The sequence below is a fragment of the Sphingomonas sp. KR3-1 genome (assembly GCF_040049295.1).
In the GTDB taxonomy this organism is placed as follows: Bacteria; Pseudomonadota; Alphaproteobacteria; order Sphingomonadales; family Sphingomonadaceae; genus Sphingomonas.
On the sequence record NZ_JBDZDQ010000001.1, the window covers coordinates 1 to 217,995 of the forward strand.

General features: G+C 67.9%; 234 protein-coding genes, 1 tRNA gene, 2 other RNA genes and 1 riboswitch (1 of these 238 only partly in view). Of the genes, 119 read left to right on the top strand and 118 right to left on the bottom strand.

The window, feature by feature from the left end; genetic code table 11:
- Positions 1-593 precede the first annotated feature (593 nt).
- Positions 594-782: a hypothetical protein gene (locus tag ABLE38_RS00005; RefSeq protein WP_348972124.1), complete on the top strand. Its 189-nt coding sequence runs from the start codon at positions 594-596 to the stop codon at positions 780-782.
- A 28-nt stretch (positions 783-810) separates the two neighbouring features.
- Here ABLE38_RS00005 and ABLE38_RS00010 read toward each other — a convergent pair whose 3' ends face one another.
- A complete protein-coding gene (locus ABLE38_RS00010) occupies positions 811-1,620 on the bottom strand; it encodes a hypothetical protein (RefSeq protein WP_348972125.1) in 810 nt (269 codons plus the stop codon).
- Positions 1,621-1,913: 293 nt separating this feature from the next.
- Here ABLE38_RS00010 and ABLE38_RS00015 point away from each other — a divergent pair, with 293 nt between their 5' ends.
- From ABLE38_RS00015 to ABLE38_RS00040, 6 genes are read left to right on the top strand one after another with little or no spacing between them, the layout of a single operon-like run.
- Positions 1,914-2,531, top strand: a complete 618-nt coding sequence (locus ABLE38_RS00015; RefSeq protein WP_348972126.1) for a hypothetical protein — start codon at positions 1,914-1,916, stop codon at positions 2,529-2,531.
- Complete coding sequence (locus ABLE38_RS00020) at positions 2,528-3,706, top strand: hypothetical protein (RefSeq protein ID WP_348972127.1); 1,179 nt, start codon at positions 2,528-2,530, stop codon at positions 3,704-3,706. Before ABLE38_RS00015 ends, ABLE38_RS00020 begins: the two co-directional genes overlap by 4 nt.
- Positions 3,693-4,649: a MoxR family ATPase gene (locus ABLE38_RS00025; protein ID WP_348972128.1), complete on the top strand. Its 957-nt coding sequence runs from the start codon at positions 3,693-3,695 to the stop codon at positions 4,647-4,649. The genes ABLE38_RS00020 and ABLE38_RS00025 overlap by 14 nt, the downstream gene beginning before the upstream one ends.
- Positions 4,646-5,938: a DUF58 domain-containing protein gene (locus tag ABLE38_RS00030; protein ID WP_348972129.1), complete on the top strand. Its 1,293-nt coding sequence runs from the start codon at positions 4,646-4,648 to the stop codon at positions 5,936-5,938. The genes ABLE38_RS00025 and ABLE38_RS00030 overlap by 4 nt, the downstream gene beginning before the upstream one ends.
- On the top strand, positions 5,935-6,948 hold the full coding sequence (locus tag ABLE38_RS00035; protein ID WP_348972130.1) for a stage II sporulation protein M: 1,014 nt from the start codon (positions 5,935-5,937) through the stop codon (positions 6,946-6,948). The genes ABLE38_RS00030 and ABLE38_RS00035 overlap by 4 nt, the downstream gene beginning before the upstream one ends.
- Positions 6,941-7,825, top strand: a complete 885-nt coding sequence (locus ABLE38_RS00040) for an RDD family protein (protein WP_348972131.1) — start codon at positions 6,941-6,943, stop codon at positions 7,823-7,825. The genes ABLE38_RS00035 and ABLE38_RS00040 overlap by 8 nt, the downstream gene beginning before the upstream one ends.
- Here ABLE38_RS00040 and ABLE38_RS00045 read toward each other — a convergent pair.
- Entirely contained in the window at positions 7,822-8,241 is a 420-nt protein-coding gene (locus tag ABLE38_RS00045) for a VOC family protein (protein ID WP_348972132.1), read from the bottom strand. The genes ABLE38_RS00040 and ABLE38_RS00045 overlap by 4 nt on opposite strands.
- A gap of 56 nt (positions 8,242-8,297) precedes the next feature.
- Between ABLE38_RS00045 and ABLE38_RS00050 the strand changes: the two genes are divergently transcribed.
- From ABLE38_RS00050 to ABLE38_RS00080, 7 genes are all read left to right on the top strand, one after another.
- Positions 8,298-9,134, top strand: coding sequence for a fumarylacetoacetate hydrolase family protein (locus ABLE38_RS00050; protein WP_348972133.1), 837 nt, complete (start codon positions 8,298-8,300; stop codon positions 9,132-9,134).
- A 360-nt stretch (positions 9,135-9,494) separates the two neighbouring features.
- Complete coding sequence (locus ABLE38_RS00055; protein WP_348974418.1) at positions 9,495-10,757, top strand: NCS2 family permease; 1,263 nt, start codon at positions 9,495-9,497, stop codon at positions 10,755-10,757.
- Positions 10,758-10,803: 46 nt separating this feature from the next.
- Complete coding sequence (locus ABLE38_RS00060) at positions 10,804-12,261, top strand: altronate dehydratase family protein (RefSeq protein WP_348972134.1); 1,458 nt, start codon at positions 10,804-10,806, stop codon at positions 12,259-12,261.
- A 120-nt stretch (positions 12,262-12,381) separates the two neighbouring features.
- Complete coding sequence (locus ABLE38_RS00065) at positions 12,382-13,311, top strand: hypothetical protein (protein WP_348972135.1); 930 nt, start codon at positions 12,382-12,384, stop codon at positions 13,309-13,311.
- A gap of 108 nt (positions 13,312-13,419) precedes the next feature.
- Positions 13,420-13,650, top strand: a complete 231-nt coding sequence (locus tag ABLE38_RS00070) for a hypothetical protein (protein WP_348972136.1) — start codon at positions 13,420-13,422, stop codon at positions 13,648-13,650.
- 4 nt (positions 13,651-13,654) lie between these two features.
- Entirely contained in the window at positions 13,655-14,179 is a 525-nt protein-coding gene (locus tag ABLE38_RS00075) for a gamma carbonic anhydrase family protein (protein ID WP_348972137.1), read from the top strand.
- Between the two features lie 67 nt (positions 14,180-14,246).
- Entirely contained in the window at positions 14,247-14,672 is a 426-nt protein-coding gene (locus ABLE38_RS00080) for a hypothetical protein (protein ID WP_348972138.1), read from the top strand.
- On the opposite strand, the gene ABLE38_RS00085 is transcribed toward ABLE38_RS00080, so the two are convergent.
- A complete protein-coding gene (locus ABLE38_RS00085; protein WP_348972139.1) occupies positions 14,669-14,836 on the bottom strand; it encodes a hypothetical protein in 168 nt (55 codons plus the stop codon). The genes ABLE38_RS00080 and ABLE38_RS00085 overlap by 4 nt on opposite strands.
- 170 nt (positions 14,837-15,006) lie before the next feature.
- Here ABLE38_RS00085 and ABLE38_RS00090 point away from each other — a divergent pair, with 170 nt between their 5' ends.
- A complete protein-coding gene (locus ABLE38_RS00090; RefSeq protein WP_348972140.1) occupies positions 15,007-15,951 on the top strand; it encodes a nitronate monooxygenase family protein in 945 nt (314 codons plus the stop codon).
- Positions 15,952-16,044: 93 nt separating this feature from the next.
- Here ABLE38_RS00090 and ABLE38_RS00095 read toward each other — a convergent pair whose 3' ends face one another.
- Both ABLE38_RS00095 and ABLE38_RS00100 read right to left on the bottom strand, forming a co-directional pair.
- A complete protein-coding gene (locus ABLE38_RS00095) occupies positions 16,045-16,503 on the bottom strand; it encodes a DUF1465 family protein (RefSeq protein ID WP_348972141.1) in 459 nt (152 codons plus the stop codon).
- Positions 16,504-16,597: 94 nt separating this feature from the next.
- On the bottom strand, positions 16,598-16,795 hold the full coding sequence (locus ABLE38_RS00100; protein ID WP_348972142.1) for a DUF465 domain-containing protein: 198 nt from the start codon (positions 16,793-16,795) through the stop codon (positions 16,598-16,600).
- A 179-nt stretch (positions 16,796-16,974) separates the two neighbouring features.
- On the opposite strand from ABLE38_RS00100, the gene ABLE38_RS00105 reads away from it, so the two are divergent.
- Positions 16,975-17,127 (top strand): YdcH family protein, encoded by a 153-nt coding sequence (locus ABLE38_RS00105; RefSeq protein WP_348972143.1) that lies wholly within the window; start codon positions 16,975-16,977, stop codon positions 17,125-17,127.
- A 78-nt stretch (positions 17,128-17,205) separates the two neighbouring features.
- Here ABLE38_RS00105 and ABLE38_RS00110 read toward each other — a convergent pair whose 3' ends face one another.
- Together ABLE38_RS00110 and dksA are read right to left on the bottom strand one after the other, a co-directional pair.
- Positions 17,206-17,580, bottom strand: a complete 375-nt coding sequence (locus tag ABLE38_RS00110; protein ID WP_348972144.1) for a PilZ domain-containing protein — start codon at positions 17,578-17,580, stop codon at positions 17,206-17,208.
- 146 nt (positions 17,581-17,726) lie between these two features.
- Positions 17,727-18,194 (bottom strand): RNA polymerase-binding protein DksA, encoded by a 468-nt coding sequence (gene dksA, locus ABLE38_RS00115; protein ID WP_348972145.1) that lies wholly within the window; start codon positions 18,192-18,194, stop codon positions 17,727-17,729.
- Positions 18,195-18,624: 430 nt separating this feature from the next.
- On the opposite strand from dksA, the gene ABLE38_RS00120 reads away from it, so the two are divergent.
- Entirely contained in the window at positions 18,625-19,530 is a 906-nt protein-coding gene (locus ABLE38_RS00120) for a PEP-CTERM sorting domain-containing protein (RefSeq protein ID WP_348972146.1), read from the top strand.
- A gap of 32 nt (positions 19,531-19,562) precedes the next feature.
- On the opposite strand, the gene ABLE38_RS00125 is transcribed toward ABLE38_RS00120, so the two are convergent.
- Entirely contained in the window at positions 19,563-20,021 is a 459-nt protein-coding gene (locus ABLE38_RS00125; RefSeq protein WP_348972147.1) for a host attachment family protein, read from the bottom strand.
- A gap of 89 nt (positions 20,022-20,110) precedes the next feature.
- Between ABLE38_RS00125 and serS the strand changes: the two genes are divergently transcribed.
- Together serS and ABLE38_RS00135 are read left to right on the top strand one after the other, a co-directional pair.
- Positions 20,111-21,382, top strand: a complete 1,272-nt coding sequence (gene serS, locus ABLE38_RS00130) for a serine--tRNA ligase (protein ID WP_348972148.1) — start codon at positions 20,111-20,113, stop codon at positions 21,380-21,382.
- 81 nt (positions 21,383-21,463) lie between these two features.
- Positions 21,464-22,594: a M23 family metallopeptidase gene (locus ABLE38_RS00135; protein ID WP_348972149.1), complete on the top strand. Its 1,131-nt coding sequence runs from the start codon at positions 21,464-21,466 to the stop codon at positions 22,592-22,594.
- On the opposite strand, the gene ABLE38_RS00140 is transcribed toward ABLE38_RS00135, so the two are convergent.
- On the bottom strand, positions 22,591-23,352 hold the full coding sequence (locus ABLE38_RS00140; protein ID WP_348972150.1) for an AAC(3) family N-acetyltransferase: 762 nt from the start codon (positions 23,350-23,352) through the stop codon (positions 22,591-22,593). The two genes, ABLE38_RS00135 and ABLE38_RS00140, sit on opposite strands and share 4 nt — an antisense overlap.
- 36 nt (positions 23,353-23,388) lie before the next feature.
- On the opposite strand from ABLE38_RS00140, the gene ABLE38_RS00145 reads away from it, so the two are divergent.
- Positions 23,389-23,745, top strand: coding sequence for a DMT family protein (locus ABLE38_RS00145; protein WP_348972151.1), 357 nt, complete (start codon positions 23,389-23,391; stop codon positions 23,743-23,745).
- A gap of 4 nt (positions 23,746-23,749) precedes the next feature.
- On the opposite strand, the gene ABLE38_RS00150 is transcribed toward ABLE38_RS00145, so the two are convergent.
- Positions 23,750-24,154 carry a DUF1761 domain-containing protein gene (locus ABLE38_RS00150; RefSeq protein ID WP_348972152.1) on the bottom strand — a complete coding sequence of 135 codons (405 nt, stop codon included), beginning with the start codon at positions 24,152-24,154 and terminating at the stop codon, positions 23,750-23,752.
- Positions 24,155-24,393: 239 nt separating this feature from the next.
- Here ABLE38_RS00150 and ABLE38_RS00155 point away from each other — a divergent pair, with 239 nt between their 5' ends.
- The 6 genes from ABLE38_RS00155 (at position 24,394) to ABLE38_RS00180 (ending at position 29,674) form a co-directional block, all read left to right on the top strand.
- Positions 24,394-24,627, top strand: a complete 234-nt coding sequence (locus ABLE38_RS00155) for a hypothetical protein (protein WP_348972153.1) — start codon at positions 24,394-24,396, stop codon at positions 24,625-24,627.
- 53 nt (positions 24,628-24,680) lie between these two features.
- Entirely contained in the window at positions 24,681-25,046 is a 366-nt protein-coding gene (locus tag ABLE38_RS00160; protein ID WP_348972154.1) for a hypothetical protein, read from the top strand.
- A gap of 201 nt (positions 25,047-25,247) precedes the next feature.
- The gene (rimO, locus tag ABLE38_RS00165) at positions 25,248-26,585 is read left to right on the top strand and encodes a 30S ribosomal protein S12 methylthiotransferase RimO (protein ID WP_348972155.1); all 1,338 of its coding nucleotides are present in this window, start codon (positions 25,248-25,250) and stop codon (positions 26,583-26,585) included.
- 52 nt (positions 26,586-26,637) lie between these two features.
- Positions 26,638-27,291, top strand: coding sequence for a YiiX/YebB-like N1pC/P60 family cysteine hydrolase (locus tag ABLE38_RS00170; RefSeq protein WP_348972156.1), 654 nt, complete (start codon positions 26,638-26,640; stop codon positions 27,289-27,291).
- Between the two features lie 68 nt (positions 27,292-27,359).
- Positions 27,360-28,763, top strand: coding sequence for a serine hydrolase domain-containing protein (locus ABLE38_RS00175; RefSeq protein WP_348972157.1), 1,404 nt, complete (start codon positions 27,360-27,362; stop codon positions 28,761-28,763).
- The gene (locus ABLE38_RS00180; protein ID WP_348972158.1) at positions 28,763-29,674 is read left to right on the top strand and encodes a hypothetical protein; all 912 of its coding nucleotides are present in this window, start codon (positions 28,763-28,765) and stop codon (positions 29,672-29,674) included. The genes ABLE38_RS00175 and ABLE38_RS00180 overlap by 1 nt, the downstream gene beginning before the upstream one ends.
- Here the strand turns inward: ABLE38_RS00180 and ABLE38_RS00185 are convergent.
- Positions 29,671-30,531, bottom strand: coding sequence for an aldo/keto reductase family oxidoreductase (locus ABLE38_RS00185; RefSeq protein ID WP_348972159.1), 861 nt, complete (start codon positions 30,529-30,531; stop codon positions 29,671-29,673). The genes ABLE38_RS00180 and ABLE38_RS00185 overlap by 4 nt on opposite strands.
- 98 nt (positions 30,532-30,629) lie before the next feature.
- Here ABLE38_RS00185 and ABLE38_RS00190 point away from each other — a divergent pair, with 98 nt between their 5' ends.
- Positions 30,630-31,538, top strand: a complete 909-nt coding sequence (locus ABLE38_RS00190; RefSeq protein WP_348972160.1) for a LysR family transcriptional regulator — start codon at positions 30,630-30,632, stop codon at positions 31,536-31,538.
- A 368-nt stretch (positions 31,539-31,906) separates the two neighbouring features.
- Here the strand turns inward: ABLE38_RS00190 and ABLE38_RS00195 are convergent, their stop codons facing one another.
- Positions 31,907-34,291: a membrane-bound PQQ-dependent dehydrogenase, glucose/quinate/shikimate family gene (locus tag ABLE38_RS00195; protein ID WP_348974419.1), complete on the bottom strand. Its 2,385-nt coding sequence runs from the start codon at positions 34,289-34,291 to the stop codon at positions 31,907-31,909.
- Between the two features lie 177 nt (positions 34,292-34,468).
- Here ABLE38_RS00195 and ABLE38_RS00200 point away from each other — a divergent pair, with 177 nt between their 5' ends.
- A complete protein-coding gene (locus ABLE38_RS00200; RefSeq protein ID WP_348972161.1) occupies positions 34,469-35,863 on the top strand; it encodes a leucyl aminopeptidase family protein in 1,395 nt (464 codons plus the stop codon).
- A gap of 32 nt (positions 35,864-35,895) precedes the next feature.
- Here the strand turns inward: ABLE38_RS00200 and ABLE38_RS00205 are convergent, their stop codons facing one another.
- Complete coding sequence (locus tag ABLE38_RS00205) at positions 35,896-37,791, bottom strand: EAL domain-containing protein (protein ID WP_348972162.1); 1,896 nt, start codon at positions 37,789-37,791, stop codon at positions 35,896-35,898.
- Positions 37,792-37,960: 169 nt separating this feature from the next.
- Here ABLE38_RS00205 and ABLE38_RS00210 point away from each other — a divergent pair, with 169 nt between their 5' ends.
- A complete protein-coding gene (locus ABLE38_RS00210) occupies positions 37,961-39,331 on the top strand; it encodes an MFS transporter (RefSeq protein WP_348972163.1) in 1,371 nt (456 codons plus the stop codon).
- Between the two features lie 4 nt (positions 39,332-39,335).
- On the opposite strand, the gene tpiA is transcribed toward ABLE38_RS00210, so the two are convergent.
- Positions 39,336-40,088, bottom strand: a complete 753-nt coding sequence (gene tpiA, locus ABLE38_RS00215; RefSeq protein WP_348972164.1) for a triose-phosphate isomerase — start codon at positions 40,086-40,088, stop codon at positions 39,336-39,338.
- 120 nt (positions 40,089-40,208) lie between these two features.
- Between tpiA and ABLE38_RS00220 the strand changes: the two genes are divergently transcribed.
- Both ABLE38_RS00220 and trpE read left to right on the top strand, forming a co-directional pair.
- Positions 40,209-42,143: a SurA N-terminal domain-containing protein gene (locus ABLE38_RS00220; RefSeq protein ID WP_348972165.1), complete on the top strand. Its 1,935-nt coding sequence runs from the start codon at positions 40,209-40,211 to the stop codon at positions 42,141-42,143.
- 16 nt (positions 42,144-42,159) lie between these two features.
- Positions 42,160-43,644: an anthranilate synthase component I gene (gene trpE, locus ABLE38_RS00225; RefSeq protein ID WP_348974420.1), complete on the top strand. Its 1,485-nt coding sequence runs from the start codon at positions 42,160-42,162 to the stop codon at positions 43,642-43,644.
- A gap of 144 nt (positions 43,645-43,788) precedes the next feature.
- On the opposite strand, the gene ABLE38_RS00230 is transcribed toward trpE, so the two are convergent.
- The gene (locus tag ABLE38_RS00230; RefSeq protein ID WP_348972166.1) at positions 43,789-44,208 is read right to left on the bottom strand and encodes a hypothetical protein; all 420 of its coding nucleotides are present in this window, start codon (positions 44,206-44,208) and stop codon (positions 43,789-43,791) included.
- 115 nt (positions 44,209-44,323) lie between these two features.
- Here ABLE38_RS00230 and ABLE38_RS00235 point away from each other — a divergent pair, with 115 nt between their 5' ends.
- A complete protein-coding gene (locus ABLE38_RS00235) occupies positions 44,324-45,073 on the top strand; it encodes a phosphodiester glycosidase family protein (RefSeq protein WP_348972167.1) in 750 nt (249 codons plus the stop codon).
- A 10-nt stretch (positions 45,074-45,083) separates the two neighbouring features.
- Complete coding sequence (locus tag ABLE38_RS00240; RefSeq protein ID WP_348972168.1) at positions 45,084-45,668, top strand: aminodeoxychorismate/anthranilate synthase component II; 585 nt, start codon at positions 45,084-45,086, stop codon at positions 45,666-45,668.
- Between the two features lie 4 nt (positions 45,669-45,672).
- Here ABLE38_RS00240 and ABLE38_RS00245 read toward each other — a convergent pair whose 3' ends face one another.
- Positions 45,673-46,338, bottom strand: a complete 666-nt coding sequence (locus ABLE38_RS00245) for a hypothetical protein (RefSeq protein ID WP_348972169.1) — start codon at positions 46,336-46,338, stop codon at positions 45,673-45,675.
- A gap of 138 nt (positions 46,339-46,476) precedes the next feature.
- Here ABLE38_RS00245 and ABLE38_RS00250 point away from each other — a divergent pair, with 138 nt between their 5' ends.
- From ABLE38_RS00250 to lexA, 9 genes are all read left to right on the top strand, one after another.
- Positions 46,477-46,842, top strand: a complete 366-nt coding sequence (locus ABLE38_RS00250; RefSeq protein ID WP_348972170.1) for a hypothetical protein — start codon at positions 46,477-46,479, stop codon at positions 46,840-46,842.
- Positions 46,843-46,991: 149 nt separating this feature from the next.
- Complete coding sequence (locus tag ABLE38_RS00255) at positions 46,992-48,554, top strand: cation:proton antiporter (protein ID WP_348972171.1); 1,563 nt, start codon at positions 46,992-46,994, stop codon at positions 48,552-48,554.
- A 22-nt stretch (positions 48,555-48,576) separates the two neighbouring features.
- The gene (gene trpD, locus ABLE38_RS00260; RefSeq protein WP_348972172.1) at positions 48,577-49,569 is read left to right on the top strand and encodes an anthranilate phosphoribosyltransferase; all 993 of its coding nucleotides are present in this window, start codon (positions 48,577-48,579) and stop codon (positions 49,567-49,569) included.
- Positions 49,569-50,354 (top strand): indole-3-glycerol phosphate synthase TrpC, encoded by a 786-nt coding sequence (gene trpC, locus ABLE38_RS00265; RefSeq protein ID WP_348972173.1) that lies wholly within the window; start codon positions 49,569-49,571, stop codon positions 50,352-50,354. The genes trpD and trpC overlap by 1 nt, the downstream gene beginning before the upstream one ends.
- Positions 50,351-50,818 (top strand): cyclic pyranopterin monophosphate synthase MoaC, encoded by a 468-nt coding sequence (gene moaC / locus ABLE38_RS00270; RefSeq protein WP_348972174.1) that lies wholly within the window; start codon positions 50,351-50,353, stop codon positions 50,816-50,818. Before trpC ends, moaC begins: the two co-directional genes overlap by 4 nt.
- A 160-nt stretch (positions 50,819-50,978) precedes the next feature.
- Positions 50,979-51,632, top strand: coding sequence for a glutathione S-transferase family protein (locus ABLE38_RS00275; RefSeq protein ID WP_348972175.1), 654 nt, complete (start codon positions 50,979-50,981; stop codon positions 51,630-51,632).
- A 160-nt stretch (positions 51,633-51,792) separates the two neighbouring features.
- On the top strand, positions 51,793-52,686 hold the full coding sequence (locus tag ABLE38_RS00280; RefSeq protein WP_348972176.1) for a PilZ domain-containing protein: 894 nt from the start codon (positions 51,793-51,795) through the stop codon (positions 52,684-52,686).
- Between the two features lie 38 nt (positions 52,687-52,724).
- Positions 52,725-53,909, top strand: coding sequence for a gephyrin-like molybdotransferase Glp (glp, locus tag ABLE38_RS00285; RefSeq protein ID WP_348972177.1), 1,185 nt, complete (start codon positions 52,725-52,727; stop codon positions 53,907-53,909).
- A gap of 58 nt (positions 53,910-53,967) precedes the next feature.
- The gene (gene lexA / locus ABLE38_RS00290) at positions 53,968-54,651 is read left to right on the top strand and encodes a transcriptional repressor LexA (RefSeq protein WP_348972178.1); all 684 of its coding nucleotides are present in this window, start codon (positions 53,968-53,970) and stop codon (positions 54,649-54,651) included.
- A gap of 3 nt (positions 54,652-54,654) precedes the next feature.
- Here lexA and ABLE38_RS00295 read toward each other — a convergent pair whose 3' ends face one another.
- Together ABLE38_RS00295 and ABLE38_RS00300 are read right to left on the bottom strand one after the other, a co-directional pair.
- The gene (locus ABLE38_RS00295) at positions 54,655-55,350 is read right to left on the bottom strand and encodes an EF-hand domain-containing protein (protein ID WP_348972179.1); all 696 of its coding nucleotides are present in this window, start codon (positions 55,348-55,350) and stop codon (positions 54,655-54,657) included.
- Positions 55,347-57,509 (bottom strand): ComEC/Rec2 family competence protein, encoded by a 2,163-nt coding sequence (locus ABLE38_RS00300; RefSeq protein ID WP_348972180.1) that lies wholly within the window; start codon positions 57,507-57,509, stop codon positions 55,347-55,349. Before ABLE38_RS00300 ends, ABLE38_RS00295 begins: the two co-directional genes overlap by 4 nt.
- Before the next feature lie 82 nt (positions 57,510-57,591).
- Here ABLE38_RS00300 and gltX point away from each other — a divergent pair, with 82 nt between their 5' ends.
- From gltX to ABLE38_RS00315, 3 genes are all read left to right on the top strand, one after another.
- Positions 57,592-59,016, top strand: a complete 1,425-nt coding sequence (gene gltX / locus ABLE38_RS00305; protein WP_348972181.1) for a glutamate--tRNA ligase — start codon at positions 57,592-57,594, stop codon at positions 59,014-59,016.
- Positions 59,017-59,048: 32 nt separating this feature from the next.
- Positions 59,049-60,332, top strand: a complete 1,284-nt coding sequence (locus ABLE38_RS00310) for a citrate synthase (protein ID WP_348972182.1) — start codon at positions 59,049-59,051, stop codon at positions 60,330-60,332.
- A 103-nt stretch (positions 60,333-60,435) separates the two neighbouring features.
- Complete coding sequence (locus ABLE38_RS00315) at positions 60,436-60,678, top strand: hypothetical protein (RefSeq protein ID WP_348972183.1); 243 nt, start codon at positions 60,436-60,438, stop codon at positions 60,676-60,678.
- 16 nt (positions 60,679-60,694) lie between these two features.
- On the opposite strand, the gene ABLE38_RS00320 is transcribed toward ABLE38_RS00315, so the two are convergent.
- Entirely contained in the window at positions 60,695-62,368 is a 1,674-nt protein-coding gene (locus ABLE38_RS00320) for a hypothetical protein (RefSeq protein ID WP_348972184.1), read from the bottom strand.
- 306 nt (positions 62,369-62,674) lie between these two features.
- On the opposite strand from ABLE38_RS00320, the gene ABLE38_RS00325 reads away from it, so the two are divergent.
- A complete protein-coding gene (locus ABLE38_RS00325; RefSeq protein WP_348972185.1) occupies positions 62,675-62,959 on the top strand; it encodes a hypothetical protein in 285 nt (94 codons plus the stop codon).
- A 51-nt stretch (positions 62,960-63,010) separates the two neighbouring features.
- Here ABLE38_RS00325 and ABLE38_RS00330 read toward each other — a convergent pair whose 3' ends face one another.
- The 4 genes from ABLE38_RS00330 to ABLE38_RS00345 are packed head-to-tail and all read right to left on the bottom strand — an operon-like array spanning position 63,011 to position 67,940.
- Entirely contained in the window at positions 63,011-64,408 is a 1,398-nt protein-coding gene (locus ABLE38_RS00330; protein WP_348972186.1) for an ATP-binding protein, read from the bottom strand.
- The gene (locus tag ABLE38_RS00335) at positions 64,405-65,505 is read right to left on the bottom strand and encodes a hypothetical protein (RefSeq protein ID WP_348972187.1); all 1,101 of its coding nucleotides are present in this window, start codon (positions 65,503-65,505) and stop codon (positions 64,405-64,407) included. The genes ABLE38_RS00330 and ABLE38_RS00335 overlap by 4 nt, the downstream gene beginning before the upstream one ends.
- Positions 65,506-65,541: 36 nt before the next feature.
- Positions 65,542-66,717, bottom strand: a complete 1,176-nt coding sequence (locus ABLE38_RS00340; protein WP_348972188.1) for a hypothetical protein — start codon at positions 66,715-66,717, stop codon at positions 65,542-65,544.
- A gap of 23 nt (positions 66,718-66,740) precedes the next feature.
- On the bottom strand, positions 66,741-67,940 hold the full coding sequence (locus tag ABLE38_RS00345; protein ID WP_348972189.1) for a DUF1343 domain-containing protein: 1,200 nt from the start codon (positions 67,938-67,940) through the stop codon (positions 66,741-66,743).
- Between the two features lie 95 nt (positions 67,941-68,035).
- Between ABLE38_RS00345 and ABLE38_RS00350 the strand changes: the two genes are divergently transcribed.
- Complete coding sequence (locus ABLE38_RS00350) at positions 68,036-68,542, top strand: DUF4126 family protein (protein WP_348972190.1); 507 nt, start codon at positions 68,036-68,038, stop codon at positions 68,540-68,542.
- 2 nt (positions 68,543-68,544) lie between these two features.
- Here the strand turns inward: ABLE38_RS00350 and ABLE38_RS00355 are convergent, their stop codons facing one another.
- On the bottom strand, positions 68,545-69,204 hold the full coding sequence (locus ABLE38_RS00355; RefSeq protein ID WP_348972191.1) for a DOMON-like domain-containing protein: 660 nt from the start codon (positions 69,202-69,204) through the stop codon (positions 68,545-68,547).
- Positions 69,205-69,373: 169 nt separating this feature from the next.
- Here ABLE38_RS00355 and ABLE38_RS00360 point away from each other — a divergent pair, with 169 nt between their 5' ends.
- Positions 69,374-70,363: a catalase gene (locus ABLE38_RS00360; RefSeq protein WP_348972192.1), complete on the top strand. Its 990-nt coding sequence runs from the start codon at positions 69,374-69,376 to the stop codon at positions 70,361-70,363.
- A gap of 45 nt (positions 70,364-70,408) precedes the next feature.
- Here ABLE38_RS00360 and ABLE38_RS00365 read toward each other — a convergent pair whose 3' ends face one another.
- The gene (locus ABLE38_RS00365; RefSeq protein WP_348972193.1) at positions 70,409-71,155 is read right to left on the bottom strand and encodes a glucose 1-dehydrogenase; all 747 of its coding nucleotides are present in this window, start codon (positions 71,153-71,155) and stop codon (positions 70,409-70,411) included.
- A 105-nt stretch (positions 71,156-71,260) separates the two neighbouring features.
- Here ABLE38_RS00365 and ABLE38_RS00370 point away from each other — a divergent pair, with 105 nt between their 5' ends.
- From ABLE38_RS00370 to ABLE38_RS00380, 3 genes are all read left to right on the top strand, one after another.
- Positions 71,261-71,608 (top strand): helix-turn-helix domain-containing protein, encoded by a 348-nt coding sequence (locus ABLE38_RS00370; RefSeq protein WP_348972194.1) that lies wholly within the window; start codon positions 71,261-71,263, stop codon positions 71,606-71,608.
- 228 nt (positions 71,609-71,836) lie between these two features.
- A complete protein-coding gene (gene tyrS / locus ABLE38_RS00375; protein ID WP_348972195.1) occupies positions 71,837-73,063 on the top strand; it encodes a tyrosine--tRNA ligase in 1,227 nt (408 codons plus the stop codon).
- A 105-nt stretch (positions 73,064-73,168) separates the two neighbouring features.
- Positions 73,169-73,489, top strand: a complete 321-nt coding sequence (locus ABLE38_RS00380) for a PilZ domain-containing protein (protein ID WP_348972196.1) — start codon at positions 73,169-73,171, stop codon at positions 73,487-73,489.
- An 88-nt stretch (positions 73,490-73,577) separates the two neighbouring features.
- Here the strand turns inward: ABLE38_RS00380 and ABLE38_RS00385 are convergent, their stop codons facing one another.
- The 3 genes from ABLE38_RS00385 to ABLE38_RS00395 form a co-directional block, all read right to left on the bottom strand.
- Positions 73,578-74,642 (bottom strand): type I restriction endonuclease, encoded by a 1,065-nt coding sequence (locus tag ABLE38_RS00385; RefSeq protein ID WP_348972197.1) that lies wholly within the window; start codon positions 74,640-74,642, stop codon positions 73,578-73,580.
- A gap of 169 nt (positions 74,643-74,811) precedes the next feature.
- Positions 74,812-76,869, bottom strand: coding sequence for an ATP-dependent DNA helicase RecG (gene recG, locus ABLE38_RS00390; protein ID WP_348972198.1), 2,058 nt, complete (start codon positions 76,867-76,869; stop codon positions 74,812-74,814).
- A gap of 52 nt (positions 76,870-76,921) precedes the next feature.
- Positions 76,922-77,116, bottom strand: a complete 195-nt coding sequence (locus ABLE38_RS00395; protein WP_348972199.1) for a hypothetical protein — start codon at positions 77,114-77,116, stop codon at positions 76,922-76,924.
- A 188-nt stretch (positions 77,117-77,304) separates the two neighbouring features.
- Between ABLE38_RS00395 and ABLE38_RS00400 the strand changes: the two genes are divergently transcribed.
- From ABLE38_RS00400 to ABLE38_RS00415, 4 genes are all read left to right on the top strand, one after another.
- Entirely contained in the window at positions 77,305-77,742 is a 438-nt protein-coding gene (locus tag ABLE38_RS00400) for a hypothetical protein (protein ID WP_348972200.1), read from the top strand.
- A gap of 105 nt (positions 77,743-77,847) precedes the next feature.
- A complete protein-coding gene (locus tag ABLE38_RS00405; protein ID WP_348972201.1) occupies positions 77,848-78,114 on the top strand; it encodes a succinate dehydrogenase assembly factor 2 in 267 nt (88 codons plus the stop codon).
- A gap of 6 nt (positions 78,115-78,120) precedes the next feature.
- The gene (gene mfd, locus ABLE38_RS00410) at positions 78,121-81,576 is read left to right on the top strand and encodes a transcription-repair coupling factor (protein WP_348972202.1); all 3,456 of its coding nucleotides are present in this window, start codon (positions 78,121-78,123) and stop codon (positions 81,574-81,576) included.
- A 381-nt stretch (positions 81,577-81,957) separates the two neighbouring features.
- A complete protein-coding gene (locus tag ABLE38_RS00415) occupies positions 81,958-82,467 on the top strand; it encodes a GAF domain-containing protein (RefSeq protein ID WP_348972203.1) in 510 nt (169 codons plus the stop codon).
- A gap of 3 nt (positions 82,468-82,470) precedes the next feature.
- On the opposite strand, the gene ABLE38_RS00420 is transcribed toward ABLE38_RS00415, so the two are convergent.
- Together ABLE38_RS00420 and ABLE38_RS00425 are read right to left on the bottom strand one after the other, a co-directional pair.
- Positions 82,471-82,854, bottom strand: a complete 384-nt coding sequence (locus ABLE38_RS00420) for a hypothetical protein (RefSeq protein ID WP_348972204.1) — start codon at positions 82,852-82,854, stop codon at positions 82,471-82,473.
- Positions 82,851-84,842 (bottom strand): bifunctional diguanylate cyclase/phosphodiesterase, encoded by a 1,992-nt coding sequence (locus ABLE38_RS00425; protein WP_348972205.1) that lies wholly within the window; start codon positions 84,840-84,842, stop codon positions 82,851-82,853. Before ABLE38_RS00425 ends, ABLE38_RS00420 begins: the two co-directional genes overlap by 4 nt.
- Positions 84,843-84,901: 59 nt before the next feature.
- Between ABLE38_RS00425 and moaA the strand changes: the two genes are divergently transcribed.
- The 3 genes from moaA to ABLE38_RS00440 all read left to right on the top strand — a co-directional run bounded on the left by moaA (position 84,902) and on the right by ABLE38_RS00440 (position 86,814).
- Entirely contained in the window at positions 84,902-85,900 is a 999-nt protein-coding gene (gene moaA / locus ABLE38_RS00430) for a GTP 3',8-cyclase MoaA (protein WP_348972206.1), read from the top strand.
- A complete protein-coding gene (locus ABLE38_RS00435; protein ID WP_348972207.1) occupies positions 85,897-86,667 on the top strand; it encodes an NAD kinase in 771 nt (256 codons plus the stop codon). The genes moaA and ABLE38_RS00435 overlap by 4 nt, the downstream gene beginning before the upstream one ends.
- Positions 86,668-86,739: 72 nt before the next feature.
- Positions 86,740-86,814, top strand: a tRNA-Asn gene (locus ABLE38_RS00440).
- A 229-nt stretch (positions 86,815-87,043) separates the two neighbouring features.
- On the opposite strand, the gene ABLE38_RS00445 is transcribed toward ABLE38_RS00440, so the two are convergent.
- A complete protein-coding gene (locus tag ABLE38_RS00445) occupies positions 87,044-87,889 on the bottom strand; it encodes an ATP-binding protein (RefSeq protein WP_348972208.1) in 846 nt (281 codons plus the stop codon).
- Positions 87,890-88,065: 176 nt separating this feature from the next.
- Here ABLE38_RS00445 and ABLE38_RS00450 point away from each other — a divergent pair, with 176 nt between their 5' ends.
- Positions 88,066-89,151 (top strand): AraC family transcriptional regulator, encoded by a 1,086-nt coding sequence (locus tag ABLE38_RS00450; RefSeq protein ID WP_348972209.1) that lies wholly within the window; start codon positions 88,066-88,068, stop codon positions 89,149-89,151.
- Here the strand turns inward: ABLE38_RS00450 and ABLE38_RS00455 are convergent.
- On the bottom strand, positions 89,120-89,332 hold the full coding sequence (locus ABLE38_RS00455; RefSeq protein ID WP_348972210.1) for a KTSC domain-containing protein: 213 nt from the start codon (positions 89,330-89,332) through the stop codon (positions 89,120-89,122). The genes ABLE38_RS00450 and ABLE38_RS00455 overlap by 32 nt on opposite strands.
- 70 nt (positions 89,333-89,402) lie before the next feature.
- Between ABLE38_RS00455 and ABLE38_RS00460 the strand changes: the two genes are divergently transcribed.
- The 3 genes from ABLE38_RS00460 to ABLE38_RS00470 all read left to right on the top strand — a co-directional run bounded on the left by ABLE38_RS00460 (position 89,403) and on the right by ABLE38_RS00470 (position 91,646).
- A complete protein-coding gene (locus ABLE38_RS00460) occupies positions 89,403-90,419 on the top strand; it encodes an adenosine deaminase (protein ID WP_348972211.1) in 1,017 nt (338 codons plus the stop codon).
- On the top strand, positions 90,416-90,928 hold the full coding sequence (locus ABLE38_RS00465) for a phosphoribosyltransferase family protein (RefSeq protein WP_348972212.1): 513 nt from the start codon (positions 90,416-90,418) through the stop codon (positions 90,926-90,928). The genes ABLE38_RS00460 and ABLE38_RS00465 overlap by 4 nt, the downstream gene beginning before the upstream one ends.
- A 118-nt stretch (positions 90,929-91,046) precedes the next feature.
- On the top strand, positions 91,047-91,646 hold the full coding sequence (locus ABLE38_RS00470) for a hypothetical protein (RefSeq protein WP_348972213.1): 600 nt from the start codon (positions 91,047-91,049) through the stop codon (positions 91,644-91,646).
- A gap of 88 nt (positions 91,647-91,734) precedes the next feature.
- Here the strand turns inward: ABLE38_RS00470 and secA are convergent, their stop codons facing one another.
- The 5 genes from secA to ABLE38_RS00495 all read right to left on the bottom strand — a co-directional run bounded on the left by secA (position 91,735) and on the right by ABLE38_RS00495 (position 96,952).
- Positions 91,735-94,476 carry a preprotein translocase subunit SecA gene (secA, locus tag ABLE38_RS00475; protein WP_348972214.1) on the bottom strand — a complete coding sequence of 914 codons (2,742 nt, stop codon included), beginning with the start codon at positions 94,474-94,476 and terminating at the stop codon, positions 91,735-91,737.
- A gap of 114 nt (positions 94,477-94,590) precedes the next feature.
- Complete coding sequence (locus ABLE38_RS00480) at positions 94,591-94,851, bottom strand: hypothetical protein (protein WP_348972215.1); 261 nt, start codon at positions 94,849-94,851, stop codon at positions 94,591-94,593.
- Between the two features lie 97 nt (positions 94,852-94,948).
- Positions 94,949-95,812 (bottom strand): energy transducer TonB, encoded by an 864-nt coding sequence (locus ABLE38_RS00485; RefSeq protein WP_348972216.1) that lies wholly within the window; start codon positions 95,810-95,812, stop codon positions 94,949-94,951.
- A gap of 79 nt (positions 95,813-95,891) precedes the next feature.
- Positions 95,892-96,185, bottom strand: coding sequence for a hypothetical protein (locus tag ABLE38_RS00490; protein WP_348972217.1), 294 nt, complete (start codon positions 96,183-96,185; stop codon positions 95,892-95,894).
- A gap of 110 nt (positions 96,186-96,295) precedes the next feature.
- Positions 96,296-96,952 carry an energy transducer TonB gene (locus ABLE38_RS00495; RefSeq protein ID WP_348972218.1) on the bottom strand — a complete coding sequence of 219 codons (657 nt, stop codon included), beginning with the start codon at positions 96,950-96,952 and terminating at the stop codon, positions 96,296-96,298.
- A 55-nt stretch (positions 96,953-97,007) separates the two neighbouring features.
- Between ABLE38_RS00495 and argJ the strand changes: the two genes are divergently transcribed.
- Both argJ and ABLE38_RS00505 read left to right on the top strand, forming a co-directional pair.
- Complete coding sequence (gene argJ, locus ABLE38_RS00500; protein ID WP_348972219.1) at positions 97,008-98,234, top strand: bifunctional glutamate N-acetyltransferase/amino-acid acetyltransferase ArgJ; 1,227 nt, start codon at positions 97,008-97,010, stop codon at positions 98,232-98,234.
- Between the two features lie 16 nt (positions 98,235-98,250).
- Positions 98,251-98,688 carry a GFA family protein gene (locus ABLE38_RS00505; protein WP_348974421.1) on the top strand — a complete coding sequence of 146 codons (438 nt, stop codon included), beginning with the start codon at positions 98,251-98,253 and terminating at the stop codon, positions 98,686-98,688.
- On the opposite strand, the gene trxA is transcribed toward ABLE38_RS00505, so the two are convergent.
- From trxA to tsaE, 6 genes are all read right to left on the bottom strand, one after another.
- On the bottom strand, positions 98,630-98,980 hold the full coding sequence (gene trxA / locus ABLE38_RS00510) for a thioredoxin (RefSeq protein WP_348972220.1): 351 nt from the start codon (positions 98,978-98,980) through the stop codon (positions 98,630-98,632). The genes ABLE38_RS00505 and trxA overlap by 59 nt on opposite strands.
- Before the next feature lie 54 nt (positions 98,981-99,034).
- Positions 99,035-102,457 (bottom strand): double-strand break repair helicase AddA, encoded by a 3,423-nt coding sequence (gene addA / locus ABLE38_RS00515; RefSeq protein WP_348972221.1) that lies wholly within the window; start codon positions 102,455-102,457, stop codon positions 99,035-99,037.
- 66 nt (positions 102,458-102,523) lie between these two features.
- A complete protein-coding gene (gene addB / locus ABLE38_RS00520) occupies positions 102,524-105,454 on the bottom strand; it encodes a double-strand break repair protein AddB (protein WP_348972222.1) in 2,931 nt (976 codons plus the stop codon).
- A gap of 125 nt (positions 105,455-105,579) precedes the next feature.
- A complete protein-coding gene (locus ABLE38_RS00525) occupies positions 105,580-106,341 on the bottom strand; it encodes a nucleotidyltransferase family protein (RefSeq protein WP_348972223.1) in 762 nt (253 codons plus the stop codon).
- Positions 106,338-107,318, bottom strand: coding sequence for a phosphotransferase (locus tag ABLE38_RS00530; RefSeq protein ID WP_348974422.1), 981 nt, complete (start codon positions 107,316-107,318; stop codon positions 106,338-106,340). The genes ABLE38_RS00525 and ABLE38_RS00530 overlap by 4 nt, the downstream gene beginning before the upstream one ends.
- Positions 107,315-107,758 carry a tRNA (adenosine(37)-N6)-threonylcarbamoyltransferase complex ATPase subunit type 1 TsaE gene (gene tsaE / locus ABLE38_RS00535; protein ID WP_348972224.1) on the bottom strand — a complete coding sequence of 148 codons (444 nt, stop codon included), beginning with the start codon at positions 107,756-107,758 and terminating at the stop codon, positions 107,315-107,317. Before tsaE ends, ABLE38_RS00530 begins: the two co-directional genes overlap by 4 nt.
- Before the next feature lie 69 nt (positions 107,759-107,827).
- On the opposite strand from tsaE, the gene ABLE38_RS00540 reads away from it, so the two are divergent.
- A complete protein-coding gene (locus ABLE38_RS00540; RefSeq protein WP_348972225.1) occupies positions 107,828-108,292 on the top strand; it encodes a hypothetical protein in 465 nt (154 codons plus the stop codon).
- 166 nt (positions 108,293-108,458) lie between these two features.
- On the opposite strand, the gene ABLE38_RS00545 is transcribed toward ABLE38_RS00540, so the two are convergent.
- A complete protein-coding gene (locus ABLE38_RS00545; protein WP_348972226.1) occupies positions 108,459-110,798 on the bottom strand; it encodes a HAMP domain-containing sensor histidine kinase in 2,340 nt (779 codons plus the stop codon).
- 106 nt (positions 110,799-110,904) lie between these two features.
- A complete protein-coding gene (gene ahcY, locus ABLE38_RS00550; protein WP_348972227.1) occupies positions 110,905-112,305 on the bottom strand; it encodes an adenosylhomocysteinase in 1,401 nt (466 codons plus the stop codon).
- A 141-nt stretch (positions 112,306-112,446) separates the two neighbouring features.
- Positions 112,447-112,641: riboswitch (cobalamin riboswitch) on the top strand.
- Between the two features lie 99 nt (positions 112,642-112,740).
- Here ahcY and ABLE38_RS00555 point away from each other — a divergent pair.
- Together ABLE38_RS00555 and ABLE38_RS00560 are read left to right on the top strand one after the other, a co-directional pair.
- Complete coding sequence (locus tag ABLE38_RS00555) at positions 112,741-113,472, top strand: acyl-CoA thioesterase (protein WP_348972228.1); 732 nt, start codon at positions 112,741-112,743, stop codon at positions 113,470-113,472.
- Positions 113,473-113,579: 107 nt separating this feature from the next.
- Complete coding sequence (locus ABLE38_RS00560) at positions 113,580-114,134, top strand: hypothetical protein (protein ID WP_348972229.1); 555 nt, start codon at positions 113,580-113,582, stop codon at positions 114,132-114,134.
- A 9-nt stretch (positions 114,135-114,143) separates the two neighbouring features.
- Here the strand turns inward: ABLE38_RS00560 and ABLE38_RS00565 are convergent, their stop codons facing one another.
- Both ABLE38_RS00565 and ABLE38_RS00570 read right to left on the bottom strand, forming a co-directional pair.
- Positions 114,144-114,911, bottom strand: a complete 768-nt coding sequence (locus tag ABLE38_RS00565; RefSeq protein WP_348972230.1) for a hypothetical protein — start codon at positions 114,909-114,911, stop codon at positions 114,144-114,146.
- Positions 114,908-115,468 (bottom strand): YqgE/AlgH family protein, encoded by a 561-nt coding sequence (locus ABLE38_RS00570; protein ID WP_348972231.1) that lies wholly within the window; start codon positions 115,466-115,468, stop codon positions 114,908-114,910. The genes ABLE38_RS00565 and ABLE38_RS00570 overlap by 4 nt, the downstream gene beginning before the upstream one ends.
- 174 nt (positions 115,469-115,642) lie before the next feature.
- Here ABLE38_RS00570 and ABLE38_RS00575 point away from each other — a divergent pair, with 174 nt between their 5' ends.
- From ABLE38_RS00575 to ABLE38_RS00590, 4 genes are all read left to right on the top strand, one after another.
- The gene (locus ABLE38_RS00575) at positions 115,643-116,125 is read left to right on the top strand and encodes a peroxiredoxin (protein ID WP_348974423.1); all 483 of its coding nucleotides are present in this window, start codon (positions 115,643-115,645) and stop codon (positions 116,123-116,125) included.
- A gap of 71 nt (positions 116,126-116,196) precedes the next feature.
- Positions 116,197-116,493, top strand: a complete 297-nt coding sequence (locus ABLE38_RS00580; RefSeq protein ID WP_348972232.1) for a hypothetical protein — start codon at positions 116,197-116,199, stop codon at positions 116,491-116,493.
- A 162-nt stretch (positions 116,494-116,655) separates the two neighbouring features.
- A complete protein-coding gene (locus ABLE38_RS00585) occupies positions 116,656-118,101 on the top strand; it encodes an AMP nucleosidase (RefSeq protein ID WP_348972233.1) in 1,446 nt (481 codons plus the stop codon).
- Positions 118,102-118,179: 78 nt separating this feature from the next.
- Positions 118,180-118,311: a hypothetical protein gene (locus tag ABLE38_RS00590; protein ID WP_348972234.1), complete on the top strand. Its 132-nt coding sequence runs from the start codon at positions 118,180-118,182 to the stop codon at positions 118,309-118,311.
- A 74-nt stretch (positions 118,312-118,385) separates the two neighbouring features.
- Here the strand turns inward: ABLE38_RS00590 and ABLE38_RS00595 are convergent, their stop codons facing one another.
- Genes ABLE38_RS00595 through ABLE38_RS00615 form a run of 5 tightly spaced genes read right to left on the bottom strand, consistent with a single transcriptional unit; the run spans position 118,386 to position 122,769 of the window.
- Positions 118,386-119,132: an SIMPL domain-containing protein gene (locus ABLE38_RS00595; protein WP_348972235.1), complete on the bottom strand. Its 747-nt coding sequence runs from the start codon at positions 119,130-119,132 to the stop codon at positions 118,386-118,388.
- Between the two features lie 19 nt (positions 119,133-119,151).
- Positions 119,152-119,718: a hypothetical protein gene (locus ABLE38_RS00600; protein WP_348972236.1), complete on the bottom strand. Its 567-nt coding sequence runs from the start codon at positions 119,716-119,718 to the stop codon at positions 119,152-119,154.
- Positions 119,715-121,529, bottom strand: coding sequence for a M2 family metallopeptidase (locus ABLE38_RS00605; RefSeq protein ID WP_348972237.1), 1,815 nt, complete (start codon positions 121,527-121,529; stop codon positions 119,715-119,717). The genes ABLE38_RS00600 and ABLE38_RS00605 overlap by 4 nt, the downstream gene beginning before the upstream one ends.
- A gap of 54 nt (positions 121,530-121,583) precedes the next feature.
- A complete protein-coding gene (locus ABLE38_RS00610) occupies positions 121,584-122,345 on the bottom strand; it encodes an alpha/beta fold hydrolase (RefSeq protein ID WP_348972238.1) in 762 nt (253 codons plus the stop codon).
- On the bottom strand, positions 122,326-122,769 hold the full coding sequence (locus tag ABLE38_RS00615; RefSeq protein WP_348972239.1) for a GFA family protein: 444 nt from the start codon (positions 122,767-122,769) through the stop codon (positions 122,326-122,328). The genes ABLE38_RS00610 and ABLE38_RS00615 overlap by 20 nt, the downstream gene beginning before the upstream one ends.
- A gap of 85 nt (positions 122,770-122,854) precedes the next feature.
- Here ABLE38_RS00615 and ABLE38_RS00620 point away from each other — a divergent pair, with 85 nt between their 5' ends.
- From ABLE38_RS00620 to ABLE38_RS00630, 3 genes are read left to right on the top strand one after another with little or no spacing between them, the layout of a single operon-like run.
- A complete protein-coding gene (locus ABLE38_RS00620; protein ID WP_348972240.1) occupies positions 122,855-123,301 on the top strand; it encodes a MarR family transcriptional regulator in 447 nt (148 codons plus the stop codon).
- Positions 123,294-124,400 (top strand): HlyD family secretion protein, encoded by a 1,107-nt coding sequence (locus tag ABLE38_RS00625; protein WP_348972241.1) that lies wholly within the window; start codon positions 123,294-123,296, stop codon positions 124,398-124,400. Before ABLE38_RS00620 ends, ABLE38_RS00625 begins: the two co-directional genes overlap by 8 nt.
- Positions 124,401-124,455: 55 nt before the next feature.
- Positions 124,456-126,021 (top strand): DHA2 family efflux MFS transporter permease subunit, encoded by a 1,566-nt coding sequence (locus tag ABLE38_RS00630; RefSeq protein ID WP_348972242.1) that lies wholly within the window; start codon positions 124,456-124,458, stop codon positions 126,019-126,021.
- Here the strand turns inward: ABLE38_RS00630 and ABLE38_RS00635 are convergent.
- The 3 genes from ABLE38_RS00635 to ABLE38_RS00645 form a co-directional block, all read right to left on the bottom strand.
- Positions 125,945-127,273, bottom strand: a complete 1,329-nt coding sequence (locus ABLE38_RS00635) for a DUF418 domain-containing protein (protein WP_348972243.1) — start codon at positions 127,271-127,273, stop codon at positions 125,945-125,947. The genes ABLE38_RS00630 and ABLE38_RS00635 overlap by 77 nt on opposite strands.
- A 98-nt stretch (positions 127,274-127,371) precedes the next feature.
- A complete protein-coding gene (locus tag ABLE38_RS00640) occupies positions 127,372-127,806 on the bottom strand; it encodes a GFA family protein (protein ID WP_348972244.1) in 435 nt (144 codons plus the stop codon).
- 2 nt (positions 127,807-127,808) lie between these two features.
- A complete protein-coding gene (locus tag ABLE38_RS00645; RefSeq protein WP_348974424.1) occupies positions 127,809-128,837 on the bottom strand; it encodes an aspartate-semialdehyde dehydrogenase in 1,029 nt (342 codons plus the stop codon).
- A 166-nt stretch (positions 128,838-129,003) separates the two neighbouring features.
- Here ABLE38_RS00645 and ABLE38_RS00650 point away from each other — a divergent pair, with 166 nt between their 5' ends.
- Positions 129,004-130,446 (top strand): patatin-like phospholipase family protein, encoded by a 1,443-nt coding sequence (locus tag ABLE38_RS00650; RefSeq protein ID WP_348972245.1) that lies wholly within the window; start codon positions 129,004-129,006, stop codon positions 130,444-130,446.
- Here ABLE38_RS00650 and ABLE38_RS00655 read toward each other — a convergent pair.
- Positions 130,443-131,765, bottom strand: a complete 1,323-nt coding sequence (locus ABLE38_RS00655; RefSeq protein WP_348972246.1) for a DUF418 domain-containing protein — start codon at positions 131,763-131,765, stop codon at positions 130,443-130,445. The two genes, ABLE38_RS00650 and ABLE38_RS00655, sit on opposite strands and share 4 nt — an antisense overlap.
- Positions 131,766-131,837: 72 nt before the next feature.
- Complete coding sequence (locus tag ABLE38_RS00660; RefSeq protein WP_348972247.1) at positions 131,838-134,012, bottom strand: S9 family peptidase; 2,175 nt, start codon at positions 134,010-134,012, stop codon at positions 131,838-131,840.
- Positions 134,013-134,152: 140 nt separating this feature from the next.
- On the opposite strand from ABLE38_RS00660, the gene ABLE38_RS00665 reads away from it, so the two are divergent.
- Positions 134,153-135,019, top strand: a complete 867-nt coding sequence (locus ABLE38_RS00665) for a DUF3034 family protein (protein WP_348972248.1) — start codon at positions 134,153-134,155, stop codon at positions 135,017-135,019.
- 10 nt (positions 135,020-135,029) lie between these two features.
- A complete protein-coding gene (locus tag ABLE38_RS00670) occupies positions 135,030-135,530 on the top strand; it encodes a group 1 truncated hemoglobin (RefSeq protein ID WP_348972249.1) in 501 nt (166 codons plus the stop codon).
- Here ABLE38_RS00670 and soxR read toward each other — a convergent pair.
- Positions 135,527-135,994 (bottom strand): redox-sensitive transcriptional activator SoxR, encoded by a 468-nt coding sequence (gene soxR / locus ABLE38_RS00675; protein WP_348972250.1) that lies wholly within the window; start codon positions 135,992-135,994, stop codon positions 135,527-135,529. The two genes, ABLE38_RS00670 and soxR, sit on opposite strands and share 4 nt — an antisense overlap.
- Positions 135,995-136,072: 78 nt before the next feature.
- On the opposite strand from soxR, the gene ABLE38_RS00680 reads away from it, so the two are divergent.
- A complete protein-coding gene (locus ABLE38_RS00680; RefSeq protein ID WP_348972251.1) occupies positions 136,073-136,450 on the top strand; it encodes a VOC family protein in 378 nt (125 codons plus the stop codon).
- Between the two features lie 81 nt (positions 136,451-136,531).
- Positions 136,532-136,984: a PA2169 family four-helix-bundle protein gene (locus ABLE38_RS00685; protein WP_348972252.1), complete on the top strand. Its 453-nt coding sequence runs from the start codon at positions 136,532-136,534 to the stop codon at positions 136,982-136,984.
- Between the two features lie 253 nt (positions 136,985-137,237).
- Here the strand turns inward: ABLE38_RS00685 and rplS are convergent, their stop codons facing one another.
- From rplS to ABLE38_RS00705, 4 genes are read right to left on the bottom strand one after another with little or no spacing between them, the layout of a single operon-like run.
- On the bottom strand, positions 137,238-137,627 hold the full coding sequence (gene rplS / locus ABLE38_RS00690) for a 50S ribosomal protein L19 (RefSeq protein WP_348972253.1): 390 nt from the start codon (positions 137,625-137,627) through the stop codon (positions 137,238-137,240).
- Positions 137,627-138,361, bottom strand: a complete 735-nt coding sequence (trmD, locus tag ABLE38_RS00695) for a tRNA (guanosine(37)-N1)-methyltransferase TrmD (protein WP_348972254.1) — start codon at positions 138,359-138,361, stop codon at positions 137,627-137,629. The genes rplS and trmD overlap by 1 nt, the downstream gene beginning before the upstream one ends.
- Positions 138,358-138,741 carry a type II toxin-antitoxin system VapC family toxin gene (locus ABLE38_RS00700; RefSeq protein WP_348972255.1) on the bottom strand — a complete coding sequence of 128 codons (384 nt, stop codon included), beginning with the start codon at positions 138,739-138,741 and terminating at the stop codon, positions 138,358-138,360. The genes trmD and ABLE38_RS00700 overlap by 4 nt, the downstream gene beginning before the upstream one ends.
- Positions 138,734-139,006 (bottom strand): AbrB/MazE/SpoVT family DNA-binding domain-containing protein, encoded by a 273-nt coding sequence (locus ABLE38_RS00705; RefSeq protein ID WP_348972256.1) that lies wholly within the window; start codon positions 139,004-139,006, stop codon positions 138,734-138,736. The genes ABLE38_RS00700 and ABLE38_RS00705 overlap by 8 nt, the downstream gene beginning before the upstream one ends.
- A gap of 85 nt (positions 139,007-139,091) precedes the next feature.
- Here ABLE38_RS00705 and ABLE38_RS00710 point away from each other — a divergent pair, with 85 nt between their 5' ends.
- On the top strand, positions 139,092-139,994 hold the full coding sequence (locus ABLE38_RS00710; RefSeq protein WP_348972257.1) for an NAD(P)/FAD-dependent oxidoreductase: 903 nt from the start codon (positions 139,092-139,094) through the stop codon (positions 139,992-139,994).
- Here ABLE38_RS00710 and ABLE38_RS00715 read toward each other — a convergent pair.
- From ABLE38_RS00715 to ffh, 7 genes are all read right to left on the bottom strand, one after another.
- Positions 139,991-140,311 carry a hypothetical protein gene (locus ABLE38_RS00715; RefSeq protein WP_348972258.1) on the bottom strand — a complete coding sequence of 107 codons (321 nt, stop codon included), beginning with the start codon at positions 140,309-140,311 and terminating at the stop codon, positions 139,991-139,993. The genes ABLE38_RS00710 and ABLE38_RS00715 overlap by 4 nt on opposite strands.
- Before the next feature lie 12 nt (positions 140,312-140,323).
- Entirely contained in the window at positions 140,324-141,145 is an 822-nt protein-coding gene (locus ABLE38_RS00720; protein ID WP_348972259.1) for a TIGR04222 domain-containing membrane protein, read from the bottom strand.
- Between the two features lie 6 nt (positions 141,146-141,151).
- Positions 141,152-141,730 carry a hypothetical protein gene (locus ABLE38_RS00725; RefSeq protein ID WP_348972260.1) on the bottom strand — a complete coding sequence of 193 codons (579 nt, stop codon included), beginning with the start codon at positions 141,728-141,730 and terminating at the stop codon, positions 141,152-141,154.
- Positions 141,731-141,801: 71 nt separating this feature from the next.
- Complete coding sequence (locus ABLE38_RS00730; protein ID WP_348972261.1) at positions 141,802-142,140, bottom strand: hypothetical protein; 339 nt, start codon at positions 142,138-142,140, stop codon at positions 141,802-141,804.
- Positions 142,141-142,225: 85 nt separating this feature from the next.
- Positions 142,226-142,720 (bottom strand): ribosome maturation factor RimM, encoded by a 495-nt coding sequence (gene rimM / locus ABLE38_RS00735; RefSeq protein ID WP_348972262.1) that lies wholly within the window; start codon positions 142,718-142,720, stop codon positions 142,226-142,228.
- Positions 142,721-142,723: 3 nt separating this feature from the next.
- Positions 142,724-143,290: a 30S ribosomal protein S16 gene (gene rpsP, locus ABLE38_RS00740; RefSeq protein ID WP_348972263.1), complete on the bottom strand. Its 567-nt coding sequence runs from the start codon at positions 143,288-143,290 to the stop codon at positions 142,724-142,726.
- 31 nt (positions 143,291-143,321) lie between these two features.
- Positions 143,322-144,815 (bottom strand): signal recognition particle protein, encoded by a 1,494-nt coding sequence (ffh, locus tag ABLE38_RS00745; protein ID WP_348972264.1) that lies wholly within the window; start codon positions 144,813-144,815, stop codon positions 143,322-143,324.
- Positions 144,816-145,078: 263 nt separating this feature from the next.
- Between ffh and ABLE38_RS00750 the strand changes: the two genes are divergently transcribed.
- A complete protein-coding gene (locus ABLE38_RS00750; RefSeq protein ID WP_348972265.1) occupies positions 145,079-146,710 on the top strand; it encodes an EAL domain-containing protein in 1,632 nt (543 codons plus the stop codon).
- A 37-nt stretch (positions 146,711-146,747) separates the two neighbouring features.
- Here ABLE38_RS00750 and ABLE38_RS00755 read toward each other — a convergent pair whose 3' ends face one another.
- On the bottom strand, positions 146,748-147,323 hold the full coding sequence (locus tag ABLE38_RS00755) for a DUF924 family protein (RefSeq protein ID WP_348972266.1): 576 nt from the start codon (positions 147,321-147,323) through the stop codon (positions 146,748-146,750).
- Here ABLE38_RS00755 and mtaB point away from each other — a divergent pair, their 5' ends adjacent.
- Genes mtaB through ABLE38_RS00775 form a run of 4 tightly spaced genes read left to right on the top strand, consistent with a single transcriptional unit; the run spans position 147,324 to position 151,833 of the window.
- Positions 147,324-148,541, top strand: a complete 1,218-nt coding sequence (gene mtaB, locus ABLE38_RS00760) for a tRNA (N(6)-L-threonylcarbamoyladenosine(37)-C(2))-methylthiotransferase MtaB (protein ID WP_348972267.1) — start codon at positions 147,324-147,326, stop codon at positions 148,539-148,541.
- A complete protein-coding gene (gene ftsY, locus ABLE38_RS00765; protein ID WP_348972268.1) occupies positions 148,538-149,473 on the top strand; it encodes a signal recognition particle-docking protein FtsY in 936 nt (311 codons plus the stop codon). Before mtaB ends, ftsY begins: the two co-directional genes overlap by 4 nt.
- Entirely contained in the window at positions 149,466-150,080 is a 615-nt protein-coding gene (locus tag ABLE38_RS00770) for an inner membrane-spanning protein YciB (protein ID WP_348972269.1), read from the top strand. The genes ftsY and ABLE38_RS00770 overlap by 8 nt, the downstream gene beginning before the upstream one ends.
- Before the next feature lie 7 nt (positions 150,081-150,087).
- Positions 150,088-151,833 (top strand): chloride channel protein, encoded by a 1,746-nt coding sequence (locus ABLE38_RS00775; protein ID WP_348972270.1) that lies wholly within the window; start codon positions 150,088-150,090, stop codon positions 151,831-151,833.
- Here ABLE38_RS00775 and ABLE38_RS00780 read toward each other — a convergent pair.
- The 3 genes from ABLE38_RS00780 to pspF form a co-directional block, all read right to left on the bottom strand.
- Positions 151,830-152,177: a hypothetical protein gene (locus ABLE38_RS00780; protein ID WP_348972271.1), complete on the bottom strand. Its 348-nt coding sequence runs from the start codon at positions 152,175-152,177 to the stop codon at positions 151,830-151,832. The genes ABLE38_RS00775 and ABLE38_RS00780 overlap by 4 nt on opposite strands.
- 270 nt (positions 152,178-152,447) lie before the next feature.
- On the bottom strand, positions 152,448-153,071 hold the full coding sequence (locus ABLE38_RS00785; RefSeq protein WP_348972272.1) for a superoxide dismutase: 624 nt from the start codon (positions 153,069-153,071) through the stop codon (positions 152,448-152,450).
- A gap of 193 nt (positions 153,072-153,264) precedes the next feature.
- Complete coding sequence (gene pspF, locus ABLE38_RS00790) at positions 153,265-154,305, bottom strand: phage shock protein operon transcriptional activator (RefSeq protein ID WP_348972273.1); 1,041 nt, start codon at positions 154,303-154,305, stop codon at positions 153,265-153,267.
- 406 nt (positions 154,306-154,711) lie between these two features.
- On the opposite strand from pspF, the gene pspA reads away from it, so the two are divergent.
- The 12 genes from pspA (at position 154,712) to ABLE38_RS00850 (ending at position 158,876) form a co-directional block, all read left to right on the top strand.
- Complete coding sequence (pspA, locus tag ABLE38_RS00795; protein ID WP_348972274.1) at positions 154,712-155,380, top strand: phage shock protein PspA; 669 nt, start codon at positions 154,712-154,714, stop codon at positions 155,378-155,380.
- Between the two features lie 3 nt (positions 155,381-155,383).
- Positions 155,384-155,656, top strand: a complete 273-nt coding sequence (gene pspB, locus ABLE38_RS00800) for an envelope stress response membrane protein PspB (protein WP_348972275.1) — start codon at positions 155,384-155,386, stop codon at positions 155,654-155,656.
- A complete protein-coding gene (pspC, locus tag ABLE38_RS00805; RefSeq protein WP_348974425.1) occupies positions 155,656-156,033 on the top strand; it encodes an envelope stress response membrane protein PspC in 378 nt (125 codons plus the stop codon). Before pspB ends, pspC begins: the two co-directional genes overlap by 1 nt.
- Positions 156,034-156,061: 28 nt before the next feature.
- Positions 156,062-156,316, top strand: coding sequence for a hypothetical protein (locus ABLE38_RS00810; protein ID WP_348972276.1), 255 nt, complete (start codon positions 156,062-156,064; stop codon positions 156,314-156,316).
- A gap of 55 nt (positions 156,317-156,371) precedes the next feature.
- Positions 156,372-156,659, top strand: a complete 288-nt coding sequence (locus ABLE38_RS00815; protein WP_348974426.1) for a hypothetical protein — start codon at positions 156,372-156,374, stop codon at positions 156,657-156,659.
- 11 nt (positions 156,660-156,670) lie between these two features.
- The gene (locus ABLE38_RS00820) at positions 156,671-156,985 is read left to right on the top strand and encodes a hypothetical protein (protein ID WP_348972277.1); all 315 of its coding nucleotides are present in this window, start codon (positions 156,671-156,673) and stop codon (positions 156,983-156,985) included.
- Between the two features lie 10 nt (positions 156,986-156,995).
- Complete coding sequence (locus ABLE38_RS00825; RefSeq protein ID WP_348972278.1) at positions 156,996-157,265, top strand: hypothetical protein; 270 nt, start codon at positions 156,996-156,998, stop codon at positions 157,263-157,265.
- Positions 157,266-157,310: 45 nt separating this feature from the next.
- Positions 157,311-157,433 carry a hypothetical protein gene (locus ABLE38_RS00830; protein WP_348972279.1) on the top strand — a complete coding sequence of 41 codons (123 nt, stop codon included), beginning with the start codon at positions 157,311-157,313 and terminating at the stop codon, positions 157,431-157,433.
- A gap of 29 nt (positions 157,434-157,462) precedes the next feature.
- Entirely contained in the window at positions 157,463-157,738 is a 276-nt protein-coding gene (locus tag ABLE38_RS00835) for a hypothetical protein (RefSeq protein WP_348972280.1), read from the top strand.
- An 86-nt stretch (positions 157,739-157,824) separates the two neighbouring features.
- Positions 157,825-158,007, top strand: a complete 183-nt coding sequence (locus ABLE38_RS00840; protein ID WP_348974427.1) for a hypothetical protein — start codon at positions 157,825-157,827, stop codon at positions 158,005-158,007.
- A gap of 24 nt (positions 158,008-158,031) precedes the next feature.
- Positions 158,032-158,436: a SufE family protein gene (locus ABLE38_RS00845; protein ID WP_348972281.1), complete on the top strand. Its 405-nt coding sequence runs from the start codon at positions 158,032-158,034 to the stop codon at positions 158,434-158,436.
- Between the two features lie 29 nt (positions 158,437-158,465).
- Complete coding sequence (locus tag ABLE38_RS00850) at positions 158,466-158,876, top strand: hypothetical protein (protein ID WP_348972282.1); 411 nt, start codon at positions 158,466-158,468, stop codon at positions 158,874-158,876.
- On the opposite strand, the gene ABLE38_RS00855 is transcribed toward ABLE38_RS00850, so the two are convergent.
- A complete protein-coding gene (locus ABLE38_RS00855; RefSeq protein WP_348972283.1) occupies positions 158,873-159,178 on the bottom strand; it encodes a (2Fe-2S) ferredoxin domain-containing protein in 306 nt (101 codons plus the stop codon). The genes ABLE38_RS00850 and ABLE38_RS00855 overlap by 4 nt on opposite strands.
- Entirely contained in the window at positions 159,175-159,711 is a 537-nt protein-coding gene (locus tag ABLE38_RS00860; RefSeq protein WP_348972284.1) for a J domain-containing protein, read from the bottom strand. Before ABLE38_RS00860 ends, ABLE38_RS00855 begins: the two co-directional genes overlap by 4 nt.
- 124 nt (positions 159,712-159,835) lie before the next feature.
- Here ABLE38_RS00860 and ABLE38_RS00865 point away from each other — a divergent pair, with 124 nt between their 5' ends.
- A complete protein-coding gene (locus ABLE38_RS00865) occupies positions 159,836-161,416 on the top strand; it encodes a SulP family inorganic anion transporter (RefSeq protein ID WP_348972285.1) in 1,581 nt (526 codons plus the stop codon).
- Positions 161,413-162,057 (top strand): carbonic anhydrase, encoded by a 645-nt coding sequence (locus ABLE38_RS00870; RefSeq protein WP_348972286.1) that lies wholly within the window; start codon positions 161,413-161,415, stop codon positions 162,055-162,057. Before ABLE38_RS00865 ends, ABLE38_RS00870 begins: the two co-directional genes overlap by 4 nt.
- Positions 162,058-162,200: 143 nt before the next feature.
- Here the strand turns inward: ABLE38_RS00870 and rnpB are convergent.
- Together rnpB and ABLE38_RS00880 are read right to left on the bottom strand one after the other, a co-directional pair.
- An RNA gene (gene rnpB / locus ABLE38_RS00875) (RNase P RNA component class A) lies at positions 162,201-162,566 on the bottom strand.
- Positions 162,567-162,598: 32 nt separating this feature from the next.
- Positions 162,599-162,895 carry a hypothetical protein gene (locus ABLE38_RS00880; protein WP_348972287.1) on the bottom strand — a complete coding sequence of 99 codons (297 nt, stop codon included), beginning with the start codon at positions 162,893-162,895 and terminating at the stop codon, positions 162,599-162,601.
- 173 nt (positions 162,896-163,068) lie between these two features.
- On the opposite strand from ABLE38_RS00880, the gene ABLE38_RS00885 reads away from it, so the two are divergent.
- Positions 163,069-163,710, top strand: coding sequence for a glutathione S-transferase family protein (locus tag ABLE38_RS00885; RefSeq protein WP_348972288.1), 642 nt, complete (start codon positions 163,069-163,071; stop codon positions 163,708-163,710).
- 6 nt (positions 163,711-163,716) lie between these two features.
- On the opposite strand, the gene ABLE38_RS00890 is transcribed toward ABLE38_RS00885, so the two are convergent.
- From ABLE38_RS00890 to ABLE38_RS00930, 9 genes are all read right to left on the bottom strand, one after another.
- Entirely contained in the window at positions 163,717-164,418 is a 702-nt protein-coding gene (locus ABLE38_RS00890; protein WP_348972289.1) for an N-acetylmuramoyl-L-alanine amidase, read from the bottom strand.
- A 33-nt stretch (positions 164,419-164,451) separates the two neighbouring features.
- Positions 164,452-165,300: a protein-glutamate O-methyltransferase CheR gene (locus tag ABLE38_RS00895; protein WP_348972290.1), complete on the bottom strand. Its 849-nt coding sequence runs from the start codon at positions 165,298-165,300 to the stop codon at positions 164,452-164,454.
- Positions 165,297-166,361, bottom strand: a complete 1,065-nt coding sequence (gene cheB / locus ABLE38_RS00900) for a chemotaxis-specific protein-glutamate methyltransferase CheB (protein ID WP_348972291.1) — start codon at positions 166,359-166,361, stop codon at positions 165,297-165,299. The genes ABLE38_RS00895 and cheB overlap by 4 nt, the downstream gene beginning before the upstream one ends.
- 23 nt (positions 166,362-166,384) lie before the next feature.
- Positions 166,385-166,750 (bottom strand): response regulator, encoded by a 366-nt coding sequence (locus tag ABLE38_RS00905; protein WP_180140099.1) that lies wholly within the window; start codon positions 166,748-166,750, stop codon positions 166,385-166,387.
- A gap of 81 nt (positions 166,751-166,831) precedes the next feature.
- Complete coding sequence (locus ABLE38_RS00910; protein ID WP_348972292.1) at positions 166,832-167,257, bottom strand: chemotaxis protein CheW; 426 nt, start codon at positions 167,255-167,257, stop codon at positions 166,832-166,834.
- Entirely contained in the window at positions 167,257-169,581 is a 2,325-nt protein-coding gene (locus tag ABLE38_RS00915) for a chemotaxis protein CheA (protein WP_348972293.1), read from the bottom strand. The genes ABLE38_RS00910 and ABLE38_RS00915 overlap by 1 nt, the downstream gene beginning before the upstream one ends.
- Before the next feature lie 65 nt (positions 169,582-169,646).
- Complete coding sequence (locus tag ABLE38_RS00920; RefSeq protein WP_348972294.1) at positions 169,647-169,871, bottom strand: hypothetical protein; 225 nt, start codon at positions 169,869-169,871, stop codon at positions 169,647-169,649.
- A gap of 109 nt (positions 169,872-169,980) precedes the next feature.
- Complete coding sequence (locus ABLE38_RS00925) at positions 169,981-170,721, bottom strand: hypothetical protein (RefSeq protein ID WP_348972295.1); 741 nt, start codon at positions 170,719-170,721, stop codon at positions 169,981-169,983.
- Positions 170,718-171,362, bottom strand: coding sequence for a histidine phosphotransferase family protein (locus ABLE38_RS00930; RefSeq protein WP_348972296.1), 645 nt, complete (start codon positions 171,360-171,362; stop codon positions 170,718-170,720). The genes ABLE38_RS00925 and ABLE38_RS00930 overlap by 4 nt, the downstream gene beginning before the upstream one ends.
- Positions 171,363-171,519: 157 nt before the next feature.
- Here ABLE38_RS00930 and ABLE38_RS00935 point away from each other — a divergent pair, with 157 nt between their 5' ends.
- Complete coding sequence (locus ABLE38_RS00935; RefSeq protein ID WP_348972297.1) at positions 171,520-172,794, top strand: serine hydrolase domain-containing protein; 1,275 nt, start codon at positions 171,520-171,522, stop codon at positions 172,792-172,794.
- Positions 172,795-172,810: 16 nt separating this feature from the next.
- Here the strand turns inward: ABLE38_RS00935 and ABLE38_RS00940 are convergent, their stop codons facing one another.
- Positions 172,811-172,957, bottom strand: coding sequence for a lmo0937 family membrane protein (locus ABLE38_RS00940; protein WP_348972298.1), 147 nt, complete (start codon positions 172,955-172,957; stop codon positions 172,811-172,813).
- A gap of 153 nt (positions 172,958-173,110) precedes the next feature.
- On the opposite strand from ABLE38_RS00940, the gene ABLE38_RS00945 reads away from it, so the two are divergent.
- Positions 173,111-175,093: an ATP-binding protein gene (locus ABLE38_RS00945; protein WP_348972299.1), complete on the top strand. Its 1,983-nt coding sequence runs from the start codon at positions 173,111-173,113 to the stop codon at positions 175,091-175,093.
- A 118-nt stretch (positions 175,094-175,211) separates the two neighbouring features.
- Complete coding sequence (locus tag ABLE38_RS00950) at positions 175,212-175,655, top strand: hypothetical protein (RefSeq protein ID WP_348972300.1); 444 nt, start codon at positions 175,212-175,214, stop codon at positions 175,653-175,655.
- A gap of 138 nt (positions 175,656-175,793) precedes the next feature.
- On the opposite strand, the gene ABLE38_RS00955 is transcribed toward ABLE38_RS00950, so the two are convergent.
- Positions 175,794-176,195, bottom strand: a complete 402-nt coding sequence (locus ABLE38_RS00955; RefSeq protein ID WP_348972301.1) for a M67 family metallopeptidase — start codon at positions 176,193-176,195, stop codon at positions 175,794-175,796.
- 18 nt (positions 176,196-176,213) lie between these two features.
- Here ABLE38_RS00955 and ABLE38_RS00960 point away from each other — a divergent pair, with 18 nt between their 5' ends.
- The 4 genes from ABLE38_RS00960 (at position 176,214) to ABLE38_RS00975 (ending at position 179,470) form a co-directional block, all read left to right on the top strand.
- Complete coding sequence (locus ABLE38_RS00960; RefSeq protein ID WP_348972302.1) at positions 176,214-177,161, top strand: RluA family pseudouridine synthase; 948 nt, start codon at positions 176,214-176,216, stop codon at positions 177,159-177,161.
- A 57-nt stretch (positions 177,162-177,218) separates the two neighbouring features.
- Positions 177,219-178,121 carry an RNA polymerase sigma factor RpoH gene (rpoH, locus tag ABLE38_RS00965; RefSeq protein WP_348972303.1) on the top strand — a complete coding sequence of 301 codons (903 nt, stop codon included), beginning with the start codon at positions 177,219-177,221 and terminating at the stop codon, positions 178,119-178,121.
- Positions 178,122-178,391: 270 nt separating this feature from the next.
- A complete protein-coding gene (gene mtgA, locus ABLE38_RS00970; protein ID WP_348974428.1) occupies positions 178,392-179,072 on the top strand; it encodes a monofunctional biosynthetic peptidoglycan transglycosylase in 681 nt (226 codons plus the stop codon).
- A gap of 14 nt (positions 179,073-179,086) precedes the next feature.
- On the top strand, positions 179,087-179,470 hold the full coding sequence (locus ABLE38_RS00975; RefSeq protein WP_348974429.1) for an NUDIX domain-containing protein: 384 nt from the start codon (positions 179,087-179,089) through the stop codon (positions 179,468-179,470).
- Positions 179,471-179,477: 7 nt separating this feature from the next.
- Here the strand turns inward: ABLE38_RS00975 and ABLE38_RS00980 are convergent, their stop codons facing one another.
- The 9 genes from ABLE38_RS00980 to ABLE38_RS01020 form a co-directional block, all read right to left on the bottom strand.
- A complete protein-coding gene (locus ABLE38_RS00980) occupies positions 179,478-179,762 on the bottom strand; it encodes a hypothetical protein (RefSeq protein ID WP_348972304.1) in 285 nt (94 codons plus the stop codon).
- Positions 179,763-179,822: 60 nt separating this feature from the next.
- Positions 179,823-180,143, bottom strand: a complete 321-nt coding sequence (locus ABLE38_RS00985; RefSeq protein WP_348972305.1) for a YbaB/EbfC family nucleoid-associated protein — start codon at positions 180,141-180,143, stop codon at positions 179,823-179,825.
- 2 nt (positions 180,144-180,145) lie between these two features.
- The gene (locus ABLE38_RS00990; protein WP_348972306.1) at positions 180,146-181,768 is read right to left on the bottom strand and encodes a DNA polymerase III subunit gamma/tau; all 1,623 of its coding nucleotides are present in this window, start codon (positions 181,766-181,768) and stop codon (positions 180,146-180,148) included.
- Between the two features lie 339 nt (positions 181,769-182,107).
- An RNA gene (gene ffs / locus ABLE38_RS00995) (signal recognition particle sRNA small type) lies at positions 182,108-182,205 on the bottom strand.
- 87 nt (positions 182,206-182,292) lie between these two features.
- Positions 182,293-182,514, bottom strand: coding sequence for a hypothetical protein (locus tag ABLE38_RS01000; RefSeq protein WP_348972307.1), 222 nt, complete (start codon positions 182,512-182,514; stop codon positions 182,293-182,295).
- A gap of 149 nt (positions 182,515-182,663) precedes the next feature.
- The gene (locus tag ABLE38_RS01005) at positions 182,664-183,239 is read right to left on the bottom strand and encodes a hypothetical protein (RefSeq protein ID WP_348972308.1); all 576 of its coding nucleotides are present in this window, start codon (positions 183,237-183,239) and stop codon (positions 182,664-182,666) included.
- Between the two features lie 3 nt (positions 183,240-183,242).
- Complete coding sequence (locus ABLE38_RS01010) at positions 183,243-183,578, bottom strand: 2Fe-2S iron-sulfur cluster-binding protein (RefSeq protein WP_348972309.1); 336 nt, start codon at positions 183,576-183,578, stop codon at positions 183,243-183,245.
- The gene (locus ABLE38_RS01015) at positions 183,575-184,666 is read right to left on the bottom strand and encodes a cysteine desulfurase family protein (protein WP_348972310.1); all 1,092 of its coding nucleotides are present in this window, start codon (positions 184,664-184,666) and stop codon (positions 183,575-183,577) included. The genes ABLE38_RS01010 and ABLE38_RS01015 overlap by 4 nt, the downstream gene beginning before the upstream one ends.
- Complete coding sequence (locus tag ABLE38_RS01020) at positions 184,663-185,739, bottom strand: aminotransferase class V-fold PLP-dependent enzyme (protein WP_348972311.1); 1,077 nt, start codon at positions 185,737-185,739, stop codon at positions 184,663-184,665. Before ABLE38_RS01020 ends, ABLE38_RS01015 begins: the two co-directional genes overlap by 4 nt.
- 97 nt (positions 185,740-185,836) lie before the next feature.
- On the opposite strand from ABLE38_RS01020, the gene ABLE38_RS01025 reads away from it, so the two are divergent.
- The gene (locus ABLE38_RS01025; RefSeq protein ID WP_348972312.1) at positions 185,837-186,493 is read left to right on the top strand and encodes an alpha/beta hydrolase; all 657 of its coding nucleotides are present in this window, start codon (positions 185,837-185,839) and stop codon (positions 186,491-186,493) included.
- 232 nt (positions 186,494-186,725) lie between these two features.
- Here ABLE38_RS01025 and ABLE38_RS01030 read toward each other — a convergent pair whose 3' ends face one another.
- The 5 genes from ABLE38_RS01030 to ABLE38_RS01050 all read right to left on the bottom strand — a co-directional run bounded on the left by ABLE38_RS01030 (position 186,726) and on the right by ABLE38_RS01050 (position 189,242).
- Complete coding sequence (locus ABLE38_RS01030) at positions 186,726-186,944, bottom strand: DUF2093 domain-containing protein (RefSeq protein ID WP_348972313.1); 219 nt, start codon at positions 186,942-186,944, stop codon at positions 186,726-186,728.
- A gap of 43 nt (positions 186,945-186,987) precedes the next feature.
- Entirely contained in the window at positions 186,988-187,830 is an 843-nt protein-coding gene (locus ABLE38_RS01035; protein ID WP_348972314.1) for an alpha/beta hydrolase, read from the bottom strand.
- 127 nt (positions 187,831-187,957) lie between these two features.
- Positions 187,958-188,125, bottom strand: coding sequence for a hypothetical protein (locus tag ABLE38_RS01040; protein ID WP_348972315.1), 168 nt, complete (start codon positions 188,123-188,125; stop codon positions 187,958-187,960).
- Positions 188,126-188,302 (bottom strand): hypothetical protein, encoded by a 177-nt coding sequence (locus ABLE38_RS01045; protein WP_348972316.1) that lies wholly within the window; start codon positions 188,300-188,302, stop codon positions 188,126-188,128.
- Positions 188,303-188,306: 4 nt separating this feature from the next.
- Complete coding sequence (locus ABLE38_RS01050) at positions 188,307-189,242, bottom strand: pyridoxal-phosphate dependent enzyme (RefSeq protein ID WP_348972317.1); 936 nt, start codon at positions 189,240-189,242, stop codon at positions 188,307-188,309.
- 185 nt (positions 189,243-189,427) lie between these two features.
- Here ABLE38_RS01050 and ABLE38_RS01055 point away from each other — a divergent pair, with 185 nt between their 5' ends.
- Together ABLE38_RS01055 and ABLE38_RS01060 are read left to right on the top strand one after the other, a co-directional pair.
- Complete coding sequence (locus tag ABLE38_RS01055) at positions 189,428-190,669, top strand: type III PLP-dependent enzyme (protein ID WP_348972318.1); 1,242 nt, start codon at positions 189,428-189,430, stop codon at positions 190,667-190,669.
- 145 nt (positions 190,670-190,814) lie between these two features.
- Positions 190,815-191,894 (top strand): deoxyhypusine synthase, encoded by a 1,080-nt coding sequence (locus tag ABLE38_RS01060; protein WP_348972319.1) that lies wholly within the window; start codon positions 190,815-190,817, stop codon positions 191,892-191,894.
- A 217-nt stretch (positions 191,895-192,111) separates the two neighbouring features.
- Here the strand turns inward: ABLE38_RS01060 and ABLE38_RS01065 are convergent, their stop codons facing one another.
- Positions 192,112-193,035 carry an amidohydrolase family protein gene (locus ABLE38_RS01065; RefSeq protein WP_348972320.1) on the bottom strand — a complete coding sequence of 308 codons (924 nt, stop codon included), beginning with the start codon at positions 193,033-193,035 and terminating at the stop codon, positions 192,112-192,114.
- Between the two features lie 226 nt (positions 193,036-193,261).
- Here ABLE38_RS01065 and ABLE38_RS01070 point away from each other — a divergent pair, with 226 nt between their 5' ends.
- Positions 193,262-193,843 (top strand): helix-turn-helix domain-containing protein, encoded by a 582-nt coding sequence (locus tag ABLE38_RS01070; RefSeq protein WP_348972321.1) that lies wholly within the window; start codon positions 193,262-193,264, stop codon positions 193,841-193,843.
- A 59-nt stretch (positions 193,844-193,902) separates the two neighbouring features.
- Entirely contained in the window at positions 193,903-194,382 is a 480-nt protein-coding gene (locus ABLE38_RS01075; RefSeq protein WP_348972322.1) for an MAPEG family protein, read from the top strand.
- Between the two features lie 120 nt (positions 194,383-194,502).
- Here the strand turns inward: ABLE38_RS01075 and ABLE38_RS01080 are convergent, their stop codons facing one another.
- From ABLE38_RS01080 to ABLE38_RS01130, 11 genes are all read right to left on the bottom strand, one after another.
- Entirely contained in the window at positions 194,503-196,395 is a 1,893-nt protein-coding gene (locus ABLE38_RS01080) for an XrtA/PEP-CTERM system amidotransferase (RefSeq protein WP_348972323.1), read from the bottom strand.
- A 144-nt stretch (positions 196,396-196,539) separates the two neighbouring features.
- Positions 196,540-198,081, bottom strand: a complete 1,542-nt coding sequence (gene xrtA, locus ABLE38_RS01085) for an exosortase A (protein ID WP_348972324.1) — start codon at positions 198,079-198,081, stop codon at positions 196,540-196,542.
- Entirely contained in the window at positions 198,078-199,328 is a 1,251-nt protein-coding gene (locus tag ABLE38_RS01090) for a TIGR03087 family PEP-CTERM/XrtA system glycosyltransferase (protein WP_348972325.1), read from the bottom strand. The genes xrtA and ABLE38_RS01090 overlap by 4 nt, the downstream gene beginning before the upstream one ends.
- Positions 199,328-200,401 carry a FemAB family XrtA/PEP-CTERM system-associated protein gene (locus ABLE38_RS01095; RefSeq protein ID WP_348972326.1) on the bottom strand — a complete coding sequence of 358 codons (1,074 nt, stop codon included), beginning with the start codon at positions 200,399-200,401 and terminating at the stop codon, positions 199,328-199,330. Before ABLE38_RS01095 ends, ABLE38_RS01090 begins: the two co-directional genes overlap by 1 nt.
- The gene (locus ABLE38_RS01100; RefSeq protein WP_348972327.1) at positions 200,398-201,255 is read right to left on the bottom strand and encodes an XrtA system polysaccharide deacetylase; all 858 of its coding nucleotides are present in this window, start codon (positions 201,253-201,255) and stop codon (positions 200,398-200,400) included. The genes ABLE38_RS01095 and ABLE38_RS01100 overlap by 4 nt, the downstream gene beginning before the upstream one ends.
- A gap of 5 nt (positions 201,256-201,260) precedes the next feature.
- Positions 201,261-202,403 carry an AAA family ATPase gene (locus ABLE38_RS01105; RefSeq protein WP_348972328.1) on the bottom strand — a complete coding sequence of 381 codons (1,143 nt, stop codon included), beginning with the start codon at positions 202,401-202,403 and terminating at the stop codon, positions 201,261-201,263.
- Between the two features lie 16 nt (positions 202,404-202,419).
- Entirely contained in the window at positions 202,420-204,012 is a 1,593-nt protein-coding gene (locus ABLE38_RS01110; RefSeq protein ID WP_348972329.1) for a hypothetical protein, read from the bottom strand.
- The gene (locus ABLE38_RS01115) at positions 204,009-205,070 is read right to left on the bottom strand and encodes an AAA family ATPase (RefSeq protein ID WP_348972330.1); all 1,062 of its coding nucleotides are present in this window, start codon (positions 205,068-205,070) and stop codon (positions 204,009-204,011) included. Before ABLE38_RS01115 ends, ABLE38_RS01110 begins: the two co-directional genes overlap by 4 nt.
- 1 nt (position 205,071) lies before the next feature.
- Positions 205,072-206,586 (bottom strand): XrtA system polysaccharide chain length determinant, encoded by a 1,515-nt coding sequence (locus ABLE38_RS01120; protein WP_348972331.1) that lies wholly within the window; start codon positions 206,584-206,586, stop codon positions 205,072-205,074.
- Positions 206,587-206,596: 10 nt separating this feature from the next.
- Entirely contained in the window at positions 206,597-207,241 is a 645-nt protein-coding gene (locus tag ABLE38_RS01125; protein WP_348972332.1) for an XrtA/PEP-CTERM system exopolysaccharide export protein, read from the bottom strand.
- Between the two features lie 291 nt (positions 207,242-207,532).
- Positions 207,533-209,038: a DUF1254 domain-containing protein gene (locus tag ABLE38_RS01130; RefSeq protein ID WP_348972333.1), complete on the bottom strand. Its 1,506-nt coding sequence runs from the start codon at positions 209,036-209,038 to the stop codon at positions 207,533-207,535.
- A gap of 165 nt (positions 209,039-209,203) precedes the next feature.
- On the opposite strand from ABLE38_RS01130, the gene ABLE38_RS01135 reads away from it, so the two are divergent.
- The 4 genes from ABLE38_RS01135 to arsH are packed head-to-tail and all read left to right on the top strand — an operon-like array spanning position 209,204 to position 211,382.
- Entirely contained in the window at positions 209,204-209,533 is a 330-nt protein-coding gene (locus ABLE38_RS01135) for a metalloregulator ArsR/SmtB family transcription factor (protein ID WP_348972334.1), read from the top strand.
- A gap of 9 nt (positions 209,534-209,542) precedes the next feature.
- Positions 209,543-209,971, top strand: a complete 429-nt coding sequence (gene arsC, locus ABLE38_RS01140) for an arsenate reductase (glutaredoxin) (protein ID WP_348972335.1) — start codon at positions 209,543-209,545, stop codon at positions 209,969-209,971.
- The gene (locus ABLE38_RS01145) at positions 209,968-210,636 is read left to right on the top strand and encodes an aquaporin (RefSeq protein WP_348972336.1); all 669 of its coding nucleotides are present in this window, start codon (positions 209,968-209,970) and stop codon (positions 210,634-210,636) included. The genes arsC and ABLE38_RS01145 overlap by 4 nt, the downstream gene beginning before the upstream one ends.
- Positions 210,633-211,382 (top strand): arsenical resistance protein ArsH, encoded by a 750-nt coding sequence (gene arsH, locus ABLE38_RS01150; protein WP_348972337.1) that lies wholly within the window; start codon positions 210,633-210,635, stop codon positions 211,380-211,382. Before ABLE38_RS01145 ends, arsH begins: the two co-directional genes overlap by 4 nt.
- Before the next feature lie 13 nt (positions 211,383-211,395).
- Here the strand turns inward: arsH and ABLE38_RS01155 are convergent, their stop codons facing one another.
- Both ABLE38_RS01155 and ABLE38_RS01160 read right to left on the bottom strand, forming a co-directional pair.
- Positions 211,396-212,577, bottom strand: a complete 1,182-nt coding sequence (locus tag ABLE38_RS01155) for a pyridoxal-dependent decarboxylase, exosortase A system-associated (RefSeq protein ID WP_348974430.1) — start codon at positions 212,575-212,577, stop codon at positions 211,396-211,398.
- A 2-nt stretch (positions 212,578-212,579) separates the two neighbouring features.
- Positions 212,580-214,064 (bottom strand): acyl-CoA ligase (AMP-forming), exosortase A system-associated, encoded by a 1,485-nt coding sequence (locus tag ABLE38_RS01160; RefSeq protein WP_348972338.1) that lies wholly within the window; start codon positions 214,062-214,064, stop codon positions 212,580-212,582.
- Positions 214,065-214,138: 74 nt separating this feature from the next.
- On the opposite strand from ABLE38_RS01160, the gene ABLE38_RS01165 reads away from it, so the two are divergent.
- The 3 genes from ABLE38_RS01165 to ABLE38_RS01175 are packed head-to-tail and all read left to right on the top strand — an operon-like array spanning position 214,139 to position 215,879.
- The gene (locus tag ABLE38_RS01165; protein WP_180140008.1) at positions 214,139-214,411 is read left to right on the top strand and encodes an acyl carrier protein; all 273 of its coding nucleotides are present in this window, start codon (positions 214,139-214,141) and stop codon (positions 214,409-214,411) included.
- The gene (locus ABLE38_RS01170) at positions 214,408-215,103 is read left to right on the top strand and encodes a hypothetical protein (RefSeq protein WP_348972339.1); all 696 of its coding nucleotides are present in this window, start codon (positions 214,408-214,410) and stop codon (positions 215,101-215,103) included. The genes ABLE38_RS01165 and ABLE38_RS01170 overlap by 4 nt, the downstream gene beginning before the upstream one ends.
- Positions 215,091-215,879, top strand: a complete 789-nt coding sequence (locus ABLE38_RS01175) for a hydrolase 1, exosortase A system-associated (RefSeq protein ID WP_348972340.1) — start codon at positions 215,091-215,093, stop codon at positions 215,877-215,879. Before ABLE38_RS01170 ends, ABLE38_RS01175 begins: the two co-directional genes overlap by 13 nt.
- Before the next feature lie 110 nt (positions 215,880-215,989).
- Here the strand turns inward: ABLE38_RS01175 and trxB are convergent, their stop codons facing one another.
- Together trxB and ABLE38_RS01185 are read right to left on the bottom strand one after the other, a co-directional pair.
- Positions 215,990-216,964, bottom strand: coding sequence for a thioredoxin-disulfide reductase (gene trxB, locus ABLE38_RS01180; protein WP_348974431.1), 975 nt, complete (start codon positions 216,962-216,964; stop codon positions 215,990-215,992).
- Between the two features lie 126 nt (positions 216,965-217,090).
- Positions 217,091-217,995 carry the 3' portion of a tyrosinase family protein gene (locus ABLE38_RS01185; RefSeq protein ID WP_348972341.1) on the bottom strand. The gene runs 490 nt beyond the window's last position, so 905 of the gene's 1,395 nt are visible here — the last part of the coding sequence; the start codon falls outside the window, past its right edge — the gene reads right to left on this strand; its stop codon occupies positions 217,091-217,093.

Consider the following 217,995-nt stretch of genomic DNA (forward strand, 5'->3'; position numbering starts at 1 on the left):
CCGGAATGTGCCGTGATGCAGCAGCTCATTTCTAGGAGCCGTTCCTGCACAAATTCTTCACGTATGGAAACGTGTAGGACATGCTTGAACCCAACCGAAAAGACCGAAGCCCAATCAGCTAAGTCCATGGAACGGCTTGGTTTGTCTGAGTTACTTACGCCTAGAAGCCGTAAGACCCAGGGCCGCCGCCCACATGTCCCTTCATCTAAATCACTATGTCAAAGAGCGATTCCCGCCCGAAAACCGAAATTTCCGAACCCCCGAAGGGCACACACCAACAACGCCAAGGCGTTGTCGAATATGAAGAATTTTGCTGGCCGATCCGGCCACCGAGCGAAGAAGCGAGCGCCTCGTCGTCGGGAGGCCGCCATCTATGGACCGAATCGGGGGCCGTCAACCCCGATCTCGAAGAAAAAGCACTCGGATGCATTTTTCTTGGATCCGGCTCTGCCGCTGCCCGTTCGCGAGCGAACGATTGGCAGGGCCCGCCGTCAGCCCCCTCGGGAACCGGACACCCACACCCAGAGTTTCCGTCCCCGTACAATAGCGAGCGGTGCGTCCTGCCCCCTCGCCGCACAGCGAAGGAACCCCCTATGTCGAAATCCATCATCGAACGCGGGCTCGAGCTGGCGAACAGCGGCGCCTATCGCCGCGTCGAGGAGATCGAGCGCGAAGTGTCGTTCGAAGGCTATACCAACGCCGCACAGCATTTCTCCGCTCCCACCTTCCGCAAGCAGCTGCGCGGGCTGATGCAGTCGGCACGCGCCGCCCGCGCAGCCTAGCCGATAGGCGTGGAGCGGCAGCGACGGCTCATGGGAAGCCGATGCGCAGCACCGCGGCCGGGCCGTTGAAGCGATACCGCACGCTGCCGTTCCACTTCTCCTTGTCGGCATCGAGTCGATAATCGACATAGCGATACATCACGCCGATCCCGACATTCCTGAACAGGCGGTAGTTGAGCTCGGCCTGCACGTTCCACAGCCGCCCCTTGTAGTCGTCGATCTTGATCGAGAGCCAATCGGCGCGGGCAGTGAGCATCAGTCGCGGGGCGATGCCGAGCGCGCCATAGGCGCCGATCGTCGGCAGCGGCGCCAGCACCGATTTCTTGCGCGCCTCGCCGGTGACCACCGTACTGCCGGCAACCGTGCCCTGCCCGCTCAGCCCGACCTCGAAATTGGTGATGTGGCCGCCCAACGCCAGGCCGAGCTCGAGATTCTTCTTGCGGACGATGTCATAGCCGACGGTCAGCCGGTAGATGTCCGAATTGAACTCGCTGCTCACGGTCACGCCGACCGGATAGGTCACGTCGTCGAAGGTGATGTCGCGCGTGATCGCGTGGTCGCCGGAGCGGCGCAACGAATAATATTCGGCGCCGATCACGAAGCGTCCCAGCCGCACGCCGGCGCTCACGGCGGGCAACACCTTCCGGTCCGACAGATCCAGATCCGATTCCAGGTCGATGTCGGTCGCGATATTGGGGTGGGCGACATTGTTGACCGCGACGTCCGAATCGACGTCCGGCCAGAACCCCGAGACCTCGATCCAGTATTTGTCGTCGAGCGTCTGCGCCTGCGCCGTGCCGGGCAGCATGGCCGCGCAGCATCCGCCCGCCAATGCCATCGATAGACTCCGACGAACCCAATCGCGATGCGCGTGCATTTGCATGGGAAGCTCCATCCCTGTTCTCGCACGGAAGTGTGCGCCGTTTCCCGAGGGACGCCATCGGGACAAACCCCGAGCCGCCGCCGATGTCATATGGTAGGCGCGCCCGGCGTGGCGCGGTGGGAATCCCCTGGTCGCGTCCCGCGCGGCGCGGCATGGAAAAGTCGAACAGGAACGGTGCAAAGTCCGGCCTCGTTCGGCTTTCCTCGCGCCATTCGTTACGGTAGCACCAGCGTCGTGGGGGATTCGACGTGACCGTTCAGGCATCGACTGCGCAGTCGGTCGCGCAGGCGCATGCGGCACTGCGCGCACGCGCCGATATCCAGTTCGACATGACCCCGGCAAAGCCGCCGGCCCCGCCGCCCTGGGCGAATTGGCTGGGCAAGGAACTCAACCAGCTCTCCCCCGCCGCACCCTATGTCTTCTGGACCTGCGTCGCGATCGGCGGGGCGATCCTCGTCTATCTCATCGTCGTCGCATTCCTCCGCTCCCGCCCGTCGCGCGATGCCGCGGCGGCGCCCGAACAGGATGTCGCCACCTGGCGCCCGACCGAGAAGGCCGCGCGCGCGCTGCTCGCCGAAGCCGAGGCGCTGGCGGCGCAGGGTCGCTATGAAGCGGCGGTGCACCTGCTCCTCCAGCGCAGCCTGGAGGATATCCAGCGCCACCGCCCGCGCCTGCTCCGCCCTGCCCTGACCAGCCGCGAGATCGCCGGGGCGGACTGGATGCCGGGGATCGTGCGCCGCGCCTTCGCGGCGATGGCCGCGCCGGTGGAGCGCAGCCTGTTCGGCGGGCGCACCCTTGCCCGTCCGGATTGGGAGGAGGCCCGCGCCGCCTATGGCGAGTTCGCGCTGCCGGGGGCGTGGAAATGAGCGGCGAGAACGCCCGCGCGCCCTTCGCGATGCGCACCGTGCTGGTGTTGGTGATACTCGGCGTGGTCGCCTTTCTCGGGTTCGTGCTGCTCGCGGCCTATGCCGACGATCTCCAGCCAGCCCAGCGCCCCGGCAATCATGCGCTCGCGCCCTCCGCGGTGGGCTTTGCCGGTGCAGCCGAACTGGTGCGGCGCGTGCACGGATCGGCGACGATGATCCGTCGCGAGGCCGATCTGGGCACGCACGACACGCTGGTGGTGACGCTCAGCCCCGGCACCGATCCCGATGCGCTGAAGAAATTGCTCGACCGACGGGTGTCGCAGCCGACGATCCTGGTGCTGCCCAAATGGCTTACCTTCCCGCGCCGCGACAAGCCGGGCTGGGTCACGTCGTTCGGCACGCTGCCGGCCGAGATGGTCGAGAAGCAGTTGACCAAGCTCACCCTGGTGAAGATCACCGACAACGGCCCTGGCCTGCGCACGATCACCGGCGGCGAGCTGGAGCCGGTCTATGCCGATACCGAAGACGGCGACTCCGAGCAGATCTTCACCGATCCGGACGGCAGATTGCTGGTGGCGTGGATGAAGAAGCGCCCGCTGCTGATCGTCGCCGACCCCGACCTGCTCGACAATCAGGGCCTGAAGACACTTGAGGGCGCCGAGCGGGCGATGCAGATCCTCGGCGCGTTCGAAGGACGCGCGATCGCCTTCGACCTGACGCTGCACGGCTTCGGGCGCAATCCGAACCTGCTCAAGCTCGCATTCGAGGCGCCGTTCCTGCCGCTGACGCTGTGCCTGCTGCTCGCGGCGCTGCTCGCCGGCTGGCACGCGATGCTGCGCTTCGGGCCGCCGCTGCCCGAGGCGCGCGCCGTGGCGTTCGGCAAGCGCGCGATCGTCGAGAATGGCGCGGCCCTGCTCCGCCTCGCCCGCCGGCGCCACCGCACCGGCGATCGCTACGCCGCGCTGATCCGCGAGGTCGCCGCAAGCGCGACCGGCGCGCCGGCCAGCCTGCCGCCCGAAGCACTCGATCGCTATCTCGACCGGCTCGACAAGGATGGCGAGCCCTTCACCGCCCTGGCCGACCGAGCGGCCGACGCCCGGGACACGCGCACGCTGCTCGATGCCGCGCGCGCCCTCTATCAATGGAAAAGGACCGTCACGCGTGAACATCGATGAAGTGAAGGCGCTGGGCGACGCGATCCGCGCCGAAGTGGGCAAGGCCGTGGTGGGGCTCGACGAGGCGGTGGAGCTGATGCTCGTCGCGCTGTTCGCGTCGGGGCATATCCTGCTCGAAGGCCCGCCGGGCACCGCAAAGACCTTCCTGGCGCAATGCTTCGCGCGGGCGGCAGGGCTCGACTATGGCCGCATCCAGTTCACGCCGGACCTGCTGCCGGGCGACATCCTCGGCTCCAACCTGTTCAACTTCCAGACCAGCCAGTTCACGCTGACCCACGGGCCGATCTTCACCGAGCTGCTGCTCGCCGACGAGATCAACCGCACGCCGCCCAAGACGCAGGCGGCGCTGCTCGAGGCGATGCAGGAGCGCACGGTCACGATCGACGGGATCGACCACAAGCTCTCCGACCGGTTCATGGTGGTCGCCACGCAGAACCCGATCGAGAGCCAGGGCGTCTATCCGCTGCCCGAAGCGCAGCTCGATCGCTTCCTGTTCAAGTTCGAGGTCGGTTATCCGAGCGTGGAGCAGGAGCGCCGCATCGTCGCGCAGCAGGGCAGCCGCTTCGGCATGCCGCGGCCCGATGACTGGGGCGTCAGCCAGGTGGCCGATCACGCGAAGATCAGCGCCGCCGCCGATGCCGTCGCCGCCAACCGGCTGGCCGACGAAGTGGTCGACTATGTCGTGCGGCTGGTGCGGGCGACGCGCTCGACCGGCGACCTGCAGATCGGCGCCAGCCCCCGCGCCGGCGCTACGCTCGCCGCCGCAGCGCGCGCGCATGCCGCGCTCGATGGACGCGACTTCGTGCTGCCCGACGACGTGAAGAAGCTCGCGCCCGCCGCGCTGCGCCACCGCGTGATCCTCTCGCCCGCCGCCGAGATCGACGGGCGCACCGCAGACGCGATCATCGCCGCGCTGATCGAGCAGGTCGAGGCGCCGCGTTGATCCGACCCACGCTCCGCTGCGTGCTGCTGACGGCCGCGGGGGCACCCCCGGCACTGCTGCTTGGCGTCATCGCACCGCAGCTCTGGTTCCTGGGGATGATCTGGATGCCGCTGGTGCTGGCGCTCGCCGCGCTCGACGCGCTGCTGGCCGCCCGCGCGCCGGCGCTGCGTGTCGAGTGCCCGGGCGCGATCGAGATCGGCGCGCCGCTGATCGTCGACGTGCATCTGCGGAGCAAGCCGATCGCGGGTCTCGAACTCGCCCTCGCCGCCGGGCCCAGGCTGGCGCCGCGTGCCGAGGGCCGCATCCGCCTGGCCCGCGGCGAGAACCAGGCCTCCATCGCCTTCATCGCCGTCCGCCGCGGCACCGAGCGGATCGAGGCCGTGTGGAGCCGCTGGACCGGCCCCTTCGGGCTGATCTGGCGCCAGCGGATCGAGGCGCTCGATCGCCGCGTGGTGATCGCGCCCGACATCCGCCCGGTGCGCAGTTCCGCGCATGTGCTGCTGCGGGACGCACAGGCGGGCGAGATGGCGCGCGTCGATCGCGGCGAAGGCAGCGAGTTCGAGGCGCTGAGCGAATGGCGATCGGGCATGGAGCGCCGGACGATCGACTGGAACCACAGCGCCCGCCACCTCAAGCTGCTCGCCCGCGAGAACCGGATCGAGCGCAACAACCAGATCGTCTTCGCGATCGATACCGGCCGGGTGATGTGCGAGCCGATCGAAGGTCTGCCGCGCGTCGACCGCGCGATCACCGCTGCGCTGCTCGGCGCCTATGCCGCGCTCAAGCTCGGCGACCGGGTGGCGCTGTTCGGCTTCGATTCGCAGCCGCGCGTCTCCTCGGGCACCGTCTCCGGCGTCCGCGCCTTCCCGCTGATGCAGCGGCTCGCCGGCGAGCTCGACTACAGCACCGCCGAGACCAACTACACGCTTGCGCTCGCCACGCTGGCCGGCGACCTCACCCGGCGCTCGCTGGTGGTGATCTTTACCGAATTCACCGACCCGACCGGCGCCGAGCTGATGATCCGTGCCGCGGCGAACCTGCTGCGCGGGCATCTCGTGCTGTTCGTGATCCTCGCCGATGACGAGCTCGAGGAGCTCGCCGGCGCCGAGCCCGCCGCGATCGACGACGTCTCGCGTGCCGTGATCGCCGCCTCGATGCTGCGCGAGCGCCGGCTGGTGACCGCGCGCCTGCGCCATGCCGGCATCCATGTGCTGGAGGCCCCGCACCGCGAGATGGGGGCCGCGCTCGTTCGCCAATATCTCGATTTCAAGCGGAGGAACCTGCTGTGAGCGGCGAGGCGCAATTCGCCAGCCTGCGCTTCCGCGAGGCCCGCACCGACGATTGGGAGCGGCTCGAGGAGCTGGTCCGCCGCATCGAGCGCGGGCGCGCCGGCTCGCTTTCGGACGAGGATCTGTTCGACCTGCCCGTGCTGTACCGCGCGGCGCTGTCCTCGCTCTCGGTGGCTCGCGAGACCTCGCTCGACACCGATCTGGTCGGCTTCCTCGAGGCACTGTGCGCCCGCGCCTATTTCGTGCTCTACGGCGTGCAGCCGCCGCTCCACCGCCGCATCGGCGCGTTCTTTGGCGCCGGCTGGCCGCTGGCGCTGCGCAGCCTGTGGCGCGAGACGCTGGTCGCGGTGCTGGTCATGCTGCTCGGCGCAGTCGTTGCCTATTGCCTCGTCGCCGGCGATCCGGGCTGGTACCATTCGATCATCCCCGAGGACCTGGCCGGCGGGCGTGGCCCGCAATCGAGCGTGGCGGAGCTGCGCGCAGGCCTGTACGACGGCGGTGGCGGCGCCAGGGACATGCTCGGCGCCTTCGCCACCTATCTCTTCACCCACAATGCGCAGATGGCGCTGATGTGCTTCGCGCTGGGCTTCGCCTTCGGCGTGCCGACGCTGCTGCTGCTCGTCTACAATGGCTGCATCCTCGGTGCGTTCATGGCGGTCTATGTCTCCAAGGGCCTAGGCCTGCCGCTCGCCGCGTGGCTGGCGATCCACGGCACCACCGAGCTGTTCGCGATCGCCATCGCCGGCGCCGCGGGACTGCGCATCGGCATGGCGGTGGCCTTCCCGGGCAGGCTCTCGCGCACCGTCGCCACCACCAAGGCGGGCCGCACCGCTGCCTTTGCGATGATCGGCGTGGTGCTGATGCTCGCGGTCGCCGGGCTGCTCGAGGGCGTCGGCCGCCAGATCGTCCAGTCCGACCTGATCCGCGTCGCGATCGGCGGCGGCGCGCTTGCCGCCTGGCTGCTCTATTTCTACCTGCTCCCGGTGCGCCGCGAGGATGCCGATGGCTAAGCCCCGCCCCGCCCCGCGCCGCGCCGCCGCCAAGGACGCCGACCGCCGCACCTTCATCACCCCCGAGGGCGTCGACCTGAAGCTCGACATCGCCAGCGTCGGCGAGCGCGCCGGCGCGCTGATGATCGACGTGGTGATCATCCTGCTGACGCTGATCGCCTTCAGCATCTTCCTGCTGTTCGTGCTTTCCGGCACCGGGCGGGCGCTGGGCCAAGCGCTGGCGATCATCTGGCTGCTCGGCTTCTTCGTGCTGCGGAACGGCTATTTCGCCATCTTCGAGCTCGGCCCGCGCGCCGCGACGCCGGGCAAGAGGCTAATGAAGCTGCGCGTGGTGGCACGCGACGGATCGCGGCTGCGCGGGCACCAGGTGGTGGCGCGCAACGCGATGCGCGAGCTCGAGCTGTTCCTGCCGCTGACCTTTGCCGCCTATCAGACCGCGCAGGGCGTGACCGATATGGCCATCGGGCTGCTCGGGCTGCTGTGGACCGGCATCTTCGCGCTGTTCCCGATGTTCAACCGCGACCGGCTGCGCGTCGGCGACCTGATCGCCGGCACCTGGGTGGTGCGGCTGCCGCGGCGGCGGCTGAGCTACAGCGTCGCCACCAGCCTGGCCCCCGAGAAATCGCGCTACACCTTCACCGACAAGCAGCTGAGCGTCTATGGCGAGTTCGAGCTGCAGAAGCTCGAGGAAGTGCTGCGGCGGAACGAGGAATATTCGATCATCGTCGTCGCCCGGACGATCCGCGAGCGGCTGAACCTGCCCGACAGCGGCGGCGACGATTACGGGTTCCTCGAGGCCTATTACACCGCGCTGTGCCAGCGGCTGGAGCGGGGCATGCTGTTCGGCAAGCGCAAGAAGGACAAATACCAGCGCTAAGTGGCAAAGAGCTGGCCAATATCCTTGAAGGCCTTGAACTCCAGCGCGTTGCCGGCGGGATCGTAGAAGAACATCGTCGCCTGCTCACCGGGCTTGCCGACGAAGCGGATGTGCGGCTCGATCACGAATTCGGTGCCGGCGGCGCGCAGGCGCTCGGCGAGCGTCTCCCAGTCGGCCCAGTCGAGCACCAGCCCGAAATGCGGGACCGGCACCGCATCGCCGTCCACCGCGCTGCGTGCCTTCACCCCGGCCCCCTCGGCCTTGTGGACGACGAGCTGGTGGCCGCGGAAATCGAAGTCGATCCAGTGACCGGGATCCTCGCGTCCCTGCGGGCAGCCGAGCGTGCCGCCATAGAAGCCGCGCGCAGCCTCGATATCGTCGACGGGAATGGCGAGGTGAAAGAGCGGCACGGTCATGGCGCCGGCATAGGAAATGTGGAAGGCTGGCGCCAGACAGACGCGGGAGGGATCGCATGAAACTGGTACGCTATGGCGCAGCGGGTGCCGAACGGCCCGGCCTGATCGACGGCGACGGGCGGCTGCGCGACCTTTCCGGCGTGGTCGCCGACATCGACGGCAGCGACGCCGCGATCGCGAGGGTCGCGGCGGCGGACCTCGCGGCGCTTCCGGTGGTGGAAGGCGAGCAGCGGCTCGGCCCCTGCGTCGCGCGACCCGGCAAGTTCCTCTGCATCGGCCTCAACTATGCCGATCACGCCGCCGAGACCGGCCAGGCGCTGCCCAAGGAGCCGGTGCTCTTCTCCAAGGCGACCAGCGCGCTTTCCGGCCCCAACGACCCGATCCTGCGCCCGCGCGGATCGACCAAGATGGACTGGGAAGTCGAACTCGGCATCGTGATCGGCCGCGACTGCCGCTACGTCTCCGAAGCCGAAGGCCTGGCCGCGATCTCCGGCTATTTCATCTGCCACGACCTGTCCGAGCGCGAGTTCCAGAACGAGCGCGGCGGCACCTGGGACAAGGGCAAGGGCTGCGACACCTTCGGTCCGATCGGCCCCTGGCTGGTGACGCCCGACGAGATCGGCGACACCGATGCGCTCGCCATGTGGCTCGAAGTGAACGGCAAGCGCTACCAGGACGGCTCGACTGCGACGATGGTGTTCAAGCCCGGCTTCCTGGTCTCGTACATCAGCCAGTTCATGAGCCTGCAGCCCGGCGACATCGTCTCGACCGGCACGCCGCCGGGCGTCGGCATGGCGCAGAAACCGGTGCCGGTGTTCCTTCAGCCGGGTGACGAGGTGCGGCTGGGGATCGACGGGCTCGGCGAGCAGCGCCAAGTGGTGGAACAGGCGTAAGGCCTGCTTCCTACAGCGCCGTGCCAAGCGACTCGCGAGGTTCGCGAAGTTCAGGCCAAGGCTCGGTTTTCGCGTGCCTTAAGTTGACACACTTCCCGCAAACGCGCTCCATCTCGCAACATCCTTGCGCACGCGGGATCCTATCTTTCCAACAAATCAAAGAGCGGCCGGGCACGGGCCCGGCCGTGCGAGTCCAGCAGGCGAAATCCTACATTGCAAGCCCCGCCTTCCGCTTCGGCACGGACGCGCTATGCTCGATCCAGGCAGCATGGGGGAATGCTTGTGGCCGACACCAGCGAGACGGGCCTGATCGAGCGCCATTTCGCGCTCACCGAACGCGGCACGACCGTGCGCACCGAGATGCTGGCCGGGTCCACGACCTTCCTGACCATGGCCTATATCATCGTCGTCAACCCGGCGATCCTGGGCGCGGCGGGGATGCCGGTGGCCGCGGTCGCGGCGGCGACCTGCCTGGCCGCCGGGCTGGCGAGCATCCTGATGGGGCTCGCCGCCAATGTGCCGCTCGCGCTGGCGCCCGGCATGGGGCTCAACGCCTATTTCGCCTTTACCGTGGTGCAGGGCATGGGCGTGCCCTGGCCGGTGGCGCTGGGCTGCGTGTTCCTTTCCGGCATCGCCTTCCTGGTGCTGACCTTTGCCGGCGTCCGCCAGCTGATCATCGCCGCGATCCCGCCCCAGCTGTTCGCCGCGGTGGCGGGCGGGATCGGGCTGTTCATCGGGCTGATCGGCCTCAAGAATGCCGGGATCATCGTCACCAGCCCGGCAACCTCGGTGACGCTCGGCGACCTGCACGCGCCCGGCGCGGCGCTGGCGCTGTTCGGGCTGGTCGTCACTGCGGGCCTGGCAGCGTGGAAGGTGCGCGGCGCGATCCTGATCGGCATCGCGGCGACGACGATCGCCGGCTGGGCGACGGGTCAGGTCGTGTTCAAGCCCGAGCCCTATGACCTGACCGCGATCAGCCAGGTCGCGTTCCATCTCGACCTGGCCGGGGTGTTCGGCCTGTCGGGCAGCCACGGCCTGGGACTGTTCGAGATCCTGTTCGTGTTCCTGTTCGTCGACCTGTTCGACAATGTCGGCACGCTGGTCGGCGTCACGCGCCGCGCCGGGCTGATCGACGAGCAGGGCCGCATTCCCCGGCTCAACCGCATCCTGTTCACCGATGCAGTGGCGAGCGTCGCCGGCAGCCTGTTCGGCACCAGCACGGTGACCAGCTATGTCGAGAGCGCGGCCGGCGTGCAGGCGGGCGGCCGCACCGGGCTGACCGCGGTGGTGACCGGCGTGCTGTTCCTGCTCGCGATGCTGGTGGCGCCCTGGGCCCAGCTGGTGCCGCTCGCGGCCACGGCGCCGGCGCTGGTGCTCGTCGGCGGGCTGATGATGGCGCCGCTCGCCGATGTGGACTGGGAAGATCCCGAGATGGCGATCCCCGCCTTCCTCACCGTGGCGATGATCCCCTTCACCTTCTCGATCGCAAACGGCCTGGCCTTCGGCATCACCGCCTATGCGCTGATCCGGCTGATCCGGGGGAAGATCACCAGGGGCGACGGGCTGCTGCTCGTGCTGGCCGGGCTGTTCGTGATCCGCTTCGCCTGGCTGGCGGCGGGATGAGGGAAACCGGTTTCCCTTGCACCGGCGCGCGCCTATATCGGGCGACATGACGCCTGCGCTTTTCCGCATCGACCCGAAGGACAGCACTGCCACGGCGCTGCGCGACATGGCCGCCGGCGAGGAGGCGCTGGGCGTCACGCTCACCGAGGCGATCGGCAAGGGCCACAAGGTGGCAGTGAAGCCGATTGCGGCCGGTGAGCCCGTGCTCAAGTTCGGCTTCCCGATCGGCGTGGCGACCCGGGACATCGCCCCCGGCGCGCACGTCCACACGCATAACGTGGCGACCGCGCTCAAGGGCAGCGGCGACTATGCGTTCACGCCGGCGGCGCATGACGATGCCGGGTTCGAGGGCCCCGGATTCCTCGGCTATCGCCGCGCCAATGGCCGGGTCGGCACGCGCAACGAGATCTGGGTGATCCCCACCGTCGGCTGCGTTGCGCGCACCGCGCAGAAGATCGCCGAGCGCGCCGCCGCGCTGCACGCCGGCACGATCGACGGCGTCCATGCCTTCCCGCATCCGTTCGGCTGCTCGCAGCTGGGCGACGATCTGCGGGGCACGCGCGCGATCCTGTCGGCGCTCGCCAGCCACCCCAATGCCGGCGGCGTGCTGATCGTCGGCCTGGGCTGCGAGAACAATCAGATCGCCGGCATGCTCGAGGGGATCGACCATCCCAATCTGCGCACGCTCGGCGCGCAGATGGCGAACGACGAAGTCGAGGAGGGCCTGGCGCTGGTCGCCGAGCTGGTCGCCGGGGCGGCGGCCGCGCGCACCCCTGCCCCGCTCTCCGAGCTGGTGCTGGGCGTGAAGTGCGGCGGCTCGGACGGCTTTTCGGGCCTCACCGCCAACCCGCTGGTCGGGCGGATGGCCGATGCGGTGACCGCGGCGGGCGGCACCGCGATCCTCACCGAGATTCCCGAGATCTTCGGCGCCGAGCAATTGCTGATGGAACGCGCCAGCGACGCGGGCGTGTTCGACGGGATCGTCACCCTGGTCAACGACTTCAAGGCCTATTTCACCCGGCACGGCGAGCCAGTCTCCGAGAACCCCTCGCCCGGCAACATCGCCGGCGGCATCACCACGCTCGAGGAGAAGTCGCTCGGCGCGGTGCAGAAGGCCGGGCACGCGATCGTCACCGACGTGATACCCTATGGCGGGCGGGTGCGGCGCAAGGGACTGACCCTGCTCGAGGCGCCGGGCAACGACGCCGTCTCCTCGACTGCGCTGGCGGCAGCGGGGGCGACGGCGATCCTGTTCACCACCGGCCGCGGCACGCCGCTCGGCTTCCCGGTGCCGACGATCAAGATCGCCTCGAACAGCGACCTCGCCGCCCGCAAGCCCGGCTGGATCGATTTCGACGCGGGCCAGGTGCTCGATGCCGGCATGGAGGCCGCGGCCGAGTCGCTGCTCGACACGATCGCCGCGATCGCATCGGGCAAGCAAACCGCGGCCGAGCGCAATGGCGAGCGCGAGATTGCGATCTGGAAGCGCGGAGTCACCCTCTGACGCGGGCATAATGCCGCAAGTTCCCGCGCCAAGTCCGTAACGAGACGGTAGAGTCATGACTGTGCTGGCGCCAAGTTTCTGTTAACCATATCGGCCGCGACTCAGGGGGATGGCGTGGCAATGACGATGGTTTCGATCGGCAGTCTGGGCGCGGGCGTGGCGAATGCCGCTGCCGGCAACAGCATCGCCGAACCGATCACCGCTGAGGCGATCTACTGGCCCGCCTGGATCCTGACGATCGGGGTGCTGGTCGCGCTGCTGATCATGATCGCCGTGCTCGCCTCGATCAAATCGGCGCTGCTCGCCAAGCCGAAGAAGCGCGACGCGGAATTCACGCGCATGCTGTGCAGGCAGGTGTGGAAGCATACCGAGCTGATCAAGGGCACGCTGCACGAGCGGCTGCGCCACCTGCCGGGCGACGTGACGACGCTGCGGGTGCTCACCCGCCTGCTGCGCGAGGACCTGGCCCCGCCGATGAACTTCGTCGAGCAGATGCGCGCGCACCCGCCGGCGACCTGGCCCGATTACGAGCTGTTCGCGGCGTTCAACAATTGGGGCGGCAAGATCAGCGCGATCGAATCGCAGCTGGGCGACCTGCAGCAGATGCTCAGCTATCCGGCGGTGCGCGAGCCGGTGGACCCGCACCGCGACGCGATGCTCGTCCATTATTTCAACACCGAGCAGGCGCCGCTCAGCTATGCGATCGGCCAGGTCGTCACGCATGCCATCGCAATCTGCGAGATCGGCAAGACGGTGCTCGAAAAGGCGCACAGCCCGAAATTCTTCGGCGCGCAGGACGAGGACGCGCACGACCATCATGGCTGCGAGGCGTGCCAGTCCCCAGTGATGCACGTGCCGTTCGGCAGCGACGAGCCGCGCCTGATCCTGATGCGCCCGCCCGAGGCGCCCAAGAAGGACAAGAAGGAAGAGAAGCACGCGGCGGCGCACTGCCATTGCATCGTGCCCCAGCCCTGCCACTGCGCGCCGACGCCGTGCATCTGCCTGTGCAGCTGCAAGGCGAGCGCGAAGGAACCCGCGGCGCACCACTGATCGCGTGCGGCCAGTCCTTGCTGCACTGCGGTAAACCGGAGGTGCATGGCATTGAAGCGTTAACCCTCGCCCGGTAAGTTGCCCGCGGGGATAATCGGGGTGGGATTTATGACCGAGTTTCTTGTCTTCGCCTATGCGATGCTGGCGATGTTCGTGATCCTGTCGATGCAGCGCAACAAGCGCGAGCAGCGGGCGAACCCGCAGATGGTCACCATGGTCGGCTGGGGCCTGTTCTCGCTGTCGAGCACGCTCGCGGTGCTGCTGGGCGCAGTTGCGCTGGCGCTCGCGCTGGGCGCCAATATTCCGCTTCCCGCCGACCTGCAGGCGCCGCTATTCTGAGCGAATGCCGCTTTACGAATTTGCGGGGCACCGCCCCCTGATTGCCGAGACCGCCTGGGTCGCGCCGAGCGCCGACCTGATCGGCGACGTCCACCTCGCGGAACTGGCCTCGATCTGGTTCGGCGCAGTGATCCGCGCCGACAATACCCCGATCCTGGTCGGCGCCCGCTCGAACATCCAGGACGGGGCGATGCTCCACAGCGATCCCGGCGCGCCCTGCACCGTGGGCGAGGACGTCACCGTCGGCCACCACGCGATCCTGCACGGCTGCACGATCGGCAACCGCACGCTGATCGGCATGGGCGCGACGATCCTCAACCGCGCGGTGATCGGCGAGGACTGCCTGGTCGGCGCCGGCGCGCTGGTGACCGAGGGCAAGAGCTTCCCTGCCGGCCACCTGATCGTCGGCAGCCCCGCCAAGGCGATCCGCCCGCTGGACGACATGCAGAAGGCGATGCTCAAGGCGAGCGCCGCGCTCTACGCCGCCAAGCAGCGCGACTATGCCGCGGGGCTGAAACGCATCGATTGACCCGCGATCGTTGCCGAGCCGTCACATAGCCGCGCTAGGCCGATCCCCTCGAATCGAGGGGATCGCCATGGGATTGTTCGATTGGTTGAAGCGCCGGGCCAAGGCGCCGGTGCCGGCTCCCGCAGCGCCGCCCGCCCCGGTGGCGGTGGCGGTGGCGGCGCCCGAGCCCGAGAGCTTCTGGCAGACCGGCATCGACGGCGGCGCGCTCTGGACCGCCAACCCCCAGGGCAATCGCCACGCGGTGCCGCTCGACCTGCTCGGTGCCATCGCGATCGAGACCAGCGACACCGGCTCGGACGGTCGCAGCGCCTGGTGGCTGTTCTACGGGCCCGACGAGGACGTCGCCTTCAGCCTGCCGCTCGGCGCACGCGGCGAAGGCGGGATGGTCGAGGGGATCGCGGCGCTGCCGGGCTTCCGGCACGACATGTACGCCGCGGCGATCCGCTCGACCGATATCGAGACCTTCGTCGTCTGGCAGCGTCCGTTCGACTAATTGTCGAGCCGCTTGGTCACTTCATAGCCGGCCTTGCGCAACGCCATCACCGCGGCGAGCGCCTGGTAATGGCTCTCCTGCCCCGCCTCATAGAGCTTGCCGCTCTGCCGCGCGGCCGCCTGGATCGCGTCGCGGACGATGATGTAGATTTCATTGGTAACCATGCGCATTCCCCAGCGACCTCGTCTGATCCGAGAATGGGGAGCGCACCGATTCGCTTCAATGGCCGAGTCGGACCTTTTGCGGATGCGCGCCCCCGCGCCGGAGCCGGGGCTGACGTAGCGTCGCCGGCACCGGGCTGGACGGGCAACTCCGTTTCGGTACAAAACCGATCATGGCCCTGCCCCCCCTCTTCGATCGCCTGCGCCTGCCCGTCATCGGGTCGCCGCTGTTCATCATCTCGGTGCCCGAGCTGGTCATCGCCCAGTGCAAGGCGGGGATCGTCGGCTCGTTCCCGGCGCTGAACGCCCGGCCGGACACCAGGCTCGACGAATGGCTGCACCAGATCACCGAGGAGCTCGCCGCCTGGGACCGCGACAATCCGGACACGCCGGCGGCGCCCTTCGCCGTCAACCAGATCGTCCACCGCTCGAATCCGCGGCTCGAGCATGACGTGGCGGTGTGCGCCAAGTGGAAGGTGCCGATCGTGATCACCTCGCTCGGCGCGCGGCCCGAGCTCAACGACGCGGTGCATGGCTGGGGCGGGATCACACTGCACGACGTGATCGACAACCGCTTCGCCCACAAGGCGATCGAGAAGGGCGCCGACGGCCTGATCCTGGTCGCGACCGGCGCCGGCGGCCATGCCGGGCGGCTGAGCCCCTTCGCGCTGGTGCAAGAGGTTCGCGAATGGTTCGACGGGCCGGTGATTCTTTCAGGAGCCATCGCCAATGGCCGCTCGGTGCTGGCGGCCCAGGCGATGGGCGCCGACCTCGCCTATATCGGCTCGCCCTTCATCGCCACCGACGAGGCCAATGCGGCACCGGCGTACAAGCAGGGCATCGTCGAGGGGACGGCGGAGGACATCGTCTATTCGAACCTGTTCACCGGCGTGCACGGCAACTACCTGAAGGCGTCGATCGTCAATGCCGGGCTCGACCCCGACAAGCTGCCGGAGAGCGATCCGAGCGCAATGAACTTCGGCGGGGCCAAGGCCTGGAAGGACATCTGGGGATCGGGCCAGGGCATCGGCGCGGTGCACGCCATCGAGCCGGCCGCGGTGAAGATCGAGCGAATGAAGAGGGAATATGCGGCGGCCAAGGCGGGGCTGTGCGGGTGAATTGAGCCGTCCTCCCGGCGAAAGCCGGAATCGCGTGCGGCTCCTGTCCCGCGCCGTCGCCTGAGGTCCGGGCTTTCGCCGGATACGCAGACGTCAGAATGCCGCGGCCAGCCGGTCCATCATGCTGCGCGCCGGGCTTTCGACCGGCGCCGTCCCTTCGAGCGACTCGTCGAGCCGGGCGACGCGGCGGTACAGGTCGATGCTGGTGTTGATGATCGCCACCGCATGCTCGGGCATCGCATCCAGCAGCGCTTCCTCGGTCTCGGGCGCATCGCCCAGCCGGCGCGAGGGCGCCAGCGCGTCGCCAAGGCTGATCTCGCCGGCATCGACCGCGCGCTGGGTGAGCAGCCAGGCGATGATGTGCATCAGCCGCGTCGTCACCTTCAGCGACTCGCAGGAAAAGGCCACGCGGTTGAGCGCCTCGAGCGCCTCGCGCTCGTTGCGGCCCAGCTCGTCGAAATAGCCTCGAGCCTCGTCGGCAAGCAGCATCGCCTCGACATAGAGTGAGTCGATCAGCTTGCGATGGATCTGCGTGGTGCCCTGTTTCCCCATGACTTGAGACGCTGCCACAGGCTTCATGGTAACAAAATGCTTAATTTCGCAGTCGCTTCGTCCCGTTCCGGATCAGGGCCGGATCGGGACCAAGTCACGCGATGATATCGGGGATCAGCTGGTCTTCGAGCAGCGCGATCTCGTCGCGCAGCATCAGCTTGCGCTTCTTCAGCCGGGCGATCTGGAGCTGATCGGAGGTGCCGGTGGCGAGCAGTGCGTCGATCGCCACGTCGAGGTCGCGATGCTCGGTCCGCACCGCCTCGAGCCGCCGCACAATCTCTTTCTCGTCCATCGCGAACGCCCCCGTACCCGGTGCCTCCCTGCACCAGGGCGGTAGGCTCCGCAACGGATCATCGCGTGATTTTCGCGGGCTGTCGATTAGGCAACCGTCAACCGCGATTACCCCGCGACAAAGCTGTGGAAAAGTGATCTATTCACAGGTTCCGGCCACCGATGAAGGAGACTGCTTCGATGCAGAACGCGCATTTCTCGGCACTTTCGGCCAAGCACAACGTGCTCGACCAGCGTATCAACGCCGAATCGCAACGGCCCCTGCCGGACCAGATGGTCCTGGCCTCCCTGAAGAAGCAGAAGCTTCGAATCAAGGAAGAGATGGCGCGCTGAGAAGCGCTGTGCAGAGGGGTGTGGCAGGTGCCGCACCCCGAGCGCAAAAATCCCGAATTCAGCTTGGCGGCGCCTGCCTTAGCGGCGCGTGAGGATCGGCTTCACGAAGCTCGGCGTGTGCGTGCCGCCGCCCACCGGCTTGCGGGCCAGCATCGGATCGATCGACGCATCGAAGGCGATGCCCACCCGGCCGTCGGTCGCCCAGGCGATCTGCCCGCTCACCCAGCCCACGCCGCGCACCTCGACCTGCACCGCCGTGCCGCGATCGATCGGCTGGGCATATTCCGCCATCAGCCCGCCCGAGGAGAGATTGCGGACCCGAACCTGCTCGTCCGGTCGACCCGGCACGCGGAAATGCGCAGCCAGCATGAGGCTGTCGCGCGAACCGTTGCGCTGGCTGGAGAAATCGTCCGCCGACAGCGCCGTGAGAGGGTCAAAGGAGAACTGGTCCATCGTGTCGCTCGAAACGCAAAGGGGTTACGCGCGCAAGATAGACCGGCAAACCTTGCCAAAAGCGTAAACGAACCGCGAAAATGTGCCTCCGTCGGGGCCGTGGCCCAAGCGGAGAAGGCACAAAAAAGGAGGCCGGAGGCCCCCTGTCATTCTTCCCGCGAAACCTTCTCGTTGCGCTCGTGCCGCTCTTGCGCCTCGACAGTCATCGTCGCGATCGGCCGGGCTTCCAGGCGACCGAGGCTGATCGGCTCGCCGGTCACCTCGCAATAGCCATATTCGCCGTCCTCGATCCGGCGCAGCGCAGCGTCGATCTTCGAGATCAGCTTGCGCTGGCGGTCGCGCGTACGCAGCTCGATCGACCAGTCGGTCTCGCTCGAAGCGCGATCGGTGAGATCGGCCTCGCGCAGCGAGTCGGTCTGCAGCTGGTTGAGCGTCCCCGCGGCCTCGCGGTAGATGTCGTCCTTCCACGCGTGCAGCTTGTTGCGGAAATATTCCAGCTGACGCGGGTTCATGAAGGGTTCGTCGTTGCTCGGCCGATAGCCGTCGTCGCCGTCATTGGCGGCGGTAGGAACACGTTTACCCGGTTCGTCGAAGCGATCCAAAACAGTAGCCATCCCCACACTCTCCACTCCGGTCCCCGTCAGGCCCGAGCCGTACGGTGACCGTTTGCCCTGCGCGGCCCTATACTTTCGCGCGAGCGCGTTAACAAGCGCGCTGTTGTTTTAATCCACAGGCGTAATTGCCCGTAAACGGGGGAAAATTAGCGATGGCTGAACCGGCACGGAATCGTCGCCGGAATTAACCGATAATGTTCACGAACCGGCAGCTAACAACAGCGCGTTCCGTACCGAAGTTGAACATTAACCCTCGCAGCAGAAATCCGGGGCGCGAAAATCACGCGCAAATAAGGTTAACGGAAGCTTACGCCATTGCACTTAATAGTTTGTTTTGCACTTTTGCCGCATTGACAGGCGCGAAGCTGCTGACGGTCCCGTGGGGAGCGAAGCGCCAGCAACGGAAAGAGTGGGGACAATGTCGGTTCGCATGGCCTTGGCTAAACTGTGCGCCTGCACTTGCGGGGGCGCGGTGATTGGCGGCGGTGGCGTCTATGTCACCGAGCGCATCCAGCAACCGCGCGTGGTCCATCACGCAGTGGTCGCGAAGAAGCGCGTGGTCAAGCGCACGGTCGCCCGCCCGGTTCGCCGAGTCGTGAAGCGCACCGTCACCACCACGACTCAGGCACAGCCCCAGCTAGTGGTCGTCACGGCGCAGGGCGCACCGATCCCGACGCCGCCGCCCTATTACGGCTCCAGCGGCGAGATGCCGGTCGTCTCGTCGAGCAGCAGCGGTTCGTCTTCGGGCGTGATCGGCGGCTCGAGCGGCGGTGGCGGCTTCGGCGGCGGATTCTTCGCAGGCGGCTTCTTCGGCGGCTCGTCCTCGGGCAGCAGCAGCGGCTCGAGCGGCATCAACATCGAGATCTCGTCGTCCAACTCGTCCTCGTCGGGCGGCTCGACCTCCACGTCGACGGGCGGCTCGTCCACCTCGACCTCGACCGGCGGCTCCTCGACTTCGACGTCGAGCGGCGAAATCAGCTCGACCTCGACTTCCTCGTCGAGCGGTGACGTGTCGTCGTCGACCTCGTCCTCGACCAGCTCGTCGACCTCTTCCTCGACCAGTTCGTCCAACTCGTCGTCGACGTCTTCGTCGTCGAACGGCTCGTCGAGCCACTGGAGCAATTCGAGCGGCTGGAGCTCGAGCGGCTGGCATCACGGATCGAGCAGCTATGGCGGCAGCAGCAGCTGCGGGCATGGCTGCGGCGGCAGCGGCTCGGGCGGCCCGGCACCGGTGCCGGCTCCGCCGATGATCCTGCTGTTCGGCGGCGCAGCAGCGGCGCTGGTCGCCCGCAAGCGGCTGGGCAAGAAGAAGCCAGACGACACGAGCGGCGAATAACCGCCCTCCCGGCGAAAGCCGGGATGAAGGCGCTATTCCGCCTTCGCCAGCGCCTGCTCGATCTCCGAAACCGGGTGCCCGGTGAGGTCCTTGGCGATCTCGGCCCTGAGGCGGTCGCTCACTTCCTTGTGATAATGCTTGCGCAGCTCGCCCAGCGTCTTGGGCGGTGCGATGATGATCAGCGACTCGAAGTCCTGGCGCAGCGCCCGCTCCTTGAGCAACGCGGCGGTCTCGGCGGCGAAGCGGTCTTCCTCGAGCTGGTGGAAGTCGACCTCGTCCATGTTGCCGCCACCCCATTGCGCACCGGTGGTCCGCGTGCCCATCGCGCCGCCGGCAAGGTCGGTCGCCTGGTCGTGGTGCGACGGGTTGTGCTTGTCGGCCACCTTCTTCTCGACCTGCAGGTTCGGGTTCACCGCGTCGCCCTCGTTCCTCAGGAACAGCATCTTGCGCCCATCGGCGACCACGACGACCGTATCGTGCGGAACCTGCATCTCGTCTCTCCTTCGTTTCGTGCCTGCATCCTCAACGAGCCGCGCGCGCCAGGGTTGCGCACGCTGGGCCGCCGTCATAGGGCGCGGAGATGCACGATATCCGCGCCATCCGAGAGAACCCCGCAGCCTTCGACGCCGGCCTCGCCCGCCGCGGGCTGGAGCCGCAGTCCGCCACGCTGCTCGCGCTGGACGAGAAGCGCCGCGCGCTGATCACCGAGGCGCAGGCGGTGCAGGCGCGCCGCAACGAAGCCTCGAAGGCGATCGGCGCGGCCAAGGCGCGGCGGGATGATCCGACCGACCTGATGGCCGAAGTCGCCGAGCTCAAGGAGCGGATGCCGCTGATCGACGCCGAGGAAAAGGCAGTCGGCGCGGAACTGACCAACCTGCTCGCCGCGATCCCCAACCTTCCCTATGCCGATGTGCCCCAGGGCAAGGACGAGGACGACAACGCGCTGGTCGCGACCGTCGGTGAGCCGACCGTGCTGCCCTTCGAAGCCAAGGAGCATGATGCGTTCGGCCCGGCGCTCGGCCTTGATTTCGAGACCGGCGCGCTGCTTTCCGGCAGCCGCTTCACGCTGGTGCGCGGTGCCGCCGCCAAGCTCCACCGCGCTCTCGGCCAGTTCATGCTCGATACGCTCGAAGGCCATGGCTATGAGCAGACGATCCCGCCGCTGCTGGTGCGCGACGAGGCTCTGTTCGGCACCGGCCAGCTGCCCAAGTTCGCCGAGGACCTGTTCAAGACCACCGATGGCCGCTGGCTGATCCCCACCGCCGAAGTGAGCCTGACCAACATCGTCCGCGAGCAGATCCTGTCGGAGACCGTGCTGCCGCTGCGCTTCGCCGCGCTCACCGCCTGCTTTCGCTCGGAAGCCGGCGCGGCCGGCCGCGACACGCGCGGCTTCATCCGCCAGCACCAGTTCGAGAAGGTCGAGATGGTCTCGATCACCACGCCCGAACAGTCCGAGGCCGAGCATGAGCGCATGACCCAGTGCGCCGAGGGCATCCTGACGGCGCTCGGCCTGCCCTTCCGCCGGATGAAGCTGTGCACCGGCGACATGGGTTTCACCGCGGCGCGGACCTATGACCTCGAAGTGTGGCTGCCCGGCCAGGCGCGCTACCGCGAGATCTCGTCCTGCTCGACCTGCGGCGACTTCCAGGCACGCCGGATGAACGCGCGCTACCGGCCCGAGGGCGAAAAGGGCACGCGCTTCGTCCACACGCTCAACGGCTCGGGCCTGGCGGTGGGGCGCACGCTGGTCGCGGTGCTGGAGAACTACCAGCAGGAAGAGGGATCGGTGGCGGTGCCGGAGGTGCTCAAGCCCTATCTGAACGGCCTCGATCGGCTCGAACCGGCAAACTGAGCACCTCCGCATTCAGACGTACCTGACGCGCGGGGAAATGCGCGTTATGGTGCACCCGTAATGGTTAATGTGGGGGTCGGGATGAAGGCAGCACAGCGAATGGCGCCGGTGGCGCTGTTGTTGCTCGCCGCCTGCATCCCGCAGTCCGGCGGCGCCTATCAGGATACCGGCTATCGCCCGGCGCCGCAGCAGCGCCCGGACCGCCAGCGCCCAGTCCAGCCGCGAGAGCAGGAGCAGAGCTGGGAACGACCCGCGCTCGGCAGCGAGCAGGACGTGCGCCGCCTCCCCGCCCCGCCCCAGTCCTGGCAATCGCGCAAGGTCTCGGCCGATGCGCGCGCCGTCGCCGGCCGCAGCTATGTCGTACAGCCGGGCGACTCGCTGCGCTCGATCTCGGCCAAGACCGGCGCGGGATCCGAAGCGATCGCCCGCGCCAACGACATTCCGCCGCCCTTCGTGATCCGCGTCGGCCAGAAGCTGAGCATCCCCGGCGGCCGCTATCACCTGGTCCGCGACGGCGAGACCGGCATTGCGATCGCGGTGGCGTACGGCGTCACCTGGTCGCGGATCATCGCGGTCAACGAACTCGAAGAGCCGTACATCCTGCGCACCGGACAGCGGCTGCTGATCCCGGACGACGCCTCGCCCTCGCCTTCGGGCAAGCCCGAGACGATCGAGCAGCGCGCCGCGCGCTTCCATCTCGACCTCGGCGTCGACGATATCGTCACCGGCGGCCAGCCCGCCATCGCCGAGAAGGCCAAGCCGGCGCAGCCGACCGCCTCCTCGGCCCGCGTGCTCTCGCCGACCACGCCGGTGGCGGCGCCCGCGCGGCTCGCTGGCGGCTTCCAATGGCCGCTCAAGGGCAATGTCGTGAAGCGCTTCGGCCCCGGGGCTTCCGGAGAACGCAACGACGGCATCAAGATCGCGACGCCGCTCGACACCCCGGTGCTGGCGGCGGCGGACGGCGTCGTCGCCTATGTCGGCTCGGACATTCCAGCGCTGGGCGGGCTCGTCATCCTGCGCCATGGCGATGGCTGGACGACCGTCTATGGCCATGCCGGCCAGTTGCTCGTCCAGCGCGGCCAGGCGGTGAAGAAGGGCCAGATGATCGCGCTCTCCGGCAATTCGGGCTTTGCCGACCGGCCAGAGCTGCACTTCGAGATCCGCCAGGGGCGCAATCCGGTCGATCCGCTGCCGAGGTTGCCGGCCCGCTAGAGGCTCTCCCGCGCCTCGTCGCATTCCTCGCAACCCTCTCCAGGGGCGTGGAGGAAGACCAGCGGGTCCTCGCACACCCTGGCGGCCGCGATCCGCACCAGTTCCTCGGCGTCCATCAGCCGCGCCTCGGCATGGCCGACCGGCCCTTCGCGCTGCAGCCCCGCGGCGCGGAGCCAGTCGTCGGCCAGCTCGAACTTGGCGCAGCAACTGTCGTTCTCGCCATAATGGACCTCGGTCCCGTCGGCACCGATATAGTGGAAGTCGCTGCGATAGGGGGCGCCGCCGACCAGCTCGGCAAGATGCAGCATGGTGTTGGCGTGGTGCGTCACGCCGAGCAGCAACACCTGCCCGCCGGCCGCCCGGATGCGGTCGATCGCGCTTCCCGGCGCTGCGGGCGGCAGCACGAACGGGCCGCCTGTTATCCATTCCGCCTGCGGGCCGAGTGCCGCGACCGCGTCGAAATGCTTGCTGCGGACGACACCGGGCATCCGCCAGAACCGGTCCGCGACCACGCCGAGATCGTCGCGGTTGGGCGTGGTCGCCGGATCGAAGACATGGTCGTCGTCGCCCGTCGCCGAAGGCATCGCCAGCGTGCCCATGGGGCCCAGTGCCTCGACCAGCGCGGCGATCAGCCCCTCGGGCCCGCCCTCGACCGGCCGGACGGCGCGGAAGCTGGTGTGGACGAGCAGCACGCCGCCTTCCCGCACGCCCAGCGCACGCAGCTGTTCCACCAGGCGGGTTCGCGAGATCATCTCCATGCTTGACCTTGATGCCATCCCCGCCAAGGTCACGCCATGCCCGCCGATCTCACCGCCCGCGCCCTTCCGATCCTGATGCTCATCGCCTCGAACGTCTTCATGACGATCGCCTGGTACGGGCACCTGAAGTTCAAGAGCACGCCGCTGATCCTCGTCATCCTGGCGAGCTGGGGCATCGCCTTCGTCGAATATTGCCTGGCGGTGCCGGCAAATCGCTGGGGCAGCGCGGTCTATTCGCCGGCACAGCTGAAGGCGATGCAGGAAGTGATCACGCTCACGGTGTTCGTCGGCTTCTCGGTGCTCTATCTCGGACAGAAGATCAGCGCCAACCACCTGATCGGCTTCGCGCTGATCGCGGCGGGGGCATGGTTCGTGTTCAAGGCGCCTGCTTGAACGCTCAGACGACCAGCCCGAAGATCGCTCCCATCACCAGGTACATGACAATCCAGTAGCCCGCATCGATCAGGAACAGCGCGCGGGGAAGCCGCGAGAAGAGGTAGTTCACGCCGATCGATGTGGTGATGAACCCCGTGCCGATGATCCCCGCAATCACCAGCGCATGATGCTGCCCCACCGGCGCGTCATAGGTCAGGTAGAGATGGTCGAGCATGAACGCAGCGACCAGGTTGAGCACGAACGTGCCGCCGAAGATCAATGGCATGTTCGCGCCCGTCTTCGCCGCTGCGGCATCGATGCCGCGCGCCTGCATCCAGGCCTTGCCGAACAACGGGCCATACCAGAGCCCGCCCACCACGAAGCCGGCCAATGCCGCGCCGACGATCGCCAACCAGTGGAAATGCATTTCGCCCCTCCCGACAGCTGCGCCAGTACGAAACTACGCCCGTAAACCCCGTGCCGCCAGATCCCACCGCCAATGCGCACGCACCAAAGAATTGTTACAGTATTATATCCGATCTGTATTTCGCACCATATCGGCATAGTGTCCGTTTGACACCCAATAGGAGCAATTGACACAAATACGGTGCGCCAAAAACAGGCGACTCAAGAGCAACCAAATGGTGGGGGAATATAATGAGTTTCATGAATCAGACCGCCTTCGCAACGATCGACGGCATCCAGGAACTTAGCCTGGACGAAATCGACAGCATCGCGGCTGCCAAGAACCAGACCGGCCAGGACATTGGTGGCGTGATCATGGCAACCGGTGCTGCGATCGCGGGCGTGGGCGTGCTTTTTGGCCAGCCTGAACTCGTTGCTGGCGGCACGGTCGTCGCAGGCGTCGGCGGCCTTGTGTACTTGGTCTCCTCGCTTTGATTATTTTGGCGGGCGCCCGGAAATTGGCGCCCGCCAGTTTTAGGATACCGAGAATGTATAACTTGCGATCGGATCAGCTATATTCCGTAGAGATCTTTCGTAGCAGGGTTACGCTCATCAGAAAGAAGAACGAACTTAGCTATACCGCCATCCTGGCCACGCTGATGATCATCGGCACCAGCATTGTCGTAAACCTGCTTCGCCATGCCACGTTCGACGACGTGCGCTACGCCGCATATTCCTATGCGACATTCTGGATCCTCCTTGCGATCCTGCAGTTCGCGGACAGGAAGAACGCGGCGGGGGTTGCCAAGGATGCCCATGTCGAAGAGCTCGGACATGGATTTTCCTTGCTGATAGTATCGCTTGCGGGCTTGAACTTGCTGATCGCGGCGGCGATTCTCGCGCTTTCCCTCTGATTTCAAGGGGCCTGGCCGCAACATTGCCGTAGCGACGGCTAGTCCGATCGCGGCATGATCGTTGATACGCGCGGCAGGCCGCCCGTGCACCGGGGCGCGGTGCTATACGCAGCGGTGCGCCATGCCGCGGCCCGCCTTGGCGCACCCCGCAATTGCCCGCGCTGGTATTTTCGCCAGAAATCCCTATGTCGCGCCCCAATCATGGCAACCAAACTCCCCGAGGCGCCCCGCGTGGGCATGGTGTCGCTCGGCTGTCCCAAGAACCTGGTCGACAGCGAGCGGATCCTCACCAAGCTGCGTAGCGACGGCTATGCGATGTCGCCCGACTATGCCGGCGCTGACGTCGTGCTAGTCAACACCTGCGGCTTTCTCGACTCGGCGAAGGAAGAATCGCTCGAAGCGATCGGCGAGGCGATCGCCGAGAACGGCCGCGTGATCGTCACCGGCTGCATGGGCAAGGAAGCCGAGACGATCCGCGCCCGCTTCCCCAACGTGCTCGCGGTCACCGGCGCGCATCAATATGAGGAAGTCGTCGGTGCGGTGCACGAGGCGGCGCCGATGCCGCCCTCGCCCTTCGTCAACCTGGTGCCGGACGCGGGGCTGAAGCTCACCCCGCGCCACTACAGCTATCTGAAGATCTCGGAAGGCTGCAACCACCGCTGCAGCTTCTGCATCATCCCGGCACTGCGCGGCGACCTGGTCAGCCGCCGCCCTGACGCGATCCTGCGCGAAGCGGAGAAGCTGGTCGAGGCGGGCACCAAGGAACTGCTGGTGATCAGCCAGGACACCTCGGCGTACGGCGTCGACATCCGCAAGGAGCCGCGCCTGTGGAAGGGTCAGGAAGTGATCCCCCACATGACCGACCTGGCGCGCGAGCTCGGCAAGATCGCGCCCTGGGTGCGGCTCCACTATGTCTATCCCTATCCGCATGTCGACCAGGTCATCCCGCTGATGGCCGAGGGGCTGATCCTCCCCTATCTCGACATCCCGTTTCAGCACGCCAGTCCCTCGGTGCTGCGCGCGATGAAGCGCCCGGCCAATGAGGCCAAGGTGCTCGAACGGCTGAAGAACTGGCGCGCGATCGCGCCGGACCTGACGATCCGCTCGACCTTCGTGGTCGGCTTCCCCGGTGAGACCGAGGAGGACTTCCAATACCTGCTCGACTGGCTCGACGAAGCCCAGCTCGACCGGGTCGGCGCGTTCCGCTTCGAGCCGGTCGAAGGCGCCGCGGCGAACACGCTGCCCGGCGCGGTGCCTGAAGAGGTCAAGGAAGAGCGCTACGCCCGGATCATGGAGAAGACCGCCGCGATCAGCGCGGCCAAGCTCCAGGCCAAGATCGGCCGCACGCTCGAAGTGATCATCGACGCGGTGGACGCGGAAGGCGGCGCCACCGGCCGCAGCCAGGCCGACGCACCCGAGATCGACGGCGAAGTGTTCCTGCGCGATGCCGGCCACCTCGAGCAGGGCGACATCGTCATGGTCGAGATCGAGGATGCCGACGAGCACGATCTGTATGGCGTGCCGCTGGACGAGGCCTGAGCGCGGAACAAAGCCGCGCGGCGAGACTTGAGCCTCTCGTTTCGGAGGCCCAATGACCGTTCCCGACCGCAGCATCGAGACCTTGCCCGCGCTCGACTATGAGGCGATGCGCGCGGCGTTGCGCACGGGCGACGTGCTGCTCTGCTCGGGCACGCAGATCTTCTCGCGCGTGATCCGCTGGGCAACGCGCAGCCCGTGGAGCCACGTCGCCATGGTATTGCGGCTCGACTTGCTCGACGAGGTGATGATCATCGAGGCAGTCGAGCACTATGGCGTGCGGCTCATCCCTTTCCACCGCTGGCTGACCGAGAACAAGACCAAGGCCCGCGTCTTTCCCGGCGACCTGGTAGTGGCGCGGCACCGCCGCTTCGAGGAACGCGCGCAGGGTGAGGCGATGCGCCATCTGGGCAAATTCGCCACCAGCCGGCTCGGCACGCCATTCGGCGCCGGCGAGATCGTCAAGATCATGGTCCGGATCGTCGCCGGCCATTGGAACCGCCGCATGCCGCGCCTGCTGCGCTCGGACGACGAGTTCATCTGCTCGGAATTTCTCTATCGCTGCTATCAGCAGATCGGCATCGAGATCCCCTGGAACGGGCTCGGCTTCATCGGTCCGGATGCCTTTGCCAAGGATCCGGAGTTCGATCCTGTCGTCCGGCTCGCCCATCATGCTTTCGACGACGATCATCCGGTCAATGTGCGCTAGGGCGTGCAAGAAGGGTGACGACGCCCTTGGCGCGCCCTAAGCTGCCTCCGAAACCATCCGGAGGCCCGATGTTCCGTCCCGCCCTTGCCGCCGCCCTTCTCTTCGCCACGCCCGCCGCCGCGCAGCAGCTTACCGCTGACGAGACCGCAAAGGTCGACACCATCGTCGGCGATGCGCTCAAATCCTCGGGCGTGCCCTCCGCCTCGGTCGCGATCGTGCGCGACGGCAAGATCGTCTTCGCCAAGGCCTATGGCGACCAGGGCCCCGGCATGAAGGCGACGAGCCCGGCGGCGAAGTACCAGATCGCGTCGATCTCGAAGCAGTTCACCGCCGCGGCGATCCTGCTGCTCGAGGACGAGGGCAAGCTCAGCCTGGACGACAAGGTGTCCAAATGGGTGCCGGACATCACCGGTGCCGACCGGATCACCATTCGCCAGCTGCTCAGCCACACCGCCGGCATCCAGGACTATTGGCCGCAGGACTATGACTTCGCCGCGATGGAGAAGCCGGTCACGCCGCAGGAAATCCTCGACCGCTGGGCGAAGAAGCCGCTCGATTTCGAGCCCGGCACGGCCTGGCAATATTCGAACACCGGCTATGTCGTCGCCGGCATGATCGTCGAGAAGGCGTCGGGCATGAAGCTGCTCGACTATCTCCAGAAGAAGATCCTCAAGCCGCTCGGCATCGACGCGATGGATCAGGACTATGCCATCGGCACGGGCTTCCCCCAGGGCAATCACCGCTTCGCGCTGGGACCGGTGCGCGCGGCCCGGCCGGCGGCGCATGGCTGGCTGTGGGCGGCGGGCGAGCTCGCCATGTCGGCGACCGACCTGGCGAAGTGGGACATCGCCCGGATCGACCGCAAGATCCTGAGCCCCGAGGATTGGGAGACGCAGGAAACCAGCGTGCTGCTCAACAATGGCAGCGACCCGCATTACGGGCTGGGCGTCTCGGTCGGCGAGCGCGCCGGCGACAAGATCGTCGAGCATGGCGGCGAGGCGGTCGGCTTCCTCTCCGACAATTTCGTGATGCCGGGCAGGCGCTTCGCGGTAGTGGCGCTGGTCAACGCCGATTTCGGCGGGGCGCAGGATGCGATCACCGGCGGGATCACCGACCTGCTCAACCCGGTGGTGCAGATCCCGCCGCCGCCCTCGCTCGACTCGGCGCGCGACTATCTCGCCCGCCAGGTCTTCGATCAGCTGCGCGGCGGCGGGCTCGATCGCTCGAAGCTGACCGACGACGCCAACTATTATTTCACGCCCCAGGCGACCGCGGACTATCAGAGCAGCCTCGGCCCGCTCGGCGATCCGGTGAGCTTCGCTGCCCGCGGCAAACCGCGGCTGCGCGGCGGCTTCGTCAACCGCAACTATGACATCACCTATGCGGACGGCCGCAAGCTGATCGCTATCACCTATGCCGAGCCCGGCGCATCGGGCAGGTTCGAGCAGTTCCTGATCCAGCCGAGGGACTGATGCGCCTGATCGCCCTCGCCGCCGCTGCCCTGTTCAGCGTCGCGCCGCCCGACGCGGTGACGGTCCGCCCGGTCGATCCGCTCACGGTGCAGGACGACGACTTCGCCCGCCACCGCGATCCGGCCGAGTGGAAGGGGCTGGCGGTCACGGCGCATGAGTTCCGCGAGGAGCGTGCGCCCTGGCGGCTGTGGCGCATCGTCAATGTAAAGCATCCCAAGGGCCCGCTGTTCTTCGTGCCGCACGACAATGAGAATGCCGGGTTCGAGGCGGGGCTCGCCGCAGTGAAAAAATATGGCGGGGTGCTGATCGCGGTCGATTCGGGCGTCTCGCCGGGAGACGACGGGGTGCGGATGAACCGCGCGGTCGATTACGGCAAGCCGATCGACCCCAACCGCAACTTCGACACCGCCCTGCCCGGCTATGCCCACAACATCCTCGCTGACTTGGCGGACGGCGCCTGGCCGATCATCGCGCTCCACACCAACGCCAAGGGCTTCGACACCGGCGACTCGCGCTGCAACAAGGGCGATCCGCAAGGCAGCGGCGTGATCTCGATCCGCTTCTGCGACGATACGCTGACCCCCAGCCCGTCGGTGTCGAAGGCCTGGCCGTTCGACGATGACGACACCGTCGCCTTCGCCACCTATCTCGCCCGCGACCAGCCGAGCGACGCCTTTTGCCGCGATGCGATGGTCGGCGCGGACTTCAACGTGGTGCAGGAGCGCGTGGTGGCGAGCGACGGGTCGCTCTCCAACTACGCGGTCCTCCACGGGCTCAGCTACCTCAACTTCGAGACGCTCGACCGGGGGCTGGACCCGGCCGAGCTCGCCCTGGCGCGTGACCGGCTGAGCTTCATGGTCGATCATGCGATCGCGATGTGCGCGCCGAAGGTGAAGCCGATCGGCCGCTAGCCGGCGATTCCATCGAGTATCTTCACCGTCTCAGGCGGCAGCTTGAGGTCCCGCACCGCCAGATTCTCGCGCAGATGGCCGAGCGACGAGGTGCCCGGGATCAGCAGGATGTTCGGCGAGCGCTGGAGCAGCCAGGCAAGCGCGACCTGCATCGGCGTGGCGCCCAGCCCCTTGGCGACCTCGTCGAGCGTGCCCGACTGGATGGGCGAGAAGCCGCCCAGCGGGAAGAAGGGCACATAGGCGATGCCTGCCTCGGCAAGGCTGTCGACCAGCGCCTCGTCCTCGCGGTGCGCCAGGTTGTACTGGTTCTGTACGCAGACGATGGGGACGATCTCCCGCGCCTCGGCAACCTGGGTCGCAGTGGCGTTGCTCAGCCCGATATGGCGGATCAGCCCCTGGCGCTGGAGGTCGGCCAGCGCGTGGATCTGCTCGGCGATCGAGCCTTCGCTCGGCGCATGGACATCGCCCATGATCCGCATGTTGACGACCTCCATCGCCTCGAGCCCGAGATTGCGGAGATTGTCCTCCAGCCCGCGCTTGAGATCATCGGGGCTCTGGGCAGGGAGCCAGGCGCCGGCGTCGTCGCGCACTGCGCCGAGCTTGGTGACGATCACCAGATCGTCCGGATAGGGATACAGCGCTTCCTTGATGATCCGGTTGGTGACGTGCGGGCCGTAGAAATCGCTGGTATCGATGTGGTTCACGCCGCTCGCCACTGCCTCGCGCAGCACCGCCACCGCCTGGTCATGATCCTTGGGCGGGCCGAACACGCCGGGGCCGGCGAGCTGCATCGCGCCATAGCCGACGCGGTTCACCTGGCGGTCGCCCAACTGATAGGTCATCGGATAGTCGGTCATCGCTCGAACTCCTTCGAAAAGCACGGCACCCATCTAGGCCTTGCGGCATCGCACGATAATCAGGCACAATTCGCACGAGCTGTGCGGATTTTCGAACAATGGACCTGGACCTTTCCGAGCTGAACGCCTTTCTCGCAGTCGCCCGCGCCGGCGGCTTCCGCGAGGCCGCGCGCTCGACCGGGGCAAGCGCATCGGGGCTGAGCGAGGCGGTGCGGCGGCTCGAGGCGCGGCTTGGCGTGCGACTGCTCAACCGCACCACCCGCAGCGTCGCGCCGACCGAGGCGGGCACCCGGCTGATCGAGCGGCTCGGGCCTGCGCTGGGCGAAGTCGCAGCGGCGCTCGACGTGGTCAACGGCTTTCGCGACCGGCCGGCCGGCACGCTCAAGCTCAACGTGCCGGTGAGCGCCGCGCGGCTGGTGCTGCCCGAGATCCTGCCGGGCTTCCTCGATCTTTATCCCGAGATCGAAGTCGAGATCGTCGCCGAGGACGATCTGGTCGATGTGCTCGCGGCGGGCTGCGATGCCGGCATCCGCTATGAGGAGCGGCTGGAGCAGGACATGATCGCGGTGCCGATCGGCCCGCGCGTCCAGAGCTTCGCCGCCGGCGCCTCGCGCGGCTATCTCGAGCGGCACGGCGCGCCGGCGCATCCGCGCGACCTGCTCCAGCATCGCTGCCTGCGCGCGCGCTTCGAGAATGGCCGGCTGGTGCCGTGGGAGTTCGAGAAGCAGGGCGAGATCGTCCTGGTCGAGCCCAATGGCCCGTTGATCGTCGGCGTCGGCACTGCGATCGACCTGATCCTCGACGCGGCCGAGGCCGGCGCCGGCATCGTCAACCTGTTCGAGGCCTGGCTGCGGCCGAGCTTCGCCCGCGGCGCGCTGGTGCCGGTGCTCGAGGAGTGGTGGGAGCGCTTCCCCGGGCCGTTCCTCTATTATCCCGGCCGGAGGCTAGTGCCGGCGCCGCTGCGCGCGTTCATCGACTATGTGAAGGCGCATCCGGCGCAGGCGTGATCTTCCAACAGCGCGACTCGGGCGGCGCGGATTCTCCGTGCCGGAAAGTCACGAAAGCCGCGACAGTCATGGAGGCGCACCCGTCCCAGTCTTGCGCAACATGATTACGCGGAGGGGACATTATATTTTCCAACTGTCAAAGAGCGGCCGGGCGCGACCCCGGCCGAGTGAGGGAAACAGACGAAATCCTACATTGCAAGGGCAGGCACCTCCCCTCCCTGAAAAGGAGGGGTGGGGGGTGAGTTGCGAGCGGAGCGAGTTCAACCAATCGGCGGCCGAAACAGAAAAGGCCGGGGTATCGAGCCCCGACCTTTTCTAACCCAACCCTAGCCCCTCCCGTGCAGGGAGGGAATATCGGACCCGGGCATTTAGGGCAAAGCGTAGGCCACCACCTCGTCGCCCACCGGCGTCTCCATGAAGTGATGCCCGCCGGCATAGATGACGAGATACTGCTTGCCGTTCGCCTCATAGACGATCGGCGTCGCCTGGCCGCCCGCGGGGAGCACGGCCTTCCACAGCGTCTTGCCGGTCTTCAGGTCGATCGCTCGGATCAGGTTGTCGGTCGATGCCGCGACGAAGATCAGCCCACCGGCAGTGACCACCGAGCCGCCATTGTTCGGCGTGCCGATCGACACCGGCAGCATCGAGGGAATGCCGAACGGGCCGTTGGTGCGCGCCTCGCCGAAGGGGCGGTCCCAGATCGTCTTGCCGGTCGCCATGTCGATCGCCCGGATCCCGCCATAGGGCGGCTGCTTGCAGAGCAGCCCGGTGAAGGGCATCCGCCAGCCGGCATTGACGTTGATGGCGTACGGCGTGTTCGCCTGGGGATCGCCCGCGCCTTCGGCGCCGCCGATCTTACCGCGGGCCTGGTCGCGCGGTGCCCAGCCGAGCTTGTCGGCCTTGGCCCGGGGGACCAGCTGCACGTAATTGGGCATGTCGTTATAGTTGGCGACGATCACCCCGCGCTGCGGATCGACGGCGATGCCGCCCCAATCGGTGCCGCCATTATAGCCGGGATATTCGATCGAGTGGCGATCGGCCTCGGGCGGGGTGAAGAAGCCCTTGTAGCTCGCGCTGCGGAACTGGATGCGGCAGATCATCTGGTCGATCGGCGACATGCCCCACATGTCGCGCTCGGTCAGGTCGGGCTTGCGCAGCGTATGCCAGAGCGAGACGCGCTGGGTGGCGGCGCGCTGCTGCGGCTCGACGCCGCCGCCAGGGGCCTTCATCTCGCCCACGGGCGTGAGCGGCTGGCCGGTGCGGCGATCGAGGACGTAGAGGTCGCCCTGCTTCGACGGCAGGACCAGCGCCGGGGCACCCTTGTAATCGACCAGGGTCGCCTGGGCGCCGAAATCATAGTCCCACACGTCGTTGCGCACCGCCTGGAAGCGCCAGCGCGGCTTGCCGGTGGTCACGTCGAGCGCGACCAGCGAGGTCGCGTAGAAATTCTCCTCCGGACGGCGCTCGGACGAGTAATAGTCGGCCGCGGCGTTGCCCATCGGGAGATAGACCAAGCCGAGCTGCTCGTCGCCGCTCGCCAGCGTCCACATGTTCGGCGTGCCGCGTGCCCATTCCTTGCCGGCCGGCGGTGCGCCGCTCCAGCTCGGGTTCATCATGTCCCAGGCCCAGCGCAGCTTGCCGGTGACGACGTCGAAGCCCTGGATCACGCCCGACGGCGCCCAGCGGTCCTGCCCGTCGAGCACCTGATGGCCGGTGACGAGCACGCCGCGCACCAGCGTGGGCGGAGAGTTGATCGAGACGAAGCCGGCCGGGACCTTGCCCATGCCCTGCTTGGCGTCGACCTGGCCGTTCGTGCCGAAATCGGCGCAGGGCTTGCCGTTCTTCGCGTCGACCGCGATCAGCCGCGCGTCGAGCGTGCCCTCGACGATGCGGGTGGCGCAGGCCTGGTTGGCGGGCGCGTTCGGCACGGCATAATAGACCACGCCGCGGCAGGCCGCCGTGTAGGGGATCGCGTCGTCGGGCACCTTGGGATCGTAGCGCCACTTCTCCATGCCGGTGGCGGCATCGAGCGACAGCAGGATGTTCTTCGGCGTGCAGATATAGAGGCTGTCGCCGACCTTGAGCGGGGTGTTCTCCGCGCCATAGGTCTTGCGGATCATCGGCGACGACGGAAGGTCGCCGGTGTGCGTCAGCCAGACCTGCTTGAGCTTCGAGACATTGGCCGGGGTGATCTGGACCAGCGGCGAATAGCGCCGCGCGCTGGTGGTGCCGCCATAGACGGGCCAGTCGGCGCCGGTCTGCTGGCCGGAGGGGTCCATCATGCCGGCGGTGCCCGGCGCGGGGAGCGCGGCGAGCACCGAGTTGGGCATGCCGGCCGCGGCGGCCCAGAAGTTGATCACGGTGAGCACCAGCACTGCGGCGACCCCGCCGAGCGCGAGCCGCCACTTGCCCGCCGCATAGGTGAGCGTCGGCAGCACCAGGATCACGGCGATGGCGAGGACGACCGGCGCGATCACGCGCGGCACCTGCGCCCAGGGATTGGCGCCCGACTCCCACCAGGCCCAGAGCACGCTGGCGACGACGATGGCGAGATAGAGCCAGCCGCCTGCCATGCGGCCGCGGACCAGCAGCACGCCCGACCAGACCATCAGCGCGCCGGTGATCACGTAATAGAGCGAGCCGCCAAGCACCGCGAGCCAGGCGCCGCCGATCGCGAGCACCAGGCCGATCAGCGCGATCACGCCGCCGACGACCAGCGCGGCGATGCTCCGGCGCCGGGGCCTTACCTCCACCGGCTCGAGATAGGGGATACGCTCCCCTTCGTAGCGGGTGTCGGTCATGCTTTGCTCCCGGAATGGCTCTAGACCTTGGGAAAACCGGTTGCGAAACGATACCGTTCCATCGTGAACGAAATTTCATGTGCGTCTTGGGACTAGCCCTTGACGTGCCCATTACCTAGATCAGCCCCCATGCCTGATCTCAACACGCTCGTTCAGCCCGACAAGGGCCAGCCCGCCCGCACCATCACCGTGATCGACGCCAAGGGCTTCGACGCCTGGCTGAATGCCCAGCCGCCGCGCCACCGCACCGCGGCTGCCGCGCAGAAGCTGGCGCCCTCGCCCTATGCCAGCGCGATCCTGCCCGGCGACGGGCCCGAGGACTGGTCGGTCGTCACCGTGGTGGCGAACGCAGACCGCCTGTCGCCCTGGTGCCTCGCCAAGCTCGCCGAGACGCTGCCCGAGGGCAGCTACCGCGTCGAGGGCGCCGAGCCCGGCAAGGCGATCCATGGCTGGCTCGCCGCCCAGTACAAGTTCGATGCCTACAAGAAGGACGAGAAGGCGCCGACCGGCCCGCGCGTGCTGCTCACCGCCGATGTCGCGCGGATCGAGGAAGCCGTGCGCATGGCGGGCGCCACCTTCAAGCTACGCGACCGGATCAACACCGGCGCCAACGACATGGGCCCGGCCGATCTCGAGGCCGCGGCCGCGGACCTGGTCAAGGCCTATGGCGGCCAGCTGACGGTGGTTAAGGGCGACGAGATCGAGAAGGGCTATGGCCTGCTCTGGGCGGTCGGCAAGGCCGCCGGCAAGGGCCGCGAGCCGCGCCTGATCGAGATCGAATGGGGCAATCCCGAGCACCCGAAGATCGCCATCATCGGCAAGGGCGTCTGCTTCGATTCGGGCGGCCTCGACATCAAGCCGGCCAGCGGCATGCGGCTGATGAAGAAGGACATGGGCGGCGCCGCGCACGCGCTCGCTACCGCCGAGCTGATCATGTCCTCGCGCCTGCCGGTGCGGCTGCACATGCTCGTCCCCGCGGTCGAGAACTCGATCAACGGCGAGGCGACGCGCCCGGGCGACATCATGCGCTCGCGCAAGGGCATCACGGTCGAGAACAGCAACACCGACGCCGAGGGCCGGCTGATCCTCGCCGACGCGCTGACCAAGGCCGAGGAGAAGGGCCCCGAGCTGGTGATCGACTATGCGACGCTGACCGGCGCCGCGCGCGTCGCGCTGGGTGCCGACCTCCAGGCGCTGTTCGCCAATGACGAGACGCTGGCGAGCGAGCTGATGGCCGCGGCGGAGACCGAGGCGGATCCGATGTGGCGCCTGCCGCTCTACGATCCGTACAAGGAGATGCTGAAGTCCGACGTGGCCGACATGGTCAACGCGGCCGAGGCGCCGTTCGGCGGCGCGCTGACCGCGGCGCTCTTCTTGAAGGAATTCGTCCCCGAGAAGGCGCAATGGGCGCATCTCGACATCTTCTGCTGGAACGGCAGCGCCAAGCCGGGCCGCCCCAAGGGCGCCGAGGCGGTGAGTCTGCGCGCCGTGTGGAAGGTGCTGAAGGACCGCTACGCGAACTGATCCTGCTCCCCCTCCCCGGAAAGGGAGGGGGACTAGGCGGCGCTGCTGCCCATCGCCGCGACGACGCTCTCGACGGGCATCGGGTGGCCGTAGAAATAACCCTGCCCCATCGCGCAGCCGAGCCGGGCGAGCGTCTGCGCGGTGGAGGCCGATTCGATCCCCTCCGCGACCACCGGCAGGTCGAGCGTCGCGGCGAGCGTGATGATCGCGTGGACCAGCCGCATCGCGCGGGGATCGCGCTCCATCGCCGCGACGAACGAGCGGTCGATCTTGAGCCGGTCGAACGGCAGCATCTCGAGATGCTTGAGCGATGAATAGCCGGTGCCGAAATCGTCGAGCGCCAGCTGGATGCCCTGGTTGCGCAGCGAGGCGATCGCCTGCTGCGCGCTCTCGGCATCGACGATCAGCGCGTTCTCGGTGATCTCGATCGTCAGCCGCTGCGCCGGGAAGCGCTCGCGCACCAGCACGCCGAGCAGCTTCTCGCTGAACCACGGATCCTTGAGCTGGGTGGGCGAGACGTTGATCGAGATCGGCACCGCCCAGTCGCGCGTCTCGCGGCAGGCGCGGTGGAGGAGGCGCAGCATCAGCGCGTCGATCAGCCCGCATTCCTCGGCGATCGGGATGAACAGCTCGGGGCCGATCTCGCTGCCGTCGCGCTGCCAGCGGGCGAGCAGCTCATAGCCGACCACGCCGCCATGCTTCAGGTCGACGATCGGCTGGTAATGCGGCACGAACGCGTCGCAGACCATCGCGGCGCGCATCTCGCGCTCGATCTCGGCACGGCGGCGGATCTCGGCGTCGAGCAGCGGCTCGAACGCGCAATGCTGGTTCCGGCCCGAATGCTTGGCCTTGTAGAGCGCGATATCGGCGCGGCGCATCAGCGTCTCGCGGTCGGGCGCGTCCTGCGGGTGGAGCGAGATGCCCACGCTCGCGCCGATATGGTGGACGAGCTCGGGCCCGACGAACGGCTTGCGCATCGCGTTGACGACTGCATGCGCGGCGCGGCGGGCCGCCTCGCCGTCGCCGTCGACGATCACCGCAAACTCGTCGCCGCCCAGCCGGTAGCTGGTCCCCTCCTCCGCCATCGCCGTGCTCAGCCGCGCCGCGACATCGCGCAGCAGCTGGTCGCCGGCGGGATGGCCATGGACGTCGTTGATCGACTTGAACCGGTCGAGATCGATGATCAGCAGCCCGAGCGCACCGGCACCGCCCTCGGGCGACATGCGCTGCTCCAGCGCCTCGGCCAGCGCGCGGCGATTGGGCAGGCCGGTGAGCGGATCGTGATAGGCGAGCTGGTGCGCGCGCTGCTCGGCACCCTGGGCACGCAGCTGCTCGGCGGCCATGTGCGAGCGCGAGGCGAGCACCTCGACAAAGCCGGCATGGGTGGTGCGCATCATCCGCAGCACCACGATCGCCACCAGCAGGATGTTGAAGCCGAGCCCGCGCAGGAACCATTCGTCGGAGAAGATCAGGCAGATCGTGACCGGCGCCGCACCGAACAGCAGCACCGCCTGCCCGGCGCGCGGCAGCGGCTGGAGGCAGTAGCAGCAGCTGATCGCGCCGATGAAGATGTAGAGCGCGATGCAGGCGCGGCGGACCAGGTCGCCCTCGGCATAGAGCATCAGCCCCCAGCCGCCGAAGCCGAAGCTCAGCACGGCGGCGACGATGATCGTGCCGCGCAGGTAGAGCGGGATCAGCTCGGGCCGCGGGCTGAAGCCGCGACGGCGCACCCAGAAGCCCGCGCGCACCGCCGAGAGCAGCGCCAGCGCCGTCGGCATGCCGAGGCTCCACCACGGGCTGACCGTGCCATAGGCGGCAAAGGCGAGGAACGCCGCATCGACGAACATCATCGCGTACATCAGTGGGATCTGCTTGCGCAGGGCAGCAAACTGCTCGACCAGAATCGCGCGATTCCGTTCGCTGTCCATAGGGCCTGCGGGAAGCGAGAGCTTCAGCATGTTCCCTTATAGCAAGCCGGCGGGAAGCGCTGGCTGCGTTGCGGCGAAGATTTACGTAATTTCAGCTTATTAACGCTCTTTCGGGTAGCCGGCCCGGAACGCCCTCCCCGTCGGCGCCCGGCTCTGCTACCGATGCGCCATGCCGGCCAAGCACCCCAACCTCACCCTCGCCGCCTGCATCCTTGCCTCCAGCCTGGCCTTCATCGACGGATCGGTGACCAATGTCGCGCTGCCGGCGATCGGCGCGGACCTCCATGCCACTCCCGCCGAGCTGCAATGGACGGTCAACGCCTATCTGCTGCCGCTCTCGGCGCTGCTGCTGATCGGCGGCGCGGCTGGCGACCATTTCGGGCGGCGCAAGCTGCTGGTGCTCGGCATCGCGCTGTTCACGCTCGCCTCGGTCGCCTGCGCGGTGGCGGCGGACCTGACGCTGCTGCTCGCGGCGCGCGCGGTGCAGGGCATCGGCGCGGCGATCCTGCTGCCCAACAGCCTCGCCACCCTGGGCCACGCCTTCACCGGCGAGGCGCGCGGCAAGGCGATCGGCACCTGGGCCGGCGTCGGCGCGATCGCCGGCGCGGTCGGGCCGCCGCTCGGTGGCTGGCTGGTCGATGCGATCGGCTGGCGGGCGATCTTCTACGTCAATGTGCCGGTGGCGCTGGCGGCGATCGGCATCGCGATGCTCTATGTCGAGGAAAGCTCGGAGGGCGACCTGCCGCTCGACCTGCCGGGGGCCGCGGCGGCGACGGTGGCGCTGGGCGCGCTGACCTGGGCGCTGACGATCTGGTCGAGTCACCACGCGCTCGACACCGGCGTGGCGATCGGCCTGGCCGGCGGCCTGCTCGCGACCGGACTGTTCCTGGGGATCGAGCATTACCGCGGCGACCAGGCGATGATGCCGGTGGCGATGTTCGGCTCGCGCGCCTTTGCCGGGCTGACGCTGCTGACCTTCCTGCTCTACGGCGCGCTCGGCGGGGTGCTGCTGCTCCTGCCCTATGTGCTGATCCAGGCCGGCGGCTATTCGGCGCTGCACGCGGGCTTCGCGCTGCTGCCGATGCCGCTCGGCATGGGGATCGCCAGCCGGATCATGGGCAAGATCACCGCCCGGGTCGGCCCGCGCTGGCCGCTGACGATCGGGCCGCTGATCGTCGCGGTCGGCTTCGCGCTGCTGCTGCTGGTCAACCGAGACGCGCCCTATTGGACCTCGGTGTTCCCCGGCGCTCTTGCGATTGCCATTGGCATGGCCAGCGTCGCGGCGCCGCTGACCACCGCGGTGCTCGCCTCGGTCGACGACCGCCACACGGGCACCGCATCGGGGTTCAACAGCGCGATCGCGCGCACCGGCGGGCTGATCGCCACCGCGATCGCCGGCGCAGTGATCGCAGCGGCAGGCGCGGGACTGATCGCGGCCTTCCATGCCGGCGCGCTGGTCGGTGCGGCGATGGCCGCGCTTTCAGGTGTCACGGCGTTTCTGACGCTTGGGTCCCGTTCGCCTTCTGCGAACAAGAGCTAAGACTTCAGGAAACCGAAGCAGCACCCTCGATAATCGGCACGAACTTCTCGGCGGTGAGGCTCGCCCCGCCGACCAGCGCGCCGTCGACATCGTCGAGCGCGAGGATCTGCGCGGCGTTCGCGCCGGTGACCGACCCGCCATAGAGGATGCGGACGGCATCGGCCTTCTCGTCGCCGATCATCATCCGCAGCTTGGCGCGGATGATCGCGTGCATCGAGGCGATCTCGTCGGGCGTCGGCGTCTTGCCGGTGCCGATCGCCCAGCGCGGCTCATAGGCGAGCGTCAGCCAGCTTGGATCGGCATCGTCGGGCAGCGACTTCTCGATCTGCGACTGGACGATCCGCTCGGCCCGCCCCGCCGCGCGCTCGGCCTCGAGCTCGCCGCAGCACAGGATCACCTTGAGCCCGTGGCGATGCGCCGCGGCGGCTTTCATATAGGCGTCGTGGCTGGTCTCGTGCTGGTCGCCGCGGCGCTCGCTATGGCCGACGATGGCGAGGGTCGCTCCCGCCTCGACCAGCATCGGCGCCGAGATGCAGCCGGTATGCGCGCCCTTGTCGGCCTCGTGCAGGTCCTGCGCGCCGATCGGCAGCGCGCCGGCAACGCCCGTGGCGGCGTGGATCAGCGTGAAGGGCACGCAGAGCGCGGCATCGACCGAGGGGTTCGCCGCCGCCGCCGTCGCGATCGCCTCGATCTCCGGCAGCTGCGCGCGCAGCCCGTGCATCTTCCAGTTCCCCACCACCAGCTTGCGCCGCATCACCCAACCTCGTCGTTATTTTGTTTCAACAGCCGATAGCAGCCGCGCGCGTTCGCACAAGCTTGTCGGGGGCGAACGAGAGCCCTAAAGCACGCCCAAACAATCTCGAACGATCGGCCCTTCATGCTCAGCTTCTTCCGCAATTTCACCAAGTCGCGCTACGGCCTGATCGCGGTGTTCGTGTTCCTTGGCCTCATCGCCATCGCCTTCGCCGCGGGCGACGTGACCGGCATCCGCAACATGGCCAGCGGCGCGGGCAGCAGCACGCTCGCCACGGTGGGCGGCCGCAAGATCAGCGACACCGAAGTGAAGGACCGGATCGACCGCTTCATCCGCAACATGCAGCAGCAGGGCCAGGCGGTGACGATGGAGCAGTTCCTGGCGCAGGGGGGGCTCGAGATCGCGATCGACGAGATGGTGAACCAGGCCGCGCTGGTCGAGTTCGCGCAGAAGTCGGGCATGCAGGTGTCGAAGAAGCTGATCGACACCGATATCGCCAGCAACCCGAGCTTTTCCGGGATCGACGGCAAGTTCAGCCAGCAGACCTTCGAGAAGTTGCTCGCCGACAATCGCCTGTCGCCCGCGGTGTTCCGCGACAGCATGATCCAGGAGCGCTACGGCAACTGGCTGATCAACCGCGCGACGATCGGCAACGACCTGCCCAACGGCGTGATCGCGCCCTATGCCTCGCTGCTGCTCGAGCGCCGCACCGGCATCGTCGGCCTGGTCAACACCGCGCAGATGGACCCGGGCCCCGATCCCGACGACAAGACGCTGAACGCCTATTATATCAGCCACCGCGCCCGCTACCTGGTGCCGCCGCGTCGCGTGGTCCGCTATGCCAGCGTGACGACCGACCAGATCCGCGCGCAGCAGACCGCGAGCGAGGCCGAGATCGCCGATGCCTATGCCAAGGCCGGCAAGCGCTATGCCGCGACCGAGAAGCGCAGCGTGCGCCAGCTCGTCGTGCTCGACCAGGCGACCGCGAACAAGATCGCCGGCGAAGTGAAGGGCGGCAAGCCGCTCGCCGACGCCGCCAAGGCCGCCGGGCTCGAGCCGACCAATTTCGACGGCATCGAGAAGGCGGAACTCACCCGCCAGACCAACGCCACCGTCGCCGATGCCGCCTTCGGCGCGGCGCAGGGTGCAGTGACCGGCCCGATCAAGTCGGCGCTCGGCTATCACATCCTGGTGGTCGAGAAGATCGAGAAGATCGCCGCCAAGACCCTCGCCCAGGCGCATGAGGAGCTCGCCACCGAGATCACCCAGCGCAAGACCGCGCAGGCGCTGGCCGACATCCGCCAGAAGATCGAGGACGGCATCGGCGAGGGCAAGAACTTCGCCGAGCTGCTCGCCGACACCAAGCTCACCGCCCAGGTGACCCCGGCGCTCGCCGCCGACGGCACCGATCCGGACAATGCCGCCTACAAGCCCGATGCCGCGACCACCGCGATCATGCATGGCGGCTTCACCTTCGAGAATCCGGGCGACGAGCCGCAGGTCGTGCAGACCTCGCCCGAGGGCGGCTTTGCGATCCTGTCGCTCGACAAGGCCGTGCCGGCCGCGCCTCGCGCGCTCGCCAGCATCCGCGACAAGGTGAAGAGCGACTATCTGGTCGACAAGGCGCTGGAGAAGGCCAAGGCCGCCGCCACCGCCGTGGTCGCCGCGATCGACAAGGGCGTGCCGATGGAGAAGGCCTTTGCCGATGCCGGCGCCAAGGGTCCGCCGGCCAAGCCGTTCGACTTCAAGCGCCAGGAAATCGCGCAGAAGGAGAACTTCATCAAGATGGCCTTCACCATGCAGCCGAAGAAGGCGCGCATGCTCGAGGCGCCCGATCGCAAGGGCTTCTATGTCGTCTATCTCGACATGGTGGAGCCGCATGACGCCTCGGGCGATGCGAACGCCATGGCCGGCATGCGCAGCGCGCTCCAGCAGCAGGTCGGCGCCGAATATGCCCGCCAGTTCATCCGCGCGATCCGCAACGACGTGAAGGTCACCCGCAACGAGGCGGCGATCGCCCGCCTGCGTGCCGACCTGACCCGCCAGGGCGTCCGCTAAGGACGTGCCACACGGCATCGAGGGGATCGACGCCGCCCGCGCGGCGCTGGCCGCGGGGCGGCCGGCGCTGCTCTGGCGCCGCCAGATCGCGGACACCGAGACGCCGGTCGCCGCCGCATTGAAGCTGATCGAGCCGGGCCGCGGCGATTTCCTGCTCGAATCGGTCGAGGGCGGATCGGTGCGCGGGCGCCATAGCCTGATCGGATTGGCGCCCGACCTGGTGTTCCGCGCGACCGGCAACGAAGCCGCGATCAACGCGGAATGGCTGTCCAGCCGCGACGCTTTCAAGCCCTGCGCCGAGCCCGCGCTCGACGCGCTTCGGGCGCTCGCCGCGCGTTGCCGCACCGAAGTGCCGCCCGAGCTACCGCGCGCGCTCGCCTGCCTGGTCGGCTATTTCAGCTATGAGACCGTCGGCCTGGTCGAGAAGCTGCCCCGCCCGCCCGAGAACCCGATCGGCGTGCCCGACATGATGTTCGTGCGGCCGACGGTGGTGCTGGTGTTCGACCGGCTGGCCGATGCGCTGTTCCTCGTCGCGCCGGTGTGGCCGGACGGCGATGTCGACCTGTCCGCCGAGCGGATCGAGGCGGTCGCCGCGCAGCTCGCCAGCGCCGCCCTGCCCGCGCCGGTGCGCGCCGAGCCCGCGGACGTGCAGCTCACGCCCGTGCTGCGACCCGGGCGCTATGCCGAGATGGTCGCGGGCGCGAAGGAATATATCGCCGCCGGCGACATCTTCCAGGTGGTGCTCGCCCAGCGCTTCACCACCCTGTTCGCGCTGCCGCCGTTCGAGCTCTACCGGGCGCTGCGGCGGATCAACCCCTCGCCCTTCCTCTATCATCTCGACCTGCCGGGCTTCGCGCTGACCGGCTCGAGCCCCGAGATCCTGGTGCGGGTGCGCGACAACGAGGTCACGATCCGCCCGATCGCCGGCACGCGCCCGCGCGGCAAGACCGCGGCGGAGGACGAGGAGAACCGCGCCAGCCTGCTCGCCGATCCCAAGGAGTGCGCCGAGCATCTGATGCTGCTCGATCTCGGCCGCAACGATGTCGGTCGCGTCGCAGAGGCAGGCAGCGTCAAGGTGACCGACAGCTACACGGTCGAGTTCTACAGCCACGTCATGCATATCGTCTCGAACGTGGTCGGCAAGCTCGCGCCGGGCAAGGACGCGCTCGACGCGCTGTTCGCCGGCTTCCCGGCTGGCACGGTGAGCGGCGCGCCCAAGGTCCGCGCCTGCGAGATCATCGCCGAGCTCGAGCAGGAAACGCGCGGACCTTATGCAGGCGGTGTCGGCTATTTCTCGCCGGACGGCTCGATGGACAGCTGCATCGTGCTGCGCACCGCGCTGGTGAAGGACGGCGTCATGCACGTCCAAGCCGGTGCGGGGATCGTCGCGGACAGCGTGCCCGAATATGAGCAGCGCGAGTGCGAAGCCAAGGCGGGCGCCCTGTTCGCAGCCGCGCGCGAGGCGGTGAAGCAGGCTGGCGAGGCCGGGTTCGGGCAGTAAAAATCCCTCTCCCTTCGGGAGAGGGAGGGAGCCGCCGAAGGCGGCGGAAGGGTGAGGGTCGAACGGCGTTGTCGACCCTCACCCTTCCCACTCGCTACGCTCGCGGGCCCCTTCCCGCTCCCAAAGGGAGCGGGAGTTCAGCGATCAAGGAACCTGCGCGGCCTTGGCCTTGGCGTCCAGCCGCTCCTGATACCATTCGCGGATCATCGCGCGGGTGCAGCCGGTCTGGCCGCCCGAGCCCACCGGCGAGCAGCTGTTCGGCAGCCCGGCGCGGTTGACTTCCTCGACCATCTCCACCCGGTTGGTCCAGGCCTGCGAGCCGGCGTCGTCCTTGCGCTGGTTCCGGAATTCCTTGGGGATGCGATAGGGCGAGTCGCCGGCATTGGCGCACACCACGATCTCGTTCTCATTCTCCGCCTTGGGGCATTCTTCCTTGCCGTAGAGCAGGATCGAGCGCACGCGCTGGGGCGGGCCGCTCTTGTCGGCATCCTGGGTCTTCTTGCTGTCCTGCGCCATGGCAGGGCCCGCCAACAACGCGGCGGCGACAAGCAAACGAACGATCATGCACACTCCTTCTGGCGTAAAACGCCCCTCGACCGCCGAGGTGCCCGCCTACTGTGGCAAGCCCAAGGCACGCGCACGGGTTGCGCCCGCCTCTTTTCCCCCTAAGTGCCACCGCATGATCCGGCCGACCGCCCTAGCCGGCGCCCTCCTGCTGCTCGCCGCCTGCGCCTCCAAGGGAGGCGTCGACGATGCGTGCCAGGACCTGGTCTTCGAGGGCACGCGCTTCACCGTCTGCCGCGCCGACCCGCAGAAGCACGACCTGTTGCTGGTCGACAAGGGCGCGGACGGCCGCCCGATGCGCGATTTCACCGGTCTCGAGCCCCGGCTGGGCGAGCGCTATCCGCGCATCGCCTTTGCGATGAACGCCGGCATGTTCGACGCCACCGGGCTGCCGATCGGCTATTATGTCGAGGACGGCGCCGAGCAGAAGCCGCTCAACCGGCGCCCCGGACCGGGCAATTTCCACATGCAGCCCAACGGCGTGTTCTGGGGCGATGCCAAGGGCTGGCACGTCGCCACCACCGATGATTTCGCCGCGCACAAGCCCGATCATGTCCGCTTCGCCACCCAGTCCGGGCCGATGCTGCTGATCGACGGCCAGCTCCATCCCAAGCTCGCCGACAACGGCACCTCGCTCCAGGTCCGCAATGCCGTCGGCGTCGGGCTGAACGGCAGCGCCTGGTTCGCAATCAGCGACGAACCGGTGTCGTTCGGCCGCTTCGCCCGGCTGTTCCGCGACAAGCTTGCCGCACCCGATGCGCTGTACCTCGACGGCGCCGTCTCGCGGCTGTGGAACCCGGTTTCGAAGCGGATGGACGGCGGATCGCCGATCGGGCCGATTGTCGTAGCGCTTCAGACACGGTAGCGCGGTCCGCATGATCCTCGTCATCGACAATTACGACAGCTTCACCTGGAACTTGGTCCACTATCTGATGGAGCTCGGCACCGAAGTGCAGGTGGTGCGCAACGATGCGCTGACCGCGCGCGACGCCGTTGCCAGCAACGCGCAGGCCTTCCTGATCTCGCCGGGGCCGTGCACGCCCAACGAAGCGGGGATCAGCCTCGATCTCGTCGCCGCCTGCGCCGATCTCGGCAAGCCGCTGCTCGGCGTGTGCCTGGGCCACCAGGCGATCGGCCAGCATTTCGGAGGCTCGGTGGTCCGCGGCGGGCTGATGCACGGCAAGACCAGCCCGGTCACGCATGACGGCACCGGCCTGTTCGAAGGCCTGCCCTCGCCCTTCATCGCGACGCGCTATCACTCGCTGATCGTCACCGACATCCCCGACGACCTGGTGGTCAACGCCACCGCCGACGACGCGCATGTGATGGGCTTCCGTCACCGCGAGCTACCGATCCACGGCGTGCAGTTCCACCCGGAGAGCATCGCCACCGAGCATGGCCATGCGATGCTGGCGAACTTCCTGAAGCTGGCGGGGATCGAGGCGCACGCGATCGCCTGAGCGCTCAGCGGGGATGCGCTTCGTCGTCATCCTCGTGATGGGTGCCGAGCCCGGCGCCCATTCCCATGCCCATCGCACCGCCCATGCCGGCGCTGCCACCGCCTTCGCCCTTGCCGCCGCCCTGGCGGGCATCGTCGCCCTTGCTGCGCCCGCCGCCGGCGCCTGACGGCCGCGTCGGCCCCTGAAGCGGGATATCCAGGCCCTTGGGCACCGGATCGAGATCGAGCGCCTTGCGGATGAAGTCGCGCAGCGAGACCACCAGCGCATGCGTGTGCACCGGACGCCCGGCGACCAGCTCGCGCGCGGCCTGCTCGGCGAGGCGCACCTGCTCCGCGGTGCCGAGCAGGATCACGTCCGAAAGCGCCGCCTCGACGGCATCGCGAATCCGGCGCGGGCGATCCGAGCTCTCCGCCCTGCCGCCCGCTTCGACCAGGTCGCGAAAATGGCGCGGGTCGACGGTCAGGTCTCCGGTGAACGATCCGCCCAGCGTGCGATAGGCGGCGATCAGCGTGCGGAGGCGCTCGTTGATCTGCCGATTCATGCTTTCGCGGCGGCGCTGCACGGTGAGCATCATCGCCAGCCGGATGCCGACGCCGATCAAGGTAACCAGCGCGAGCCCGACCAGGGTCGCCGTGACGCTCTGCCAGGAGCTGAAATCCACATTGCGCATCGCCCTGCAACGCGTGGAGCGCGCAGGATTTCCCGCCCAAAGTTGCGACAATTTCACGCACCCGGCGACATAGCGGCGCGACATGGCGGCGCCATTGTCTCCAGCATCGGCCCGATCCCGGGCGATATGGAGAGTGCAATGAACCACAAGCTGCAGCTCGTCGGCGCGACGCTGGCCGGCGTGCTCGTCACCGTCGCGGCGGGCGGCATCGCCGTTGCCAGCATGGGTGGCGACCGGGGCATGGGCCCCTTCGCCCGCGCCGATGCCAATGGCGACGGCGTGATTACCCGCGCCGAATGGATCGCGGCGGCGAACGCCCGCTTCGACAAGTTCGATGCCAACAAGGACGGCAAGCTGATCGTCGGCGAGATCCCGCCCCCGCCACGCCACCACGGCCGCCACCACGGCCCGCGCTTCGATGGGCCGGAGGATGGTCCGGACGATGCGGCCCCCGCACCGGCTGCCTCCGCACCCGCGGCGGCGCAGCCGGGGAATGCGAACTAAATTCCCTCTCCCTCTGGTGCATCGGAGGCGGCGGAAGGGTGAGGGTCTGCGCTTGTCCCGCGTGACCCTCACCCTGCTTCGCTACGCTCGACCACCCTCCCCCAAAGGCAAAGGGTTGAAGCGGCGCGACAACCCGCTAGCCTCGGCGCATGACCTTCTTCGAGAGCTTCGTGGCGCTCCTCGCCCTGGCGGTGCTGCTGCTGCAGGTCTCGCGGCGCACGCCGATCCCCTATCCGACGATGCTCGCCGCCGCCGGCGTGATCGTCGCCACCATTCCCGGCAGCCCCGATATCGCGCTCGACGGGCATACCGCGATGGCGCTGTTCATCGCGCCGGTGCTGCTCGACGCCGCGTTCGACTTCCCCCTCGCCGCCATTCGCCGGCTGTGGCGCCCGCTGGTCGCGCTCGCCGTCTTCGCGGTGCTGGTGACCACCGGCGTGGTCGCCTGGATCGGCTGGCAGTTCGCCGGCCTGCCGATCGCGGCGGCCATTGCCCTGGGTGCGATCGTCGCTCCGCCCGACGCTGCCGCGGCCACCTCGATCCTCCAGTCCGCCAGCCTGCCCCGCCGCACCGTCCAGATCCTCACCGGCGAGAGCCTGCTCAACGATGCCACCGCGTTGCTCCTCTTCGGTGCCGCGGTGGCGGTGCAGAGCCATGGCGGGATCGATGCCGGCGTCGCCACGCGGCTGAGCCTTGCCGTGCCCGGCGGCATCCTGCTCGGCCTCGCCTGCGGCTGGCTGATGGGCAAGCTGATGCCGTTCACCCGCGGATCGTTCGGCGGCAACCTGTTCGAGTTCGTCAACACCTGGATCGCCTGGATCATCGCCGAGCGGCTGGGCCTCTCGGCCGTGCTCTGCGTGGTCGCCTGCGCGATGTACGTCGCCAATTCGCCGAGCGTGCCGATCAGCGCGCGCAACCGCGTCCAGTCCTTCGCGGTGTGGGGCGTGGCGGTGTTCGTGCTCAACGTCGTCGCCTTCCTGCTGATGGGCATGCAGGCGCGCCAGATCGTAGCGGGAATGAGCCCGGAGCGGCTGCGCGAGGCGGCGGGGTTCGCCGGGCTGGTGGTGCTCGGGGTGATCGTCGCGCGAATCGCCTGGTCGCTCAGCTACAATCTGCTGGTCCGCACCTTCCCGATGATACGCGGCAACCTGCCGCCGCCCAGCTTCGCCCAGAGCCTCGTCGTCGGCTGGTGCGGGATGCGCGGGCTGGTCACCGTCGCGACCGCCTTCGCCTTGCCGCGCGACTTCCCCCAGCGCGACCTGATCGTGCTTTCCGCCTTCGCCGTGGTGCTGGCGACGCTGGTGCTCCAGGGCCTCACGCTCGCGCCGCTGATCAAGCTGCTCGGGCTTGCCGGCAAGGGCGATGGCGAGGAGGTGCTGAACCAGGCCCGTCGCGCGCTGGCCGAAGCCGCGCTCGCGGCGCTGTCCCGACGAGCAGGGCCGCATCGCCGACGAGACCCGCCGCCAGTTCGAGATCGACCGCAACGGCGCCGACAATGTCTGCCCCGAATTCGATGCCCGCCAGCGCCTGAGGCTCTGCGCGATCGCCGCCCAGCGGGCGCGGCTCGATGCACTGCTCGACGACGACACGATCGGCCAGGATCTCTACGAGCAGCTCCAGGAGGAACTCGACTGGCGCGAACTCTCGATCAGCCCCGAGGGGCGGCACCTGATCGAAGCGGGCTAAAGCAGGATTTGCTCGACTTCGCATAATGCGAAGCGCGATAGAGCCCGCGTGACGACCTTTACCCTCCTTCCCGATCCCGCATCGCCGCTCGCCCGCGAGTCCGCGGCGCAGGCCTTTGCCGACATTCTCGACGGCACTGCCCCCGAGCCCGAGATCGAGCGCTTCCTGATCGCGCTTTCCGAGCGCGGCGAGACCAGCGTCGAGATCGCCGAGGCCGCGCGGGCGATGCGCGCGCGGCTGATCCCGATCACCGCTCCCGAAGGCGCGATCGACGTGTGCGGCACCGGCGGCGACGGCCACCATACGCTCAACGTCTCGACCGCGGTGAGCCTGGTCGTCGCGGCGGCCGGCGTGCCCGTCGCCAAGCACGGCAACCGCGCCGCCTCGTCCAAGTCGGGCGCGGCCGACACGCTGGAGGCGCTCGGCCTCGATCTCGACCGCGCCGGCGCACGCGCGGAGGAATCGCTCCACGAACTCGGCATCGCCTTCCTCTTCGCCCAGGCGCACCACCCCTCGATGGCGCGCATCGGGCCGCTGCGCCGCCGGATCGGCCGCCGCACGATCTTCAACCTGATGGGCCCGCTGGCGAATCCCGCGCACGTCACCCGCCAGCTGATCGGCATCGCCCGCCCCGACTATGCCCCGATCTACGCCGAGGCGCTCGAGCAATTGGGCGTCGAGGCCGCGGCGATCGTCTCCGGCGAGGAAGGGCTGGACGAGCTCTCCACCGAGCATGCCAGCGTCGTCGTCAGCATCGGCAGCTCGGGGCTCCCGTCGCGGATCACGCCCGAGGATGCCGGGCTCCCGCGCCACCCGCTCAGCGCGATCCGCGGCGGCGGCCCGGAATACAACGCCCTCGCCCTGCGCCGCCTGCTCCAGGGCGAGCAAAGCCCCTATCGCGACGCGGTGCTGCTCAACGCCGCCGCCGCCTTGGTGATCGCCGGCGAGGCGAGCGACCTGCGCGAAGGCGCCGAGGAAGCCGCCGAGACGATCGACAAGGGCCTTGCCAACGCGCTGCTCGACTGCTGGATCGCCTTTTGATGTCCACGATCCTCGACACCATCATCGTCACCAAGCACCGCGAAGTCGCCGAGCGCCGCGCCGCCGTGCCGCTTTCGGACCTGCACGGCCAGGCGCTCGCCCGCACGCCGCCGCGCGGCTTCAAGGCTGCGCTCGATGCCAAGGCGGCGACCGGCTACGGCCTGATCGCCGAGATCAAGAAGGCCAGCCCGTCCAAGGGCCTGATCCGCGCCGATTTCGATCCGCCGGCGCACGCCCGCGCCTATCAGGCCGGCGGTGCCGCCTGCCTCTCGGTGCTGACCGACCAGGAATATTTCCAGGGGCATGAGGAGTATCTGATCGCCGCGCGCGCCGCCTGCGACCTGCCGGTGATCCGCAAGGACTTCATGGTCGACCCCTGGCAGGCGTTCGAATCGCGCGCGATCGGGGCCGATGCGATCCTGATCATCGTTGCCGCGCTCGACGACGGCCAGATGGCCGAGATCGAGGACGCCGCGATCGGGCTCGGCATGAACGTGCTGGTCGAGGTGCACGACGCCGACGAGCTCGAGCGCGCGCTCAAGCTGCGCTCGCGGCTGATCGGAGTGAACAACCGCAACCTCAAGACCTTCGAGGTCGACCTCCAGAAGACCTATGACTTGGTGCGCCACGCGCCGGCCGACTGCACCTTCGTCGCCGAGAGCGGGCTCAACAGCCGCGCCGACCTCGATGCGATGGCCGCGCACGACATTCGCTGCTTCCTCGTCGGCGAATCTCTGATGCGTCAGGACGATGTCGAGGCGGCGACGCGGGCCTTGGTGGGGTGAACGACCTCACCCATCTCGACGAAACCGGTGCCGCGCGCATGGTCGATGTCGCGGGGAAGGCGATCACCCCACGCGAAGCCGTCGCCAGCGGCCGCATCACCATGTCGGCCGAGGCTGCCGCCGCGATCCGTGCGGGCGCAGTCAAGAAGGGCGATGTCCTTGCCACCGCGCGCATCGCCGGGATCATGGCCGCCAAACGCACCGCCGAGCTGATCCCGCTCTGCCACCCGCTGCCGCTCACCAAGGTCGCGGTCGACCTGATCCCCGACGAGACGGGCATCACCGTCACTGCCACTGCCGCGACCGAGGCGCAGACCGGCGTCGAGATGGAAGCGCTCACCGCCGTCTCCACCGCGCTGCTCACCCTCTACGACATGGCCAAGGCGCTCGATAAGGCGATGGTGATCGGCGAGATTCGCCTGCTCTCCAAGAAGGGCGGCAAATCGGGCGACTGGGTGGCCTGACGCCCTCTTCCCGTCATCCCCGCGCGGGCGGGGATCCACAGCCAAGCGCGGCACGGTAGAGAAACCCTGGGTCCCGGCTTTCGCCGGGGTGACGAACAGGGATGGACAGCCGCACCAAATCATAATAGTTAGTTCACAACCTAACTATTCGAGCCCCGCCATGACCCTTCAGCTCTTCGGCCACCCCTTCTCGTCCTACACCTGGAAGGCGCTGATCGCGCTCTACGAGAACGGCACCGACTTCGCGTTCCGCAATCTCGAGGACCCTGGGGCCAGTGCCGAGCTGGAAGCGCGCTGGCCGCTCAAGCTCTTCCCCGTCCTGGTCGAGGGCGAGCGGACGGTGCTCGAGGCGACGGCGATCGTCGAATATCTCGACGTCCACCATCCCGGCCCGGTGCCGATGATCCCCGCCGACCCCGACCTCGCGGTGCAGGCGCGGATGCTCGACCGGGTGTTCGACAACTATGTCATGGGCATGATGCAGCGGCCCGTGCTCAACGCGCTGCTGCCCGAGGAGCGGCGCGACCCGGTCGGTCTCGAGGAGGCCATGGCGAAGCTCGACAAGGTCTATGCCTGGCTCGATGCCTATCTCGCCGGGCGCAGCTGGGCGGTGGGCGACCGCTTCACGCTCGCCGATTGCGCCGCCGGGCCCTCGCTCTTCTACGCCGATTGGGTGCGCCCCATTCCCGAGGACCTGGCCCATCTCCGCGCCTATCGCGCCCGTCTGCTCGCGCGTCCCTCGATCGCGCGCTGCGTCGAGGAAGCGCGGCCCTATCGCGGCTATTTCCCCCTCGGCGCGCCGGACCGCGACTGATCGTTCCGGGGCGCATTAGGGATTCCGCAACCCTCAGAATTAACCCCGCCTTCACGCCGCGCCGCCACTATCACCCCGGGCGTCTGGGCGAGAAATTTCAGTTATGCGACAAGGGCTTGCGTCCTCCACCATTTTCAGTCTCGGGGCCGAGCCGCCGGCGATGCTGGCGGCCGCCGATCCGTCCGAGCATGCCAGCCTGGATTCGGCCTTCCTCGCCGATGAGAGCGGCCGCCTGCCCTGCACGATCCGCAAGCTGAGCGCCGCCGGCGCGACGCTCCAGATCGAGGACGACGTCGCGGAAGGCGACCTGCTCAACCTCGAGCTCGCCAACGGCCAGTCGCTGCCCGGTCGAGTCTCCTGGACCGACGAAGGCGCCGCCGGCTTCCTCTTCGCCGAGCCGATCGACGTGATCAGCACGCTCGCGCGCAACCTCGCCGCCCTTCCCGCCGAGCGCCGCAACGTGCCGCGCGTCGAGCTGCACCAGACGATCTGCGTGCGCCGCGGCAACCAGGTGGAATTCACCCGCAGCCGCAACCTCTCGCAGGGCGGCTGCGGCTTCGAGACCGACATCGCGCTCCAGCTCGGCGATGTCGTCCAGATCAATTTCGATGGGCTGCGCCCACTCGATGGCGTGGTCCGCTGGTCGCAGGGCAATCTCGCCGGCGTCGCCTTCTACGAGGACATTCCCTGGCAGATGCTGATGCCGTGGCTCCGCCAGGTGCAGAAGACCCCGCCGCACCACACGCGCATGGCGGTGATGCACGAGCCGACCGGCCTGATCCCGGACAAGCAGGCGATCCGCCTCGATGCGCCGGCGCGGGTGCGCGAGGGCGTGCGCTGGTGGAACGTCAAGCTGCGCGCGATCACCCCGCATCTGGTCGAGTTCGAGACCAACGCGCCCTTCGCCGCCGGCACCCAGCTGTGGATCTCGCTCCCGCATATCGGCGGCGGCCCGGCCTCGGTGATCGAGCGCGACGACCGCAACCATTATCTTTGCGAGTTCCGCCTGCCGCTCAAGGCCGGCGATATCGGGCGGATGACCAACCCGAACTGAGGCTGGCGCAGGTCCGCGCGCTATCCTAGGCCGGGCGGATGACCGCCCTCCTCCCCGTCGCCGAAGCCCAGGCCCGCCTGCTCGCGCTGGCCGAACCGGTAGCGGAGGAGAGCTGCCCGCCCGCCGAGGCCGCGGGCCGCTGGGCGGCGCGGGATATCCTCGCGCTGCGCACCCAGCCCGCGTCCGACCTCTCCTCGATGGACGGCTATGCGATCCGCTTCGCCGATCTGCCCGGGCCCTGGCAGGTAATCGGCGAAAGCGCCGCCGGGCGCGGGTTCGCCGGCGAAGTCGCCCCGGGCCAGGCGATCCGCATCTTCACCGGCGCCCCGCTCCCGCCAGGCGCCGACACCGTGCTGGTGCAGGAGGAAGCTGCACGCGACGGTGCTGCCCTCACGCTAGCCGGCGAAGGCCCGCTCGGGCTCGGCAGCAGCGTCCGCCCGCGCGGGCTCGATTTCTCCGAAGGCGAGGTCCTGATCCGGGCCGGCGAGCGGATCACCCCCGCCCGGCTCGCGCTCGCCGCGATCGCCGGCCATGCCGCCCTGCCCGTCCGCCGCAAGGTCCGCGTGGCGCTGCTCTCCACCGGCGACGAGCTGGTGCCACCCGGCACGCCGCTCGGCCCCGACCAGATCCCCGAGACCAACCGCCTGCTGCTCGCCGCGCTGCTCGCCGACCTGCCGGTCGCGCTGATCGATCTCGGCATCCTGCCCGATGATCGCGCCGCGCTCGCGGCGGCGTTCCGGGCGCTGGACTGCGACCTGCTCGTCACCAGCGGCGGAGCTTCGGTCGGCGATCACGATCTCGTCCGCCCGGCGCTCGAGGCCGCGGGCGCCGCGATCGACTTCTGGAAGGTCGCGGTGCGGCCCGGCAAGCCGATGATGGCGGGCCGGCTCGGCGATGCCGTGGTGCTCGGCCTGCCCGGCAATCCGGTCTCGGCCTTCGTCACCGCCACATTGTTCGCGCGCCCGCTGGTCGCGCACCTCGCCGGCGCCGCCGATCCGCTGCCAAAGACGCGCAACGTGCCGCTCGGCGAACCGCTCCCCGCCACCGGCGCGCGCGCCGACTATCTCCGTGCCGTGCTGGTCGATGGGCGGGCGCATGTCGCACCGATCCAGGACTCGTCGATGCTGCGCACATTGGCGCAGGCGACCTGCCTGATCGTCCGTCCTGCGGGCGCTCCGGAGGCGAAAACCGGCGACTCGGCAGAAATCCTCGACATCGCTTGACAAGCGCGCGGAACATTGCATAAACGTTCCCAGTCTGTTCCAGACCGGGAGAAACGGGATGCTCACGCGCAAGCAGCACGAGCTCATCTGCTTTATTGCCGATCGGCTTGCCGAGACTGGCGTGTCGCCTTCGTTCGAGGAAATGAAGGAAGCCCTCGATCTCAAGTCGAAGTCGGGCGTGCACCGGCTGATCTCGGCGCTGGAAGAGCGCGAGTTCATTCGCCGCCTGCCCAACCGTGCCCGCGCGCTCGAAGTGCTGCGCATGCCGGAACGCGGCGAGACCGCGAAGAAGCCGGCCAAGGCGGCTCCCGCACCCGTGGGTGCGTCAAAGGAGTCAACGAATCTGCCGGCGCCGGCCAATGACGTGATCGAGATTCCGCTGCACGGCCGCATCGCCGCCGGCACCCCGATCGAGGCGCTGCAAGATTCGGCGATGCTCCCCGTCCCCGCCGCCCTGCTCGGTGCGGGCGAGCATTATGCGCTCGAGGTTGCCGGCGATTCGATGGTCGAGGCCGGCATTCTCGACGGCGACTACGCCCTGATCCGCCGCACCGAGACGGCGCGGGACGGCGAGATCGTCGTTGCGCTGATCGACGAGAATGAGGCGACGCTGAAGTATTTCCGCAAGGAAGGCGCGATGATCCGGCTCGACCCGGCGAACCGCGACTACAATCCCCAGCGCTACCGCCCCGACCAGGTTCGCGTGCAAGGCCGCCTCGCCGGGCTGCTACGCAAATATTGAGCCTCAGGCCAGGAACTCGCTCCAGCTGACCTTGCCGTCACCGTTGCGATCGAGTTCCTGGAAGGGCGCGACATCGGGCTGCACGCCCTTGAACAGGAAGCTGCTCCAACCGGCGGCATATTCCCTGGGCGTCAACCTGCCATCGTGATCGGCATCGAGCAGCGCGAAGCCGGCATGCAGCACGCGGAGCCGGCGCGCGGCATATTCGCCCAGGCTGATCTTGCCGTCGCGATTGCTGTCCGTGTCGGCGAAGCTGAAGTCCGCAGCCGCAACGGCAAAAGGCCGGATGCCGCGGACCTCGGGTGCCGAGGCGCGGCGCAGCGGCAGCGCCATCGTGCGATGCGCGCCGCAATGCAGCACCGGCTGCGGCCCGGTGCCATATTCGTCCGGCGTGAGGATCCCGTCGTGATTGCGGTCGACTGCCGCGAAGCCCGGCCGGAAATCGGGCGCTGCCGTCACCACCGAGGGCATTGCCAGCCCGAGTGCGCCGATCATCGCGGCAGCCGCAACCAGGCGCAGCCAGAGCCGCGGCGCCGGCGTGGGCGCAGGCGGCGCGCCGGCGATCCGCCCTTCGACGAAACCGCGCACCACGTCGCTCGCGGTCCGCCCCTCGGCCTGGCACTGCGCCATGAAGGCCCGCTTCACCGCATGCGGCAGCCGCACCTCGATCGTGTCGCTCTTCTTCGGGGCTCGCATCATGGCGAAAGAAAACCGCCACCCCGCGCCGAAGGCCAGCGATTTCGTGTCCGGACATGCGGATCGGGTTGTTCCGGTTGATAGGGCGGCTGCACCTTGGGCGGGTCGCGCCATGGATGGTGCCCCGGCCCGCGGACGGTGGTGACGCGCGCGCCGGCAAAGGCGATCGCCACCCCGCCCGTCTTCGCCAGCGCCGGCTTGTCGAGCTTGAGCCAGCGCGGCGAACAGCCCGCCGGCAGGCGCCGGTCGCTTATCATCACGTCGACGCTGCGGCACAGCGCAGTGAACTCGGCCCAGGGCAGCGGATAGCCGCTGCGCGTCGCCGCCACCCGCCAGACGCGGTCGCCAGCGCGGTGCTCGATCAGGCAAAGGTCGGCGCTGCACCGCGCCCCAGGCTCTTCGTCCAGCGCAGCAAGATCCTCCTCGGTGCCCGCGCTCTCGGCCAGCATGTCGCGGGTATAGTCCCCCGCCCGGTCGCGGAGCAGCGCGAAGCCGCCCTCAGGCATGCGGATCGCGAGGTGACGGCCATCGCCGGTGACGATCAGGTCGGGCGCCGGGGTCAGCAGCGCCCAGGCCATGCCGATCGCGAGCGGCACGCCGCCTGCCCAGCGCGCGCCGGTCCGCCACAGCGCGAGCCACAATCCGCCGACGACCATCAGCGCATAGGCGCCGCCCGGCATCCCCGGCAACGCCGCGACGGAACCGGGCGCCCCGGCGGTAGTCCGCGCCAGCCAGAGCAGCAGGTGGAGCGCCTGGTCGGTCAGCCACCAGAACGGCCCGCCCAGCCCGACCAGGTCGAACAGCAGCGCCAGCGCCTCGAGCGGCATGATCACGAAGGTCGTCAGCGGGATCGCGACGATATTGGCGAGCGCGCCGTAAATGCCGGACTGGTGGAAGTGATAGAGCGCGATCGGTGCCAGCGCCGCCTCGACCAGCACGCCGGTGAGCAGCAAAGAGCCCAGTTCGCGCGCCAGCTTGGCGGGCAAGCCCTCGTCGCGCTTGCCGAACCAGCGCTTGATCCGCGGGCTCTCATGCACCGCGACGATTGCCGTCACCGCGGCGAAGCTCAGCTGGAAGCTCGGGCCGGCCAGCGCCTCGGGCCAGCACAGCAGCACGATCACCGCACCCGCAGCGACCAGCCGCAGGGTGATCGCCTCGCGCCCCAGGCTCAGCGCGAGCAGCACCATCAGCGCGGCGACGCAGGAGCGGATCGTCGGCACCTCGGCGCCGGTAAGCCAGGTATAGCCGATCGCCGCCAGCGCACCCGCGCCCGCCGCGACCAGCGGCAACCGCCAGCGCAGCGCCAGCGTGGGGCTCAGCGCGAGCAGCTTGAGCACGAGCAGCATCGCCGCGGCAGTCACCGCGGTGACGTGCAGGCCGCTCACCGAGAGCAAATGCGCGAGGCCCGAACGCTGCATCGCCTGGACATCGTCATTGGTGATCGCACCCTGGTCGCCGGTTGCGAGCGCAGAGGCGATGCCGCCGGCGCTGCCTTCGAGTCGCGACTGGATATGCGCGGAGAGCGACGCGCGCAGGTCCGCGCCCGCCGCTTCCGCCGGCTTCATCACGGTCACCGGCGCGAAGCCCTTGCCCGTCGCGCCCAGCCCGGCGAACCAGGCGGCGCGGGCAAAGTCGTATCCGCCCGGCACCGCAGGCTCGGCCGGCGGCATCAGTCGCGCCCGCAACGCCAGAACGGCTCCCTTCGCAACACCCACCGGCACGTCCTTGGTGGCAAGATTGACGCGTATCCGCGGCGGCAGGTCGCTGCGCCCTGGCAGGAGCGTGACCCGCACCAGGTCGCGCGCCGGCAGCGGCTCGACTCGCACCACCCTGCCGGTCATCGCCACCACCGCCGGGCGCGCCAGTACCGGCGCCGCGACTCGCTCGGCGCGCCACCAGATCAGCGCACAGCCCAGTGCCAGCGCCAGCCCGCCGAGCAGCAGCGACCGCCCCAACCGCCCCGGCAGCGCGAGCCCGAGCAGCGCCACCGCGGCGGCGGCGAGCAGGAAGCCGGTCCAGCGCGCGGCATCGGGCAGCAGGAACCAGCCCGCGATCCCGCCGCCCAGCGCGACGGGCAGCCATAAGGGGAGCTGCGCGCGCTCGGCCTCGAGCCAGTGCTCGATCGCCGCCGCACACTGGCGAAAGGCCGCCCCTGCCCCCATTTGAAGGGAGGCAGACCCCGTGCTAGGGGCGCCCTCGGCGGCTGAATGGGCCATCGGAAACACAGTCTGGGAGCAAGCTCGGTTGGGCGCAACATCTGATACGGGTGCGAAACAGGTCGTCACGCGGTTCGCACCGTCCCCCACCGGGTTCCTGCACATCGGCGGCGCACGCACCGCGTTGTTCAACCTGCTCTATGCCCACCACCATTGCGGCAAGTTCCTGCTGCGCATCGAGGATACCGATCGCGCCCGCTCGACCGAGCCGGCGATCGCGGCGATCCTCGACGGCATGCGCTGGCTGGGCCTCGACTGGGACGGCGACGAGGTGTTCCAGTTCTCCCGCGCCGCACGCCATGCCGAGGTGGCTCGCGAGATGCTGGCGAACGGCCATGCCTACAAGTGCTTCGCCACCGCCGAGGAGCTCGAGGCGATGCGCGCCGAGCAGAAGGCGAACAAGCAGCCGCTGCGCTATGACGGCCGCTGGCGCGACCGCGATGAGGCCGAGGGCGGCAATGCGCCCTTCGTCATCCGCCTCAAGGCGCCGCGCGAAGGCAGCGTGACGATCCAGGACCATGTCCAGGGCGCAGTGACCGTGAACAATGCCGAACTCGACGATCTCGTCCTGCTCCGCTCGGACGGCACGCCGACCTATATGCTCGCAGTGGTGGTCGACGATCACGACATGGGGGTGACGCACGTCATCCGCGGCGACGATCATCTGAACAACGCGTTCCGCCAGCTGCCGATCTATCGCGCGATGGGCTGGGACGAGCCCGAATATGCGCACATCCCGCTGATCTTCAATCCGGACGGCACCAAGATGTCGAAGCGGAAGAACGCGGTGGCGGTCGACGAATATCGCGACGCGCTCGGCATCCTGCCCGAGGCGCTGTCCAACTATCTGCTGCGCCTCGGTTGGGGGCATGGCGACGACGAGATCATCAGCCGCGAACAGGCGATCGAGTGGTTCGAGCTGGCCGGCGTCGGCCGCAGCCCGTCGCGCTTCGACCTGAAGAAGCTCGAGAACCTGAACGGCCATTATATCCGTTCGGCAAGCGATGCGCGCCTGGCCGATCTGGTCGCGCCGCGACTCGGTTTCGAACTTTCGGAATCGCAGCAGGATCTTTTGCGTCGCAGCATGGCAGAATTGAAACCTCGCGCCGCAAATCTCCTAGAATTGGCAGAGGGCGCGGCGTTTCTGTTTCGCACTCGCCCACTGGAATTGGACGACGGCGCCAAGGCTCTGCTAGAGGGCCAGGCGCGGGGCCTCCTCGCTCAGTTGCACACCGCACTTGACGGTGTGGAAAGCTGGGATACGGAGGCGCTCGAAGCGGCGGTACGCACCGTCGCGGAAGATGCGGGTGTCAAGCTCGGTGCGACTGCGCAGCCTCTGCGCGCCGCGCTCACCGGGCGCCGGACCTCGCCGGGCATCTTCGACGTTCTGGCGCTGCTGGGACGCGAGGAGAGCCTGGCCCGTATCGCTGACCAGATGACCGTGCCGGCCTGATCCCAGGCCCGGCCCAACATAGGACGACGTTTATGAGCGACACCGCGAAGCTGCAGGTTCCGGGGAAGGATGTTGAATATCCGGTCCTTTCGGGCAGCGTCGGACCGGACGTCATCGACATCCGCAAGCTCTACGGCCAGACGGGCATGTTCACCTATGACCCCGGCTTCACGTCGACCGCGTCGTGCGAATCGGGCCTGACCTATATCGATGGCGACGAGGGCGTGCTGCTCCACCGCGGCTATCCGATCGGCCAGCTCGCCGAGCAGTCGAGCTTCATGGAAGTCGCTTACCTCCTGCTCAACGGCGAGCTGCCGAACCAGGACGAGCTGACCGGCTTCGAGAACACGATCACGCGCCACACCATGCTGCACGAGCAGCTGGCGACCTTCTATCGCGGCTTCCGCCGTGACGCGCACCCGATGGCGGTGATGTGCGGCGTCGCCGGCGCGCTTTCGGCCTTCTATCACGACTCGACCGACATCACCGATCCGCAGCAGCGCATGATCGCGTCGCACCGCCTGATCGCCAAGATGCCGACGATCGCGGCGATGGCCTACAAGTACAGCGTCGGCCAGCCCTTCCTCTATCCGGACAACAAGCTCAGCTACACCGGCAACTTCCTGCGCATGACCTTCGGCGTGCCGGCGGAAGAATATGTGGTGAACCCGGTGATCGAGAAGGCGATGGACCGGATCTTCATCCTCCATGCCGATCACGAGCAGAACGCCTCGACCTCGACCGTGCGCCTCGCCGGTTCGTCGGGCGCGAACCCGTTCGCCTGCATCGCGGCCGGCATCGCCTGCCTGTGGGGCCCGGCGCATGGCGGCGCCAACGAGGCGGCGCTCAACATGCTGCGCGAGATCGGCCGTCCGGAGCGCATCCCCGAATATATCGCCCGCGCCAAGGACAAGAACGATCCGTTCCGCCTGATGGGCTTCGGTCACCGCGTCTACAAGAACTACGATCCGCGCGCGACCGTGATGCAGAAGACCGTGCGCGAAGTGTTCGACGCGCTGAAGGTCAACGATCCGGTGTTCGACGTGGCGCTCCAGCTCGAAGAGATGGCGCTCAACGATCCGTACTTCATCGAGAAGAAGCTGTTCCCGAACGTCGACTTCTATTCGGGCGTCATCCTCTCGGCGATCGGCTTCCCGACCACGATGTTCACCGCGCTGTTCGCGCTGGCCCGCACCGTGGGCTGGGTCGCGCAGTGGAACGAGATGATCTCGGATCCCGAGCAGAAGATCGGCCGCCCGCGCCAGCTCTACACGGGTCCGGTGCAGCGCGATTACGTGCCGGTCGGCAAGCGCTAAGCCGCTTTCCTTCCCGTAACGGAACCAGATTCGCCGCTCCCGCCTTCGCGGGGGCGGCGATTTGCGTTAACCAACCCGCGGTCCAGCTTCTCGGAGTCGCGGAATGCGCCAGAACATCCTGATCTTTGCCGGCATCCTGGGTTTCCTCGCCGGCGTGCTGTTCATGCTCCAGGGCCTGGGCGTGGTGCGCTGGCCGGTGACCAGCACGATGATCGACAGCCAGACCTGGGTGATACGCGGCGGCATCCTGGCGCTGCTCAGCGCGATCCTAGTCGGCGGCGTCCGCCTCGTCCCCACCCGCGCCGAGCGCAAGGCCGCGCGCCGGGCCGAGCGCGAGTTGCGCTGAGCCCGGCGCCGACCGGTCAGGCCTTGCCGGTCAGCCGCTGCCGCCAATAGCTGGTGAAGAACACATTGCTCGGATCGCGCTTGGCGCGCAGCTCCAGGAACGCATCGAGCATCGGCAGCTGCGTGCGGTAGTGCTCGGCCCAATAGGGGAAGTCATAGGCCGGGACATATTTGCCCCAGTGCAGGCGGAACGGGATGCCGTTGTCGCGGAACAGGTCCCAATATTGCTGGAAGAACCCGCCCTTCACATTGGGCTCGCCGGCATTGGCGCGGAACCAGAACACGTCGAAGCGGACCACGCCGTCCTTGTATTCGTCGGTACCGTCGGAATAGCCCGCGCTCAGCCAGGCCTTGTCCGGCTTGGCGCCGTACACCTCGGTCGAATACCAGCCGACCGCAGCCTCGCCCTTGTCGACGAACATCTGGTTCATCAGCTGCATGCTGCGCTCGGTATATTGGATCGGCACCCAGATCTCGGTGAACTCGGTGCCCATCAATATGTCGTCGGCGGTGTTGTCCATGCACAGGCTGCGCCAGTAGAAATCGTCGAACTTGGTCGGCCCGTCCTTGCCGGTCATCGGCTGGAAGATGCCCAGCGCCGTCGGGAACAGCTTGGCGAGCAGCCCGGGGAGCAGGATGAACACCAGCTCGGGGATCGCCATCACCACGGCGATGACCAGCGTCACCAGCAGCGCCGCGACGGCCGCGATCGGCGCCGAGACCTTGGGCGCCCAGAGCCGCGTCACGCAGTGCCAGTAGCGCACATAGCCGTGCACCAGCTTGGGCACCGCGCTGAAGCCCTTGTTGCCGAGCAGCGAGTAGAAGATCGAGCCGAGCAGCTGCTCGGTCCAGCCGCCCAGATCGGGGGTGAACTCCTGATAGGGCACCGGCTCGAAGCCCGGCGGTGGGGGCGTGTCGACGCGGTCGGACTGCCAGATCACCACGCGCTCGGCGCCCGGCTGCGGCCACCACAGCACCCGGCTATAGGGCGTATCCGTCAGGAACTGCTGCATCGAGGGCTGGGTCGCGGTGCCCGGGCCGAACAGGTCGATCGGGCACGTCGCATCGGTCGGCGTCGTCACTTCGTCGCCGACGACGCGGAAGCTCTTGTTGAGCTTGAGCCGCACCCGGGTGATCACGCCGAGCAGCCCCACCGACACGCGCATCGCATCGAATTCGGGATCGTCCAGCTCGATCCAGGCCACCTCGCCGCGGCCATCGACCACGCGGAAGCCGATGATGTTGTCGAGCTCATATTGCAGCGATCCGCCCGACGAGCCGGTGCTGGCGAAGCCCGCCACGGTCTGGTGCGTGATCCCGCCCAGGTCATTGACGCCCCACCCCTTCTCGAAGAGCTGGAAGAGCAGGCTGTTGTCCAGGTCCGCACGGCCGAGCGGGTTGTAGGGATCGGCGCCCAGGTGGATCCCGGCACCGGCCTCGACGATCCCGGCAGTCTCGTCGATCCATTGCAGGTCGTTGATCTTGTCGAGCGAGAGGTCGAGGTTGCTGCCGGCCGGCGGATGGCGGGTCAGCGTGCGATTCTGCGGCAGATTGTCCACCGGATCGGTGAAAATACTCCAGGCCGTCGAATGCGAGGCCCCGCGAACGCGGATCTGGAGACCGTTCGCCACCGCATATTTCACCAGATTGGCGACTTCGGTTTCATTGGCCGGATGATAATATCCGTCCACGCCCTTTCGAATAATGTGCTCCGCGACCATGATGCCCCGCCCCTCTTCTATGGAAGAAAGCGCAGCATGTTTTCATGCCGTTTACTTGTCCATCGGCTGGCATCGGAGATTAGTCCGATCCGGGAGTTTCCACATTTGCAGATAGTCTACAATTGCCGACCAGTGACCTGCCTTCATCTTGAACGACCCCGGGGGCGGATGACCGCGATGAATCTGTACCTCGGCTTACAAATCGATTCAGCAACGCGACTCAATCGCCGCTCTATCGTTCTCGGCATGCGGGGAAGAGTTACGAGGAGAGACGACATGAATCTTGCCAAGCTGATTGCCGCGGCCGCCCTGGCCACTGTTGGCGTTGCGAGCGCCGCCACCCCGGCCGCTGCCGCTGCGCCGATCGCCACCACCAGCGTGGTCGCGCTCGCCGCTACGGCGCCTGCCGCGCAGGACTGGCGCCACCGCGACCGCTATGACCGTCACGAGCGCTGGGAGCGCAGCCGCTACTACAATCGTGGCCGCTATCATCGCAGCAGCCGCTATTGCCGCACCGAATGGCGTCATCATCGCCGCGTGCAGGTCTGCTATCGCCGCTAAGCTAGCCTGAGGAGGCAGCAAGGGCGTCCGCCGGAAACGGCGGGCGCCCTTTTATTGCCGGATCGGCAGGCTGAACACGAAGCGGGCGCCCTGGCCCGGTGCGCTGTCCACCACCAGGTCGCCGCCCATTGCGCGGGCGAGCCGGCGCGCGATGTAGAGCCCCAGGCCCGAACCGCCCGGCTCGGTCGGGTCGACGCGGCCGAACTTCTCGAAAATCTTGTCCTGATCGGCATGGGCGATGCCCTTGCCCTGATCGGCGATGATCACATGGCCGCGCGCCTCGTCGCGCTCGAGCCGGATCCACACCATCGCGCCCGGCGGCGAATAGCGCACCGCGTTGCCGATCAGATTGACCAGCACCTGCAGCGCGCGGCGGAACTCGCCGTGGACGGGCACCGTCTCGTCCATCGCCGGCTTGTCGATCCGCACCTCGGCCTGGGCGGCGCGGACCGCGAGCAGACCGGCGGCACGGCGCGCGACATCGGCCAGGTCGATCGGCTCGTCTGCCGTATCGAAATCGTCGCGCTCGATCGCCTGCAGGTCGACCAGGTCGTCGACCAGCCCGAGCAGATGCCGCCCGGCATTGGCGATGTCGCTCGCATATTCGGCATAGTCGGGCTTGAGCGGCCCTTCGGTCTGCGCGCTGATCGAATCGGCATTGGCGATGATCTTGCCGAGCGGGCCCCTGAGGGCACGGTCCAGCCGCTGGCTGAACGAATCGGGGAAGCCGCCGAACGGCACCGTCGCCTGGGGCACCGGCGCATCCACCTTGGGCGCGGCGGGCACGGCCTGGTCGAGCATGTGCGCTGCACCGACAAAGCCGGCGAAGCGCCCGCCCGGATCGGTGCGCGGCGTCGCGGCGAGGCGGACCATCCGGCCGGTGCCGCGCAGCTCGGCCTTCTGCCCGTCGAAGCGCGCCTGGGCGGCCACGGCGGTCAGGATCGGCAATTCGCCGCTCTCGTCCTGCTCCAGGCGGAACAGCCGGGTCAAAGGCTGGCCGAGCATCGCCGAACTGTCGAACCCGTAGCGCGCGCCTGCCTCGATCGAGAGGAAGGTGATGCGCAGCGACGCGTCGGTTTCCCACAGCCAGTCGGCGGCGGAGCGGAAGAAGTCGCCGTCGCGCTCGGGCTCGCTCGCCGGCGCGCGCCAGCCCGGCCGCAGCCGCCAGCCGCTGACTTCCAGGCGCACGCCGCCCTGGTCGGGCTCGGCCCGGACCCAGAGCTCGAGGTCGTCCTCGGCATCGGCGGCGATCACGTTGCGCGAGATGGCGATGCCCAGCCGCTGCGCCAGCCGCGCCAGCGTGGCGATCTGCGGCACCGCGAGCGGCGCACCGATCATGCCGCCGGCGCGCATGTTCAGCTCGAAAAGGCGCGCCTCGGCGTCGAGCAGCCGCCCTTCGGAATCGAGGCGCGCGATCGACAGCGGCAGGTTGGGATCGATGACGTTCACTTCGCCCCTCCGCGCTGGAGGGCGATCAGTGCTGCGCGATAATCGGGATCGAGCTTGAGCGGCGCCAGCGCTGCGCGCGCCTCGGCCGGCGCGATCGCAGCGATTGTGTCGAGCGTGTCGGCGAACTTCTCGAGATCGCGCCGCGGATCGGCCTCGCTCAGCGCATAGCCGATCTGGGCGACGCCCTCGCGGCCGATCTCGAGCGCGCGCAGGGCGAGCCACAGCCGCTCGGCAGCGGGATCGAGCACCAGGTCGCGGGCAATCGCATAGGGCACCCCCATCGCATGGGAGAGCAGCGCGATGAACAGCACGATCCGCCGGTCGCCGAGCGATTCGGCGAACATCCCGGCGAGTTCACCCGGCTGCGCGTCGATCGCGGCGGCGAAGCGCATCGCTGCGGCTTCGAGCCGGTCGCCCTCGTCATAGGCAGAGAGGCTGCGCTGCGCGGCCTCGCACAATGCCAGGTCGAGCGCTTCGTTCGGTGCGTCCACGCGCTCGCGGAGCGCCGCAGCCGTCCACCACACCAGCTTGTGGTGCAGCTCGGCGGGAAGTTCGGCCTGATATTGTCCCGTATCGGGACTTGTCCTGCGCCGGCTTTCGGCGATGAGCACCGCCATCGCGCTCGCGGCGACGACGCGGTCGGGGTGCTGGACGAATCGGTTGATCAGGCTCGGCCGCTCGGGATCGTCGGGCGCGCTCATCGGCAGCGCGCTGCCCAGCATCTCCTGGCGCACGCGCGCGACCAGCTCGGCCATCAGTTCACCGTCGCGCAGCAGCCCCGAATTCCACAGCCGCGTCAGCACCGATTCGCCCGGCTCGATCAGCGCCACCACAAGCACCGATTCGCCGCGCCCGGTGAGTAGGCGCACCGCATGTTCGCGAATCTCGCCTTCCACCGTCTCGACAAGGCTGCGCAACAGCGCGGCCAGGCCTGCGCGGCTATGCTCGTCGAGCCGGGCCTCTTCGGGCAGGAAGAAATCTTCGACGGCGACCATCAGACCCTTATAGGCGCGCAGCTCCGCAGCCGCCGCACGTGCGAGCAGCTCCCGGGCGCCAATGGCAAAGCCATCGCGCGTGCCGACGGGATTATCCGACATCGACCTCAAGCTAGCGGAAATGTCCTTAAGACGAGACTAAGCTTTTTCGCGCGTGCCCTCAACCGCCGCAGCGAGCGTCGCGAAGGAATATATCGCAACTGCAGCAAGGCCGATCGTGGCGAATCCGGCCAGCGCGAAAGGTGCCAGAATCAGCAGGTGCGCCGAGGGGCTGGCCCACCAGCGCCGGGGCCGCGCGGGCGCGCGCTCGACGAGCAGCTGTGCTGCGGCGCCCACCAGCGCGAGCACCGGCGGCGTTGTGCTGCCGGTCGTCGCGAACCCGACCCAGCCGGTCAGCAGCACGATCAGCGCGAACAGCGCGAAGATCGCCCATTCGAGCAGTCCGGCGCGCTTGTCCTCGCCGCGCAGCACCGCCATCGCCGCGCCGGTGGCGAGCGTCGCGGTGCCCAGCAGGGCGACCACGCTGCCGGTTCCCAGCCAGCCCAGCGCGGTGGCGACCAGCGCCAGCGCCGAAACCACCCCGCCGGCGACGCTCAGCGTCCAGCCGGGCACGTTGCGTCCCACCAGCTCGGGCAGCGCGATCCGGGCGGCGCGGGTGAACACCCAGCGATCGGCCCAGTCGGTGCGGCGCTCGGTAAGCGCGGCGAGCACGCCGGTATTGCGCGCCGCCAGTCCCTCGACGCTGCGCTCGACGGCATGGCCGCCCTTCAGCCAGCCGGCGGTGAGCCCGACATGCTCGGCGCCCGATTGCGCCGCGACGCGGAGCAGCGCCGACTGGAAGTCGTAATCCTCGGGCATGTTGGCGATCTGGGCGAGCTGCTCGACCGTGATCCGCGCCACGCCGGCCCAGCTGTCGCGCATGTCGAGCCGCTCGATCGCGGCGGGCGAAGTGGGGTCGTCGGTGACGAGCAGCGCCTCGCCGCTCGACGTCGCCATCTTGTCCATCACTGGATCGGTGGTGACCAGCCCATCGGCCATCACCAGCACCTGCGCGCCCGGCACGATCTTCTCGGCGGCTTCCTCGGCGGAGCGGACGATCTCGATCCGCGGATTGCGCTTCGCCGCGCGGTTGACCGCCGTGAGCAGCGCCGGCGTCATCTTGCCGACCGCGACGAGCACCTGCTCGGCACCGGCGCCGAACAACAGCCGCGCCTGATATTCGAGCAACGTCATCCCGCCGAACGGCAGCGTCGCCATCAGCGTACCCGGACGGCCCTCGGCCTCCTCGACAGCAAAGATCAGCCCCGCCAGCATGGTCCCGGTCCGTTAAGCCGTTTCTATCGGTACAGCAAATGCGGCGCGCGGGTCTCCGCCCAGGCTGCCTCGTCCGGTCTGGTCCGCACATCGAGATCCCCCGGCTCCGCCGCGGCGTCCTCCACCCACTCGCGCAGGTCAGTCCCACCGTTGATCACGTCGATCGCCAGCTTGTCGAAGACATATTCATAGGGGAAGTCGCGCCACAGGTCGTAGCCGGGATAGAGCGTGCGGATCGCCTTGAAGCCCAGCGCCTGCACGCGCCACGGCTGGAATCCCGAGTGATCATATGCCGGCCCCTCGGCATGGAGGAACACGCCCGAGCAGAGCTGGCCGACATGCTTGTGGAAGGTCGGCTGGAACCAGATGTCGCGCAGCGTGCAGCCGGCGAGCCACTGGGGCGCAAGCCGGCGCATCTCCGCGATCACGGCCTTGGCATCGATGTCGGGCGCGCCGAACAGCTCGAGCGGCCGCGTCGTCCCCCGCCCTTCGGAGAGCAAGGTCCCCTCCAGCATCACCGTGCCGGCATAGGCGCGCGCCATGTTGACGTTGGCGGCATTCGGGCTCGGATTGATCCAGGGCCGCTCGGGTGGCCAGCCGAAGCCAGGCGAGCCCTCGGGCTGCCAGCCCTCCATCTCGATCACGCGATAGTCCACATCGAGCCCGAAATGGGCGATGAACCAATGCCCCATCTCGCCCAGCGTCATGCCGTGGCGCATCGGCATCGGCCCGGCGCCGACAAAGCTCTCCCAGCCCGGCAGCAGCGTCGTCCCTTCCACCGGGCGGCCGGCGGGGTTGGGCCGATCGAGCACCCACACGCTCTTGCCATGCGCGGCCGCGGCCTCGAGCACGTAGAGCAGCGTCGTCACGAAGGTGTAGATCCGGCAGCCGACATCCTGCAGGTCGATCAGGATCGTGTCGAACGTGCCCATCGACTGGCCCGTCGGCCGGCGGACTTCGCCATAGAGGCTAAACACCGGCACCCCATAGGTGGGATCGGTATAGTCCGGCGATTCCATCATGTTGTCCTGCAGGTCGCCGCGCACGCCGTGCTGCGGGCCGAACACCGCCGAGACGTTGAGCCCGGTCGCGACCAGCGCGTCGAGCGAATGGTCGAGGCTGGCCGTCACCGACGCCGGATGGGCCAGCAGCGCTACGCGCTTGCCTTCGAGAGGGCGACGAAGCTCAGGGTCGGCGAGCAGCCGGTCGATACCGAATTTCATGTGCCGCTGGGTGCCGGAGCCGCGCGGGCGACGCAAGCCGGATCATCGCGCCGACTTGTCGGTTGAGCCTGCGAAACCAGCAAGGAAACGCGTAGATGATCCGATCCATCCTGATGGGCCTCGCCGCCGGCGCCCGTGCAATCACGCCGCTCGCCGTCGTCGCCAATGCCGCGCGCACCGGCAGGCTGCCCGCCGACAATGGCGCGCCGCGCTTCCTCGCCCATCCGCTGATTTCGCTCGGCACCACCGCGCTCGCCGCCTATGAGCTGGTCGGCGACAAGGAAAAGACCGCGCCGGACCGGATCATCACCCCCGCAGTGATCGTCCGCAGCTGGAACGCCGCCTTTGCCGGCATGGCGATGGCGCCGCGCAAGCACCGCTTCGCCGCCGGTGCAGTCGCCGGCGCCACTGCCGCGCTCGCCTCCTATGCCACCTATGCGCTGCGCATGCGGGCGATGAACGGCAAGCACCAGATATCGACCGGGCTGATCGAGGACGCGCTCACCCTCTCGGCCGCGACCGCTGCCGCGCTGCTCCCCTTCCCGGAGCGGCTGACCCATTTCACCACGCCCGCCACGCCCGGCCACACCGCCCCGGCCTGACCTCAGCGCGACATCGCCATTTCAAGGGCGAAGCAGGCGTCCGCATGGAAGTCCGGCTTCCCCTCGGGATGCGCGAGCGCCCAATAGGATTTGGTGCCGTCCGCCTCCTCGATCACGGCGCTGATCCCGAGCTGCCAGGTCTTGGCCGCGCCCAGGGCCGGATCTTCCAGATGGGCATTGAGCACATATTGGGCGGGCGCGGCCGGCGCGCCGGGAATCTCGGGCATCGGCGTGCTGAGCAAGGTTCCGATCGAGGCCGGGTCCAGCCCGAGCGCCGCCAGATGCGCGCCCATGCCGGCGTTGAACTGGTCGCGATCGGTCGACGTGATCCACGGATCGGCCAGCTCCAGCGGCCGCATCCCCGCGCGATAGCCATCGAACCGGTACGCCGCCCATTCGCCCGAGGGCGAGAAGTTGAACTCCAGATAGGCCCCGCTCTCCGGATCGCGCAGGAACAGCTCGAAGCAGGTGCGCTGCCACAGGCCATCGGTGCGCGCGGGCCTAGTCGGCGTCGGCAGCGCGAGGGCTTCGGACGGGGCGCCGACGATGAAGCCCGCCACCCAATGCCCCGCATCCTGCCAGGAGAGCGAGCAGAGGACGCTAGGCACCGCCTTTGCCGGCGTGTCCGGATGCGGCACCAGCTGCAGGACTTCCAGGATCATCGCTTCCCCCAACCGCGCGCGTTTGCAATCCCGCGCAGGTACATCGTGCTCGCCCGAAAAGGGTAGCCATTTTCGCCTGCCCCGGTCTGCGCCGCCTGGCCCGCTGGTGCGATGCTCACAGCGAGGGTCAGAGGCGATCGCCGCCTCACCCATCCCATAGGAGAGTCGCATGCCGAACCCGCACGCCCGCCTGGCTGCCGCCCTGCTCTGCATGAGCACGCCGCTTCCCGCTTTCGCGCAGACGACCAGCCCGCCGGCCAAGGCACAGGAAACCCCGCTGACCATGGTCGCCGCGCTCCACACTGCGTTCGGCGAGCATCACGCCCGCGCCGTCCACACCAAGGGCACGATCCTCGAGGGCAGCTTCACCCCTGCGCCCGAGGCCAAAAGCCTGACCAGGGAGCCGATCTTCGCGGGCGGCACCGTGCCGGTGATCGCGCGCTTCTCGCTGTTCGCCGGCCTGCCCGACCTGCCCGACAATGACGATGGCGCCTCTCCCGCCGGCTTCGCGGTGAAGATGATCGCGCCCGACGGCGATGATTTCGACATCGAGGCGAACCAGCACGGCAACTTCATCGTCGCGACCTTCGACGAGTTCGCCCTGTTCCTCCGCGCGCTCGGCGCCGCCGGCAAGGGCGACAATGCTCCGCTCGGTGCGTTCCTCGGCAGCCACCCCAAGGCCAAGGCGTTCCTGGAGAGCCGGACCTATCCGGCTTCCTTCTCCACCGCCGTCTATTTCGGAGTCAACGCGCTCAAGTTCACCAATGCCGCCGGCAAATCGACATTCGTCCGCTATCGCTTCGTGCCGAAGGCCGGCGAGACCTATCTAAGCCCCGAGGCGCGCAAGAGCGCCGGCCCGGCCTATCTCGGCGACGATCTCCGCAAGCGAATCGCTGCCGGCCCGATCGAGTTCGGCCTCTACGCCCAGGTCGCCGGCCCGGGCGATGTGGTCGACGATCCCTCGACCGCCTGGCCCGACACGCGCCGGCTGGTGAAGCTCGGCAGCTTCCGCCTCGATCACCTGCCTGCCGACCCCGAGGCGGCGCAGAAGAGCCTGTTGTTCCTGCCCGGCCAGGTGCATCCGGGTGTCGCGCCCGCTGATCCGATGCTGGTCATGCGCAACACCGCCTACCCGATCTCGCTCGGCCAGCGGCAGTAAGGAGCGAAGCGGGATGCGGCCGATCTGTCCCATCCCGCCTTTCGCTTAGCGCAGGCCGCCGCTGGCGGTCAGCTTCTCGCCGGTCAGCCAGCGCGCATCGTCCGATGCCAGGAAGACGGCGATCGACGCGATGTCGTCGGGATAGCCGACGCGGCCGAGCGGGGTCTGCCCGATGATCGCGTCGAAGAACTCCGAACCGACGAAACCGGCGGCATGCGTGCCCTCGGTCTCGACCACGCCGGGGTTGATCGCGTTGACGCGGATCTTGCGCGGCCCGAGCTCATTGGCCAGCACGCCGGTGATCGCGTCCACCGCGCCCTTGGTGCCGGTGTACACTGCCGACTCGGCCGGGAAGAGGCTGGTGACGGCGGACGAGATGTTGATCACGCTCGCGCCCTCGCCGAGATGCTTCGCCGCCGCCTGGGTGGTGAGCAGCACGCCGAGCACGTTGACGTCGAAGGTGCGGCGATAGAGCTCCTCGGTCGTCGCATCGAGCGAGGCGAATTCGTAGACGCCCGAATTGTTTACCAGCACGTCGAGCCGGCCGAATTCCTTGATTGCGGCATCGACCAGGCCCTGCGCCTGATCGGCCTTGGATACGTCGCCTTGCACGGCGATCGCCTTGCCGCCGGCCGCGGTGATTTCGCTCACCACCGCATCCGCGCCGGCCTTGCTCGATGCATAATTGACCACGACCGCGGCACCTTCCGCGGCCAGCGCCCTGGCGATGCCGGCGCCGATGCCCTTGGATGCCCCGGTGACGATCGCGACCTTGTCTGCGAGCTTCGACATGACTCAAATTCCCTATGGGCCGGTCGCCGGAATGGCCCCATACTCCCATAGTTCAGGATTTCGGAACTGTTGAACCAAGCTTCAAGAGGGCCTATCTAATTTTTCATGCGACCCATTCTTCATCCCTCGATCGAAGACGTGTCGGTGGCGGCGATCCTCCACGCGCTGTCCGATCCCGTGCGCGCGGCGATCTTCGCCGGGCTGGCCAATGCGAGCTGTGTCCAGAACTGCACCACCTTCGCGACGATGGGCGATCGGGTGATCCCCAAATCGTCGCTCTCGCAGCACTTCAAGGTGCTGCGCGAAGCCGGCCTCATCCATTCCGAGCGCCAGGGCGTGGAGATGCACAACTCTTCGCGCTGTGCTGAGGTCGATGCGCGCTTCCCGGGCCTGATCGCAGCAATCCTCAATGCCTATGCGGGCGATAAGGCTTGCGACGCGCCACAGGCATGACGCCCCGGGCGCCCCGGCGCGAATTCGCTTCAAATGTAGGATTTCGTCTGCTTTACCCTCGCAGATGCGCAGACTGTCTCTCGCCCCCCACCACCTCTGCAACGCCCGCTCGCCCAGCTGCGATCGGGCGGAGCCACGCGCGCGCGTAGATGTCGCGGCTTTTGTGACTTTCCACGCAATTTCGACAGGCATGACAGCGCCGTTCCGCTCGGCTATGCGGCCCGCATCATGACCGAATTCAAGTCCGATCTGCTCCGCCTGCTCTCCACCCGCGGGTACATCCACCAGGTGACCGATCCGGAGGGCCTCGATGCGCTCGCCGGCAAGCAGATCGTGCCCGGCTATATCGGCTTCGATCCGACCGCGCCCTCGCTCCACGTCGGCAGCCTGGTCCAGATCATGCTCCTGCGCCGGATGCAGCAGGCCGGCCACAAGCCGATCGTCCTGATGGGCGGGGGCACCGGCAAGGTCGGCGATCCCTCGTTCAAGGACGAGGCGCGCAAGCTGATGACGGTCGAGACGATCAATGCGAACATCGCCTCGGTCAAGACCGTGTTCGAGAACTTCCTGACGTTTGGCGACGGCCCGACCGACGCGGTGATGGTCGACAATGCCGAGTGGCTCGACGCGCTCGAATACCTCCCCTTCCTGCGCGATTACGGCCAGCATTTCTCGGTCAATCGCATGCTGAGCTTCGACTCGGTCAAGCTGCGACTCGAGCGCGAGCAGTCGCTGTCGTTCCTCGAGTTCAACTACATGATCCTCCAGGCCTATGACTTCCTGGAGCTCAATCGCCGCGCCGGCGTGCGCCTGCAGATGGGCGGATCGGATCAGTGGGGCAACATCGTCAACGGAATCGAGCTGTCGCGCCGCGTCGACGGGGCCGAGGTTTACGGCGTCACCACGCCGCTGATCACCACCGCGGACGGCGGCAAGATGGGCAAGACCATGTCGGGCGCGGTCTGGCTCAACCCCGATCAGCTGCCGCACTTCGATTACTGGCAGTTCTGGCGCAACACCGATGATCGCGACGTCGGCCGTTTCCTGCGCCTGTTCACCGATCTGCCGCTCGACGAGATCGCCCGCCTCGAGGCACTTGAAGGCGCCGAGATCAACGAGGCCAAGAAGATCCTTGCCAATGAGGCCACCGCGATGTGCCGCGGCCGCGCCGCCGCCGAGGAAGCCGCCGAGACCGCGCGCAAGGTGTTCGAGGAGGGCTCGGCCGGCGGTTCGCTGCCGACCTTCGCCGTCGAGGGCGGCAGCATCACCGTGGCCGATGCGCTGGTCGCGCTCGGCCTCTGCCCGTCCAAGGGCGAGGCGCGGCGCAAGGTCGCCGAGGGCGCGATCCGCGTGGACGACCAGGTGGTGAGCGACGCGGCGCAGGAGATCGCCGTCGCCGCGCCCGTCAAGCTCAGCTTCGGCAAGAAAAAGCACGGAATGCTCATTTCCGCGTGAAATTACGGATTGTCTGATAAGTTGATGTTAAGCAGCTTCGTTGCAACAGGATTCACACGGTAGCGTTATCACTGCAGTCGTACCTCAAGCGTTTGTGAGGCATGCGTGAGTTTTGGATCGAACCTGGCCTATACGGATAACCGGCAGGAGGGGCGTGAAGACGTCCACTACCGTGCGCGCGCATTCGGTCCGGACGCCAAGCAGCTCAACTTCGTCATCGTCAACATCTCGGCGCACGGCCTGATGGCGCGCTGCGACGATCCCTTCGAGACCGGCGACCGCATCCGCGTGGTGCTGCCGCATGCCGGCACGGTGGTCGCCGAAGTCCGCTGGGCGCTCGGCGGCCGCATCGGCTGCCAGTTCGAACGCGCGATCGACCTGGCGAGCTATTACGAGCTGATCTCGACGATGGTGAAGGCGAAGTAGGTAGAACCTTCTTCGTCCCAGCTCTACGACGAGGCAGCAAAGTCAAGGTGATCGTAAGCTCGGAATTCTGAGCAGCAAGGAGGACGGCTCAACTGCCCTTTTTGCTATCCAGCTCGCCGATGCGCGCTTCGATTTGCGGCGCTAGCTTGTATATATCAGTCAGATCGCCGATTAGATTTCGAGTCTCCGACTGCCCGTCAAAAGTCCCGACATATTTCGTAGTCAGGCCGTTGAAGTGCAATCTAGCTAATGATTTCCGGTTATTATCGTCAAGCAGGATCGCACAATAGGATTTTGCGTCACGCATAACCACACGCTTGGGATCGACTAGACGAGAAGCGATGGCTTGCACGATCCGGAAGCCGCTCACTTCCTCATCGGTGGTGATAATCTCTTCCGCCGATGATGTCTCCGGCTCCTCATCATATTCGGGAACGGCGGACGCGTTCAAAGCAGACGTGAGCCGATCATTCACATGGTCACGCACGATCGCCGAAAACGAATTCGCGATGAGCCGCGTGAAGTTATCCTTTACCTGCGACGTCACCTGACCCGAATAAACACGCTTGGCAATTAAGCGGGCGAACTCTTCCGATGCCGTCCCCATTTCGCTTTCAAGCTCTTTGCGAACGAGAGATTCTAGTTTCAGATTGGACGCCTCGCGCACGATTGCATCGATATCGAAACCGGCTTTAGTGAAGCTTTCGAGGATGCGCAGATCGGACTTACGAACTGCGTCCAGACTCAGAGTAAAGAACGGCTGCGTGTCCATCTTGTTTGGCTGGTCAAGATCCGAGAAAAATTTGTAAATCACGCCATTGGTTAGGATCGCAAGCCGGGCATCGGTCACGCTGAAGTACCGGAAAAGCTGCGACGCATGGTTGATAGTGAGATCGCCAGTGGATGGCTTGCACTCGATCAGGATCGAAAGCTTTCCATCGATGCAAATCGCGTAATCGACTTTCTCACCTTTTTTTGTACCCACGTCTGCAATGTATTCCGGGATTACCTCCGACGGATTGAATACGTCATATCCCAGCAGGTTGATAAATGGCATAACGAGAGCAGTCTTAGCGGCCTGCTCCGTTAGCAAGACTTCCCGATGCTGCTGAGTTTTTGCGGCCAACTCAGTAAGGCGCGTCGCCAAATCCATACGTCCCCCCTTAAATCCCCTGGGCAGAACTTGCCTGCGAATCCGGATGAACGCAATCTCGTACTATTCAGAACAGTTGGTTCTCGACGCTGCCCCGAAGGTGTATTTGATCAGCGTTTATATTCCACCGACAGCTCTTCACCGGCACTAGACGGTGCGACCTTTGACATTACCCCGCCCGCAGCAAGCTAACCGCGGCATCCCGCTCGAACAGATACAGCGCGATCCGCGCCGCCTCGCCGCGCGGGGTGTGCAGCGAGCGGTCTTGGTCCTCCAGCAGCCGCGCATCGGCATTGGCCGCGGCGATCAGCGTCGCCAGGCTCTCGGGCGTAGCCAGCTGGAAGGTCTGCTCGCCCGACTGCCGCGTGCCGAGCAGCTCGCCCGCCCCGCGCAGCTCGAGGTCGCGCTCGGCGATCAGGAAGCCGTCGGTGGTGTCGCGCATCAGCGCCAGCCGGGCCCGCGAAGTCTCGCTGAGCTTGTCGCCGCGCAGCAGGATGCAGTGCGACTGTCCCCCGCCCCGCCCGACGCGCCCGCGCAACTGGTGGAGCTGGGCCAGGCCGAAGCGGTCGGCCGCCTCGATCACGATCAGCGTAGCATTGGGCACATCGACGCCGACTTCGATCACGGTCGTCGCCACCAGCACGCCCAGTTCGCCCGAGGAGAAGCGCGCCATCACCGCGTCCTTCTCCGGCCCCTTCATCCGGCCATGAACCAGCCCGACCTTGGCGCCGAACTTCGCAGTCAGCACCGCGGCGCGATGCTCGGCGGCGGCGAGGTCGGTCTTCTCGCTCTCCTCGACCAGCGGGCACACCCAATAGGCCTGCTTGCCGGCGTCGAGGTGGCGCCCCAGTCCCGCGATCACCGCGTCGAGCTTGTCCTCGGCGATCACCGTGGTCTGGATCGGCTGGCGGCCGGGCGGCATCTCGTCGAGCCGGCTGACGTCCATCTCGCCGTGCGAAGCGAGCTGCAGCGTGCGCGGGATCGGGGTGGCGGTCATGACGAGCAGATGCGGCGGCACCTGTGCCTTGGCCTGGAGCATCAGCCGCTCGGCCACGCCGAAGCGATGCTGCTCATCAACTACCACCAGCCCGAGGTCGCGATAAGTCACGCCCTGCTGGAAGATCGCGTGGGTGCCGACCAGGATGTCGATCTCGCCCGCCGCCAATCCCATCAGCGTCGCCTCGCGCGCCTTGCCCTTGTCGCGACCGGTAAGGATGGCGACGCGCACGTCGAGCCCGGCGAGCAGGCGCGAGAAGTTCTCGTAATGCTGGCGGGCGAGGATCTCGGTCGGCGCCAGCATCGCGCCCTGCGCCCCGGCCTCGGCGGCGATCAGCAGCGCCATCGTCGCCACCAAAGTCTTGCCCGCGCCGACATCGCCCTGGAGCAGCCGGAGCATCGGCTGGCTCTGCGCCATGTCGCCTTCGATCTCGCCGATCGTCCGCGATTGCGCGCCGGTCGGCGTATAGGGCAGCTGGAGCTTGTCGCGCAGCCGCCCATCCCCTTGCAACGAGCGCCCGCGCTTGGCCCGCGCCTCGCCGCGCACCAGCATCAGCGCGAGCTGGTTGGCGAACACTTCGTCATAGGCGAGCCGCTCGCGCGCCTTGGCATCGGCGGGGTCGGCGTGGATGCGGGCGAGCGCTTCCTTCCAGCCCGGCCATTGGTGGCGGTCCTTCAGGCTCGGCTCGATCCATTCGGGCAGCTCGGGCGCGCGCTCGATCGCCTGGGCGGCCATCGCCGCGATCCGCTTCGAGGTGATGCCTTCCGAACAGGGATAGACCGCCTCGCGCCCGCCGCCGTCCGCCTCTTCGGGCACGGCGACCTCGGGGTGCACGATCTGCAGCTCCTGGCCATATTGGTCGAGCCGGCCGGAGACCCAGCGCTTCTCGTTTAGCGGCAGCAGCTTCTTCGCCCAGCCCGAATTGCCGCCGAAGAAGACCAGGCTGACATAGTTGCCGTGCGCGTCCACCGCCTGCACCCGGGCGGGCGAGCGCGGGCTGCTGCCGAAGCGGTAGCTCATCGGCGTTAGCTCGATCGCGATGACCCGCCCCGCGTCCGACGCCATCAGCTCGCTGCGCGGAAGCCGGTCGATGAAACCGGTGGGAAGATGGAAGGCGACGTCCACGACGCGCGCCAGCCCCAGCCGCTCGAGCGGCTTGGCGAGCGCCGCACCGATGCCCTTGAGCGCGGTGACTTCGGCGAAAAGGGGATTGAGGACGTCGGGCCGCATCGGCCCCGACGTAATCGTTGCTCCAGCGCACCGCTAGTGGGCGCGCGGCGGATTAGAGGGCAGCGATGCGCTGGCCGGCCGCTTCGATCGCGGCGAGGACCTCGGTCACGCTCGAGCCGACCACCACTTCGTGCGCACCGTCGAATGAGAGCACGCCGACATCGTCGCCGGCCATGTTGATCGTCGAGACCGTGCGCACCTCGGCGATGTTGACCAGCATCGGGTCGCCATTGATCGATTTCAGCATCACGAAACGCATATTCAGAACCCCGATCAACACAGCTACCGATTGGCATTATAGAACGGCGAACACGAAGCGCGGGGCAACGCGGCAGAAACTCGCAATGCAAACGATCCTGCACCCCCGTGAAGTCACTCTTGCTTTCCCTTCCATCGGGCGCGTGCTTGTCTCAGTCAAAATCGGGAGAGGGATCGATGGAAGAAGTCATGGCAGCGGTGGCGCTCCTGCAAGGCGGCGATCACGTACAAGCACGCGAAAAGTTGCTCGCCCTTTGGGCATCGCTCGATGCGGGCGGCACGCATGTCGAACGCTGCACCGTCGCCCATTTCCTCGCCGATACGGAGGAGGATGTGGCGGACGAACTCGGTTGGGACCTGCGCGCGCTTCACGCCGCGACCGGTGCCGGCTTGGGCCAGGACCATGACCCGCTGGCGCCTGGGCTCGACGCCTTCCTGCCCTCACTCCACCTCAATGTCGGCGATGCTTGCCGGCGCTCGGGCGATATCGCGCATGCGCGCCTGCATGCCGATCATGGCCTCGCCCGCGCGCATGCGCTGCCGGATGACGGCTATGGCGGCACGATCCGCGCCGGGCTCGAGCGGCTGCGGGACCGCGCGGCGAACCCGGACTGACCCGCCGCGAACACTGGCATTTCCACGCGGCTTTCCCTAAATCGGCGCTCAACCCAGCCGACTGCGCTTTTCCGCGCTGCCGGCCAATTGCCGTTGAGGACCCGCATGGATCGCGAAATCCGTCTCAAGCGCCTGCACTTCCGCGCCTGGCACCGCGGCGTGAAGGAAGCCGATCTGCTGATCGGCGGCTTTTTCGACAAGCATGGCGCCGGCTGGAACGAAGCGGAGATGGACCTGTTCGAGGAGCTGCTCGAGGAACAGGACGTCGACATCATGGCCTGGGCGATGGGAACCGCGCTGGTTCCGGAGCGCTATGCCGGGACCGTGATGACCGCCCTCAAGGCACTGAACTACGTGCCGATTTCCCGCTGAGTCCCAATGCCCGACCTCAAGACGATCCTCTCCGCGCAAAAGCCGCTCACGCTCGCGGGTGCCCCCGCCGGATTCCTGCCCTGGATGCTGGCCGACCTGGCCCGTACCGGGCGGATGACGGTGTTCGTCGCCCCCGACGAAGCGGCGATGCGCGCAGTGGCGGGCACCGCATCCTATTTCGCGCCCGATCTCGAAGTCCTCGGCTTTCCGGCCTGGGACTGCCTTCCCTATGACCGCGCCAGCCCGACGCTGCGCGTCATGGCCGAGCGCCTCGCGACGCTCCACGCGCTCCAGGCGGAGAGCGCCAGGCCCCGCCTGATCGTCACCACGGTCAACGCCGTCACGCAGCGCACGCTCACCCCGTTCCGCATCCGCCAGCTCGTGGCCCGCCTGGCGCCGGGCGAGCGCATCGGGCTCGACAAGCTCGCGGTGCTGCTCCAGGCGAACGGCTATGTCCGCGTCGACACGGTGAACGATTCCGGCGAGTTCGCGGTGCGCGGCGGACTGGTCGATCTCTTCCCGAGCGGTTCCGAGCAGGCGCTGCGCCTCGATTTCTTCGGCGATGAGATCGAGAGCGTCCGCACCTTCGATCCCGCCGACCAGCGCACTACCGGGCGGATCGACGGCTTCACCCTCCTCCCCGCCTCCGAAGCGCTGCTCGACGAGGACTCGGTCAAGCGCTTCCGCACCCGGTACCGCGAGAAGTTCGGCGCCACCGCGACCGGCGACCCGCTCTACCAGGCGATCAGCGACGGCCGCCGCCTCGCCGGCATGGAGCATTGGCTGCCGTTGTTCGAGGACCGGCTCGAGACGCTGTTCGAGCATCTCCCTGACGATGCGATCCTGATCCGCGACGCAGGCGATGCCGGCGCCGCCGAGGCCCGGTTCGAGGCGATCGCCGACTATCAGTCGAACCGCGTCCGCGCCCAGTCGGCCGATCCGGGCAGCTATCGTCCGCTTGCCGCCGATGCGCTCTATCTGACCGCGAGCGAGTGGGAAAAGCGCCTCACCGACTGGCCGGCGCACACCAGCACGCCCTTCCACGAGCCCGAAAGCGCGACCGTCCTCGACTTCAACGTCGACGGCCCCCGCGATTTCGCGCCCGAACGCGCCGCAAGCACCAATGTCTATGAGGCAGTGGTCGAGCATATCGCCAAGCTGCGCAAATCGGGCAAGAAGCCCGTGCTCGCCAGCTATTCGAACGGCGCCCGCGAGCGCCTGACCGGCCTGCTCGCCGATCACGGCCTCAAGACCACCCGCAAGGCCGAGAGCTGGCAGGAAGCGCTCGGCATCGCCGACAGCGCCGTCGCAATGATCGTGCTGCCGCTCGATCACGGCTTCTCCGCGCCCGAGGTTTCGGTGCTCACTGAGCAGGACATGCTCGGCGACCGCCTCGTCCGCCGCGCCAAGCGCCGCAAGTCGACCGACGCCTTCCTCAACGAGCTGGCGACGCTCTCGCCAGGCGACCTGGTCGTGCACGTCGATCACGGCATCGGCCGCTACGAGGGGCTCACCCAGATCCCGGTGCAGAAGGCGCCGCACGACTGTGTGGCGCTCAGCTATGCTGGCGGCGACAAGCTCTACGTTCCCGTCGAGAATCTCGAGGTCCTGAGCCGCTACGGCGCGGGTGAGGAAGGCGCGACGCTCGATCGGCTGGGCGGCGAGGCGTGGCAGCGGCGCAAGTCGAAGATGAAGGAGCGGATCCGCGAGATCGCGGGCGAGCTCATCGCCACTGCGGCCAAGCGCGCCACCCGCCCCGCCGAAATCGCCGAGCCGGACGCGGGCGGCTATCCTGCCTTTGTCGATCGCTTCCCGTACGAGGAGACCGACGACCAGGACCGCGCGATCGGCGACGTGCTCGAAGACCTGGCTGCAGGCCGCCCGATGGACCGCCTCATCGTCGGCGATGTCGGCTTCGGGAAGACCGAGGTCGCGCTGCGCGCGGCCTTCGTCGCGGCGATGGCCGGGATGCAGGTCGCGGTCGTCTGCCCGACCACGCTCCTCGCCCGCCAGCACTTCAACAACTTCAGCCAGCGCTTCGAAGGCTTCCCGATCAAGGTCGGCCGCCTTTCACGCCTGGTCGGCACCACCGAGATGAAGGCGACCAAGGACGGCGCGGCGGACGGCACGATCGACATCGTCGTCGGCACGCATGCCGTCCTCGCCAAGGGCGTCGAGTTCAAGCGCCTCGGCCTGGTCATCGTCGACGAGGAGCAGCGCTTCGGCGTCACGCACAAGGAACGGCTGAAGGCGATGAAGGCGGACGTCCACGTCCTTACCCTGACCGCCACCCCGATCCCGCGCACGCTGCAGATGGCGATGTCGGGCCTGCGCGAGCTCAGCGTGATCCAGACGCCGCCGGTCGATCGCCTGGCGGTGCGCACCTATGTGATGCCCTGGGATCCGGTGGTGCTGCGCGAGGCGCTCCTCAGAGAGCATTATCGCGGCGGCCAGGCCTATTTCGTCACCCCGCGCGTCTCCGACCTGCCCGATATCGAGGAGTTCCTGCGCAACGACGTGCCCGAGATCAGCTTCGTCGTCGCGCACGGCCAGATGGCGGCGGGCGAAGTCGAGGAGCGGATGTCCGCCTTCTATGATCGCAAGTACGACCTGCTCGTCTCGACGACGATCATCGAAAGCGGCATCGACATTCCGAGCGCCAACACGCTGATCATCAACCGCGCCGACAAGTTCGGCCTCGCCCAGCTCTACCAGCTGCGTGGCCGCGTCGGGCGCTCGAAGACGCGCGCCTATGCCTATCTCACCACGCCAGCCCAGCGGCTGATGACCGAGGCGGCGGAGAAGCGGCTCAAGGTGCTTTCGGACCTCGAGAGCCTGGGCGCCGGCTTCCAGCTCGCCAGCCACGACCTCGACATCCGCGGCGCGGGCAATCTGCTCGGCGACGAGCAATCGGGCCATATCAAGGAAGTCGGCTACGAACTCTACCAGTCGATGCTGGAAGAGGCGATCATGGACGCCAAGGCCGGCGGCCTGCGCGACGAGCGCCCGCGCGACCTGAGTCCGCAGATCACCGTCGACGCGCCGATCATGATCCCCGAGGAATATGTGCCGGATCTCGACCTGCGCATGGGCCTGTATCGCCGCCTCAACGATGTCGAGGATCGCGCCGGCATCGAGTCCTTCGCGGCCGAGCTGATCGACCGGTTCGGCAAGTTGCCCGAGGCGACCGAGAACCTCATCACGCTGATCGAGGCCAAGCTCAACGCCAAGACCGCGTGCATCGCCAAGCTCGATGTCGGTCCCAAGGGCGCGCTCGTCACCTTCCATAACGACAAGTTCCCCAACGTCGAAGGCCTGCTTGCCTATGTCGACAAGCTGGAGGGCACGGCCAAGCTGCGGCCGGACATGAAGCTGGTGATCGCCCGTGCGTGGGCGACCCCCCAGGCGCGGCTCAACGGCGCGCTCCAGCTCTCGCGTGGGCTTGCCAAGGCCGCCGGCTAACGCGCGGGAAAGAAAGTGCATCGCTTTGCCCGCAACCGTCCGGAGCCTCCTAAGAATAGGGAAACTCCGGTCCGCGGCTGCAGCCGTGCGCCGCATCAAGGAATCCGCTCACGTGATCCCGGTATTTTTGCGTAGTTGCGCGAACGGCGTCCGGGTTCAGGATGTCGCCTGAAACGTTGCCCGTCGGCGAGTATATTGTTTCCACCGCACCCTGCCGGGCGCGGGCGGAAACGAGTCGCCGCGGATATTTGTCGTCCCCGGACTGACCCGATCCGGCGCGTTTCCTGTTGGAATCTTTGAGGTAAGGCTGCGTATCAAGCCGTGACAGACGTAGTTGACAGGTGCGAGACACGTAACGAGTCCGCCGTTGGGGAGCGCATCTTGGGTCAGCCGGACAGTTTCGAGCAACGTCGGCTGCTGACCGAGGCGATGGCCCGGCTGTCGCACGCGGGCTCGATCGACGAGATCGTCGCGATCCTGCGCGAATCCGCTCGCACCATTGCCCAGGCCGATGGCATCACCGTGATCCGCCGCGACGGCAACCAGGTCGCCTATATCGCCGAGGACGCGCTCGAGCCGCTCTGGTCGGGGCAAAGCTTCCCGATCGAAGCGTGCATCTCGGGCCTGGCCATCATTGAGGCGCACCCGATCCACATCCCCGACATCTATGAGGACCCCCGCGTGCCGGTAGACGCCTATCGGCCGACCTTCGTGCGCAGCATGGCGATGTATCCGATCGGGCTGATGGGGCCGAGCATGGCGATGGGCGCCTACTGGCGCACCGCCGGCGCGATCGATCCGGGCGCATCGGCGCTGCTCGCCAGCCTGGCGCGTTATGCCGGGGTCACGCTGGGCCGCGTTACCGACGGCAAAGGCGCCGACCTGGCCTGAGCGTCAGTGGAGGGCGATGCCGTCCTCTTCCTCCGCTTCCAGCTCTTCGATCGAGAATTTCTCGCGCTGCATGCTGAAGCCGCCGACCAGCGTCTCGACCTTCCAGTTGCCGCTCGCCTGTGTGCCCTGCTCGTCGACGCCGCCTTCGTAGAAGACCGCGTGGTTCCACCGCCCGTGATATTGCTTCACGAACTGGATCCGCGTGCCGCTGCGCCGCCCGGCAACGGTGGCGCGGCGCACCCCGCCCTGCCCGTCCGGCTCGCTGATCGTGCCCGAAAAGACGCCGCCCGCTTCCTCCAGCACGGCGATGAAGCCATTGTCCTGCTGCCCGCCCCGGCTCACATAGCGGCCGTACCAGACGCCGCTCATCTCGCGCGGATCGCTCATGCGCGGCTCACCAGCTGGGCGAGCGCCGGCACGTCGATCGCGCCCGAGCAGAGATAGCCCTGGAAATACTGGCAGCCTTCCTTGGCGAGCAGATCGAGCTGCTCGGCGGTCTCCACGCCCTCGGCCACCACCGCCAGCCCCAGCGAGCGCGCCATGTCGATCACCCCGCGCACCACCACCCGGTCGCGGTGCGAGCCGGTGATGTCCTGGCTCAGCTTCTTGTCGATCTTGAGATAGTCGAGCGGCAGTGCCTTCAGATACGCCAAGCTCGAATAGCCGGTGCCGAAATCGTCGATCGCCACGCGGCAGCCTGCGGCGCGCAGCATGGTGAGCAGCCGCGCCGCCTCGCCCAGGTCCGACATGATGCCGCTCTCGGTGAGCTCCACCGTCAGTCGGTTGCGCGGGAAATTGCTCGCGTCGATCCGCCCGAGCAGCACGTCGACGAACCCGGAGCGGGCGACATCGGCCGCGGTAACGTTGATCGAGAGCCGCAGCTTGGCGAGCGACATCGGCCAGTTGGCCGCCGCCGCCAGCGCCCGACGCTGGACATGATCGGACAGCGTCGCATCGAGCCCCGCGCGCTCGGCGGCGGCGAACAGCGTCTCCGCGCCAAGCTCGCCGAACTCGGGGTGGTTCCAGCGTGCCAGCGCCTCCACGCCCACCACCTGCCCGGTAGCGATCGAGACCTGCGGCTGGAACAGCACGCCGATCTCGCTGCGCTCCAGCGCGCGGTGGAGATTATCGACGAGCAGGTCGATCGGCGGCGCGCCCTTTTCCAGCGGCACGTCGCCGAGCAGCGCCTCGCTCGCCCGGCGGAGCAGCGCCGCCGCGGTGTCGCCCGCCTGGCTCGCGCCGGTGACCATCCGCGCGCCGAGCGGGGCGATGTCGCCGCCGGCGACGAAGGGCCGCGCCAGCGCATCCTCGAGCCGCGCCGCCGCCATGCCGATCCGCGCGGCATCGGCATCGTCGCTGGCGACGAGGAATTCCGATCCGCCGATCCGCGCGATGATCGCGCCCTTGCCGAGCACGTCGCGCGCCACTTCGCCCACCCGGCGCGAGACGCTGCGCAGCAGCTCGTCGCCCACGGTGCGGCCATAGGCGGTGTTGACCGTCTCGAAGCGCGTCAGCCCGATGAGCACGATACTGACCGGGCTGCCCTCGGCGATCCGCCGGTCGATCCAGCGCCGCGCGCTCGGCCCGTCGCGCGCGCCGGTGAGTGCGTCGCGCACCGCCGCATTGGCATCGGGCGCCACGCCCAGCGCCTCGACCAGCGCGTGCAGCCGGTTGGTCTGCGCGTCATATTGCAGATGCTGCACCACCCGCCCGACGCCCGCCAGGTCGTGCGCGAAGGCAGTGGAAGGCTTTTCCGCGCCGAGGCGGCGCAGCGCCGTGCGCGCCAGCGCCCGGTCGGCGGGCTCGAGCTGCGCGAAGAAGGCGCGCGTGCCCGGCGCCTCGGGCAGGCCGAGCAGCCCGGCCAGCGCCGGCGTCAGCTGGAGCGAGCGCATGCAGGGGTCGAAGCGCCAGCCGAGCGGCTCGGGCGGCCCCTTCTCCTGCCCGTTCCACCCGGCCAGCCGCTCGACATGGCGCTGGGCGAAGCGGATCGCGTGCGCCATCGCCGCCGAGGACATTGGGCTCGACAGGAAGTGCGTCGCCCCGGCGTCGAAAAAGTGGCGCATGTGCACCGTGTCGCTCTGCGAGACGAGGATCAGCATCGCCGCGCCATGCGCCTCGATCGTCGCGCCCAGGATCTTGGTCGCGTCGAGCCCCTCGGAGAGCGCGCCGCGCGCATCGATCACCGCAACCGCGGCGCCGCTCGCCAGGAAGCGCCGCTCGAGCGAGTCCGAGCGCCGGGCCGCGACCACGCGCCAGCCTCCCCCCGCCGCGGCCGCAGCGACTTCGTCGCGCTGGCGGAAGCTGAGGACGAACACCGGCGCCGCGTCTGCATTGCCGGCGTTGGTGCTTTCGATGACTGTGAAATCTTCGGACATTCCGCCCTCGATAACGCGAACGCTTGCCCACCGCTATCATCATGCGTAACCCGTCGCACATGGCAGCCGCGCCCGCCTTGATCGACGCCCATGGCCGTACGATCCAGTATCTGCGGATATCGGTAACGGATCGCTGCGACCTGCGCTGCCGCTACTGCATGTCCGAGACGATGACCTTCCTGCCGCGCGCGGAACTGCTCAGCCTCGACGAGCTTGCCTTGGTCGCCGATCGCTTCGTCGCCCGCGGCGTGCGCAAGATCCGCCTCACCGGCGGCGAACCGCTGGTGCGCGCCGACACGCTCGACCTGGTACGCCGCATCGCCCGCCATTTGGGCAGCGGTCTGGACGAAGTCACGCTCACCACCAACGGCACGCGCCTGGCCGAGCATGCGCAGGCTCTGCGCGATGCCGGGGTACGCCGCGTCAATGTCAGCATCGACAGCCGCGATCCGGACGTCTTCCGTCACGTCACCCGCCACGGCGACGTGATCAGGGTGCTGGTCGGCATCGAGGCCGCCCGCGCTGCCGGCCTGGCAGTGAAGCTCAACATGGTCGCGCTGAAGGGCCTGAACGAAGCCGAGATCGCCCCGATGCTCGCCTGGGCCGCTGCGAGCGGCATGGACCTGACCCTGATCGAGACGATGCCGCTCGGCCAGGTCGACGAGGACCGCGCCGATCGCTTCCTGGCGCTCACCGGCGTGCTGACCGATCTCAAGGAGCGCTTCGACCTCATTCCGGACACCCACCGTACCGGTGGCCCGGCCCGCTACTGGCGTGTCGCGGGCACCGCCACGCGCCTCGGCCTGATCACCCCGCTCACCGCCAATTTCTGCGACGGATGCAACCGCGTCCGCCTCGCCACCGATGGAAAGCTCTATATGTGCCTCGGCCATGACGAGGGCGTGGACCTGAAGGCCGCATTGCGCGGCCAGGGTCTCGCCGGCCTCGACGACGCGATCGACGATGCGCTGCTGCGCAAGCCCGCCCGCCATGATTTCCGCATCGCCGCCGGCGCCGCCCCGGCCACGCGCCGCCACATGAGCGTCACCGGCGGATGAGCCAGCTGCGCGCGCTCGTCGCTTCGCCCACCGAACCCGCCCAGCTCGCCGCCGACGAGCTGCGCGCGACCTATGACTGGGTGCCAGTCGAGCAGGCGGAGATGATCGTCGCCCTGGGCGGCGACGGCCATATGCTCCAGACGCTGCACATGCTGCTCGAGGAGCGCCGCAACCTTCCCGTGTTCGGCATGAACCTCGGCACGATCGGCTTCCTGATGAACGACTGGCGGCGCGAACGGCTCGACGAGCGGCTCGCCCGCGCCAAGCCGTTCAAGGTCAGCCCGCTCAAGATGAGCGCGACCAACGCCGCGGGCGAGCGCTTCGAGCTGCCCGCGATCAACGAAGTCTCGTTCCTGCGCGAGACCCGCCAGACCGCCAAGCTCGAGGTCACGGTCAACGATCGTATCGTGCTGCCCGAGCTGGTCTGCGACGGCATGCTGGTGGCAACGCCGGCGGGATCGACGGCCTACAACCTCTCGGTGCAGGGCCCGATCCTGCCGCTCGGCTCGGCGATGCTGGCGATGACGCCGATCAGCCCCTTCCGTCCGCGGCGCTGGCGCGGGGCGATCCTGCCCGACAAGGCGCGCATCGCGATTCGCGTGCTGGAGGCGGACAAGCGCCCGGTCAGCGCTGTCGCGGACCAGCGCGAAGTGCGCGACGTCGCGCGCGTCGAGATCGAGATCGACCACCACCGCGACCTCACGCTTCTCTTCGATCCGGAGCATGCTTTGGACGACCGGATTACGATGGAACAATTCGTCGCCTGACCCCTTGCAATTCCGAAAAACCCGCTGCATAGGGCCGCCTCCGCTGCGGCACGCCGCGCGGAAAGATGGTGATCCCTGATAGCTCAGCGGTAGAGCTCTCGACTGTTAATCGAGCGGCCGTAGGTTCGAATCCTACTCAGGGAGCCACCTCCAACCCCCTTGAAATCGCCGGATTGCTTTCGCGCTTTTCTTGCGCGCCGATGTTGCGCTTGAGGCTGGCCAGGACTCCGCGACCGCTGGTGTCACGAGCCTGTGCCCCCGCTCATCGCCACATATCCCACGTACCCCCAAAAAAAACGAAACAGCCCCGCCCGCGGGGGGACGCGGGCGGGGCTTCGGAAGCCCGTAGGGGGAACGGGCTTCTCGGGGGGATTCCTCAGGCGAAGTCGGACCCGCTCGGCAGCGCCAGCACAAACACCGCGCCTTCGCCCGGCTCGGACGGCTCGGACGGCTCGGACGGCTCGGACGGCTCGATGGTCAGCGTGCCGTCATGCGCGTCAACGATCGTCTGCGAGATGGCGAGGCCGAGGCCGGTGCCGTCCACCTTGGTGCTCACCATCGGCTCGAACAGATGCTCGCGGATTTCCGGCGCCACGCCGGGGCCGGTGTCAGCCACGCGGATGAGGATGCGATCACCCTCACGCCGGCTCGCGACCACGATGCGGCGCACGTCGCTGCTCCACATCGCCTGGGCGGCGTTGAGCAGCAGGTTGGAAAGCACCATCTCGATCTGGATGCGATCACCCAGCACGCAGGTCGCGTCCGGCGCCAGGTCGCGAACCACCTCGACATTGCTCAGACACGACAGGCGGGCACTGACGGCGTCGAGCATCTCGGCCAGGCATTCGGGGCGCGCATCGATCCGGCCGGTCTTCACGAAGGAACGCATACGCAACACGATGTCCGAAGCGCGCGCGGTCTGCGCGGCCGCGTCCTCGATGAAGCCGAGCAGCTGCTCCAGGCCGTGGATGCGCTGGCGGAGCACGGCGGCGCATCCCTGCATATAGTTGCTCGCGGCGGTAAGCGGTTGGCTCAGTTCGTGCGCCATCGCCGCCGCCATCGCGCTCATCGCCGTCAGCCGCGCGCGGGCGGCAGGGTCGTTCGGCGCGCACGGCACCGCGAGGGGCGAATCACTGGCCGAAGGGAACGCCGACTCGCCCGAATCACGCACAATCTGCTCGTCATCTCGCCCGGTACGCCGCGCGACTCCTTCGAACCCCATCTAAATATTCTCCGTGCCCCCCGATATTCCTGCCCAGGAACACCGGTGTCACGGCTGCCATTAGCCATGGTAGCGCTATCTTGCTTTGCATTTCGCGCCAGCCACTTGGCAGTTCGCGTCACCCTGCATAGAAATTACCATGCTCCGGATGCAGTCCGGGCATGGGGAGGCCCTGCATGACTTCGGGACGTGCAGCCATATTGATGAACTATGTTTCGGTTGCACTCGAAGTGGGCCTCGATCCCTATCGAATCCTGGCCGACGCCGGCGTGAATCCCTCCCAATTGCGCAATCCGGAGGAGCGGTTGCCGCGCGGCGCGATCGCCTCGATCCTCGAACGCTCGGCGATGGAGGCCAATTGCCCGCAATTCGCGATGCTGATCGCCGAGCGGCGCGACCTCTCCGCGCTGGGCCCCGTCAGCCTCGTCCTCCAGCAGCAGGAGACGCTGGAAGACGCGATCCGCACGCTGATCCGCTATCAGCATCTGCTCAGCGACCTGCTCACCTTCAGCCTGGAGATCGAGGACGACAGCGCGCTGGTCCGTACCCAGATCGTCAGCAACATCGATTTCGTGCCCCGCCAGGCGCATGAGGCGGTCGGCGCGATCCTGGCGCGCGCCTTCGTCGAGATCGGCGGCGCGGCGTGGAAGGCCGATTGCCTGCACTTCATGCACGCCGGGCCGCGCACGCTCGATGTGCACCACCGCGTGCTCGGCTGCCCAGTGATGTTCGGCAGCGACGTCAACGGCGTGGTCTACAGCCTCGCCACCCTGCGGGCGCGCAACCCGAGCTACCGCTCCAACCTCGCCGCCTATGCCAACAGCTATTTCGAGACGCAGCTGCCCTCGGCGCCGGTGCTGAGCGAAGTCGAGCGGACCCGGCGCGCTCTCTATGTGCTGCTCTCCTCGGGCCATGCATCGATCGAGCATGTCGCGCGGCACCTCGGCGTGGCGCCGCGTACGCTCCAGCGCCGGCTGGATGCGGAGGGAAGCGGGTTCAGCGCAGTGCTCAACCATGTGCGCCGCGAACTGGTGGTCCGCCACCTGCTCAACGCCGTCCATCCGCTGGGCTCGGTCGGCGAGATGCTTGGCTATGCCTCGCCGGCCGCATTCACCCGCTGGTTCAGCTCCGAATTTGGCATGTCGCCCAGCGCCTGGCGTCGCCATGCCGGCGAGGAGACCGCATCGCCGCTCGCACGGGACGGCGCGCCGCCCAGCGAGCCCGCCGCCTTCACGCCGCTGGCGCCGTTTCCGCCATTGTGAACGCGAACCGGTCGCGGATGCGTCGGTTGAAGTAGCTGCCCTTCGAGATCGCCTGCTTCATGCCCTGCGCGACTCGCTCCGGCACGGCATGATAGTGGTAGCGGCGTCCGGAGACGAAAGTGATGTCGAGCCGGTGCTCGGCTTCGTCATAGGACCAGGCGCGGATCACGCTCGACGGCATGCGGGTGCAACGCGCGGCGAACCGCCGCGCTCCCCTTGCGACTCCCCCGCCCGCCTGCGATGCTCCGGCGATGACAGACCTCGACGCCTTTATCGCCGGCCTGCCCAAGGCCGAGCTCCATCTGCATATCGAGGGCAGCCTCGAGCCCGAGCAGATGTTCGCCTTCGCCCAGCGCAACCAGGTCGCGATCCCCTTTGCCTCGGTGGAGGAAGTGCGCGCGGCCTATGAATTCTCGAACCTGCAGGACTTTCTCGACATCTATTATGCCGGCGCCAACGTGCTGCGCACCGAAGAAGATTTCCGCGACCTGGCGCTGGCCTATTTCGAGCGCGTGGCGAAGGACGGCGTCGTCCATGCCGAGATCTTCTTCGACCCGCAGACGCACACGCACCGCGGCATCCCGTTCGGCGTGGTCGCCAACGGGCTGCTAGCGGGCATGGCGGAGGCCGAGGAACGGCTCGGCATTACTTCGAAGCTGATCCTGTGCTTCCTGCGCCATCTCGACGAGGAAGACGCGTTCAAGACGCTCAGCCAGGCCCAGCCCTGGATCGACCGGATCGCCGGCGTCGGCCTCGATTCGTCCGAGGTCGGCCACCCGCCGTCCAAGTTCGAGCGCGTCTTCGCCGCCGCCGCCGCGATGGGGCTCAAGCGCGTCGCCCATGCCGGCGAGGAGGGGCCGCCTGCCTATGTCGAGGAAGCGCTCGACCTGCTCCAAGTCGACCGGCTCGACCATGGCAATCGCAGCCTCGAGGATCCGGCGCTGGTCGCCCGCCTCGCCCGCGCGTCGATGACGCTCACCGTCTGCCCGCTCTCCAACGTCAAGCTGTGCAACGTCGCCTCGGTCGACGAGCACCCGATCGACCGGATGCTCGAGCTCGGCCTGCGCGCCACGGTCAATTCGGACGATCCGGCCTATTTCGGCGGCTATGTCGCCGACAACTACCGGGCCATCGCCCAGGGCCGTGCGCTGAGCCGCCGCGATCTCGTCACGCTGGCACGGAACAGTTTCCTGGGCTCCTTCCTTTCCGATGACGAAGTCGCCGCGCACCTGTCGCGCGTCGACGCCTATGCGAAGGAGCACGCATGAGCATCGTGTTCACCCACTTCACCCACGAAGAGATGGTGGCGGGCATCCACGCCATCGCCGAAGCGGCGGAGGCCTGGAACCCTACCCTCCTCGTTGGCATCGGCCGCGGCGGGCTGACGCCGGCGGTGTTCCTGTCGCACCGGATGGGCCTGCCGCTCGTCTCGATCGACCATTCGACCAGGATCGCCCAGTTCGGCGAGGAACTGGTCGCGGTGCTGGCGCGGCGCACGCGCGAAGGCGACCGGCTGCTCTTCGTCGAGGACATCAACGACAGCGGCAAGACGATCGGCGAGATCCGCGCCGCGCTGGCGGCCGAGGAAGCGTTCGCCAGCCGCATCCGCTTCGCCGTGCTGCTCGACAATATCCGCTCATCGCAGCGCGTCGACTATGGCGCGCGCCAGATCGACCGATCGATCCACAAGGACTGGTTCGTCTTCCCCTGGGAGGCGATGGCGCCACGCGACACGCTGTCCGCCGAAGCCATGGAAGTCCCTGAACGCCTTGCATGAATTCGAGTTCATTCACCCACGGTCAATCGCGCTTCTGGCACGCTCCGCCGTGGACACATCACTGCCGGCACGCGTTCGTTCCGTCATACCCGTGCCCAAGATTTAACCTGGAGGAACCATGCTGAGCACTCCCAAGCGCACCCGGATCGCAGCGCTTGCCCTCATCCTCGCCGGCAGCGTCTCGCTGTCCGCCTGTATGACCGCGACCCCCTATCAGCCGGCTGTCGGCAGCGGCAGCGCCCGCGCCGGCTATTCGGACACGCAGATCGAAGGCAATCGCTTCCGCGTCAGCTTCGCCGGCAACAGCCTCACCGCGCGCGAGACGGTCGAGCGCTACCTGCTCTATCGCGCCGCCGAGCTGACGCTGCAGCAGGGCTTCGACTATTTCGTCCTGTCCGATCGCGACACCGAGAAGAAGACCGATATCGTCAGCACGCCGAGCGCGTGGGGCGGCCCCGGCCCCTGGGGCTATTGGAGCCCGTCCTGGCGCTTCTATCGCGGCCCGCGCTATGGCGGCTGGCGCAGCTGGGACCCCTTCTATGACGATCCCTTCTGGCGCGACCGCGACTGGGATTATCGCACCGTCACCCAGTACGAAGCGATGGCCGAAGTGGTGATGGGCAAGGGCCCCAAGCCCATGGACAATCTGCGCGCCTTCGACGCGCACGAGGTCGTCAGCCGCCTCGGCCCGTCGATCCAGATGCCCACGCAGAAGTAAGCGGATACGAAAAACCCCTCCGGCTCAGGCGGGAGGGGCTTTCGAGAGGGAGGGCCGCAACGCCCTCCCTTTTCTTTTGGCCGGCGGGCTACGCCACCTGACCGTGGCAGTGCTTGTACTTGCGTCCCGAGCCGCACGGGCACGGCGCATTGCGGCTGACCAGCCCCTCCCACTGCGCCGGATCGGTGCCCAGCTCGTCGCCCGTCGGCTGGGGGATGCCCATCTGCGGCAGGCGAGTGGTGACCAGGCCGGCGGCGCCGCCGTCATAGTCATAGCTGTCGTCCTCGCCAGTCAGCGGGTCGATATGCGTGGTCAGGAAGTCGGGCAGGTCGGGGAGCTGCGGCGCCGGCTCCATGCGGAACTGGGCAAAGGCCAGCGTGCGAGTCACGTCCTCGCGGATCTGCTCGAGCATGCGCTCGAACATCGAGAAGGCTTCGTGCTTGTACTCGTTGATCGGCGTCTTCTGCGCATAGGCGCGCAGGTGGACGACCTGGCGCAGCGCATCGAGCATCGCGAGATGCTCCTTCCAGTGATGGTCGAGATTCTGCAGCAGGATCGACTTCTCGACCTGGCTCCAGGTCTCGGGCTCGAGATCGCCCGACTTGGCCTCGACCAGCTGATCGGCGGCGGCGCGGATGCGCTCCTCGACGATCTCCGGCTCGATCTGCGCCTCGTCCTTGATCCACTGCTCGACCGGGGCGTCGATGTTGAGCGTGCCGAGCACGCGCTCCTTCAGCGCCTCGACCTTCCACTGCTCGGGGTACGATCCGTGCGGGCAATATTCGCCGACGATGGCATTGACCGTCTCGGCGCGCATGTCGGCGACGACATCACCCACCGTATCGGCATCCATGATGTCCGCGCGCTGCTCGTAGATCACCTTGCGCTGGTCGTTCATCACGTCATCATATTCGACGACCTGCTTGCGGATGTCGTAGTTGCGCGCCTCGACCTTGCGCTGTGCGGTCTCGATCGCCTTCGAAAGCCACTTGGAGCCGATCGCCTCGCCATCGGCGATGTTGTTGCGCATCATCTTGGCGAACATCGTGTTCGAGCCGAAGATGCGCAGCAGGTCGTCGTCGAGCGACAGGTAGAAGCGGCTCAGGCCCGGATCGCCCTGGCGGCCCGAGCGGCCGCGCAGCTGGTTGTCGATGCGGCGGCTCTCGTGGCGCTCGGTGCCGAGCACGAACAGGCCGCCGGCTTCCTTCACCTTCTGCTTCTCCGCCGCGATCTCCGCCTTGATCTGATCGATCGCGGCGTCCTTGGCGGGGCCCTCCTCCATCTCGGAGAGCTCGTCATTGGTGCGAAACTCGAGGTTGCCGCCCAGCTGGATGTCGGTGCCGCGGCCGGCCATGTTGGTCGCGATCGTCACCGCGCCCAGGCGGCCCGCCTGCGCCACGATGTGCGCTTCATGCTCGTGCTGGCGCGCGTTGAGCACGCTGTGCTCGACGCCTTCCTTGTTGAGGAACTCGGACAGCATTTCCGACTTCTCGATCGAGACGGTGCCGACCAGCACCGGCTGGCCCTTGGCGGCGTGCTCCTTGATCTTCTTGGCGATCGCCGCGAACTTTTCCTCAAGCGTCTTGTAGAACTCGTCCTCCTCGTCGGCGCGCTGCACCGGCAGGTTGGTCGGGATGGTGACGACGTTCATCTTGTAGATGTCGAAGAATTCGGCAGCCTCGGTCGCCGCGGTGCCGGTCATGCCCGAGAGCTTCGGGTACATGCGGAAATAGTTCTGGAAGGTGATCGAGGCGAGCGTCTGGTTCTCCGGCTCGATCGCCACGCCTTCCTTGGCTTCCACCGCCTGGTGCAGGCCGTCCGACCAGCGCCGGCCGTCCATCATGCGGCCGGTGAACTCGTCGATGATGACGACCTTATTGTCCTTCACGATGTAATCGATGTCGCGCTTGAACATCACGTTCGCGCGCAGCGCCTGGTTCAGGTGATGGACAACCTGGGTGTTCTCGAAATCATAGAGATTGGCGCCCTGGAGCAGCCCGGCGGCCTCCAGCATGCGCTCCACCTTCTCGGTGCCGTCCTCGGTGAGGACGATCGTGCGCTGCTTCTCGTCCATGTCGTAATCGTCTTTGACGAGCTGCTTCACCACCACGTCGACGCCCATGTAGAGCTCCGACTTGTCGTCGGTCGGGCCCGAGATGATCAGCGGGGTGCGCGCTTCGTCGATCAGGATCGAGTCGACCTCGTCGACAATGGCATAGGCGAACGGGCGCTGCGTCATCGACGAGCGCTCATACTTCATGTTGTCGCGCAGATAGTCGAAGCCGAACTCGTTGTTCGTGCCGTAGGTGATGTCCGCCCCGTACGCCTCGCGGCGCTCATGGTCCGAGAGGTTCGGGATGATCACGCCGACGGTGAGGCCGAGGAACTTGTAGACCCGGCCCATCCAGTCGGCGTCGCGCGCGGCGAGATAGTCGTTGACGGTGACGACGTGGACGCCGTCGCCCGGCAGCGCGTTGAGATAGGTCGCCAGCGTGGCGACCAGCGTCTTGCCCTCGCCGGTGCGCATCTCGGCGATCTCGCCGCGGTGGAGCACGATGCCGCCGACCATCTGCACGTCATAGTGGCGCTGGCCGAGCACGCGCTTGGCGGCCTCGCGCACCGTGGCGAAGGCTTCGGGAAGCAGCGCGTCGAGCTTCTCGCCATTGGCGAGGCGCTCGCGGAACTTCGCGGTCTGGTTCGAGAGTTCCTCGTCGCTCATCGCCACGAGCGCCGGCTCGAAGCCGGCGATCTTGCGGACGATGCCGTCGAGCGACTTGACGTAGCGATCGTTCGAGGAGCCGAAGAGGGACTTGGCAATGCCGCCGAGCATGGATTTTCCAGTCTAAATCTAGGGTGGTCGGACGGGCGCGCCGCTGCGGTCGGCGCCCGTTTGGATGCGGTAACGGAAGAAACGGCCGCCAGGTTCAGCGGACCGCGAAAAAGCTCACTCGAGCCGGCGCTCGAAGGGCAGGTGCAGCGCGCCGAGCGCAAGCTGCACGGCCGCGAGCGGCCGGGTCTTTTCGGGGCGGAGCAGCGGCACCGCGATCGCGGGCGCCGCGCGGCGCGCGGGCAGCACTGCCGCCTGGGCAGCCTGGGCCGCCTGGACCACCGCTACGCCCTGGATCTGCCGCATGCCACCACGATCCGCCTGACCGACGCCGGTCAGGCTTGCGAGGAAGGCAGTCAGGAGAAGCAGCAGTTCCAAACGGCAAGTCTCTAGAAAGGCACGGGCAGTCGCCCGCGCAATTGACCGGGACATAGTGGCTCGATCCGGTTTCGCCAATCCGAAATCGCCCGAAGCGTCAGACCGTCGGCCCTTCGGCGGGGTCGCGTGGCGGCGGTGGGTCGCGCGTCAGGTACATCGACACGGTCATCTCGACGCTGCGCTTGCTCCCCGCGAGCGGCGGATAGCGCATCCCCGAATGGCAGCGATGCGCGACATAGCCCAGCGGATCCTGCGCCGCGGCGCCACTCACCAGCTTGCAGTTGGCGACATTGCCCGCGGCATCGACATCGAAGCGAATCCTGCGCTCGTAAAAGGGCTTGCCGGCCGGGCGCTCGATCGCGGGCGTGGCATCCCCCCCGACGATATGCGTCTCGATCACCTTGATCGTCGCGCCGGCATTCGGCCCGGCCAGCAGTGGCGCCATCGCTGCAGGCACTGGCGCGCCCAGCGCCACACAGGGGCCGCTCGTCACCCGGCTGAAGCCGACGCCGCGGCTCTGCGCCATACAGCCGGCAATGCGCCCACCCTGCACGCGGATCTCGTTGAAGAATATCCAGGACCCGAACTGGCCCTCGCCCTGCGGCAAGACCCAGGTGAACTTGAAATCATAGCTGCCCGGGATCGGCTTTCCGGCGGCGTCGCGCGCCGGATTGAAGCGCGCGCGCTGGCGGAACAACTCGCAGGTGCCCCTGTCCAGCACCGCCGAGCCGCTCGAGGCGGTAACGCTGCATCCGCTCGGAACCCCGTCCGCGCCGACATCGAGGCGCGCCGCGACCGTGCCCGACTGGCGCTCCCAGATCGCCGCGTCGGGATAATCCTCGTCGGTGACCCAGGTTTGCGGCATGCCATAGGGCGTCGGCCGGGTCGCGCCCTTGCTTGCCGCGCCGCCGGCATCCTGCAGGGCCAACGACAGGCCGGCCAGCATCAGTCCCGCAATCATGCATTCTCCCCGCAAAAGCCGTTGCGGCGAAGCCTGGCTCGCATCCGATTGCTGGCAACTGGACGCGAGCCAGGACGTGTTACTTGGTGATGAATTCCACCGAAGAGGAGCGCGATTCCGGTGCCTTGCCCTTGGGCGCGGGCAGCTTCACCGTCTCGGTCACCTGCTGGCAGGCGACCCGGTCGATGGCCGGGCTGCCGCTCGTTTCTTCGACGGTGCAGGCCGAGACGGCGCCCTCGCCGTTGAAATCGAGATGCACGATCGGCGACTTCTTGAAGGTCGCCGGCAGCTTCTGCACGGTGATCGTCATGATGGCGGCCGGCGCAGCGGGGGCCATCTGGCCGGCGAGCGCCAGCAGGGTAGCGAGAATCATGGAATGCCTTTCGAGTCTTTAGCGGCTTGCCTCTTGGTAGCGCATGGCGGGCGGCTGTCCACGGACTCCCGTCACGGCGTGTCGCAAAATTCGGGACGCCGGGCGGCTCGCTATTTCGCCGCCGCGAAGGTCACCAGGGCCATGCGGCTGTCCGGCTCGGCAATGCCCGGCTTGCCGATCTTGAGCGGAGGAACCTGCGCCCTGGTCTGCTCGCAGGCAACGGCATCGAGCTTGGCATTTCCGCTACTCGTTTCGACATGGCAGGCCTTGACCTTCTCGCCCTCGAATTCGAGCCGCAGCAGCGCGGGGTTGGCATAGGTTTTCGGCACTGCCTGAAGTGCGATGTCCACATTGACCGGATCGGCGGCGAGCGCGCTCACCGGGTTGGGGCCGCGCGCGACGTTGGGCAGCGCCCAGGTGAACGTGCCATTATAGGCGAAGGGGATGTTCTTGCCCGCCCCGTCTTGTGCCGGCGTGAACTCGGCGCGCTTGCCCAGGAACAGGCAGGCGGTGTCGTCGAGCTCGGCATAGCCAGAGCTCCTGGTCACGTGGCAGCCCGTCACGTGACCGTTCGCATCGACATCGAGTCTGAAACCGACAGGGCCGTATTGCTTGTTGTGAAGCGCGGCGCGCGGATAGTCGTCGTCGGTGATCCAGGCTTGGGGCCGGTTGCGTGGGATCGGCTTTCGTGCGGTGCCCAGAACCACCTTGTCCTGTGCCGCCGGGACGGCCTGGATCGCCAGCGCCAGCAACGATACCAAAAGCATTGATCTTTCCCCACGCTTGTCCGAAGCGGACGGCAACTTAGCAACAGGTTGCCGCATGTCCATCGAACGCTCCCCGCTCGCGCTGCCCTTCCCTGCCCTGCCGGCGATCCCCGGTGCCACGCCGCGCGTGGCGCGGGCGCGCTACAAGAGCTGGGACCGCTGCGACCTGACCTTCATCGAGCTGGCACCGGGCACGACGGTCGCCGGCGTATTGACCAGCAGCAAATGCCCCTCGCCCGAGGTGGAATGGTGCCGCAAGGCGCTGCCACTCGGCCAGGCGCGGGCGCTGGTGGTCAATGCGGGCAACTCGAACGCCTTCACCGGCAATCGCGGCCGCGCCGCCGTCGAGGCGATCGCCGCCCGCGCCGCCGCGCATCTGGGGTGCGAACCATCGGATGTGTACGTCGCGTCCACCGGCGTGATCGGCGTGCCCCTGCCGATCGACAAGGCTGAGGCCGGCCTCGATGCGGCCTTCACCGCCGCGCCCTGCACTTGGGAAGACGCCGCCGCGACGATCATGACCACCGATACTTTTGCCAAGGGGGTGGTGACCCAGGCGGTCGTCGGAGACCGGACCGTGCAGCTCGCGGGGATCATCAAGGGCTCGGGAATGATCGCGCCCGACATGGCGACGATGCTCGGCTTCATCTTCACCGATGCCGCGATCGATCCCGTATGGCTCCAGGCTGCGCTAAGCGATGCCAATGCCAGGACTTTCTCCTGCATCACCGTGGACGGCGACACCTCGACCAGCGACACCGTGCTCGCCTTCGCCACGGGAGCTGCGGGCAACGCCCCCCTGGCGAGCGACGAGGATGACGGCGCCGACGCGTTCCGCGCCGCGCTTCAGGACATGTGCCACCAACTCGCCCAGCTCGTCGTCCGCGACGGCGAAGGCGCGCAGAAGCTCATCGAGATCACTGTCGAAGGCGCCGAGAGCGACGCCAGCGCCCACCGCATCGCCATGTCGATCGCCAATTCGCCGCTGGTGAAGACCGCGATCGCCGGCGAGGACGCCAATTGGGGCCGTGTCGTCATGGCGGTCGGCAAGGCCGGCGAGCCCGCCGAGCGCGACAAGCTCGCGATCCGTTTCGGCGCCACCCAGGTGGCGCGCGAGGGGCTGGCGGTGGAAGGCTATGACGAGGCGCCGGTAGCCGCCCACCTCAAGGGCCGCGAGATCGAGATCGGCGTCGAGCTGGGCCTTGGCGAGGGTCGCGCCACGGTGTGGACCTGCGACCTGACGCACGGCTATATCTCGATCAACGCCGATTATCGCAGCTGAGATGGAGGGCGGCTGCATGTGCGGCGCGGTCCGCTACCGGCTCGCATCAGAGCCGACCGACGCCGGCTGGTGCCATTGCCGTACCTGCCAGCTGAATTCCGGCAGCCCCGCCATGGCCTTCGCCACCGTGCCTGCCGAGGATTTCGTGCTGCTGTCGGGTGCCGAACTCGTCGGCAGCGTCGCCTCGAGCGAGACCGGGGAACGCCGCTTCTGCAAGGGCTGCGGTACGCCGCTGCTGATGCAGGACAAGGGCGCCGCCACGGTCGATTTCAGCCTGGCGACGCTGGACGAGCCCGGCCGTGCACAGCCGGGCTTCCATATCTATTACGACAGCCGGATCGGCTGGGCGGAGGCGGGCGACAATCTGCCGCGCCACCCCCCGCTCGCGCCGGGAATCAAGCGGCGCTTGAGGCGCCTGCGCCTGCCGCCAGCGAGCTTTCCAGCCACTTCTTGATGCCGTTCTTCGGCATCGCACCGACCTGCGTCGCCGCGGGCTGGCCGTTCTTGAACAGGATCATCGTGGGAATGCCGCGAACGCCGTACTTGGTCGGCGCGTCGGGGTTCGCGTCGATGTCGATCTTGATGATCTGGACCTGATCCGAAAGCTCCTCGGCCAGCTCCTCGAGCGCCGGGGCGATCATCTTGCAGGGCCCGCACCACTCTGCCCAGAAATCGACGAGGACGGGCTTGCCGGCCTCGAGCACGTCTGCGGAAAAGCTGGCGTCGGTGGTCGCCTTGGTGGCCATGGGTACAACTCCTGAGAACTATTGGGTGCTAATCTATGATGCGACCTCGCTTGGTCAAGCGCGCGAGACCAAGCTTTGCTCCGTGGCGACGAAGCCGGGCTTGTGCGCGGCGAGCAGATCCGCGGGCAGCAGGTGCAGCGTCGGGCCCGCCACATAGAGCAGCCCCGCCTCCACCGCCCGCCCGGGGAAGATCACCGCCAGCGCCGCGGCATAGGCGGCCACCTGGCGCACATGATAGGCCGGGATATCGGCCAGCGTGGCGGGCGCGCGCCGGCCGGTCTTGAAGTCGACGACGCGGACCTGGGTGTCGGTCACCACCAGCCGGTCGACCGTGCCGGAGACGACCACCCCCTCCCCCACCACGGCGGCGATCGGCGCTTCGCCCAGCGAATTGGGCCCGAAAAGCGCGGAAAAGCGCGAGTCTTCGGTGACCGCGAGCGCGGCGGCGACCAGCGAGTCGCGCAGCTTTGGATCGGCTACCCCCCCTGCCCCGGCGAGCCAGCGCTCGGCGGCCTGGGCGCGGTCGGCGGGACTGACCGAGGGCAGGCGCTCGAACAGGGCGTGGAGGAGACGGCCCCGCTCCGCGGCGGCGCGCAGGGCCGGAGTCGGCGGAGGATCGGCGACGCTGTCGTCGCCCAGCGAGGAGGGCGCCAGGGGGCGCGGCGGGCGGGCTTCCGCCGGCGCCATGCGGCGGGCCCAGTCCGGCAGGGCCGCGATCTCGACTCGCCCCGCGGCGGCGAGCGGCCTGGCGGGAACCGGCGCCTGGGGCTGCAAGCCCTTGAATTCGCGGGTCTCGCCCTCGCCCACCCCGAGCGCATCGAGGGCGGCGGCGCTGGCGGCGTACCAGCTCTTGGCGGGAGGCACGCCCTTGGCCATCGGCCCCAGCGCGCCGGCGATCACCAGGCGTTCCTCGGCCCTGGTGGCGGCCACGTAGAACAGACGCCAATGCTCGCTAAGCTCGCGCCGATCGGCATTTTCGATGACCTCGCCGAGTACGCCCCGCTCAGCGGCGCGGGGCCGGAAGATCGGCAGTTTTCCGGACACTTCGGAGGGTTCCCATTGCAGGAAGTCGCGCGGGGACCTTGTGGGATCGACGGTGGCGTCCGCCAGGATCACCAAGGGCGCCTGCAGCCCCTTGGCGCCGTGCGCGGTCATCACCCGCACCGCGCCCTGGGGCTGGGCAGCATCGCGGACGATCTCGACATCGCCGCGATCGAACCAGTCGAGGAAGCGCTGCAAGGACGGAGTCGCGGTCTTCTCGAAGTTAAGCGTTGCGTTCAGAAGCTCCTCGATCGGGTCGCGCGCCTCCTCGCCCAACCGGCGCAGCAGCTTGCGGCGGCCGTCGAGCGGACCGGAGAGGATCTCCTCGAGGAAGCGATAGGGCGTGGCGATGTCGGCGCGGCGCAGCAGCGCGTAGAGCGGCGCAAGGCTCTCCTCGCTCTGCGTATTCCGAAGATGGCGCCACAGCCCGATCGGCCCGCGCACCGCCGCGGCCATCAGCTCGTCCTGGCTCCAGCCGATCAGCGGCGAGACCAGCAGTGAGGCCAGCGACAGATCGTCCTCGGGCTGAAGCGCGAAGCGGATCGCGGCGAGCAGGTCCTGCACCGCGAGCGGCGCATTGAGGCGCAACCGATCGACGCCCGCCACCGGCACGCCTTCCGCGTACAGGCGCGCGACGATCAGCGACGCGAGCTCGCCGCGGCGCTTGACCAGGATCATCACGTCCTCGGGCTGCAGCGTGCGGCCCTTGCTTTCGAGTGCAAGCGTTCCGATCCAGCCCCTGATCGCCCGGGCGATGTCGCCGGCGAGCTTGCGGGTGGCATCGCTGACCCATTCCTCCTCGTCCGCCTCGCTGCCGCCCTCGATGACCGGCGGCCACAGCGTCACCGTGCCCGAGCCCGGGACCTCGCTGGCATGCTGCTCGAGGTCGGAAAGTTCGCCCATGCCCGGTGCCGGCAGCACGCCGAGCGCGGCATCGACGAACTCGAGCACCGGACGCGTCGAACGGAAACTGTGGGTGAGCGACAGCTCCTCGACTTCGCGGGGCTCCACATCGAAGTCTGGATCGGGCTGGATGCGCGATTTCGCCAGGAAGCGCTCGAACGCGGCGCGGAAGAAGATCGGATCGGTGCCCTGGAAGCCGAAGATCGCCTGCTTGTAGTCGCCCACGGTGAACAGCGTGCGGATCGTCTCGGCCTTGATCCCCTCGCCGACGAAGAACTCGTCCGCGATCGCGCTGACGATCGCCCATTGCTGGGGATTGGTGTCCTGCGCCTCGTCGATCAGGACATGCTCGGTCGCCTGGTCGAGCTTGTAGCGCACCCATTCGCCCATGCCGGGGCTGCCGAGCAACGCGACGGTGGCGTGGATCAGGTCGTTGAAATCGACCGCGCCGAGGCGGCGCTTGGCCTGCTTGTAGGTCTCGGCATAGATCCGGCCCGCCTCGAGCCCGCGCGCGAGCAGGTCGGCATAGGCGGCCTGGGTCTTCATGCCGAGCAGCTGCGCGCAGCTATCGTAGAGCCGCATCGCATAGTCGGGGTAACCGGCATCCTGCGGCGCCTGGCCCTTGCCGAAGGAGCGCGGCTCGCCCTTGGCGGTGGCCCAGACGCCGTGCAGCTCGGCAAGGGTCGCGGCGCGCGCCTCGGAACCCCTGGCGAGCCAGCCGACGATGATGTCGGCGCGCTCGAGGCCCGACCTGGTGCCCCAGTCGGCACTCATCGTCGCGACCGCGCGCAAACTTGCAAGATCGAACTGGTCGTCGCCGCAGCGCCGGGCGATCTCGGCATCGACATCGCCGAGCGGCAGGCCGAGCGCCTCGCGCAGATAAGGCTGGATCAGCAGGGGCAGCTCGGCGAGCGCCTCGCCCTCGCGCGCGCAGGCCTTGAGGAAATCCTCGGCCTTGCCCTCGCCCAGCCGCAGCGACAGCGCGCCGACGGCGTCCACCACCCATTCGCGGTGGTCGCGCGTCGCATCGACAAGCATCTCGGCCAGCGCCTCGCGCGCCAGCACCGCTTCCTCGCGCTGGTCGAGCGGGCGGAAGCCGGGGACGAGGCCGGCTTCCATCGGGAAGGCGGCGAGCAGCGACTGGCAGAAGCTGTGGATCGTCTGGATGCGGATGCCGCCGCCGGGCGCGTCGAGCACCTTGGCGAAGAGCTGGCGGGCCTTTTCGCGGCCGGCGGGCGAGATGTTCTCGCCCAGCGCCTCGAGATCGGCGGCCAGTTCGGTGTCCGATGCGCGCACCCAGCGGGCAAGCCGGCTGGTGATCCGCTCGGACATCTCGGCCGCGCCGGCCTTGGTGAAGGTGAGGCAGAGGATCGCACCGGGATCGGTGCCGCCGAGCAGCAGTCGCCAGACGCGCGCGGCGAGCACCTGGGTCTTGCCGGTGCCGGCCGAGGCGGAGAGCCAGATATGGCGGCCGGGGTCACTGGCGGCTTTCTGGTTGCCCTTGAGTTTGTGGAGGGGACGGACTTCAGTCATTTGGGATGCCCCCGGCGGTTGAGCGCAGCTATTCCCCGGCGAGAAGAAGGGCGGATCGCCCTCAACTCAATCACGGCCATACCATTCGTCGCGGCGCATCAGCTGGTCGTACTCGGCATAGGGCGCGTATTCGGGCACCAGCTTGGCGGTGAAGGGGGCGTCGCCGGTCAGCCAGGCGCGGACCGCCTCGGCGAAATGGTGCGCGGCGATATCGACGAACTCCTCAGCCGGGATCGGCTCCTTCTTCTTCGGATCGACGGGGCTGTCGACATAGCCGAAGCCGCCGGTGCGCGGCGAGCGGGCGAGCGACCAATATTCGAAGGCCTTGGCGACGCCCTCGATGTCCGCGAATCCGCCCCTTTCCGCGATCAGCCCGAGCAGGCCGAGCTGGAGGCTGAACCCGGCGCGGACGGCGCGGGTGCTCGGCGGCTGGCCGGTCTTGTAGTCGACGATCGCCAGGCTGCCGTCCGCCAGGCGATCGATCCGGTCGAACTTGCCGCGCAGCTTGACGCCAGCGAACTCGATAGCGCCGTCGAGCTCGACCGCGAGCACCTTGCGCTCCGGGGCTTCGGCGATCTGGCGGGCGATCCAGTCGATCGCCTCCATCAAGCGCGGCTGCCAGAGCGCGCGCATCATCGGGCGGGTACGCTCGTCCGCCAGCATCGCCTCGGCACGGGCGCGCAGCCTGGCCGGATCGCAGCTATCGAGTTCGAACCATTTCTGAAGAACGTCGTGCACCGCGGTGCCACGCCACGCCGCGCTGGGATCGGCATCGACCGGATCGAGCGGCGCGAGCCTGAGCAGGCGGCGGGCGTAGAAGGCATAAGGATCGGCCTTCAGGCGATCGACCTCGGTGACCGAGATCGCTTTGGGGCGATCCTCGACCGGGGGCGAAGGCTCGGGGCGCTCGGCGGGCTCATGCGCGCCGGGATTGTCGATCGCGTGGAGCCAGGCGGCGAGATCGGGCGCGCGATCGAGGCCGCCCGAGAGCGCCTCGAGGCGGAGCCAGAACCGCGAGGCGATGGTCGGCGCGGTCGCGTCGCGCCTTGCGCGGGTGAGCAGGACTTCGGGGGCGCCCAGCGCGCCGGCAAGGTCGTGCGCGGCCAGGCCGATGCGGCGTTCGAGGCCGGGCAGGTTGAGCTCGGTGCGGATGCGCGGCGCGAGCCAGGGATCGGGCGCAGGCAGGCTCGGCCAGACGCCTTCGTTGAGCCCCGAGAGGATCATCAGATCGGCGGTCTGCAGCCGCGCCTCGAGCTGGCCGAGGATCGCGAGGCGCGGATGGCCGCCCTGGGGCGGGCGCACCGCGATCTGGTCCATCAGCGTGCGCAGCATCGGCGCGAGCGTCTCGGGGTCGGCGCGGACCGGACCGTCGGCGGCTTCGCGCTCGAGATCGTCGAGCAGGGTCGCGGCGGCCCGCCCCTCGGCGCGGCTCCACAGGCCGTCGCCGCCGAGCGCCTGGGCGGCTTCGCGCAGCGCGGCGAGGAGGGCCGGGATCGGCTGGGCGCCGCTTGCGAAGGCTGCTTCCAGCGGGGCGAGCAGTGCCCTGGCCTCGGGCCACCAGCGCTCGGCAGCCTTGCGGAGCGCGCCGCCCCTGCCCTCCTGCTCGGCGAGATAGCGGTCGACGCCGGTGAGGTCAGGCGCCGGGCGGGGTCCGCGCAGCGCCCGATCGAGCAGGCGGGCGCCGTCGAGCCACTCGGTGCGCGCCTCGGGCATCACCAGCGGGTGCTTGAGCAGGGTCAGCAGCGGCAGCGGGGCGAAGCGCTGGGCAGCGGCGTCGGCGAGCGCGAGCAGGAGCGTGCCGGGCGGCAGGATCGAGAGCGGCTGGCCGGCGGAATCGTCGACGATGATCCCCCAGCGGGCGCAATGCGCGGCGACGCGGCGGGCGAGCGCGCGATCGGGCGTGACCAGCGCCGCGGTGCGGCCAGGAGTCTCCAGCGCCTGGCGCAGCGCGAGGGCAATGGCCTGGGCTTCCTCGGCCGGCGTGGCAACTTCGAGCGCGCGGACGCCGTCGAGCTTGCGCTCGCGCTCGGGCAAAGTCGTCCAGCTATGCGTCAACTCGGGCGGCTGCATCGCCGAGGCGATCGCCTTGCTGCGCGACGGCGCGGCGTCATGTTCGCTCGCCGCCCGCCAGGGATCGAACTCGCTGCGGTGCACGCCCATCCGCTCGAGCAGGAGCTTCAGATGGAATTGCGGATGCGTCTCGAGGTTGCGCTTGCGGCGGCCGTCGGGATCGGGGGCGTGCGGGCCGAGCAGGTCCCATTCCGCGTCGCTCAGGCCGATGCCGAGATCGGGGAGGACGACCATGCCCTGCGGCAGGCCGGCGACGGTGCGCTGGAGCCGGGCGATCGCCGGCGCGCTGGCGGTGATGCCGGCGGCGCAGACGAAGCCCTGGGGCGGGTTCTGGCGCCAACGCCTGGCGACCTTGTCGATCAGCAGGCGGCGGCGATCGGCCAGGTCGATGCGGCCGAGCCGGGCGAGTTCGCGCGGCCAGGCCTGGAGGACGATCTCGAACAGATGAAGCGCGCGTTCCCAATGGGCGGAAAGCTCGGGGGCGAGGTTGAGCTCCTTGAGCGTGCCCGGCGCGACTTCCTCGATCAGCAGCTGGTCGAGCGTGGCGGCGAGGTCGCCGGCCAGGCGCACGGCCTCGGCGGCATCGTGGCGCGGCTCGGCCTGCTGGATCAGGCGGGCGAGGATGAGCTGGCGCTGGAGCGGCGCGACCGCGGGGGCGACCGGATCGGGATCGCCGGCGGCATCGAACATCGCCTCATCGAGCTCGGGATCGCCGACCGCGACGAGGCGCGGCAGCAGCAGCCCGCCGCCGCTGGCGCGGACGAAGGCGTCTTGGATCGCCTTCTTGGCGCGGTTGTTGGGGAGCAGGATGATGCCGCGGGCGAGCGCCATCGGGTCGGCCCCGAAGCGCTTGATCAGCCCGTTCGCCAGCGCATCACCGAACGCGCGGTGCGGGGGGATGGTGTAGAGGTGGAGCTGGTCGGGCATTGAGACTCTAAAGCCCCTCCCCTTCAGGGGAGGGGTTGGGGTGGGGAATGTGTCTCACAGAGACCTGCGCTTGGGAAGACTGCCCCACCCCAACCCCTCCCCTGAGTGGGAGGGGCTAGGCAGGTTTACACCGCCGCCAGCACGTCCTCGGCTTCCTTGACCGCGCCGGGCGTGCCGACATCGAACCACAGCCCCTGGTGGACCACGCCCCAGAGCCGCCCGGCCTCCATCGCGCGATTCCAGAAGAGGTTGGTCGAGAACGGGCCTTCGGGCCAATCCCGGATCACGCGCGGCGAGAGGATCTGAGCGCCGGCATAGACGAAGGGCGCGAGGCGGCCAGGCTTGCGGCGCTCGGTGATGCGGCCGAGCGGGTCGAGGCGGAAATCGCCCTGGCCCTTGTGGCTGCACGCAAGCGCCAGCGGGACGAGCAGGAGCAGCGCGTCCATCTTTTGATCGTTCCAGGCGGCGGCGAGGGCGTGGAGGGAGGTTATTGGGCCGTCGACCCACAAGGTATCGCTGTTGACCGTGAAAAAGGGCTTTTCGCCGAGAATCGCGCGCGCCTGGACGATACCGCCGCCGGTTTCCATCAATTGCGCGCGCTCGTCCGAGATCTGCACGTCGATGTCGCCGGCACGGGCCTTCAAGTGCGCCTCGACCTGGTCCGCCAGATAATGGACGTTGACCACCGCGCGCTTGATCCCGGCCTCGCGCAGGTGGTCCATCGTGTGATCGAGCAGCGTCTTGCCGGCGACCTCGACCAGCGGCTTGGGGCGCGTCACGGTGAGCGGGCGCATGCGCTTGCCCAGCCCCGCGGCCATCACCATCGCCGTCTCGGGCATGGCGACGTCCGGATTGGGGCGCAGCGAATAGGTGGCGGAGGGCTTCATGCGCCGGCAATGGTCAGCGGGTCGCCGCGCATGTCCTCGGGCACGTTCGCCGCGAACCAGTCGGCGACGGGCTTGAGCGCGGGGTGGCGCAGGTCGCGGTTGAGATAGGTCCAGACGCGCGGGCACAGGCCCGGGTAGCGCGGCTTGCCGTCGCGGACCCACAGGCGGGTGAAGATCCCGACGATCTTGGCGTTCCGCTGCGCGCCGAGCACGTGATAGGCGATATCGAACGCGTCCCCCGCGCCGGTGATGCGCTTGTAGCGATCGAGCATCGCCGTCTCGAGGCTCTCGGGCACGTCGCGGCGCGCGTCCTGCAGCAGCGAGACGAGGTCATAGGCGGGATGGCCCGCCAGCGCGTCCTGGAAGTCGAGCAGGCCCAAGGTCTCCGCGCTACCGTCGATCAGCATGATGTTCTCGACATGATAGTCGCGCAGCACGGTGACAGGCGTGTGACCCGTCAGCACCGGGGCGAGGACCTGGTCCCAGGCGGCGCGATAGCCCGCGAGATCCGCCTCGAGCCCGACCGCGGGGCAATACCATTCGGGGAGCAGGTCCGCCTCGCGGTGATATTCCGCCAGCGTGTAGGGCTTGAGCAGGTCCGCTGCGGGCACCTCGGCGAGGCGGATGATCAGGTCGATCGCCTCTTCGTAGAGGCGCAGCTCGCTCTCGGGCGCGGCATCGACGGTCTCGCGCATGCGGGCGTCGCCGAAGTCCTGGATGAGGACGAGGCCCTCGGCCAGGTCCTCGTGGAGGATCTCGGGCGCGGCGAAGCCATGCCCGGTCAGCCAGCGGGCGATGTTGATGAAGGGGCGCGGATCCTCGTGCGGCGGCGGCGCGTCCATCAGGATCGCGGTGCGATCATGCTCCACGACGCGGAAATAGCGGCGGAACGAGGCGTCGCCGGCGAGCGGACGGATCTCCGCGCCTCCCCAACCGGCGGCTTCGAGAAAGTCGGGCGCCGCGGCGGGCGGATTCATGTCAGGAACCATCGGTCCTTCCATGCCGCCGGGACCTTGGCTGTCAAGGCGCGCGCGCCATCCGGTGCCACATCCAGGGACAACCACAGCGCATCATGCCACGCCGAATCGCCCAGACGCTCGGGCCATTCGACGATCAGCAGCGAATCATGACGGGCATCGTCGAGCCCGAGCTCCTCGGCTTCCTGCGGGTCGTCGAGCCGGTAGAGATCGACGTGCAGCACCGGGAAGCGCACCTCCGGCGGGTCATAGGGCTGGACGATCGCGAAGCTCGGCGACGGCGCCTCCTCCTCCAGCCCGAGCGCGGCGAGCAGCCCGCGGGCGATGCTGGTCTTGCCGGCGCCGAGCGGCCCCGAGAGCGCAATCACGTCGCCGGGGCGCGCGACTCCGGCGAGCCTGCGGCCCAGTTCGAGCGATTCTTCCGGCGAGCGCAGCAGCATCGCCCTCCCCTATCGCGCCGGCGCCGGCTTGAACACTTCGTTGACGAAGATCTGCGAGAATGCGCAGCCATGGACGAGGAAGTGCGATCTCCCACCGCCCGCTGGATCGACCGGATCCTGCTAGCCGCATTCATCCCCTTCTATTTCTTCAGCCAGGACCTGATCGGCGACGTCTCGCTGGAGGGGCTCGACCGCTATGTCCTCTCCGCCCCCGCCGGCAGCACGCGCGACGAGATCGACGGGCGGATCGCGCATTTCAGGCATTGCTACTACCGCGCGCCGAGCCGCACCGACACGGGCGACGCGGTCGACTATCTCTACCGCGGCACGACCAGCGATGTCGGCTATTTCGTGTCGGTGAAGGTGCATTGCCCGTTCGGGCCGGGCGGCACGCTGGCCGGCCAGTGCACGCGCCAGCAATGGGCGCTGATCCCGTCGGATGTGGACGCACAGGAAAAGCGGAGCGGCTGGCTGGTGAACTCGGCGCCGGAATATTCGAATGCGGGTGCGCCGGAGTGCCCGGTGGAGGACTGAGGCTTGTTCTCCCCTCCCTGCAAGGGAGGGGCTGGGGGTGGGTTGCGGCCCCGGCGAAGCCGGGGCCGCCCAGCCGGCCGGCCGGTGAAGCAGAAAAGGCCGGGCATCGAGCCCGACCTTTTCTAACCCACCCCTAACCCCTCCCTTGCAGGGAGGGGAACATCGTTCACTTGCGCGGCAATTCCACCGTTACCAGCGTGCCTTCGCCCGGTTCGGAGATCAGCTCGATCCGGCCGCGATGCGCCTCGACGAACTGCTTGGCGAGGGGGAGGCCGAGCCCGGTCGCGCGGTCGCCGCCGCGGGCGTTGCCGAACTGGGCGAAGCGATCGAAGGCGCTGGCCGCCGCCTCGCGGCTCATGCCCGGGCCATTGTCCGAGACGATGACGCGGGCGACGCGGCTGTTGCCGTCGAGATGGAGCAGCACCCTGCCCTGCTCGGGCGTCGCCGCGACGGCGTGGCGCAGCAGATGCTCGATGATCTGGCGGATGCGGCGCGGATCGCCGGTGATGCTGCCCGCGCTGCCGGCATCCTCGACCACCAGCTCGATCCCCTTGGCCTTGGCGAGCGGCGCGACCGCCTCGGCGGCGTTGTGCGCGGCGATCTCGATATCGACCGGCGCCTTTTCGAGCGGCGTGCCTTCGTTCTGCGTGAGATCGAGCACATCGTCGATCAGCACGCCGAGCCGCTCGACCGAGACCAGGATCGCCTCGGCATATTCGCGGCCGCTCTCGCTCAGCGGGCCCGCAAAGCCGCCGTCGAGCATCTCGGCAAAGCCCTTGATCGACGTGAGCGGGGTGCGCAGCTCGTAGCTCATATTGGCGAGGAACGAGGTCTTGACGCGGTCGGCCGCCTCCAGCGCCTCGTTGCGGGCGCTCAAGGCCCGCTCGGCGCGGTGGTGATCGGTGGTGTCGAGCATCGTCACCAGCGCATTGCCGTCGGGCAGCGGCACCGCGGTGATGTCGAAATGGCGGCCATCGGCAAAGGCGATGCTGCTCCCGCGCGACTGGCGGTCCTGCGCGGCGATGCGGATCAGGTCGCCGATGATGTCGGCGCGCGAGGCCTTGGCGAGCTTCGGCCCGGCGGCGCGGACGAGCTGCTGGACCTGGGGATGGCCGTCGAGGAAGGCGTCCTCGAAATCCCAGACCTGGCGGAACTTGCGGTTCCACAGCTGCAGCCGGCCCTTGCCGAACACGGCGACCGCCTCGGCCAGGCTTTCCAGCGTGGCGGTGCGCACCTGCTGCATCTCGCCATGCTCGCGCTGCAGCTCGAACTGCTGGGTCTGGTCCTCGAACAGCAGCAGCAGCCCGCCCTCGGGCAGCGGCTGGGCGACGACGCGCAGATGGGTGGCGCCGACGCTCCACGTCTCCTCGACCGCGTCGGGCGAGACGAACCATTCGCGCCGCTCCGCCTTCCATGCCGGATAGTCGCGCACCTCAGGCAGGCGATTGGCCTCGCGCATGCGATCGAGCACGCGATCGAATTCGGGGCGATCGGCCAGCCACTCGTTCTTCACCGCGAACATGCGGCGGAAGGGCTGGTTGGAGAAGATCAGGCTGCGATCGGCGCCGAACTGCGCCACGCCCGACGAGATCTTGTCGAGCATCGCGCGCTGGGCCTGGGCGAAGCGCTTGAGGCCGCCGCGCGCCTGCTCGAGCTCCTCGACATCGACCGCGAAGCCGGCGACGCCGCCAGTGGAGAGCGGCATGTCGTGCAGGCGCAGCATGCGGCGGGTGCCGCCGATCGTCGCGGGCATCGCCGCGGTCTGCGGCTCGCCGGTATCGCGCGCGATCGCGGCATTGGCGAGCGGCCCGCCCATGCCGACCCCTTCGACCAGCTCGAGCCCGCGGGCGACGACGTCCTCGGCATCCTTGCCCTCGACCGCGGCGACATAGGCCGAATTGACCATCAGCAGGCGCAGATCGGCGCCGCGATACCACATCGGCATCGGCGACGCCTCGATCAGCGCGGTGAGCGCATCGAACGCGGCGCGCAGGCGCGTGGCCTCGCGCTGGAGGCGGTTGATCTCGGACTGGCTCTCGGTCGCGTCGAGGAACCAGAGGACGACGCCGCCCGGCGCGTTGACCGCCTGCGGCGCGCGCTCGCCGATCACCAGCAGCGCGCGCTCGGAGCCGCGGGCGCGGACCGAGAGGCTGAACGGCTTGCCGGCCTTTTGCGCGGCGGCGACATGGACGGCGAGCGCATCGGCATCCTCGGGCAGCAGCCCGGCATCCTTGCCGCTCAGATCCTCGACCGCGCGCGGCAGGTCCTGCAGGCCGAGCCAGTCGCCAAGGCGGCGCGGCAGCTCGATCCGGCCATCGGCGCGGATCAGCATCGCCTGGGCGGGCGAGCCGCTGACCAGGGCGCCGAGCTGGGCATTGGTCTCGGCGATGCCGGCGGCTTCGGCGCGCGCGCGCAGGCCGGCGAACAGCGCCCAGACGCCGCCGATCACGAGCAGCGCAAGCGCGGCGCCTGCGATCACCGCAGCCGATTGCGTGATATGGATCAAAGCGCGCCGCTCCGGGGGATCATCCCAATCCCTTAGGCCAGTTTGTCGCCAAACGAAAAGGGCCCGGCTTGCGGCCGGGCCCTTCCTTTTTTCGCTTCGCAGCGGATCAGTAGCGATAGTGATCCGGCTTGAACGGGCCCTCGACCGGCACGCCGATATAATCGGCCTGCTTCTTCGAGAGCTTGGTGAGCTTGACGCCCAGCTTCTCGAGGTGGAGCTCGGCGACCTTCTCGTCGAGGTGCTTCGGCAGGACGTAGACGTCGTTGCCGTAGGTTTCCGACTTGGTCCACAGCTCGATCTGGGCGAGCGTCTGGTTGGTGAAGGACGACGACATCACGAACGACGGGTGGCCGGTCGCGTTGCCGAGGTTCACCAGGCGGCCCTTCGACAGGATGATGATCTGCTTGCCGTCCGGGAACTCGACCAGGTCGACCTGCGGCTTCACTTCGGTCCACTTGTAGTTCGACAGGCCCGAGATCTGAATCTCGCTGTCGAAGTGGCCGATGTTGCAGACGATCGCCATGTTCTTCATGCCGGCCATGTGCTCGGCGGTGATGACGTCGGCGTTGCCGGTGGCGGTGACGAAGATGTCCGAGCGGGTGACCGCCTCTTCCATCGTCACGACTTCATAGCCTTCCATCGCCGCCTGCAGCGCGCAGATCGGATCGATCTCGGTGACGAGCACGCGGGCGCCGCCATTGCGCAGCGACGCGGCCGAGCCCTTGCCGACATCGCCGAAGCCGGCGACGGTGGCGACCTTGCCGGCGAGCATCACGTCGGTGCCGCGGCGGATCGCGTCGACCAGCGATTCCTTGCAGCCATAGAGGTTGTCGAACTTCGACTTGGTGACGCTGTCGTTGACGTTGATCGCCGGGAACGGGAGCTCGCCCTTCTTGGCGATGTGATAGAGGCGGTGGACGCCGGTGGTGGTCTCTTCCGAGACGCCCTTGATGTTCTTCACCGTCTCGGTGAGGTAGCCCGGCTTGCGCTTGATGAATTCCTTCACCGCGCGCTGCATCTCGACTTCCTCGTCATTCTCCGGCTCGCCGAACGACTGGCCGGCCTCGAGCTTGGCGCCCCACAGCGCGAACATCGTCGCGTCGCCGCCGTCGTCGAGGATCATGTTGCAGGTCTCGTCGCCCCAATCGAAGATCGAGCCGACATAGTCCCAATATTCGGCCAGGCTCTCGCCCTTGATCGCGAACACCGGCACGCCCGACGCGGCGATGGCGGCGGCGGCGTGGTCCTGCGTCGAGTAGATGTTGCAGGTCGCCCAGCGGACCTTGGCGCCGAGCGCGGTCAGCGTCTCGATCAGCACCGCGGTCTGGATCGTCATGTGGAGCGAGCCGGTGATGCGTGCGCCCGCGAGCGGCTGCGACGCGCCGAACTCCGAGCGGAGCGCCATCAGGCCGGGCATCTCGGTCTCGGCGATGTTGATCTCGGCGCGGCCGAAATCAGCGAGCGAGATGTCCTTAACGACGTAATCCTTGTCGAGCACGGTAGCCACTTGTCTGTCTCCAGATGTGAATCAGTTGCGCGCCGGGAATCGCCGGCCGCGATGCGCGCGCCCTAGCCGCTTCGCCGCGCGGGCGCAATTCCGAATATAAAGATATCTTTATATGTCGCTTGACGGGGCGTCCCGCGGGGCGGATGCTCAGGGCGTCGAGGTTCTTCCGGCCGGCCCGGAAGCTAAGACGGGAAGCCGGTGCGAGCCCGGCGCTGCCCCCGCAACTGTGAGCGGCGAGCGGCGATCCAGCATGTCACTGAGGGCGCGCCCTTGGGAAGACGGATCGTCCGCGCTGACCCGCGAGCCAGGAGACCTGCCTCGGCGCGATATCGTCCACCGGCGGGGTGCCCGGTCTGGTCGCTTGCATGCCGCGGCCAGCGATGCGCCGCGCGCGCCGGTGTCCATGCTCGCCCCGCCCAACCGGGTTTGCAGATCATGACCATTCCTTCCCCCGTCCGCCTCATCGACATGGTGTTCCCCGGCGACACCAACCACCACGGTACCTTGTTCGGCGGGGTCGCGCTGGCGCATATGGACAAGGTCGCGTTCCTCGCCGCCTCGCGCCACGGCCGCGCCGCCTTCGTCACCGCCGCCTCCGAGCGGATCGACTTCGCCGCGCCGGCGCTGAAGGGCGAGCTGATCGAGGCGACGGGCCGCGTCGTCCGCGTCGGCACGCGCTCGCTCGACGTCGAGGTCGAGCTGGTCGCCGAGGCGCTGCTCAGCGGCGAGCGGCGGCTGTGCACGCGCGGGCGCTTCACGCTGGTCGCGCCGGCGGGCGGGCCGCTGCCGCCGCTCGCGCCGGCCGAGCCGGAGCCCGAACCCGCCGACGTGCTGCGCATGGCCGACATGGTCTTCCCGCCCCAGACCAACCATTACGGCACGCTGTTCGGCGGCGAGGCGCTGCGGATGCTGGGCAAGGCGGCGTTCATCGCGGCGACGCGGGATACGCGCAAGGTGATGGTGATGGCCGCCTCCGAGCGCGTCGACTTCACCACGCCGATCCGCGAGGGCGAGATGATCGAGCTGGCCGCCCGGGTGACGATGCGCGGCAACCGCTCGCAGCGGGTGCGGGTCGAGCTATGGGCGGAGGACCTGCTCAGCGGCGCGCGCCGGCGCGCGGCCTCGGCGGAGTTCGTGATGGTTGCGACCGCGCCCGCCACGACCTAGACGGAAGCGGAGTGCGGAGCTTTGGTACCCCAAGTTTCGGCCCGTGACGAAAGGATCGGGCCGGGGCAGGATCGTTGCATATCCTTCCTCACGCCCGCGAGTTCCCCATGTTCAAAATTGTAGCGTCCGCGTTGTTCCTCTCGCTCGCCTGGACCTTGCCCGCCGCCGCACAGGGCGCGGCAGCGGAGGAGGTGAGCAGCGCCGGGGACGTTCCCGATCACGGCAATCCGGAGGCCGCCGCCCGGGCCTGGGCCGAGGCGAAGCGCAATGCTCCCGAGCAGGTGAGGCAGAATTGCTGGAATCTCGGCTGCATGGTGATCGTCAACCAGACGAGCGACTATGACGTGATCGGCTTCTATGTCGATTCGGCCAAGCCGGGGAAGCATCCCTTCTGGAGCGGCAACCAGTTCGGCGAGCCGCTGCCCCCGGAACGGGCGACGCTGCGCTTCAAGACCGGCAATGCCGAGACCTGCGCCCTGCCGGTGCGCTTCGTGCTGCGCCAGCGGGACACCCATGCGAAGGTGGACGTGACCGGCACCGCCAGCTTCTGCTCCTCGCCGCACCAGGACACGCTGGTGCGGATCAATGCGCCGGACGGGCCCCAGGGCAAGGTCTATGTCCGCGGCGACGACGAGGCGCCGCCGCTGCCGCAGACGCACTGATCGAACGGCTCAGTCGCACCAGAGGACGGTGTTCACCAGATGCGGCCTGGCGCAGCCCCTGGCGGGGAGCGGAAGCTTCATGCCCGGGCGCCACAGGCCGAGCCGGCGCTCGATATTGGGCATTTCGGAGTCGATCACCGCGAGCGGATTGCCATCGCCATAATGGGTCGCGCTGCGATAGCGCAGGGCCTGGGTGTAGCGCAGCGCGGAATCGGGCTTGCTGACGGTGATCCAGTAGCCGAACGGCTTGTCATCGGTCGGCTCGGCGGAGATCATCGCGCCCTGAAGCGGGCCGCCCGCCACGTAGCGGACCTCCTGGTTGTTGTTGCGCCCCGCACGCCTGGCATAGACGGAGACGAACGCGTCCTTCGCGCGGTCATAGGCGAGCAGCTGGGTCGAGACGCGCTGGTCGCCATTGCCGCTGTGCACGCTCGCGAGCTGCACGAGCAACAGCGCCCGCCCGCCAGCTGGATGCACGATGCGCGCGCTCTCCAGATAGTGCGGTACGTCGAACAGGTCGGGCGCCGGCCCCACGTGGAGCGCCTGGGAGAGGTCCGGGCTGCAGCTACGTCCCCCATCCCGGCTGAGGCACAGGGTGAGCGCCCCGGGCTCGGGATTGTCGGCGACGTCGACGGAATCCGGCCCCTGGACGACGGTCAGCCGCCAGGGCGCACGCGTAGCGAACGGCTTGGCCAGGTCGAGTGTGGCGCTCTGCTTGGCTTGGGGCGCCGCCGCACCCCCGGCGAGCAGCGCCAGCACCAGCGCCGCGCGGATCATGCCGTCCCCGCGCTGTTCGCCAGCATCCGGGGATCGATCCCCGCCCCGGCAAAGGCGACTGCCCAGCGGTCCTCGGCATCGATGTCGTAGATCAGGTCGGGCGTGCCGGCGGTGTTGAACCAGCCGTGCCGCGCCATCTCGTTGTCGAGCTGGCCCTCGCCCCAGCCGGCATAGCCGAGCGCGATGAGATATTTGGACGGGCCGGTGCCGTCGGCGATCGCGCGCAGCACGTCGACCGTGCCGGACAGCGCCCAGCGCCCGCCGACGTTGATCGTGTCCTGCCCGCCCCAATCGGGCGAATGGAGGACGAAGCCGCGTCGCGGCTCCACCGGACCGCCGAAATGGACCGGCCCGTCGGGCGCGAGGCCGGGATCGATCTCGAACTGCTTGAGCAGGTCGTGCAGGCTCAGCCCCTCGATCGTGTCGCCGATGCCGATGCCGAGCGCGCCCTCCTGGTCATGCGCGCACATCGCGATCACCGCGTGATCGAAGCGCGGATCGCCGATGCCCGGCATGGCGAGGAGGAATTGTCCGGTGAGGAAAGGCGTCGAGTCCATGGCCGATCAACGTAGCCGCACCGTTTCGGCTCCGCCACGCTTGAAAATCGAACGGCAATCGCCCTTCGCCCTGCGCTTGCCGAAGGCCCATTCCGCCTTTCCCAAAGGCGCGGAAGAAAGTACGGGGCTTCGACAAGCTCAGCCCGAACGGGGTTGAGGGCAGGAGAACGCATGATGACCATCCAGGTTGGCGACCGCATCCCCAGCATCACTTTCGTCAAGGTGACGGAGGGCGGCCCCGAGCAGATCAGCTCGGACGACTATTTCGCCGGCCGCAAGGTTGCGCTGTTCTCGGTGCCGGGTGCCTTCACCCCGACCTGCTCGGCCAAGCACCTGCCGGGCTTCGTCGAGAAGGCCGACGAGATCCTCGCCAAGGGCGTGGACGAGATCGCCTGCACCGCAGTCAACGACGCGTTCGTGATGGGCGCATGGGGCAAGGCCAGCGGCGTCGAGGGCAAGGTGACGATGCTCGCCGACGGCAATGGCGACTTCCCCAAGGCGCTGGGCCTGACCATGGACGGATCGAAGTTCGGCATGGGCACGCGCGGCCAGCGCTTCTCGATGCTGGTCAATGACGGCGTGGTCGAGCAACTCAACGTCGAGGCACCGGGCCAGTTCGAAGTCAGCTCGGCCGATTATCTGCTCGGCCAGCTCTAAGTTCGAGGCCGTAACGGAACCGTGAGAGGCTCGCCGAGTTGATTCGGCGAGCTTTTCAGAAAGGGACCGTCATGGCCGAGACCGATACCACGACTGCCAACAGCACCAGCAACAGCACGGGCAACGACACCGGGACCAGCATCCCGACCACGCTCGAAGAGGCGACCGAGCAGGCCAAGAGCTTCCTTGCCCAGGCACAGGAAGTGATCGGCGATGCAGTGGACGCCACCGTCGCCGCGGTGAAGGAACACCCGATCGCTGCAGCCGGCATCGCCGCCGGCGTTGCCGCTGCGGTGGGCGGTGCCGCCTATGCCGCCACGCAACTGGGCAGCGAGCCCGCCAAGCCGGCGGCCAAGAGCAAGAAGTAAGCCCCTAAAAGCCCCTCCTCGTTGGGGGGAGGGGTTGGGATGGGAATGTCGCATCGAGACCATCGCTCGCGATTTCTGCCCCACCCCAACCCCTCCCCTGAAGGGGAGGGGCTTACTATGTGTGGTCTTGCCAGCGTCATCTTTGCGCATTAGCCGTCAAAGATGACTCAAGCTTCCGATATCGTCGCCGACCTCGAGCGCCTCTACAATGCCTCGGTCGATCGCCTCAAAGCCGCTCTGAACCGCTACATCCTCGACGGCACGCCGCCGGCGCCGGAGGATCGTGCCGATGGCAGCTTCGCCTATCCCGAGCTGCGCGTCACCTATCGCGGCGGCAACGACCGCAACCGCCCCACCCCGCGCCGCTCGTTCGGCCGGCTGGTCGAGGAAGGCGAATATCGCATCTCGGTCACCCGCCCGGCGATGTTCAGCCGCTACCTCACCGAGCAGCTGACCTTCCTGATCGAGGATTACGACGTCGAGGTCCATGCCGTCGCCGGGCGGCAGGAGATCCCCTTCCCCTATGTGCTCGATCCCGGCCACATCGCGGCGATGGACCAGATCTCGGTCACCGAGCTGGGCCGCCATTTCCCCGCGACCGAGCTGGCGCATATCGGCGACGAGATCGCCGACGGGCTGTGGATGTCGGTGGACGACACGCGCCCGCTGGCGCTGTTCGACGGGCTGCGCACCGATTTCTCGCTGGCCCGGCTGCGGCACTATACCGGCACGCCGGTCGAGCATTTCCAGCAATATATCCTGTTCACCAACTATCACCGCTATGTCGACGAGTTCGTCCGCTGGGCGGTCGACCAACTGGGCGACGGCAGCCGCTTCACCGGCGTCTCGGGCGCGGGCGGCGTGCTGGTCGAAGCCGGCGACGATACCGACCGGCTGCTCAACGACACCTCGGCCTGGCGGCGGCACCAGATGCCCGCCTATCACCTGATGGCCAAGGACGGCACCGGCATCACCCTGGTCAATATCGGCGTGGGGCCCTCCAACGCGAAGACGATCACCGATCACCTCGCGGTGCTGCGCCCCGAGGCGTGGCTGATGATCGGCCATTGCGGCGGCCTGCGCCCGAGCCAGCGGATCGGCGACTATGTGCTCGCCCACGCCTATCTGCGCGACGATCACATCATGGACGATGTGCTGCCCCCCGAGATCCCGATCCCCGCCATCGCCGAAGTGCAGCTTGCGCTCGCCCGCGCGGCGGAGACGGTTTCAGGCCAGTCCGGCGAGGAGCTCAAGCAGCGGCTGCGCACCGGCACGATCGTCACCACCGACGACCGCAACTGGGAGCTGCGCTACTCCAAGTCGGCGCTGCGCTTCTCGCTGAGCCGGGCTGTGGGCATCGACATGGAGAGCGCGACGCTGGCCGCCCAGGGCTATCGATTCAGGGTTCCCTACGGCACCCTGCTCTGCGTCTCGGACAAGCCGCTTCACGGCGAGCTCAAGCTGCCCGGCCAGGCCAACCTGTTCTACGAGCGCGCGATCGCCGAGCATCTGAAGATCGGCATCGAGACCTGCGAGGAGCTGCGCCGCGAAGGCCCCCGCCTCCACTCGCGCAAGCTGCGCGCGTTCAACGAGCCGCCGTTCCGCTAAGCTACCCGCATGGGGGTGACGCAAGACGCGCACCCCGTGCTAGCGCTGGTGCGTTGAACCTTCTTGAGGAGACGGACGATGATCGACCCCGAAGACCAGCAGGAAGAGCAGCCCCACGCCCACCAGGCCGACGGCACCGACAGCTCCGCCGAATGGGACGCGCAGATCGCCGACGAAGGCATGATCCCGGACAGCGATCCGCCGGCCTGAGGCTCGGCGCATCGCTGGCATCTGGCCCTCTCCCCAAAAGGGGAGAGGGAGAAGAAAGGTACGCCCCAGCGCGCTTATTTGCTGAGCTGGAACTCTATCGCCAGGTTGGCCGATACGGTCACCGTGTCCGATCCCGCGCCCTGCTTGGGCGCGAACATGCCGATGATCTGGAGGAAGAAGCCCATCGAGCCGGCGACGATGTCCTGCCGCTCGCTGATCCGCGCGATCGCGGCGCGCTTGAGGCCCAGCGTGCTGGCATAGGCGGCGGCCTCGCCCTGCGCCTTGGCGATGGCATCGGCCTTGGCCTGGCGGGTGGGGCCGACATAATCGTCGAGCAGCGCGATCACATCGGCATCCATCTTGCCGTTGTTGCTCTCGACAAGCGCCTTGGCACCGGTCGCGGCGGCGCGGGTGGGTGCGTCGAAGAACACCGTCTCGCTGGCGGTCGATTGCGGCTTCTCGTTGTCGTCGGCCGCCATGTCCATCGCGAAGCTGGTCTTGCTGCGGCCGCTGAACGCGGAAAACAGGCTGGCCAGCGGGTTGCCGCTGGCGCCCTCGATCGGCTGGCCTTCGCGGATGCCCTGCGCGGCGAGCAGCTGGATCAGTTTGGCGCGGTTGGCGGCCAGCGCGGCCTCGGCGGCCTTTTCGTCCGCCCCCTTGCCGGTGACCTTGACCGAGAAGCGGAAGCGCCTGGCCGGGACCACGACCTGCCCGGCCGAGAGGATCTCGACCACCACCGGCCCGTCGACGACCGGCGCGGCCTGGGCCATCGCCGCTTCCGGCGCGGCGATCAGTGCGAGCGCGAAGGCATATTTGATCATGGCTCTTCCCTTCAAACTGTCAGTCGATCGTGGCGTTCGGACAGGCGCGGATGCGGATCGCCCGGCCAGCGGCGAGATCGAGCCGGAAGGCCGCCCGTCGCGCGATGAAGCTGCCTTCCGCCCTGCCCGGCGGCAAGCCGCTTTCTTCGGCCAGCACGCAGGTGTCGCGGCCAAGCGTGCCGAAGGCGATCCGCCGGTTCTCGATTGTCCCCAGGCGGGAAAGCCCGGCCAGCCCCTGCTCGATGTCCGCCTGCACCCGGTCGCGCGGGCCGGTCTCGCGGGGACCAAGCGTGCGAAGGGCGATCCGGGCGAAATGCGTGGTGCGCTCGACCAGCATGACCTTGCCGATATCGCGCAGCCATCGCACGTCGAGATACCGCTCGAAGCGCGTCAGCGGGCGATGCTGCACGCCCGGGCCCTGCAGCCAGGCGGTGGTGCGCATCGTCCTGTCGGGATCGGCCGCCACCGCCGACACCGTCCAGCGCCCGTCGGGCGAGCGCACGTGCCCGCCCCGGAACCCGTCAATGCCGGGGGTAGCCGGTGCGGCACCGGCCAATGCCAGTGCCGCGACCAGGCCGCGCTTCACCACCCCTGGGGCTGGCCCTTGTTCTGCTGGTCGAGCCACTTCTTCAGCGGCGCGAAATATTCGGCCATCGCCTTGCCCGAGATCTCGCGCGTGCCGGTGAATTCCTGCAGCGCATCGGGCCAGGGCTTGGACGCGCCCATCGCCAGCATCTTGTTCAGCTTCGCGCCGACTTCCTTGTTGCCATAGAAGGAACAGCGGTGGAGCGGGCCCTTCCAGCCGGCCTGCTTGCATGCCGCCTGGTAGAACTGGAACTGGAGCACGCGGGCGAGGAAGTAGCGGGTATAGGGCGTCGTCGCCGGGATGTGGAACTTGGCGCCCGGATCGAAGCGGGTCTCGTCGCGCGCCACCGGCGGCACGATGCCCTGGTATTGCAGGCGCAGCCTGTCCCAGCCGGCCTGGTAGCCATTGGTCGGGATCTGGCCCGAGAACACGCCCCAGCGCCATTTGTCGACGAGCAGGCCGAAGGGCAGGAACGCGACCTTGTCCATCGCCTGGCGGAGCAGCAGGCCGGTATCCTTGTCGGCGCTCGGGATCTGGCCCTTGTCGAGCAGGCCGATCTGGACGAGATAGTCGGGCGTGATCGACAGCGCGATGAAGTCGCCGATCGCCTCGTGGAAGCCGTCGTTCGCGCCGTCGATATAGAGCGGCGACTGCTGGTTGTAGGCGCGCTGGTAATAATTGTGGCCGAGCTCGTGGTGGATCGTCACGAAGTCGTCGGCATTGACCTTGATGCACATCTTGACGCGCAGATCGTCGACATTGTCGATGTCCCAGGCCGAGGCGTGGCAGACGACTTCGCGGTCGGCCGGCTTGGTGAACTGCGAGCGCTGCCAGAAGGTCTCGGGCAGCGGCTTGAAGCCGAGCGAGGAATAGAAGCCCTCGCCCGCCTGCACCATCTTGTGCGCGTCATAGCCCTTGGCCTTGAGCAGCTCGCCGACGTCATAGCCGACGCTGCCCGATCCCGCGGGTGCGACGATATCGTAGATGTTGCCCCATTCCTGCGCCCACATGTTGCCGAGCAGGTCGGCGCGGATCGGGCCGGTCTTGGGCTGGACGGCGTCGCCGTACTTCTCGTTGAGCTTGTGGCGGACATAGGTGTGGAGCGCGACGTAGAGCGGCTTGAGGTCGTCCCAGATCTTGTCGGTCATCGCCGCGAAGGCATCGGGGTCCATGTCGTAGCCCGAGCGCCACATCGCGCCGACATCGGCATAGCCGAGGCCCTTGGCGCCTTCGTTCGAGATGGTGACCAGCTTGGCGTAGTCGGGGCGCATCGGCGCGCCGACATTGTCGTTCCAGCTCGTCCACATCTCCTTGAGCTTGGCCGGATCGCGGACCTCGCCCATCGCCGCCTCGATATCGCTGCCGTTGATCGGCTTGCCGTCGAGGCTGCCCTTGCCGGCGCCGTACATGCCGGTGATCTTGGCCGAGACCGCGGCGAGCTCGTCCGCGGCGCCGGTGCGCACCGGGGCGGGCAGCACGATCTTGTTGCGCAGCATGCCGAGCTTGCGGCTGGTGTCATAGTCGAGGCCGGCGACATTGGCGTATTTCGCCGCGCCGAGCGCGAGATCGACCTGGAGCTTGGTCAGCGTCGCCGCCTCGCGGGCGGTCATCGCCTCGGTGTCCTGGGTGATATAGGTGTCGTAGACCCACTCGGCGCGGGCCGCGACCACGCCCTGGGCGAACAGCTTCGCCTCGGCATCGGCGACGAACGCCTTGGCCTCGGCGGCGCTGGGCGCGGTGGTCTGCGCACTTGCAGGCGCGACGACGAGGGCGGCCGCAAGCGCGAGCGCCGAAATACCGGTACGGATCATGGGAAGGCCCCTCTTATCTGGATGCGGGGACGATGCAGGCGCCGGCCGAACCGGTCAAGCCGCGAGGAAGTCGGCGATCGCCTCTCCGAGCTGGCGGTGGGTGACCGCGCTCATGTGGTTGCCCGGGATCTCGCGATATTCGCCGTGCGGCAGCAGCGCGGCGACTTCCTCGGCCGAGCCATTGTCGAAGTCCTGGTTGCCGCAGACGACGAGCACCGGCAGGTCGATCGCCGCGATCGCCTCGCGCGGCGTGTCGACAAAGGTGTTGAGGATCAGCAGCAGCGCCTCGGGATCGCCGCCGGTGGTCTTGAGGAACGCCTCGGTCAGCCATTCCGAGCTACCGCGCTCGAAGCTGCCGAGATTGGTCAGCACATTGCGGAAATAGGTGCCGCGCCCATCGGTGTGGACCAGCCCCTCGAGCCCGACGCCCGACAGGATCGCGCGGCGCGGGGTCGCGCCGTTGACCAGCATCCGCGTGGTGGTGCGCGCGCCGAGCGAATAGCCGCCCAGGTCGTAATCGGTCAGGCCGAGATGCTCGATCAGCGCGAAGCCGTCGCGCATCAGCACGTCGGGGCCATAGGCGGCGGGATCGTGCGGCTTGTCGCTGAACCCGTGCGCGCGCAGATCGGGCATGATCACCCGGAAGCCCTTCTCCGCGACCTTCGCGGCATGGCCATATTTGATCCAGTTGACCTGCGCGGTGGAGAAATAGCCGTGGATCAGCACCACCGGCCTGCCCTGTCCCATCTCGGTCCAGGCCAGCTCGACGCCGTCGAAGCTCTTGAAGCGGTGCGTTTCAGTCGGGAAGTCGGCCAACTTTTTCCATCCAGCGTTTGACGAGGCTCGGGTTCTCGTCGGTCCGTGATGCCGGGAGGTGGCTCGTGTCAAGCCAGGCCCGGTGCCAGCTCTCGCAGCCCGAATGCTCGGTGGGCACGAAGCGATCGGGATCGTCGAAGCTGCCGATGGTCAGGTCCATATAGGGATGCTCGTGCGCTTCGTAGGTGAGCGGTGTGCCGCAGTCCCGGCAGAAGCCGCGTTGCGCGACCGGCGAGCTGTCATAGCGATCGGGCTCGGTCTCCCAGCGGACATCGGCGCGCGGGAAGTTCTTGAACGCGATCGACACGCCGCCGGTGGCGCGCTGGCACATGCGGCAATGGCAGAGATACGCCTCGTCGTCGTCCACCTGCGCCGTGTAGCGGATGCGCCCGCACTGGCATCCGCCGGTCATCGCTTCGCCCATCGTTTCGCTCCCTGCAATTGCTGCGTCGCAAAAAACAATCCGGTTGTGGTTTGAAATCCATGAGCATGCTTATTATATGCACACTATGTCCGAGAGTCTTGGGTTCCTGCTTAGCGATGTTTCGCGGCTGCTGCGCCGTCGTTTCGACGAGCGCGCCCGTGCGACCGGCGCGAGCGTGGCGCAGTGGCGCGTGCTCAAGCTGCTGGTCCGGCATCCCGGCGCGAACCAGGGGCAGCTCGCCGAATTGCTCGAAGTCGAGCCGATCACCGCCTGCCGGATGATCGACCGGCTCGAGGAAGCCGGCTTCGTCGAGCGCCGCCGCGATCCCAGCGACCGCCGGGCGTGGCGCATCCACCTTACCGAAAAGGCCGCCCCCGTGCTCGACGAGCTGCACGTGCTGGCGGCCGATTTGATCGAAGAGACGCTTCAGGGGTTCAACTCCAAACAGCGCGAAGAACTGATCGCGGCGCTCGAAGGGCTCCGCGCGAACCTGACCAACGTTCAAGAGGGCAAAGAGGCCGCACATGGCTGACGCAGAACCGAAGATCGAGAAGTCCGAAGCGACCAGGATCACCATGCCCAGCGAAGGCACCACCGTGCCCGAGGCGCCCGAGACCACCAAGCCGAAGCGCAGCCTGCTGCGCCCGCTGCTGATGTTCGGCGTGCCCGCGGTGCTGATCGCCATCGTGGCCTATTTCTACTTCACCGGCGGCGGCAGCGTCTCGACCGACAATGCCTATGTCCAGCAGGACAAGAGCTCGGTCTCGACCGATGTCGCGGGCCGCATCGTCGAAGTCGGCGTGAAGGAGAACCAGACGGTCAAGGCCGGCGACCTGCTCTTCCGCATCGATCCCGAGCCCTACAAGATCGCCGTGTCGCAGGCCCAGGCCGCGATCGCTGCGGCGCAGGTGCAGCTCAACACCGACCAGGTGAGCTCCGAGGGCAAGGGCGCCGACATCCAGGCCGCGCGCGACGTGATCGCCAACGCCCAGGAGAATTACGACCGCCAGGCCGCGCTGATGAAGCAGGGCTTCACCACCCGCGCCGCCTTCCAGGCCGCGCAGCATGCGCTCGAGCAGGGCCGCGCCCAGCTCCAGAACGCCGAGGCCAGCGCCGCCGAGGCGCGCGCCAAGATCGCCACCGGCGCCGCCGTCCCCGGCGAGAACCCGGCGATCGCCGCCGCCCGCGTCCAGCTTAGCAAGGCACTGCTCGACCTGCAGCGCACCACGGTGCGCGCGCCGGTGAGCGGCATCGTCAGCCAGACCAAGAGCCTGCAGGTGGGCCAGCAGATGATCACCGGCCTCGCTGCCGTGACGATCGTCTCGGACAAGCCGGCCTGGATCGACGCGAACTTCAAGGAAACCGACCTCAACAAGATGCGCGTCGGCCAGTGCTCGATCGTGACCTTCGACGCCTATCCGGGCCTGAAGCTGAAGGGCCATGTGGAATCGCTGGGCGCCGGCACCGGTTCGGAATTCTCGATGCTCCCGGCGCAGAACGCCAACGGCAACTGGGTGAAGGTCACCCAGCGCGTGCCGGTGCGCATCGCGATCGACGACAAGAGCCCGCGCGCGCTGATCGCCGGCCTCTCGGCAGACGTGAAGGTCGTCTTCAAGGGCGCCTGCAACTAATATGGCGACGGCAGCCCCCGGCCGCGCCAACAGGGCGGGTGAGGCATCTCCCCCTATGCCTCCCCGCCCGCAAGCCGCTCCGGCTGGCGGTGGCGGTGCCGCCCTGCCCGTCAAGTACAAGGGCCTGCTCACGCTCGGCGTCATGATGGCGACGATCATGCAGATCCTCGACACGACGATCGCCAACGTCGCGATCCCGCACATGCAGGCATCGCTCGGCGCCACGCGCGACACGATCAACTGGGTACTGACCAGCTACATCGTCGCCTCGGCGATCGCGATCCCGATCACCGGCTGGCTGTCGGACCGGATCGGCTCGCGCAACCTGTTCCTCGTCGCCACCGTCGGCTTCGTCATCGCCTCGGCGATGTGCGGCGCGGCGCAGACGCTGGAGGAAATGGTCGCCTTCCGCATCCTGCAGGGCATCACCGCGGCCTTCCTCAACCCCTTGAGCCAGACGGTGATGCTCGACATCAACGCGCCCAAGGACCAGCCCAAGGCAATGTCGATCTGGGGCATGGGCATCATGGTCGGCCCGATCATGGGCCCGCTGATCGGCGGCTACCTGACCGACAATTTCGACTGGCGCTGGGTGTTCTACGTGAATCTGCCGGTGGGCGTGGTGACCTTCGCGCTGCTGTGGTTCCTCCTGCCCTCGCGCCCGATCCGCAAGCGCTCGTTCGACGCGTTCGGCTTCACGCTGCTCGCGCTGGGCATCGCTTCGCTCCAGCTGATGCTCGACCGCGGGCAGGACCAGGACTGGTTCTCCTCGACCGAGATCTGGGTTGAGATGCTCGTCGCGGTGATCGCGCTGTGGATGTTCGTCGTCCACCTGTTCACCGCCAAGAACCCGATGTTCGAGCGCGAGCTGTGGAAGCATCGCAACCTCGTCACCGGCATCTTCTTCATGCTGGTGATCGGCCTGGTGATGATGGCGACGATGGCGCTGCTGCCGCCAATGCTGCAGAGCCTCTATGGCTATTCGGTGTTCGACGCGGGCCTGCTCCTCATGCCGCGCGGCGTGGGCGTGCTGATCACGATGTTCGCCGGCGCGCAGCTGATCCAGCGCGGCTGGCTCGATCCGCGCTGGTCGGTGGCGATCGGCCTGACGATTGCCGCGATCTCGCTGTGGGAGATGTCGCGCTGGACGCTGGAGATGAGCAGCACGCCGTTCATCATCTCGGGCTTCGTCCAGGGCCTCGGCCTCGGCCTCGTCTTCATGCCGCTCAACGGCCTCGCCTTTGCCGGCCTGCCCGCGCATTTCCGCACCGAAGGATCGAGCCTGCTCAATCTGCTGCGCAATGTCGGCGCGTCGGTGGGCATCTCGGCGGTGAGCGCGATCCTGGCGCAGAACATCCAGCGCAGCCACCAGTATCTGGGCGAGCACGTCACCGCCTCGACGATGAACGGGCTGGGCGCGCTGGTGCAGGAGATCGGCGTGCAGGCCTCGGTGGTCACCGGGCTGATCGACGCCGAAGTGAACCGCCAGGCGGCGATGATCGCCTATCTCAACGATTACTGGCTGATGGCGATCGTCACTGCGGTCAGCGTGCCGCTGGTGGTGCTGCTGCAGAAGCCGCGCGCACCGATGAAGAACGACCCGTCGGCAGCGGGGCATTGACCTCGCTGCGCCGGAGCGGCTGCCACTTCACATAGGCGAGGCTGCGCCACAGCCACTCCAGCGGGCCGCTGACGAAGTGGCGCATCCACCAATTGGCGAAGGCGATCAGCGCCGCGATCCCGATCACCGAGACCAGCGCCGATTGCGCCCAGCCATAGCGGCCCCAGGGCAGCAGGCCCCAGGGCGCGAACAGGATGTATTTCCCCACCGCCTGCTCGAGGAAATAGAGCGAGAAGGCCATGCGGCCGGGCGCCTTGAGGACGCCGAGCGCAGCATTGCCGGCGCGCGACTTGGCGATCAGGTTGATCAGCGCGAGATGGCCGAGGCCGATCGCCATCCGCGCGAACTCGCCGGTGATCCACAGCGAGCGCGGGCCCGGCGAGAAGCTGAGCGTCTCCGAGATGCCATAGGCGCGCGCGACGATGCCGAAGCTGTAGCCGCCTACCGCCAGCCACAGATAGAAACGCGCGCTCCTGAGACCCTGGATCACGCCCCATTTCCACAGCGCGACGCCGATCAGCATCGTGCAGAACGCTTCGAGCACATCCCAGATCAGCCAGTTGCTGGCGAGATAGCTCCAATAATTCCAGGCTTCCTTGGCATAGGGCAGCCAGCCGCCGCGATGCGCCTGCACTTCGCGCGCGACCAGCGCGGGATCGGGCGTGTGCCGCCCGAGCTTCTGCCACTGCGCCAGCGCCGCCGGATCGCCCGCCTCGACCTGGCGGGTGAGCGTCACCCGCTCGGCATATTCGCGCGCGCCATATTCGGGAATGCCCACCCCGGTCAGCACCGCCCAGCCGAGGCCCAGCGTCACCAGCCATTTCGGGCTCAGCGTGCGGAACGGGAAGAGGAACAGCGCAGCGAGCGCATAGATGTGGAGGATGTCGCCCGGCCAGAGCAGCACGAACACGTCGAACAGGCCGAAGGCGAGCAGCCACAGGTTGCGGCGATAATAGAGGTCGGCGACCGCGACCGGCCCGTCCGGCGCCATCGCCTTGCGCGCCAATACCATCATGCCGGCGCCGAACAGAAATTCGAGCAGGCAGCGCTGGGTGCCGGCGAAGAAGAGGTTGATCGCCACCCAGGCGTCGCGGTCCGCCGCGCTCCAGCCGATCAGGCGGACATCGGCCGAGAAGGTCCAGACGCTCGCCGCCATATAGGGGACGTTGATGAAGAAGATGCCGAGGATCGCGACTCCGCGCAGCATGTCGAGCACGTCGATGCGCGCCCGGCCGGCCACCGGCGCCAACATGCTACTACCCGACTCGACCATTGACGCGGCCCACCCAACCCGAAACCCGGCTGGTTTAACGTGGATCAGTCAACACGACGTAAAGGCCGTGGGCGGGATCAGCGCGAAAGCACTGCCGCGAACTCGGCCATCGGCGCGCTTTCGGGCCATTGCGGCACGTCGTCGGCGATGACGACCCAGGGCTGCTTGCGCTTCACCCAGATATGCGCAGCGGGCACCAGCTCGTCGCTGCGATCGAGCGTGCCGGCGCGCACCATCGCCAGCCCGGGACGGGCGCTGTTGGTGTTGTAGATCCGCGTGTGGCAGGTGCCGCAGACTCGCTGACGCGACGTCGATCCGCTCGGATTGGTGAAGCTGTATTCGACCACCGGCCCTTCGACCGACAATGCCCCCTCGCTGACCGGCGCCTGCTCGGTGAAGGCGCTCCCCGCCCAGCTCTGGCACTTCAGGCAATGGCAGCAATAGACCGCCGGCAGGTCGTCCAATGCCAGCGTGTAGCGGACGGCGCCGCAATGGCAGCCGCCCGCGATCACGGTTACGCCGCCTTTTTGAGGTGGCGGCGGCCGAGCAGCTCGGCGATCTGCACCGCGTTGAGCGCCGCGCCCTTGCGGAGGTTGTCGCTGACGCACCAGAGCGACAGGCCGTTCTCCACCGTCGAGTCCTCGCGGACGCGGCTGATGAAGGTGGCATATTCGCCGACGCACTCGATCGGAGTGACGTAGCCGCCATCCTCATGCTTATCGATCAGCATCACGCCCGGCGCCTCGCGCAGGATCTTCTTGGCCTGCTCGGCCGAGATCTCGTCCTCGAACTCGATGTTGATCGCTTCCGAATGGCCGACGAACACCGGCACGCGCACGCAGGTGGCGGTGACCTTGATCTTGGGATCGAGGATCTTCTTGGTCTCGACCACCATCTTCCACTCTTCCTTGGTCGAGCCGTCGTCCAGGAAGGAGTCGATGTGCGGGATCACGTTGAAGGCGATCTGCTTGGTGAACTTCCTCGGCTCGGCGCTGTCGCCGACGAAGATGTTGCGGCTCTGCTCGAACAGCTCGTCCATGCCCGCCTTGCCCGCGCCGGAGACCGACTGGTAGGTGGCGACGACGACGCGCTTGATCTTGGCGGCATCGTGGAGCGGCTTGAGCGCCACCACCATCTGCGCGGTCGAGCAGTTCGGGTTCGCGATGATGCCGCGCTTGGTATAGCCGTCGATCGCCTCCGGGTTCACCTCGGGCACGATCAGCGGCACGTCCGGGTCCATGCGGTAGAGCGACGCATTGTCGATCACCGTGCAGCCGGCAGCGGCGAACTTGGGCGCATAGAGCTTCGAGCCTTCCGAGCCGATCGCGAACAGCGCGATGTCCCAGCCTGCGGGGTCGAAATGCTCGATGTTCTGGATCTTGTACTGTTTCCCGGTCTCGCCGAAGTCGACCATGTCGCCCGTCGAGCGCGACGAAGCCAGCACGGCCAGCTCGTCGATCGGGAATTCCCGCTCGGCCAGGATGTTCAACATTTCGCGCCCGACATTGCCGGTGGCGCCTGCGACGACGACACGGTAGCCCATCATGTACTCCAGGGTGGTAATCGAGCGCCGCGCTACGCCGATCGCGGCAGGGGCGCAAGCAAGCGCTGCTTGTTTCGCGCCATGGCTCCGCTTTGGTCGATTTCGTTCAAGACAGGTTTCGCGTAATTTTGTTACGCCCGCCCCCGAGGATGAGGGGGCCTGAACGATGCGCCGGATGCTGCTGATCGTGCTGCTGGGGCTGAGCCTGGGCAGCTGCGCCACCAAGGGCGCGCTCAAGATGGCGTGCGCGGACTTCTCCAGCTTCATCCATCCGATCGAGATGACGCCGCTCGAGCGCCAGATCCGCGCGCTCGACCTCGAGGCGCTGCCGCCCGCCGAGCGCGAGCTGGCGGATCGGCTCGCCGCGCCCGAGATCGCGCGGCTGCAGGCCGACCCCGCCTTCCTCGCCGCAGCCCCGGCTCCCAGCCGCCCGGTGCTGCTGCTCTCGGGCGGCGGGCAATGGGGCGCATTCGGCGTCGGGCTGATGAACCAGCTCGTCGAGAACCACCAATTCCCCGATTTCGCGGTGGTGACAGGCGTGAGCACGGGCGCGCTGCAATCGCTGTTCGTCGGTGCCGGGCTGGACCGGCAGGACGCGCAGGGCAAGGCGATCCGCGACGCGCTGGAGATCGCCTATTCACCAGCCAGGGAAAGCGACATCGTCAACCGCGAGAGCATCCAGGCGCTGGCGGCGATCACCGGCGCGATGGCCGGCCTGGCGCCGCTCAAGCGCCGGTTCGAGGACCGGATCTGCCCGAAGATCTACGACCCCAAGTCGCCCGCCGGCCAGGCCGGGGTGTGCATCGTCCAGACGCTGCGCGACACCCGGACGCGCAAGGTGCTGCTCGGGCTGATCGAGGCCAATTCGGGCGCGTTCGGCTATATCGACGTGCAGGAGCTGCTCGCGCCCTACGGCAACAGCGACGCGGACCTCGCCAAGGCCACCCAGTGCCTGGCGGGCGCGGCGCTCGCCTCGGCAGCGGTGCCGGTGTTCTACCAGCAGGTCCGGGTCGACGGGAAAACCTATTATGACGGCGGCGTGCGGCAATCGGTGTTCCTCGCATCGGTGGCCGATGCGCAGCGGCTGGCCGGCGACGTGGTGCGGCGCGAGCGGGCGCGGCTGCTCGGGCGCGAGGCGGGCGCGGCGCCCGGCGGCGGAAGCGACATCTATGTGATCCGCAACGGCCCCACGGTGCTGCCGCCCGACCAGGTGGTGATGCCGGGCTATCCGTCGGAGATAGACCAGAAGGCCGATGCGCTGACCGCCGCGCAGCGCGGCGAGGCGATCATGGTCAACCAGCTCGAAGTCGGCTCGATCGCCGCGCTGCGGCTCAGCCGGCCGGGCGGCGCGATCTGGTTCGTCAGCGCCGACGGATTCGAGAACTACACGCCGACCTATGACCTCACGGTACGCTGCGGCAAGCTCAAGGAGGCGAACCGCAAGGCGATGTTCGTGCCGCCGTTCATGAAGTGCATGATGGACTATGGCCGCAACCGCGCCACCGGGGGCGAGCCGTGGATCGACCTGTGCCATTATGACGGGACGGAAACCCGGGCGATCTGCCGGCGGCCGGACGGGACGATGCCGGGCGCTGTGGGGCGGCGCTAGGCCGTCTGCCGCTGGCGGAACGGCTGCCAGTGCACATAGGCGAGGCTGCGCCAGAGCCATTCGAGCGGTCCGGCAGCGAAGAAGCGCAACCAGACATTGGCCAGCAGGAGCTGCGCGGCGATGACGATCAGCACCGTGCCCGCCAGGTCGGACCAGCCTTGCCGGCCCCATAGCCCCAGCCCCCAGGGCGAATAGAGGAGCTGCAGCCCGATGATCTGCTGCAGGAAATAGAGCGAGAACGCCATTCGCCCGGCCGCCTTGAACGGCGCCAGGAGCGCCCGCCCCGCCCCGCTCTTCACTGCCAGGTTGACCAGCGCGACATGGCCGATCGAGACCGCCATTCGCGCGAATTCCGCCGTCATCCACATCAGCTTGGGCCCGGGAATGTCCGACAGATATTCGAAGCTCGCCACGGTGCGCAGCGCCAGGCCGGGGAGATAGCAGGCGAGCATCAGCAGCAGGTATAAGCGCGCGCTCCTTTGCCCCTGGATCACACCCCATTTCCACAGCGCTATGCCGACCAGCATCATGCAGAAAGCCTCGGCGACGCTCTTCAAGATCTCGGGCCAGAGGAACATCTGGTAGAAGCCGATCTGCAGCCCTGCATAGGCCCAGAGACTGCCGCCATGCCCCTTGGCCTCCATTGCCCGCACGCCCTGCATTTCCTCGCCGCCGGTGCGCAGATTCTCGACCTTCTTGCGCCAGTCCTCGAGCGCCTTCTTCTCCTCGGCGCTGACCGGCCGGTGGCTGGCGAGCTTCGCCTCGGCGACATGCGCACGCTCGACCAGAGTGTTGCGCTCGACATAGCGCCAGGCTCCGGTGCCCGCCGTATAGAGCGCGAAGCCCATGCCCAGCACGATCAGCCATTTCGGACTCACCCGGCGGAACGGGAAAAGCAGCAGCGCCGCCAGCGCATAGATGTGGAGGATGTCGCCCGGCCAGAGCAGGACGAAGATGTCTAAGATGCCGAAGGCGAGCAGCCAGAGATTGCGCCGCCAATAGAGGTCGGCGACCGCCACTGGCCCGTCGGGCGCCATCGCTGCGCGGGCGAACACCATCAGCCCGGCGCCGAACAGCATTTCGAGCAGGCCGCGCTGGGTGCCCTCCAGCACCACCTGGATTCCCCACCAGCTCGCCTGGTCGAGCGGCTTCCAGCCGATCAGCCGGGGATCGAGGAACAGCTTGGAGACCTGCGCCCCCATGAAGGGGATGTTCATGAAGAAGATGCCGAGGATCGCCAGCCCGCGCAGCATGTCGAGCACGTCGATCCGCGCCTTGCCGCGTACCGGCGCAAGCGGCACCCCCGTCGCATCCGTCATTCGCATGTCCCCCACCGAAGCGGGGGATGCTACGTCACCGAGAAACCTGCGTCGAGTCGCAGATATATGGGGTTACTTCGCCCCCGTCTTGCGATCGAGGAAGTCGAGGATCGTGTTCCACAGGTGGACGCTGATCCCCGGACCGCCGACGCGGTGGGTGTGGCCGGGGTAGAACATCATCTCGAACGGCACTTCGGCCTTTTGCAGCGTCGCCGCCAGCGCGGTGCTGTTCTCGAACACGACATTGTCGTCCGACATGCCATGGATCAGCAGCAGCGGATCAGCGATCTTGGCCGCCTCGCCGATATTGTCCGACGCCTTGTACGCCTCGGGCACCTTGTTCGGATCGCCCATGTAGCGCTCGGTATAATGGGTGTCGTACAGCTCCCACTTGGTCACCGGCGCACCGGCCACGCCCGCGGCGAACACCCCCGGCGCCTTCTCCAGCAGCTTCAGGCTCATGTAACCGCCATAGGACCAGCCATAGGTGACGACCTTGTTCGGATCGACATAGGGCAACGTCTTCAGATAGTTCGCACCCGCGACCTGGTCCTCGACCTCGACCGTGCCCATCGCGTGCCAGATCTGGCTCTCGAAATCGACGCCGCGATTGGCCGAGCCGCGATTGTCGAGCTGGAACCAGATATAGCCGCGCGAGACGAGATACTGCTCGAGCGAGCCGCCCCAGGCCTTGCTCACCTGCTGCGCGTGCGGCCCGCCATAATGCTGGAAGAACACCGGGTATTTCTTGCCCGGCTCAAGCTTGGGCGTAATCATCTCCCAGTGCAGCACGCTACCGTCGGCCGCCTTGATCGTGCCGAAGGTTCGCTCGCGGTGCGCCGCGAGATAGGGATTGTAGGGATGATCGGCGGCGGTGACCGCATTCTCGTTCACCCAGGCGATGCGCTTGCCCGATGCGTCCGCCAGATAGGTCTGCGACGGCTGGTTGGGGTTCGAGCGCGTGACGATCGCATGGGTGCCCGAGGCGTCCATCACTGCGCCGTTCCACCAGCCGGCCTCGGTGAGGCGCGTGACCGCGGCGGGCTTGCGGTAGTCGACCGAATAGAGATGCCGCTCGAGCACGCCGTCCTTGTTGCCGAGGAAGAAGACGCGGCCCTTGGCCTCGTCAACGCCGGTCACGTCGGGCGTGACTTCCCAGTCGCCCCTGGTGAGCTGGGTGAACTTGCCCTTGGCGAAACGGTAGAGATGGCCGTGACCGTCGCGCTCGGACCACCAGAGCAGGCTGCCGTCGCCGAGCGGGGTAAGCGCGTGGCTGAGGTTGACCCAGCTCTTCGCCCGCGCCTTCTCGCTGAACAGCAGGTTCGCCTTGCCGGTGGCGGGATCGACGGCGAGCAGATCGAGCTGCGTCTGGTCGCGGTTCTCGCGCTGGACGTAGAGCGTCTTGCCGTCCTTCGACCAGTCGACGCGCGCCAGATAGATATCGGCATCGGCGCCCAGCTCGACGCCCACCTTGTGATCGCCATTGGCGTCCATCACGTAGAGCTCGACCTTGGCGTTGGGCGTGCCCGCCTTGGGATAGCGCTGCTGGTAGACGCTGGTCCCCTCGGCGCCGATCGCGGCGCGGGTGACGATGCCCACCGGCGCCTCGTCGAAGCGCTCGACCGCGACGTAGCGATCGCCGGGCGACCACCAATAGCCCTTGAACCGGTCCATCTCTTCCTGCGCGACGAACTCGGCCTCGCCCCAATGGACGGTGCCGTCGCCATCGTCGGTGATCGGGCGGGCGCGGCCATCGGCCAGGCCCATCACCACCAGGTTCTGATCCTGCACATAGGAGACGAAGCCGCCCGCCGGGCTGATCTCGGCATTGAGCTTGGGCCCCGCCTTGGTCGGCAGCTTGCTGACGCTGCCATCGAGCCCGGCGCGGTAGAGCTCGCCTTCGAGCGGCACGAGCACCGACTTGCCGTCGGGCGCCCAATCATAGGCGACGATGCCCTTGGAGCCGCCGATGCGTGCGCGCTCGCGCTGCATCTTCTCGGCCTCGGACAGCTCGGCGCCGGTGCCGACCTTCTTCGAATCGACGAGCATCCGCCATTCGCCGGTGCGCGTGTCCATCGCCCAGAGGTCGAAGCGCTCCTTCTCGTCGGCGCGGTTGCGCAGCAGCGTGAGGAACTTGCCGTCGGGCGAGAGCTTGGCGCCGCGCGGCTGCGGGCCGTTGAGGTCGGGGCTCGCGAACACGCGGTCGAGCGTGAGCCCCTTCGTCTGCGCCAGCGCCTCATTTGCCATCAGCGGCGCTCCCAGCATTGCCAGCCCAACCAACCATTTCTGCATAACCCCGATCTCCTTGGGAGCGCGTTATCGCGATGTGGGAGTTCCGGGTAAAGTGCCGAACCCTTCCTTAAACATGGCAACCTATCAAACTACGCATGTTGCGTATTTTGCCCTTCGCCCTTGCCGCCTGCCTGCTCGCCGATCCAGCCTTCGCGCAGAACGACAATCGCGCCGGCGGCAAGCTGCTGTTGACCAACGGCATTTCGACGATCGAGGGCGCCAGCGGTGGCGGCCTCGCCCCCTGGGCGACGATCGCGGGCAACGAGACCAAGGACGGGATCGGCGCGCAGGCGAGCGTGACCGCTGCCGAATTGAAAAGCTATGATTTCCGCAGCTACAATGCCGCGATCGGGATCAAGGATCGCGTCGAGCTTAGCTTCGCGCGGCAGAGCTTCAACACCAACGAGATCGGCGGCGCGCTCGGGCTGGGCAACGACTATGCCTTCGACCAGGACATTTTCGGCGCCAAGGTGAAGCTGCTCGGCGACATGGTGTACGGGCCCGAAATGCTGCCTGCGGTAGCGGTCGGCGTGCAGTACAAGAGGAGCCGCAACGCCGCGATCGTCAAGGCGCTGGGCGCGCGCCGCTCCGAGGATGCGGACTATTATGTCTCGGCGACCAAGCTGCTGCTGCGCCATTCGCTGCTGATCAACACCAGCGTGCGCCTCACCCGAGCCAACCAGACCGGACTGCTCGGCTTTGGCGGGCGCGACGACAAGTATCGCTTCGAATTCGAGGGATCGGCCGCCTATCAATTCTCGCGCCGCTTCGCGATCGGCGCCGAGTTCCGCTCCAAGCCCGACAACCTCGCCATCGCCCGCGAGGACGACTGGTTCGATGTGTTCGCCGCCTATGCGATCGACCGCAACCTGACGGTGACCGCCGCCTATACCGACCTCGGCTCGATCGCGACGGTCAAAGGCCAGCGCGGCGCGTTGATCCAGCTCCAGACCGCTTTCTGAGGACGTGCCCATGTTCCGCCCGCTGATCCTGGCCGCCGCGCTGCTCGCCCCGACCCTAGCCCTCGCGCAGACCGCACCCAACGCGATGCCGGCCGAGGACAAGGTCGATCCCTACACGCCGGGCAACGCCAATGCCGGCGCCACGCCGTTCGCCGGAACCGGCATGGCCAGGGCGTTCCACGGCCAGGACGGCATCCGCCGGATCGTCGAAACCTTCGTCAGCAGCAACTTCGCCGACCCGGTGATCGGCGACATCTTCAAGGGCCATGACCAGGTCCGCCTGAAGCGCGTGCTGTTCGAGCAGTTCTGCTACATCCTCGGCGCCGGCTGCGACTATACCGGCCGCGACATGAAGACCGCGCACCACTTCATGGGGGTGCAGCAGAAGGACATGAACCGCCTCGTCCAGAACCTGCAGGCGGCGATGCGCAAGGAGCGCGTTGGCTTCGCGGCACAGAACAAGTTCCTCGCCAAGCTCGCCCCGATGCGCGGGGACGTGGTCGAGCGCTAGTCGAGCCCCAGCGCGACCTTGCGCGATACCAGGATGAAGCGCGGCCCCGCCCCGTTCGCGGCGGCGCGGTCCTCGGGATTGTAGAGCGCGCATTTCTTCAGGCTCAGGCAGCCGCAGCCGATGCAGCCGTCGAGGTCCTCGAGCGTGCGCTGCAACTGGGCGATCTGCACTTCGATGCGCTCGCGGATGCCGCGGCTGATCCGTTCCCAGTCCTCGCCGGTGGGGGTGCGTCCTTCGGGCAGCTTGGCCAGTTCCGTGGCGATCTGCGGCAGCGTGAGCCCCAGTTGCTGCGCGATCAGCGCGAAGGAGATGCGGCGGATGTCCGAGCGCAGGAAGCGCCGCTGGTTGCCGCTGGTGCGGATCGGATGGACGATCCCCTTCCCCTCGTAGAAGCGCACCGCCGAGACCGCGATGCCGGTGCGCGCCGCCAGCTCGCCGATCGTCAGAAGCTCGTTCCCGCGCACCGCAATTTCCCGCTTGACCTCAACTTAGGTTGAGGTTGTAGCTGCTCTCGGCATGGCATCCAATCGGAAAGGAAACCCATGCCCCAGCCCTATATCGAGCACGTCAACCTGACCGTCAGCGACCCCGAGCGCGCGGCTAGACTGCTCGGCGACCTGTTCGACTGGCATGTCCGCTGGGAAGGCCCGGCGCGCGACAATGGCCGCGTGATCCATGTCGGCGACGAGCGCACCTATCTGGCGGTCTACACGCCGCCCGAAGCACCCAGCCGGGACATTTTCGAGAAGGGCCGGCCGTTCAACCATGTCGGCATCCTGGTCGACGATCTTGACGAGATCGAGCGGCGCGTGGTGGCGGCAGGGCTCGAGCCGTTCGCGCATGGCGATTACGATCCGGGACGGCGCTTCTACTTCCTCGATCACGACGGGACCGAGTTCGAGATCGTCAGCTACGCGTAAACATCTGGCTAACCTTCAATTCTCGGCAACTTACCGCCCCCGCGCCGGGTTCTCCTGCCAAGCATCTCAAGGAGAACCCGCGTGACCACCAACCATGACGTTTCCAAGCTCGACGACCTGATCGTCACCACGATCGACAGCGTGCGCGGCTATGAGCATTCGGCCAAGCATGCCGATGCCGGCCGCTTCCAGAAGTTCTTCGCGGACATGGCCGACGAGCGCCGCCGCGTGATCGAGGCGCTCTCCGCCAAGAGCCGCGAGCTGGGCGGCACCCCGGCCGAATATGGCTCGACCGCCGCGACGATCCACCGCCGCTGGGAGGATCTGCGCCATGTGCTGGGCGGCGGCGACGAGGCGATCCTGAGCGAGATCGAGCGCGGCGAGGACTATCTGAAGGAAGAGTTCGACCGCGTGCTCGAGGACGAGCGCATGACTCCCGGTGCACTGGGCGTGGTGCGCGAATGCTATACTTCGGTGCTCAAGGGGCACGACACGACGAAGAAGCTGCGCGATCTGCTCCAGGCGGCGGAGTAACCCGCCCACGCTTCGGCTCTGGCCGTAACGATCGGGTCGCTCCGCCATCCATAGCCGCCCTGGCCCGGCGCTTCCGCCGGCCAGGGGAGGCAAGGGTGGCGGAGCATTTCTACGGGGCCGAATGGGCCGAGCATCGGCACAAGCTGTTCGCGGGGATCGGGGCGCTGCTTCGGCGCCTCAGACGCCGCGGATAAGAAAAAGGGCGCGGTGACCATTGCCACCGCGCCCTTTTGGCGTTCCGTGCAGCCGAAGCTTACTCGGCTGCGGCGACCTCGCTCGGGCGCGGGTCGCGGCGCTCGGCGATACGCGCCGACTTGCCGGTGCGGCCACGCAGGTAATAGAGCTTCGCACGACGCACGACACCGCGGCGAACCACTTCGATGCTGTCGATGTTCGGCGAATAGAGCGGGAAGACGCGCTCGACGCCCTCGCCGAACGAAATCTTGCGGACCGTGAAGCTCGAGCCCATGCCCTTGTTGGCACGGGCGATGCACACGCCCTCATAGTTCTGCACGCGGGTGCGCTCGCCTTCGACGACCTTCACGCCGACCTTGAGGGTGTCGCCCGGGCGGAACTCCGGAATCTTCTTCGCCTCGTTGAACTTGGCGATCTGCTCGGCTTCGAGCGTCTGGATCAGGTTCATTACTTGTCGTCCTGTTTACGTCGCCGCGCGCCAGAGGGAGACTGGATCCGAGCGCCCTCATGACGCTCCCAAAGATCCGGTCTCCGTGACCGTGTATCGACCTCGGCACGCTGGCGTCGCCAGGCCTCGATCTTCGCATGATCCCCCGATCGCAGCACTTCGGGGATCGTGCGCCCTTCCCATTCGACAGGTCGGGTATATTGCGGATATTCGAGCAGCCCCGTTTCGAAGCTCTCGTCCATGCCGCTGGAAGGCGCGCCCATTACTCCGGGAATGAGCCGAATGCAAGCGTCTAGCAGCGTGAGCGCCGCCATCTCGCCGCCGGAAAGGATATAGTCGCCGATCGAGACCTGCTCGATATCGCGCGCCTCGAACAGCCGCTCGTCGATTCCCTCGAACCGGCCGCAGAGCACCACCGCACCGGGCCCCTGCGCCAGTTCGCGGACACGGTCCTGGGTCAGCGGCTTCCCGCGCGGGGTCATGGCGAGGATCGGGCGGCCAGGGGCGACACTATCCAGCGCGGAGGCGAGCACATCGGCGCGCATCACCATCCCCGCCCCGCCGCCGGCCGGCGTGTCGTCGACGGAGCGATGCTTGTCGGTCGCGAAGTCGCGGATCTGGACGGCCTCCATGCTCCACAGGCCCTCGCGCAGGGCGCGGCCGGCGAGTGAAATGCCAAGCGGCCCGGGAAACATCTCAGGGTAGAGGGTCAGGATGGTGGCGGCGAAGGTCACAGGGTCCAATTCTCGATTCTAAGGCCGGGGATGTCGGCGAAATCGCGTTCGTTGTTGGTCACCAGGGTCAAGCCAAGCGCGAGCGCATGCGCTGCGATCAGCGGATCGAAACTGGCCCGGCGGAAAGGAAGCCGCGCATAGCGCTCGGCAGCAACACGATCAAAGGGAAGCGGCGTCACCAACTCGAAAAAGGCCATGGCCTGGCGGATCGCTTCGGTCTCTTCCGGCGGAATACCTCGCATCACTTCGCCGAAGACGATGCTCGACGTGACCACCGTGCCTTCATTCTGGGTCTGCACCGCGCGCGATGCAGCGCCCTGGCTGTCCGCCAACACATAGATGCAGATATTGGCGTCGAGGAGAAAGGCGGGCTCAGTCACGCTTGAGCCGCTTTCCTTCCCAATCGAGCTCCCGGTCCTCGAAGATTCGATCTTCCCGCGGAATGGGCTTCAGCCAAGGGATCGAGCCGGCAATCCCGGTCAGGTCGATCTTCTTCGGGGTCTCCGGCACTGGCTCGACGCTGAAGCCGGTCCGCTCCTCGCGTAACACCACTTCCGCGCCCTCCTTCAGGCCGAGAGCCTTGGGCAGGCGCAGGGCCAGCGAATTGCCCGACTTGAATATCCTGGCGCGATATTCCTCGCCCATCGATGCCTCCTGTATATACTTCATGTATATACACACCTTGCGATCGTCAAGGAACCGCCCTGCCCGCCAAGCGCTTGCGCCAGCGATGGACGATTGCATCATCATCGGTGGCGGACCGGCCGGGCTCACTGCGGCGATCTATCTGGCGCGCTTTCATTTGAGCATCCGGCTGTTCGATTGCGGATCGAGCCGGGCGGCGCAGATCCCCTGCACGCGCAACCATGCCGGCTATCCGGAGGGCATATCCGGCAAGGAATTGCTCGCGCGGATGCTGGCGCAGGCAGAGAAATACGGCGCGGTGCGCGAGGCGGCGGAGGTGACCAGCCTGCGCGTGATCGAGGGCGGCTTCGGCGTGCGCGTGGGCGAGCGCGAGCTGGCCGCGCGGACGGTGCTGCTCGCCACCGGCGTGGTCAACAACCGCCCCGACATGCCCCGCGCCTTGCACGACGACGCGCTCGCCCGCGGGCTGATCCGCTATTGCCCAATCTGCGACGGCTATGAAGTGACCGACAAGCGCATCGGCGTGATCGGCACCGGCAGCCACGGGGTGCGTGAGGCAGTGTTCCTGCGCGGCTACAGCGCCGATGTGACGCTGGTGGCACCCGAGGCGCACCAATTGTCCGACGAGGACGGAGCGACGCTCGACGAGGCCGGGATCGTCCGGATCGACGGCCCCTGCGGCGCCTATGCGATCGAGGACGAGCAGCTCGCGTTCGACACTGCCCAAGGGCGCCTGCGCTTCGACAGCGTCTATCCGGCGCTGGGATCGAAGATCCGGTCGGGGCTGGCGATCCAGGTCGGCGCGCGGGGCGACGAGAGCGGATGCCTGGAAGTCGACGACCACCAGCGCACCAGCGTCCCCGGCCTGTTCGCCGCCGGGGACGTGGCGCGCGGGCTCGACCAGATCAGCCACGCGATGGGCGAGGCCGGCGTGGCGGCAACGACGATCCGCAACCTGCTGGCCGAGCGGAAGCCGATCCGCCGCTAGCCGCGGCCCAGATATTTCTGGATCGCGAAGTTCAATGCCCAGCCGATCAGGAACAGCGCCAGCGCGCCGCTCCCGACGAACATCGCCGCCATCGCCGCCATGCCGCAGGCATCGACGCCACACTTCTCCGCCGGGCTGAGCAGCACGCTGACGAACAACCAGGCGCACAATGCCAGGATCGGCACCGGCAGGATCGCGGCCGAAAGCAGGCTGGAGCGCCACACCGGCCAGTTCGGCCGCGCCCCGGCGACCGCGAAGCCGAGCAAGATCGTCAGAAAGATCGGCAGCCCCAGATAGAGCCAGTCCCAGATGTGCATGTTTCCTTCTCCCTAGCTTCCGCAACCGCCGCAGCCACCGCCGCCGCAACCCCCGCCCCCGCCATCTCCGCCGCCGCTGCTGCCGCAGCCGCTGCCGCTCGAGCTCGCCGAGCGCATCTGGTGGAAGTCTCCCCAGTCGGAGCCGACCAGCACCGCCGTGCCGAACAGCGCCACCCCGAGATCGGTCTCGCCGCTTGCGGGCGCGCGGCGGAGGCGTTCGGAGCGGGTGCGCGCCTCGGCGAGCGCCTCCTGCCCTGCCCGCGTCTTGCGATCGAGCGCCGCGAAGCGGATCAGCGCGAAGATCGCGGTGACCGCCAGGAACATGGTGAGGAAGCCCACCGGCCTGCCCCGGCTCTCGCCGATCAGCAGCTTGGTGTAGCCGAAACCGAGGAGCAGGAAGTAGGGCAGCGTCTGGAAGAAGCGCATCTGCAGCGCTTCTCCCCAGCCGATCAGCAGGCCGTTATCGATCAGCCGCGCGCGGGTGCCGCCGGCGTGCTTGCCGATCGCCACTGCGACCCTGGCCCAGCTCGATCCGTCGGGCAGCGCGAGCACGCTGCGCTCGACGGGCGTGCCGGTGCCTAGGTGGCGCGGGAAGAACTTGTCCTTGCCGACCATCGCAAGCTGCCGCGTGGCGAGCAGCCTGGTCGCCACGGTCTCGGCGAAGCGCATCCCACCGCCGGCGAGATAGGCAAGGTCATCGGTATCGATGCGGCGCGGCGTGCGGCCTTCGGGCTTCAGCCAGCGCGGAATGAGGAAGCCGGCGACGATCGTGACGATCAGCAGCCCGCCATAGAGTTGGAGAAACGGCCCGCCGGTAAGGTCGAAGGGCGACATAGAGTCCTAGCTCCTCAACAGAAGCGCCAGGGCCAGGGCGAAGAGCGGTGCGAACGCCACGAGCAGCGCGATCCGGAATGGCCTCCGGGGCAGGATGAAAGCGTCGCGCGGATGCACGCGGCGCGCCTTGTGGTCCTCGAGCAGGCGCCGCCCCGCGTCGGGCCACAGGTCCGCGGGCGGCGTGCCGAAGACGCGCTCATAGCTGCGCAGCGTCTCGGCATATTGGGTGAAGTAGCGATGCCCCTCCGCGCGTCCGCCGGCCGTGGGGCCGTGATGGAGCGCGCGGCCGAGGATCCGGGGGCAGAAGCGCTCCCAATAGTCGTGGGTGTAGGTGAGGTGGAGATGCCAGGCCTGGTCGACCTGGTCGGACGGCGTGACCGGGTGGTCCGCCGTTACCGCGAGGAAGCAGAAGCGCTTGTACTCCTCGATCACCCGCTCGGCGGTGGCACGGCTCCAGCCGTTCTCGCGCGCCAGCCGCTCGGCGAAGCTGAGCTCCGCGTCCTCGGGGCCGATGCTGTAATGGAAAAGCGCCGTCCAGACCGGGTGGTCGGTGGGGGCTCGAGACAGACCGGGGGCCTTGCTCATCTAAATTCCCACTAACATGGGGGATTTAAAATGTCAAGGGTTGCCCGGCTATCCGCCCGATGCCCGCCACGTCATTTGTTGTGCTTGAGCACGTCGTCGCAATAGCTATTGGTCGAGGTGCCCTGGCCTAGCAGCCGCCCGGCACCCGCGCCGACCGCGCCGGCGATGATCGTCCCGCCGACACTGGCGCCGCCGATCACCCCGCCGGCCACGCCCGCGGCGCCCCCGGCGATCGTGCCGGTCTTGGCGCCCTTCTTCTTGGCCATCAGGCAGTTGTAGACGGCGTCCTGGTCCTGCGGCGCGGCCCGGGCCACGCGCGCCCTTTCCTTGGAACTCAGATTCTGCGCGACGGCAGGCGCGCCGGCGAGCATCGCGAGCGGCATCGCGAAGACGAAAGCTTTGGGTTTCATGGCCTTGCTCCGATTGGGACGGAGCGGAATCTATCAGGGAGCAGGCCGCGCGGTGATCGGGGAAAACCCCGAAAACCGGAGCTGATCAGCGCTCGACGAACGCGTCCGCGACCACCAGCCGCGCATCGTCCCACTCGGGCACCGCGGCGGGGATCATCGGCACCATGAAGCGCCTCGCCTTGCCGCTCTCGTCGGCAGGGCGCTCGATCTCGATCACGTCGCCCGCGCCGAAATCGTCGATGGCGACGATCGTGCCCAGCGCTTCCCCGGTGTCGGAGACGGCGGGAAGGCCCAGCAGGTCGACATGATAATATTCGCCCTCGCCGAGCGGGGGCAGTGCGGAGCGGGGCACCTTGAGCTCGGTGCCGCGCAGCGCCTCGGCGCCGTTGCGGTCGGCAATCTCGGCGAAGCGGGCGATGACGCCGTTCGAGCCGCCGCGCACCGACTTGAGCGTCAGCGCACCGCCATTGAACTGGCGGTGCACCGACAGGTCTTCGGCGAAGACCTTGAGACGGACCTCGCCCGTCACGCCGTGCGCGCCGATGATGACGGCGAGCGTGACGGGCTGATCGCTGGACAAGGCTTATGCCTCGGCCGGCGGGGTCTCTTCGGCAGTCGCTTCGGCGACCTGCTCGGCTTCCGCGGTCGGCTCCTCGGTGGCAGCCTCGACCTCGGCGGCCATCACGGCCTCGGCTTCCTCGTTCGAGCCTTCGGCCGGAACCTCGGCAGCGGCTTCCTCAGCGGCCGGAGCCTCCTCGGCGACAGGCTCGGGCGCCGGTGCGGCTGCTGCCTCGGCGGCGGCTTCCTCGGCGGCCTTCAGCTTCTCGGCACGCTCTTCGGCGCGCTCGACGGCCTTCTCGCCCGGCTTGCCCTTGTTCGGGTTGTTCTTGACGGTGCGCTCCTTGATGCCGGCGACATCGAGGAAGCGGGCAACGCGGTCGGTCGGCTGCGCGCCGACGCCCAGCCAATACTTGGCGCGATCGCCGTCGAGCACGACGCGCTTGGCATCGTCCTTGGCGAGGAGCGGGTTGTAGGTGCCGATCTTCTCGATGAACTTGCCATCGCGGGGCGAACGGGCGTCAGCAACGACGATGCGGTAGTAGGGACGCTTCTTGGAGCCGCCGCGCGACAGACGCAGGGAAATAGCCATTACAAATTCCTTCTTACGATCTTGAGTTAAATTACTTCTTTTTCAGGAAATTCTCGAAGCCGGGCGGGAGCTGAGGCGCGCCCGGGCCGCCCAGGCCGGGAAGCCCGCCGGGACCGCCCAGCTTGCCCATCATGTCGCCCAGATCGGCGCCGCCCAGCGCGTTGCCGATGCCGCCCATGCCGCCGCCGGGGCCACCCTTGCCGAGCATGCCCAGCATACCCTTCAGGCCGCCCATCTTCTTCAGCCGCTTCATCGCGGTCTGCATCTCGAGGTGCATCTTGAGCAGCTTGTTGACGTCCTGCACCGTGGTGCCCGAGCCCTTGGCGATGCGGATCTTGCGCTTGGCGTTGATCAGATCGGGCTTGGAACGCTCCTTGGGCGTCATCGAGGTGATCATCGCGTCCATGCGGACCAGCACCCGGTCGCCACCGACCTGATCGACCGCGGCCTGCGCCTTCTTCATTCCCGGCATCATGCCGGCGAGCGCGCCGAGGCCGCCCATGCGCTGCATCTGGGCGAGCTGGCCGCGCAGGTCGTTCATGTCGAACTGGCCCTTGGCGAGCCGCGCCGCCATCTTCTCGGCGTCTTCCTCCTGGATCGCCGCCGCAGCCTTCTCGACCAGGCTGACGACGTCGCCCATGCCGAGGATGCGGCCGGCGACGCGCTTGGGGTGGAAGGGCTCGAGCGCGTCGAGCTTTTCGCCCATGCCGGCGAACTTGATCGGCTTGCCGGTGACCGCGCGCATCGACAGCGCCGCGCCGCCGCGGGCATCGCCGTCCATGCGGGTGAGGATCACGCCGGTGAGCGGCACCTGCGCCGAGAAGCTCGACGCGACGTTGACCGCGTCCTGGCCGGTCAGCGAGTCGACGACGAGCAGGATTTCGTTCGGCTTCGCGATGTCCGCGACCGACTTCATCTCGTCCATCAGCGCCTGGTCGACATGGAGTCGGCCGGCGGTGTCGAGCATCAGCACGTCATAGCCCTGGAGCTTGGCGGCATTGAGCGCGCGACGGGCGATCTCGACCGGCTGCTGGCCGGCGACGATCGGCAGCGTCTGCACCTCGGTCTGGGTGCCGAGCACCGCGAGCTGCTCCTGCGCGGCCGGGCGATTGACGTCCAGCGACGCCATCATCACCTTCTTGCCCTGGCTCTTGAGCAGCCTGGACAGCTTGGCGGTGGTCGTCGTCTTGCCCGAGCCCTGCAGGCCGACGAGCATGATCACCGCGGGCGGCGTGACGTCGATCGAGAGCTCGGCGGTGTCCGGTCCCAGCATGTCCACGAGCGCGTCGTGGACGATCTTGACGACCTGCTGACCGGGGGTGATCGAGCGGAGGACTTCGTGGCCGACGGCCTGCTCGGTCACCTTCTCGACGAAGTCGCGCGCCACCGGAAGCGCGACATCGGCCTCCAGCAGGGCGATCCGCACTTCGCGCATGGCGGTGCGGACATCGGCTTCGTTGAGCGCGCCACGGCCACGCAGGCGATCGAATACGCCACCCAGCCGTTCGCTCAGAGACTCGAACATCTAAAACTCCAATTCCAGGACCGCGATTCGCCAAACGCAAAACACGCCGGCGGACGAGAACTCGTCGGCCGGCGTCACCCCTTGGGGTGGCAAATGTCTCGCGTTCGAAGAGAACGGTCGCGGCGGCCCCTAGCCCATCGGCGCGCGAGAGGCAAGTGCACAGGGCATCGCAGATTTATTGCGCAATCGTGTCGCGGGCTTAACCCGATCTATACCCTGAGCATGAGAAATGACCCCCATCGTATCAGGGGATAGCTGCCGGCATGTCGCTGGACCTCGAAGACCACACCATTTCGCAACGCGCGCCGCGGCCGAGCCTGCTCTCGGGCGCGATCAGCGTGTCGGCGATCCTGCTGTTCGTGGGAACGGGCAGCGCGGTGCTGTCCAAGACGCTGCAATATTATTTCGAGGGCGGCGCGCCGGCGGATCGCACGCTGGTGATCGCGCTGCTGCTCAACGTCGCGCTGATCCTGTTCGGCTGGCGGCGTCACTCGGCGCTGAGCCACGAGGTGCAGATCCGCGCCGCAGCGGAGGAGCGCGCCCAGCAGCTCGCCAGCCGCGATCCGCTGACCGGCTTCTACAATCGCCGCAGCCTGGCCGAGGAAGGCGCTGCGATGTTCGTCCGCGCCCAGCGCCGCCGCAAGGCCATGGCGATGGTCATGCTCGACCTCGATCACTTCAAGACGATCAACGACATGCACGGCCATGCGGTGGGCGACGCGCTGCTGCGCGCCGTCGCCGGCGAGATCGCGCATGTCATGCCGCCGATCGCGCTCACCGCGCGGCTGGGCGGCGACGAGTTCGCCTGCGGCTTCCTGTTCGATCCCAGCGAGCCCGCGGTGGTCGAGCGGATCGCCGAGCGGCTGGTCAGCCGCATGGCCCAGCCCTTCGAGGCCGAGGGCCTGCGCCTGCACATCTCCTGCTCGCTCGGCATCGCGCGCTCGGACTTCGATTGCGCGAGCATCGACGCGCTGATGCGCTCGGCGGACATCGCGATGTATGCGGCCAAGAAATCGGGCCGCAACCGCTATGCCTGGTTCGATCACTCGATGGAGCGCGAGCTCCAGATCCGCAACGAGCTGGAGAACGGGCTGCGCACCGCGATCCCGCGCGGCGAGATCGTCCCCTATTTCGAGCAGCAGATCGATCTCAGCACCAACCGCCTGCACGGCTTCGAGGTGCTGGCGCGCTGGGAGCATCCGACGCGCGGGCTGATCAGCCCCGAGCTGTTCATCCCGATCGCGGAAGAGACCGGCATGATCGCCGACCTCTCGCTCTCGATCATGCGCCAGGCCTTCCTCGCCGCGCGCGACTGGGATCCCTCGCTCACCCTGTCGATCAACATCTCGCCCTGGCAGCTGCGCGACGCCTGGCTGGCGCAGAAGATCATCAAGGTGCTCGCCGAGACCGGCTTCCCCGCCAGCCGGCTCGAGGTGGAGATCACCGAGAGCTCGCTGTTCGACAATCTCGCGCTCGCCCAGTCGATCGTCGGCAGCCTCAAGAACCAGGGCGCCAAGCTGGCGCTCGACGATTTCGGCACCGGCTATTCGTCGCTCGCCCATCTGCGCGCGCTGCCGTTCGACCGGATCAAGATCGACAAGAGCTTCGTCATCTCGCTCAACACCAGCGCCGACTCGGCCGCGATCGTCAATGCGATCATCAGCCTGGGCGAGAGCCTGAACCTGCCGATCACCGCCGAGGGCGTGGAAGACGCCGCAATCGAGGAGCGGCTGCGCGCCGCCGGCTGCGCCAAGGCCCAGGGTTGGCTCTACGGCAAGCCGTTGTCGGTGAGCGGCGTGCGCCGCCTGCTGGCCGAGCGCCGGCTGATCCTGACGGGCTCGGCAGCGCAAAGCGCGCCGGAAGCGCCCGAGGGCGATCGGCGGATGGCGGGTTAACTTATTCCCCTCCCTGCAAGGGAAGGGAGTTAGAAGGTCACCACCCCGCCCCATCCTGCTTCAGGAATTCCAGCTCCTCTGCCGTCGATTCCCGCCCCAGCGCCGCATTCCGGCTCGGGAAACGCCCGAACTTCGCGATCACCTCGGCATGCTTCTCCGCGAAGCCGAGCAGATAGGCGTCGCCCAGCGACTCGAACTTCTCGATGCTCAGCGCCTGCATCGCCTTGTCCTCGGCATGTTCGAGCGGGAGATAGAGGAACTGGCGATGCTCGGCCGACATCGACTCGTCCCAGCCCTTGCCGATCGCCTCCAGCGCCAGGTGCAGCGCCAGCGGATCGGCGGCGAACGCCTCGGCGCCGTCGCGGTGGATGTTGCGGCTGAACTGGTCGAGCAGGATGATCGCGGCGAGCAGCGTCTCGGGATCGCCGCGCCAGTCCGCCGCGCCCGATCCGAGCACCAGATCGCGAAGCGCGCCGAAGCGCTCCTTGATCTGCGCGTCGACCCGCGCCGACTTGGCGAAATGCTGTTCGGGCGTGAGCGCGAACCAGAAGCCCAGCACGTCACGGGCCTTCACGTGGACATCGTGGGTCGTCGCGCCTAGATCACCGGCCAAATGTCATCCCCTCACGTCATCAGTCTGGGTTGCCGACTCAACCTCGCCGAGAGCGAAACGATCCGCGCCCTGCTCGCCGATCGCGATACCATCGTGATCAACAGCTGCGCCGTGACCAACGAGGCCGCCAAGCAGACCCGCCAGGCGATCCGCCGCGCGCGCCGCGAGCGGCCGGGTGCCGAGCTGGTGGTGACCGGCTGCGCGGCGCAGATCGATCCGGCGGCGTTTGCGGCGATGCCCGAGGTCGATCGCGTGATCGGCAATGCCGAGAAGCTCCGCGCCGATGCCTGGACCGCGCCCGAGCCGGTGCTGGTCCAGGACATCATGGCCGTCCGCGAGACCGCGCCGCATCTCGCCGCCAGCTTCTCCACCCATGCCCGCGCGTTCGTCGAGGTGCAGAATGGCTGCGATCATCGCTGCACCTTCTGCGCGATCCCCTATGGCCGGGGAAACAGCCGCTCGGTGCCGGCCGGCGCCGTGATCGACCGCGTCGCCCAGCTGGCCGAGAGCCATGCCGAGGTGGTGCTGACCGGCGTCGACCTCACCAGCTACGGCCCCGACCTGCCTGGCGCGCCGAGCCTCGGTCAGCTGGTCGAGCGCATCCTGACCCATGTTCCCAGCCTCAAGCGCCTCCGGCTTTCCTCGCTCGACGGGATCGAAGTCGACGACCGGTTGTTTGCGTTGCTCACCGGGGAGCCACGCCTGATGCCGCACGTCCATCTCTCGCTCCAGGCGGGGGACGACATGATCCTGAAGCGCATGAAGCGGCGCCACAGCCGCGCGCAATCGGTGGCGCTGGCCGAGCGGCTGCGCGCGGCGCGCCCGGAGATCGCGATCGGCGCCGACCTGATCGCCGGCTTCCCGACCGAGGACGAGGCGATGTTCGTCAACACGCTGGCGCTGGTCGAGGATTGCGGGATCGTCCACGGCCACATCTTCCCCTATTCGCCGCGCGCCGGCACGCCCGCCGCCAGGATGCCGCAGGTCGAGCCCGGGATCGTCAGGGCGCGTGCCGCCCGGCTGCGTGCCGCGGCGGAGCGCCGCCGCACCGCCTGGCTGCAAAGCCTGGTAGGCAGCACCCAGCAAGTGCTGGTAGAGCGCCCCGGCGAACGGGGCCATGCCGGCAATTTCGCCGAGGTTCGCCTCGCCCCAAGCCAGGTCGGAGAGATTGTGAGCGTCAAGATTGTCGATGTGCAGGACGGGAAGCTGGTCGCATGAGCGGCCCCAGCTGGCACGAGAAGCTGCTCGGCGGCTTCCGCAAGACGTCCGACCGGCTGATCGGCAACCTCGCCGGCCTCGGCCTGGCGCGGCTCGACGATGCGACGCTCGACGAGATCGAGGAGGCGCTGATCGCCTCGGACCTTGGCCCGGCCACTGCCGCGCGGGTGCGCCAGCGGCTGGCCGAGGGCCAGTATGAGCGCAACATGGAGGAGCTGGGCATCCGCCTGGTCGTCGCCGAGGAAGTCGCCAAGGTGCTCGCACCGGTGGCGAAAAAGCTGGAGATCGAGGCCTTCCCGCGCCCGCAGGTGATCCTGGTCATCGGCGTCAACGGCTCGGGCAAGACCACGACGATCGCCAAGCTCGCCAACCTGCTGATGGAGCAGGATTATGCGGTTATGCTCGCGGCGGGCGACACCTTCCGCGCGGCCGCGATCGGCCAGCTCAGGACCTGGGCCGAGCGGATCGGCGTGCCGATCGTCACCGGCCCCGAGGGTGGCGACGCGGCAGGCATCGTGTTCGAGGCCGTGAAGAAGGCGACCGAGATCGGCACCGACGTGCTGATCGTCGATACCGCCGGGCGCCTGCAGAACAAGCGCGAGCTGATGGACGAACTCGCCAAGATTCGCCGCGTACTCGGCCGGCTCAACCCGGCGGCGCCGCACGACGTGGTGCTCGTGCTCGACGCGACGACGGGGCAGAACGCGCTCAACCAGATCGAAGTTTTCAAGGAAGTCGCCGGCGTGACGGGCCTCGTCATGACCAAGCTCGACGGCACCGCCCGCGGCGGGGTGCTCGTCGCGGCGGCGGAGAGATACGGCTTGCCGATCCATGCGATCGGCGTGGGCGAGAAGGTGGACGACCTGCGCCCGTTCAATGCCGAGGAAGTCGCCCGGATCATCGCGGGCGTGGAGGAGCTTACCAATGGCTGAGAAGAAGGCCGCCTCGCCCGGCGTGCGTCTGCTGATCGATTACGGGCCGCTCGCGGTGTTCTTCGGCGTCAACGCGCTGGCGCACGGCCCGGTGCTGGCGCGCGTGTTCGCCGCCACCGTGGCTTTCATGGTCGCGATGGCCGCGGCGATCGCGCTCTCGTGGTGGAAGACCCGCCACGTCTCGCCGATGCTGTGGATCACCGCCGCCTTCGTGCTGCTGTTCGGCGGGCTGACGCTCTACTTCCACGACCAGACCTTCATCCAGATCAAGCCGACGATCATCTATGCGATGTTCGCGATCGTGCTCGGCTATGGCCTGATCGCCGACAAGCCGCTGCTCCAGATGCTGCTCGAACAGGCCTATCCGGGACTGTCCGCCAAGGGCTGGCGGCTGCTGACCCTCAACTGGGCGATCTTCTTCGCCGTGGCGGCGGCGGCGAACGAAGGCGTGCGCCACTTCGTCACCTGGGACCAGTGGGTGGTGTTCAAGACCTGGGTGATGATCCCGGTCACGCTCGTCTTCGCGATGCTCAACATCCCGATGCTGCTCAAGCACGGCTTGCAGCTCGAGGCACCGCAGGAAGCGCCGGTCCCGCCGCAGGAGTAAGCGGCGGGTGTCGAGCCCATTGTATCGCGCGGTGCGCGCCGCCAACTGGCTGCGCCGGCAGACCCGATCCAACGCCCTGGGGTTCCTGGCATTGTCGCTGCTCGTCGGTGCGGGCGCCGGGCTGTGCGCGATCGCGTTGGGACAGGTCGCGCGCGGCACCCAGCGGCTGCTGTTCGGGCTGGCGCAGGGCGAGCATCTGAGCGCGGCAAGCGAGATCGCGCCCTGGCGGCTGATCGCCCTTCCCGTTGGCGGCGCGCTGCTCGGGCTGGTCCTGTGGTTCCTGCGCCGGCGCAAGGCAGTCGACATCGTCGAGGCCAACGCGCTCCACGGCGGCCGCATCCCGGCGCGCGACACCGCGACGGTCGTCGGCACCACCTTGCTCTCCAACAGCTTCGGCGCCTCGGTGGGGCTGGAGGCGGCCTATGCCCAGGCGGGCGGCGGACTCGCCTCGCTGCTCGGCCAGCGCGTGAAGCTGCGCCGCAGCGACCTGCGCACGCTGATGGCCGCCGGTGCGGGCGCGGCCGTGAGCGCGGCCTTCGGCGCGCCGCTAACCGGCGCATTCTACGCCTTCGAAGTCGTGCTCGGCGCCTATACCCCCGCCAATGTCGCCCCGGTGATGCTCGCCGCGCTTGCCGCCGCCGTGGTCGCGCGCGGGCTCGGCATGACGCCCTATGTGATCGCCGCCGGCGGCATGCACCCGATCGGCACCGCCGATTATGCGCTCTACGGCGTGCTCGGGCTGCTCTGCGCCGGCGTCGGCATCGCGCTGATGCGGCTGGTCTCGCTGGTCGAGCATGCCGTCCACCGCACCCGTCTGCCCGCGCATTGGGCGCCGTTGGTCGGCGGGCTGCTGCTCGTGCCGCTCGGCCTGGCCTCGGCGCAGACGCTGTCGGGCGGGCACGGCGCGCTCAACCTCAACCTGGCGACCGAAGTGACGATCGCGGGCCTCGCGCTGACGATCCTGCTCAAGATGCTCGCCTCGGCGCTGTCGCTCGGCTTCGGCTTCCGCGGCGGACTGTTCTTCGCCTCGCTGTTCCTCGGCTCGCTGGTCGGGCGGTTCTACCAGGTGGTGCTGGCGCATGTGCCGGGCCTGCACGTGCTGGCGCCCGACGACGCCACCGTGGTCGGCATGGCGGCGCTTGCGGTGGCGGTGGTCGGCGGGCCGCTGACCATGTCGTTGCTGGTCCTTGAGGTGACGCACGACTTCTCGATCACCGGCGTAGCGGTCGCCGCCACGCTGATCTCCTCCACCTTGGCGCGCGAGCTGTTCGGCTACAGCTTCTCGACCTGGCGGCTGCACCTGCGCGGCGAGACGCTGCGCAGCGGGCGCGACGTCGGCTGGATGCGCGCGCTCACCGCCGGCCAGATGATGCGCCGCGACGTGCCCCAGCTCGCCGCCGATGCCAGCATCTGCACCTTCCGCGACCGCTATCCGCTGGGCTCGACCACCCGCGTCGTGCTGCTCGACGTGCACGGCCACTATGCCGGCATCGTCGAGACCGCCGCGGCCTGGTCGCCCGATATCGAGGCAGCCGCCGAGATCGGCACGCTGGCGAAGCTCCGCCAGGCTAGGCTGGCGCCGGAAATGGGGATAGCCGATGTGCTGGAGCGCTTCGATGCAGTGGCCGCGGACGATCTCGCGGTAGTGACGCCCGACGGCTGCGTGGCCGGCCTGATCACCGAGCGCCACGCCCGGCGCCGCTATGCCGAGGAGCTCGAACGCGCCCAGCGCGAGCTGTACGGCGAGGCCTAGGGCCGCGTGCCGGTCCGCTTGGCGATCACGTCGCTGCGCAGCGCCTCGCGCCGGGCGAACAGCTCGGCCTCCTCGGCGGGGCTGAGTCCGCCCGCAGCATAGCGCTCTTCCAGCGTATCGATCTGCCAGGCCTCGCGCTTGAGCTGCTTGGCCTCGCGCCGGCTGAGCTGGCCGCTGTCACGCCCGGCACGGATGTCGTCGCGGATCTTGGCGGTCTCGGCGGTGCCTCGGTCGCTCGCCATCGTGCCGCCCGAGGGCCCATGCATCGTCGGCCCGCCCCAGATCTGCGCGGAGGCCGGCGCGGCGGCGAGGAGCAGAGGTGCAAGGATCAGGTAACGGCGCATCACGACTTTCCCCGAAGCAGTGGTTGGCGGGAGGCTCGCCCGAGGCGCTTGAACGGCCAATGAATGCCACTCTTCGTCACCCCGGCCTTGTGCCGGGGCCTACCGGGAGGCGAATCATGGACAAGAGGCTCAAGCGCATCCGGAGCGGCGCAGTGGATCCCGGCACAAGGCCGGGATGACGGTTGGGGTTTGGGCGCAGCACCTGCCCAGGAAAAAGGGGCGCCCGATCGCTCGGACGCCCCCTTTTCCAATTCGCCGTTCCGGGAAGGATCAGCTGTCCTGGTCCGCACGGCTCACGCCGGCGCCGTCGAGATTCTGCGACACGAAGTCCCAGTTGATGATGTTCGCGGTAACCGTCTCGAGATACTTCGGGCGCAGGTTGCGATAATCGATGTAGTAGGCGTGCTCCCACACGTCGATCGTCAGCAGCGGCTTCATGCCCTCATAGACCACCGGCGTGTCGGCGTCGTGCAGCGAGGTGACCTTGAGCGCGTCGCCGTCGAGCACCAGCCAGCCCCAGCCGTTCGAGAAATGCGCGGTCGATTCCGCGACCAGCTTCTTCACCAGCTCGTCGGTCGAGCCATACTGCGACGCGATCAGCTCGGCGAGCTTGCCGCTCGGCGCCGTCTTCTCGCCGGTCAGGCCCTGCCAGAAGAAGCTGTGGTTCCAGATCTGCGCCGAGTTGTTGAACAGGCCCTTGTCGCCCGTCTCCTTGGCATGCGCGATCACTTCGCTGAGCTTGCGGCCCTCCAGGCCCTTCTCGGCGATGAAGCCGTTGGTCTTGTCGACATAGGCCTTGTGGTGCTTGCCGTGGTGGAACTCGAGCGTCTCCGCCGACATGTGCGGCGCCAGCGCGTCCTTGTCGAAGGGAAGCGGGGGAAGTTCGAAAGCCATGGGTTTCTCCAGGTCACCAAAGGGGTCACCCGGGGCAACGAACCGCCGGGCGATGCGGTCCCTCCCCTAGCGCGCAAAAATCGCCGCTGTCGCGGAAAAATCGTTGCGTGGCGCAAATGAAAATTTCGATTGGGTGCGATTGGCGCAATTACTGTTGCGAACGACACGCATTAGCCTGCGTTCGCGCGCATTTTCAGGCCCCCGCCTGCAGCAATTCATGCCGCTTCAGCGCGTGGCGAAGCTGGTCATAGGTCAGCCCCAGCGCCTCCGCCGTGGCGCGCTGGTTGAAGCGGTGATCGGCGAGCGCGCGCTGGAGCAGTTCCTTCTCGAAGCGCGACACCCGGCTCTTGAAGTCGGTCGCGCCGGCAAGCGACACGGGCTGCGCTTCCAGCGTGGTCGGAGCAGACGCAACGGCGGCAGGCGCCGGCGCGCTCGAGGCGCTGCCCGGCATGGTGCGGATGCGATAGGGCGACTGGAACGGATCGATCTCGATCGCGTCGATCGGCCCGTCCTGCTCCCAGCGATAGACCGCGCGCTCGACGACGTTGCGCAGCTCGCGGACATTGCCCGGCCAGTCATAGTGGACGAGGATGTCGAGCGCGTTCGGCCCCCAGCCCGGCCATGCCGCCCAGCCGATCTCGCTCGCCATGCGCCGGCCGTAGAATTCGGCAAGCACCTCGACGTCGCCGCCGCGGTGGCGCAGCGGCGGTAGCGTGACGACTTCGAAGCTCAGCCGGTCGAGCAGGTCGGCGCGGAACGTCCCCTTCTCCACCCGCTCGGGCAGATGCTCGTTGGTCGCCGCGACGATGCGGACATCGACCTGCACCGGACGCGACGAGCCGATCCGGGTGACTTCGCCATATTCGACCGCACGCAGCAGCCGCTCCTGCGCGCCCATCGACAGCGTGCCGAGCTCGTCGAGGAACAACGTGCCGCGATGCGCTTCCTCGAATCGCCCGGTGCGTGCCTTGGTCGCGCCGGTGAAGGCGCCGGCCTCGTGCCCGAACAATTCGGCCTCGATCAGCGTCTCGGGCAGCGCGGCGCAGTTCATCGTCACCAGCGGTTGGTCCCATCGCGGCGACAGGCGGTGGAGGCGCTCGGCGACCAGCTCCTTGCCGGTGCCACGCTCGCCGATCACCAGCACCGGCCGGTCGAGCGCGGCAGCACGGCTGGCGCGCTCGAGCGCGTCGAGGAATGCCGAGGACTGGCCGATGACCTGGGTTATGCGCTCCATGCCAAATCCTTGGTGTATTTTCCCAACACTTGGCAAGTTAAATCCACGACCTGAACGCCTTGTGAACGGCAGAAACGGCAGATTTCTGCGGTTTTCGCAAATTGGCACGGCCCCTGCAATGCATTGAGCAAGCCCGCCAACGGGCAACACAGACACCAAGGTTCAGGGAACAGGAACATGAACGCCAACGCCAACATCGCCTACTACCGCAACGCTTTCTTCGCGGTGGCTCTCTCGGTCGCCCTCAGCCTGGTCATCATGGCCGGCACGGTCGGCCCGGTGATGGCCTGACACAAACATAAGGGTCCCCCGCTCGCAATTGCCCCCGCGAGCGGAGATACTCCCGGGAGGGGTCACCCCCTAGGCCCCTCCCGGCGAGAAACAAAAACGAAGGAGTGAAGACGAAATGGGTATCTTCTCGCGAACCCGGGACATCATCGCCGCCAATGTCACCGATCTGCTCGACAAGGCGGAGGACCCGGCGAAGATGGTCCGCATGATCATCCTCGAGATGGAGGAAACCCTGGTCGAGGTCCGCGCTTCCGCGGCCCGCACGATCGCGGACCAGAAGGAAATGCGCCGCCACATCGCCAAGCTCGAAAAGCTCCAGGAGAGCTGGACCGAGAAGGCCGAGCTGGCGCTTTCGAAGGGCCGCGAGGATCTGGCCAAGGCCGCGCTGGTCGAGAAGCAGAAGGCTGCCGACATGTGCGAGCAGCTGGGCGAGGAGATTGCCGTGCTCGACGAGGCGCTGCGCCTGTCGGAAGAGGACATCAACAAGCTCCAGACCAAGCTGCGCGAGGCCCGCGCCCGCCAGAACTCGATCGTCACCCGCCTGGAGACCGCGAGCAACCGCACGCGCCTGCGCGAGATGACCAATGGCAGCCGCATGCAGGACGCCTTCTCGCGCTTCGACGTGCTCGAGCGCCGGGTCGACCTGGCCGAGGGCCGCGCCGATGCCGCCGGCCTGGGCGGTGCGCCCAAGACGCTCGACGAGGAAATCGCCGAACTCCGCTCGTCGGAGAAGGTGGATGCCGAGCTCGAGGCGCTGAAGGCCCGCCTCAACAAGGGAGCCTAAGCGATGGAGGACGTCTTTCTGCCGATCGTGATCGTCGGGATGCTGTTCATCGGGCTTCCCTGGGTGATCATGCACTACATTACCAAGTGGAAGCAGTCGGCGACGATCACGGGCGAGGATGAGAAGCTGCTCGACGAGCTGCACTACACCGCCCGCCAGCTCGAGGAGCGCCTGATCACGATCGAGCGCATCCTCGCCGCCGACAACCCCGACTTCCGGCCGCTCCGGGACCAGCGCCCCGAGCAGAGCCCCTACGATATCTCGAGGAGGAACTGATCATGTCGAGCCGCACGCGTTTTTACCTCGACAAGGCCAACGGCAAGTGGCTGGGCGTCTGCTCGGGGCTTGCGGACTATACCGGGATCGACGCCATCTGGCTCCGCCTCGGCTTCGTGATGCTCTCCTTCGGGATCTTCCCGATCAACATCGTGGCCTATGTGCTGATCGCCTGGATGGCGCCGAACAAGCCCTATGGGCTGTACGAAGGCCCGGAAGAAGCGAAGTTCTGGCAGGGCGTCCGCTCCAATCCGAGCCGCACGACCGCCGAGGTCCGCTCCAAGTTCCGCGACATCGACCGCCGCATGGCCGATATCGAGATGTACTACACGGCCCGCAACACGCGCCTGGCCGACGAGATCGACAGCCTGCGCTGAGACGCAGCCGTCAAAGAGGGACAGAGACATGGATCCGACGCCATATTTCATCATGGGGATGCTCACCGGGATCGCGGGCACCCTGGCCATCCAGTTCTTCGCCAACCGCAAGGTGAAGCGCGCCCTGGCCGAGATCGCCCAGGCCGCCCCGGCGGAAGCGCTGGAGGAAAGCCGCCAGCAGCGCCGCGAGACGCTCGAAATGCATCGCCGCCTGGTCGTGCTGGAAAAGATCGTCACCGATCAGCCGCACCGTCTGGGTGCAGAGATCGACAGCCTGCGCTGAGCCAATCGCCAGGCACGTCAACAGGGAGGAAGAAATGAGGGAGTTTGGTTGGCTGATGCCGGTCCTGATCGTCGTCGCAGTGATGGCGTCCAGGGCGTTCCAGACCTGGATCCGCGCCAAGCACGGCTATCCGGTCGAGGACGAGAACTGCAGCGGCCGCAGCTACCGGGGCCAGCGCCGCGGCGAGGACATGCAGGCCGAGCGCAAGATCGCGCTGCTCTCCACCGAGAACGAGCGGCTGACCGGCCAGATCTCGCGGCTCGAGGAGCGGATCGCAGTGCTCGAGCGGATCGCCACCGATCCCGCCGAGCGCGTGGCCCGCGAAATCGACAGCCTGCGCTGAGGAGCGACGAGATGAACTTTCCCTTCGCAGCTTTCGCCCCGGTCGCCGTCATCATTGGTGCGCTCACCGTGGGTGGCTGGGTGCTGACCACCTGGCTTCGGATCAAGCATGGCTACCCCCTCGACGGGGCTTGGGGCCAGGCGGTCTATCCGAAGAACGACGACGCGGCGATGGAGCGGATCAAGCTCCTGAGCCAGGAGAATGCCCAGCTCCGTGCCGAGCTGGGATCGATCAAGGACCGGCTCGGCAATGTCGAGCGGATCGTGACCGACAGCTCGCACCTGCTCGATCAGGAGATCGAGAAGCTGCGCAGCCCGCGTAACTGAGGAGTTTGAGATGATCAGCCCCCTGCTCATTCCCATCCTGGGCATCATGTGCGGAATGTTCGCCATCTTCGGCGGTGTGTTCCTCAAGCCCTGGTTCGCGCTGCAGCAGCGCAAGATGGAACTCGAGGCGCAGATGGTCGCTGAAAAGGCCGCGCAATATGCGGCGCAGACCGAGCGGCTGGAGCAGCGGGTGCGCGTCCTCGAGCGGATCATCACCGACAAGGGCGCCGATCTCGCCGACGAGATCGACAAGCTGCGGGACGAGACCCCGCTGAACTGAAGTTCCCCGCGGCGCTCCGGCGCCGCCAGTAAGAGGAAGTCCAAAATGATTGCGATAGTGATGGTCGCAGTGCTGACGGCACTGTGCGGGGGAGGTATTGTCCTCGCCGAAAAGCGTGATCGCCCCGTTCGCCGCGCCGAGCGGCTTGCCCGGGCAGCGCAGAACTGAACCGCCCAAGTGTTTGAAGGAGGTGTGGAATGAACCCGTTCGAGATGGTTGTCGCGATTATCGTGATCGTCACGATCGGCAGCGTGCTCAAGGCGCGCTACGGCATCCACAAGGACAGGGACGGCAACGAGGTCTATCGCGGCAACGCCGCCGATAGCGCCGCGACCGCCGCCGACAATGCCCGGCTCCGCGACGAGATCCGCGCGCTCAAGGAGCGTGTTCAGGTGCTCGAACGCGTCGTCACCGACACCGAAGGCAGCGTTCGTCTCGACCGTGAGATCGAGCAGCTGCGCGACAAAAACTGAATACGTCAGACCAAGGGAGGCATGACGTGACCCAGGATCCGACTTTCTATTTCACTGCTGCCACCGCCGGCCTGGCCGGACTCGGCATGATCACCGCCGCCGGGCTCTCGGGCTGGCGCGGCTGGCTGGCCCTGAAGCGCCAGGAGCTTTCCGCCCATCATGTCGGCGATGCCCCGGCGATGCCCACCGCAGCCTCGCGCATCGAGATCGCCGACCTGAAGGAGCGCATCCGCAAGCTCGAAGCGATCGCGGCCGGGGTGGACCTCTGAGGTCCACCCGGCTAGCGGCAGGGTATGACCAGCCTCGCCGACCTGCAGGACGAATATGCGTTCCTCGAAGCCGATGACCGCTATCGCCTGCTGATCGATCTCGGCCGCGGGCTGGAAGAAATGCCCGACGCGCTCAAGACCGACGCCACCCTGGTCCGCGGCTGCTCCGCCGCGGTGTGGGTCTACCCCACTCGCCTGGACGACGGCCGGCTCCACTTCCTCGCGGATTCCAACGCCGCGATCACCAAGGGCATCATCGCGCTGGTGCTGCTCACGGTGCAGGACAAGGCCCCGGCCGAGATCCTCGCCAGCGACATCGAAGGCGCGCTGGCGCCGTTCGACCTGAAGAACCAGCTCAGCTCGAACCGGACTCAGGGCATCCCGAACATGATCGCGCTGGTGCGGGAAACGGCACGACGATATAGCTGAGCGCGGTATCAATCGCCCGGGACCGTCCGATGCTGCTCCCGTTTTTGCTCGCCATCACTCCGGTCGCGGAGGATTGCGCGTTCCCCGAAAATTATTCGATCGACGATGCCAGGCCGTTCCAGAAGGCCGGGAAGGGATTGTGGATCGGCGGCCTCGCCTTCACGCGCGCCGACATCGCCGGCACCCGGCCCGTCGAAAGTGAATATGGCATCGGCTGGACGCTGGAGCTGAGCTTCACGCAGGCCGGCAACGCCAGGTTCGTGCAGGCCCAGCATTGCGGCGTCGGACGACCGATCGAAATCAGCATCGATCGCCATGTGCTGTCGCGGCCCGTGCTCAACGAGCAGATTCTCGGCGGCAAGGCCGTGATCACCGGCGGGTGGAAAACGCGCGAGGAAGTCGAGGCGGTGGCCCGGCGGATCAGCGGGGACGGAGTCTAGCCCCGCGCCAGCCCCAATTCCTCCGCCACCGCGTCCAGGTCCGCTCCCTTCGGCACCAGCAGCCATTCCCGCGGGCCGCCCGCGTCCACCACGGTCACCGCGCCGCGCGGGCAGACGCCCAGGCACTTCACCTCGACGATCCCCGCCGCACCCTTGCGGCCCTTCTTCAATCCGAGATGCTTGCGCAGCGCCTTGGCGAGCGGTTGCCTGCCCTTCGGCCCGAAACCGCCGTCCAGCTTCTTCGAGCATTTCGCGCAGACCAGGACCGTGTGGTCCCAGTTTGAATGGATGCGCAGCTTCAATCGCCCTTCCAGGTCCGCCGTTCCTCGGCGGCCTTGAGAACGTCATACGCAGCCTGGATCGCCTGGAAGCGCTTGGCGGCATCGGCGTCGCCCGGCTTCACATCGGGGTGGTTCGACTTGGCCATCCGGCGCCAGGCGAGCCGCACTGCCTCGAAATCGGCGTCGACCTCGAGCTCGAGCACCTCGAGCGCCTTCATCTCGTCGCGCGAGCGACTGCCGTCGCCCGGCCCTGCCCAGCCATTATACTTGGCCTCGCTATAGCCCGAGCTGTCGCGCCGCTCGTTCGCTTCGCGCTCGGCGGCTTCCTCGGCGGTGAGCCCGGCGAAATAGTCCCAATTGCGGTTGTACTCGCCGGCATGCGTCTCGCAGAAATACCAGCGCTCGGGGCTGTTGGGCGATTTGGGGGCGGGGCGGTCGCCCGGCTGGTCGCAGCCGTGCCGGTCGCACATGCGCACCTGCACGGCTTCGCGCTCGGCGCCATATGCGCGCCAGCGCGGGAATCCCCAATCGGTCGAGCGCGTCGATCTTGCCATGCCGTCCAGATAGCCACTCGATTCGTCGGCGCAAGCGCTCGTCCGGTCGATTGGTCATTGTTGTGCAACGCAGCGCCGCTATTCCGGCGCGTGGGAAGGGACACCCGTATAAAGGGAGTAGTCTGTGTCCCACCCAGCTTCGCTCCTGGCGCAATGGCGCCAGGATGTCCCAGCTTCTGTCGTCGTTGCCCTTGTTGCCCTGCCACTCTGCCTCGGCGTAGCACTGGCATCCGGCGCCCCCCTCTTTTCCGGCCTGATCGCGGGCATCGTCGGCGGCATCGTCGTCGGCGCGCTCTCCAAGTCGCCGCTCTCCGTCGCGGGACCGGCGGCCGGCCTCACCGTGATCGTGCTCGACGCGATCACGGCGCTTCCCAGCTTCGAAACCTTCCTCCTCGCCGTCTGCCTTGCGGGCCTGATGCAGATGGCGCTGGCGTTCTCGCGTTCGGGGCTGCTCAGCGAATTCGTGCCGAGCTCGGTGATTTCGGGGATGCTCGCGGCGATCGGCCTGATCCTGATCCTCAAGCAATTCCCCCACGCGATCGGCTATGACGGCGATTACGAAGGCAGCTTCGCCTTCCTCCAGCCCGATGGCCGCAACACGCTGTCCACGCTCTGGGCGGTGCTCAACCAGCAGATCGTCTGGGGTGCGCTGATCATCGCGGTGGCGTCGATCGCCTTCCTGTTCTGGTGGGACAAGGCGCGCCCGAAGGAAGGGCCGCTGCGCTTCCTCCCCGGACCGCTCGTCGTCGTGCTGTTCGGCGTCGGCATGAACGCGCTATTCGGCTTCGCGATGCCCGGCCTCGCGATCCAGACCACCCACCTCGTCCAGGTGCCGGTGGCGAGCAATCTCGGCGAGTTCGCCGCGCTGTTCCGCCTGCCCGACTTCACCCAGATCACCAACCCGGCGGTGTGGACGATCGCGCTCACCCTCGCCCTGGTCGCCAGCCTCGAATCGCTGCTCAGCGTCAAGGCGGTGGACGAACTCGATCCGCAGCGCCGCACCACCAACAAGGATCGCGAGCTCCTTGCCCAGGGCGGCGGCAACCTGGTCTCGGGCCTGCTCGGCGGCCTGCCCGTCACCTCGGTGATCGTCCGCAGCTCGGCGAATGTCGATGCCAATGCCGGCAGCAAGCTCTCGACGATCCTGCACGGCTTCTGGCTGCTGGCGAGCCTGTTGCTGGTCCCGGCTGTGCTCAACCTGATCCCGCTCTCGGCGCTTGCCGCGATCCTGATCGCGACGGGCTACAAGCTCGCCAAGCCGGCACTGTTCCGCGAGAAGCTCAAGCAGGGCTGGAACCAGTTCGTGCCGTTCGTCGCGACGATCGCTGCGATCCTGTTCACCGATCTGCTGATCGGCATCGTGATCGGTATCGGCATCGGGCTGATGTTCGTGATCGCGCGCAACTTCCGCCCCGCGATCTCCTATGTCCAGGACGGCAGCGAGGCGCTCGTCCGCGCGCGCCGCAACCTCTATTTCATCCACAAGCACGAGCTGCAGACCGCGCTCAACCGCGTGCCCGACGACGTCGACCTGCTGATCGACCTCTCGGCCACGCAGTTCGTCGATTTCGACAATATCGAGATCCTCAACCACTTCATCCGCGGGGCCGAATATCGCGGCATCCGCGTCGTGGTGCGCGGCGACCTGGCCGAGCGCACGGCCCCCAAGATCAAGGCCCCGCGAAAGGAGGTCGTCTACGCATGAAGGACTATCGACAGCTGCTGCTCGCCAACCGGGCCTGGGCCAACGAACTCACCGACGAGCGCCCGGACTTCTTCGAGCGCCAGACCGCCGGCCAGAAGCCGCAATTCCTGTGGATCGGCTGTTCGGACAGCCGCGTCTCGCCCGAGCAGATGACGATCACCCAGCCGGGCGGCATGTTCATCCACCGCAACGTGGCGAACCTAGTCGATGAGAACGACCTCAACCTGATGGCGGTGCTGCAATATGCCGTCACCGTGCTCCAGGTGAAGCACCTGATCGTCTGCGGCCATTATGGTTGCGGCGGCGTGATGGCGGCGCTGAAGGGCGGCACTACCGGGCCAGTCGATACCTGGCTCGCCAATGCCCGCGCCGTCTATCGCGAGCACCAGGACGAGATCGACGCCCTGCCAGACGATACCGCCAAGGCGAACCGCCTGGTCGAGTGCAATGTCCGCGACCAGCTCGTCCATCTCGCCCGCACCGAGATCGTCCAGCAGGCGTTCGGCTGCGGCCAGACGCTCTACCTGCATGGCTGGGTCTACGGCATGCATGACGGGCTGATCCGCCCGCTGCTCGAGATCGACGCGGATACCGTGCTGGACGCGGTCGAGCGGCCCGAGCCGGCGCACGCGCTGGGATAAGTTGCAGGAGGAACGGGCGCGGCGACACAGAAGCGCCGCGCTCCTCTTCTGAGCCCTCTCCATCCAGGAGAGGGCGGAAGGGGCGAACCGCAAGGTTCGTCCCTTCCTACTATCGTCATCCCGGTTTTCGCCGGAATGGCGTATTTGCCAGAGGATCTATAAGCCGGGTTCTGTCCTCGCCTTTCGGCGATGTGCGACCATTCCTCTAGGCGACGGATTGCTCCGCCGCTCCAGCAACCAACCCGGGCGACAGGCCGGAACCAGGCCTATGCGCCGCCCCTATTCGGTCTTGCTCCCGGTGGGGTTTACCATGCCGCTTCCGTTACCGGTCGCGCGGTGCGCTCTTGCCGCACCCTTTCACCCTTGCCGCTCCCGAGGGAGGTAGGCGGTCTGCTCTCTGTGGCACTATCCCTGGGGTCGCCCCCGCCGGGCGTTACCCGGCACCGTGTTTCCGTGGAGCCCGGACTTTCCTCGCGTGCTTGCGCACCCGCGGCCGCCCAATCCTCTGGCGCGGACAGCTCTAGCGGCAATGCGCAGGAGTTCAAGCGTCGGCGGATTGCTCGGTCGGCTTGGGCTCGGGCGGCACGGCGCGCGTCACTGCGGTGCCATAGGCTTCCACCACGATGCTCCACTGCGTCGTCAGCGGCCCCGCCGCCACGGCCGCGCGGTGATAGTCGGACGAGATGTGGATCACGTCCTCGGCGCCGGTCACCTGGGCCACGCGCCGTAGCTGCGCCACCGCTTCCGCCGCCTTGGGCAGGTTGATCGATTGATGCCCGTCGGCATCCCCCTGCACCATCGACGCCAGGCGCACGCGCACCGGCCCCAAGGCAGTCATCGTCGGTTTCATTCCGCTAGTGATCAAGGTGCGAGCCTCCCACCTCCTATAGATCATCCTATACTTGCAGAACCACGCAAGGATGTAGTGCACGCTTGCGTAACTATGCCGGTGGTTGCGCCTGCGCCGCCGACTGCGCATTCCTGTGCCAAGCCAAGCGAGGGAACGGCACCATGCTCACGGTCTATGGCGAAGGCAGGGGCTTCCGGGTGGTCTGGCTGCTGGAGGAGATGGGCCTCCCCTATCGGCTGCGCCCGGTGGACATGCTCGCCGGCGTCGACAACGACCCCGAGTTCCTGGCGATCAACCCCGCCGGCTTCATCCCCGCGCTGGTGGACGGCGACACGGTGATGGTCGAGTCGATCGCGATCATGGAATATCTGATGGCGCGCTACGGCCCGACGCCGCTGGTGCCGGACGCGCGCGATCCCGCCTTCCCCGCCTACCAGCAATTCCTCCATCTGGGCGAAGCCGGACTCGCAGCCTCGATGTTCTTCGTCGTCGTCAGCAAGATCCTCGCGCCCGAAGCCGAGAAGGACAATTGGGGCGCGCGCAAGGCATTCGAGACCTTCGAGAGCCGCCGCGGGATCGTCGCACGCCAGCTCGCGCGCTCGCCCTATATGGCCGGCGACAGCTTCACCGCGGCCGACATCTCGGTCACCTATGCGCTGCAATTCGCCCGGCGGGCCGGCGGCGTGGCGCTGAGCGACGCGGAGCGGGCCTATGTCGCCCGCACCACCGCGCGCGAGGCCTATGCGCGGGCGATGGACAGCTGCCAGGCGACCAAGGCCTGGGCTGAGTCCCTCGGCGGCTGAAACGCTCTATTCGTCCCCTTGGGGCTTGGGCAGCAGCAGCGCGAGCAGCAGGCAGCGGCATTCCATGTCGATCTCGCCATCGACCAGCTCGGGGCGGAAGCGGCGCTGGAAGGCGGTGACCGCGGCCTCAGCATCCTCGACGTCATAGCCGAAGCGCTCCAGCGCGAGCATGAAGCCGGCATCGGGCCAGCCCGGGTCCACCAGGTTCTTGGTCGGCCGCGGCAGCGCCAGCCGCAGGCGGGCGAGCGCGTGCCAGTTGAACAGCTCGCCCGGATCCTGCTTGCGCGCCGGCGCCACATCCGAATGGCCGACGACATTGCCGCGGGTGATGCCGTAGCGCTCCTTGATCTCGGCGACGAGCGGGATCAGCATGCCCATCTGCTCGGCGGGGAACGGCCGATAGCCATTGTCGTGGCCGGGATTGACGATCTCGATGCCGATCGAGGCGGAATTGACGTCGGTGATCCCGCGCCAGTGCGAGCGGCCGGCGTGCCAGGCGCGCTTGTCCTCGGGCACCAGCCGGTGGATCGTGCCGTCCTCGTCGACCAGGTAATGCGCCGAAACCTTGGCCTCGGGATCGCGCAGCCGCGCCAGCGCCGCCTCCGCGCTCACCATGCCGGTATAGTGAAGCACGATCATCGTGACGGGCAGCGCGCGCTCGTCGAAATTGGGCGATGGCGCGTCGATGAAGTGCAGTCCGTGATGCATCGTGCGGACGCTAGCCGCGCGATGCGGGTGCGATCAACCCGCGGCGCGCATCACGCCGGCACCGTCCACCGCACGGTAGAAGCCGCGATAGGTCTCGCAGGGCTGGAAATGGTCGGTCAGGCCGATCACCGTCTCGCCCGCGCCCAGCGCCAGCATCCCGCCCGGCCGGATCGCCGATGCCAGGGTGTCGAACACCTGGCGGCGCACCGCGGGAGAGAAATAGAGCATCACGTTGCGACACAGGATGATGTCGAAGCTGCCCGCCGGCGCCGGATCCTGGGTGAGGTTGTGCTGGCGGAACTGGAGCTTGCGGACCAGCTCGGGCTTGGCGACCCAATCGGCGCCCGTCGTGTCGAACCAAGTCATCATCCGGCGCACCGGCAGGCCGCGCTGGATCTCGAATTGCGAGAAGCGACCGCTGCGTGCCCGGGTCAGCGCGGCGGGCGAGACGTCGGTCGCCACGATCTCGGGATCGGGCATACCGCGCTCGGAGAACAGCATCGCCAGGCTCAGCGGCTCCTGGCCGGTCGAGCAGCCCGCGGACCAGATCCGCAGCCGGCGGTTCCCCGCCTCGGCCTGCATCGCCTGGGCGGCATCCGCCACCATGTCGAGCACCGCCGCATCGCGGAAGAAGCTCGTCTCCTGATTGAGCAGTGCATCGACGACCAAGTCCGCCAACTCCCCTGTCCGCGCCGTGATGAGCTTGGCCACGAGCTCGTCCAGGCTGGCCAGACCCTTCTCGCGAAGGATCGGCTTCAGTGCCGTTTCGATCCGCCAGGTGCGGTTCGCCGCGATCTGCTGGCCCGCGCGCTGCTCGAGCAGCGCCGCGAGCATGTTCATCGCGCCCGAGGACGCGATCGGCGTGGTGGCGGGCGGGATCATGCGCCGCCTCCGCCGCGGGCGATCAGCCGCCCGATCTCGTCCGGCGGCAGCACCGCGCTGGCGCGCCCCGCATTGGCGACTGCGCCGGGCATGCCCCACACCACCGAACTTGCCTTGTCCTGCACGAGCACGCGCGCGCCACCTTCGATCAAATCCTTGGCACCCTCACACCCGTCGCGGCCCATCCCGCTCAGCACCACGCCGAGCGCGCGATTGCCGAAAACTTCCGCGACGCTCTCGAACATCGGGTCGACCGAGGGCATGCAGCCGCTCGAGGCCTTTTCGTGCGTCAGCCGGATCGCCGCGCCGTCGGACATGCGGACCACGCGCAGATGCGCATCGCCCGGTGCCACGATGATCCGGCCGGGCCGGATGCGCATGCGATCGGTCGCCACTTCGCAGGGGCGCCCGCCGAGCACCGCGAGCTGCGTCGCGAAATAGGTCATGAAGGAAGAGGGCAGATGCTGAGTCACCAGGATCGGCACCTGGAAGCGCGCGGGGATCGCGCGGAGCAGCTGACTGAGCGCGTGGATGCCGCCGGTCGAGGCGCCGATCGCGACCAGGTCGAAATCATGGGGCGCCGCGACGGGGCCGTGATGATGCACCTCGGGATGGGCGTGGGCCTCGATCAGGCGCGACAGCCGCTCCTCGAGCACTTCGGCGAAGCGGCCGCCGAACGCGCCGATGCCGGGCTTGACCAGCGTGTCAGCCGCGCCGAGCGCTAGCGCCTGCACCGTCACCGCCGCGCCCTGTTCGGCCGAGGAGGAGACGATCAGCACCTTGGCCCCGCGCCCCGCCTCGATCATGTCGGGCAGCGCGGTGAGCCCGTCGATCCCGGGCATTTCGATGTCGAGCAGGATGATGTCTACCGAATGGGTCTTCAGATAGTCGAGTGCGGCCCGCACATCGCTATAGGCGGCGGCAACGCGAAAGCGGCGCGTGCCCTCCACCATGCGCCCCAGCACCGAGCGCGCGACGACCGAATCGTCGACGATCAGCACCTGCGCCGGCCCGGCGGTGGTGCCGCCGAACCCGGTTTCCGCAAGAGATGGGTGCGCCACGTGGGGCTCCTTGAGTGCGCCGCTTACGCGACGCCGACGATCTGCAGCTTGCTCTCGAGCGTTTCGCGGTCGAACGGCTTCATGACATATTCGTCCGCACCCGCCTCGATGGCGGCGCGGATATAGGCCATGCCGTTCTCGGTGGTGCAGAACACCACCTTCGGGCGCGTCGGCAGCCCCGAATCCTTGAGCGCGCGCAGGAAGTCCATGCCGCTCATCACGGGCATGTTCCAGTCCAGCAGGATCACGTCCGGCGGGGTCTGCAGGCAGGAGTCGAGCGCCTCGCGGCCATCACCGGCCTCGCGCACTTCGAAATCGAGCGTCTCCAGAATGTGACGGGCGACCTTGCGGATCACCTTGGAGTCGTCGACGACCAGACAAGTCTTCATTTTCCCCTGTTCCCCGCTTTCAGGCATTAGGTAGGATCGGACAGTGCACGAAAGGCGTAAGCGCCACGTTAATCGCGCGGTTTAATTCGGACCGGCAGCGCCGGGGACCAGGCTGGCGAGATCGATCGCCAGGATCGGCTCGCCGTCCCGCTCCACGATCCCGCGCCCGGCCTGTCGCCACGCCGGATCCAGCGTCACGCCGCTGGCAAGCGGCAAGAGTTCGAACGGCGCGACATCGTCCAGCGCATCGACGAGCATCGCGTAGTGATGCCCCTCGACATGGGTGATCACGGCGCGGCGGGCAGTGCTGCCACCCTCCATTCCCAGCGCCGACTGGGTATCGACCACCGTCACCACGCGGCTGCGCAGCGCGGCGAGCCCGCGGACATGCACCGAGGCGCAGGGCACCGCGGTCACTTCGCCGATATCGACCACCGATTCGACCTGCTCGGAATCGATCGCCACGGCGCGCCCGGCGATCTGGGCGATGAGATAGAGATGCGACATCAGCGGCCTGCCTTGCCGGAAACCCGGGCTTCGAGCGCGGAAAGCAGTCCCGCTCTGTCATACCTATAGACGCTGTCGTCGCCCGCCCCACCCGCAGCGCGCTTTCTGCGCAGCCGCACGACCGGGGCTTCCTCGCCCTGCGGCCCACCCTTGTCGTCCGACGAGAGCACCACCGCCGGCGTCTCGCCCGGCGCTAGTCGCAGCGCGACCCGATAGCCCGAGGCTTCGAGCAGCGGCTTAACGAACGAGGCCATCCAGCCATCGTCATCGCCCGCGATCAGGCAGAGCGGCGGGCTGTCGTCCATTTCGAGGGCGGCGTGCTCGTCGAAGATCCACAGCATGTCGACCAGCTCGATCTGCTCGCCATCGACCAGCACGACGCCGGCGATCGGCCCCGGCTCGCGCGCCGGCGCGATCTCGTCGGGCAGCACGACGATGTCGGCGGCTTCCTGGATCGCATAGGAAACTTCGTTGGTGCCGTCCTTGAGGCGCAGCACGTTGATCCGCTCCAGCCCATCCAGGTCGCCATGCGCGGCGAGCGGGAGGATGCGGTCGTCGATCGTCACGCGGAAGCGGCCCGCGGCGAAGCGGATGTTCGCGCCGTCGACCTGCTCCACCCGATCGACCGCCGCCAGCGGCACCGCGCGGCGCACGCCGTCGAGGTCGCGGAACAGCAGCGCGGGCAGGCCCTGCGCCACTTCGGCCTCTTCCTCTTCCTCAAACAGGTCCTGGGCGTCGCGATTGAAGTCGAGCCCGGCGACCTTGGCCATGCCGGCGCAATCGAGCAGCAGCATCGGCAGGCCCGAATCCGGCAGCGTCTGGCCCGCATAAAGCCCGGTGGACATGACTGCGGGCGACGCCGGCTTGATCACCAGCTCCTCATTGTCGAGCACGGTATCGACCGCGAGCGCATAGCTGCCCTCACTGACACTGACGATCGCGAGCATCTGGCCGCTGTCATGCTCCAACACCACGGCCGGCAGCCCGAGCATCTTCGACAGATGGATCAGCGGCATGCGGCGTTCGCGCACGCTCGCCACCGGTGAGCCGCCGATCACGTCGACACGGATCGCCTCGCCGCGCTCGGTCACGATCTCCTCGATCGACTGGCGCGGGATCGCGAAGCGCTGGCCGCCCACGCCCACCACGATCGTCGAGATGATCGAGAGCGTCAGCGGCACGTGGATGGCGATGCGCAGGCCCTTGCCGAGCGTCGAATCGAGCTCGACCCGGCCGCCGATCTGCTCGATCGCGGCGCGGACCACGTCCATGCCGACGCCGCGGCCGGAAACTTCGGTCACGACATCCTTGGACGACAGCCCCGGCTCGAACACCAACTCGTTGCGCGCACGCGTCGAAAGGCTGCGCAGCTTGGCCTCGTCGCGGCCGTTGGCGATCAGCTTCTGGATCAGCCGCTCGGTATCGATGCCGCGGCCGTCGTCCGCGATCTCGATGATGATCTGGTTGCCCGACTGGCGCGCCGAGACCGACAGGCGGCCATTCTCGCGCTTGCCACCCGCACGGCGCTCGCCGGGGGTCTCGATGCCGTGGTCGATCGAGTTGCGGATGATGTGAACCAGCGGGTCGCGCATCACTTCGATCATCTCGCGGTCGAGCTCGACGTCCGAGCCCTCGACCTGGAGCATCACCGACTTGCCGAGTCCCGCCGCCGTGTCGCGCACCATGCGCGGCAGCGCGGAGAACAGCGCATCGATCTTCTGCATGCGGGTACGCGTCACCGTGTCGCGCATCTCGCCGACGGTGAGCGAAAGCCGCTCGAGCGCAGCCTCGATCGCGGGATCGACCTCGCCCTGGCGCAGGCGCCGGGAAAGCTCGTTGCGGGCGAGCACCATGTCCGACATGCCGGACATCATGCGGTCGAGCAGATCGACGTTGAGGCGCACGCTGCGTGCCGGCGCGCGGTGCGTGACCGGCCCGGCCTGGGCGATCTCCGCGGCGCCTTCTGCCAGCGCCGAGATCAGCAGATCGTCGCCGCTGTCTTCCAGGCCGGTGCCCGATTCAATCGCTTCGACCAGCTCGCCGATGCGGTCCACCACCGCGAGCACGGCGTTGACCAATGCGCGGTCCGGCGTGCGGTCGCCTTCGCGCACCTGCGCGAGAACGTCCTCGGCGGCATGGCTGAGGCGTCCCAGGCGCGGCAGGTCGAGGAAGCCGCAGCTCCCCTTCACCGTGTGGACGAAGCGGAAGATCGCATCGAGCCGGGCGCGATCCTCGGGATGCGCCTCCCACGCGACGATCTCGCCCGAAAGCGCTTCGAGCGTCTCTCGCGTTTCGGCGATGAATTCCTGCAGAAGGTCGTCCATGGTGCCCCGGTAAGCAAATTTGCCGGCCCGTTCTGCGCCCTTGCTGGTTAAAAGGGCGTTAGCACCTAGCCGCGAAACCGCCCCAGCATGTCGAGCGCATGTGCGATGCTCGCAAAGGGCTTGGCGCAGGCAGCGTGGTAGCGCCCGCTCATGTCCGAACTGCCGGAATGTTCGGGGAACTGCACGTCCTGCGTGGCATGATGGTCGAGGATCGGCTGGCGGCAGCTCTTGCACAGCGGCTGTGGCGTTTCGCTCCAGCCTGGCCCGAGCGGCCCAGTATCGAGGAACATGATGGACGCGACTCCAAGGGGTTGTTTGTCCCTAGGAAGCCTTAAGGGCGCGCCCCCGCCAAGCTGCTGTTAACCCCTAGGGGTTCGTTCGCGCTACGTGCCGCGCCGCTCAGCGCGTGGCCGGCAGTTCTAGCTTGGATCGGTCGAACGGCAGCGGCTGGCGCAGATAGGGCGCAGCCTCGTCCCAGCCGAAGCCGCTCTTGCCGCCACAGGTATAGCCGCCGATCTCATAGGGATCGAATTCGAAGACGACCTCATTCGGCAGCGGCACGAACTTGGCCTGCGCCAGATCGGGCAGTTCGCAACCGTCCTGGTCGAAATGCTTCAGGACCATCTCCCGCAGCCCGCGGTCGGCGACGTCCGTGAAGACCTCCGCATTGCGCAGCGGCCGGGCGAGCGGCACCGACCAGAGCATTGTCCGACTGGTGTAATTCGGATGCGGTCCGCCGAAATTGGTCGAGACGCCCAGCCGTGCGATGAGCAGCTCCGGCGAGGCGGCGACCAGCGCGATCTCGACCTCGACCTGGCCCGGCCCTTCCCAAGACCCAAAGCCCCTGGTCTCCCCCGGAAAGGCGAGCTCCTCGCCCTCGCGCAGCCAGGCCTGCATCGCTGCATTCCACGCCCGTTCGCTGGCACTGGCCGGCCGGGCGATCTGCACCAGCGTGCTGTAGAGGCGAAGCTCGGGCGGCAAATTGCCGTCGTCGGAGGGCTGCGTCCGCCTGCGCCGGACCTTGTGGCTGACCGTGAAGCTGCGTCCCGCCAGCAGCTGGTGGTCCGTCGCGGCCACCGGCGCTGCCTTGCTCGCCGGCGCAGGCGCAGCCAGGACCAGCGCGAGCGCCAGGGCGATCATGCGACCCGGAACGACGCCCCGAACAGCAGCACCTCGGCGTCGGGCGGGCTCACCTGGAGCACGCCGCCGCCCTGCGTCACCAGCGCGTGGACGAGGTACGCCGCCGCAGCGCGCGGGGTGATCGGCAGATCGTCCTTGCCGCCGGCCAGCGCGCTGCGCAGCTCGGGGTCGAGCACGATGCGCGGCCCGTCGGCGCGCACGACGATCTCGATCGCGCCGTCGACGATCTCGGCGCCGATATCGAGCTGGCCGCCGCGGATCAACGCATCGCCGCCGATCAGCGACAGGTTCATCAGCACCTTGATCGCCTGCTTGGGGAGGACCGGGTCCTCGACCATCCAGCCGACATTGACGCGGTGGTTCTCGCCGAACAGCCCCTCGATCGCCGCCTGCGCCTCGCGCGTGTCGACGGTCTCGCCGAAGCCGCCCGCCGCGCCGAACGCCAGGCGGAAGAATTTGAGCTTGTTGGCGCTCGCCTTGGCGCTCTCGTTGAGCAGCTCCAGGCAGCGCGCGCGCATCTCGGGATCATGCTCGTCGGCGAGCAGCTCCAGCCCGTTGTTGAGCGCCCCCACCGGGCTCAGCAGATCGTGGCAGAGCCGCGAGCAGAGCAGGCTGGCGAAATCGGTCGGGCTGATGTTCAAGGTGCAGGCTCCCCGCGAGGTCCACCCTCTTTGGCGCAGGGCAGGCCATGCTGCAAGCGCGAGGCGCGGGCGCGACCAAGGTCGTGGCTGTACGCCTCATGAAGGTACCGCTACCATCGCCGGAAAAGTGCCGAGAAAAGTGACTATGGGAGAGCATATGCGACAGGTCCTGCCCCTCCTCGCCGCGCTGCTGGTCGCGCAGCCCCTGCCCGCCCTCGCGCAGGAAACGCCCGCCGCCACCACGACCTTCAGGATCGACAAGGCGAGGCTCGATCGCGCGCTCGCCGACATGGTCGCGAGCGGCCGCGCCACCGGCGTCGAGGCGCTGGTATGGAAGGACGGGCGCGAAGCCTATTACGGTAGCACCGGCCTCGCGGACCGCGAGGCCAATCGCCCGATGCGCCGCGACACGCTCGTCCAGGTCTATTCGATGACCAAGCCGGTCACCGGCGTGTCGCTGATGCAGCTCTGGGAGCAGGGCAAGTTCGGGCTCGACGATCCGCTCGCGCGCTACCTGCCCGAATTCGCGACGATGCTGGTGCGGGACGGCACCGACGCGGCCGGCGCGCCGATCTGGCGCCCGTCGAAGCGCCCGGTGACGATCCGCGACGTGCTGCGCCACACCGCGGGCTTCGCCTATGGCGGCGGCGACAGCGCGGCGGAAAAGGCCTTCGCCGCCGCCGATCCGCTCGGCCTCGATCATGACCTCACCGAATTCGGCCACCGCCTCGCGCATCTGCCGCTGATCTTCGATCCGGGCAGCGAATGGCGGTACAGCTCTGCAGTCGACGTCCAGGCGCTGCTCGTCGAGAAGCTCTCGGGCCAGCCATTCGAGGACTATGCCCGCCAGCACGTCCTCGCGCCGCTCGGCATCAAGGAAGCCGGCTGGTCCCAGCCGATGGACCGGCTCGACCGGTTCGCCGCCACCTACATCCTCGGCGCCGACGGCAAGCTCACGCGCGAGCCTGATGCCGTCACCCGCGCGCGCAATTTCCCCAAGCCGGCGATGACGATGGGCGGCGCCGGCATCGTCGCGCCGATCGACGATTACATGCGCTTCGCCCGCATGCTGCTCGGGCAAGGCACGCTCGACGGCGTGCGCATCCTCAAGCCCGCCACGGTGCGGCTGATGGCGACCAACGCGCTCGATCCGCGCATCACCGAGAAGAGCTGGCTGCCGAGCAAGGGCAATGTCGGCTTCGGCATCGATTTCGCGGTGCGCATCGGCCAGCCGAAGACGCCGGAGGAAAATCGCGGCGCGGTCGGCGAGTTCTTCTGGGATGGCGCGGCATCGACCTTGTTCTGGGTTGATCCCGCCAACCGCCTCGCTGCAGTGTTCTTCGTCCAGACCAAACCCTTCCAGGCGACGCTACACCGCGACTTTCGCCGTGCGGTATATGGCGCCGCCTATCTGGGCCCGTCAGGCGACTAGTCCGGACCGGGCCGGGCTAGACGACCCGACGACCGGTGAAGAGCTGGATCAGGCCGATGACCAGCGCGACGACCAGCAGGATGTGGATGAGGCCGGCGCCGATGTGCAAGGTAAAGCCAAGCAGCCACAGGACCAGCAGGATGACGACGATCGTCCAAAGCATTTGGGTACGCTCCCTATAGTGTTTCCCCAATAACGGGTTGCGGCACCGGAACGTTCCGCCTGCGACACTCGCGGTTTTTCCGGATTACGCCCGGGGCAACGGTTCCTGCTACAATGTGCAGGCAAGGGCTCAGGCCCGCCCTTTGGAAAAGCGATGAACGGCGCCGCGACGAACAGGCAAAGCAAGGCATTTTCCGGCTCCGGCTGGGCGCGCGTTGGCGCAGTCAGCCTGCCGCAATGGCTGACCGGCATCGGCTGCCTGCTACTGTCGATGCCGCTGCTCGGCTGGCTTTCGGGAATAGCGGTGCTGCGCGGCTTCGGCGATCCGCACTACGCCGTGGCGCCGCTCAGCGCGATCAACGGCTGCAGCGTCACGCTGGCGGCGTTCTTCGCCGTGAGCGACCGGCCCCGGCTCGCGCGCCTCGCCTTTGCGCCGGGCGCGGTCCTGCTCGCGCTGATCGCGGTCGAATATCTCACCGGCATGATCGCGGTGGAGCGGCTGTTCTTCCCCGATGCGGTGCAGGCGCTCGGCGTGCGCAACAACGGCCTGCCGCCCGCCGGCACGGCGATGGTGCAGATCGTGGGCGGCCTCGCCGCGGTCGCGCTGACCTCACGCCGCCGGATCTTCCGCATCTCCGGCATCCTCCTCTCCAGCGCTGCCGTGGCGCTGACCCTGCTGGCGGCGACCGCGCTGCTCACCGAGCGCGTCGGTGCGCTCTCCCCCGCCTTTCTCGGCCGCTCGACGGTCTCGCCGGCGATCGCGCTGCTGCCGCTGATCGGCCTGATCCTCTGCGCGATGCGGCAACAGGCGGGCGAGCGGGGCTGGCACGTGCTCGTCCAGCTCGCCCCGGCGATCATCATCTTCCCCGCCATCCCCTCGGTGCTCGGCTTCGCATCCTATCAGTTCGGCCTGCTCGGCTTCGGCGCGGCCCAGTTTCTCGTGCTGCTGGGCAATGTCGTGATCCTGGCGGTCGTGCTGATGCGCGCGATCCGCCACGCCGACATGCAGAGCCGCGCGCTCGCCATCCGTGGCGCCAAGCTGGCCGCGGTGCTCGAGATGGTGCCCGATGCGGTCATCCTGATCGAGGAGGATGGCACGATCCTCGATTTCAGCGCCGCCGCCGAGCGGCTCTGGGGCTACCGGGCCGAGGACGTGCTCGGCAAGCCGGTCACGCTGCTCGCCCCACCCGAGCACAGCCAGCGCTACGACAGCGAGCTGCTCAACGCGCGTTCGATCGATTTCAACACCACCCAATCGCGCGTGCTCAGCGCGGTCGGCCGGCGCAGCGACGGCACGCTCTTCCCGCTCGAGGCGCGTGCGGGGCGGGTCGAGGCGGACGACGCCAAGTGCCTGACGGTCTTCGTGCGCGACATGTCCGCCCAGTTCACGATCGAGGACCAGGTCGCGCAGCTCAATGCCGAGCTCGCCCATCTCGCCCGCCAGAGCGCGATGGGCGAAGCAGCGGCCGACCTCGCGCACGAACTCAACCAGCCGCTGACTGCCGCCGCCAATTACCTCTCCGCCGCCGCGATGATCGCCAAGACCAGCGGCACCGAAGAGAAAGGCGCCGAGATGGTCGGCAATGCCCGGGAGCAGGTGATGCACGCCGGCGAGATCATCCGCCGCCTGCGCAGCTTCACCGAGCGTAACGATACCGAGCGCAGCGTCGAGTTGCTCCATCCGATGATCGAGGATGCCGCGCGGCTGGTGCTGGTCGGCTCCGGCCGCCTCGCCGCGCAGATCGATTGCGACGTCGAGCCTGAGGATCTCCGTGCCTTTGTCGACCGCGTCCAGATCCAGCAGGTGCTGGTCAACCTGATGCGCAACGCGGTCGAGGCGCTACGCGAGGCGGGCAGCGAAAACCCGCGCGTCTGGATCACCGCCCGCCCCGCCGCCGACACGATGGTCGAGGTCCGCTGCAGCGACAACGGCCCCGGCCTCTCGGCGGAGACGATCGAGCATCTCGGCAAGCGGTTCTCGGCCAAGCGGACGAGCGACGGCATGGGCATCGGGCTGTCGATCTCGAAGCGCATCGTCGAGATGCACGGCGGCAGCTTCACCGCTGCCAACGCGGCCGAGGGCGGCGCGGTGTTCACCTTCACGCTGCCGACGCTCGAAGGCGAGGACAACGCCTAGGCAAGGACCTGCCTGCAGGACAAGTTGCGACAATTTCGCCTGCGATCCGCAAAACCCTCGCGACAAGCGCGGCCTATTTCCAGCCTTGTCCAAAGCAAGGATTGGAGCGGAGAATACCATGAACAAGCTGAAACTGGCCGTGCTGCTCGCGGCAAGCGCACTCACCTCGCTGAGCGGTGGCGCCGCGCTGGCGCAGACCCGTCCGGCACCGGCCCCGCAGGGCCAGCAGGCACCGCGCCCCCATCACGACATGATCGACCTCAACAAGGACGGGGTGATCACCAAGGACGAGTGGATGAAGGCCGCCGCCGCCCGCTTCGAGCGGTTCGACGTCAGCAAGGACGGCAAGCTCTCGCGCGAGGAAATGCGCTTCGGCCGGTTCGAGGAAATGCGCATGCATCGCAGCCGCGGCCATGGCCACGTCGGCCCGGGCGGCCCCGGCGGTCGCGGTGGCTGGCAGCACGGCCCCAACGGCGGCCCGCAGGGCGGCCCCGGCCACCGCATGGGCCCGCCGCCGCCGCCCGCCGATGCCCCGGCTCCCGCTGCGCCTTCCGGCAACTAGGACCGCACCGAAATGCACTGCGCGATCCAGCCCCCTCTTTTCCCCGGCGAAGGCCGGGGTCCAGGGTTTCTCTGCCGGATCGCCTGTGCCCCTGGGCCCCGGCTTTAGCCGGGGAGCAGTGTGGGGATATCGAAAGCCCTATCCCTCGATCGCGACCGGATCGAAGCGCCCGTGGAGCGCCCCTTGCTCCACGGCGCGCCAGGCAGTGACGGCCTCGCCCCCAACGATCAGCCACAGCTTTTCGTCGGGGGCAGCCCTCGCCGCGTCGGTTACCGAGGGCGCCGCATCCCCGCTGGGGTGCGAATGCCAATATCCAACAAGCTTCTGCCCGCCGGCGCGCTCGGCGCGAAGGGCGGCAAACAGCGCGACGGGATCGATCTCGAAATGCCGATCAGGCGCTTCATCAACATTTTCAACAGCTTGAAACCCGTCTATGACAGCCTCGCTGCCGAACAGCAGCCCACAGGCCTCCAGAGGCGCGGCAGCCGCAGAAATCTGCCGAATACCGATCAGTACAGATCTTGAAATTTCCAACCTCATGCCCATTTACGATAAAACATGAATCAGGGGGTTTCCATCATCGAAGCGCGCATTTCGGAGTCGGCCGATGGCTGGCGTCTGGACCGTGCGCTCGCCGACGCCGTGCCGACCATGTCGCGCGAACGGCTCAAGGTGCTGATCTCCAGCGGTGCCGTCACCGGCCCGCAGGGGCTGGTTCGCGATCCGGCGAAGAAGGCGCTTGGCGGCGCGCTGTTCAGCGTCGCGGTGCCCGATCCCACCCCTGCGCACAACGAGGCGCAGGAGATCCCGCTCAACGTGGTGTTCGAGGACGAGCATCTGATCGTGATCGACAAGCAGGCCGGGCTGGTCGTCCATCCCGCCGCGGGCAACCTCGACGGGACTTTGGTCAACGCGCTGCTGCATCACTGCCACGGCTCGCTTTCGGGCATCGGCGGCGAAGCACGCCCGGGGATCGTCCACCGGATCGACAAGGATACTTCGGGCCTGATGGTCGCGGCCAAGCACGATCGCGCGCATGTCGGCCTGGCCGCGCAGTTCAAGGCGCACTCGATCGATCGGCGCTACAAGGCGATCGTAAGCGGCAGGCCGCGGACGCTGCAGGGCATCGTCGACGCCCCGCTCGCCCGCTCGCCGCACAATCGCAAGAAGGTGGCGATCGTCGGCAACGGCAAGCGCGCGGTCACGCATTGGCGTGTGCTTCGTGAACTTTGGGATGCCGCGCTGGTCGAGTGCAAGCTCGAGACCGGGCGTACCCATCAGGTGCGGGTGCACATGGCCTCTTTGGGTCATCCGCTCGTCGGCGATCCAGTCTATGGCAGTGTCCGCAAGGTGCACCGTCAACTTCTGGAAACCTTGAATTTCCGGCGCCAAGCCTTGCACGCGGCCCATCTGGGGTTCATTCACCCCATCAATAGTACCGCTTTGGCGTTTGAAAGCGAAATCCCTGCCGACATGCAGGAACTGTTCGATAACCTCATCGTATGAATTTTTCGGCGGCGCTTCGCCTTAGGGGGAGCGCGCCTAGTAAAGGGAGAAGTGATCATGGCAAGCGGAAGCAACGTCCCGGCGACGATCCCCGCGCTTGGTGGTGAGGCGAGCCTCAACCGCTATCTGGCCGAGATCAAGAAGTTTCCGATCCTGAGCCCCGAGCAGGAGTTCATGCTCGCCAAGCGCTTCCAGGAGCATGGCGACACGGATGCCGCGGCCCAGCTGGTCACCTCGCACCTGCGTCTCGTGGCGAAGATCGCCATGGGCTATCGCGGCTATGGACTGCCCGTCTCCGAGCTGATCTCGGAAGGGAATATCGGCCTGATGCAGGGCGTGAAGAAGTTCGAGCCCGATCGGGGCTTCCGCCTGGCGACCTACGCCATGTGGTGGATCCGCGCCTCGATCCAGGAATTCATCCTGCGCTCGTGGAGCCTGGTGAAGATGGGCACCACCGCCGCGCAGAAGAAGCTGTTCTTCAACCTGCGCCGGATGAAGGCCAAGCTCGACGCGTTCGAGGACGGCGATCTCAGCCCCGAGCATCTCACCAAGATCGCCACCGATCTCGGCGTCACCGAGGAGGAGGTCACCTCGATGAACCGTCGCATGGCGATGGGCGGCGATACGTCGCTCAACGTGCCGATGCGCGAGGATGGCGAGGGCCAGTGGCAGGATTGGCTGCAGGACGACAGCGCGCTCCAGGACGAGCAGGTTGCAGAGGCGCAGGAAGCCGATGTCCGGCACGATATGCTCGTGTCGGCAATGGAAGACCTGAACGAGCGCGAGAAGCACATCCTCACCGAGCGCCGCCTCACCGACGATCCCAAGACGCTCGAGGAGCTCTCGCAGGTCTATGACGTCAGCCGCGAGCGCGTCCGCCAGATCGAGGTGCGCGCGTTCGAGAAGCTGCAAAAGGCGATGATGCGCATCGCCGGCGAGAAGCGGCTGCTCACCGCCTGACGCCTGCGCATGGGTGACAATCGAAACGACGAGGAGGCCCCGCGCCTCCCGGAAGCGCCGGCGGACATCCCACCGGCGCCTTCCGATTCTGCGCCCCGTCCGCGCGACTGGACGCCGCGCGCGACCACGGTCCAGCCCGAGCTGGGCGCGGCGCCGATGCCGGACCTGCGCCCGCTCGGCGAGGAGCCCGATCCGTTCACCTCGGCACGACAAGCCCCTCCCCCGCCTGCACCGGCAAGCGAGGAGCGCCCGGCCAAGCCGCGCAAGCCGCTGCTCCGCCGCATCCTCTTCTGGATCCTGAAGGCCGTCCTAGCCTTCCTGCTGGTCTCGATCGGCATGGTGGTGCTCTACAAGTTCGTGCCGGTGCCGATCACCTGGACGCAGATCGGCGACGTCTTCTCGGGCCACGGCGTCTCCAAGCGCTGGATGTCGCTCGACCGGATCGACCCCGACATGCCCCGCGCCGCGATCGCCGCCGAGGATGCGCGCTTCTGCACGCATCACGGCTTCGATTTCACCGCGATCGAGCAGGCCTATGCCCGCAATGCCACCGGCAAGAAGAAGATCCGCGGCGGCTCGACGATCAGCCAGCAGACCGCGAAGAACGTCTTCCTGTTCCAGGGCGGCGGCTACGCCCGCAAGGCGCTGGAGGCCTATTTCACCGTCCTGATCGAGAATATCTGGGGCAAGCGCCGGATCATGGAAGTCTATCTCAACGTCGCGGAGACCGGGATCGGCACCTATGGCGTCAACGCCGGCTCGATGCGCTATTTCAAGCATGACGCGTCGCAGATGAGCCCGCGCGAGGCCGCCCAGATCGCCGCCGTCCTGCCGCTCCCCAAGAAGCGCGCCGGCATCGATCCGCGCGGCTTCACCCGGCGCTACGGCAACGCGATCACCGCGCGCATCGGCACGGTGCGCGGCGACGGGCTGGACGCCTGCATCCGCTGAGTCCGCCGATCCGCATCGCCGCCGCGCTGATCGACGACGGCGCCGGCCGCATGCTGCTGGTCCGCAAAACAGGCACCTCCGCCTATATGCAGGCGGGCGGCAAGATCGAGCCGGGCGAAACGCCGCTCGGCGCGTTGCGCCGCGAGCTGGCCGAGGAAATCGGCATGACGCCCGCGCACGAACCCGTGCATCTCGGCCGCTTCGAGGCGCCCGCCGCCAATGAGCCCGGCCGCGTGGTCGAGGCGGAGCTGTTTCACCTTACCGCCGTGCATCAACCCGTTGCCGCGGCGGAGATCGCCGAAGCGCTATGGGTGCCGATCGCCGAGGCCGATGCGTTGCCGCTCGCTCCGATGACCCGCACCCATGTGTTGCCTATTGCGCTGAAATTGCTCCGGTAACGGGCCGTTACTGGACCTTCTTCGCCGCGTCTTGCGCCGCGTCGCCGACATCCTTGGCGGCGCCGCCGACGTCCTTCGCCGCCTGCGTCACCGCATCGGTCTTGGCGTTCTCGCGGTTGTTCTGGTTGAACAGATAGACGGCGCCGATCACCACGGCGACCAGCAGCACGAGCCCGATCAGCAAGCCCGCGCCGCTGCCACCGCTCTTCTCGACCACCACGGTGCTGCCGCCGGTCTCTGTGACGCGCTCGGCAGTCACGCCGTCGGTACGCTCGGTTACACGTTCCACCATTTTCGTCCTCCTCGAACTGTGCCGTCAGCAACCGAGGAGAACGAACGAAGGTTCCGGAAATCAGAAGGGCAGCTTGAAGCCCGGCGGCAGCGGCAGGCCGCTGGTCATCTTCGCCATCGACTCCTGCGACGCCGCATCCGCCTTGGCGCGGGCATCGTTGAAGGCGGCCGCGAGCAGGTCCTCGAGCATGCCCTTCTCGGCCGGGTTGAGCAGCGAATCGTCGATATGGATGCCGATGATCCGGCCCTTTGCCGATGCCTGCACCTTCACCAGCCCGCCGCCGGCGGCGCCCTCGACCTCGATCTTGTCGAGATCGGCCTGGGCCTTGGTAAGCTCGGCCTGGACGTTCTGCGCCATGGCCATCATCTTTTCGAGATCCATACTCAACTTCCTGTCTTGGACCAGCCGATCAGCTCGGCATCGGGAAAGGCTTCCATCGCCGCGGCGACCATCGGCGAGGCGAGCACCGCGTCGCGCTCGGCCTGCTCGTTCGCAGCCTGCTCCTCGCGCAATGTCATCGCCTGTGCCGGTACGTCAACGCACTGGAGCTTCCAATTGGTGCCGGTGAACTCCTTGAGCGCGGCGCCCAGCTCCTTGAGGAAGTCGAACGGCAGCGGCCGCGCGGCGGCGAACTCGATCTCGGTGCCCGCGAAGCCGACCGGGCGCAGATAGTCGCGCACCTGGGTGGCGAGCTGGAAGCGGCGCTTCTCCTCGAGATAATCGGCGAGCTGTCCAAGCGAGGTCGGCATCCCCGCGCCGTTCGCCCCAGGCGTTGCCGCCGGTGCCGCGCCGCCCGAAATGGTCACGCTGCCGCTGGCGATCTGGCGGGCAAGCTCACCCGGGTCGGGCAGCTGTGAGGCGTGGATCACGCGCAGCAGCGCCATCTCCGCCGCCTCGATCGGGAGCACCGCCTTGGCGACTTCGTCATGCCCGCGCAGCACGAGCTGCCAGAGTCGGTGCAGCGCCGGGAAACTCAGCCCCGCCGCCCAGCGCTCGAGCGCCTTCAGCTCCTCGGCCGACTGGCCCGAATTGCCATCGGTACCGAGCTTGGCGAGGGTCACCGCGTGCACGGTCTCGAGCAAGGTGCGCAGCACCGCCTGCGGATCGACGCCAAGGTCGTACTGCCCTCGCAGCGAGGCGAGCGCACCCGGCGCGTCGCCCTCGAGCAGCAGCCCGAACAGCGTCCGGATCGCGCCGCGGTCGGACAGGCCGAGCATCTGGCGCACGGCTTCCGCCTTCACGCCCTCGCCTTCCAGCCCGGCATGCGCGATCGCCTGGTCGAGGATCGACAGCCCGTCGCGCGCCGATCCTTCCGCCGCCCGTGCGATCAGCGCCAGCGCCTCAGGCTCGGCCTCGACACCCTCGGCCTGGCTGACCTTGGCGAAATGCTCGGCGAGCAGCTCGGCCGGGATGCGGCGCAGGTCGAAGCGCTGGCAGCGCGACAGCACCGTCACCGGCACCTTGTTCACCTCGGTGGTGGCGAACAGGAACTTCACATGCGCCGGCGGCTCCTCGAGCGTCTTGAGCAGCGCGTTGAACGCGCTCTTCGACAGCATGTGGACTTCGTCGATGATGTAGATCTTGTAGCGCGCCGAGACGGCCGAGTAGCGCGACGCCTCGATGATCTCGCGGACATCGTCCACGCCGGTGTGGCTGGCGGCGTCCATCTCGATCACGTCGATATGGCGCCCCTCGGCGATCGCCCGGCACGGCTCGCAGATCCCGCACGGATCGATCGTCGGCCCGCCCTGCCCGTCCGGCCCGATGCAGTTGAGCGCCTTGGCGATCAGCCGCGCGGTTGAGGTCTTGCCGACGCCGCGGACGCCGGTGAGCAGGAAGGCATGCGCCAGCCGGTCGCGCTTGATCGCGTTGCCCAGCGTGGTGACCATCGCATCCTGGCCGATCAGCTCGGAAAAGGTTTGCGGCCGGTATTTGCGCGCCAGCACCCGGTACGCGTTGTCACGCGGCTGCGGGGGTTCGTCGAGGCCAAGGAAGGAATCGGACATCGGCTTCTATCTAGGGTGCGAAGGCGGGCTTGTCGAAGCGTCAGGTGAGATGGCGAGCCGCGTCCCGGCGAATGTGGAGGATACGGACGATCACGATCCTGGATCGCGCGATCGTATAGAGGATCGCGTGGCTGCCGGTTCGCCATTGACGATACAGGCGGCCCCTATGCCGGAGCGCTCCGCCGATATGAGAAAAGGTCGCGAGCCGCTCGATCGCTCTGTCGATCTCGGTGGCATACGCATCGGCCTGCCAAGCCTCGTTCGCGCTTGGAGAAACAGATCACGACGTGCGCGAGAATCTCTGCCTGGCATCGGACTTTGTCAACGATGCGGGCGGCGGAAGGTGGGAGCCGGAACGACCCGCAGCGAAATCGTTGTGGCTGCTTCCTTCCGGATCTGACCAGGTTGGCGACGACTACGTCCGCCCGACTCCCGCGGCGCATATGGGCAAAGTCAGGCGGTTAGGCAAGATGCTTAGGCTGGGGGCGGAAACGTTCCCGGCGCTTCCGCCCCCGACCCTCAGCTTAGCGCCAGGCGCGAACCTTGCGGCAGACGCGCTGACGATGGCCGTGGTTCCACTTGGTGGTGCAAACGGTGCGCCAGTAAGCGCGGCGCGCATGCGGGCGGTGATGCTGAATCGCAGCCTTGGCGATCATCGAGGGTGCAGCCGGGGCAGCGGCGGCACCAGCGGCCGGAATGGCCAGGGTGGCGGCGGCAGCGGCCGCGAGGATCGTGAGCAGCTTCATGTTTCTCTCCTGCTGGCAGGGATAATCCCTGTGCGTTGCGAAACCGGACCAAATCGTTTCGGTTCCATGCACGATCCTGAAACGGGACGGATTGCGCGAGGCTGAATGTCTGGCGCGTTGCTGGAATGTGTAGGCGCTGCCGCCGGAGGTTAGGCGGTGCCGGACTCGAGCATCGCCAGACGCGATTGCAGGTCCGCGCCCTTGCCGCGGCGCCGTGTGTCCGCCGAGGCGGTGCGCTGGCGGCCAACCTCGGTCTGCACGAGCGAGACGAAGGTGCGGGCGGCGTCCTCCGCCACCCGCCCCATCCGCACGCGATCCTCGGCGCTCGCGTCGCCCCAGCCGCAGGCGATCTGGTGCGCGAGCACCAGCTGGTCGAGAATCTCGGGGCGCCGGCCGCGATAGGCGGCGGCCTTCTCGATGCCGTGCCGCCCGTCGCGCGCGTTGCGGAAGAACAAGCGCCCGCGCTCGACCAGGATCGAGGTGTCGAACATCAGCTGGACGAATCGGACACGCTCTTCCTCCGGCGTGATCTTCATCCGCGTGCCGGCGGTGAGCAGCCGCACCGCCTGGAGCGCGGCGATCGCCTCATCGGCCCAGCGATGGACATCGTCGCGGCGCAGTTCGCCCTGTCGCTGGCGCAGCCAGGTGGCGCCGAGCGCGACCAGCGCGATCAGCGCCGAGATCGCGCCTGCCACCGCCTCGACATGATCGGCCAGCCAGGTCATCGCTCAGCGCCCCTGCATGTCGCGGTGACCGGCGGGCAGGCGCACCACCAGCCCGTCGAGGTCCGCGGTGAGCAAGATCTGGCAGGCGAGCCGGCTGGTTCGCACCGCACCCACTGCGAGATCGAGGATGTCCTCCTCCTCCTCCGCCGCGCGCGGCAGGCGGGCGAAATGCTCGGCATCGACGATCACGTGGCAAGTCGAGCAGGCCATCTGCCCCTCGCACGTGCCTTCGAGCGGCTGGCCGTCATTCTGCGCGACTTCGAGCAGCCGGAGCCCTTCCTGCGCCTCCACCTCGTGCCGGTCGCCGCCGTCGGCGCTGACGAAGGTGATGCGGATCATGCCGCGCGGCTCTGCTGGCGGGCGGCGCCCACGATCCGGTCGATCGCGTGGAGCAGTTCGTCCTCGCTGGTGTAGCGCCCGTAGCCGATGCGGATGCTCGACCGCGCCTGCGCGTCGCTCAGCCCGATCGCCCGCAGCACATGGCTGGGACGCCCCGATCCGCTTGCACAGGCCGAACCGGCGGAAAAGGCGATGTCGCGCAGGTCCGAGATTAGCCGCGAGACGTCGAGCCCGTCGTGGCGCAGGTTGAGATTGCCCGGATAGCGGTCGCCCTGCGAGCCGTTGAGCGACCAGTCCCCCGCCAGCCGGCCGAGCGCGGCGCGATAGAGCTGCTCGGCATGGGCGTGATCGATCCCGAAGCGCTGCTTGGCGAGCTTTGCGGCCGCGCCGAATCCTGCGCAGAGCGCCGGCGACAGCGTGCCCGAGCGCCCCGCCGGCTCCTGCCCGCCGCCATGCATCAGCGGCTCGAGCGTTACCCCGTCGCGGATCCATAGCGCGCCAATGCCCTTGGGCCCGTGGATCTTGTGCGCCGAGACCGCGATCAGGTCGCAGCCCTCGGGCATCCGCACCCGGCCATAGCCCTGCACTGCGTCGCACAGGAACAAGGCGCCGGCGGCATGGGCGAGGTGCGCGAGTTCCTCGATTGGCTGGATCACGCCGATCTCGTTGTTGACCAGCATCGCGGCGACGAGGCCCGTGCCCGGCCCGATCGCGGCGCGCGCGGCGGCGAGATCGACCAGCCCCTCCGGGCCCACCGGCAGCACCGTCACCGCCCGACCCATGCGCGCCTCCGCCTCGATCGTGTCGAGCACCGCGGCATGCTCGGTGGCGACCGTCACGATGCCGCCGCTTGTGCCCTTGATCGCCCAGTTGAGCGCCTCGGTCGCGCCGCTGGTGAAGCTGACCTTGCCGCCCGGCGGAAGCAGCCCGGCGACCTCGTCGCGCGCCACTTCCACCGCCGCCTTCGCCGCCCTGCCCGGGGCATGGGCAGAGTGGGGATTGGCGAAATTGCCCTCCAGCAGCGGCAGCATCGCGGCCAGTGCCTCGGGGGCGAGCGGCGTGGTCGCCTGATAGTCGAGATAGGTCATGCGGCCCTGGTTCTGGCCTCATCCGCGATCTGACGCCAGAGCGTCGTGAAGGCATCGACCTCGGCCTCGGTCGTGCCGCGCCCGAAGCTGACCCGCACCACCTCGCGCAGAGCGGGCTCCTCCCAGCCCATTGCGCCCAGCACATGGCTCGGCCGCATGCTGCCTGAGGAGCAGGCGCTGCCCGCCGAGACCGAGATGCCGGCCAGGTCGAAGCGGATGAGCTGGGCGGCGGCGGAGACGCCGGGCATGCGATAGGCACCGATCAGCGGACTTCTCGGACACTTCGCGGCAACCACGTCACCACCGGCGGCCAGGATCGCGACCTCGAGCCGGGCGCGCAGCGCTGCCATCGGCGCCAAATCCTCGGTCACCTGGACGGCCACCGAATAGCCGAGCGCGCCGGGCAGGTTCTCGGTACCCGCGCGGTAGCCCTTTTCCTGGCCGCCCATCGGCAGCAGCACGCCGAAGTCACGGACCAGCAACGCACCGATTCCCGGCGGTCCGCCCCGCTTGTGCGCCGAGACCGCGACCAGATCGGCATGGCGCAGCACCGCCTCATCGGCGCGCGTCGGCATCTGCGCAGCATCGACCAATAGAATGCCGTCGGCCGCGTGCACGTGTGCGGCGATTTCGGCGATCGGCTGGCGTACCCCGGTCTCGCTGTTCGCCCATTGCACGCCGACGAGCGCGCGCGGTCCCGCGGCCAGCGCCGCCTGCAGCGCATCCATCCGCAGGATTCCGTCCGGATCGACCGGCAGGACCTGCGCGCCTTCCGAATGGCGCAGCACCGAATCATGCTCGACCGCGCTGATCAGCCGGCGCGGCGCCATCGAGCGTCCGAGCGCCATCTGCAGCGATTCGCTCGCCCCGCTGGTGAAGACCAGCTCATGCGCCCAGCCATAGGCCGCCGCGACCTCGCGCCGGGCCTTTTCCAGCGCGGCACGGGCGGCCCGACCCTCGGCGTGCGGAGAGCTGGGATTGGCCCAATCGCGCATCCCGGCCGTCACGGCTTCAACGGCTTCGGGCAGCATCACGGTGGTCGCGGCGTGATCGAGATAGATACGGTCGGCCAATTCACTCTCGTAATAATTGCGCAACGCGGCGCGCTGCCTATATAGCGCCCAACTCTCCGCGCTCTACAGCGCCCACGAATTCATACAGGGAAAAGCCTTGCCCGAAGTCATCTTCCCCGGCCCCGAAGGCCGCCTCGAAGGCCGTTTCGCCCCCGCGCCCAAGCCGCGCGCGCCGGTCGCCATGATCCTCCACCCGCATCCCAATGCGGGCGGCACGATGAACAACCGCATCGTCCAGGAGCTCTACAAGACCTTCCAGCGCCGCGGCTTCGCGACGCTGCGCTTCAATTTCCGCGGCGTCGGCAAGAGCCAGGGCACGTTCGACAACGGCATCGGTGAGCTCAGCGACGCCGCCTCGGCGCTCGACTGGGTGCAGAGCTTCCACCCCGAAGCCAGCTCGACCTGGGTCGCCGGCTTCGGCTTCGGCGCCTGGATCGGCATGCAGCTGCTGATGCGCCGCCCGGAGATCCGCGGCTTCATCTCGGTCGCTCCGCCGGCGAACATGTTCGACTTCACCTTCCTCGCCCCCTGCCCGTCCTCGGGCATCATCATCCAGGGCGAGGACGACGAGGTGGTCACGCCGGGCGCAGTACAGAAGCTGGTCGACAAGCTGCGCACCCAGAAGCACATCACCATCCACCACGACACCATCCCCGGCGCGAACCATTTCTTCGAGAACGAAATGGACGACCTGATGAAGAGCGTGGACAAGTATCTGGACATGCGGCTGGATCCGAACTCGCCGATCCGGTGAGCTAGGCGAGCAGGCGGCCCCAACCCGTCACCCCGGCGAAAGCCGGGGCGCAGTGGGCCGCAGCATTCCCCACGGGTCATCAAATCAAACTTCTTCGTCACCCCCGCGAAAGCGGGGGCCCATCTCCCGACCTGTCCACCAGAGCACCGGCTGCATGTGCCGATCGCGTAGGAGATGGGTCCCCGCTTTCGCGGGGATGACGGAATGATGGGATGACGAGATAACGGGGCTATCAGCCCTTCTTCAAGTTCCGCGCCCCGCCCGCCAGGATTGCGGCGGTCGCCTCGGGCGCGCCGCGATAGGCTTCCTGGAACGCGGCGCTCCAATATTTGAGCTGGTCGAGCGGGATCGGATCGCCGGTGACGGCGCAGACGACGTGGGAGCCCGGGCGGATCACGTCGAAATCGGACGCGTCGTAATGGAGTTCGGCAAGGAGCGACATGGCATGCATGTAGGCATTCCCGCGCCGCCGTCCAATCCCAAGCGTGCGATGCTCAGCGCGCCAGCACGCCCTCGATCCAGCGGTCGACCACCGAAGTGGCGGGATAGTCCGCATCGCCGAGCCGTCGGTTGATCTCCATATGACCCTGCAGCCCGCGCCCGGCGAACCCCTGCACCGTCACGCGCGCGCCCGCCGCCGTCAGCGCACGCCCCAGCGCTTCGGACTGGCGGGTGCCGTCCTCGCGCTGCACATGCAGGATCAGGAAGTCCCGTGCATTGGGGGAAGCGGCCTGCAGCGTCGGCGATAGTGCCCGCTGGCGCGCCGAGTCGCTGCCGAACGCCGCCTGATAGGTGCCGCCCATGATCCGCGGCCCGTCGCTCATCTGCGCCGGCACGTCATAGGCCGCGCCGTCGAGCAGCACGACGCCGGCGATCCGGTCGAGGCTCCAGCCCGCCTTTTGCAGGTACCGGGGATCGGTGGCGACCAGCGCAGCGAGATGCGCGCCGGCGCTATGCCCCATCACCACCACTTTCGCGGGATCGACGCCGAGTTCGCGGGCATGCTTGACGAGATAGCCCAGCGCATCGGCGACGTCCTGCGTCTGCTGCTCCACCGTCGCGCCCGGCACCAGCCGGTAGTCGAGGCTGGCGAAGGCATAGCCCTTGGCCGTGAAGTGCGCGACCTTGGCGCCGCCGGTGGCATTGCCCTTGTCGCCGCGCTTCCAGCCGCCGCCATGCACGAACACGACCAGCGGCGCATCGGCCGTCGCCGCCCTGTAGAAATCGAGCCGCTGCAGCGCCGCGCTGCCATAGGCGATCTCGCGCGGCGGCGCCGACTGGGCGAGCGCCGGCCTGGCGGCGAGCAGGAAGGGCAGCAGGATCAGGGACTTACGCATCGCACACCTCATCGAACCTTGGCTGCGAGGATATGCAGGCCAAGCCGCGGCGTCCAACGCTCTTGTGTAACGAGATGTATCGCCGCCATCCGTCACCCGCCTTCGCGGGGACGACGAATCAAGAGGATCAGGCACCCAGGATCAGCAGATTGCCCAGGATCACCGCGGCGCAGACGAACATCAGCACGCCCTTGATCCGATCGGTCTTCACTTGCCGCCAGCCGCCCCAGACGAGCAGGCCCACCGCGATCACCGCGATGCTCAGCCACAGCGGCTCGAGCGAGGCGTCGAGCATCTAGCGGACGATCAGCCAGACGAGCAGCGCGATCGCGCCGATCCCGCCGGCGAACAGCGCGATCATCCGTGGATCGCGGCGATAGACCATGCGCAGGAAGCCATAGATCACATAGCCGAGCACGCGCGCGCCGGCGCTCATCACGGTGGCGATCGCGGGGCCGAAGCGGTTGGACACCGGGTCAGTCCTTCGTGGAAAGTATGTGGGCATAGGCATCGGGATCGGCATTGCCCCCCGAAAGCACCACGAGCAAGCCCGGCTTCACATCGACCTTGCCCGCCAGCAGCGCCGCCAGCGCCACCGCGCCGCCCGGCTCCACCACCACGCGCAGCTTCGCCGCCGCCCAGCGCTGGGCAGCGCGGATCTCCGCCTCGCTCACCGCCAGGCCGGTGGCGCCGCGCCTGGACAGCACGTCGAAGGTCAGCGGCGAGACGCGCGTCGTCTGCAGCGCGTCGCAGGCGGTCGGCGGCGGATTGTCGCCCACCGGCTCGATCCAGCCCGCCTCGAGGCTGCGCGTCATGTCGTCCCAGCCCTCGGGCTCGACCACGATCATCTCGGCATCGGGCAGCGCCAGCGCGAGCCCGGCCGCGAGACCGCCGCCGCCGCACGGCACCAGCACATTGGCGAAATCGGGCAGCTTCGCCTCGACGATCTGGCTCATCGCCTCGATCCCGGCGCTGCCCTGCCCCTCGATGATCCAGGGATCGTCGAAGCTCGGCACCAAGGTGGCGCCGCGGGCATGGGCGAGATGCGCGGCGATCTTCTCGCGGCTCTCGGTCGCGCGGTCATAGGAGACCACCTCCGCCCCCATCGCCAGCGTCGCGTCGCGCTTCACCCTGGGCGCGTCGGCGGGCATCACGATCACCGCGGGCATGCCCAGCTTCCTGGCCGCCCAGGCGACTCCCTGGGCATGGTTTCCCGACGAGAAAGCGACCACGCCCTTTTCGCGCTGCGGACCGTCGAGCGCGGTCAGCCGGTGCCAGGCGCCGCGGATCTTGAACGCGCCGATCGGCTGCAGGCACTCGGCCTTGAAACATACCGGGACGCCGCGAATTTCATGAACGAAAAGAGGCGTTTGCGGCAGGATCGCCGCGACCTTGGCAGCCGCGTCCCGCACCCCGGCCCGCGTTGGCTGTCGCACAATCGTCACACTTCACCCCCGCCGTAGATTTCCGGATCGCGAATCACTTTACACCCCGGTCCAACGTCCTTATGTGCCGCTCTCCCGCTGCCCCATGGGACTTCCAACCGCAAGGCAGCAATTGTCAACGATCGCCGTAAGGCACTTGGAGGTCCCTTGAGTTGCACCAGCATCATCGCGCGCTGGGGTTAGCGCCCCTCTCGACCGCCGGCTCCTCCGTGACCGGCATCGACATCGCTAAGCAGGGTCCGGTCCAGCCGGTCACGCTCGTCCGTCCGCACGCTGCGGCGCGGGCCGCTCGGTTCTTCGTCGAGAAGTTCCCGGGCAAGGCCATGTATGCGGTCAAGGCGAATCCCTCGCCCGAGCTGCTGCAGATCCTGTGGGACAACGGCATCACCACCTATGACGTGGCGTCGATCGGCGAAGTGCGCCTGGTCGCGCGTACGCTGCCCGAAGCCACGCTCTGCTTCATGCACCCGGTCAAGGCCGAGGAAGCGATCGAAGAGGCGTATTTCACCCACGGCGTCCGCACCTTCTCGCTCGATTGCCTCGACGAGCTGGCCAAGATCGTCCGCGCCACCAGCCGCGACGGCGTGCCCGCGAGCGACCTGACGCTGTGCGTGCGCCTGCGCGTCTCGTCGGAGCATTCGAAGCTGAGCCTCGCGTCGAAGTTCGGCGCCGGCCCGGGCGAAGCCGCCAAGCTGCTGTTCGAGACCCGCCAGGTCGCCGATGCGCTGGGCATCTGCTTCCATGTCGGCTCGCAAGCGATGTCGCCCGATGCCTATTCGAACGCGATGGAGCGTGTGCGTGCGGCGATCGTCGAGTCGGCGGTCACCGTCGACGTGATCGACGTCGGCGGCGGTTTCCCCTCGGTCTATCCGGGCATGACCCCGCCGCCGCTCGAGCATTATTTCGAGACGATCCACCGCGCGTTCGAGAGCCTGCCGGTTTCCTATTCGGCCGAGCTCTGGGCCGAGCCGGGCCGTGCGCTGTGCGCCGAGTACAGCTCGATCGTGGTGCGCGTGGAGCGCCGCCGCGGAGCGGAGCTGTACATCAACGACGGCGCGTACGGCGCGCTGTTCGATGCCGCGCATATCGACTGGAAGTTCCCGGTCGAGCTGCTGCGCGAGCCCGAATCGAACGCCAAGGACGTCGAGTTCAGCTTCTACGGCCCGACCTGCGACGATCTCGATTACATGAAGGGCCCGTTCCTTCTGCCGGCGGACACCCGCACCGGCGATTATTTCGAGATCGGCATGCTCGGTGCCTATGGCTCGGCGATGCGCACCGCGTTCAACGGCTTCGGCACCGACGCGACCGTCGCAGTGACCGACGAACCGATGGCCTCGATGTATGTCGAGCTGACGGAACGCCGGCCGGCCTGGAACGTCGTCAAGCTGTAACGTCACATCGCTTTAACCCGTCATCTCCGCACAGGCCCCGCCTGCGCGGGGATGACGGATATGGTTTTGGGGTCTAAGGGCCCCGCATCCGGGTTACCGCGTCCCCTTTGAATGACGGCGGCATGGCAAGAAAATGGGAGACCCCATGACCGACACCCTCACCAAGACCGCGGCGGCCAACGCCCCGATCAACGACACCCGCAAGGCGGAGCTTCTGTCGAAGGAAGTGAAGCACATCGACATCACCAAGTTCGATGCGCGCCCGATCGTCGACGCTATGGCCGACATGAGCTTCACCAGCCGCGACCTCGGCCGCGCCACCAAGATCTACAACGAGATGCTGGCCGACAAGGACTGCACCGTCTGCCTGGTGATCGCGGGCTCGACCTCGGCTGGCGGCTGCATGGACCTCTATGCCGAGCTGATCCGCAACAACATGGTCGACGTCGTGGTCGCCACCGGCGCGACCATCGTCGACATGGATTTCTTCGAGGGCCTTGGCCACAAGCACTATCAAGCGCTCGAAATCCCCGACGACGACACGCTGCGCTCGCTCTACATCGATCGCATCTACGACACCTATATCGACGAGGAAGCGCTCCAGAACGTCGACCATACGATCTTCGAGATCGCCGAGACGCTGGAAGCCAAGCCCTATTCGAGCCGCGCGTTCATCCGCGAGATGGGCAAGTATCTCGTCGAGCACGGCAAGAAGGACAACAGCCTGGTCAAGCTCGCCTATGAGCATGACGTGCCGATCTTCTGCCCGGCCTTCGTCGACTCGTCGGCCGGCTTCGGCTTGGTCAAGCACCAGGTCGACCGCGCCAAGGCGGGCAAGCCCTACATGGTGCTCGACGCGATCGCCGACTTCCGCGAACTCACCGAGATCAAGATCCAGGCGGGCACCACCGGGCTCCTCATGATTGGCGGCGGCGTGCCGAAGAACTTCATCCAGGACACCGTCGTCTGCGCCGAAATCCTCGGCCATGAGGACGTGGAAGTGCACAAGTACGCCGTGCAGATCACCGTCGCCGACGTGCGCGACGGCGCCTGCTCGTCCTCGACCCTCCAGGAGGCGGCGTCGTGGGGCAAGGTCAACACCGGCATCGAGCAGATGGTGTTCGCCGAGGCCGGCTCGGTGATGCCGCTGCTGGCGTCCGACGCCTATCACCGCGGCCACTGGAAGGATCGCGCCAAGCGCGGCTGGGCGAAGCTGTTCGCCTGATCCTTCGCGGATCGTGGGAGAAACAGGGCGGCCGGGATGACCTAGCCGCCCTTTTCTTTTGGGACACCATAACGGCCGGGAGATGCGGCTAGCCGCGTTCGGCCCAAGCGGAATCTAGAAGGGCTCTACCTGCCTCGGTCCGTGAGCCACCTCTACCCGATGACGCAAGGCGACAGTTGGACGACGGCAGTCTTCCGGCGCTTCGCCGGGTTCGCGTCTACAGCCGGTAAAACACCCTGGCATTCTCGTAGAAGATGTCCCGCTTCTCCTCCGCGCTGAGGAAGGTCGCGCTTGCCACGCCCTCGATCGCCAGGCCGATCGCGTCGGGCCAGAACATGTTGTCCGATCCGAACATCACGCGCTTGCCGAAGCCCGATTGGACGATCTGGCGCAGGTAATCGTGGAAGGCGGGGCGTGGCAGCAGCCAGGCGTTGGCGCCGGTGTCCACGTTGATATTGGGATAGAGCATCAGCATCGCGATCGTCTCTTCGAGATAGGGCCAGCCGCTGTGCATCAGGTTGAGCCGCAGCCTGGGGTGCTTGTTGAGCGCCTCCTCGACCGTCTCGGGATGCCCCCAGCGCGCCCGCGCGGTGCGGCAGCAGGGATCGAACGGCGTGCCCGGCGGCATCGTCCCGATGTGCAGCGCCACCGGCACGTCATATTCCTCGGCCAGCGCGAGGTACGGATCGAACTTCGGGTCGCTCAGCGACAGGCCGGCATATTCCGCGCTGACTTCGCCCAGCACCTTGATCGTCCCGTCGGCGAACGCCTTGCGCAGCACCTCGAGCGGCGGCAGCGGCGTGTCGTCCGATCCGCGGATGCCCGCGCCCGCGACGAAACGCTCGGGATCGCGCACGTGCCAGTCGAGCGCCGCCTGCAGCCGGTCGCCATCGCCGCCGCTGACCACGCCCTTCACGACATTGTGCCGCCGCATCTCGGCGATGCAAGCGGTGAGATGCTCGGCGCCGGTGCGGACAGTACTCTTCGCGCCGGTGACCGGGTTGGTGGCGGCGGCCGGCAGCTTCATTGCCGCGGGATAGGCGTGCAGGTGCACGTCGATGATCGGCTGCGCTGCGGTTGCCGCAAGCACGGCCCCGGGCAGGGCTAGCGCGAGCCCCGCGCCGCCGCCCAGCGTCAACATGTCCCGCCGCCCGAGTGTCGTCATGAGGATCCGCCCTTTGCTTCAAGGGCATCAGGCGTGCGTCGCGCGGCGGCGCCGGGCAACTACCTCGCAGGTAAGGCCCGCCCCGCTCCCACATCGGCACGTTGTCCCGCAGCGGGAACGCAATCTGCTTTCGCGGCCACTCTCAGCAACATAGTGGAACCATATCCGTTGCAACCTGCGGCGGGGAGCCAACGAAACCAGCATGCCGCGCCTGACCGAAGCCACCGCCGCGAAGCGTCGCGCGCATATCCTTGACGCGGCCGCGCGCTGCCTGTTCGAGCAGGGGCTGCTCGCCACTTCGGTGGACGATGTCTGCGCCGCCGCGGGGATCAGCAAGGGCGCCTTCTACAGCCATTTCCCGAGCAAGGAGGTGCTGATCCATGCGGTCGCCGACCGGCTCGGCGGCGAGCTCGGCCCGCTTCAGGGCGGCAGCATCGCCGCGCTCGCCGATTCGCTGTTCGAACGCCAGATCGCTCCTGCCCTGCCCGCCGCCAATGCCCGGTTCGGCATCGAGATGACCGCGGCGAGCGCCGGCGATGCCGGGCTGCGCGAGCGGATGACCGCCAATCTCGAGCGCCTGCGCCACGCCGTGGAGGCCGAAGTGCGCGCACTGGTCGCGGCCGGCACGGCGCGCGCGGATGCCGATCCCGAGGCGATCGGCTGGCTGGTCCAGGCGCAGCTGATGGGCGTGCTCTGCCGCAACTCGGTATGGCCTGCGCAGGACGAGGCGGCGTTACGCCGCGCGATGCACCTGCTCCTCGATAGCCTGCTCGCACCGGTTTAGTTGCATTCGCGAACCGACTTTGGCAGCCTTCCCCGATCAACGCAGTGGGAGGGGCTGCAATGCAACGTGAAATCCTGGCGCCCGTGGTGGCGCTGGTCGCCTGGACGCTGGTGATGCTCGGCTGGATGATGGCGATGCGCATGCCGGCGATGCGCGCCGCGGGCATCGACATGGGCAAGCTCACCGGCTCCAAGGGCAGCGACGCCGACAAGGTGCTGCCGCCCCAGGCGCAGTGGAAGGCGCACAACTACAACCATCTCCACGAGCAGCCGACGCTGTTCTACGCGATATCGATCACGCTCGCGGTGCTGGACAAGGGGCATGGCATCGCGCTGTGGCTCGCTTGGGCCTATGTGATCCTGCGCATCGCCCACAGCCTGGTGCAGGCGACCTTCAACAAGGTCTCGACGCGCTTCGCGCTGTTCGTGCTTTCGACCGCGGCGCTGGCCGCGCTGACGGTGTGTGCGGGGCTGGCGCTGGCGATGGACGCGGCAACGCCCGGGCCGATCGTGACGACGGCTGCTGCCTACCCGCACTAGCCAGATGGTTTCCCCGGCGAAGGCCGGGGTCCAGACTCAGTGTGCGCGGCGAAGACGCGCCAAGGCGCGGACTTTCAAGGCTGGGCCCCGGCTTGCGCCGGGGAACGGCAACCCTGCGCTCTATCCGAACAGCCGCGTCAGGCTGCGCTCCAGCATCAGCAGCTGCCACAGCGTGCGGCCATGCTCCGCCCGCCCGGCCTTGTGGTCTGCCGCGAGCTTCTCGATCGCGTGGAGGTCGAACCAGCCGGTGCTGTGGAGCAGCTTCGAGCGGCCCAGCGCCGCCGCCTCGTCGGCCAGCGCCTTGCGGAACCAGGCGCTGATCGGCGTGACGAAGCCCATCTTGGGCCGGTAGAGTATGTCCTTGGGCAGATAGGGCTCGAGCGCCTTCTTCATCAGCCACTTGCCCTGCCCCGCCCTGATCCGCAGCGACGGCGGCAAGGTCGCCATGAACTGGACGAGGCGATAGTCGAGCAAGGGCTCGCGCGCCTCCAGGCTCACCGCCATGCTCGCGCGATCGACCTTGGTGAGGATGTCGCCCGGCAGCCAGTGCTGGATATCGGCATATTGCGCCCGGTCGAGCCCGTCGCGCGCCGGCGCCTGGCGCATCGCATCGACGTAGCGCTGCTCGGCGCTGTGCCCGGCCAACCCTTTGCGCATCGCGTCGCTGTAGAGCCGCTGACGCAGCGCCGGCCCGGTAACGCCGACCGCCTTGGGATAGGCGAACTCGCCACCCTCGGCGAGCGCGAGCAGCGTCGTCTTGGCGCGGAACGGGCGCGGCGCCCAATCGGCCTTGGGATAGAGCCGCCCGAGCGTCCCGAACAGATTCTCGCGGACATTCTGCGGCAGCAGCGAACGCATCCGTTCCTCGGCGGCGAAGAACTTGTAGCGCCGGTATCCCGCCATCGCCTCGTCCGCGCCGTCGCCCGACAGCGCCACGGTCACGCTCTCGCGCGCCAGCTCGCAGACGCGATAGGTCGGCAGCGCCGAGGCATCGGCAAAGGGCTCGTCGAACGCGCCGACCAGTGTGTCGATCAGCGCGAAATCGTCTGCCGCGACCTTGCGCGCCTGGTGCGCCGTGGCGAAGCGCTCGGCGACGATCTGCGCATAGGCTGTCTCGTCATGATCGGCCTCGTCGAAGCCGATCGTGCAGGTCTTCACTGCCGCCTTGCTCGACTCGGCCATCAGCGCGACCACCGCCGAGCTGTCGACGCCGCCGGAGAGGAACGCGCCGAGCGGCACATCGGCGATCATCCGCGAACGCACCGCGCTTCGCATCAGGTCGATCAGCTCCGCCTCGAGGTCGCGGGTCCTGCCCGTCGCGCGCTTCGAGAAGTCGATGTCCCACCAGCGCTGCGGCCGCGGCACCGGCTTGCCGCGCTCGAGCAGCAGGAAATGCCCGGCGGGCAGCTTCTTCACGCCGCTCAGGATCGACGTATCGTCGGGGACATAGCCGAGCCCGAGATAGTCCTCGACCGCCTTGAAGTCGGGCGTGCGGCGGAACAGCGGGTGCGCGAGCAGTCCCTTGAGCTCCGAAGCGAAGGCCACCGCCCCGTCGGACAGCTCGGCATAATGGAGCGGCTTCACCCCGAAGCGGTCGCGCGCCAGGAACAGGCTCTGCGTGCTGGCGTCGTAGAGCGCGAAGGCGAACATGCCGTTCAGCCGGTCGAGCATCCGCGGCCCCCAGGCCCGCCAGCCATGGAGCAGCACCTCGGTATCGCTATCGGTGGCGAAGCGCGCGCCCTTGGCCTCGAGCTCGGCGCGGACCTCCTGGAAATTGTAGATCTCGCCATTGTAGGTGACGACCACGCCCTGGTCCGGCGTCGCCATCGGCTGGACGCCGCCTTCGAGGTCGATGATCGCCAGCCGGCGATGCCCGAGCCCGACGCCGGCGGTGACCCACACGCCCGACCCGTCCGGCCCGCGATGGACCAGCGCATCGGTCATCTGCACGATGCGCGCGGGATCCACCGGCTTGGGGATGGCGGGGTAATACAGGCCGGCGATGCCGCACATTCAGGCGAAGTCCCCCAGATAACCAACCGTCACCCCGGCCCTGTGCCGGGGTCCACCAAACCTCGCGCAGGGCACAAAGGCCTCTTGCCCAGTCATTGCCTCCCCGTGGACCCCGGCACAAGGCCGAGGTGGAGGAAGGAGAAGTCAGTTCGCGCCCGTCATGCGATCGGCCACCCCTTCGACGGGACCAAGCGCTCCCAGGAAGTCCTGGATCGCCGCGTGCGCGCCGTTCTCGTTGCCCTGTTCGGCCGAGACCAGCACCGCCACGCCGGCCTGGTTGCCGCCGAGCAGCTTGGTCCTGAGCGTCTCCAGCTTCACCCGCTTCTCGCTGCCGGTCAGCACCCCGCCGATCCGGTACCAGGTGACGACCTCGCGCTCGGTCCGGCCGGGCCCGGTCATCCGCAGCGCGGCGCCCTGCCGCACCGGGCCGAGATCCTCGATCTTCACCCATTTGTCGTTCTCGCGGATCGCGCCGATGCCGAAGCCGACCAGCTCGTGCCCTTCGTGCTGCGTCGCATAGACCGCCACCGCCAGGTCTACCGTGCGGCCGCTGTCGTCGGCATAGCGCTGGATCAGGAAATAATCGGCACCCGGATAATTGGGCGACCAGGGTGCCCGGGCGTTCGCGGGCACGCGGTGCCAGCCCGGCACCTCGAGCAGCGCGACCTGCGCCGGCAGTCTGGCCGCGCGCGCGTCGTTGAGGCTCGACCAGCCGAGGAACAGGCTCGCCACCGCCAGCACCAGCAGCCCCGCCACCGGTGCGTCGAGCCGCTGCGCCGGCACTGCCTGCAGCTTCGACGGATCGAACCAGCGCGCGTCGGGATCGCGGTCGAACCATTTCCAGCCGATCGCCAGCACAGCGGCCATCACCAGCCCGAAGAACACCCAGCCATAGACGATATGGTCGAAGCCCGTGGCGGCCTCGACCGAGGTCCACCAGGCCACATAGATCGTCCCGAAGGCGCGGATGCCGTTGGCGAGCACCGGCACGATCACCGCGGCGACGAGGAACGCCGCGCGCCGCCGCCACGCGACGTAGCAGACATTCGCCACCAGCACCCCGAACGCGACCATCGCGATGACGAACTTGGCGCCCGAGCAGGCTTCGGCCACTTCGAAATAGCCGTTCGAGGTGGTGATCAGCACGCCGTCGACGCTTGCCGGCACGCCAAAGGCGTGGAGCATCGGCATCACCATCGCGATCGTGATGTCCTGCAGCGGCCCTTCGAGAAAGTCGCCGAACGGCACCAGGAAGCCCATGTAGCAGAGCGGGAAGAGCAGCCCGCGCGCGAGGTTCGGCCCGAGCACGCTCACCACCGCGCCCTGGAGCATCAGCACGAGGCCGGCATGGCGGAACAGCGCGACGCCTGCGGCATCGCCGACCATCCAGCCCAGCCCGCCCGCAGCGACGAACGCGAGGCCGGGCCACCAGCCCTGCGGCGGCACCTGGCTCAGCTCGGCGCGGCGCTGCCACACCAGCCAGCCGATCACCGGTGCGATGAACAGGCAATGCCCGAAGGTGGTGTTGGTCCAGTAGATCGTCGCGAGGTCGAGCGTGTCGCGGTGGAAGATCGCGAGCAGCGCCAGCCAGACGGCGCCGAGGATCGCGGCATGGCGCTGCCAGCGGGCATCGAAGGTCGCCGTCGCGGGTGCGGTACCCGCTGCCGGGGCAGCGGCGACGGTCACGCCGCCCGCCGCGGCTTCTTCGGCACGTCGGTGACGCGCGCGACGCGCTCTTCCTTGGCGGGGCGCAGCGGCTGGCCGAGCACCGCGTCGAGCGGGCTCAGCCGGGCCTCCCAGCTGTAATGGTCCTTGACCCGCTGGCGGGCGGCGGCACCCAGCGCCGCGGCCTTGCGCGGATCGGAGAGCAGCCGCGTGACGTGCTCGGCGATCTCGCCCACCGTGGATCCGACCAGGATCGTGCCGTCATGGTCGATGCCGGTCGCGGCGGCCTGCGAGGCGACCACCGGCCGCGCCATCGCCATGCCCTCGAGCACCTTGTTCTGGATGCCGCGCGCGAGCTTGAGCGGGGCGACGACCACCGCCGCCTGGGCGAGCCAACCGCGCACATCGGGCACCTCGCCGATCACCGCGACGCCGGGATGCTTGGCGAGCGCCTTCACCGCGTCGGTCGGGTTGCGGCCGACGATCATGAAGCGGGCATCGGGATGGACGAGGCGGACATGCGGCAGGATCGTCTCGACGAACCAGGTCACGCCCTCGACGTTCGGGCGATAGTCCATCTGGCCGGTGAAGACGATCGTCGATCCCATCACGTCGACGCGCTTGAAGGTCGCGGCGGGATCGAAATACTCGGTGTCGATGCCGTTCTCGATCACATGGACGCGGTCGGCATGGGTGCGCTGGCGGAACAGCTCCGCCTCGGCCTCGCTGACGAACAGGTTCGCATCGGCGCGCGCCGCGATCGCCTTTTCGTGCGCGAGCAGCAGCCGGGCCTCGCGGCCGAGCATCCAGCCCATCGGCCCCTTCGAGCTCTTCGCATAGGCGGCGAACTTGGCCGAATCCATGTCGACAAAGTCCATGATCACCCTCTGCCGGGGACGCGCGGGCAGATACTGCGCCATCTGGCTCGAGAAGACGTAGATCGTGTCGATCCGGTGGCGCTCGAGGATGTTCTCGACGGCCTGGCGCAGCGCGTCGTTGTCGAACGCGGTGAGCGACACCGGCCGATGCTGGATCAGCGCCTGGATCCCGGCCAGCGCCTGCGACTTGGCGCGCCAGACGATCGAGCGGTTGCCTGTGTACTTGGTCAGCCCGCCCTTCTGCTTGAGGTCGGCGGGATCGTCGGCAAAGGCGATCAGGTGGACGCGCTTCTTGCCCGACAGATATTTCAGGATGTGGAAGCCGCGGATCTTGTCGCCTCGGTCGGGCGGATAGGGCACGCGGTGCGCCAGGAAGAGAATGTCGCCCATCAGCCAAGGCCCTTCGCGATCAGGGGACCCGCGCGATTGGCGATCCACAAGGGGAGCTTGCTCCAGACGCGCACCTGCAGCGAATATTTCGGACTCACCGGGCTCGCATCGCGCGGCTTGGCGCCCTCGGCGACCCGGTCGTAATAGGCCAGCGGACGGGGCTCGAAGCCCCAATTCTTCTTGAACGCCGCCGGGCCGGTGCCGACCTTCGAGCGGCCGAAGTCGAAGTGCTTGCAGCCGCGCTCGCGGGCGTGGCGCATCAGCTCGAAATACATGCGGTCATTGGCGCGCAGGCCCCGCGCCGCGCGCGTGCCGCCACCCCAATAGGGATAGACCGTTCCCTTCCAGTACAGGCTCAACACGCTCGACACAGCCACCCCGCCACGGCGGACTATAAGCACGTCCGCCGATTTGCCAAATTCCCGCAAAACCTCGGAAAAAAGACTCCGGGGAAATACCGGGGTGCCGAGGTTGCGGACCGATTCGGCATAGACCGCATAATGGGCGGCAACGTCATCTGGATGACAGCCGATCGAAATATCGAGCTCGGTCTCCAGCGCCTTGCGCACCTCGGCGCGCTGCTTGCGCGGGATGGCGAGGAGTTCGGCGTCGTCATCGGCAGCTAGCGGGCGCACGAAGCCGAGATAGCGCGTGTCGTCGACACTCCATTCGGGCCCCGGCAGCGGCCCGCCGCGCACTTCCATCACGCTGCACTTGCGCTGCTGCGCCAGCGCCCAGGCCGCCTCGTCGAGCTGCGAGACCAGGCGCGGATCATGCGTGAGGATCCCGCCGCCCACGCCGAACCCGGCCGATGCCATCACGTTGCCGAACAGCGGCGAGCGTATCTCGGTGAGCGGCATCACCCCGGCGAGGTCGCCCCGGGCATCCTCGGCGACGAGATAGTGGCTCTTCTGCCCGCAGCCGCGCGCCACGCCGACGCTCCAGGCGGGCAAGTGGAAGGGCGTGCCCTCGGGATGATCGTGGACGAACGCGCCGATCCGCGCCCGCTCGATCTCGTCGGCGAGATTGGCGACGCGCAGCGCAACGGGCTTGCCGAGCAGCGGCGCGTTCATGTGCGTTTCTCCGCCTTGAGCCGCGCCGTCTCGCGTGCCGCGATCTCGTCCATGCGCCCCCATTTGTGCCCTGCGATCAGCGTCTCGAGCTTGCCCGCCATCGCGCCCAACCGGCTGTAATGGCGGAGCTTCGACTTGAACGGCGCATCCTGCACGCGCGGCTGGCCCGGGTCGATCTCCCAGGGATGAAAATAGAAGATCGCGGGACGCGCCGCGCCATTGGCGGCGCGGACGGCGCGATAGGTCACTTCGCCGGGCAGCAGCCGGAAGAAACCGCCGCCGGTGGTGACCTCGCGGCCGAAGAAGCTCGCCAGCGTGATCGGGATCTCGATCAGCTCGGCACCCGGCACCGGCCAGAAGGCCCCGCGCGGCGCATCGTGCCAGCCATAATGGTCGTGGCGGACCGGCGCAACGCTCGAGGAATAGGCATAGCCCTCCTCCGCCAGCACCTCGTGCGCCCAGGGCGTGCGGCGATCGATCGAGAAGCTCGGCGCGCGGTAGCCGCGCACTTCCTGCCCGCTCGCATCCTCCAGCGCCCGCTTCGCGGTGGCGAGGTCGGCGCGGAACTGCTCAGGCCCCATGGTGAACACGCGCTGGTGGTCCCAGCCATGGCTCGCGACTTCGTGCCCTGCATCGGCGACGCGGCGGATCAGCGCGGGATAGCGCTCCGCCACCCAGCCGAGCGTGAAGAAGGTCGCCTTGACCCCGCCCGCGTCGAACAGCGCCAGCACCCTGTCGGTGTTCGCCTCGACCCGGTGCTCGAGCGAGTCCCAGTCGTCGCGCGCAATCGTGTTCTCGAAGGCGCCGACCTGGAACCAGTCCTCGACATCGACCGAGAGGGCGTTGACGACCATCCGGCTCAGGCCGCGTTTCCGCGCACTGCCGAGAGATCGGGGCGGCGGCCATTGCCTTCGCCCTGCTCGACCCAGTCGACCAGCAGCCCCAGCACGCGGCGCAGCGCCTCGTCCTGGTCGCGCACCTGCGCTTCGAGCTCGGTTATGCGCTGCTGCACCGGATCGCTGCCGGCGGCCGGCGCTTCGGGGCGCAGCGGCACCGGGCTCACGGGCTGCGGCGGCGGCACCGGCGCGCCCATCGCCATCGGCGCGATGTCGGTCAGCTCGAACGGCTCGGGTGCGGCCACCGGCGCAGGGGCCGGCGCCGGCACGGGGGCCGGGCGATAGGCGGAGACCGGAGTGTCGTCGTTCAGGTCTGCGATCACCGCGGCGAGCTCCTGCGCGCCGAACGTCTCCATCTCCTCGACCGCGCCGAACAGCAGCACGCGGCTGGCGAGCTGGTTGATGCGGCGGGGCGAGCCGCCCGACCAGCGATGGATCGCGGCAACCGCGTCGTTGGTGAAGCGCGGCTTGCCCCGCCAGCCGACGCACGACAGGCGATGGATCAGATAGGGTTCGACTTCGTCCGCCTGCATCGGCTCGAGGTGATGCATCGCGATCACGCGCTGGCGCAACTGCTCGAGCCGCGGATCGGACAAGGTGATGCGGAACTCGGGCTGACCGAGCAGGAAGATCTGGAGCAGCGGATAGCCGCCGGCCTGGAAGTTGGAGAGCATGCGCAGCTCCTCAAGGCTCTCGATCGGCAGCGACTGCGCCTCGTCGACCACGACGAGCGTGCGGCGGCCGGTGCGCGCGACGGTGTGCAGCCCGCGCTCGATCGCGCCAAGCATCTCGGCCTTGTTGAGGCTCGTGCTGTCGATCCCCAGCCCCTGGCAGACCAGCCGCAGCAGGTCCTCGGGGCGCAGCTGGGTCGAGACGATCTTGATGACGTTCAGCCGTTCGCGGTCGATCTCGCCGAGCAGATGGCCCATCAGCGTGGTCTTGCCCACGCCGGGATCGCCCGTGATCACGACAAAGCCCTCGCCCTGGCTCAGCCCATAGCCAAGATAGGCCATCGCCTTGCGGTGCGTGGCGGTGTCGAACCAGAATTTCGGATCGGGGGTCAGCTGGAAGGGCCGGCCGGTCAATCCGTAATGATCGTCGTACATGTGTCCGTCCAGACGCTTAGAAGCCGTAGCGCAGGCCGAGCAGCGCCTGGGCGCTGGCCGAGCTGTCGCCGTCGCGTTCGAACCCGAACACGCCCGCGGAGAGGGTCGCGTCCAGATGCCCGAACTGATGGGTATAGGCGGTATTCGCTCCCCAACCGTAAATGCCGCCATTGCCGGGGATATCGCTATCGTAATAGCTGCCGAGCAGGCTGCCCTGGAGCTGGCCGTTGGCGCCGACGCGGGTCGAGGCGAAGATATTGCCGTAGACGGTGGTGTCGCTGGTGCCGTTGGTGGTGAAGCCGGCGCCGCCGCTCGGCGCGATGAAGTCGCGCTTCGCCCAGCCGCCGCCGATGCCGAAATGCGTGCCGCCGCGGCCGGCGACCATCACGCCGGTCACGCCGCGGGCGCGATAGGCCGAGGTCGTGGCCGAGGCGAATACCGCGTTCATGCAGCCGCCCGTCGCCGCCCCGGTGGTGCCGTAGACGCAGCCCGAGAACTGGTTGCCGAACGGGTCGGTGGTGCTGGCAAGCGCGGTCGGCATCGTCGAGAGCTGGCCGTTCAGCTGCTGGCCGAAGGTCTCGACCGTGTCGTACACGCCGATCTGGATGCCGCTGCCCGGGGTCGGCTGATAGCTCAGCGACCCGGTATAGCTCATCGTGCCGTAGCGCCGGCCGACGCGCGCCTCGAAGAAGGTGCGGCGGCTGGGCTTCCAGATCACGCCGGCATCCCAGAACACGCCGTCCAGGTCATAGGCGATGCGGCGCGGCGAGTTGGGATCGGTCTTGAACCGCCCTGCCCCGTCGATCACCGGCTGGCCGCCGACGAGCAGCGCGTCGCGCTGGGTGATCTTGATCTGCTCATAGCCGACGCCGCCCGCGATCGCGAGGCCGCGCAGGATCGGCAGCACCACGTCGCCGCGGCCCCATTTGCCCTCGAAGCGCTGGTCGAGCTGGCCGGCGTCCTCGCGCGTGTACGACCCGCTGGCGGTGATGCCGACCGGCAGCACCGTGCCCGATTTCACGCCGACGCTGGCTGTCGCGACATGCACCTTGGAATCGTCGTAATAGTCAAGCCGCGGCTGGCCGGCAGCGACGCCGGTCTGCCCCGGAGCTTCCACCTTGGTGTAGCCGAACCGGTACGCACCGTTGACGAACATCGGCCCGAGATGCGTCGCCAGGTTCGGCCCGACATAGGCCGAGAAGACCTGCGCCGAGTTGCTGAAATTGCCGACATTGCTGGTTTGCACGTCGCCGCGCACGTCCGACCGGGTGCGCGTGGCGATGCCGCCCGCCTCGATGCTCAGCCCCGGCGCCACTACGGCCTTCACCGTGGCGAGGCCGCTATGCGTGTGATCGTTGTTGAGCTTGTTCTGGTAGTCGAAGCGGTGCTCGTAGCGATAGCTCACCTGCACCTCGACGCGGCGCGAATGCACCTCGGCGTCGATCCCCGCGCCCACGGTCGAATAGGTCAGCACGTCGCCGCCATTGAGGTCGGACGCGACCACCTGGCTCGCCTCGATATAGGGCGTGACTTCGACGCGCCGCTGCTGCGCATGCGCAGGCATCGCCACCCCCGTGGCAAGGCCCGCCAAGATGATCAGCCGCTTCACCGGCCTTCCTCCCCATATTCATAATAGCTGCCGAACCGCCGCCCGCCCGGCTGGAACGACACGGAATTGAGCACGAGCTGGATGTGCTCGCAGGCATCGAGCGTGTTGACCGCGGCGCGCAGGTCGCCCTCGCTGGTCTTGTCGGCGCGCACGACGAGCATCACCTGCCCGACGTGCAGCGCCAGCACCGAGGCGGGCGACGCCGCCAGCGCCGGCGGCGAATCGAAGATCACGATGCGGCGCGGATTGGCCGCGGCCAGCCCGTCGATCACCGCCCGCGCGCGGTCGCTCGCCAGCAGCTCGGTGTCGCTGTTCGAGCGCGCGCCGGCCGGCAGCACCGAAAGCTGCGGCACATCGGTATCGATGATGCAGTCCTCGACGTTCGACACCGAGCCGGCCAGCACGTCTAGCAGCCCCGGGCCGCTTGGCAGGCCGAGGCGCGGCAGCACGTCGGGCTTGGGGAAGTCGGCATCGACCAGCAGCACCTCGACGTCCTTCTCGGTCGCCATCGAGAGCGCGAGGTTGATCGCGCAGAAGGTCTTGCCCTCGCTCGGCTGGGCCGAGCAGACCAGGATCATGCGGGCGCGGTCGGCGGCCTTGGCGGTGTCCTTGGCGGCGACGGCGCGCGCGGTGAGCAGCAGCTGGCGCTTCACCATGCGGAATTCCTCCGCCAGCGGACCGATCGCGGCACCGGGCATCAGCATCCCGCCCTGCTCGAGTACCGCACGATCGAGCGGCGCCATCCGTCGGCCGGTCGGGCGCGCCGTGGCGATCTGGGGCTCGGGCTCCACGGGAACGCCGCGCGCGAGCACGGGCTCGACAGGAGCGACCATGGGCTCGGGCGCAGTCAGCGGCTCGGGTGCCGGCACGGGCGCAGGCGCTGTCTCAGGCTGCGCCACTGGCGCCTCCACGCGCTTCTGCGCCGGCTTCGCAACCGGCGCAGCCGGCGCAGCAGGTGCAGCAGGCGCATCCTCGATCGGCGCGGGGGCATAATGGAAGCTCGGCGCCGCGCGCTCGAGCAGCGATCCCTTGAAGCGGCGGGGCGTATGGTCGTTCATGTCAGGCCCCCATGCCGCGCTGGACGAACTCGACACCGAGCAGCCCCACATAGGCGCAGCCCAGCGCCGCCAGCCCGCCGGCGAACAGCGTCAGCTTCTTGCGCCGCATCGCCGTCTGCGCCGCGGTCACCACTTCGCCGATCGATCCGATCACGGTCATGCCGCTCGCCTTTTCCAGCTTGCCGGCGGTCGCGAAGGTCGTGGTCAGCTTGCCGAGCGCGAACGCCGCGGCCAGCCCCGCGCCAAGCCCGGCGATCAGCACGCCGGTCAGCAGCAGCGGACGGTTGGGCGAGGTGGGGCCACGCGGCTGCGTTGGCGGGTCGACCACGTTGAACTTGTCGGCATCAGCAACATTCTGCGCTTGGCTCGAGATCTTCATCTGCTCGCGCTGGGCGAGCAGCGTGTCATACTGGCTCTTGAGCACCTGGTATTGGCGCTCGATCTCGCCCTGCTCCGCGGCCACGCCCGGCGCTTCCGCCATCTTGGCCTGCAGCGTGTTGAGGTCGCCCTCGATCTGCGCCTTGCGCTGGACGAGCGCGGCGACGGTCGCCTGCTTGTCCGCCCGCATCGACTGGAGGCCGATATAGACCGGGTTGGAGGCGCCGCCCGCGGCACCGCTGATCACCGGCTCGCGCGCCGCAGCGCCCTGCGCCGCCGCCATCTGGTTCTTGAGCGCGATTACGTCGGGGTGGCTGTCGGTATAGCCCTTGGCCCGCGCATCGGCGAGCTGGCCCTGGATCGCCGCGAGCCGCGCGCGCGCCGGCCCGGCCATCGCGCCGCCGCCCGAGCCCGCGATGTTCGCCGGGGTGCCGGCCATCTGCGCATTGACCACGTTCAGGCCCGATTGCGCCGCGGCCAGGTCGCCCTGGATCTGCGCCAGCTGCGTCCGCGCCGCCGAGACGCGGTCGTCGATCGACCCGGTGCCCGGCAGCGAGCCGAGGAACTTCGCCTGGAAGTCCGCCCGCTTGCTGTCGGCGTCCTGGAGCTGCTTCTGCCGCTCGGCGAGCTGCTGGTCCATGAAGTCGAGCGACTGGCTCGACTGGTCGCGATTGTCGGAGAGGTTGGCCTCGACGAAGATGTCGATCAGCTTCTGCGCGATCTGGCGCGCCAGCTTGCCGCTCGGCGCGGTGACCGCGATCTCGAACAGATTGTCCTGCTGCGCGGTCAGCTTGATCGCCTTCTGCAGCCCGGCCACCCGGTCCGCCACGTCGCGGTCGGTCGAGACCGTGCGGGCGAGATCGGTGCCGCGCACCACCTTTTCCAGGTTCACCGCGCTGGTCAGCGTCTGGCGGATCCGGTCGAGGTCCTTCTGCTGGTTGAGCGCGGTCGTCCCGTCGGTCGGGATGATCTGGCGCAGCTGCACGAAGATGCGCGCGCGCGACTCATAGTTGTTCGGCATCTGCGACACGACCAGCCAGCCGGCCAGGCAGATGCACCACGCCACCGCCAGCGCCACCCAGCGCCGCTGCCAGATCGCGTGCAGTGCGCCGCGAAGTTCGTCGTAGAGGCTCCCCACCCGCGCTACCTCAGAACATGCTCGTAGGAATGATGATCACGTCGCCCGGCTCGAGCTTGACGTTCGCGGAGATGTCGCCGTTCTTGAGCAGGTCGCCCAGGCGCACCTTGTATTCGTGCTGCTTGCCGGTCGTCCGGTCGTAGCGCACCAGCCGCGCGCGGTTGCCCGAAGCGAACTCGCTGAGCCCGCCGACGGCGATCATCGCGTCGAGCACGGTCATGTTGGCGCGGTACGGGATCGATGCCGGCTTCTCGGTCGCGCCGACGACGCGGACCTGCTGGCTGTACGTCCCGTTGAAATTCTGCACGATCACCGAGACGATCGGGTCCTTGATATACTCGCCCAGCGCGTATTTCAGGTCGTCCGCGAGCATCGCCGGGGTCTTGCCCACCGCCGGCATGTCGCTGATCAGCGGCATCGTGATGCGGCCGTCGGGGCGCACCTGCACCGTCACCGACAGGTCCTTGTTGTTCCAGACGAAGATCTGCAGCGAATCCATCGGGCCGATGACATATTCCTCACTCGGCACTTCGCGCCCGGCCCCGGCCGCTGCCGCGGGCGGAAGCTCCGGACGGCCACCGCCGCCGCACCCCGAAAGCAGCGTCGCCGCCGTCCCGAGAGCCAGAAGTGTCTTGCCAAAGCCGATGAAACGCATGCCGAGCTCCTCTCCCCGCGGGCGGAAGCGCGGCCAACGTCTCGGCCACAACCCGCACAGGATCAGGGTCCGCTATGGGCTTGAGAGGTAAATATCGGGTTAGGGGTCGCGGGGGTTTCCCGGCTAGGCACTGGTCCCGCCGCGGGACGCATCCCCGGATCTGCGCCGTTCGCTTTCCAGAATGGCCACGACGCCATCACCTGGGCGATTTCACCATCCCCGCCAGGTGACATGCGGGCCAGGTAGCGCCTCGCGCAAGCGGGTCGCCTCCGAAGGGTCGCCCGTTCCCCCTCAGCGCACTCGCTCTACATTGGGCAGCACATAGCTGCCGTCCAGGATCGCCGGCCCCGGCACATAGGCGCGCAGCAACAGCGCGAACTGGTCGTCGGGCGCCGGCAGCCAGTTCGCCTTGCCCTCGGCATCCGCCGGCTCGGCATGCGACAGCACCAGCGTCAGCGACCCGTCCGCGCCGAACTCGAGCTCGTCCGCGTCCAGATTGACCGTGCCGATATTGTGGCGGCCATTGGGGCTGGTCGCGGTCATGAAATAGTCGCGGTCGTACATCGTCAGCGACCAGAAGCCGCCCTTCGCCGCGTCGACCGGCGGCAGCTGCTCCTTCTCGAAGCGCACCTTGTAGCGATAGCGCCCCTGGAGCAGCGCGCCCTCGGCATCGGTGCCGCGGATCAGATAGGTCGCCTCGTGATAGTCGTTGACGTAGATGTAGATCACCGCGGCGAGCGCCCTGCCATACCAGTCGCTGCCCCAGTCGCCGCCATTCTCCTGCCGCTGCCAGCCATTGCCGGCATCGACGCCGACCTGGTCGTAGCGCGCGCCCTCGTACAGCTCGGCATCGGCGGCGAGCGCGATCCGGTCGAGCAGCAGCTTCCACCCCAGGTCGCTCCTGCGCAGCCCGAGCAGCGTGCGCGCCTGCTCGGCCATCGCCGCATCGTTCGGCCCCACCCTGGGATTGGCGTCGAGCGCCTTTTCGAGGTCGTCCCAGAAGCTGTCGCCGCGCACCGGCCGGGTGCGCAGCAGGTCGGGATCCGCCGCCAGCATCTCCGCGGTCAGTCCCGGCGGATAGACCTTGTTGCGCGCGCTCGCCTTGCAATCGAACGCGCGCCGCCCCGGGGCGTCGGCGCTGAGCGGATAGGCGCCCATCTGGTCGAGCACCGCGCGCGCCGCCGCCTTGCCCTCTTCCGTGTGCGCCGCGAAGCTGCGCGCCATCGCCACGCCGATATTGGTCGGCGAGCGCAGCACCTCGACGAATTCCTCGGGCGCCACGCCCTGCCAGTCCGGCCCGACCCACAGATACTTGCCCGGCACGGTGCCCGAGGCGGAGCCGAGCTGGTGCACCACCGTGGTGAAGGCATCGACGATCTGGATCGTCCAGTAATGCCCGGCGGGCACATCGTCCGGCGTCTGGATCACCACCGGCTCCGCGCCCAGGTCGCCGAAGCAGGCGCCGTAGATCGTGTCGTTGTTGGGCGTCACCACGTGCCGCTGCGACGGCGGCAGATAGTCGTCGACATAGCCCATCCAGTTCTTGGGCGCGCCGGGGAACAGCCCCATCGCCATGCCCGGGCCATGCCCTTCCATCAGCGCCCAGGTGCTGCTCCGCCCGAAGGTGTTCACCAGCGGATGCCCCCACATATAGACCACCCGCGCCAGCGCCTCGACATAGCGCGCGCTGGCGATGCTCGCGGGCACCCCGCCGCCATTGGCGAGCGCGGGATTGGCGGGGGTGAACTGGCGCACGCGATACGGCGCCCTGGCGCGCGGCGGTGACATGTCGGCCATGAGGGCGTCTCCCGGGGGTGATTGCGGGCGGAGCCTATCGGGCGCGGGCGGGCGCCAGCATCGGGGGGAACCCGGAAAGGGGGTTGGGGAAGACGGTAGGGCCAACGCATCGAAAAATCCCGATGCTTCTTGACGCGCGCGAAACCCATCGACTATTTACGATGCATGGAAACCGAAGCCGCGCTCACGATCCTCTCGGCCCTCGCGCACCCGACCCGGCTGTCCACCTTCAAGTTGCTCGTCCGCCACGCGCCGACCGGGCTATCGACTGGGCAGCTCGTCGAAGCGAGCGGCTTGGGCCAAAGCACCTTCTCGACCCATTTGGCGGTCCTCGCCAAGGCGGGGCTGGTATCCTCCGAGAAACAGGGGCGCCAGCAGATCCAGCGCGCCAGCATCGACACGTTGCGCGCGCTGATGACCTTCCTCGCCAGGGATTGCTGCCTTGGCCGCGCGGAGCTGTGCGAGCCACTTCTCGCCGACCTGTCCTGCTGCTGAGGAAACGCCGTGACCGACATCGTCATCTATCACAACCCTGCCTGCGCCACCTCGCGCAACGCATTGGCGCTGATCCGCAACTCCGGCGTCGAGCCGCACGTCATCGAGTATCTGAAGACGCCGCCCGCCCGCGCGCTGCTCGCCCGGATGATCGAACGCGCCGGCATCGCGCCGCGCGACCTGCTGCGCGAGAAAGGCACGCCCTATGCCGAGCTCGGTCTGGCCGACGCATCGCTTTCCGACGACGCGCTGCTTGATGCGATGATCGCGCATCCGATCCTCATCAATCGGCCGCTGGTGGTTACGCCGCTCGGCGTAAGGCTCTGCCGGCCGTCGGAAACCGTGCTCGATATTCTGCCCGACCTCCAGCGCGGCGCCTTTGCCAAGGAGGATGGCGAGCAGATCATCGACGCGACCGGAAGCCGCCTTCCCGCGTGAACTGGCGGGCAATCCTCTCCGAAGCGCTGGGCAGCGCCCTGCTCTTCGCCACCGTGATCGGCTCCGGCATCATGGCCGAGGCGCTCGCCGGAGGAAATGGGGCGATCGCGCTGCTGGGCAACACGCTGGCGACCGGGGCGATGCTCTTCGTCCTCGTCACACTCTTCGCTCCGATATCGGGCGCGCACCTCAATCCCGCCGTTACGCTAGTCCTGTGCCTTCGCGGGCATGTCGGGCGCCGAAGCGCCGCCGCCTATGCCGTGGCGCAGCTGGCGGGCGGCGCGCTCGGCGTCTGGGTTGCGCACCTGATGTTCGCCCTGCCCGTCTTCCAGCTCTCGGAGCGGATACGCAGCGGCCCGGGCCAATGGATCGGGGAAGCGGTTGCCACCTTCGGGCTGATATTGACGATTCTGGGCACGATGCGGAGCAGGCCCGACAGCGTTCCCGCCAGCGTCGCGCTCTACATCACCGCCGCCTACTGGTTCACGTCATCGACCAGCTTCGCCAATCCGGCGATCACCGTTGCAAGGGCGCTGAGCGACAGCTTTGCCGGCATCGCGCCTTCCTGCGTGCCCGCATTCGTCGCGGCGCAGCTGGCAGGCGCGATAGCCGCCCACTTCGTCGCCCAAGTCCTGTTCGTCGGGACCTCGAGAAAAACCGCATGAGCCGCCTGCGTCCGCTGTCCCACCCCGATTATCTTCCCGCATTGGATCGCCGCTACCTGATCGAGCGCCCGGGCATGCTGCTCGGCCCAGATCAGCCGCCGCCGCGCATCCTCCTGCTCTACGGCTCGCTGCGCGAACGCTCCTTCTCGCGCTTCGCCGTCGAGGAAGCGGCGCGGCTGCTCCGCCTCTTCGGCGCGGAAACGCGCATCTTCGATCCGTCCGACCTTCCGCTTCCGGATCAGGTGGCCGGCGACGACCATCCCGCCGTCCAAGAGCTGCGCGCGCTGTCGATTTGGTCCGAAGGGCAGGTCTGGTGCAGCCCGGAACGCCATGGCGCGATCACGGGGATCATGAAGACGCAGATCGATCACTTGCCGCTGGAGATGCAGGGCGTGCGTCCCACCCAGGGCCGGACGCTGGCCGTCATGCAGGTCTCGGGCGGCTCGCAATCGTTCAACGCGGTCAACACGCTCCGCCTGCTCGGGCGCTGGATGCGGATGCTCACCATTCCCAACCAGTCGTCGGTCGCGATGGCGTACAAGGAGTTCGACGAGACGGGGCGGATGCGGCCCTCTCCCTATTATGATCGGATCGTCGATGTCATGGAGGAGCTGGTGCGGATGACGATCCTGACCCGTCCTCATGTTCCCCAGCTGGTGGACCGCTATTCCGAGCGAAAGGCGGCCGGGGTGGGAGTCGATCCGGCCGGCGCTCGCGCGAAGGCCGCGCTGGCGGACCGCGACTGACGGCGCGGCGCCCTCAAACCACCACTTCCCCCGCCGCCGGATGCCCCAGGAACGCGCTCGGGCTGGCCGTCGCGCCATAGGCGCCGGAGGCGAAGACCGCGATCATGTCCCCCACCTCGGCGCGGGGCAGCGCGACGCGGTCGGCAAGGCGGTCGAGCGGGGTGCAGAGCGGGCCGACGATCGTCACCACTTCCTCGGCCGGGTCCTGCATCCGGTGTGCGACCGCGACCGGATAGTTGCGCCGCACCACCGTGCCGAAATTGCCGGTCGCGGCGAGGTGGTGGTTGAGCCCGCCCTCGACGATCAGGAAGGTCTCGCCCTGGCTCTCCTTGCGGTCGACCACGCGGGCGAGATAGACGCCCGCCTCGCCGACCAGCCAGCGGCCGAGCTCGACCGCATATGCGGTGTCGAGCTTGCCGATCGCTCCGGCCAGCGCCGCGCCGATCGCGCCGACGTCCACCGGCGTGTCGCCCGGGAAATAAGGGATGCCGAAGCCGCCGCCGAGGTTGACCAGCGGCGGCACGGCGCCGCATTCCTCGGCCAGCTGCGCGGCGAGCTCCACCGTCGCCGCCTGGGTGGCGATGATCGCCTCGGTGTCGAGCGATTGCGAGCCGGCGAAGATGTGCAGCCCGCGCCATTCCGCGCCCTCGCCGATGAGGTGCTTGACCAGCTCGGGCACATGCGCGCGCTCGATGCCGAAGGGCGAGGCGCGGCCGCCCATCTTCATGCCCGATCCGCGCAGCTCGAAATCGGGGTTCACCCGCACCGCCAGCCGCGGGGTCACGCCGAGCGCCTTTCCGATCGCCAGCGCGCGCTGCCCCTCGGCGATCGATTCGAGGTTGAGCGTCACGCCGGCGCGGATCGTCGCCTCGAGCTCCGTGTCGCGCTTGCCCGGCCCGGCGAAGCTGACGTGGCTCGCCGTCATGACGTCGAGCGCGTGGCCCATCTCGCCAGCCGAAGCGACGTCCATTCCATCGACCAGCGGCGCGATCCGCTCGAGCAGCGGGGGGAACGGGTTGGCCTTGATCGCATAATGGACGCCGATCCTCGCAGGCAGCGCCGCGCGCAGCAGCGCGACGCGCGCCGCCACCACCGCGAAGTCATAGACATAGGCGGGGGTGTGGACGTCCAGCCACGGAAGTTCGCTGAGCGCCGCAAACTCGGGCGGGATCGGGCCGAACGGCTTGGCGGTGATGGTCATAGGCTCCCCTTCAACGCCGTCCGGTCCAGCTTGCCGTTGGCGTTGCGCGGCAGTTCCGCCCGCCAGTCATAGCGTGCCGGTTGCATGAAGCTCGGCAAATCCCGCCGCAGGCGCTCGCGCAGCTCGGCCTCGCGGCTGCCGTCGCCGCGCACGACCACGACGATCGCCTGGCCGAGCCGCTCGTCCGGAATCCCGAACGCCGCCGCCTCGCCGGTCTCGCCGCCCGCCAGCACCGCTTCCTCGATCTCGGTCGGGCTGATCCGGTTGCCGGCGGACTTGATCATCTCGTCGTCGCGCCCGACGAAGCGGAGCAGCCCGTCCGCATCAAGCCGCACCGTGTCGCCCGACCATACGGCCATGCCGCCGCTCCTTGCGAAGGCAGGCGCAGGGCGGAAGCGCTGCGCCGTCCGTTCCGCGTCGCGCCAATAGCCCTGGGCGACCAGAGGGCCCGCATGGACCAGTTCTCCCTGAGAGGCGGCCGCTCCGTCGGGACCGACCACGAGAATTTCCGCGAACGGTACGGCCGCTCCGATCGAATCGGGGTTGGCGTCGACCAGCGTTGGATCGAGATAGGTCGAACGAAACGCCTCGGTCAGCCCGTACATCGGGTAGAGATCGGCTTGGGGAAAGCGCGTGCGCAGGTCGCGCACCATTTTCGGGGTAAGCGCGCCACCTGAATTGGTTAGGCGGCGAAGCTTCGATGCAGCCTCAACCGGCCAGTCCGCTTCGAGCAGTTGCACCCAGAGCGGCGGCACCCCGGCCAGGCTGGTGATGCCGAACCGCTCGACCGCCTTGATGACGTCGCGCGCGGTCAGATAGTCGAGCGGCACGACGCGGGCGCCTGCGGCCCAGGTCGAGAAGAGCTGGTTCTGTCCGTAATCGAAGCTGAGCGGCAGCACGCCGAGCACGCAATCTTCAGATTCGACCTTAAGATAGTGCGCCACGCTGATGGCACCCAGCCATAAATTGGCGTGGCTCAGCATCACACCCTTGGGCCGGCCGGTCGATCCCGAGGTGTAGAGAATCGCCGCGAGCGTGTCCGTATCAACATCAGAGACCGGAAGTGTCCGCTCGCACGAGAGCTCGGCTTCGCTCAACACCCGGCAGTCCGCGCCAACATCGCCTGCTTCGAGGACCGAAGTGCGCGCTTGTTGGGAAACCAGCGCCCGCGCCCCGGAGTCGGCCAGGATATGCGCCACCTGCGCCCGCTTGAGCACCGGGTTGATCGGCACATGCACCAGCCCCGCCCGCACCGCGGCGAGCGGCATCAGGCAGGCGGTACGGGTCTTGGGCAGCCAGGTCGCCACCCGGTCGCCCGGGTGCAGCCCGAGGTCCTGCAGGGCGGCCGCCATCTCCCCAACGGCGGCTTCCAGCTCACCATAGCTGAGGGTTCCGGCCTTGTCCTCGAGCGCCACCGCATCGGGCGCCCCCCGGGAAGGCAGGCTGTCGAGGGGTCGGGGAACGGGGTCGAGTTCGATCACCTGCACACCCTTATACTTGGCAGCGGCGGCGCCAACCCTTACGGGAGCGAAAAATACCTCCTAGGGGAAGTGCATTGCAGCCCGATGGGTCGCTCCAAGTCGAAGATACCGTGCGCGGCGTGCTCCGCGATGTGCTGGGGCTAAGTGCCGAGCGCGTCGCCGATTTCCGGGCCGACACTCCCCTGTTCGGCGCCCTGCCCGAGCTCGATTCGCTGGCCGTCGCCGGCGTCCTCACCGAGCTCGAGGACCGGCTCGGCATCCTGATCGAGGACGACGAGGTGGACGGCGAGATGCTCGAGAGCTTCGGCGCCCTCACCCGCTTCGCCGCGGCCAAGGCACTCGGGTGATCGGCAGCTATGGCTGGGCCGGCGGACGGGAAGCGATGCTCCGCTTCGGTCCCGCCACCGGCCCGGTCGTGGTCGCGGCGCTCCCCCTGTTCGAGGAGGCCAACCGCACCCGCACCTTCGCGGTGACGCTCCTGCGCCGCCTCGCCGAGCGCGGCATCGCCGGCGCGCTGCCCGACCTGCCCGGCCAGGGGGAGAGCCTGGTGCCGACGCACAAGACCTCGCTCCTCAAGATGCAGGACGCCTTCAACTTCACCTGCGACACCTTCGATCGCGAGGGCCGCAGATGCTATGCGCTGGGCATCCGCAGCGGTGCGCTGCTCGACGGCCTCGCCTCGGTCGCCGGCCGCTGGCACTTCGCCCCGATGCTCGGCGACAAGCTCCTGCGCGAGCTGAAGCGGGCCGCGATCGCCGCCGACCCGCAGCGCCACGACCTGGATGCGCTGGTCTTCGGCGGCGACACGCCGATCGAGATCGCCGGCAATCTGCTCGCCCCGACGCTGCTCGGCGAGCTGCCCACTGCCCGGCCTGCACCGGGCGCGCGGATCGTCCGCCTCGCCTCCGACACCGGGGAGGCCGACCGCAAGGTGGAGGGCGCGCCGCTGTGGCGCCGTGCCGAGCCGGACGATGATCCCGCGCTCGCCGTGCTGCTCGCCGACGATATCGCCGCATGGGTCCGCACATGCGAAAGCTGATCGAAATCGCCTGCGCCGGCGAGACGCTGGTCGGCACGCTCGACGATGCCGCGGGGACCACCGGGCTGCTGATCGTCTCGGGCGGCAACGAGATCCGCATCGGCGCGCACCGCGGCATGGCGCTGCTCGCCGAAGGCGTCGCCCGCGCCGACATCCCGGTCCTCCGCTTCGACCGTCGCGGGATCGGCGATTCGACTGGGGAGAATCGCGGGTTCGAGGCGAGTGCCGCCGATATCGCCGCGGCTGCCACGGCGTTCCGCGAGACCGGGGTCGAGCGAGTCATCGCCTATGGCAATTGCGACGCCGCCACCGCTCTCGCCTTCTTCCACGCCCAAGCGGGGATCGACGCGCTGGTCCTCGCCAACCCCTGGACGGTCGAGGCCACCGACGAACTGCCCCCCGCCGCGGCGATCCGGGCGCATTATGCGGGCAAGCTGCGCGACCCGAAGGAGTGGCTGCGGCTCGCAAGCGGCGGCGTGAACATCGCCAAGCTCGCCAGGGGGTTGCGCAAGGCCTCGCAGAAGCCGCCCGAGACCGCCACCAGCCTGCCGGCCCGCCTCGCCGCGGCGCTCGCCCAGGCACAGGTACCGGTGACGATCCTGCTCGCGCAGGGCGACAGCACCGCGATCGCCTTTGCCGATGCCTTCAAGGGCGAAGCGTTCGACGCCGCACGCGCCAAGGTGCGCATCGAGACGCTCGACAGCGCCAGCCACAGCTTTGCCGGCGCCGCCGACAAGGCCTGGCTGCTGGAGACGGTGCTGAAAACGCTGCGCTGAGCGAGACTAGATTGTCCCGGCGAAGCCGGAGCCCGGAGATCGAACGCGACGCGGCGGAGAAACGCTGGGCCCCAGCTTTCGCCGGGGAACAGCACCTCTCCGCCACGTGATCACTCCGCCGCGTGCTGGACCGCCGTCTCGAAGTCCGCCTCGGCGAGGAAGCGCTCCGCTTCCAGCGCGGCCATGCAGCCGGTGCCGGCGGCGGTCACTGCCTGGCGGTAATGCTTGTCCATCACGTCGCCGCACGCAAACACGCCCGGCACGCTCGTCTTGGTCGTGCCGGTCTCGACGGTGATGTAGCCGTCCGAATCGAGATCGATATGGCCGCGGAACAGCTCGGTCGCCGGGTGATGGCCGATCGCGACGAAGCCGCCGTCCACCTCGATCGTGCTGAGCTCACCGGTGTTCATGTCCTTGAGCTCGATGCCGACCAGCCCCTCGGGATCGCCGCCGCCGATGAAGCGCTCGACCTTCTTGTTCCACAGCACATTGATGCGGTCGTTGGCGAACAGCCGCTGCTGCAGGATCTTCTCGGCGCGGAACGAGTCGCGGCGGTGGATCACGGTCACGTCATGGCTGTGGTTGGTGAGGTAGAGTGCTTCTTCGACTGCGGTGTTGCCGCCGCCGATCACCGCGACCTTCTTGCCGCGGAAGAAGAAGCCGTCGCAGGTCGCGCAGGCGCTGACGCCCTTGCCCTGGAGCAGCCGCTCCGAATCGAGCCCGAGCCACTTGGCCTGCGCGCCAGTGGCAATCACGAGGACGTCGCCGAGATAGACGGTGCCGCTGTCGCCGACCATGCGGAACGGGCGCTGGGTGACGTCGACCTCGACGATCGTGTCCCACATCATCTGCGCGCCGACATGCTCGGCCTGGGCCTGCATCTCCTGCATCAGCCACGGGCCCTGGATCACGTCGCGGAAGCCGGGATAATTCTCGACATCGGTGGTGGTCATCAGCTGGCCGCCCGGTTGGATGCCCTGGACCACGATCGGCGCCAGGCCAGCGCGCGCGCCGTAGATGGCGGCGGTGAGGCCGGCGGGGCCGGAACCGAGGATCAGCATGCGCGTCGAATGGGTGGCGGTCATCATGGCTTCCGAAAATGGCTGAGCCCCGCATCTAGGGGCTGGGGAACGTGTGAGGCAACATGGGTAGTGTCGCACGGCCCGCAATGGCTGTGGACAACAGCATGGCTTGGGGGCCGTTAAGCCGGGCTAGCCGCCCGCCACTTCGATCGCGCCGATACCGATCAGGTCGCCGCCCAGATGCGTGCCGCCGGTATCGATCCGCTGGAAGACCACGCCGAGATCGGCCAGGTCGAGCCCCTGCGCCTCGCGGCGGATCACTTCGCCGGCCGGCAGCTCGATCCGTGCCATGCCGTCGTCGCTGTGATGGCGCGCGGCGGCGATCTGGAAAGGCCCGACCGAGCCGAGGAAGCTTTCGGGCAGCGTCCGCCCCTCGCCGTCCAGGTCGAGATACAGGTCGTAATAATAGCCGCCGAGCTGCCCCGCGCCGCTGAGCGAGACCTGGTCGAGCACGATCGTCACCTCGTCGGGCACATAGGCAGCGTCACGCATGGGCCGGAGCGGCGCGCGCTGATAGCGCCCGCCCAGCCAGATGCCACGGTAGGGGATCGGTGCGGGGGCGGCTGCTGCGGGTGGCGGCGCCATCGTCATCGGCGGTGCGGCTTCTGCCGGCGCCGGAACGGGAACGGGAACCGGCACAGGTACCGGCGCAGGCGCTGGGGCGCCGACGATCACCGGCGCGGCGCGCACGGGCGGCGGCACGGCGATCGGCTTCTTCACGACGAGTGTGCCTTCGGGCAGCGCCGGCAAATGCAGGTCCGGATAGCGGTAGCCCAGACCTGCTCCGTCGATCGCCACGCTGCGATCGAGCGCCAGCTTCGCGGCATAGTCGAACCGGCCCGCCCAATAGGGATCGCCCGCCGCTGGCGCCGCCCGCCCCTGCCCGGCGGCGGCCCAGGCGGTCCATAGCCGGTCGATATTGGCGTGGTGCACCCAGAATAGCATGTCCGACGGCGAGAGCATGCTCGCCATCCTGCCGCCGACCAGATTGTGGACGTTGTTGTGGAACGCCTCGACCTTCGCCTCGAAGCAAT

Excerpts from the sequence above, each read along its gene's own strand:
- ABLE38_RS00005 (WP_348972124.1), top strand. The coding sequence starts at position 594 with ATGTCGAAATCCATCATCGAACGCGGGCTCGAGCTGGCGAACAGCGGC.
- ABLE38_RS00010 (WP_348972125.1), bottom strand. The coding sequence starts at position 1,620 with ATGGCATTGGCGGGCGGATGCTGCGCGGCCATGCTGCCCGGCACGGCG.
- ABLE38_RS00020 (WP_348972127.1), top strand. The coding sequence starts at position 2,528 with ATGAGCGGCGAGAACGCCCGCGCGCCCTTCGCGATGCGCACCGTGCTG.
- ABLE38_RS00040 (WP_348972131.1), top strand. The coding sequence starts at position 6,941 with ATGGCTAAGCCCCGCCCCGCCCCGCGCCGCGCCGCCGCCAAGGACGCC.
- ABLE38_RS00045 (WP_348972132.1), bottom strand. The coding sequence starts at position 8,241 with ATGACCGTGCCGCTCTTTCACCTCGCCATTCCCGTCGACGATATCGAG.
- ABLE38_RS00050 (WP_348972133.1), top strand. The coding sequence starts at position 8,298 with ATGAAACTGGTACGCTATGGCGCAGCGGGTGCCGAACGGCCCGGCCTG.
- ABLE38_RS00055 (WP_348974418.1), top strand. The coding sequence starts at position 9,495 with ATGCTGGCCGGGTCCACGACCTTCCTGACCATGGCCTATATCATCGTC.
- ABLE38_RS00060 (WP_348972134.1), top strand. The coding sequence starts at position 10,804 with ATGACGCCTGCGCTTTTCCGCATCGACCCGAAGGACAGCACTGCCACG.
- ABLE38_RS00065 (WP_348972135.1), top strand. The coding sequence starts at position 12,382 with ATGACGATGGTTTCGATCGGCAGTCTGGGCGCGGGCGTGGCGAATGCC.
- ABLE38_RS00070 (WP_348972136.1), top strand. The coding sequence starts at position 13,420 with ATGACCGAGTTTCTTGTCTTCGCCTATGCGATGCTGGCGATGTTCGTG.
- ABLE38_RS00075 (WP_348972137.1), top strand. The coding sequence starts at position 13,655 with ATGCCGCTTTACGAATTTGCGGGGCACCGCCCCCTGATTGCCGAGACC.
- ABLE38_RS00080 (WP_348972138.1), top strand. The coding sequence starts at position 14,247 with ATGGGATTGTTCGATTGGTTGAAGCGCCGGGCCAAGGCGCCGGTGCCG.
- ABLE38_RS00085 (WP_348972139.1), bottom strand. The coding sequence starts at position 14,836 with ATGGTTACCAATGAAATCTACATCATCGTCCGCGACGCGATCCAGGCG.
- ABLE38_RS00090 (WP_348972140.1), top strand. The coding sequence starts at position 15,007 with ATGGCCCTGCCCCCCCTCTTCGATCGCCTGCGCCTGCCCGTCATCGGG.
- ABLE38_RS00095 (WP_348972141.1), bottom strand. The coding sequence starts at position 16,503 with ATGGGGAAACAGGGCACCACGCAGATCCATCGCAAGCTGATCGACTCA.
- ABLE38_RS00100 (WP_348972142.1), bottom strand. The coding sequence starts at position 16,795 with ATGGACGAGAAAGAGATTGTGCGGCGGCTCGAGGCGGTGCGGACCGAG.
- ABLE38_RS00105 (WP_348972143.1), top strand. The coding sequence starts at position 16,975 with ATGCAGAACGCGCATTTCTCGGCACTTTCGGCCAAGCACAACGTGCTC.
- ABLE38_RS00110 (WP_348972144.1), bottom strand. The coding sequence starts at position 17,580 with ATGGACCAGTTCTCCTTTGACCCTCTCACGGCGCTGTCGGCGGACGAT.
- dksA (WP_348972145.1), bottom strand. The coding sequence starts at position 18,194 with ATGGCTACTGTTTTGGATCGCTTCGACGAACCGGGTAAACGTGTTCCT.
- ABLE38_RS00120 (WP_348972146.1), top strand. The coding sequence starts at position 18,625 with ATGGCCTTGGCTAAACTGTGCGCCTGCACTTGCGGGGGCGCGGTGATT.
- ABLE38_RS00125 (WP_348972147.1), bottom strand. The coding sequence starts at position 20,021 with ATGCAGGTTCCGCACGATACGGTCGTCGTGGTCGCCGATGGGCGCAAG.
- serS (WP_348972148.1), top strand. The coding sequence starts at position 20,111 with ATGCACGATATCCGCGCCATCCGAGAGAACCCCGCAGCCTTCGACGCC.
- ABLE38_RS00135 (WP_348972149.1), top strand. The coding sequence starts at position 21,464 with ATGAAGGCAGCACAGCGAATGGCGCCGGTGGCGCTGTTGTTGCTCGCC.
- ABLE38_RS00140 (WP_348972150.1), bottom strand. The coding sequence starts at position 23,352 with ATGGAGATGATCTCGCGAACCCGCCTGGTGGAACAGCTGCGTGCGCTG.
- ABLE38_RS00145 (WP_348972151.1), top strand. The coding sequence starts at position 23,389 with ATGCCCGCCGATCTCACCGCCCGCGCCCTTCCGATCCTGATGCTCATC.
- ABLE38_RS00150 (WP_348972152.1), bottom strand. The coding sequence starts at position 24,154 with ATGCATTTCCACTGGTTGGCGATCGTCGGCGCGGCATTGGCCGGCTTC.
- ABLE38_RS00155 (WP_348972153.1), top strand. The coding sequence starts at position 24,394 with ATGAATCAGACCGCCTTCGCAACGATCGACGGCATCCAGGAACTTAGC.
- ABLE38_RS00160 (WP_348972154.1), top strand. The coding sequence starts at position 24,681 with ATGTATAACTTGCGATCGGATCAGCTATATTCCGTAGAGATCTTTCGT.
- rimO (WP_348972155.1), top strand. The coding sequence starts at position 25,248 with ATGGCAACCAAACTCCCCGAGGCGCCCCGCGTGGGCATGGTGTCGCTC.
- ABLE38_RS00170 (WP_348972156.1), top strand. The coding sequence starts at position 26,638 with ATGACCGTTCCCGACCGCAGCATCGAGACCTTGCCCGCGCTCGACTAT.
- ABLE38_RS00175 (WP_348972157.1), top strand. The coding sequence starts at position 27,360 with ATGTTCCGTCCCGCCCTTGCCGCCGCCCTTCTCTTCGCCACGCCCGCC.
- ABLE38_RS00180 (WP_348972158.1), top strand. The coding sequence starts at position 28,763 with ATGCGCCTGATCGCCCTCGCCGCCGCTGCCCTGTTCAGCGTCGCGCCG.
- ABLE38_RS00185 (WP_348972159.1), bottom strand. The coding sequence starts at position 30,531 with ATGACCGACTATCCGATGACCTATCAGTTGGGCGACCGCCAGGTGAAC.
- ABLE38_RS00190 (WP_348972160.1), top strand. The coding sequence starts at position 30,630 with ATGGACCTGGACCTTTCCGAGCTGAACGCCTTTCTCGCAGTCGCCCGC.
- ABLE38_RS00200 (WP_348972161.1), top strand. The coding sequence starts at position 34,469 with ATGCCTGATCTCAACACGCTCGTTCAGCCCGACAAGGGCCAGCCCGCC.
- ABLE38_RS00205 (WP_348972162.1), bottom strand. The coding sequence starts at position 37,791 with ATGGACAGCGAACGGAATCGCGCGATTCTGGTCGAGCAGTTTGCTGCC.
- ABLE38_RS00210 (WP_348972163.1), top strand. The coding sequence starts at position 37,961 with ATGCCGGCCAAGCACCCCAACCTCACCCTCGCCGCCTGCATCCTTGCC.
- ABLE38_RS00220 (WP_348972165.1), top strand. The coding sequence starts at position 40,209 with ATGCTCAGCTTCTTCCGCAATTTCACCAAGTCGCGCTACGGCCTGATC.
- ABLE38_RS00230 (WP_348972166.1), bottom strand. The coding sequence starts at position 44,208 with ATGATCGTTCGTTTGCTTGTCGCCGCCGCGTTGTTGGCGGGCCCTGCC.
- ABLE38_RS00235 (WP_348972167.1), top strand. The coding sequence starts at position 44,324 with ATGATCCGGCCGACCGCCCTAGCCGGCGCCCTCCTGCTGCTCGCCGCC.
- ABLE38_RS00240 (WP_348972168.1), top strand. The coding sequence starts at position 45,084 with ATGATCCTCGTCATCGACAATTACGACAGCTTCACCTGGAACTTGGTC.
- ABLE38_RS00245 (WP_348972169.1), bottom strand. The coding sequence starts at position 46,338 with ATGCGCAATGTGGATTTCAGCTCCTGGCAGAGCGTCACGGCGACCCTG.
- ABLE38_RS00250 (WP_348972170.1), top strand. The coding sequence starts at position 46,477 with ATGAACCACAAGCTGCAGCTCGTCGGCGCGACGCTGGCCGGCGTGCTC.
- ABLE38_RS00255 (WP_348972171.1), top strand. The coding sequence starts at position 46,992 with ATGACCTTCTTCGAGAGCTTCGTGGCGCTCCTCGCCCTGGCGGTGCTG.
- trpC (WP_348972173.1), top strand. The coding sequence starts at position 49,569 with ATGTCCACGATCCTCGACACCATCATCGTCACCAAGCACCGCGAAGTC.
- ABLE38_RS00275 (WP_348972175.1), top strand. The coding sequence starts at position 50,979 with ATGACCCTTCAGCTCTTCGGCCACCCCTTCTCGTCCTACACCTGGAAG.
- ABLE38_RS00280 (WP_348972176.1), top strand. The coding sequence starts at position 51,793 with ATGCTGGCGGCCGCCGATCCGTCCGAGCATGCCAGCCTGGATTCGGCC.
- glp (WP_348972177.1), top strand. The coding sequence starts at position 52,725 with ATGACCGCCCTCCTCCCCGTCGCCGAAGCCCAGGCCCGCCTGCTCGCG.
- lexA (WP_348972178.1), top strand. The coding sequence starts at position 53,968 with ATGCTCACGCGCAAGCAGCACGAGCTCATCTGCTTTATTGCCGATCGG.
- ABLE38_RS00295 (WP_348972179.1), bottom strand. The coding sequence starts at position 55,350 with ATGATGCGAGCCCCGAAGAAGAGCGACACGATCGAGGTGCGGCTGCCG.
- ABLE38_RS00300 (WP_348972180.1), bottom strand. The coding sequence starts at position 57,509 with ATGGGGGCAGGGGCGGCCTTTCGCCAGTGTGCGGCGGCGATCGAGCAC.
- ABLE38_RS00310 (WP_348972182.1), top strand. The coding sequence starts at position 59,049 with ATGAGCGACACCGCGAAGCTGCAGGTTCCGGGGAAGGATGTTGAATAT.
- ABLE38_RS00315 (WP_348972183.1), top strand. The coding sequence starts at position 60,436 with ATGCGCCAGAACATCCTGATCTTTGCCGGCATCCTGGGTTTCCTCGCC.
- ABLE38_RS00325 (WP_348972185.1), top strand. The coding sequence starts at position 62,675 with ATGAATCTTGCCAAGCTGATTGCCGCGGCCGCCCTGGCCACTGTTGGC.
- ABLE38_RS00335 (WP_348972187.1), bottom strand. The coding sequence starts at position 65,505 with ATGTCGGATAATCCCGTCGGCACGCGCGATGGCTTTGCCATTGGCGCC.
- ABLE38_RS00340 (WP_348972188.1), bottom strand. The coding sequence starts at position 66,717 with ATGCTGGCGGGGCTGATCTTTGCTGTCGAGGAGGCCGAGGGCCGTCCG.
- ABLE38_RS00345 (WP_348972189.1), bottom strand. The coding sequence starts at position 67,940 with ATGAAATTCGGTATCGACCGGCTGCTCGCCGACCCTGAGCTTCGTCGC.
- ABLE38_RS00350 (WP_348972190.1), top strand. The coding sequence starts at position 68,036 with ATGATCCGATCCATCCTGATGGGCCTCGCCGCCGGCGCCCGTGCAATC.
- ABLE38_RS00355 (WP_348972191.1), bottom strand. The coding sequence starts at position 69,204 with ATGATCCTGGAAGTCCTGCAGCTGGTGCCGCATCCGGACACGCCGGCA.
- ABLE38_RS00360 (WP_348972192.1), top strand. The coding sequence starts at position 69,374 with ATGCCGAACCCGCACGCCCGCCTGGCTGCCGCCCTGCTCTGCATGAGC.
- ABLE38_RS00365 (WP_348972193.1), bottom strand. The coding sequence starts at position 71,155 with ATGTCGAAGCTCGCAGACAAGGTCGCGATCGTCACCGGGGCATCCAAG.
- ABLE38_RS00370 (WP_348972194.1), top strand. The coding sequence starts at position 71,261 with ATGCGACCCATTCTTCATCCCTCGATCGAAGACGTGTCGGTGGCGGCG.
- tyrS (WP_348972195.1), top strand. The coding sequence starts at position 71,837 with ATGACCGAATTCAAGTCCGATCTGCTCCGCCTGCTCTCCACCCGCGGG.
- ABLE38_RS00385 (WP_348972197.1), bottom strand. The coding sequence starts at position 74,642 with ATGGATTTGGCGACGCGCCTTACTGAGTTGGCCGCAAAAACTCAGCAG.
- recG (WP_348972198.1), bottom strand. The coding sequence starts at position 76,869 with ATGCGGCCCGACGTCCTCAATCCCCTTTTCGCCGAAGTCACCGCGCTC.
- ABLE38_RS00395 (WP_348972199.1), bottom strand. The coding sequence starts at position 77,116 with ATGCTGAAATCGATCAATGGCGACCCGATGCTGGTCAACATCGCCGAG.
- ABLE38_RS00400 (WP_348972200.1), top strand. The coding sequence starts at position 77,305 with ATGGAAGAAGTCATGGCAGCGGTGGCGCTCCTGCAAGGCGGCGATCAC.
- ABLE38_RS00405 (WP_348972201.1), top strand. The coding sequence starts at position 77,848 with ATGGATCGCGAAATCCGTCTCAAGCGCCTGCACTTCCGCGCCTGGCAC.
- mfd (WP_348972202.1), top strand. The coding sequence starts at position 78,121 with ATGCCCGACCTCAAGACGATCCTCTCCGCGCAAAAGCCGCTCACGCTC.
- ABLE38_RS00420 (WP_348972204.1), bottom strand. The coding sequence starts at position 82,854 with ATGAGCGATCCGCGCGAGATGAGCGGCGTCTGGTACGGCCGCTATGTG.
- ABLE38_RS00425 (WP_348972205.1), bottom strand. The coding sequence starts at position 84,842 with ATGTCCGAAGATTTCACAGTCATCGAAAGCACCAACGCCGGCAATGCA.
- moaA (WP_348972206.1), top strand. The coding sequence starts at position 84,902 with ATGGCAGCCGCGCCCGCCTTGATCGACGCCCATGGCCGTACGATCCAG.
- ABLE38_RS00435 (WP_348972207.1), top strand. The coding sequence starts at position 85,897 with ATGAGCCAGCTGCGCGCGCTCGTCGCTTCGCCCACCGAACCCGCCCAG.
- ABLE38_RS00445 (WP_348972208.1), bottom strand. The coding sequence starts at position 87,889 with ATGGGGTTCGAAGGAGTCGCGCGGCGTACCGGGCGAGATGACGAGCAG.
- ABLE38_RS00450 (WP_348972209.1), top strand. The coding sequence starts at position 88,066 with ATGACTTCGGGACGTGCAGCCATATTGATGAACTATGTTTCGGTTGCA.
- ABLE38_RS00455 (WP_348972210.1), bottom strand. The coding sequence starts at position 89,332 with ATGCCGTCGAGCGTGATCCGCGCCTGGTCCTATGACGAAGCCGAGCAC.
- ABLE38_RS00460 (WP_348972211.1), top strand. The coding sequence starts at position 89,403 with ATGACAGACCTCGACGCCTTTATCGCCGGCCTGCCCAAGGCCGAGCTC.
- ABLE38_RS00465 (WP_348972212.1), top strand. The coding sequence starts at position 90,416 with ATGAGCATCGTGTTCACCCACTTCACCCACGAAGAGATGGTGGCGGGC.
- ABLE38_RS00470 (WP_348972213.1), top strand. The coding sequence starts at position 91,047 with ATGCTGAGCACTCCCAAGCGCACCCGGATCGCAGCGCTTGCCCTCATC.
- secA (WP_348972214.1), bottom strand. The coding sequence starts at position 94,476 with ATGCTCGGCGGCATTGCCAAGTCCCTCTTCGGCTCCTCGAACGATCGC.
- ABLE38_RS00485 (WP_348972216.1), bottom strand. The coding sequence starts at position 95,812 with ATGATTGCGGGACTGATGCTGGCCGGCCTGTCGTTGGCCCTGCAGGAT.
- ABLE38_RS00490 (WP_348972217.1), bottom strand. The coding sequence starts at position 96,185 with ATGATTCTCGCTACCCTGCTGGCGCTCGCCGGCCAGATGGCCCCCGCT.
- ABLE38_RS00495 (WP_348972218.1), bottom strand. The coding sequence starts at position 96,952 with ATGCTTTTGGTATCGTTGCTGGCGCTGGCGATCCAGGCCGTCCCGGCG.
- argJ (WP_348972219.1), top strand. The coding sequence starts at position 97,008 with ATGTCCATCGAACGCTCCCCGCTCGCGCTGCCCTTCCCTGCCCTGCCG.
- ABLE38_RS00505 (WP_348974421.1), top strand. The coding sequence starts at position 98,251 with ATGTGCGGCGCGGTCCGCTACCGGCTCGCATCAGAGCCGACCGACGCC.
- trxA (WP_348972220.1), bottom strand. The coding sequence starts at position 98,980 with ATGGCCACCAAGGCGACCACCGACGCCAGCTTTTCCGCAGACGTGCTC.
- addA (WP_348972221.1), bottom strand. The coding sequence starts at position 102,457 with ATGACTGAAGTCCGTCCCCTCCACAAACTCAAGGGCAACCAGAAAGCC.
- addB (WP_348972222.1), bottom strand. The coding sequence starts at position 105,454 with ATGCCCGACCAGCTCCACCTCTACACCATCCCCCCGCACCGCGCGTTC.
- ABLE38_RS00525 (WP_348972223.1), bottom strand. The coding sequence starts at position 106,341 with ATGAAGCCCTCCGCCACCTATTCGCTGCGCCCCAATCCGGACGTCGCC.
- ABLE38_RS00530 (WP_348974422.1), bottom strand. The coding sequence starts at position 107,318 with ATGAATCCGCCCGCCGCGGCGCCCGACTTTCTCGAAGCCGCCGGTTGG.
- tsaE (WP_348972224.1), bottom strand. The coding sequence starts at position 107,758 with ATGCTGCTGCGCTCGCCGGAAGAATCGCTCGAACTGGGCCGCAGGCTC.
- ABLE38_RS00540 (WP_348972225.1), top strand. The coding sequence starts at position 107,828 with ATGGACGAGGAAGTGCGATCTCCCACCGCCCGCTGGATCGACCGGATC.
- ABLE38_RS00555 (WP_348972228.1), top strand. The coding sequence starts at position 112,741 with ATGACCATTCCTTCCCCCGTCCGCCTCATCGACATGGTGTTCCCCGGC.
- ABLE38_RS00560 (WP_348972229.1), top strand. The coding sequence starts at position 113,580 with ATGTTCAAAATTGTAGCGTCCGCGTTGTTCCTCTCGCTCGCCTGGACC.
- ABLE38_RS00565 (WP_348972230.1), bottom strand. The coding sequence starts at position 114,911 with ATGATCCGCGCGGCGCTGGTGCTGGCGCTGCTCGCCGGGGGTGCGGCG.
- ABLE38_RS00570 (WP_348972231.1), bottom strand. The coding sequence starts at position 115,468 with ATGGACTCGACGCCTTTCCTCACCGGACAATTCCTCCTCGCCATGCCG.
- ABLE38_RS00575 (WP_348974423.1), top strand. The coding sequence starts at position 115,643 with ATGACCATCCAGGTTGGCGACCGCATCCCCAGCATCACTTTCGTCAAG.
- ABLE38_RS00580 (WP_348972232.1), top strand. The coding sequence starts at position 116,197 with ATGGCCGAGACCGATACCACGACTGCCAACAGCACCAGCAACAGCACG.
- ABLE38_RS00585 (WP_348972233.1), top strand. The coding sequence starts at position 116,656 with ATGACTCAAGCTTCCGATATCGTCGCCGACCTCGAGCGCCTCTACAAT.
- ABLE38_RS00590 (WP_348972234.1), top strand. The coding sequence starts at position 118,180 with ATGATCGACCCCGAAGACCAGCAGGAAGAGCAGCCCCACGCCCACCAG.
- ABLE38_RS00595 (WP_348972235.1), bottom strand. The coding sequence starts at position 119,132 with ATGATCAAATATGCCTTCGCGCTCGCACTGATCGCCGCGCCGGAAGCG.
- ABLE38_RS00605 (WP_348972237.1), bottom strand. The coding sequence starts at position 121,529 with ATGATCCGTACCGGTATTTCGGCGCTCGCGCTTGCGGCCGCCCTCGTC.
- ABLE38_RS00615 (WP_348972239.1), bottom strand. The coding sequence starts at position 122,769 with ATGGGCGAAGCGATGACCGGCGGATGCCAGTGCGGGCGCATCCGCTAC.
- ABLE38_RS00620 (WP_348972240.1), top strand. The coding sequence starts at position 122,855 with ATGTCCGAGAGTCTTGGGTTCCTGCTTAGCGATGTTTCGCGGCTGCTG.
- ABLE38_RS00625 (WP_348972241.1), top strand. The coding sequence starts at position 123,294 with ATGGCTGACGCAGAACCGAAGATCGAGAAGTCCGAAGCGACCAGGATC.
- ABLE38_RS00630 (WP_348972242.1), top strand. The coding sequence starts at position 124,456 with ATGCCTCCCCGCCCGCAAGCCGCTCCGGCTGGCGGTGGCGGTGCCGCC.
- ABLE38_RS00635 (WP_348972243.1), bottom strand. The coding sequence starts at position 127,273 with ATGTTGGCGCCGGTGGCCGGCCGGGCGCGCATCGACGTGCTCGACATG.
- ABLE38_RS00645 (WP_348974424.1), bottom strand. The coding sequence starts at position 128,837 with ATGGGCTACCGTGTCGTCGTCGCAGGCGCCACCGGCAATGTCGGGCGC.
- ABLE38_RS00650 (WP_348972245.1), top strand. The coding sequence starts at position 129,004 with ATGCGCCGGATGCTGCTGATCGTGCTGCTGGGGCTGAGCCTGGGCAGC.
- ABLE38_RS00655 (WP_348972246.1), bottom strand. The coding sequence starts at position 131,765 with ATGACGGATGCGACGGGGGTGCCGCTTGCGCCGGTACGCGGCAAGGCG.
- ABLE38_RS00660 (WP_348972247.1), bottom strand. The coding sequence starts at position 134,012 with ATGGCAAATGAGGCGCTGGCGCAGACGAAGGGGCTCACGCTCGACCGC.
- ABLE38_RS00665 (WP_348972248.1), top strand. The coding sequence starts at position 134,153 with ATGTTGCGTATTTTGCCCTTCGCCCTTGCCGCCTGCCTGCTCGCCGAT.
- ABLE38_RS00670 (WP_348972249.1), top strand. The coding sequence starts at position 135,030 with ATGTTCCGCCCGCTGATCCTGGCCGCCGCGCTGCTCGCCCCGACCCTA.
- ABLE38_RS00680 (WP_348972251.1), top strand. The coding sequence starts at position 136,073 with ATGCCCCAGCCCTATATCGAGCACGTCAACCTGACCGTCAGCGACCCC.
- rplS (WP_348972253.1), bottom strand. The coding sequence starts at position 137,627 with ATGAACCTGATCCAGACGCTCGAAGCCGAGCAGATCGCCAAGTTCAAC.
- ABLE38_RS00705 (WP_348972256.1), bottom strand. The coding sequence starts at position 139,006 with ATGGGCGAGGAATATCGCGCCAGGATATTCAAGTCGGGCAATTCGCTG.
- ABLE38_RS00710 (WP_348972257.1), top strand. The coding sequence starts at position 139,092 with ATGGACGATTGCATCATCATCGGTGGCGGACCGGCCGGGCTCACTGCG.
- ABLE38_RS00715 (WP_348972258.1), bottom strand. The coding sequence starts at position 140,311 with ATGCACATCTGGGACTGGCTCTATCTGGGGCTGCCGATCTTTCTGACG.
- ABLE38_RS00720 (WP_348972259.1), bottom strand. The coding sequence starts at position 141,145 with ATGTCGCCCTTCGACCTTACCGGCGGGCCGTTTCTCCAACTCTATGGC.
- ABLE38_RS00725 (WP_348972260.1), bottom strand. The coding sequence starts at position 141,730 with ATGAGCAAGGCCCCCGGTCTGTCTCGAGCCCCCACCGACCACCCGGTC.
- ABLE38_RS00730 (WP_348972261.1), bottom strand. The coding sequence starts at position 142,140 with ATGAAACCCAAAGCTTTCGTCTTCGCGATGCCGCTCGCGATGCTCGCC.
- rpsP (WP_348972263.1), bottom strand. The coding sequence starts at position 143,290 with ATGGCTATTTCCCTGCGTCTGTCGCGCGGCGGCTCCAAGAAGCGTCCC.
- ffh (WP_348972264.1), bottom strand. The coding sequence starts at position 144,815 with ATGTTCGAGTCTCTGAGCGAACGGCTGGGTGGCGTATTCGATCGCCTG.
- ABLE38_RS00750 (WP_348972265.1), top strand. The coding sequence starts at position 145,079 with ATGTCGCTGGACCTCGAAGACCACACCATTTCGCAACGCGCGCCGCGG.
- mtaB (WP_348972267.1), top strand. The coding sequence starts at position 147,324 with ATGTCATCCCCTCACGTCATCAGTCTGGGTTGCCGACTCAACCTCGCC.
- ftsY (WP_348972268.1), top strand. The coding sequence starts at position 148,538 with ATGAGCGGCCCCAGCTGGCACGAGAAGCTGCTCGGCGGCTTCCGCAAG.
- ABLE38_RS00770 (WP_348972269.1), top strand. The coding sequence starts at position 149,466 with ATGGCTGAGAAGAAGGCCGCCTCGCCCGGCGTGCGTCTGCTGATCGAT.
- ABLE38_RS00780 (WP_348972271.1), bottom strand. The coding sequence starts at position 152,177 with ATGCGCCGTTACCTGATCCTTGCACCTCTGCTCCTCGCCGCCGCGCCG.
- ABLE38_RS00785 (WP_348972272.1), bottom strand. The coding sequence starts at position 153,071 with ATGGCTTTCGAACTTCCCCCGCTTCCCTTCGACAAGGACGCGCTGGCG.
- pspF (WP_348972273.1), bottom strand. The coding sequence starts at position 154,305 with ATGGAGCGCATAACCCAGGTCATCGGCCAGTCCTCGGCATTCCTCGAC.
- pspA (WP_348972274.1), top strand. The coding sequence starts at position 154,712 with ATGGGTATCTTCTCGCGAACCCGGGACATCATCGCCGCCAATGTCACC.
- pspB (WP_348972275.1), top strand. The coding sequence starts at position 155,384 with ATGGAGGACGTCTTTCTGCCGATCGTGATCGTCGGGATGCTGTTCATC.
- ABLE38_RS00810 (WP_348972276.1), top strand. The coding sequence starts at position 156,062 with ATGGATCCGACGCCATATTTCATCATGGGGATGCTCACCGGGATCGCG.
- ABLE38_RS00815 (WP_348974426.1), top strand. The coding sequence starts at position 156,372 with ATGCCGGTCCTGATCGTCGTCGCAGTGATGGCGTCCAGGGCGTTCCAG.
- ABLE38_RS00820 (WP_348972277.1), top strand. The coding sequence starts at position 156,671 with ATGAACTTTCCCTTCGCAGCTTTCGCCCCGGTCGCCGTCATCATTGGT.
- ABLE38_RS00825 (WP_348972278.1), top strand. The coding sequence starts at position 156,996 with ATGATCAGCCCCCTGCTCATTCCCATCCTGGGCATCATGTGCGGAATG.
- ABLE38_RS00830 (WP_348972279.1), top strand. The coding sequence starts at position 157,311 with ATGATTGCGATAGTGATGGTCGCAGTGCTGACGGCACTGTGCGGGGGA.
- ABLE38_RS00835 (WP_348972280.1), top strand. The coding sequence starts at position 157,463 with ATGAACCCGTTCGAGATGGTTGTCGCGATTATCGTGATCGTCACGATC.
- ABLE38_RS00840 (WP_348974427.1), top strand. The coding sequence starts at position 157,825 with ATGATCACCGCCGCCGGGCTCTCGGGCTGGCGCGGCTGGCTGGCCCTG.
- ABLE38_RS00845 (WP_348972281.1), top strand. The coding sequence starts at position 158,032 with ATGACCAGCCTCGCCGACCTGCAGGACGAATATGCGTTCCTCGAAGCC.
- ABLE38_RS00850 (WP_348972282.1), top strand. The coding sequence starts at position 158,466 with ATGCTGCTCCCGTTTTTGCTCGCCATCACTCCGGTCGCGGAGGATTGC.
- ABLE38_RS00860 (WP_348972284.1), bottom strand. The coding sequence starts at position 159,711 with ATGGCAAGATCGACGCGCTCGACCGATTGGGGATTCCCGCGCTGGCGC.
- ABLE38_RS00870 (WP_348972286.1), top strand. The coding sequence starts at position 161,413 with ATGAAGGACTATCGACAGCTGCTGCTCGCCAACCGGGCCTGGGCCAAC.
- ABLE38_RS00880 (WP_348972287.1), bottom strand. The coding sequence starts at position 162,895 with ATGACTGCCTTGGGGCCGGTGCGCGTGCGCCTGGCGTCGATGGTGCAG.
- ABLE38_RS00885 (WP_348972288.1), top strand. The coding sequence starts at position 163,069 with ATGCTCACGGTCTATGGCGAAGGCAGGGGCTTCCGGGTGGTCTGGCTG.
- ABLE38_RS00890 (WP_348972289.1), bottom strand. The coding sequence starts at position 164,418 with ATGCATCACGGACTGCACTTCATCGACGCGCCATCGCCCAATTTCGAC.
- ABLE38_RS00895 (WP_348972290.1), bottom strand. The coding sequence starts at position 165,300 with ATGATCCCGCCCGCCACCACGCCGATCGCGTCCTCGGGCGCGATGAAC.
- ABLE38_RS00905 (WP_180140099.1), bottom strand. The coding sequence starts at position 166,750 with ATGAAGACTTGTCTGGTCGTCGACGACTCCAAGGTGATCCGCAAGGTC.
- ABLE38_RS00910 (WP_348972292.1), bottom strand. The coding sequence starts at position 167,257 with ATGTCGCATCTCTATCTCATCGCCCAGATCGCCGGGCGCGCCGTGGCG.
- ABLE38_RS00915 (WP_348972293.1), bottom strand. The coding sequence starts at position 169,581 with ATGGACGACCTTCTGCAGGAATTCATCGCCGAAACGCGAGAGACGCTC.
- ABLE38_RS00920 (WP_348972294.1), bottom strand. The coding sequence starts at position 169,871 with ATGTTCCTCGATACTGGGCCGCTCGGGCCAGGCTGGAGCGAAACGCCA.
- ABLE38_RS00925 (WP_348972295.1), bottom strand. The coding sequence starts at position 170,721 with ATGATCGCCCTGGCGCTCGCGCTGGTCCTGGCTGCGCCTGCGCCGGCG.
- ABLE38_RS00935 (WP_348972297.1), top strand. The coding sequence starts at position 171,520 with ATGCGACAGGTCCTGCCCCTCCTCGCCGCGCTGCTGGTCGCGCAGCCC.
- ABLE38_RS00940 (WP_348972298.1), bottom strand. The coding sequence starts at position 172,957 with ATGCTTTGGACGATCGTCGTCATCCTGCTGGTCCTGTGGCTGCTTGGC.
- ABLE38_RS00945 (WP_348972299.1), top strand. The coding sequence starts at position 173,111 with ATGAACGGCGCCGCGACGAACAGGCAAAGCAAGGCATTTTCCGGCTCC.
- ABLE38_RS00950 (WP_348972300.1), top strand. The coding sequence starts at position 175,212 with ATGAACAAGCTGAAACTGGCCGTGCTGCTCGCGGCAAGCGCACTCACC.
- ABLE38_RS00955 (WP_348972301.1), bottom strand. The coding sequence starts at position 176,195 with ATGAGGTTGGAAATTTCAAGATCTGTACTGATCGGTATTCGGCAGATT.
- ABLE38_RS00960 (WP_348972302.1), top strand. The coding sequence starts at position 176,214 with ATGAATCAGGGGGTTTCCATCATCGAAGCGCGCATTTCGGAGTCGGCC.
- rpoH (WP_348972303.1), top strand. The coding sequence starts at position 177,219 with ATGGCAAGCGGAAGCAACGTCCCGGCGACGATCCCCGCGCTTGGTGGT.
- ABLE38_RS00980 (WP_348972304.1), bottom strand. The coding sequence starts at position 179,762 with ATGGTGGAACGTGTAACCGAGCGTACCGACGGCGTGACTGCCGAGCGC.
- ABLE38_RS00985 (WP_348972305.1), bottom strand. The coding sequence starts at position 180,143 with ATGGATCTCGAAAAGATGATGGCCATGGCGCAGAACGTCCAGGCCGAG.
- ABLE38_RS00990 (WP_348972306.1), bottom strand. The coding sequence starts at position 181,768 with ATGTCCGATTCCTTCCTTGGCCTCGACGAACCCCCGCAGCCGCGTGAC.
- ABLE38_RS01000 (WP_348972307.1), bottom strand. The coding sequence starts at position 182,514 with ATGAAGCTGCTCACGATCCTCGCGGCCGCTGCCGCCGCCACCCTGGCC.
- ABLE38_RS01005 (WP_348972308.1), bottom strand. The coding sequence starts at position 183,239 with ATGACCTGGCTGGCCGATCATGTCGAGGCGGTGGCAGGCGCGATCTCG.
- ABLE38_RS01010 (WP_348972309.1), bottom strand. The coding sequence starts at position 183,578 with ATGATCCGCATCACCTTCGTCAGCGCCGACGGCGGCGACCGGCACGAG.
- ABLE38_RS01015 (WP_348972310.1), bottom strand. The coding sequence starts at position 184,666 with ATGACCTATCTCGACTATCAGGCGACCACGCCGCTCGCCCCCGAGGCA.
- ABLE38_RS01030 (WP_348972313.1), bottom strand. The coding sequence starts at position 186,944 with ATGCATGCCATGTCGCTCCTTGCCGAACTCCATTACGACGCGTCCGAT.
- ABLE38_RS01035 (WP_348972314.1), bottom strand. The coding sequence starts at position 187,830 with ATGCGTAAGTCCCTGATCCTGCTGCCCTTCCTGCTCGCCGCCAGGCCG.
- ABLE38_RS01040 (WP_348972315.1), bottom strand. The coding sequence starts at position 188,125 with ATGCTCGACGCCTCGCTCGAGCCGCTGTGGCTGAGCATCGCGGTGATC.
- ABLE38_RS01060 (WP_348972319.1), top strand. The coding sequence starts at position 190,815 with ATGACCGACACCCTCACCAAGACCGCGGCGGCCAACGCCCCGATCAAC.
- ABLE38_RS01065 (WP_348972320.1), bottom strand. The coding sequence starts at position 193,035 with ATGTTGACGCTGGGCGGCGGCGCGGGGCTCGCGCTAGCCCTGCCCGGG.
- ABLE38_RS01070 (WP_348972321.1), top strand. The coding sequence starts at position 193,262 with ATGCCGCGCCTGACCGAAGCCACCGCCGCGAAGCGTCGCGCGCATATC.
- ABLE38_RS01075 (WP_348972322.1), top strand. The coding sequence starts at position 193,903 with ATGCAACGTGAAATCCTGGCGCCCGTGGTGGCGCTGGTCGCCTGGACG.
- ABLE38_RS01080 (WP_348972323.1), bottom strand. The coding sequence starts at position 196,395 with ATGTGCGGCATCGCCGGCCTGTATTACCCCGCCATCCCCAAGCCGGTG.
- ABLE38_RS01090 (WP_348972325.1), bottom strand. The coding sequence starts at position 199,328 with ATGGGCGACATTCTCTTCCTGGCGCACCGCGTGCCCTATCCGCCCGAC.
- ABLE38_RS01095 (WP_348972326.1), bottom strand. The coding sequence starts at position 200,401 with ATGAACGCGCCGCTGCTCGGCAAGCCCGTTGCGCTGCGCGTCGCCAAT.
- ABLE38_RS01100 (WP_348972327.1), bottom strand. The coding sequence starts at position 201,255 with ATGGTCGTCAACGCCCTCTCGGTCGATGTCGAGGACTGGTTCCAGGTC.
- ABLE38_RS01105 (WP_348972328.1), bottom strand. The coding sequence starts at position 202,403 with ATGTACGACGATCATTACGGATTGACCGGCCGGCCCTTCCAGCTGACC.
- ABLE38_RS01115 (WP_348972330.1), bottom strand. The coding sequence starts at position 205,070 with ATGAACGACCATACGCCCCGCCGCTTCAAGGGATCGCTGCTCGAGCGC.
- ABLE38_RS01125 (WP_348972332.1), bottom strand. The coding sequence starts at position 207,241 with ATGCGTTTCATCGGCTTTGGCAAGACACTTCTGGCTCTCGGGACGGCG.
- ABLE38_RS01130 (WP_348972333.1), bottom strand. The coding sequence starts at position 209,038 with ATGGCCGACATGTCACCGCCGCGCGCCAGGGCGCCGTATCGCGTGCGC.
- ABLE38_RS01135 (WP_348972334.1), top strand. The coding sequence starts at position 209,204 with ATGGAAACCGAAGCCGCGCTCACGATCCTCTCGGCCCTCGCGCACCCG.
- arsH (WP_348972337.1), top strand. The coding sequence starts at position 210,633 with ATGAGCCGCCTGCGTCCGCTGTCCCACCCCGATTATCTTCCCGCATTG.
- ABLE38_RS01175 (WP_348972340.1), top strand. The coding sequence starts at position 215,091 with ATGCGAAAGCTGATCGAAATCGCCTGCGCCGGCGAGACGCTGGTCGGC.
- trxB (WP_348974431.1), bottom strand. The coding sequence starts at position 216,964 with ATGACCGCCACCCATTCGACGCGCATGCTGATCCTCGGTTCCGGCCCC.